Origin of the sequence: Paraburkholderia sprentiae WSM5005 (genome assembly GCF_001865575.2) — a bacterium.
Lineage (GTDB): Bacteria > Pseudomonadota > Gammaproteobacteria > Burkholderiales > Burkholderiaceae > Paraburkholderia > Paraburkholderia sprentiae.
This window is the reverse complement of record NZ_CP017563.2, coordinates 57,339-288,024: the sequence shown is the minus strand read 5'-3', so window position 1 is coordinate 288,024 and position 230,686 is coordinate 57,339. Positions and strand designations below refer to the sequence as shown.

The window sequence follows — 230,686 nt, the reverse complement described above, 5'->3', positions numbered from 1 at the left end:
CTGGACCGCGCAGCGCGACAAGGAAATGTGGGACGCGCTGCAGAACTGATCCGCCTACGAACTAGAGGAATGGCAGTCCGGTCTTTCGTCTTTTCCGTTCGGAAACGCCGCGCCCGACGCGAGTGACGATTCGGCCTATGGCCAATCGTCATCCCGCTATTTGCTGCGTTGGCCAGTTTTCACCGAGCACGCCTGCGCGTCGATACTGTGCTTTAGCCCACCGGGAACAGATTGCGGCTGGTCTTTGTCTGGCGGCTCTATCGTGACACTCTCGACGTATTCCTCAATGCGAACCGCTTTTTGCAAATCGCCTCTCACCTTCTTTCCGTGCGCGTCGATAAAATTTGTGCGCGTATTTATAGTGAGAATCACTGGCTTTACACCTGAATTCCCGTGCCAATTTGCCCACATTGAATAAGGCCCGACTCTGTCTCCTCCCAGAGCCTTCGATTGAACGTCGCCGATTCGCGTCCCCATTGGATCGCCGACGATATCGAAGTTACAAAGCACGAGGTCTTTGAGAACTGTGTTTCTGTTCAATAGCGGAACAATTGCAGAGTCAAAATCTACCGATCCGGTCCCATCTAGCGCGAAAGAGACAGCCGGAAAAAACAGCAGGAGAAAAAAAGCTTTTTTCATTTAATAACCCAGGAATTTGACGCGGGCGTTCTGGAGATCCCCGCCGGATGCTTGCCATGCGCGCGTCGCCGCGCTTCCGGGGCAGCTGAAGTGGTCGATATGTGCGCCGCGAATGCCACCGCCCGTATCATCGGCGGATCGCTCGCCAACTACTCGCTTACCGTCGCTCCGGTCGAATACGACCGCAACGTATCCTGCGGAAAGAATTCACCGATATCGACGCTCAGAGCCATCGCGGACGGCATTGCAGGGAAGCTGGAAAATAGTGAATACGTCACACGGCAGACCTGGCACTCCTCCTTGCCGCCGGTCCCTTCCTTCTTCTGTTGTTCCATTTGGCCTTTTCTACTTGTCCATAAAACACCCGACGACTTAACCATCCTGACTCGTTACGGTCAACATCTTTAATTTGAGATTAGAACGTTTTGACAATTATTCACGATTACGCCGGGTATCTCATTTGCAACCGCATCGGTCGAGTATCGCAGCTGGACAAAAAAGTCGGTATGCGTGTCTCGTCATTAAAAGTCGACGTAAAGCGTCGTCGTCACCGACAATGGACTCGCGGCGGGCACCGCCAACGCGATCAAGGCGCTGGATCGAGCTGGCTCTCGCGTCCGCTGAATAGCGGACTTCCGGCCACAGCCCCTGAAACCTAACCCTTCCCTACCGCCGCGCCCCCGCCGCCCCATCCACCGGCGCCGATGCCGAAACATCGATCTTTGCGCCGCCCGCATTCATGCTGTCGTTGCCGGCCTTGTGCGCTTTCTGACAACTCGCTACGCCGCAGGTCAATGGCATCAGCAGTAAAACCGCCAATATGAATCGTTTCATCTCGGCTCCTCGCATCGCTCATTCGTGACGCCGCAAACGAATAATCTCCAATGGCAGCATCGCGCATGCCAAACCGCGCAGAGCGCGACGACCGACAGTCAACCGAAATGTTCAGGCATGGCTAATGCGCGCGACGACGACACCGGCTCAACTTCGAGAGGAAAAGCCATGTCCGCCACCCGGTCCGCTATCAGACCTCCAGCCAGCCAGCCATCGAAACTCGCGCCCGCGATCTTCGAATTATTGAACCCCATCCCGTACGGGATGTTCGTCGGCGCGTTGATTTTCGACCTGACCTACATGAGCAGCCGTAACGTGTTCTGGGGCAAGGGCGCCGCGTGGCTCGTCACGGTGGGCCTCATTATTGCCATCATTCCGCGGTTGCTTAATTTCGGTCACGTCTGGTTGCAGCGGCGTCGGCGCGTGACCCGCATCGAAAGAATGGACTTCTGGCTCAACCTGCTCGCGATCATCGCGGCGATCGTCAATGCATTCGTGCACAGCCGCGACGCTTATGCGATGGTCCCGGATAACGTGATTCTGTCGGTCATCACCGTCGTGCTGCTGAGCATCGCCCACGTCGCCATGGCGTTGAACAGGCTCGATCTCCCGGAGGCGACCCATGGATAAGCTCATCGCCGGCAGCGCGCTCGTCGTCGCCATCCCGGTGCTGCTCAGCGGCTGCCACGTACAGGCTGAGTACACGCCGTCGCAACAGGCAGGAGCGAATCCGTCGATACCGCGGGCACGCAACTTCTTCGCGCCGCCGATGCAGGTGCCGAAATACGCCGGGTGGAAAAACGGCGCGACGCCCAAGGTGGCCGACGGCTTGAAGATCGAGAAGATCGCCTCGGGACTCGTGCACCCTCGCCAGCTCTATACGCTTCCCAATGGTGACGTCCTCGTCGCCGAATCCAATAGCCCGAACGAGGAGGCCGTGACCACGCCGAAGCAGGTGATCGCCGGAATGATCGAAAGCCGGTCGGGAAAGAAGGAGAAAGGCGCGAATCGCATCACACTGCTCAGAAAACCCGCCAACGGCAGCGGCGAATGGGAGCGGTACGTGTTCATCGACCATCTGCACTCGCCATTCGGCATGCAGCTCGTCGGCGATACCCTGTATGTCGCCGATACGGACGCCATACTAAAGTTTCCGTACAAGACGGGCGAAACCACCATCAGCGAGCGCGGCGTCGAACTCGCCGATCTCCCTGATACGATCAACCATCATTGGACCAAAGCGCTGCTCGCCAGTCGTGACGGCAAGAAGCTGTATGTGGGCGTCGGCTCGAACAGCAATGTCGGGGAGAACGGCCTGGAAGTCGAATATCGCCGCGCGGACGTCCTCGAAGTCGATACGGCGACGGGCGCAAGCCGCATCTACGCCGCGGGCATTCGCAATCCGACCGGCCTGCAATGGGAACCGACGACGGGCCGGCTGTGGGCCATCGCGAACGAGCGCGACGAGATCGGCCCCGATCTCGTGCCCGACTATCTGACCTCGGTGAAGGAGAACGCCTTCTACGGTTGGCCGTACAGCTACTATGGCCAGCACGTCGATCCACGCGCACAACCGCAGCGTCCCGACCTCGTCGCGAAGGCGATTGCCCCCGACTTCTCGCTCGGCTCGCATGTTGCAGCACTCGGACTGACGTTCTATACCGGCAACAACCTGCCCGCGCAATATCGCGGCGGCGCGTTCATCGGCGAGCACGGCAGTTGGGACCGCTCGCCGTTGAGCGGTTACGTGGTCTCGTACGTGACCTTCGAGAACGGCAAACCGGTCGGCGCGCCAAAGGATGTCGTGACCGGCTTTACATCGCCGGATCAGAAGGAGCTGTATGGCGCACCCGTGGGCGTCGCTCAGGATCGCGACGGCGGCCTCCTGATCGCCGATGACGTCGGCAACACGGTGTGGCGCGTGACCGGCGCGGGCGGCTGATGCACACAGCGCGATCGCCTGCCGTGCGGATCCGGCGGCGCGGATATCGCAACATAGTGATGAGTTATTCGACGATCCGCTCGTCCAACCGGTGGCGGTTGCTGCTCGCGCTCGCGCTGAGCGCCGCGGCCATCTGGAGCGCCAATTCTGACTGGGCGGTCTACGCCATCGCCCAATACGGCGAGCCAAAATACCCAGCCGATTTCAAGCATTTCGATTACGTCAATCCCGACGCGCCCCGCGACGGCACCCTCGTACTCGCGAATCCGAACCGGCTGACGAGCTTCGACAAGTTCAATCCGTTTACGCTGCGAGGCAATCCCGCACCGGGACTGGGGCTGATGTTCGAAAGCCTCACCACCGGCAGCGCCGACGAAGTGGCGAGCGCGTATTGTCTGCTCGCCGACGACATCGACGTCGCGAAAGACGGCCTGTCGGCAACCTTCCACATCAATCCGAAGGCGCGTTTCTCAAACGGCGACCCGGTCACGGCAGCGGACGTCAAGTTCTCGTTCGACACGCTGAAAAGTCCGCAGGCGCTGCCGCAGTTCGCGGTGTACTTCGGGCAGATCGCGCGCGCGGTGGTCCTCGACCGGCTCACGATCCGTTTCGATTTCAAGGTCGCGACGCGCGAGATGCCCCTGCTCGCGGGCGGCATCCCGGTGTTTTCGCACAAGTGGGGCATGAGGCCGGACGGCACGCGCATTCCTTTCGACCAACTCGCGTTCGAGAAGCCGATCGCCAGCGGCGACTATCTGATCGACCGGTACGACAATGGCCGAACCATCAGCTACAAGCGCAATCCGGACTATTGGGGCGCGTCGCTGCCCGTCCGCGTGGGCACGCACAACTTCGCGCACATCGACTACAAGCTGTACGCGGACGCGGTCGCGCAGCTCGAAGCGTTCAAGGCGGGTGAGTACGATGTGCTCGTCGAACACACCGCGCAAAGCTGGGTGCGGCGCGATATCGGCAAGCGTTTCGACAGCGGCGAGTTGATCAAGCGCGAGTTTCCTCATCACAACGGCGCCGGCATGCAGGGCTTTTTCATCAACCTGCGGCGGCCGCTGTTCCGGGACGTGCGCGTACGCGAAGCGCTCGATCTCGCGTTCGACTTCGAGTGGCTCAACCGGCAGCTTTTCTACAACCAGTACAAACGCACGGACAGCTTCTTCGTCAATACGGACCTGCAGGCCAGGGGCAAACCCAGCCCAGGCGAACTCGCGATTCTGGAGCCGCTGCGCAAGGAACTCGATCCCGCCGTGTTCGGCGACATGCCGCAGCAGCCCGACACCGATCCGCCGGGGTCGCTGCGCGCCAACCTCATCAAGGCGCGCGAACTGCTGGCGCAGGTGGGCTGGACTTATCGCGACGGTGCGCTGCGCAACGCGAAGGGTCAGCCGTTCGTCTTCGAACTGCTCGGCGACACGGGCGGCGGCGCGTCGATGGAGCCGGTCGCCGCCGCATTCGGCCGCAATCTGCAGAAGCTCGGCATCACGATGAACTTTCGCACCGCCGACTTTGCGCTGATTCAAAAGCGCATCGACGCGTTCGACTTCGACCTGACGACCGTGCGCCTGCCCGACGTGCAGGTGCCGGGCACCGAGCAGCTGTCGCGCTTCGGCAGCAAGTACGCGGACGAGCCGGGCTCCGATAACCTCGCGGGCGTGAAGTTGCCCGCCGTCGATGCGATCTTGCGCAAGGTGCTGGGCGCGCAAACGCGCGAGCAGCTCGTCGACGCGACCCACGCGCTCGACCGGGTGTTGATGAACGGCTATTACGTCGTTCCGCACTGGTATTCGGCGGTTCATCGCATCGCGTACCGCAGCAGCCTCGCCTATCCCGCGAAGCTGCCGCTTTACTTCGCCGCCGACGAATGGGTACTGTCGACGTGGTGGCAGAAGACGCCTGGACTGAATCTTGCATCTCCTCGATGACTGGAGGGCAACGATCATGACCAGACTACTCTTTGCAATCATCCTGGCAGTCGGCGTGGCAGGCTGCGTCGTCGCCCCGCCGCCGCCCAGCTATGGCTATGGTTATGCGCCAGCACCCGCCTATGGCTATGCGCCCGGGTATTACGTCGCACCGTCCGTGAGCCTCGGCATCGGCGTGGGCGGCTACTGGGGTGGCCATGGCGGCCATTGGCACGGCCATTGAATCAGAGGCTCGAAGGCAATGACGACATTGGAATGGCCACGCATGTCCGCACGCCACTCACCGATGCGTGGCCGTTCCCGACAATCCACTAGCGCTTGCGAACCAGGGTAAACATCCATCCTCGCACGAAGTACTTCAACATAGTTGGTGTACGGAGTATATTCGCGTTCAGCAGATATCTACTGAACGGAGGAGGACGTCATGCAATTTCATCTCAACGGTTTCCGCGTCGGCGATCCCACGGTCGAGCCAGCCATCGGCAATGCGCATGCTGCGCAGATGCCCGAGACGGTCGACGTGCTCATCGTCGGCAGCGGCCCTGCCGGACTCGTGCTGGCGGCGCAACTGTCACAATTCCCGTCGATTAGCACGCGCATCGTCGAGCGTCGCGACGGACCGTTGCAGATGGGACAGGCCGACGGCGTCGCCTGCCGCACCGTCGAAATGTTCAATGCGTTCGGCCTCAGTGATCGCTTGCTGCAAGAAGCCTATTGGGTCAACGAAACGGTATTCTGGCGACCCGATGCGAACGACCGAGGCGCGATCAGTCGTACCGGTCGCGTTCAAGACACCGAAACGGGTCTTTCGGAATTTCCGCACGTCATCGTCAATCAGGCGCGCATTCAGGAATATCTGCTCGACACGATGCGTCGTTCCGCGCGACGGATCGAACCGGACTACGGCCTCGAACTCGTCGACCTTCAGCGCGACGATACGGACGACTATCCGGTCCGGGTTACGCTGCGCCATACCGATCCTGCCCGGCATGATGGGAACGTGACCGTGCGCGCGCGCTATGTCGTCGGGTGCGACGGCGCGCGCAGCCGGGTACGAACCGCGATCGGACAAACGCTGCGCGGCGATGCGGCGAATCATGCGTGGGGCGTGATGGATGCGCTGGCCGTCAGCGACTTTCCGGACATCCGGCTGAAAGCGGCGATACAGTCCGCGAGCAAGGGCAACCTGCTCATCATCCCGCGTGAAGGCGGATATCTCGTTCGCTTCTATGTCGACCTCGGCGATGTCACGCCGCAGAACCGCGACAGCCTCAAACAGATCACGGTCGATCGCATCATCGAGACGGCGCAGCGAATCCTCCATCCGTATACGCTCGATGTGAAAGAAGTGGCGTGGTTCTCGGTCTATGAGGTCGGCCAGCGCCTCACCGACCGCTTCGACGACGCCATTGCCGCCGACGGCACCTCGCGCGAACCTCGCGTGTTCATCGCGGGCGATGCCTGCCATACGCATAGCGCCAAGGCGGGCCAGGGCATGAACGTGTCGATGCAGGACGGCTTCAATCTCGGCTGGAAGCTCGGCGCGGTGCTCGAAGGGCGTAGCGACGCCGATCTGCTGCGCACGTATTCGGACGAGCGCCAACCCATTGCGCAGGAGCTGATCGAGTTCGACAAGGAATGGTCGGCGATGATGGCCGCTCCGCCGAAGGACCCGAGCCGGCCCGAGGCGGGCGGCGTCGACCCCGCCGAGCTTCAGGCGTACTTCGTTCGCGCGGGCCGCTATACGGCTGGCGTCGCAACGCGCTACCGACCGGCCACGCTGACCGGTGAAGCGACGCATCAGGCGCTCGCCAAAGGCTTTGCAATCGGCACGCGGTTTCACTCGTCGCCGGTCGTTCGCCTCGCGGATGCAAGGCCATTCCACCTCGGGCACGCAGCACGCGCGGACGGCCGCTGGCGACTGTACGCTTTCGCGGACGCATCACGCCGTGCGCTGAATGCGCTGTGCGAGCATCTCGACACGTCGCCCGATTCCGTTTTGCGGCTCGTCACGCCGAAGGACGCCGACGTGGACAGCGTTCTCGATCTGCGCGCGGTGCTGCAACAACCGCATCGCGAAGTCCGTCTTCAGGACCTTCCCGCCCTGCTGCTGCCGCGCAAGGGTCGCCATGGCCTGATCGACTACGAAAAGGCATTTACGAGCGATGCGACGACTGATATCTTCGACGAGCGCGGCATCGATCGCGAACGAGGCGCACTCGTCGTGGTACGTCCCGATCAATACGTGGCCCATGTTCTTCCATTGAACGCATACGCGGAGTTGAACGCCTTCTTCCGGCCCATCTTCCGCGCGCGTTGACTACAACGAAAAACTGAAACTCCGAAATTGCCGATCAAACCCGAAGACGCCGGCGCGCTCCCCAGATTCACTGGAAGCCTGGTGCGCCGTGCCCAACAGCGCCATGCAGCGGTGTGGCTAAGCGAGGTGTCCGCGGAGATCACGAGCGTGCAGTATGCGGCGCTCGAGGTCTTACACGAGACGCCCGGCGTCAATCAGCGGCAACTCGGCGACAAACTCGACGTGGACCGTTCGACGATCGCCGATCTGGTTTCACGGATGGTGCGCAATGGCCTGATCGAGCGAGCCGACGATCCCGTCGACAAACGCAGTTATGTGCTGTTTCTCACCGCTGCCGGTAAGAAGCAGCTCGTGGCCTTGCGTCCGCGAGTCGAGCAGGTCGAGCGCATTCTCACTGAAAGGCTGACAGCGAGCGAATTGGCGCAGTTGCGCCGCCTGCTTTCGGCACTGTTGCCGCCGCAGGCTTGATTCGCTCATAGCGTCTGCAAGCTCAGTCAAAGCCTGCCCGGCCGAGGGTCGGGCACGAAGCCATCCCGGTTGGGCATGCGTATGGCGGCGAGCGAATGCGCGTCCAGACGCGCGTCGTCCGGCACGATGCCGTTGCGGTTCAATATCCACGCGCTGAGCGCGTACACCTCGTCCGCGCTCAGCGACTGCGGCGTGTTATACGGCATCGCCCGGCGAATATAGTCGAACAGCGTCGTCGCATAGGGCCAGTAGCTGCCGACCGTGCGTTTCGGATTCGCAGTCGCGAGCGTGCCCGCACCGCCGATCAGTTGATCGCCGATCAGCCCCTCGCCATTCGCACCGTGACAGGCCGCGCATTTCGCCGCGAAAATGCGGCCGCCCGTTGCGACGTCGCCACTGCCACCGGGCAGGCCATGGCCGTCCGGCGCGACGTCGATGTTCCAGGCGCTCAGATCGGTCTCGCTGACTCGCTTGCCAATCGCGTCGACGGATGAACGCCAGCGCGCCTGCGCGGCGGTGGACTGCGCGTCGCGCGTGGCGTCGAACGAAGAAGAGCAGCCAACGAGCAGACCGCTAGCCGTGAGCAGCGCCAGCAGAGCACCCATCCGTTTCGATTTCGAAGCGCCGACCAGATCGAACCGGACAGACTCACGCATTTTTCACGCTCCCATCCGCTTCGATACGCCACCGCTGAATGCCGTTGTAGTGATAGTTCGAGTTCAATCCGCGCGCCGCGACGAGCGCTTCGCGCGTCGGTTGAACGTAGCCGGTCGAGTCCGTTGCGCGCGACAGGATGGCCGTCGGCGCGCCATTCCACACGAAGCCGGCCTGGAAGCGCGTCAAGGCGCGATCGCGCGCGGGCTCGTCGAGCACCGCCGCTTGCCATGTCGCGCCGCTGTCGGTCGATACCTCGACCTTGCGGATTGCTCCGCGCCCCGACCACGCGAGCCCGACGATCGGATAGAAGCCCTGCGCCGTCAGACGCTGCCCCGCGGACGGCCGCGTGATCACCGACTTCGCGTCCATCTCGAACACGAACTGACGCGCGCGACCATCGGGCAAGATGCCCGTGTATTTCGAGGTTTCTTCGCGCGTCTGCAACGGCGCATCGACGATCTTCAGCCGCCGCAGCCATTTCACGTTGGTATTGCCCTCGAAGCCCGGCGCCAACAGACGCAGCGGATAGCCGTTCTCCGGTCGCAGGCGCTCGCCGTTTTGCGCATAGACGACGAGCGCGCGCTCGAGAATCCGGTCGAGCGGCAGGCTGCGCGTCATTGCGGCCGCGTCCGCGCCTTCGGCGAGCAGCCATTGCGGCGTGCCGCCGTCGCTTGCCGCCGTGTGCCCGCCGACTGCTTCGAGTAGCGTCGAGAGCCTGACGCCGGTCCACTCGCAGCACGACAGCAAACCATGCGTGATCTGCACGGGCCGGCCGCTTGGGCCTTTCCACTCGCTCGCCGTATTGCCCGAGCATTCGAGAAAATGGATGCGCGACTCCGAAGGCAGGCGCAGCAGATCATCCATCGTGAACAGCTTCGGCTCGCGTACGAGACCGTGAATCACGAGCCGGTGCGCATCGGGGTCGATGTCGGGCACCCCCGCATGATGCCGTTCGTAGACGAGCCCATTCGGCGTGATGGAGCCATGCAGATCCGCGAGCGGCGTCAGCGACGATGCCGCGCCCGGCATCGGCCACGCCCGCGCGGCACGGCGAATCACGTTCGACTCGTGCGGCGACGGCAGCCCGTATTGATGAGCGAGAATCGGCGCGCCGGGTGTTTGTGTCCAGGGATCGACGTTCAGCGGCTTGAGCAGCGTGGCGGCCTTCAGATTCGGCGCGGCCAATGCGGACAACGCGAAGCCGCCCAACAGGCGCCGACGCGGGGAAGCGGGTTTCGACGCATCGGGGGCATCACTACTCATACGGGGATGTCGCGGCATGCTTATGCTGGTGGTGGAAACCGTTAATCCGGCGTGATTTCGGCGATCACGTGAAACGACTCGAGCGTGTAGCCCATGTTGAAGTACCCCGCGCGCGCGTAGGTCGCAATACGCTCGAGGCGCTCGGGATCGTCGCGCGACCCTGCATGCGCGTTGCGCGCGCGGACAGCCGCGGGGCGCCGGTCACGATCGACCCGCTGCCGCACGGCCTCGAAGGAGCCGAACACGGCCCGCCGATAGAACGATGCAAGCTTCATTGACATCCTGCGCCCTCCTGCTCATGGCATGGATCGAATCTAGTCGGCGGCACGCACTAGCGCAAACAAGCATTTGTGCAATGCATTGCGCCGCGGATGCAATGTCGGCGTGGCCGTGCCGAACGGCCCGATGAAGCGCGCGGCACGCCCGCGCTCGCCTGCCCTCATTCGCGATAACCATCGCGCTCGATATTGTTTGCGCGCGAGCCGCTATCTAAATAACGGTTGTACCGCCGTGAAACTATCCGAGGACACCCGTGGTCCATCGGCCGACGTCGTTGGGCTATCCTGTTGCGCTACTTCCACTTCGATAGCTCGCCGCACGCCATGGCTCTTTCTCCGTTGCCTCCACTCGCATGTCTGCAAGCATTCGAAGCTAGCGCCCGTTATCTGAGCTTCACTCGTGCGGGGCAGGAACTGCACCTGTCCACTAGTGCTGTGAGCCGTCAGATATCTCAACTCGAAGAATTCCTGGGACGCCGGCTGTTCGTGCGGGAGCACAACACGCTGAGGCTCACACCAGCAGGGGAAACCTATGCGGTGGATGTGCGGCGCATGTTGGAGCTGTGCACTAGCGTTACATCGAGTTTGATGGCTCGCGTCGTCAGGTCTCGTCTCACGGTGTCCTGCACAGCTGGCCTCTCGGTATTCTGGCTCGCGCCGAGAATCGGCTCGTTTATCGATGCGAATCCCGATGTGGACCTGCGCATCATCGTGCGGGACCACTTTGGAGCCGTCTCGCCGGCTGAGTACGACGTAGGCATTTTCTATCTGCGCAACCCCGAGGTTCCCGGCACGCACATTCGGAAGCTTTTCGACGAAGAGGTATTTCCGGTTTGTTCGCCTACGTATCTTGCTGGGCGCAAACTGAAGCCAGCGGAACTGCTGTCCTGCACGCTGCTTGTTCTGGAGGACGCGGAACGCAGCTGGATGTCGTGGCACACCTGGTTTGAACAGGCAGGGCTCGAACGACCAGCGCTCAATCAAACCATCATTATCAACAGCTACCCACTCATCGTGCAGCTTGCGACGCATGGCAAGGGCGTCGCGCTCGGTTGGAACCGGGTCATTGACCCGCTCCTCGAGCACGGCGCACTCGTCAGAGCATCCGACTCTTACGCCACCATGGGCGGCTCATACTTTGTCACATGGCCATCAGAGCGTGCGGAAACACCTGCCGCACGTCGTTTCCGTGAATGGGTAATCGGTCAGACACTCACACCCTGACGTCTCCGTTCAAGCCTCTCGATGCGCTTGCGTTTTTTGCAAGCGCGTTTGCGAATTTAGCGTTATGCGGCCGTCATGCCAAAAATTACATTGATTGCGTGACGAACCGCGAACGCTCATCTCGCTAAACGACAATTGAGAGAGGTCTATATGGCAACGAGTGCATCAAGCGGCATTCTGGTGGGCGAGCCGCTCGTAAAGACAGCGACGCGCCGGAAGGCGATTTTCGCGACTGTCATTGGCAGCGGCCTGGAGTGGTTCGACTTTTCCGGGTACGCGTTCTTCGCGGCAACCATCGGTAAGCTATTTTTCCCCGCAGGCAACGAGACGACGTCGCTGCTGCTATCGCTGGCAACTTTTGGTGTTGGTTTCGTGATGCGACCGCTCGGCGGCATCGCGTTCGGCATCTACGGCGACAGGGTGGGTCGCAAGCGGGCGCTGTCGCTCGCGATGCTCGTCATGGCGCTCGGCTCGGGCATCATTGCTTTCGCCCCTACGTACCAATCTATCGGCATCGCCGCGCCGTGTCTTATCGTCGTCGCGCGATTGCTGCAGGGGCTGTCCGCTGGCGGCGAAATGGGCGGCGCTACCGCGTTCCTTACCGAGCATGCTCCAGCTAAACGTCGTGCTTTCTATTCGAGCTGGATTCAGACCAGTATCGGTTTCGCCGTGGTCATCGGCAGCCTTACCGGTACGCTCATCACGTCGAGCATGTCGGCTGATTCGCTGACCGCATGGGGATGGCGTATTCCGTTTTTCATCGGCATGCTGGTGGCCCCGGTTGGATACTACATTCGGCTGAAAATCGAGGAAACGCCCGAGTTCGTAGCGGAGAAGCGCCACACCTACACGCCGCTGCGTGACGTCATTCGCGAGTATCCCCGCCAGGTGCTCTCCAGCCTGCTGATGGTCGTTCTGTGGACCGTCTGCACATACGTCATCCTGTTCTACATCCCGACTTATGTGGTGAAGTATCTGCACATGACCCAGCGTGAGGGCTTCACGTCGGGCGTCGTCAGCGGTATCGTGCTGATGGTCATGGCGCCCGTGTTCGGGGCACTGTCGGATAAGGTCGGCAAGCGGCGGGTCCTGTCGGTCGCTGCGCTCGTTATTCTGGTTGCCAGCTATCCACTGTTCTCTCACCTGATTAAATCGCCCGACTTGGCCACGCTGCTGACCTTCCAGGCGATTTTCGGCGTGCTGATTGCTGCATACACCGGCCCGATTCTGGCTCTCTTCACGGAAATGTTCCCGAGCCGCGTCCGTGCGACCGGATTGTCTTTGGCCTACAACGGCGCAGTGACCATCTTCGGTGGCTTTGCCGCTTTCATCATCACCTGGCTCACCCAACACACGGGTGATGCCGAGTCTGCGTCTTATTACATCATCTTCGCCGCGGTGGTTAGCCTGCTCGGCATCTTGCTGACAAAGCCATACCAGGCTTGAGGAAATTCACATGAGCATGTTGGTCATCGAAGGGGTGAATGTTTTCGACCCCGCAACGAAGAAACGCCAGACAAACGTCAATGTCTGCATCGCCGACGGGAAGATCGCGGCAATAGGACAGATACCGTCGTCGTTTGTCGGTGCCCGCAGAATGAGCCTCCCCGGGCGCACCGTGTTGCCGGGTTTCATCGATCTGCATGTCCACGTCGTCGCGTCGAATGCGAATCTGGGCGCTAACGCGATGCTGCCAAACTTCCTGGCTGCGCTTAAAACGTTGCCCATCCTGCGCGGCATGCTGAATCGTGGGTTCACGACCGTTCGCGATGCAGGCGGCGCTGACTTTGCAATGTGCGATGCTGTCAACAGCGGCGTGCTTTGGGGCCCGCGCATCCTGTCTTCGGGCAAGGCGTTATCGCAGACCGGTGGCCACGGCGACTTCCGTCAGCGCAATGACAAGCTTGACGATGCCTGCGGGTGCCTGGGGCGTCAGGGAGCGATTGCCCGGGTGGTCGATGGCGTCGAGGCGATGCGCCTGGCAGTACGCGAAGAACTCCTCAAAGGGGCCTCCCAAATCAAGATAATGGCGTCGGGCGGTGTCGCTTCGCCCAATGACCCCATCACCAACACGCAGTATTCGGAAGATGAAATCCGTGCCGCGGTTCAGGAAGCGGAGGCTGCCGGGACTTACGTGATGGCGCACGCCTACACCGCTCGTGCCGTCCGGCGCGCCGTCGAGTGCGGGGTGAAATGTATCGAGCACGGCAACCTTATCGACGAGGAGACTGCCCGTCTGCTGGCGGAGCGTGGCGTAGCGGTTGTGCCCACAATCGCCACGCTCGACCGTCTCATTGAACAAGGTCCCGCGCTTGGTTTCCCCGCTGAATCGCTCGCGAAGATTGAGGGAGCGCGCTCCGTCGGCCGGCAGGCAGTTGCGCTGATGGCGCGCGAAGGCGTGAAGGTAGGGTTCGGCTCGGACATGCTGGGCGAGCTGCACGCCTTCCAGTCCGACGAGTTCGCGGTTCGGGCAGAAATCGTCGGCAACGTTGAAGCCATCCGGTCGGCAACCTGCGTTGCCGCCGACATCACGGGTGAAACAGGCGTGCGGGGAACGGTCGCCGTCGGCGCCGTGGCTGACCTCATCGTGGTCGACGGTGACCCGATTGAGGACATTTCCCTTCTGCTGGGGCAAGGTGAACACATTCCCGTGGTCATCAAGGCTGGCGTGTGTATGAAGGAGGCCGGCCGACTGCTCGAGCCAGTCGCAGAGTGAACTCCCGGCGCGCGGCCTCGGTCGCGCCCCCCCTCCAAAGGCGAAACCGAACATGACCTCTCTCGGCACCCGAAGTTTCGACGCCGACGCAACAGCTGCACTGCTGGACTATTCCCCGCTGGTGCGCGTTCTTCGGCAGACCATCATCGAGTACGGCGCGGGACACATCGTGAGTCCTGAGCGGCTGGCCATTCCGATGCAGGAAGCCGGCCTGATGCTGTCGATGCCTGCCAGTGCCAAAGACATCGCCATCCATAAGCTGGTGACGGTGTGTCCTTCGAATCGGAAGCGCCAGCTTCCGACCATCCATGGCCAGGTCATCGCATGCGACGCGCACACCGGGGACATGTTGTTCGTGCTCGACGGCCCGACCGTGACGGCGCGGCGAACGGCAGCGGTCACTGTGCTGGGCATCCAGGCCCTGCATGGCAAGGCTCCGCGCACAATGCTCATCATCGGCACCGGGAAACAGGCGGCCAACCACGCGGAAGCTTTCGCGGCCTCCTTCCCGGAAGCCAAACTGTTCGTCAAGGGCAGCTCCCAGGCAGCCGCGGGGGCCTTCGTGGCTCGGACCCGGTCGGTAGCACCGAACCTGTCTGTCCTTGATGGCGATGTGATTCCCGACAGCATTGAAGTCGTCATCACCTTGACAACGAGCAAGTCTCCGGTCTACACGTTGTCGGCGCGACCCGGCCGTCTCGTCGTCGGCGTCGGCGCTTTCACGGCAGACGCAGCGGAAATCGGCAGGGAAACCGTCGACGGAAGTTTCGTCGTTGTAGATGACCCTGTCGGCGCAACGCATGAAGCGGGCGACCTTATCCAGGCCGGGGTTGAATGGGCTTCAGTTTCTCCGCTAGCCAAGGCATTAGCTGGCGAGCTGAAGCCGAGTGCGCCGATTCTGTTCAAGAGCGTTGGCTGCGCTGCGTGGGACCTGGGCGCGTGCCGCGCAGCGCGTTCAGCGCTCGACTCGAACGCCCGTACAATCCGCGCTGACAGGTAAGTCGCGTCGATGTAAATCGCTGCCGGTCCCGTGCGGTGAGTAAAAGCAGGACATCCACAGATTTCACCGAAGCCAACATGAAAATCACACGCACCATCTCGACTGTTGAAGTTCACACCGGCGGTGAAGCGTTCCGCATTGTCACCAGCGGTTTGCCGCGCGTGCCTGGCGACACGATCGTCAAGCGACGTGCATGGCTAAAGGAAAACGCCGACGATATCCGCCGGGCCCTGATGTTCGAACCGCGTGGGCATGCCGATATGTACGGCGGCTATCTGACGGAGCCGGTCAGCCCCAATGCCGATTTCGGCATCATCTTTCTTCACAACGAAGGTTATAGCGACCACTGCGGGCACGGAGTCATTGCGCTGTCGACGGCGGCGGTCGAGCTTGGCTGGGTCCAGCGCCAGGTACCTGAAACGCGCATCGGCATCGATGCGCCGTGTGGGTTCATCGAGGCATTCGTGCAATGGGACGGCGAGCATGCGGGAAACGTTCGCTTCGTGAACGTGCCGTCCTTCATCTGGAAACAGGACGTGACGGTCGAGACGCTATCGTTCGGTTCGGTGACTGGCGATATTGCGTTCGGCGGCGCATTCTACTTTTACACCGATGGTCAACCACACGGACTCGAAGTTCGCGAATCGTCGGTGGAAGCACTCATTCGTTTCGGAGCAGAGGTCAAGGAGGCTGCGAACAAGGCGTTCGCGGTCGTGCACCCGGATATCCCTGAAATCAACCATATCTACGGGACCATTATCGCCAACGCGCCGCGCAGCGAGGGTTCCACGCAAGCCAACTGCTGCGTATTTGCCGACCGCGAAGTGGACCGTTCACCAACCGGTTCAGGTACCGGCGGACGCGTCGCTCAGCTGTATCTGCGCGGTAAGTTGGGAAAGGACGATACGCTCGTGAACGAGTCCATCATCGGCACGGTATTCAAAGGACGGGTGCTGAGCGAGACGACCGTGGGCGATTTCAGGGCCGTTATCCCCGAGGTCGAAGGAAGCGCATTCGTTTACGGCTTTGCGAATTGGATTGTGGACGAGCGTGACCCTCTCACCTACGGGTTCCTCGTACGATAACCGGCTCCTTCGATCGCGATGAACGCGGACCCACCAGGCATGACACGTGCAACACCTGAATCGAGCGGCGGTTGACGTTGCTGTGCCACACGTTGTAAATGTGCAGAAATCGTCGCCGCTGTCAGCGTCGGCGAGGCACGCATGATTACGAAACGCCCTTTTTTCACGATCGGCCATTCGACGCGCGCGTTGCAGGAGTTCGTCGGTCTACTGAAAGGCGAGCGGATCGCCTTGCTGGTCGACGTGCGTAGCATCCCGCGCTCGCGGACCAACCCGCAGTTCAATCGCGACACGCTGCCCGGCTCGCTCGCGCCCGAACATATCGGTTACGTGCATCTCGCCGCACTGGGTGGACGCCGCGGCAAACGCAAGGACGATGCGCCGTCGCCGAATACGTACTGGACCCATCCGGCCTTTCGCAACTATGCCGACTACGCAATGAGCGACGCCTTCCGCGACGGACTGGCGCAACTTCTGACGCTCGGTCATCGGCAGCGCTGCGCGATCATGTGCTCGGAAGCGGTCTGGTGGCGTTGCCACCGGCGTATCATTACGGACTATCTGCTGATGCACGAGGAAACCGTGCTGCACATCATGGACGCGCATCACACCAACGCCGCCACGATGACGCCGGGCGCCGAGCCCCAGGCCGACGGCAGGCTGGTCTATCCGGCTCAGCCGCCACACTGAGCCGACCCACGACACGACTGCACGCCAGTCACCTCACACCGCTTTATGGCCGTTACCACCAAACGCATGTCGAAAAACGGCGCGTCGCTCGACATGCTGCTTGACGACATCCGCTCCTGCACGCTCTGTGCACCGATGCTGCCGCACGCACCCCGCCCTGTGCTCGCGGCATCCGTGCGGGCGCGTATCCTGGTCATCGGCCAAGCGCCAGGCGCGCGCGTGCATGCGTCGGGGGTGCCGTGGAGCGACGCGAGCGGGGCACGTCTGCGTGCGTGGCTCGGCGTCGACGACACGACCTTCTACGACGCTTCGAAATTCGCCATCGTGCCCATCGGCTTCTGTTTTCCGGGTCGCGGCGCGAGCGGCGATCTGCCGCCTCGTCCCGAGTGCGCAAGCCGCTGGCATCGCGAATTGCTCGCGCACCTGCGTTCGGTGAAATTGACGCTGCTGATTGGGCAATACGCGCAGCGCTTTGGCTTGGGCGATGCATTCGGGACGACCTCGACCGATACGCTCGTCAGGTGGGCCGAGTTTGGACCTCACGTGATGCCGTTGCCGCATCCTTCGCCGCGCAATATCGCATGGTTCAAGCGCAATGCCTGGTTCGACGGCGAGGTGTTGCCGACTTTGCGCGAGCGTGTGGCGACAGTGTTGGCGGGCGGGGAGCTTTGAGCGCCGCGCACCTTCTGCGCGGACAGCCGCTCGTGGAAAAACACGCATCCTGACCGGGCATCCCGACCGGGCGTCCCAATCTTCGGAATGGTTACGGGTATACGTGGATTAGGAGGCGCAACCGCACTGCACTAACATTTTTGCGGTACCGCACGGCGCGTATCGAGCGCTTTCGAATCGGGGTTGCACGTCGCCACGCCAAAGTCTCGCGCTGTCTAGCGCACTCCCGGTGCCGTCCAGCATCTGCACACGATCGACGCAACGTCGATCACATCGACCAACGAAGACAAGAACCGGAGGATGAGATGACACAGCAACGGGATGACGATCAGGAACACGGCGGTAACCGATTCAGCACGGCGCGGCGGGGGCTGATGCAGGGCGTCGGACTCGGCGCGGCGCTTTCGCTGATGGGCGCGCTAGGCGGCGCAGGCGGACTGATCGGCACCGCGCAGGCGGCGGGGACGGCTTTTCCGTCGCACAAGAAGTGGCGGATCGTGTTCGTCAATCACGTCACCACCAACCCGTTCTTCGTGCCCACCCAATACGGCATTCAGGATGCTTGCTCGCTTCTCAACATGGACTATCAGTGGACCGGCTCGGCCACTTCGGACGCGGGCGAAATGGTCCGCGCCGTGAACTCGGCGATTGCCGCGAAGGCCGACGCCATCGCGGTGCCGATCGTCGATCCGAGCGCTTTCGACAAGCCCATTCAGGCCGCGCTCGACGCGGGCATTCCGGTGTTCGCCTATAACGCCGACGCGCCGCGCGGCAAGAAGAATCCGCGCCTCGCCTATATCGGCCAGGATCTCTATCTGTCGGGCTACCAGATGGGCGAGCGCATCGTGAGCCTCATCGACAGCGGCATGGTTGGGCTGTTCATTGCCACGCCGGGGCAGCTCAATATCCAGCCGCGTCTCGACGGCGCGAGCGACGCCATCAAGAAGTCCGGCAAGAAGATCGACATCCAGACCGTGGCCACGGGCGCGACCGTCAACGAAGAATTGTCGAAGATCAAGTCGTTCTATCTGGGCCACCAGGACCTGAAGGGCATGTTCGCCGTGGATGCAGGCAGCACGCAAGGCGTCGCGCAGGTGATGAAGGAATCGAACCTGCCCGCGAAGGGCGTGCACGGCGGCGGCTTCGATCTGCTGCCGAGCACGATCCAGCTCATCCACGAAGGCTTCCTCGACTTCACCATCGATCAGCAGCCCTACGTGCAGGGTTTCTATACGGTGATGCAGGCGTTCGTGTTCCTCAGCTCCGGCGGCCTCGTCGGGCCGGCCGAAATCAACACCGGCCTGAAGTTCGTGACGAAGGACAACGTCGAGCCGTACCTCAATACCTCGACGCGTTTTGAAGGCAAGACCGACAAGGAACAAATCGTTCCGCGGTCCGGCGCAATCAAATCGTGATGGATACTGTGAACGAAACCAGCAACCCCGAAACGGTCCGCGCGCCCCGGCGTGCGGGCGTTTCATTCGCGTCGCAATGGGCGGCCGAGCTGCGCATCCTGCTCGTGGCCGTGCTGCTGGCCGCCTATTTCGAATTCGCGAACCACGATTTCCTGCTCACCAACGCGAGCCTCGTCAACCTCTCGCAGTTCATCGCGCCGGTGGCGATCATCGCGTTCGGCGAAATCATGTTGATGATCGGCGGCGACATCGATCTCTCGGCGGGTATGGTGTTTGCGTTCGCGCCATTCATGATGGTGTTCGCGAATGACGCGGGCGCGCCGATGTGGCTCGCCGTGATCGCGGGGCTCGTGGCCGCGGCGGTGGTCGGCTTCGTCAACGGCGCGGTGACGGTGTGGCTGCGGCTGCCGTCGTTCGTCACGACGCTCGGCACGCTGTTTCTCATCAACGGCATCACGCTCACCCTCTCGCGCGGCACGCCCGCGCCCGCGCCGGGGTCGCCCACCTTCGCCGCGTTCATGGGCGCGTGGGGCTACAGCGAGATCATCTGGACTCTCGCGATCGCGTTCGCGATGCACGTGCTGTTGCGGCATACGCGCTGGGGCCTGCATACGCAAGCCGCGGGCGCGAATCCACTCGGCGCGAGCGAGGCCGGCATCCATGTGACGCGGCTGCGCCTCGGCAACTTCATCCTCGCGGCAGTGCTGGCGGGCTTCACCGGCATGCTCGAAGCCTTTCGCATCACCTCGATCGACCCGCAGGCGGGCGGCAACCAGATCATGTTCCTCGCCGTGGCCGCCGCCGTGATCGGCGGCACGCCGCTCACGGGCGGCTCGGGCACCATCGTGGGCGGGCTCATCGGCGCGGCGGTGCTCGGCATTCTCAACGACGGCTTTACGCTGATCGGCATCAACGCCTTTACCTTCAACATCATTCTTGGCGCCGCGATTCTGGCGGCGATGATATTCAATATCCACGTCGGGCGTATTCGCCGCAAAGGTGGACGCTGATGGAACCATCCCAAACCTCCCCCGCAGGCGCGAATGCCACGCCCGCCGCGGACAGCGCGAACGCGCCGCTCGCGCTACGCGGCGACAGCCTCGTCAAACGCTTCGGCGCGGTGACGGCACTCGACGGTGTCTCGCTCACGCTCGGCAAGAGCGAGATTCTCGGCATACTCGGCGACAACGGCGCGGGTAAGTCCACGCTCGTCAAGATCCTCACGGGCTTTCATCAACAAACCAGCGGCACGCTCCACATCGACGGAGCGGAGACGCTGTTGCGCTCGGTCGATCATGCGCGCTCGCTCGGCATCGAATGCGTGTATCAGGATCTCGCGCTCGCGAATTCGCTGAGCATTTATCACAACATGTTCCTGAACCGCGAACTCGTGCGGCGCGGGCCGTTCCGGTTGCTCGACCACAAGCAGATGCGCGAGCGCGCGGCGCAATGCCTCGACGATATCGGCGTGCACGTGCCTTCGGTGGATTTGCCGGTGGAGCGTCTATCGGGCGGCCAGCGCCAGGCCATCGCCGTGGCGCGCGCGGTGCATTCGAATGCGAAGATTCTGTTGCTCGACGAGCCGCTCGCCGCGATGGGCGCGCGCGAGGCGGGGCTCATCATCGATCTTCTGATGCGCCTGAAGGAAAAAGGCGGCCTGTCCATCATCATGATCATGCACAACTATGCGCAGACGCTCGATATCGCGGATCGCATCATGCTGATGCAGCGAGGACGCGTGACCTATGAGCAAGAGAGCGCGCTGACTTCGGTGGCGGAGCTGATGGACATCGTGCAACGGGAATACCGGGCCCTGCGCGCGAGCGGCGCGCAGTAAGCCGATGCGTTCGCGCTTTGACCTCGGGGCGGCACGGACGATCTCGCGCTTGCTCGATCGCGGCGGCTACGATCTGCCGCCATCTACTGCATCGCTTGCCTGGCAGGACGCTGCGGTATCAAAACCACGCAGACAGCCATGAACGCAATCAGAATCAACGACGCATAGAGTCGGCTGACTTCGAGCCCGCCTTGAGAAACGGGTTTGTCCAGCAAGTCGCCCAAGGTCGCGCCGAGCGGGCGTGTCAGGATGAACGCCGCCCAAAACATAGCGGTGCGCGACAGACGCGACCAGTAATAGAGCGCAGCGACGATCAGCAGACCCGCACCAAAGATCAAAGCGCCGTACTCATAGCCAAGCCCAAGGCCACCTTCGTCCGATCCCGCCACCCAATCGCCTAACGCCGTACCCAGAGTCTGGGAAAAGAGGATCGTCACCCAGTAAAACCACTCCGCTTTGGTCGTGGTCACGCTCTGCACTGCCACCGAGCCTTCCGATTTGTACCAGACACCCAGGCTCGCAAGCAGAAGCGCGAAGACAATGACCACGCCGCCCGGATAGCCGATTCCCACGGAGCGATCGAAGAAATCGGCCATCGTAGTACCGAGCGTGGTCGTGGCGACGATAGTCGCCCAATAGAGCACGGGGCTGAACCGCTCCGCGCGGATCTGCGCCGCGACCAGCCCGATAAAAATAACCGCAAAGATGGCCGAGCCTATCAGATAACCCAATTTGAGCGACATGGTTACCCAATCGCCGCCCGTTTCGCCAAGCGTCGTGGCGGCGATCTTGATGACCCAGAAGCCGAGAGTGATCTGAGGGACTTTGCTGACTATATTTGCGCGAGTTTGCGACGGGTTGCTATTCATCCGAGGGGCTCACTATTCTGATGGCTTGAACATAGGTGTAAACATCGCAGCGCAACGCTTAACAGACGCTTAAGCATTCTCACGGAGTGACGGCGGTCAGATTTTCCTGCGCGATCACAGAACGGTCATTCCGAGACCTTTCAACGCAGTTCCAGCCACATCGGCTGATGATCGGACGAGCGGCTCTGCGGGTCCACATCGCACGATGCAATGCGGGTGTCCAGGCCTTGCGTGACGAAAACGAAATCGCACGCGAACGGTCCATCGGGCCATTGCTCGTGATCGTACAGGCCGACCGTCGCGGCGCGTGGCTCGCCGGGATGCGCGCAGGCCCACGCATCGACAAACGCCGGCGCGTCCGCGATCGGTTCGAGCATCCGGCGATAGGCGGTGCCTTGGAATGCGCTGTTGAAGTCTCCGCAGAGAATTGCGCCGACCGGGCGCGCGGTATCGGCAAACGGGCTGTCCGGCTTTTCGCCACGTGCGGGAGCGCGCGCGTGAGCGCATGCTTCCTGATGCAGCTCGCGCAGTCCTGCCACTTGCGCGAGCCGCTGTTGCTCCGAATAGAACTCGAGGTGCGTGCTGATGACACGAAGCGGACCGATGTCGGCTTCGAGCACCGCTTCGAGCGCGACGCGCAGCATCGACGGCTTGGCCGGGTCGGCGGGCCACGGCAGAGAATGGCGAAGCACCTGACGAACCGGCAAGCGGGTCGCGATGGCATTGCCAAACTGCCGCCGATGACGGCTCGCGCCCAGCGACGGTAGGTCGGAGCCGATTACATCGAGCACGGTCATTTCCGGCAGTAGAGCGGCGAGTTCCGCGAACTGATCGGGCGATGGCGCGCCTTTCAGTCCGCCGGCCGCCGGTTCCTCGTTGAAGCCGCGCGTGACTTCCTGCAGACACAGAACGTCGAAGTCGCACAACGCGCGTGCTTCCCGCACGATCCGGCCGAGGTCGACGCGTCCGTCCACGCCGCAACCCCACTGAATATTCCAGTCGACCAGCTTCATGTTGGGCTCCTTGAAAAAGCCGATGACAGTTTACCGGCGCGCCCTCGCGTAACGAATCGGCACTCGACAGGACCAGTCACCGATGAAATTGCGCAGTAAAAATTGTCAGTGAAAGTAAGCGCCAAAAAATGTGGCGCGCCCAATCGATTAAGCTAGCCCTCGTCTGCGACCGGTTCAATTTTTCTTACAAAACAATGAACAGCTTCGATTCGTCCATCGAAACATACCTGTCCAACCTCCACTTCGGTCATTTCGCGACCCATTCCATACAAGCCGTCGCGGACATGTACACGTTCAAAGGCCTCGTGCTCATTCCCGTGCTGTGGTGGATGTGGTTCGAGCAAGACAAGTGCCGCGAATGGCGGCGAGAAATGGTGCTCGCGACGCTCGTCAGCGGCGTGATGGCGCTGTTCGTCGGGAGACTGCTGACGCACTGGTTGCCGTTCAGAGTGCGCCCGGTCTATAGCACCGAACTGCATCTGCGCTTTGCAAGCGGTGACATCAAGGACGCCGTGCTGACGAATTGGAGCTCGTTCCCGAGCGATCACGCGATGCTATGGATGGCGGTCGCCACCGGCATCTTCCTCGTGTGGCGGCGCATCGGTGTGCTCGCATTTCTCTATACCGCGCTGTTCATTTGCCTTCCGCGCGCCTATCTCGGCTTTCACTATCCGACCGATTTGCTGGTGGGCGCCGCCGTGGGGATCGCGATTACCCTCGTCATGACGCGCGATGCGATCCGCACGCGCTATGCGACCCCGGTGCTGCGATGGATCGATCGCTACCCGGGGCCCGCAGCAATGCTGGCCTTCATTCTCTGCCTCGAACTCGTCACGCAGTTCGACGAACTGCGCAGACTGGCGAGCGGTGTAGTCAAACACCTATGAACCAGCTAGACGTAGCGCGCTTCGTTCAGATCGGATAGAAGCGTCGGGCCTGTCGGTTGCCAGCCCAAGCGCGCCTGCGTCAGCGCACTCGATGCCGGCATATCGAGCGCGGCGAACATCGCCAGCCATCCGAAGTAGGCCTGCGCTTCGTCGCGCGCGATCGACACGACCGGCAGCTTCAGGCCGCGCCCCAGCGCCTCGGCAATCTCGCGAGCGCTAACGCCTTCTTCACCGACCGCGTGATAGCGCGCCCCGCGTTCGCCCTTCTCGATCGCAAGCCGGTACAGCCGCACGACATCCGACAGATGCCCCGCCGGCCAGCGGTTACGTCCGTCCTCCACATAGGCGCATAGGCCCTTCTCCCGCGCGATCTGGACCAGCGGCGTGATGAGGCCTTGCCTGAACGGGTTATGCACTTGCGGCAAGCGCATCACCGATACATTGACGCCCGCCTCCAGCAGCGCATTGCCGGCCAGTTCGGAGCCGATGCGCGGGTTCGGGTGACTGGTGTTGAACACATCTTCGGTGGCCGGCTGCCCGTGATCGCGGCTGCCGACGCCCGTGCCCGACGTGATCAGAAGCGGCCGATCCGAGCCGGCCAGCGCCGAGCCCAGTGCTGCGATCGCGCGCTTGTCCTTCTCGCAGTTCTCCACGAAGTGCGAGAAATCGTGATCGAACGCGAGGTGGATGACGGCGTCGGACTTCGCGGCGCCGATGCGCAAGCTGTCGGGGTCTTCTAGCGTGCCGCGATGGACCTCCGCCCCCGCTGCGGTTAGCGCCTGTGCGCCCGCATCGGACCGGGTCATGCCGATAACCCGATGTCCCGCTTCGATAAGTTCGGGCACCAAAGCCGAGCCGATAAACCCGGTCGCGCCCGTCAGAAAGATTCGCATAGTCAAGTCTCCAGGAAAGTCACCCACGCACTATGCGATCATTCAATATGCTATTGAAGTAGTGAGCTTATCCCGGTAAAGCGACTAACAGGTTAATCATCCCAGTGAACACCGCCCAAACCCTCGGAGACTTTCTGCGCAGCCGACGCACGCGGCTCGATCCGGCCAGCTTCGGCTTGTCGGGCCGCAGGCGTACGCCCGGATTGCGGCGTGAAGAAGTGGCCCAGCGCGCGAATATCAGTTCGACCTGGTACACGTGGCTCGAGCAGGGTCGCGGCGGTGCGCCTTCCGCCGCGGTGCTGGAGCGCATCTGCGCGGCGCTGATGCTGACCAATCCCGAGCGCGAACATCTTTTCATGCTGGGCCTCGGGCGACCGCCGGAAGTGCGCTACCGCGCCACCGACGGGGTCGATCCGCGGTTGCAGCGGGTGCTCGATTCGCTCGATACCAGCCCGTCGATCATCAAGAGCGCGACGTGGGACGTCATCGCGTGGAATCGCGCCGCGGCCGTCGTGCTCATCGACTACGGCGCACTGCCGCCGGGCCAGCGCAACATCCTGCGCTTTCTGTTCAGCGACCCGGCCGTGCGGGCGAAACAGCACGACTGGGAAAGCGTCGCGCGCTTCGTCGTGGGGACCTTCCGCGCGGACGTTGCACGCGCCGGGCTCGCTTCCGAAGTGGGCGATCTGGTCGACGATCTGTGCCGCATCAGCCCCGACTTCGAGCGCATGTGGCGCGACAACCAGGTTTTCGGCCACAGCGAAGGACAGCACGTCAAGCGCCTGATGCATCCGACGTTCGGCAGCATCGAAATGGAGTATTCGCTGTTCGCCGTCGATGGTCGGCCAGACCTGAGCATGCTCGTGTACACACCGCTCGACGCGCGAATCGCAAAGCGCATTCGCAGTGCCGTGTCATCGATCGAGGAACGGGTTGCAGCCGCGCCTGTCACGGCTGCGTAGCCGCATCGAGCCTCGATGGACGGTCAAACGGCCACGACGACCGCCTCGCTAGCGGCGAGCGAATTGGCACCCTGGACGAAGTTTTCGCCGATGCGCGCGCTCACCGTCGATAGCAACACCACGCCCGAGCGCGATTGCACGGTAGCGTCTTCGACGCCCATGTTCAGCGCGATAAATAGGCATTGGTTGCCGTATCGCCGCTCGTAGGTCAGCACGTCGCCGTAAGCCTCGACATTGTCGATCGCGCCCTGCACGAGCGCGGCGTTGCTGCGGCGCAAGCTCAGCAGATGACGATATAGCGACAACATGCTCGACCTGTCGCCGTCCTGTTCGCGCACGCTGGTCGTCGTTGCAATGGGCAACCACGGTCTGCCGTCGGTAAAACCAGCATTGGGCAGCGAGCCATCCCATTGCATGGGCGTACGCTCAGGATCGCGCCCCTGGCAAATGCCCGGTTGACGCAGTTCCGCCGGATCATGAATCCGATCTGGCGGGATCTCGCCATCTGTCATGCCGATTTCATCGCCGTAGTAAAGCGTCGGCGTTCCTCGAAGCGTCAACAGAAGTACAGCGGCCACCCGCGCCTGTGCGGTGCCGACGCGTGACGCGACACGCGGGTTGTCGTGGTTTCCCAGCACCCAGTTCGGCCACGCGTATTCGGGCAATGCAATGTCGTAATCCCGGATCATGCCGGCGATCTCGTCCGCTTTCCATCTCGCGTTGAGCAACTGGAAATTGAACGGCATGTGCGCGCCATCGCCGTTCACGCCGTAATACTTCACCAGTTGCGGGACGCTCAGATAGATTTCACCGATGAGCACGCGCTCGCCGTACTCGTCCAGTGTGGCGCGCATCGAGCGGACGATGTCATGCACTTCCGGCTGATCCTCGGTGTAACTTTGCAATAGCCGATGATGGTCCGGCTCGCCGGGCCGGTATCCGGGATTGGGCGGATTGTCGCGAAACTGCGCGTCCTTGATCAACAGCCACAGCACGTCCACGCGAAAGCCGTCCACGCCGCAATCGAGCCAGAAGCGCAGCACTTCATCCATGGCGCCGCGTACTTGCGGGTTTCTCCAGTTCAGGTCAGGCTGCTCCGGCAAAAATGCGTGAAAGTAGTACTGCCCCGTCACCTCGTCCCATTTCCACGCCGAGCCGCCCATGCGGCTCAACCAGTTGTTTGGCGGCCCACCGTCGGGCGCGGGATCGCGCCACAGATACCAGTCGCGTTTCGGATTGTCCCGCGACGAGCGGCTTTCCTCGAACCACGGATGCCGGTCCGACGAATGATTCGGCACGAAATCGAGCAGCACCTTGAGCCCCAGCCGATGTGCGTGGCCCATCAATTGCTTGAACCCGTCCAGAGTGCCGAATATGGGATCGATGTTGCAGTAGTCGGCAACGTCGTAGCCAAAGTCGGCCATGGGCGACGGGTAGATCGGAGAGATCCACACCGCATCGACGCCTAGCGCCGCGAGATATTCAAGGCGCGCGCTGATGCCGGGCAGATCGCCGATGCCATCGCCGTTACTGTCCTGAAACGAGCGCGGATAGATCTGATAGATCACGCCGCGTTGCCACCACGCCAGCTCCGACATTGCAATTCCTCTTCACGATCGATTGTTTTGGCGCCATGCGCGGACCCTATGCTCAATGACCTCTGGTACAAGAACGCGATCATTTATTGCCTGTCGGTAGGCACGTTCATGGACGCCAATGGCGACGGCGTCGGCGACTTCCAGGGTCTCATGCGCAGGCTCGATTACCTGCAAGGGCTTGGCATGACGACGATCTGGCTGATGCCCTTTCATCCGTCGCCGGGGCGCGATAACGGTTACGACGTTAGCGATTATTACAACGTCGACCCCAAGTACGGCACGCTCGGCGATTTTGTCGAGTTCACGCACGCGTGCGCCGAGCGGGGCTTGCGCGTCATCATCGACCTCGTGGTCAATCACACGTCCGACCAGCACCCCTGGTTCCAGGAAGCACGCAGCGATCCCGCTTCGAAGTATCGCGACTGGTACGTCTGGTCGGACGCCAAGCCGCCCGATGCGCAACGCGGTGTCGCATTTCCGGGCGTGCAGAAGTCGACCTGGAGTTTCGACAAGCGGGCGAGACGCTGGTACTTCCATCGTTTCTATGATTTTCAACCGGACCTGAATACCTCCAATCCGTATGTGCAGGCGGAGCTGCTGAAGATCATGGGCTTCTGGATCCAGCTTGGCGTCTCCGGATTCCGCATGGACGCGGTGCCCTTCGTCATTGCGACGAAGGGCCCGAAGGTGCGTCGACCCGTTGAGCAATACGACATGTTGCGAACTTTTCGCGAGTTTCTACAGTGGCGCGAGGGCGACGCGATCATTCTGGCGGAAGCCAATGTGCCGCCCCAAACGGATCTTCAGTACTTCGGCGACGAGGGCGAGCGCTTGCCGATGATGTTCAACTTCGGGCTCAACCAGAACACCTTTTACACGCTCGCGACGGCCGACACGAAGCCGTTGAAGGACGCGCTCGTTGCCACCAGGCCACGGCCGCCGAGCGCGCAATGGGGCGTGTTTCTGCGCAATCACGACGAACTCGATCTGGGCCGCCTGACACCGGAACAGCGCGAGGCCGTGTTCGCCGCGTTCGCCCCGGACCCCGACATGCAGCTGTATGGGCGCGGCATCCGCCGCAGACTTGCGCCGATGCTGTCGGGCGACAGACGCCGCCTCGAACTTGCCTACAGCCTGATGCTGAGTTTGCCGGGCACGCCCGTGTTCCGGTACGGCGATGAGATCGGCATGGGCGACGACCTGCGCCGGCCCGATCGCCAGTGCGCGCGCACGCCGATGCAATGGTCGGCGGAGCCGCAAGGCGGCTTCACCAACCATCCGGATCCGCCCGTCCCCGCGATTGCGAGCGGTGCTTATGGCTTTGAGCGGGTCAACGTGGCGAACCAGCGGCGCGATCCCGATTCGTTTCTCAACTGGACGGAGCGAATGATTCGCATGCGCCGCGAAGTGCCGGAAGTCAGCTGGGGGGACTTCGAAGTGCTGCGTACCTCGCGAAACGATGTCCTTGCGCTCTGTTATCACTGGCGCAACAACTCCGTGCTGTTTCTGCATAACTTCCGCGCGGAAGCGGGTACCGTCGAATTCCGCCTGAACGCCAACGAACCGGGCACAGAGCCGCTGATCAATCTTCTGTCCGACGACCACAGCGAGGGCGACGATGACGGCTGCCACACGGTGGTGCTCGAGCCGTTCGGATACCGATGGTATCGGGTGGGTGGCCTCGACTATCTGCTCAGGCGGACCGAGGTCTAGCCACGCTATGCACGGCAGTCGACGGTTAAACTGATGCGATCGGGCGCTTCACCGGCTCGACTCATCGGATACGCAATCGGAAAAAGGGACGTCATGGCAAAAGATGAAATAGTCTGGGGAGTGTTGGGTGCCGCAAAAATCAACGACAAGGTGGTCGTGCCCATGCACAATGCGCCGAAGTGTCGGGTGAAAGGCATCGCGTCACGCTCTGCGCAGAAGGCGCGGGAAGCCGCGGCAAGATACGGTCTGGCGGTCGCATACGACAGTTACGAGGCGCTCCTCGCGGACCCGGAAATCGACGCGGTCTATATTCCCTTACCGAATCATCTGCACGTGGAATGGACGATCAAGTCCGTTGAGGCGGGCAAGCACGTCTTGTGTGAGAAGCCGATCAGTCTGGACGCTCAACAGGTTGAACGACTGATCGCCGCACGCGACAAGACCGGACGATACATCCAGGAAGCCTTCATGGTTCGCACGCATCCGCAATGGCTGAAGGTGCGGACCTTGATCGACGAAGGTGCGATTGGCGAATTGCGGGCAGTGACCGGCGGTTTCACCTATCACAACACGAACGAACACAATATCCGCAACAGGAGCGAGTTAGGCGGTGGCGGTCTGCTCGATATTGGTTGTTATCCGATCACCACGTCGCGCTTCACTATCGGGCGCGAGCCGCGACGCGTCGTTGCGCTGATGGAGCAGGATCCGGCATTCAAGGTGGACCGGCTCGGCTCCGTGTTGATGGACTTCGATGGCGTGCAGGCGAGTTTCTTTTACTCGACTCAGACCTATCCGTATCAGCGGATGCTATTTCACGGTACCCAAGGGCGGATCGAAGTCGAAATTCCATTCAATGCACCGAACGATCGACCGACGCGCCTGTTGCTGAGTGAACACTCGGGCGACGGTGTCGCGACGGATCGCTGGCTGGAGTTTCCGGTGTGCGATCAATATGGCGTTGCGGCCACCGCGTTCGCGCAAGCGATCTTGAGTGGAAGCCAGCAGGCCATTGCGCTAGAAGACGCGCGCGCGAACATGCGAGTGATCGATGCCGTGTTCCGCTCGGCCCGCTCGGGCGCGTGGGAGACGATCACCGAAGGTTGACGTGCGGCGCGGGCGCGAGTCGTCACGCCCGCGCCTGTCAATCATCCGCCAAAAAATTCGGATGACTCGTCCTGATCTGATCGATCTGATTCAGCGTCCCCGACAGATGTTTGCGTAACGCCGCCTGCGCGGCCTCGACATCGCCCTTGTCGATCGCATCGATGATCTCCGTGTGATCGCGCACCACCGCCATCGTCTTGCCCTCTACCGGCAGATGCAGGCGCCGCAGCCGGTCGATATGGCCGCTCAGCCTGCGCACCAGGTCCCATAGCTGCGGCACGCCCGCCGCCTCGTACATCTGCCGGTGAAACGCCTGATCGAGCAGCGAGAACTGCTCGTAGTTCTTCAGGTCGAGCAATTCCGTTTGCCGCGCGATCGCGACGCGCAGTTCAGCGATCAGCGTTGGGTCGCGCTGCTCCGCGAGCGTGCGCACCACTTCGAGTTCGATCGAGCGGCGCAGGAAGTGCGCCTGCAGCGCGGAGGTCACGTTGATCTGACTAACGACCGTTGCGTGCTGCGGATAGATGTCGACGAGGCCTTCCTCGCCGAGCTTCATCAGCGCGTCGCGCACCGGCGTCTGGCTCAGCCCGTAGCGGCCCGCCAGCTCGGTGCGCGAGAGCACCGTGCCCGGCGTCAGTTCGAGGGAAAGGATCATTTCGCGCAGTCGTTCGAATACTTGCGGCGCGGCGTGACGGGAGCGGTCGAGCCGGCTCACCGTGCGCGAGGTAGCGTGTTTTTTCATGGCAGACACTAAAGCATGGAAGCAGGCGGGGACTGGCGTGTCAGTCCGCTGAAGCATGAGTACTATAGCCGACGCCCGCCGCTTCCAGCGGGCTTGCGGGCTAGGTTCCACGAAAGCGCGGATCGGTATTTACCCCACTGACGCACTAATATATTAGTGCTTTACTATCCGCTTCATCGAACTCTCCCTTGTTTCCTAGCCGATTGCCATCATGACTCGCGACATCACCATCACACAGGTGCGCATCACCCCGATCGCTTTCCGCGACGGCCCGCTGCTCAACGCCGCGGGGATCCACGAACCGTGGGCGCTACGCGCCATCGTCGAACTGGAGACGAGCGACGGCCGCGTCGGCCTCTCCGAGACCTATGGCGACGAGCCGATGCTGCGCGTGCTGGAGCAGGCCAAGTCGCTGGTGATCGGCCTGTCGCCGTTCGACCTCAATCGCATGGAAGAGCGCGTGCGGGCCGCAATCAAGGCGAGCCCGGGCGCGGTCGAATTCGAACTCGCGCCCGGCTCGCACTCGGCGAAGAACGCGCCGAAAGTCATCAGCGCGCTCGAAGTCGCGATGCTCGACCTGCAAGGGCAGATCGTCGGCGCGCCGATCGTCGATCTGCTCGGAGGCAAGGTGCGCGACGCGGTGCCCTACAGCGCCTATCTGTTCTTCAAATACGCCGAGCACATCGACAAGCCCTATGCGCCCGATGCCTGGGGCGAAGGCCTGAGCCCCGAGCAGATCGTCGCGCAGGCGCGTCGGATGATCGAGCTGTATGGCTTCCAGAGCATCAAGCTGAAGGGCGGCGTGTTCGAACCCGTACACGAAATCGCGTGCATGCGCGCGCTGCATCAGGCATTCCCCGGCGTGCCGCTGCGCCTCGACCCGAACGCCAACTGGACGCTCGAAACGAGCGTCGCGGCCGCCCCCGAACTCGACGAGTTGCTCGAATACTATGAAGACCCGTGCCCGGGTCTCGAAGGAATGGCTGAGCTCGCCAGGCACACGCGCCTGCCGCTCGCGACCAACATGGTCATCACGACGATGGAAGATTTCCGTCGCGGCGCCGAGATGGGTTCGGTCAAGGTCTTGCTGTCGGATCATCACTACTGGGGCGGGCTGCGCGCGACGCAGACGCTCGCGCGCATGTGCAAGCTGTGGGACCTCGGCATGTCGATGCACTCGAACTCGCACCTCGGCATCAGCCTGATGGCGATGACGCACGTCGCGGCCAGCATCCCCAACCTGACCTACGCATGCGACACGCACTACCCGTGGCAGGAGGAAGAAGTCATCAAGGGCGGCCGCGTGAAGTTCGACAACGGCTCGGTGTGCGTGCCCACCACGCCCGGCCTCGGCGTCGAGCTCGACCGCGAGCGTCTCGCCGAACTGCATGCGCAGTATCTGTCGTGCGGCGTGCGCAATCGCGATGACCTGACGCAGATGCGCAAGTACGAGCCGGGCTTCAGCGGCAAGAATCCGCGCTTTTGATCCGCGCTTTTAATCCGCGTTACAAGCCCTGCGACGCGCAGCGCGCGTCGCCATCGAAGGAGACAACCCCATGAGCAGCCCCATGGCCGGTACAGCGCGGCCCGAGCACGCCGGCGTGCTGGCGAGCGCCGTGCGCAAGATCAAGTGGCGTGTGTTGCCGCTGTTCGTCGTGATGTTCATCGTCAACTACATCGATCGAGTGAACATCGGCTTCGTGCGTCAGCATCTGAGCGCCGATCTGGGCATCGGCGCGGCGGCTTACGGGCTCGGCGCGGGACTCTTCTTCATCAGCTATGCGATCTTCGAAGTGCCGTCGAACATCCTGCTGCAGCGCTTCGGCGCGAAGCTGTGGCTCGCGCGCATCATGCTCACGTGGGGGCTGGCCGCGGCCGGCATGGCGTTCGTGCGCGGCGAGACGTCGTTCTATGCGGTGCGGCTGCTGCTCGGCGCGGCCGAAGCGGGCTTCTTTCCCGGCGTCATCTACTACTTCACGCAATGGCTGCCGAGCAACGAGCGCGGCAAGGCGATGGCGATCTTCCTGAGCGGCTCGGCGCTCGCGTCGGTGGTGTCCGGGCCGATCTCCGGCGGGCTGATGTTGATCGAAGGCGCAGGGCTGCGCGGCTGGCAGTGGATGTTCGTGATCGAAGGCATGTTCTCGGTCGTGCTCGCGGGCTTCGTCCTGCTGTGGCTCGACTCGAAGCCGCGCGACGCCGCCTGGCTCACCCGCGCCGAGCAGGACGCGCTGCGCGATGCGATCGACGAAGAGCAACGCCAGCGCGCCGCGGCGCACCCGGTCAAACCATCGCTGGGAGCGCTGCTGCGCGATCCGCAAATCCTGATCTTTTGCCTGATCTACTTCGCGGTGTCGCTGACCATCTACGGCGCGACCTTCTGGTTGCCCAGCATCATCCGCAAGATGGGCCATTTCAACGATTTGCAGGTCGGCCTGTTCAACTCGATTCCGTGGCTGATCTCGATCGTGGCGATGTACCTGTTCGCGATGCTCGCGGCGCGCTTCAAGTTCCAGCAAGCGTGGGTCGCGTGCGTGCTGCTGATCGCCGCGGCCGGCATGTATGCGGCCGGCCAGGGCGGCCCGCTGTTCTCGTTCATCGCGATCTGCTTTGCGGCGATCGGTTTCAAGGCGGCCTCGGCGCTGTTCTGGCCGATTCCGCAGGGATACCTCGACGCGCGCATTTCCGCGGCGGTGCTGGCGCTGATCAACTCGATCGGCAACCTCGGCGGCTTCGTCGCGCCGGCGGCTTTCGGCTTGCTCGAACAGAAGACCGGCTCGATCGAGGGCGGCCTCACTGGACTCGCGGTGATGTCGGTGGTAGCCGCCGGGGTCGTGTTCTTCACCCGCACGCCCCGACGCGAAGGATTGCCCGCCTCCGCGCATTGACCGCACCGAACGACCGCACAAACACTATTTCCAAAAATCTTCAGGAGACTCGATGAAAACGATGGAAGCCACGACGGCCGCCGCAAGCACGGCTGTCGGACGATACCGATGGACGATCTGCGCGATGATCTTCGCCGCGACGACGATCAACTACATGGATCGTCAGATGCTCGGGCTGCTCGCGCCGCTGCTGCAAAAAGACATCGGCTGGAGCCAGGTGCAGTACGCGCAGACCGTGATGGTGTTTACGGTCGCCTATGCGGTGGGTCTCGCGATTTTCGGCCGCATCGCGGACCGCGTCAGCACGAAGAAGGTCTACGGCAGCGCGATGGCGATGTGGAGTCTCGCGGCGATGCTGCACGCGGTGGCATCGACCGTGCCGGGCTTCGCGGCCGTGCGCGGTCTGCTCGGCTTTGGCGAAGCGGCCAATTTTCCGGTGGCGATCCGCACGACGGCCATGTGGTTTCCGAAGAAAGAACGCGCATTGGCGACTGGCTTGTGGAACATGGGCGCGACGATCGGCGGCATCATCGCACCGGCCTTCGTGCCGCTCGCCGCGCTGATGTGGGGCTGGCGCGCGACGTTCATCGCGGGCGGCGCGACCGGTTTCATCTGGCTGGCGGTGTGGCTGCTGGTTTATCGGCAGCCTTCGCAGCATCCGTCGGTGACGAAGGAAGAGCTCGACTACATCAACGCGGATCGCGAAGAAGTCGTCGAACAGAAAGTCAGCTGGTTGTCGGTGCTCAAGTACCGCGAGACGTGGGCGTTCGTGTTCGGCAAGCTGCTGACCGATCCGGTGTGGTGGTTCTATCTGTTCTGGCTGCCGAAGTGGCTCAATGAATCGCGCCATATCGACATCGGCCATATGGGTCTCCCGCTGATCGCCATCTATACGATGGCATCGGTCGGCAGCGTGGCGGGCGGCTGGCTGTCGTCGCGTTTGATGGCACGCACCAACAAGCCGAATTTTGCGCGCAAGGTGACGATGCTCGTTTGTGCGTTGTGCGTGGTGCCGATCGCCACCTTGTCGTATTTTCAGAGCCTGTGGTACGCGGTGTTCGCCGTGGGTCTCGCGGCAGCGGCGCACCAGGGCTGGTCGGCGAACCTCGTCACGACGGTCGGCGACGTGTTTCCGAAGCGGCTCGTCGGCACGGTGGTCGGTATCGGCGGCGTGGCCGGGATGGTCGGCTCGTTCTTCTACTCGGGCGTGATCGGCGAGACGTTGCAGCGCACCGGGCAGTATTGGGCGCTCTTCACTGTCGGCGCGTCGGCGTATCTGGTTGCGTTGGGCATCATTCATCTGCTGATGCCGCGGATGACGGCGGTGAAGTTGCGGGATTGAAGTGCTGGTGGTGGCGTGAGAGTGGCGCGCGCATCATAAACTCCGAGCGTTGAAACGAAAGAGCCCGCATTCGCGGGCTTTTTTCGTTTCAGGGACAGCATTGCAGCGTCCTGACTGACTGACATATCAGGCAGCTTTTGTCGATTGTCAAATCCGACTTTTCATGTGAATCCGGTTTTGACAATCAGATGACTCCGAATTCCAAAAATGTGGTTTTAGTGTCGAATCGTGACAATCGTTGACAGAAATGAGTTTGCGATTGCCTCAGCATGAACCGTATGCGCGCGAGGTGTGCGCCGTCAGGTGCGATGCCGGTCCGGCGTCGTGTGAGGTCACTGGAATACGCCGTTGCAGTGTGCAGGGATTCAACCAGCATCACAGGTACAAGCAATGAATAACCGTTATTACCGGCTTGTTTTCAGCAAGCTCCGGGGAATGCTCATTGCGGTCGCGGAAACCGCAGTCGGACAAGGTAAGGCAAGTCAGGGAGAAACCGGCCCATCGGTCGCGCTGCAATCATTCACCCTCTTCGCAATGCGTCACGCGGCCTTTGCCGCACTAGCTATTTTCGGTTTTGCGCCCGTCACGTCGTACGGGCAGATCGTTCCCGGTGGCGCACATGCACCCGGCGTCATCAGCACGGCGAATGGTCTACCACAGGTGAACGTGAACAGACCGTCGAATGCGGGCGTATCCGTGAATACGTATTCGCAGTTCGATGTACAAAAAAACGGCGCGATCCTCAATAATTCGCCCGTTAATACGAACACCCAACTCGCCGGACAGATATCGGGCAATCCGAACTTCGGACCGAACAACGCCGCAAAGATAATCGTCAACCAGGTCAACAGCAATAATGCGTCGCTGTTGCGCGGTTATGTCGAGGTCGCGGGGAAAAAGGCGGATGTCATCATATCGAACGCTTCCGGCCTGGTCGTGGACGGCGGCGGCTTTATCAACACCGCACGTGGAATTTTAACGACTGGCAATCCGCTGATCGACGGCAATGGCAATCTGACGGGTTTCAGTGTGACGGGCGGCATGATTACTGTCCAAGGGGCGGGCCTGAACACTTCAAATATTGATGAAGTGGACTTATTGTCCCGCGCCCTGCAGGTGAATGCAGCCATATATGGCAAGTCAATGCATGTTGTGACGGGCGCAAACAACATCGACTACACGAGTCTGATTCCAACACCGATTGCAGGAAGTGGCCCCGCTCCCGGCGTTTCCATCGACGTGTCGCAACTGGGTGGCATGTACAGCAACCGCATCGTTCTGGTGGGCACGGAGAACGGCGTGGGTGTTGCGAATGCCGGTACCATCGCTGCGCAGGCGGGGGATCTGATACTCACGAGTGCGGGCCAGCTTGTGCAGTCCGGCACGATGAACGCGAGCGGCAATCTCGGAATTAACGCGGCGGGCGTCGCGAACAGCGGCACGATCTACGCCCAAGGCAATACCTCCATTGGCACGGCGGGAGCCGTTACCAACAGTGGCACCGTTGCTGCACAACAGAATACGTCGATCACTGCGGGCAGCGTTGCATCGACCGGCACGCTCGGCGCGGGCGTGAATGGCGATGGTTCGGTGGGCAGCAGCGGCGATCTGCTGCTTTCCGCATCGGGCCAGCTTGATGCCAGCGGCCTGAACATGGCGGGCGGCAATGCGACGCTCTCGGGCAGCGGCGTGAATCTCGCGGGCAGCGTGACGGCGGCGAACGGCAACATGGCGCTGGCGGCATACGCGGGCGACGTGAACCTCGCCGGGGCGATCACGAGCGCCGCAGGCGCGGTCAACGCTCAGGCTGCAGGTGCGCTGGTCAATGACCGGGGCACGCTGACGGCCGGCGGCAGCATGACGCTTGACGCCGGCAGCCTGTCGAACCGGAACGGCGGCGTGTCCTCGCAGGGAGCGTTGGTCGCACAGACCTCGGGACAGATTGCGAATCAGGGCGGCGAAATGATTTCGCAGGGTGCGATGCAGGTACGCGGCGCAGACATTTCGAACAACCAGGGGGCCATGCAGGGCGCCGGGGGTGTGCTGGTAGCCGGAGCCTCGCTGGACAACAGCGCGGGCCGGATAACGTCGCTCAGCGCAGACGGCCTGTCAGTCACGACTACGGGGCAGCTTCTGAACACAGCAGGCACCACCGCCGGTGGTGCGCAGGGCGGCGTGATTGGCGGCAATGGTACCGTGACCCTGCAAGGCGGGAGCATTGTCAATCAGGGCACGGTCAGCGCGCAAACGGACCTCCAGCTTGACGCGCAGTCCCTGAACAACGACGCGGGTACGCTTCAGGCGCAGAACAATGCGGCCATCAATGCCGGGGCGCAACTTACCGATAACGGCGGCGTGATCGTAGCCGGTCAGCGGGCGGCGGTGAGCGCCACGACGCTGGATAACAGCGGTGGCGTCACCCAGGCGGCGCAACTGTCGCTTGACGCCACGAACCTCCTCAATCACGCAGGCACGGTCACGCAGACTGGCACGTCAGCGATGACCGTCGCCGTCTCGGGAACGCTCGATAACTCTGCGGGCGGGAAAATCCAGACGAACAGCACGGACCTCACGCTCGCCCCGGCGGTTCTGAAAAATGATGATGGCACTATCACCCACGCGGGCACTGGCACTCTCGCAATTGATCCGGGTAATGGCTCGGGTTCCTTTTCAAATGCGGGCGGCACGGTGATCACGGCGGGCCAGCTTTCGGTGCACGCCGGCAGCCTCAACAATCAGGCCGGCGCGCTGGCTGCGATGGGGGCCATCGCAGCCAGCGTCGCGGGCGACGTGAACAACACGCAGGGGGCGGTACGTTCGCTGTCGTCGATCTCGCTCGCGAGCGGTGGCGCACTCACGGACACGGGCGGCCAGATCCAGTCAGGTACCGGCGCTGCGGGCGACGCCAGCTTGCTCTCGGTTCAGGCGGCTTCCATCGACAGCTCAAACGGGCTCATCGGCAACCTCGGCACGGGAGACACCACCGTGCAGGGCGGCAGCCAGATCGTGAACAGTGGCGGCCTGATCGCAGGTAATGGGTCGGTGAAGCTCGGCGCGTCTTCCATCTCCAACACGCAGGGCGGCCAGGTCAGTGGCGCGAATGTCGCGATCCAGACCAGTACGCTCGATGACACAGGGGGCAAGATTGGCACCTTCGCCGGTTCGGGCGGCGATGTCGTCATTTCGGCAACGGGGGCCGTGTCGAACACCAACGGCCAGATTGGCGCCGATCACGACCTGTTGCTGACTGCCGCGACGCTCACAGGGGGCGGCGCATACAGCGCGGCCAACGACGTGGCGGTGAATGTTCAGGGCAATTTTGCTCCAACGCCGGATATGCAGTTCATGGCCGGTCACGACCTCACCTTTACGCTGCCCGGCACGTTCAGCAATTCCGGCTCGCTCGATGCGGTCGATAACCTGGCCATCAACGCGAACGACATCGCCAACAGTGGGGCGATGATGGCAGGCGGCACGCTCACCACGCACTCGAACACGCTGGCAAACACCGGCGCAATCGTCGGCGGCAGCGTGTCGCTGAACGCCACCAGCAGCATTTCGAATGTAGGACCAACCGCGCTTATTGGCGCGACGGACAGTAACGGCACGCTTGAGCTGCTCGCGCCCGATATCGAGAACCGCGACGACACCACGGCCACCGACACGCAGGCGACGACCGCGATCTACGGTCTCGGTAAGGTCGTGCTGGCGGGTGGCAAGGATGCGAACGGCAACTATACGAACGCGAATCTGATCCGCAACCAGTCGGCGCTGATCCAGTCGGCGGGCGACATGACGCTCGACGCCAACCAGGTCACGAATACGCGGACGACGATGACCACAACAGGTCTGAATCAGTCGGTCGATCCTGGTCTGTTGGCCGAACTCGGCATCAGCCTGTCCGGGTGTACTGCGGTCAACATGGCCGCGTGCTCGGGGCAGGATGTGGGCTGGACCACCCCGGATAACCCGGCGTTCCTGACCATGATTGGCGGTGCGTACACGGTGCCGCCGCACGGCGGCCAGTGGAATAGCGGCTACCAGTACACGACCTATACGGGCGCGGCGGTAGCAAACCTGATTGCGTCCATCAGCCCGCAGGCGCAGATCATTGCGGGCGGCAACCTGGACGCGTCGAACACCGGGCTGTTCCAGAACTACTGGAGCGCCGTCGCCGCGGCGGGCAACATTGCGATGCCCGTCTCGCTCGACGCGGATAGCTGGCGCGGGCAACTCGCGCCCGAGGTACAGGTCACCTACTCGGGCTACTATCACTACAACAACTATGACAACAGCGAACACAACTGGACCTTGCCGTTCGGCAATGCGCCGTTTGTCGGTTCCAATCCGGGCGGCTACCAGGTAGCACCGGCTAACGTCCACGACTATGGCCTGCCCGACTACGAATCCACCTGGACGGCCGGTGGCACGATTTCTGGTACCGGCGTAAGCGTCAACAACACGGCGGGTAATGCGGGGATTCCGTCGCTCGGGCTTGTACCCGGCCAGTCGGTCAGCGGGGTGAATGTCGGCGGGATCGGCGGCAGCGCCGTCCAGGTCGATCCGCCCATTGCGCGCGCTACGGCGGTGAACGTCCTGAGTAACCTGACGATCCCGCACGGCGGACTGTTCAAACCGGACACGGCACCGAACGCGCCGTACCTGATCGAGTCGAACCCGGCCTTTACGAACGCGAAATCGTTCATTTCGAGCGACTACTATCTCAAGCAGCTTGGCCTGAATCCCCAGACGGTGGAAAAGCGCCTCGGCGACGGCCTCTACGAGCAGCAGCTCGTGCAGAACCAGATCACCTCGCTGACCGGCAAGGCCGTACTCGGCCCCTATACCAATGTCCAGTCGATGTATGAAGCGTTGATGGCGGCGGGTGCGTCGCTCGCCGGGTCCCTTCAGCTGCCGCTCGGAATGAGCCTGTCGCCGGACCAGGTCGCGGCACTCACCAGCAACGTGATCATCATGCAGACCGAGGTCGTTGACGGTCAGTCCGTGCTGGTGCCGGTCGTCTATCTCGCGAAGGCCAGCCAGCAGGACATGAACGGACCGCTTATCGCGGCGACCAACATCGATTTGCAGAACGCGCGGAACTTCAATAACAGCGGTACGGTGCAGGCGGGCAATACGCTGTCGATTCAGGGCCAGCAGATCAGCAACGCGTTCGGTACGCTGCAGAGCGGCGGCCTCATGTCGCTGGCGACGACGGGCAATGTTGACCTGAGTTCGGCCACCGTGAACGCCGGGAGCCTCGCGCTGAATGCAGGCGGCGACCTGATCCTCAATACCGCGGCGAATACGGTCCACCAGGTCAGCGCGACGGGCGCAACACGGACCACGACGACGCTTGGGCCAATCGCGAGCCTGAACGTGGCAGGCGACGCCGCGATTGTGACGGGCGGCAACTTCGAGCAGAACGGAGCCAATCTCAATGTCGGCGGCAACCTCGGCATGGCCGTGGGCGGCAACTACGACATCGGCGCCGTGCAGACCGGCGAGCAGAAGGTGGTTCATGGCGCGAACGGCGTGTCGGATACGAACCTCAACAGCGCGAACGGCAGTTCCGTGAATGTTGGCGGAGTTTCGCAGATCGGCGTAGGCGGCAATCTGACCGCGACGGGCGCGAACATCAACCTGGCTGGTGGCGGGACAGTTGTGGCGAAGGGCGACGTGACGCTCCAGGCGGCGAAGACGACCTCGACCGTCGACAGCAACAGCTCGCTCAGCGACAGTCACCGCAGCAATTCGGAGTCGTTGCACACCTCCGTCGATACGCTGACGGCGACGACGCTCAATGCCGGCAATTCGCTTACCGTCGCATCGGGCAACGACATCAACGTTACCGGCAGCACGATCAGCCTCGACCAGGGGACGGCCACGCTCGCGGCCGCGAACAACGTCAATATCGGCGCGGCCACCGCGACCTATGTCGACAATTTCCAGGGGCAGCATAGCCACAGCAACGTGGTGAGCGGCAAGGAGGTATCGAGTTCGAGGGATACCACGACGACGCTTTCGCAAGGCAGCATGATTTCGGCAGACGCCGTGTCGATTTCGGGCGGCAAGGATATCAACGTCGCGGGCAGCACGATCGTCGGGACGAACGATGTATCGCTCGCCGCCGTGCATGACGTGAACATCACCACGACGCAGGATACGAGTCAGAGCAGTTCGTTCTACGAGGAAAAGAAGTCGGGCTTCGGCGCGATGAGCGGTGGCGGCGTGAGCCTGAACTACGGCAACAGCGACACGAAGCAGACGACGCACGACAGCAGCGTGACGAACAACGGCAGCCTGGTGGGCAGCACGAACGGCAACCTGTCGATTCAGGCGGGCGACACCCTGCACGTAACGGGCAGCGATCTGGTGGCAGCCCGGAATGTCACGGGCACGGCGGCCAACGTGGTCATCGATGCGGCCATCAGCACCTCGCATCAGGACGACACCCAGGAAACGAAGCAGAGCGGTTTCACGCTCGGTCTGTCGGGCAGCGTGGGCGATGCGATCAACGGCGCGGTAGCGCAGGGGCAGGCGCTCGCGAGCGGCAACAGCAACGGACGCGCCGAGGCGCTGAATGCGATTGCGGCGGGCGGCAATGCGGCGATGGCAGGTATGGGTGCAGCGGATGTGATGGGCGGAGCGACGGGGCCGAATGCGCCGAGCATCGGCGTGAAGTTGAGTTTCGGTTCCAGCCAGAGCAGGAATACGTTCACCGAGGATCAGACGACGCAGAAAGGTTCGAACATTCAGGCGGGCGGCACCGCCGCGTTCGTGGCAACCGGGGGCGGTGACAATGCGGGCACGCCCGGCAGCGGCAACCTGACCATCGCGGGTTCGAACGTCAGCGCGAACGATGTACTGCTCGCCGCGAAAGACAAGGTCAACATCGTCAACACCACGAACACGGACACGACCGCCAGCACGAACAAATCGAGCAGCGCGAGCGTCGGTGTGTCCTATGGCACGCAGGGTTTCGGCGTCTCGGCCTCGATGTCCAACGCGCACGGCGACGGCAACAGCAACGCGGCGATCCAGAACGCGTCACACGTCAGCGGTGCGAACGGCGTGACCGTCGTTTCGGGGGGCGATACCAACATCATCGGCTCGCAGGTCAGCGGCGGCCAGGTGACGGCGAGCGTCGGCGGCAACCTGAATATCCAGAGCGTGCAGGATACGACCGTCAGCACCGCACACCAGAGCAGCGCGGGCGGCGGCTTCAGCATCAGCCAGGGCGGCGGCAGCGCGAGCTTCAGCGCGCAGAACGGCCACGCGGATAGCGACTACGCCCAGGTCAACGAACAGGCTGGGATTCAGGCAGGCAAAGGTGGTTTTGATATCAACGTCGAGGGCAATACGGACCTGACGGGCGCGGTGATTTCGAGTACGGCCGATGCGTCGCAGAACAGCCTGACTACCGGCACGCTCACCTACAGCGATATCCAGAACCAGTCGCACTACAGCGCGTCGAGCAACGGTATCGGCGCGGGTGTGGGCGTAGGCAACACCGGCAAGGCGACGGGTCCGGGTTCGGTCAGTGGCACACCTGGCATTACGCCGATGATCTCGCAGAACGAGAACGGTGACGACAGCGCCACCACGCGCAGTGCGGTCAGCGCAGGCGCGCTCAATATCACGGACGGCGCGAAGCAGACGCAGGACGTGGCGAGCCTGAGCCGCGATACAACGGATACCAACGGCACGGTGTCGAACACACCGGACGTGAACGCCCTGCTCTCGCAGCAGGCGGACACGATGCAGGCCGCACAGGCGGCGGGTCAGGTCGTGGCTCAGGGTATTGGACTGTATGCCGACAAGAAGGAGGAAGCCGCGCTGAAAACTGGAGATCCGGAAACGGCGGCAGCATGGGCCGAAGGTGGCGACAACCGCGCGCTATTACACGCGGCGGGCGGTGCGCTGATTGGCGGCCTCGGTGGCGGTAGCGTGTTCGGCGCTATTGGTGGCGCCGCCGGTGCGGGGCTGTCATCGAAACTCGCAGGCCAGCTCGTTAGCCTGTCGAAGGGCGTGGCATCTGACACGGGTTCGGACCTGTTGGGCAACCTCGCTGCGAATGTGGCGGCGGGCGTGAGTGGCGCGCTGGTGGGCGGCACGGCGGGCGCGGCTACCGCGTCGAACGTCGAGCTTTATAACCAGATGCTGCACCAGAAAAAGGATCTGGTATCGCAGGTATGCGGTGCGGGAGCGCAGTGCAGTGATGCGACGCTAAGCGCGGCGATTCAGGCACAGGGAGCAAATGCAGATGCTGCCGCTGGTACTCTCCAGCCCAACTACGCAACATTGAATTTCGGGGTGCTGTCTGGTGCGGCTGGCGGTGCTATAAACCTATACGACGGCACAAAATATCTAGCTTTCGGCGTCGCACAAGGTAATCCTGCTTCGACTAATTGGTCGTTGGGAGCCAGTGCCACGGTCGGTTGGATCTTTGGGGCCAATAACGCTGCGTCAACTAATAATTTTATGAACGGTGACGGCAATCAGGCATTTATATCTATACCAACGCCGTTGCCATTCAATATCGTTGGTGCTGTCACGCACGGCTATGGTGGTGCTACTGCTGTTGAAGTGGGTGTTGGAACGCCTGGTGACAAGATATCTTATGGGGTTATTCCGTGGAGTCATTCGATGCCCGTCGGAAAATCCGCTCAATAGTAAGAGGTGGAAATGCCTGCAGTGGGTGGTGGTCCTTCGCCAGAGAAGTGGAAGAAAATGAGCAAATCCGAAAAAATATTCTATTGGATATTTGTCGGGCTAGCTGTCGCTGTCGTTGGCTATTTGGTTATCGCTAAGATACGGGGTTGATATGGACCGAAGGGGGCGACAGGCGCGCGATATTGCAGGCGGCGGGCGGTGCGCTCATCGGCGGCCTCGGTGGCGGCAGCGTCTTTACCGCAGTGGGCGGCGCGTTAGGCGCGGGACTGACCTCGAAGGCGGCGCAAGGATTGAACGACATTGCGGCGGGCGTTGAATCGGAAACGGGTTCGGCCCTGCTCGGCAACCTGACCGGAAACGTCGTGGCGGGTCTGGGCGGCGCACTGGTGGGTGGTACGGCAGGCGCGGCTACGGCGTCGAACGTGCAGCTCTACAATCAGCAGCTTGATCCGCTGATGAAGAAAAAGAGTCTGGTGCCGTCTAGTTGCACGGCAACAGGGCCGTGCAATGAAGCGGTGATGACGGCTCAGATGAATGCGACAGGTGCGAATGCCCAGGCGGCGTCACAGAATATGGCAACAGGAGCTTTGTATGGTGTGCCTGCGGCCGCGGTGATGGCACTTGGGCCTGAAGCGGTGGTCGCCGCTATAACTGCCGGGGGCTATGACTTAGCAGGAAGCGCCTACAGCTATGTCACTGGACAGAGCAAGGATGCGCCGAGTTTCACAAGCTCTTATATCGCAGGGATCGTTGGTGCCGTTGTGAACGGCGTCGGCGCGTTCGGCACTTCCAGCATGCAGCGCAGCAATCCTGAAGTAGGCGCTGGCGTAGCTGTAGCAACGACGAGCGCGGGGTCGTGGGCGAAGGCAGTGCTACCATCACCCATAGGGAATATGGTCAATCAGATTATGCAGGGTTCGGCAGGTCCTATTCAGACAGCTATACAGAATTCTCAATCAAAGAAATGACTATAGAAAGCCAAGTGAGACGTAGGTTCATTGTCCGTTACGTAAAGGCATATTTTTCTGTATTTGCTGTAGTGGCCGTCGTCATTGCGATATCAGAGCTAGGCGGCGCCGGCTGGCGCCCTGCGTTAGCCGGAATGCCGATGTATGTCTCGCTTTTTGTCTTGGTTACCTACGCGATGCTGCGGGAGCTGCGTCAACTTAGGAAAAGCAACGAGACAAATGGGGGGAGAATTGATGGCCGAAGCGTTTAAGCGTGCGGTCTCGGGGGCCTCTAGGAGAAGATCATTTTTTTCTACATAGCTGTTTTTCTCGTCACAGTGTCTCTGTTTCGAGGTAACGCCTGGAAGGCTATCGTTGCAAAGATAGTGTTTGTGGCCATAGGATTTCTCTTTGTCTTTCTTTTCGAGTTGTACAAGGGGTGGCGAGTTGTTGCAGGAAAGCCGCAGTTAGATAGCGGACAACTATGGAAGCGATTCGTTATTGTCGTTGGGGTGGTATCAGCCATTTATATTTCGTTGGCTGTGTACCTCGCAGTGTCCGCGGGTACCCCGGATGGTTTGGCTCTATTGTTTCCCTTTTATCTTTGCTTTCTGTTTTCGAGCGCTTTACCTTTCTTTTGGGAGTTCAGGGGGTTGGGCACCATCGAAAGCGAAGGTGAATAAATCTAATAGGTTTACTAGAAAACGTAGGGGTGACTATCAGTCGCCACCTACTACGACCACACGTTCATCCATGCAAATTAGAAAAAGGCTGGCGGCGTTGGCGCTCACAGCCCAGGCATCGCTCGCATATTCGCAGCAGACATTTCAACCAATGTTGGGCGTATTGGTGCTGCTGCTGCGACAGCAGCAGCACTGCCAACACCATATGCACCAGTTTTTGAAGGAATTGCGTTTGGATCGACAGTCACGGGTTGGGTAGCAGATTTCGTGGTACAGACGACACGTCCCAATCCGGGTTCGTATTTGGCGTGGGCAGTTGTGGATCTGACACTGGGAGGTGTTGCGAACAAATATCCTCTCGCTGGCACGGTAATTACTGAATCTGGCAGTTGGATCAAGAACACGACGACGTTTAATGACGTCAGCAGCCAACTGAACAACGCGGTGCAAAACAAAAAATGAAGATCATAAGAAACGGAAACTTCGCGCCCTGGTTTCGCATTCTGTTGTGGGCAACGGGTATAGCGATAGCGGCAGCCTCATACTTCCTTTTGTCTGGCATAGAAAAGTTTGTTGGCGTTGTTATCGGAATGATTGTTCTGGCGACAGGTACCTATGCAGAGCGCGCAAATATGCTTCATTTGAAGCCTTTCGACGACAGCTACAAGAAGGCGCGCAAAAGCTATGAAAGGGACGATGACGAAAGCAAGAAGTGAAGATGAAAAATAAGAAGAGGCGTTCGTTAGGCCCGCTCGCGGTTCTTGTTTCTCTCGCCGTCCACGCCCAAACCCCGCCCGAGATAGCAGCGGCGGCGCGCACGAACGCCGAGCAGAACCAGCAGGTTCAGCAGCAGCGCGACGCCCAGCAGCGGGCGGCGACGGTCGCCGCGCTGGTTGTGCGCTCGACCGCACCAGTAGCGGGAGAATGGCCGGTGCTGCCAGTCGAGACGCCGTGCTTTCGCATCGACACGTTCGCGGTCGAGGTGCCTCAAACGCTGCCCGAGGCGGTTCGCGTGAAAGGCGCGTCGGCATTGCCGATGGACCCATTCGCATTCCTGCATGAATGGCTGCGGCATTACGAGGGGCAATGCGTCGGCAAGCAGGGGGTAGACATGCTGGCGAAGGGGCTGCAAGGCGTCATCCTGAGCCACGGCTACATCACGACCCGCGTCCTTTTGCCGACCCAGGACCTCTCGAAAGGTACGCTGAAGTTCACCCTCATACCGGGCGTCATCAGAAACCTGAAGTTTGCTGACGCCAGCACGCGAGGCACGCTGAAAACCGCGTTCCCTGCACGCGACGGCGACGTACTCCAGCTGCGTGACCTCGAGCAGGGTCTGGAACAGATGAAGCGCATACCGAACCAGGATGCGACGTTGGAGATTGTCCCCGGCATCGTGCCCGGCGAAAGCGATGTGGCCGTGACCGTGAAACGCACGAAGCCCTGGTCGCTCGTGTTCTCGGCAGACAACTCGGGTACCGACGAGACGGGCCGGTATATCGGTAACTTAACGCTCGGCCTGTATAACCTGCTGGGCCTGAATGACATTCTCTCGGCGGGGTTCAACCAGGATTTGCAGTTTGGCAATCACGACCTCGGCACGCACGGCTGGAACGCCTCGTATGCGATGCCGTGGGGTTACTGGACTGGCACGCTGTACGGCTATACGAACACGTATTACCAGCAGATCGCGGCCACCAATGAAACCTACGTTGCGAGCGGCAACGCGCAGACGGCGGGCCTGAAACTGGAGCGGGTGGTCCACCGCAGTCAGAACGATGTGTCCGGAGTCAAGTTCCAGCTTATCAAGCGCTTTGGTGTGAGTTTCATCGAGGACGCCGAGATTCCGCAGCAGTACCGCGACAATACATTTATCGAGGCGGGGCTGACCAACCGGCACTACTTCGGCGCGGCGCAGTTCGACGGGACACTGGCCTACCGTCAGGGTGTCGGCGGGCTCGGTGCGCAGCCCGACACACCGGGTGGCCCGACCTACCGATTCAGGATGGCGACGCTCGACGCGAACCTCTCCGTGCCGTTCGCCATCGCCGATCAGGCGCTTCGTTATGTCGGCACTCTGCACGGGCAGTTCACCAACGACGAACTGAACTATATCGATGACCTGAGTATTGGCAGCCGTTACACGGTGCGTGGCTTTAGCGGACAAACGATGCTCGCGGCAGAAAGAGGCTTCTACTGGCGCAACGAACTCCAGTATCCGCTCGGCCAGACGGGGCAGGTTCTTTATGCAGGCCTCGACTACGGTCACCTGTGGGGACCGTCCACGGCGTGTCTCGCGGGTACGCAGCTCGCGGGTGCGGTCCTGGGGTTCAAGGCTTCCGTACCCTCGCGCCTGGGCACGTTCAGCTATGACGTGTTCGCCGGGACGCCGGTCTATGCACCGACCGGCTTTCCTGCGCCGAGCGTCACCCTGGGCTTTCAGGTGACAGGGCAATTCTGATGAGTGAGTCACTGACCATAAGGAGACAACAATGCTGACGAGCCGGAAATTTTCTGTTACGGCGGCCGGCGTGACCTATTCGCCGACAATTCCAGGGGCGCTGATGGCGGTGAGCCCGAATTACAGTGTTGCCGGTTACGTGAACGGGACCGGGCTGTACGTCGTTCGCCTGACGAAGTAGGCCCATGAGCGGACGACACAAGCAATGACTTGGCAGCAACGCGCGAGCATCCGTTGCATACTCTCAACGCGCTATCCCGCATCACCGACATCCTCGAACCCCGAGACCGCCCTTCACCCCAACGCCATCGCCACGAGAGCCCTTATGACCATCGATCCCTCCGTCGTCGCCGCATTCGCGCCCACCGGCAAACTGCGCGCGTCGATCAATCTTGGCAATCCGATTCTCGCCAATCGTCACGCTGAATCCCGCGAGCCGTTCGGCGTATCGATCGATCTCGCGCGCGCGTTCGCCGCGAAACTAGGCGTCGAACTGGAGCTGGTGGTCTTCGATACGGCCGGCAAATCGGTGCAGGCCGTCAGCGAGGAGCGCGCGGATTTCGGCTTCTTCGCGATCGATCCGTCGCGCGGCGAGACGATCGCGTTCACGGCGCCGTATGTATTGATCGAAGGCTTCTACCTGGTGCGCGACGACTCGCCGGTGCGCTCGAATCAGGATGTGGATCAGGCGCACAATCGGGTCGTCGTCGGCAAAGGCAGTGCGTACGATCTGTTTCTGTCGCGCGAACTGAAATCCGCGCAGATCGTGCGCGCGCCGAGCTCGCCGAGTGTCGTGCCGACCTTTATCGCGCAGCATCTGGAAGTGGCGGCAGGCGTGAAGCAGCAACTCGAAGCCGATGCGAAGCAAACCGCCGGCCTGCGGCTGCTCGACGAGCGCTTCATGGTGATCCGGCAAGCCATGGGTGTGCCGAAGAGCCGCGGCGAAGCGGCGGCTCACGCGCTGCGATCGTTTGTCGAAGAGATGAAGGCCTCGGGGTGGGTGGCGCAATCGCTCGCGCGGCACAACATCGCGGGAGCGTCGGTTGCGCCTGCGGCGTAGCAGATTCGCGGGGCCGCGCGATGCGTCGGCCCGGCCCCCTCTGCGCTGACCGACGCTCAAACGAGCGTGGTCTGCACGTCCACGTTGCCGCGCAACGATTCAGCGACGCCGGTCGAAATACCACCGCAACAGACAGTTCGCGGTCGAGCCGTGCAGCAGCACCGACAAGACGATCGCGTCGAGCACGGCGGGCAGCAGCGGCGTCATCGGGCCGCGCGCGTATTCGAGGCCGAACATCAGGTAGTAGAACGCGCCGACACCGCGAATCCCCATCCATGCCATCAAATACCGTTGGCTGTTGTCGATGCGCGCACCCATCATCGCGACGACGACGGACAGCGGCCGCGCGACGAAAAACAGAAACACCGCGGGCAACGCGGCGCGCAACTCGAACATCTCGCGCCAATGCGCGGACACGACGCAACCGATGATCAGCATCAGCGACAACTCCGCGAGCCGCTCCATTTCACGCGTGAAACCCATCATCGATTCGGCGAGGACCACCTGCGCCTTTTCCGGATCCTTGGCGACGTCGGCCCGTTCGCCGTGCTGCACCTCGTCGAGCACTTCCGACGGATTCTTGTCGCCGGTCGCGCGCAATTCCTCGTGACGCACGGCGACGCCCGCCACGAACACCGCGACGAACGCATAGGCGTGCAGCCACAGCGCCGCGCCGTATGACGTCGACATCAGGCCTAGCGCGAGAAACCCGTCGAGACCGATCGCCTCACCGTAGCGGGTGCGCAGAAAGAAGATGGCGCGTGCGAACGCGATCGCGAATAGGCAGCCGATCACCAGCGCACTCACGATCCCCCACACCACCGAGCCGACGAAATGAACCGCGCTGCCCGAGCCGAACAACCTCGCGCCGGCGAGCGTCAGGCCCAGCACCGCAAACGGATAGGCGGCGCCGTCGTTGAGCCCGCCCTCTCCCGACAACGCGAAGCGCACGGGCTCGTCGTCGCCGGCTTGCGTCACGCGCAGCTCATTGGCGAGCACCGGGTCGGTCGGCGCGAGCGCGGCCGCGAGAAACAACGCCGCGCCGTCGGCGCGTCCGGTCAACCACGCGGTAAAGCCGAACATCAACGCGACTGTGACGAGCATCGCCGGGCCGCCGAGCCGCAACGGCAACAGCCACAGCGGATTGCGCAGCCGCACGCGCAGATGCATGCCGATCGAAAACAGCGACACGACGAGGCCGACTTCGGCCAACGTCGCGAGCAGCGCGGCATTGCCGAGCAGATCGACACCGACGAGCCCGGACACGGCCGGCCCGATCACCACGCCGACCAGCAGATAGATCATCGCGCCGGTCAGCGGCAAGCGACGAATCGGCCCGCGCGCAACCGCCATGAACGTGAGCAGCGCGCCGATCACCAGGAACCAGACCGGTTCGTCCTTCATCGCGCAATCACGAGCAGCGCGGCGACGGTACAGCGCTGCACTGCCTTCTTCATGAGCGGCCCCCCTCGGTTCGGACAAGCTGGATGTGCACTGCCGGTTGCGTTGCAAGCCGCGTTCCTCGCCGCAAGCAGTGCGTGCCGAGCGCCCTCACACGCCGAACGGGAACATCTCCGCCGCGCCGTGCTTTTCGCCGGCGGCATCGGGCAGCGCGGTGAGCGCGCTCGTGCGATCGAACCACACGTACGCGTCGAACTGCTCGGCCAGCGACGCTTCCGCGTAGTGGCTATCACGCTCCGTCTCCGGACGATAGATGACGCCGATGAAGCGCTCCAGCAGCGGCGCGCGCAGCCGTTCGCGCAAGCCGTCGTGCACGCCGGGCCGCAGGTCGATCAGCAAGCGCGCGAGGCCCGTGCCGTGCGTGCTGAATTCGACGCTGCCTTCAAGCGACGGCCGCACGGTCTTGACCTCCATCGGTCCGCCCCAGTCGCTGGCCGCGGCGACGGTACCGCTGTGCGTGCCGAAACCGATCAGCGCCGCCGCGTCGCCGAACTGCCCGCGACACAGCTGACCCAGGTTGATCTCGTCCTGCACGCGGCCCATCTGCGTGGCGCTCGCGTCACCGATGTGCGAGTTGTGCGCCCACACGACCAGGCGAGCCTGCGGCCCGCTGCTGTCGAGCGTATGACGCAGCGTGTCGAACATGTGCGTGTCGCGCAGATTCCAGCTTTGCGGCCCGCCGTAATACATCGCGCGATAGTAGTGCTCGGCGACCGCGACGAGCCGCGCGTTCTGCGCCGCGTCGAGGAAGCGTTCGCCGTCTTGACGCGCGTAGTCGAGCCGGCTTTTCAGCAGATCGGCGAGCTGCGCGACCACGTGCTCTTCACACTGCGCGTAGCCGCCGCTCAACGCGGCGCGTCCATACACGGCCGGGTCTTTCTGCCACGGACTGAGGCAGCCATAGCGCTCGCGAGCGGTGCGCGCCGCGGCGGGATCGACACTGTCCAGATAGCGCAGCACCGCGTCGATCGATTCGGACAGACTGTAGATGTCGAGCCCGTAGAAGCGCGTTTCGTGGTCGCGGTGCGCGGCATTGTGCGAGCGCAGCCACGCGACGAAAGCCATGAAGTCGGTGTTGCGCCACATCCAGGTCGGAAAGCGGCGAAACGGCTGGGACCGCTCGCCAGGCATCGGTCGGTCGCGCACGTGCCGGTCGATGATCGCGGCGTCGGGCCAGTCGGCCTCGACCGCGATCATCGAAAAACCGTGCCGCTCGACGAGGCGTCGCGTGATCGCCGCGCGCGCGCGATAGAACTCCGAGGTGCCGTGACTGGCTTCGCCGAGCAGGACGACGCGACGCTGCGCGAAGCGGTCGACAAACGTCGCGAATTCCGGGGAATCGATGTCGGGCAACGGCTCGGCCGCGTCGCGAAGCGCGATTTCGAGCGCGGCCGGCGGCGGGAGCGGCGCGGGCGTGGGCCGCAAATCCACGTGCGGCGCGCTCCCCTGCTCCGGCCAGCCATCGTCGCCGACGAGCGGCACGAAGCGCACGTCGGCGAACGCGTGTTCGTCGTAGTCGTGTTCGCCGCGCCGCACGATCTTCACCAGCCGCTGGCGGCTCGGACTGCTGCCGACCGGCATCACGAGCCGTCCGCCGACCGCGAGCTGCGCGCGCAGCGCCCGCGGCACGCGCGGGCCGCCCGCCGCCGCGATGATCGCGTTGTAGGGCGCATGCGCGGCAAGCCCGGCGGTGCCGTCGCCGATATGCACCTCGACGTTCTCGTAGCCGAGCTGCCGCAAGCGCTCGCGCGCGCCCTCGGCCAGGCTCGCGTCGCGTTCGATCGAATCCACCCGGCCCGCGATCTCCGCGGCGAGCGCGGCCGCGTAGCCGGAGCCCGTGCCGATGTCGAGTACGCGATCGCCGGGCTGCAATTCGGCGGCCGCGAGCATCGCCGCGACGATGTATGGCTGCGAGATCGACTGCTCGCCGCCGATCGGCAGCGGCGTATCGTCATACGCGAATTCGCGCAAATCGGACGGTACGAATGCCTCGCGCGGCACGCGCCGCATCGCTTCGATCACGTAGTCGTCGCGCACCCCGCGTTGCACGATCTGTCGCTCGACCATCCATGCGCGCGCATCGTCGAAATCGCTCATCGCCGCCTCCTCGCGAGTCCGCTACCCTTCCACGGTTCAGCAATGAGCATACCGCCGGCAGCAACCCGTGGCGATGCGCAAAACGTGAAGCGCGCGCTACGGCTTCATCACGACCTTCACGCAGCCGTCCTCCTTGTTACGGAACACGGTGTACATGTCCGGTCCCTGTTCGAGCGGCACCGTGTGCGTGATCACGAACGACGGATCGATCTGCCCGTTCAGGATCCGCTGCAACAGATCGTCGGTCCAGCGATTCACGTGCGTCTGCCCCATGCGAAACGTCAGGCCCTTGTTCATCGCGGCGCCGAACGGGATCTTGTCGATCAGGCCGCCGTACACGCCCGGAATCGACAGCACCCCAGCCGGCCGGCATACGTAGATCATTTCGCGCAGCACATGCGGGCGATCCGTTTCCAGCATCATCGCCTGCTTCGCGCGGTCGTACAACGCGTCGAACGAGCGCGTCGCATGCGATTCCATACCGACCGCGTCGATGCATTTTTCGGGGCCCCTGCCGTGCGTCAGTTCCTTGAGCCGATCGAGCACGCTCTCGTCGTCGAAGTTGATCGGGATCGCGCCGGCCGAGCGTGCCATGTCAAGGCGCTCGGGAACGCGGTCGATCGCGATCACCTGCTTCGCGCCCAGCAGAATCGCACTGCGGATCGCCAACTGTCCGACCGGGCCCGCGCCCCAGATCGCGACCGTGTCGGTCGGCTCTATCTCGCACTGCACCGCGGCCTGCCAGCCGGTCGGCAGAATATCGCCGAGAAACAGCACCTGCTCGTCGGTCAGGCCGTCGGGAATCTTGACCGGCGTGACGTCCGCGAACGGCACGCGCACATACTCGGCCTGGCCGCCCGGATAGCCGCCCGTTAGATGCGAGTAGCCAAACAGGCCCGCCGTCGCGTGGCCGAAGACCTTGTCGGCCATCTCCTTGTTGCGGTTCGAACGTTCACAGACCGAAAAGAAACCGCGCCGGCATTGATCGCATTCGCCGCAGGCGATCGTAAACGGCACGACCACGCGCTCGCCCACCTTCAGCCGCGCGTTGCCCGGGCCGACTTCGACGACCTCGCCCATAAACTCGTGACCAAGGATGTCGCCCGACTTCATCGACGGCATGAAGCCATCGAACAGATGCAGATCCGAGCCGCAGATCGCGCAACTCGACACCTTGACGATCGCATCGCGCGGATGCTCGATAACCGGGTCCGGGACGTTGTCGACGCGGACGTCTTTTTTGCCGTGCCAGCAAAGGGCTCTCATGTCGTGCCTCATGGTCGATGGGCCCGTCGCGCGGGCCAACTGGATGGGATTCGCGGATTCGCGGATGCGCGTGCCGCGGCGCGTCGATATCGCCGACGCCATTGCGAGCGGCGGCGAGCCGCGCAGCCGCAATCATCCGAGCAACACATGTGCCGTTCTCGCGTGCATCCGGATCGCGAGCGCGGACCGATATTTGCTCCGTTCGACGCGAGAGCGTTTGCACGAACAAAACGCCTGTCCGAATCCGTCGCACAACAAGGGCGAAAATCATGAACATTCCCATGCAGGTCGTGTCTTTCCTCCGCGCGCGAGGTCTGAAGCTCGCGACCGCCGAATCCTGCACCGGCGGCCAGATCGCGTCGTATCTCGCGAGCGTGCCGGGCAGCGGCGCGTGTCTCGACGTCGGCTTCGTCAGCTACTCGCCGTCGGGCAAAGCCGGCTTTCTCGGCGTGCGGCAAAGCACGATGGAGCAATGCGGGCTGACCAGCGAGGCGGTCGCGCGCGAAATGGCCGAAGGCGCGCTGCGCCAACAAGGCTGCTGCGCGGACATCGCGGTATCGAACACGGGCCTCGCCGATGGCGGCGCGCAGGGCGGCTCCGACGACGATCCGCCGCCAGGCACACAATGCTTCGCGTGGTCGTTCCGGCAGCGCGGCGGCGAGTTCGTCACGTTCGCGGAAACGCGACGCTTTTCCGGCGACCGCAACGACGTGCGTTCGGCCGCCGCGCTGTATGCGCTATCGCGCGTGGAGCATTACTTCAACCAACTCCCGCGCGTCGAGCGGGATCACTCATGAGAGACCGCACGATGAATCTCACCTCTTCCTTCGACACCCACGCCTGGCAGCAGGACGTGATTGCCGAGCTGGGCGTCGCACGCGATTTCGACCCGGCCCGCGAGCGCGAGCGGCGCGTCGCGTTCCTCGGCGACTACCTGGCGTCGCAAGGCTTGCGCACCTATGTGCTGGGTATCAGCGGCGGCGTCGATTCGTCGACCGCGGGGCGCCTGGCGCAGCTTGCCGTCGAGCGTCTGCGCGCAGGCGGCTACGAAGCGCGGTTCGTCGCGGTGCGTCTGCCGTACGGCAGCCAGCGCGACGAAGAGGACGCCGCGGCCGCGCTCGCGTTCATCCGCCCGGACGAGACGCTGACCGTCAACATCAAGGAGCCGGCCGACGCGATGCTGTCTTCCCTGAAACGCGGCAACGTGCAGTACGTCGACGACTTCCAGGAAGACTTCGTGCTCGGCAACGTGAAGGCACGACAACGCATGGTCGCGCAATACGCGATTGCGGGCGCGCGCGTCGGCGTGGTGATCGGCACCGACCACGCGGCCGAATCGCTGATGGGCTTTTTCACGAAGTTCGGCGACGGCGGCGCGGACATTCTGCCGCTGGCGGGTTTGACCAAGCGCCGCGTGCGCGCGCTCGCGCACGCGCTCGGCGCACCGGAGCGGCTCGTCAACAAGGTGCCGACCGCTGACCTCGAATCACTGACGCCGCAAAAGCCGGACGAGGACAGTTACGGCATCAGCTATCAGGACATCGACGACTTCCTCGAAGGCAAGCCGGTCAGCGACGAAGTATTGACCACGATTCGCCGCTTTTACATGGCGACGCGCCACAAGCGCGCGCTGCCGGTGGTACCGACGCCATCGTCGGCGTCGGTATGAAAGCGCCCCGCGCGTTAGGCGGGGCGCTGACGTTTGGCGCGCTTCGGCGCTTCGATGTCCTCGCCGGGCATGTCCTGCAGTTGCTCTTCGGGCGCGATGCGCGAGCCGCGGTCGCGATCCGCGGACTGATCGGTCGGCTCCTGCGGCGCGCCAGCGCCGTCGGCCGCGCCTTCCGCCTCGATCTGCCGGCGCGCTTCTTCCCAATGATCGTCGGCCCGGCCTTCCGGCGACGGATCGTTTTCCCAGATCTGGTATGCCCGCGTGCGGATGCGGGCTTCGAGTTCCTTGTCCATGCGGTTTCTCCGTGAACGTGAGCGACGCGCCGTGCCCCAATGACGGCGAGCGACAGGCGAGCAAGCGTTGTTCCGCCGGCCGCGTGCCGCTATTTGTGCAGCTCGGTACGCAGCGTCGCGACGTCATTGGCGGTGACGGGCTGCGCGTTGTTGCCCCAGGCACTGCGGATATACGTCAATACCTGCGCGATCTCGACGTCGGCGAGCGTCGTCGCGAACGACGGCATCGATTGGCGTGGCGGGCCGCTTTGCGTCGCGGGACTGTTGCCGCCTTCGACGAGCAGGCGAATCAGCGACGTCGTGTCTTTCGCGATCACCGAAGGATTGCCGGCGAGCGCGGGGAACGCGTTCGGCACGCCGCGTCCATCCGCGTGATGGCAGCTCGCGCAGAACGACTGGTAGACGTTGAAGCCGACGCTCAGCGAGTCGGGCACGCGGCTGCCGTTCGCGCTCCAGCGCGCGGGATCGGCGCCGCGCGTAAAGGTGCCCGACGGCTGCTGCGCGGGCAGCGACTTGAGGTAATGCGCGATCGCCTGCAGATCCTCGTCGCTCAGATACTGCGAGCTGTCCTCGACGTGTTCGACCATGCTGCCGTATGCGATGACGCCCGCGCCGTGGCCGGTCTTCAGGAACGCGGCGATGTCCGCGGCGGTGAGCCGGCCCAGTCCCGAGCCCATGTCGCCGGTCAGATTCGGCGCGAACCAGTGATCGTTGACGCCGCCCACCAGGTAGTCGCTCGACGATTCGTCGAGGCCGCTTTCCTGATAGAACATGCCGCGCGGCGTATGACACGCGCCGCAATGTCCCGCGCCTTGCACCAGATACGCTCCGCGATTCCACATGGCGTCGCTTTGCGGATGCGGCACGTAGGGCTTCGACGGGACGAATGCCATCTGCCAGAAGCGCAGCGCCCAGCGTTGATTGAACGGAAACGCGACGTCCGAGCGCGGCGTCGGTGTCGCGACCGGCGCGACGCCGTGCAGCATGAACAGGTAAAGGGCGCGCACGTCCTCGTCGCTGAGCTTCGAGAACGACACGTACGGCATCGCCGGATACAGCCGCTTGCCGCCGCGCGCGACGCCCTTGCGCAGCGCGCGCTCGAAGTCTTCGTACGTGTAGCGGCCGATGCCGTACTGCGGGTCCGGCGTGATATTGCTGGTCACGATCGTGCCGAACGGCGAAACCATGCCGACTCCGCCCGCATACGGCGCGCCGCCCTGCGGCGCGGTGTGGCAGCCGGCGCAGTCGGCGGCTTTCGCCAGGTACTCGCCGCGCGCGAGTTGGGACGGTTCGAGGCCCGCCGCGTCCGGCGAAGCCTGCGCGACACCGCGGGCCGCCGACGTATCCGCCGCAGCTGGTTCACCGGCCGATCCGCTCGCCAACAGCCCGACCCAGGCCGCCAGCAACGCGCCCCCTGCCACCGCTCGCGCCGCGGCGCGCGTTCGCATCATGGCGCGCCCTCCTCGCGAGCCCGCGCCGCGTCGTGCGTGAAAGCCGGCTGACGGTCCGCGCGGCTGAGCCAGCGCGCCGCGACGAGCAGCCCGCCGACCAGATAAGCCATCGCGCCCGGTACCCACATGATGAGCCCGCCCAGTTGCTGATCGTGCAGCGGATCGATGCCCAACGCCGCGCACGGCTCGACATACGACGGATACCACAGGTCCGGCGCGAGCGTAATCAGCGCGCCGAGCGCGCTCGTGTGAACCATCGTCGTGAACAGCGACAGCATCGCGTGACCGCCGTTGCCACGGCGCGCGCCGTCGCCTGTCACGGTCCACCAGAAGATCAGCGCACTCAGCAAAAAACTGGCGTGCTGCAACGCATGCACGGCCGGATGCGCGAGCGCGGCCTCGAACAACGTCGGCGCATGCCACGCCCATAAAGCGACGGCGTGCAGCGCCCATGCGACGAGCGGCGCGCTCAGGCAGCGCCATGTGCCCGCAAACCAGCGAGCGCGCACCAGCCGCCCGAGCGCCAGACGCGCACCCCGCGGCAACGCCCACATCCATACGGCGAGCGGACGCCCGGCCACGCACAGCGGCGCCGCGATCAGCATCATCGATTCATGCTGCACCATATGCGCGGAAAACAGCGCGCCGGACAGCGTATCGAGCGGCGATATCAACGCGACCAGCAGCGCACTCCAGCCGCCGGCAAAGGCCAGCAGATGCTGCGTGCGCGCGCCGACGCCGCGCCGCTGCGCGCGCGAGCGGCGCCGCAGCCGTGCATAGCCGATCAGATAGGCACCGATGCTGAGCGCCAGCAACGCAACGACCCACGGCTCGAGGCTCCAGCCGAACGACAGCGTCGCGCGATCGGCGTCGGACAGCACGTGCGCGGCGGCCGTCGTGCTGGGCAGCAAGGGCACGCACGCGGCCCAGCGGATGTGCCGTGTCATCGGCAAGGGGGCAGCAGCCATTGCGGGAACCACATCGCGAGTTGCACGAGCGCGGACAGCGCACCGACGATCATCGCCATTAGCGCGAAAAAGCCGGCGCGCGCATCGCGCGGCGTATAGGCGGGCTCGCCGAGCGAGCGCTCGGCACGCCAGCGCCCGTATGCGAGCCACGCGGCAAACGCGCAAAACGCGAAAGCCGCCGCGCTGACCGCGTGCATCGGCCATGCGGCGCCGCTCGCGCAGGCGAGCCGGATCAGCGCATAGTCGACGCTCTGGGTCGCCAGCACCGCCGTCGGCGCCGCGAGCAATCCTAGCCAGATATCCATCGGCACCTCGCGAATCACAGATGCATGCGCGGCGCAAGATACAGCACCGCGTAGATAGGGAGCCAGCTCAGCACGACGAAGTACCAGTAGATCGCGTTTTCGCTGGTGTCGAGCAACCGTTTGCTCTCGAAAGGACCGGTCTTGAGCAACAGCGCGAGCACGGCGGTGTCGACGGCGTCGGTCACCAGATGCGTGGTGTGCAGCCCGAGCAGCAGCCAGACGATCGAGCCGTAGGCATTGGCGTACCACATCACGTTGAGCGCCGCGAATTCGAAGCCGCGCAACACGAGGAAAACCAGCGCGAACGCGAGACACACGCTGAGCCACACGCACGCGCGAGCGCGCTCGCCGCGCTCCGCCGCCCGTTTCGCAAGCTGGTTCGGCGCGAGGCTCAGAAGCATAACGACCGTGTTGAGCGTGCCCCACAGCGGAGCGGGCGGCGGCGCGTGCATCGGCCAGGCCGCGTTCACGCCGCGCAGATAGAAATACATCGCGACCGCGATCGCGAACACGGTGGCTTCGATCGCCATCAATCCGGCGGTCGCCCACCACATCAGGCTGCGATGGCTGAAGTCGAAGCTCGGCAGCGCGCGCACGTCGAGTGTCGAGACGGTGCGATCGGGCGCGTCATCGGGCGCGGCGACGGTGCGGATTCGCGCCGTTTCGCGCGCCGTTTCGCGCGCCGTTTCGTGCGGCGTTGCTCCGGCGCGCGACGACGGCCAGCGTTCGAGCGCGCGCGCCAGCCCGTTGCTCGCGCGCGTCGGCCAGAACCACGCGATCATCGCCGCCGCGACCGGTACGGTGCCCCACCACACGGCCGTCGGCGTGAAGATCGAGCCGATGAAGAAGATCGTCGTCGCGACCGCGCTCAGAAACGGCCAGATCGACGGCGCCGGAAACAGCGGGCGGGTTTCGGCGATCGCATCGAGCGCGCTCGTCGTCAGCACCTCGCGCGCGCCGGCCGTGAGACCCGACACCGACGCCGGTTGCTGCGACGGCTCCCACAACGGATGGCGGCCATGCACGATCGGCAGCGCGTCGAAGTTGTGCGGCGGCGGCGGGCTCGGCGTGCTCCATTCCAGTGTGCCGCCGCCCCAGGGATCGGCCGGCGCAACCGCGCCGCGCCGGCGGCTGCGCACCACGTTGACGAGGAACAGCACGACGCCGACGCCCATCAGGTACGCGCCGAGCGTCGCGCCGAAGTTCATCGGCCCCCAGCCGAGCCCATCGGGATAGGTCCAGATGCGCCGCGTCATGCCATGCAAACCGAGCCAGTGCATCGGCAAGAACGTGAGGTTGAAGCCGATGAACCACAGCCAGAAATGCCAGCGCCCGAGACGCTCGCCGAGCATGCGTCCGGTGATCTTCGGAAACCAGTAGTAGAACGCGCCGAACAGCGGAAACACCGCGCCGCCGATCAGCACGTAATGCAGATGCGCGACCACGAAGTAGGTGTCGTGAACCTGTAGATCCAGCGCGACCGAGCCGAGCATGATGCCGGTCATGCCGCCCAGCACGAGGATGAAGAAGAACGCGAGCACGAACAGCAGCGGTGCTCTGAGTCTGAGCTTGCCGGTCAGCAGCGTCGCGAGCCAGCAATAGATCTGGATGCCCGACGGTACCGCGATCAGCACGCTCGCGGCCGTAAAGAAGCTCTTGCCCAGTTCGGGCACCGTGGTCGCGAACATGTGATGCACCCACAGCCCGAACGCAAGGAACGCGGTCGCGATCAGCGCGAGCACCATCGCTGGATAGCCAACCACCGGCCGGCGCGCGAAGGTCTCGATGATCGACGACATGAAGCCGAGCGCCGGGATGAAGATCAGGTACACCTCCGGGTGTCCGAAGAACCAGAACAGGTGCTGCCACAGCAGCACGTCGCCGCCGAGTGACGGGTTGTAAAACTGCGTGCCGACCAGCCGGTCCAGAATCAGCGCGGTACTCGCGAGCATGATCGCGGGCATCGCGAACAGCACCATGAACTGCGTGACGAGCGTCGCCCACGCGAACAGCGGTAGCCGGTTTAGCGACATGCCGGGCGCGCGCATCTTCAGGATGGTCGTGATCAGCACGATCGCTTCCAGCAGCGCCGACAGTTCGGTAAACGTAATCATCTGCGCCCAGATGTCGGAGCCTTTACCGGTCGCGTAGTCGGGGCCGGCAAGCGGCACGTAGCTGAACCAGCCCGAGCGCGGCCCCGCGCCCATCGCGAACGCGACGTAGAGCGTCAGTCCGCCGAACAGGAACACCCAGTACGCGTACGCGTTCATGCGCGGAAAAGCGACGCTGCGCGCGCCGATCATCAACGGAATCAGGTAGCCGGCGACCGCCTGCATCACCGGCACGGCGAACAGGAACATCATCGTCGTGCCGTGCATCGTGAACAGCTGGTCGTAGAAGTCGGGACCGACCAGGTGATTGTTCGGCCGCGCGAGCTGCGTGCGCATCGTGAGCGCAAGTAGCCCCGCGAGCAGGAAGAACGCGAACGTGGTGACGATGAAGCGTCGCGCGATCGTCTTGTGATTGATCGCCGACAGCCAGCCGATCACCCCAGGCGGATCGCGCCACGTATCGGCCAGCAGCGCGGCCGTCTCGGCGGGCGCGTCGGGCCCGTCCTTGATCGCAAGGTCGGCATGCAAGGCCGGCGGGCGTTCGAGCGTGCTCATCTTAGCGTTCCGAGCCAGGCGACCAGCGCTTGCCGGTCGGATGCGGAGAGCGGCACCGTCGGCATGGTCGTGCCCGGCTTGACCGCGTTCGGGTCGCGGATCCATGCCGCGAGGTTCTGCTGCGTGTTTGACAGCACGCCCGCGGCGATCGTCTGCCGGCTCATCAGGTGCGTGAGGTCCGGGCCGAGCGTGCCCTGCGCCGACGTGCCGCGCACGGTGTGGCAGTTCGCGCAGCTCGACTGCTCGAAGATCTGGAGGCCGCGTTGCGCAAGCCCATCGGACGGACTGAGTGCCGCCGCCACGGCAGGTGTGGCCTGCTGCGCGCGCCACTGCGCATAGCGCTCTGGCGTGTCGGCGGTCACGAACATCGCCATCCATGCGTGCTCGGCGCCGCAATATTCGGCACATTGGCCGCGATAGATGCCGGTTTTGTCGACGCGAAATTCGATCGTCGAATCGATGCCCGGCAGCATGTCCTTCTTGCCATGCAGATTGGGCATCCAGAAGCTGTGGATCACGTCGGTCGTCTTGAGCGCGATGATGACCGGACGCCCCGCCGGCACGTGAAATTCGTTGGCGGTGGAGAACCCCGGCTGTTGCGCGTCGCTGGGATAGTCGATCTTCCACCACCACTGCTGGCCGGTGACTTCGAGATGCAGCGCGTTGTCGACCGGCAAGCGCGACAGCGCGCGATCGGTCAACACGTCGGCGACGATCAGCCCCAGCAACACCACCACCGACGCGATGCTGACGATGGCGACCGCGCGCTGTGGTCCGCGCTCCTGCGGCTGCGCGAGCGGCGCATGCTCGTCGCCCCCCCTATCGCCACCTCTATCGCTGCCGGTATCGCCGCTCCTATCGGCGCGGCGAACCAGCGCAACCAGCGTCGCCAACAGCACCGCGGCGAACACCGCCCCACACACGATCAGCGACAGGTGCCAGAGCCGCACGATGTGCGCGGCCTGCACGCCGGCCGGATGCAACGCATCCTGCGGCGCTTGCTGTGCGCACGCGCTGCGTGCCACGCAGGCGAGCAGAACGCGCACGCCGCGCCGCGCAACGAACGCGATGCGGTCAGAAGCCATAGGTCCGATAGGTCCAGCGATGTCGACCATCACAGGTGTAGAAGGCAGTGAGCTGTCCGATTCGCGTGCAGCCCAGCAAGCGCTGTTCCAATGGCGACTCATTCGAATCAACCGCCGATGGCGGCGCGTTGCCGGCGATCGGCCCGACCGGATCGGTGAGCGCGATGAAAGCCGCGCGCTCAGGCCTCGGGACAGGCAAGGTCGCCCGCGACGATCCGCGCGCCGTATTCCTCGGCGGCGAGCCGCGCTTCTTCGATGCTGTCGAACGGGCCGACTTCGGGCGCGCCATCGAAGGGGAACAGACGGCGGCCGTCCACCTTACGGCTCACCAGCAGGTCGGCATAGAATCGCCCGTCGGCGCTGCGTCGCGCGGTGACGAAGATCGAAAAGTCGTCGCGCGAGAGGGCGGCCGCAGGCGAGTATTGGAGCAGTTTCAGCTTTCTCCTGGACATGGCTTTCCCTTCGTGAATCACGCCGTCCCCGCAATTCAAGGCTCCAGCTTCACTTTGATCCAGCCCGGTTCGCGCCGGTCGAACTCACGGTAGGCCGCGATTGCATCGACCAGCGGCTCGCGCTGCGTTAGCACCGCGAGCGGATCGAACGTGCCGTTGCGCATCAGCTCGATCAGACGGGGCGTCACCGCGCGATGGTTGCAGTTGCCCATGCGCAGGATCAGATTGCGGTTCATCGCCTCGCCGATCGGGAAATCTCGATCGCTCGGCGGATACACGCCGATGATCGCCACCGTGCCCGCCTTCGCGACGGCGCGCACCGCCCACTGCAGCACCTGCGACGGCCCGCTGCCGGGCTGCCAGTTGCCGCCCTCGGGCTTGCTCTGCGGCGCGATCTTTTTGACTTCCTGATCGAACAGCTGCTGCTGGTCCTTCTCTTTTTGCGCGGCCGGGCCGTGCTCCGCGCGCTCTGCATCGACGCCGACCGCATCGATCACGCGATCCACGCCGATACCCCCGGTCAGTTGCAGGATCATGTCGACCGGGTCTTCGTCGTCGAAGTCGATCACTTCCGCGCCTTGCGCGCGCGCCATATCGAGCCGCGAAGCAACGCGATCCACCACCAGCACGCGCCCCGCGCCCATCAGCTTCGCACTCGCGACGGCAAACTGCCCGACCGGTCCCGCGCCGAACACCGCGACCGTATCGCCGGTACGAATGCCCGCCAGTTGCGCGCCGAAATAGCCGGTCGGAAAAATGTCCGACAGCATGATCGCGCGGTCGTCGTCGATCTCGTCGGGCAAGCGCATCAGACTCGCGTGCGCGAGCGGCGCGCGCGCGTATTGCGCCTGCAAACCCTGAAACGGTCCGGTCGATTTGGGGCCGCCGAAAAACGCCGTGCCGGCTGCGGGCCCGTGCGGATTCGCGGTATCGCATTGCGCGGTGTAGCCCGCGCGGCAATACGAGCAGAAGCCGCACGAGATCGTCGACGGGATCAGCACGCGGTCGCCCTGGCACAGATTGCGCACCGAGCGCCCCACTTCCTCGACGATGCCGAGGCCCTCGTGCCCGAGGATCGTGCCGGGCTCCATCTCGCCGAGGGTGCCGCGCACCATGTGCAGGTCGGTGCCGCAGATCGCGCTCGACGTGAGCCGCACGAGCGCGTCGGTCGGCTGCTGCAATTGCGGGTCCGGCACGTTGTCGAGGCGAATATCGCCGATGCCGTGAAATACCACTGCCTTCATCATCCACCTCCATTGCTCGACGGCGCCTGGCGCCGGTCAGGTCTTGTCGCCGACCGCGCGAGCGCCCGCCTCATCCAGCCTGGCTTGCAGCGTTTGCTTGCGCGCCGCGATCTTGTTACCGAGCGCGGCGAGATCGCAGCCGGTGCGCCGCAAGGCCGGAAAGAGTTGGCCTTCCTCTTCCTCGATGTGATGCCGCACGAGCTCGGACATGACCTTGAACGTCGCGTCGAAGCCCTGATCGCCCGGCTTCAGCGTCTCGAACTTCGCGATCAGCGTCTTCACCAGAAAATGCTCGACGAAGGCTTCGTCGACATCGAGCTCGTCGTCCTCGGGCAGCGCCTGTTGCGCGGCCGGGTACAGCAACTCTTCCTCGATGATCGTGTGCATCGTCAGCTCTTCGCACGCGCGCTGCGCCAGCGCGGCTTTCGCGTCGAGCGTGTCGCGCTGGTCGCCGCGGGATTGAGCGAAGGCGTCGAAGAGTTTCTCCACGGCGCGGTGATCGGCTTCGAGCAGCGCCAGCGCGTCGGCTGCGCGCGCGGTTTCGCGCGGAGCCGACGGCGTGGTGTCGTCGGAAGCGGACTTCGCGGATTTCGTTACGCGGTCGTTCATGGCGGCTCCGTTTATCGTTGACGTGCCCCGGTCGAGCAAACGCCATACCGCGTCATCGGTCGTGCCTCGGTACGTCGCTTGCTAGTGGTCCGGCGCGGCGGGTTGCGCGCAAACCTCTTTTTTCCCGTTTTAACGATCAATGAGAATCGCCCAGATCGCTCCGCTTTACGAAAGCGTGCCGCCGTTCGCGTACGGCGCGACCGAACGCGTCGTGTCGTATCTGACCGAAGGACTGGTCGCGCACGGCCACGACGTGACGCTCTATGCGAGCGCCGATTCGACCACCGCCGCGCGGCTCGTGCCGATCTGCCCGCGCGGTCTGTGGCGCGACGCGAACGTGTGGGACACGCAAACGCATCACCTCAGGCAGCTCGCGCGCGTGATTCGCGATGCGCACCATTTCGACATCGTCCATTTTCACGGCGAGCCGCTGCATTTCCCGTGCGCCGAGCGCCTGCCGTGCCGCAGCCTGACGACGCTGCACGGGCGTCTGCTGCCGCACGATCATGGCCCGCTGTTTCGCGAATTTGCGCGCGTGCCGGTCGTGTCGATTTCCGCGAGTCAGCGCCGGCCGGTGCCGTGGGCGAACTGGCAGGGCACGGTCCATCACGGACTGCCGCTAGGCGAGTTCGAGTTTCAACCGATGGCCGGTTCCTACCTGCTTTTTCTCGGCCGCATGATGCCGGAGAAAGGTCCCGATCTCGCGATCGACATCGCCCGGCGCAGCGGCTTGCCGTTGAAGATCGCCGCGAAGATCCATGCCGGCGAGCGCGACTATTTCCGCGAGCACATCGATCCGCTATTGCGCCGCTCGAGCGGGTTCACCGAATATCTTGGCGAAGTCGGCGGCCTCGCGCGCCGGCAATTGATCGCGAACGCACGCGCGTTGCTGCTGCCGATCCAATGGGACGAGCCGTTCGGTATGGTGATCATCGAGGCACTGGCCTGCGGTACACCGGTGATCGCGTTTCGCCGCGGCGCGGTGCCCGAATTGCTCGAAGACGGCGTGAGCGGCCTGATCGTCGATAACGTGGATGAGGCGGTACGGGCCGTTGGGCGCGTCGGGGGCATCGAGCGCGGCGCATGCCGCCGCGCGTTCGAGCGCCGCTTCACGGCCGCCCGCATGACCGACGACTATCTGACGATTTACGACACGCTGCTCGCACGCGAGGCGAACGGCGATCCGGGAGCGAGCGGCAGCCAGCCCGCAACTGTCAGCGGGTAGCCAGCGGGCGCTTTTCAGCGGCGACGCGGAAAAGCGCCTGGGCGGCATATCGCTTGCTCGATTTCCTGATCGATACCAAAGTTTTGCCCACGTCCCGGAGCCCACTTGGCCCAGCGCGACTTCATCGTAATCGGCACGTCCTCGGGAGGGGTCGATGCATTGCGTTTGCTTGCCTCGCAGCTTCCCGTCGATATTCCCGCCAGCATCGCCGTCGTGCTCCACATCGGCGCGCACGGCAGCATGTTGCCCGCACTCCTGAGCTATGCCGGCCCGCTACCCGCGAAGCACGCCGAGGACGGCGAACGTTACGCGCCCGGCACAATTTACGTGGCGCCGCCTGATCGGCACCTCGTGGTCGAGGATGGCCAGTTGCGGCTTCTGCATAGCGCGAAAGAAAATTTCGCACGGCCGGCGATCGACCCGCTCTTTCGCAGCGCGGCGGCCCAGATTGGGCCGCGCGCGATCGGCGTGATTCTGACCGGCCTGCTCGACGACGGCGCCGCCGGCCTCGAAGCGATCCAGGCGTGCGGCGGCGCGACGCTCGTGCAGGACCCGGCCGATGCGTTCGCGAGCGACATGCCGCGACACGCGTCGCCGTTTGCCGACTACGTGCTGCCCCTCGATAAAATGGGGCAGTGTTTGGTAAGCCTGACCCGCGCCAACGCCAGCGGGCCGGAGACAAACGACCCTGCCCGGCGCGAGGCGACCGATCGCATCGTCCTCGAACAGAGCGCATGGCTGGCCGGTGCCCCGCCGTTCGATGCGATCAGGGGACTCGCGACGCCGTCGACTTTCACCTGCCCCGAGTGCAACGGCACGCTGTGGCGCATCGCTGCATCGCGCGTGATGCGTTATCGCTGCCATACCGGTCACGCGTATTCGGCCGCGTCGCTCCACGACGGCCTCATGGTCGATGCCGAGGATTCGCTGCGCAACGCGCTGCGTGCGCTGCGCGAGCGCGAAATGTTCAGCAGCGAACTCCGTGACCATTTCGAAAAGACAGGCGACACCACCGCGCAACAGCGCGAGGAGGACAACGCACGGCGGGCGAGACGCGCGGCCGAGCTGCTGCAGTCCTTGCTGATGGAAAAATAGGTGCAGTGCGGGATAATGGCGATCCGAGCCAGCAAGAAATGGGCTCGTTGCCCTATAAAAATCCACCGCTGGACACTATTCTTTTCCAAGAAGGGGACCCGCTGCCATGTCAAAAAAGCGAGGGCAGACTCTGCCTAGCCAGGCACTCTATCCGATCGTCGGTATCGGCGCATCGGCGGGAGGGCTTAGCGCGCTGACGGAATTCTTCGAGGCGCTGCCCGCGCATACCTCGATGGCCTTCGTGGTGGTCGTTCACCTGTCTCCGGATCACGAAAGCAATCTGGCCTCGCTGCTGCAGAAAGTCACCAGCATGCCCGTGCTGCAGGTCACGAGCCCCACGCCGATCGAATCGGACCACGTCTATCTGGTCGCGCCCTCGTTCGAGATGATCATGGTCGACGGCTACCTGCGCGTCACGCAGAAGCAGCCCGAGCAAGGACGCCGCGCGGGCATCGATCTGTTCTTCCGCACGCTCGCGGAGGCGCACCGCCAACGCGCGATCGGCATCGTAATGTCGGGCGCGGGCTCCGACGGCTCGGTGGGGCTGTCGCGGATCAAGGAAATGGGTGGCATCACGCTCGTGCAGGACCCGAACGAGGCGGAATACGACAGCATGCCGCGCAGCGCGATGGCGACCGGCATGGCCGACTTCGTGATGCCCGCGGCCGAGATGCCGCAACGGCTGCTCGATTTGTGGTCCACCGCGCGGGAAATCCGTTTGCCGCCCGCGCAGCCGGACGAGCCGGAGGAAGTCACGGTCAACGAGTCGGCCGAGCGCGCGTTGCGCGAAATCATGGTGATTTTGCGCACGCGCACCGCGCACGACTTCCGGCACTACAAACGGGCCACGGTTCTGCGCCGCATCGAACGGCGGCTGCAGGTCAACGGCATTACCGACCTGCAGGTGTATCGCGACTATTTGCATCTGCACCCCGACGAAACCCAGGCGCTGCTGCAGGACATGCTGATCAGCGTCACGAATTTCTTCCGTGATAAGGAAGCGTTCGACGTGCTCGAGCGCGAGGTGTTGCCGCCCCTGTTCGAAACCTGCGGCGAACAGGACCGTATCCGTGCCTGGTCGGTGGGCTGCGCGACCGGCGAGGAAGCGTATTCGCTGGCGATGCTGCTGCAGGAACGCTCGCTGAAGTCGTCCGAGGGCGTGTCGTTCCAGGTATTCGCGACCGACATCGACGAACGCGCCATTTCATTCGCGCGTGCCGGTCTGTACCCGGACTCGATCTCCGCCGACCTGACGCCGGCGCGCATCCGCCAGTTCTTCAACAAAGACGCCACGCATTTCCGGATCAAGAAGGAACTGCGCGAACACATGCTGTTCGCGCACCATAACGTGCTGAGCGACCCGCCGTTCTCGCGGCTCGACATGATCTGCTGCCGCAACCTGCTGATCTACCTCGACCGCGAAGCGCAGATCGAAATCCTGAAGATGTTCCACTTCGCGCTGCGGCCTGGCGGCGTGCTGTTCCTCGGCAGCTCCGAGTCGGCCGATGGCGTGAGCTCGATGTTCACCGTTATCGATAAGCGCAACCGCATCTATCGCGCCAACGCGGTGGTGCGCGGCGACACGCCGGTGCCGATCGCCATTTCGGGCACGATGAGCTCGCGCCCCGTCGTGACCACGGTGCAGCCGCCGGGGCGCCGGCGCTTTTCGTTCGGCGACTTGCATCAGCGGCTCGTCGAGCAGTACGCGCCGCCCAGTGTGCTGGTGAGCCGCGAATCCGAAATCGTTCATCTATCGGATCGCGCCGGGCGTTTCCTGCAGTATTCGGGCGGCGAACCGTCGCATAACATCGTGGCGGCCGTGCGTCCCGAACTGCGGCTCGAACTGCGTACCGCGATTTATCAGGCCTTGCACACGAACCGCAGCGTCGAAGCGCGCCGCGTGCGCATCGAGCGCGACGACCGTTCGTACTTCGTCAACGTGACCGCCCGGCCGGTGCACGACCCGGAAGCGAACGCGGACTTCGTGCTGGTGCTGTTCGACGAGGTCGAGGACAGCATGGGCAACGGCGAAACGGCGCCGGTCGACGGGCAGAGAGACCCGATCATCAGCCAGCTCGAACGCGAGCTGCAACGCACCAAGGAGCAGTTGCAGTCGACCATCGAGCAGTCGGAAACGTCGACCGAGGAGTTGAAGGCATCGAACGAGGAATTGCAGGCGATCAACGAGGAACTGCGCTCGGCGACCGAAGAACTCGAGACCAGCAAGGAAGAACTGCAATCGATCAACGAGGAGCTGACCACCGTCAACGCGGAGCTGAAGTCGAAAGTCGAGGAAACCGGCAAGATCAACGACGACCTGCACAACCTGATCGCCGCGAACGACATCGGCACGATCTTCGTCGACCGCAATATCTGCATCAAGCGCTATACGCCGCGCGCGACCGACGTCTTCAGCATCATCCCGTCGGACATCGGGCGCTCGTTGCTCGACATCACGCACCGGCTCGAATACGACAAGCTCGCCGACGACGCAGCCGAAGCGTTCGACTCGCTGCGCCTGATCGAGCGCGAGCTGAAGAGTAGCGACGGGCGCTGGTATCTCGCCCGCTTCGTGCCCTACCGCACGACGGAAGACCGCATCGACGGCGCGGTGCTGTCGTTCATCGACATCACCGGGCGCCGTCAGGCGGAAGACCGGCTGCGCGAAGGCGAGCGGCGCATGCGCATCGTCGCCGAGGGCACCAAGGACTACGCGATCATCACGTTCGACGAGAACGGCGTGGTCACTAGCTGGAACGCAGGCGCGGAACGGATTTTCGGCTATTCGGAAGCCGAAATGATCGGCCAGACTACTGACTCCCTGTACACCGAGGAGGATCGCGCCGCCAACGTCGCGCAACGTGAGTTCGCGGAAGCGCGTCTGAACGGCCGCGCCGAAGAGGAGCGCTGGCATCTGCGCAAGGACGGCACGCGCTTTTTCGCGAGCGGCGTGCTGTCCCGTCTCGACGAACCGGGCATCAGCGGCTTTGCGAAGATCACGCGCGATCTCGGCGAGTTCGCCAACGACCCTAGCTCGGGACGCGGCACCCACATCGAAACGCTGCGTGCGGCAAGCGAGCGCGACGCGCAGCGGCGCCGCGACGAGTTTCTCGCGGTCGTGTCGCACGAGCTCAAGCATCCGCTGAACCTGATCTCGGCGAGCGCCGAGCTGATCGCGCGCGCGCCGGAAACACGGCGCAACCTGAACCTGTCGCGCGCGACGGATACGATCCGCCGCACCGTGATCGGCCAGGCGCAAATCATCGACGATCTGCTCGACATTTCGCGGGTGCGGACCGGCAAACTGTCGGTCGTGCGCACCGTGGTCGACATGCGCGAGATCGTCCAGCGCGTATGCAGCGCGGTGCAGGACGATGCCGCGCAGCGCGGCATCGCGCTCAGTGTCGAGATGAGCGATGCACCCGTGATCGTTCACGCGGACCTCACGCGTATCGAGCAGATCGTGTGGAATCTGATCAGCAATGCGCTGAAGTTCACACAGCGCGGTTCGATCCGGGTGTCGTTGCAGGTCAACGATCAGGCCGAAGCCGTGCTGCGCGTCACTGATACCGGCATCGGCATCGAGCCGTCGCTGCTGCCGCATATCTTCGAAATGTTTCAGCAGAGCCGCGATCCCCGCACGCGCCGCGGGGGCCTCGGCATCGGCCTCGCGCTGGTGCGTGAACTGGTCAACCTGCACGGCGGCGCCGTGCGCGCGGAGTCGGACGGCGTGGGCCGCGGCGCGACGTTCACCGTGACGCTGCCCGTCCACCGGCTCGCCATGGGCAGGAGCCCGGGGACCGAAGTCGCCGCCGACTCGCTCAAAGGCATGCGCATCCTGATGGTCGACGACGATGCCGCGACTGTCGAAACTCTCAAACTGCTGCTGGAAAGCGAGGGCGTCGAAGTGCGGACCGCGACGAGCGGCGAGGAAGCGCTGACGATCATCGACGGCAACCCGCCGGATGTGATCCTGTCCGACATCGGCATGCCGGGCATGGACGGCATGGAGTTCATCGGCAAACTGCGCGGCATGCCGGCGATGAAGTCCGTTATCTGCGTCGCGGTCAGCGGCTTTGGCCAGCAATCGGACATCAGCGCGGCCGAAGACGCGGGCTTCGACGCGTACCTAAAAAAGCCGGTGATTCTCGAAGAACTGCTGAGTACTTTCGCGCGGCTGCGCGGTTGAGTCGCCGACCTGGCGGCGCGCAACGTGTCTATCCGTGGCCTCGCGACGGTGGTGCGTTGCGTGAGGCGACCCGCGCAACGGCCGCATTCACATTGACGCGCGTGCGCGGCGCCGTGCGCGGGCTCGCCACTTCGTCGTTCTTCATGCTTCGCCGTTCTTATGTGAGTTGCGGGTTATTTGGCGCGGGGGGTGCCGAGGCCGTCATCCGGTTCCTTGTGCCCGGCACGGATCTGCTCGATGCAGGTCGCGACGGCTTCGGCCACGTTGGCCACTTCCTGCTGCATGTCCTCGTCGCGATCGAGCGCTTCATGGCTGGTCGCGTAAGGCTCGTAATAGCCGATAAAACGATCGAGCCGCGACTTCGCGCCCGATTCGACGAAGCCCATCCAGTCGAGCCAGTCGGCGAGGGCCCGGCGCGAGTCCTCGATACCGGCAACGTCGCCATGCACGACCACGCCGTAGGCTCTACCCGCCAGATGTTTCGGATAGTCCCAGCCGGCGAGTTCGAGACGCTTCGCTTCGTCCGGTTTCTTGCCGTGCGTCGAGGTCGGATCGGGATTGCCGCCGTCTGCGCACACGAGGCGATCCATCAACAGCTTGAGCGGGGCGGACACCTGATACCAGTAGACCGGCGTCACGATCAGCACGCCGTGACAGGCGGCGAAGCGTTCATAGATGTCGTTCATCCAGTCGTTGACGAGCCCGAGCGAGTGGTTCGGATAGCAACTGCACGGCCAGTGGCACAGCGGCATCGCGGTCGACACACAGCCTTTGCACGGGTGAATATGCAGATCGCGATCGGAGTTCAGGCGCGAAAGGTCGAGGAAATCGACGTCGCAGGACCGACTTTCGAGCGCTTGCTGCGCGATCTTCGCCAGCCGGAAGCTCTTCGACATTTCGCCGGGGCACGTGTAGTCGTTGCGCGACGACGCGTTGACCACGAGCACGCGCGAGCGCGCCGCTGGATCGCGCTGCCGCGCTTGTGCCGCCTTGACCCGCTCGCTCGCCGCACGCCATTCGACCGACAGATCGTAGTCCGGGTCCGCGAATCCCGGCCCGGCCTTTTCAGTGACTGGAGCCTTGCGGCCCTGGCGATAGGCATCCCATGCGATCGCTTCGAGCCGCGCGAGCGATGCGTCTTCCGCGCGAAACGCCGGGTCGTAGAAGCGGGCCATGAAGCGTTCGCGAAACGCCTCCCGGGACATTGACTCGGTGACCTGACCTTTGCGGACTTCGACGGTGCGGACGTGGTCGGGCGGCTTTCCAGTGGGGCTCATGGCTAGCGTGGTAGGCGATAGTGGAACCGCAGACTGAGCAAGTCCCATACCAGCGCGGCCCGCCGCGCGCCCCCCGGCGGCGGAATGCAGCTTGCTAGTCGCCGGTATGGAATCGAACCCGCGCCTGCTCGTTATTTCACCGCATCTCGACGATGCGGTCCTCAGCTGTGGACTGCTGATCGCCGCGCATCCCGGCACGGTCGTTTGCACCGTCTTCACCGCGCCGCCTGCCGAGAACATGGCGACCGACTGGGACCGCGCGTCCGGTTTCACCGACGCGCTCGAAGCGATGCGCACGCGGCAGGCGGAGGACCGGGAGGCGCTTGGTCTGCTGTCGGCGACGCCCGTGCATTTGCTGTTCCGCGACGCCCAGTACCAGGCCTCGCCCGATGTGGACGCGCTGGTCGCCGCGCTGAGCCGGACGGTTTCCAACGCCAAACCCACGCGCGTGCTGATGCCGTTGGGGCTGTTCCATTCGGATCACGTTCTTGTGGCCAGTGCCTGCCTCGCACTGATGCAGCGTGATCCAGCCACGCCGTTCATCGCCTATGAAGACGTGCCCTACCGGCACATGCCCGGCGTCGTGCAAGCGCGCCTGTGCGAGCTGGCGAAACGCGGGTATGCCGCCGACACGCCGCATGCGTTCGATGTGCCAGGCACACCGCAGCACGAGCGCATGAAGCGCGCGGCGCTCGACGCCTATCGCAGCCAACTGCGCGCGTTCGGTCCCGAAGGACGGGCGAGCCTCTTTTCGGCCGAACGCTATTGGCAGCTTTGTCGTGTCGAGTCGAGCCGATCTGCGCAAGCCGCGTGACGCAGGGCACAGCGCTTGCTTCGCCGTCGCAGTCCAACCGTCGAAGCGATCGCACAACATGCAAAGAGAAGCCACCCACCCGCGCATTTCGATCGTCGTTCTCACGTACAACCGCGCGGGAGAATTGCTCACCACCTTGGAACGTCTGCTCGCGTTGCCCGAAAAGCCGCCGATCATCGTCGCCGACAACGGCTCCACCGACAACACCGTCGCACTCGTTCAAGCGCGCTGTCCGACCGTTCGCGTGGTCGAATGCAACGGCAATCTCGGCGCGGCGGGCCGCAACCGCGCGCTCGCGTGCGTCGAGACCGACTATGTCGCGTTCTGCGATGACGACACCTGGTGGGAGCCCGGTTCGCTCGAACGCGCGGTCCAATTACTCGATGCATGGCCGCGCATCGGCGTGCTGAACGCGCGCGTCGCCGTCGGCGCGGACAACGCGACGGATCCGACCTGTGCATTGATGCGCGCGAGTCCGCTCGGCCGCGTCGGCCTGCCCGGGCCGTCTTTGATCGGCTATATGGCGGGCGCGTGTGTGTTTCGCACCGCGCTGTTTCGTGAGGTCGGCGGCTATGAGCCGCGTCTTTTCATCGGCGGTGAGGAAGCACTCGTGTCGCTCGACGTGCTCGCGTCGGGATATGCGATCGTCTACTGCGAGCAGTTGACGCTGCATCATCATCCGTCGCCGGTGCGCGACAGCGCGTTGCGGCGTCGCACCCTCGCGCGTAACGCCGCGTGGGTGGCATGGCTGCGCCTGCCGTGGAGCGAAGCGTTGAGCGCGACGCTGCGCGCACTCGACGTGTTCGCCCGCGAACGCACGCTGAGGCACGACGGCATCGAATTGCTGGCCGGGCTGGCGTGGGCCGCGCGAGCACGCCGGCTGGTCCCACAGTCGATCCTCGCGATGCGCGAGCGCGTACGCGCGGCTGAGCGCAATCTCGACGCGGCCGCAACGACGACGGTGGGCAACTTCGACGCGCCGACCTAGCCAGCAATCGCGCGCTTGCTCGTCACGGCAACGCCGTGTCCGCGCGCGACGGCGCATGCGCGAGCCGCCGGATCGCGGCGATCAGTTCCGCGGGCGGCACGGGTTTGTGCAAATGCGCGTTGTAGCCCGCGGCGCGCGCGCGCTGTTCGTCGAGTGCGTCCGCGTAGCCGGTCAACGCGATCGCCGGCAGCGGCCTGCCCGCCAGCGACGAGCGTTGGCCTTCCAGTTCGCGCAACCGGCGCAGCACGTCGTAGCCGTCTTCGCCGCCCAGCATCAGATCGCAGAGCAGCACCTGCGGCCATCGCGCCGGGTCCGTCGCGCGCAGCCAGTCCAGCGCTTCGGTGCCCGCCGCGAATAGCCGCGCGCGCGCACCGCTCGTGCTCAGCACCGCTTCGAGCGCGTCGCGCGCTTCTTCCTGATCGTCGATCGCGATGACGAAAAGGCCGTCGAGAGGAGCCGCCTCGCCGGCACCCGGCGCCGAGGGCAACGACGCGAGCGGCGACTGCGCATCCGCGATCGGCCGCAGCGGCAGCATCGCCACATAGGCGAGCCGCCCATGCAGAGGCGTCAGCGTAAAGCTGCCGCCGGCGGCCGCCAGCGCGCTTTCCATATGCCGCGCCGTCGCCTGCGACAACTCGGCAGGCTTGTCGCCCGTGCCGAGCACGCTGACCCACACGTGATTGCCGTGACGCTGCGCGCGCAACGCGATGCGCTGCCCCGGGCTCGCCTGCGCGATCTCGTTGCGGCACAGCTCGGCAATCAGAGGTTGCAGCACGCTCGGATCGCCGGTCACGCGCAGTTCGTTGTCGGACGGCTCCGCGTAGACGAGCACGCGGTGTTCGGCGATCTCGTCGTGCAGCGCATCGATCACACCCGCCGTCAATGCGCTGATGCTGACCGATCGCGCGGTCAGCCGGCGTTGTGCGTGTTCGAGTTCGCCCTGCTGCCATTGCAGCGACCACATCTTCGCGTACACGCCCTCGCGCGCAAGCAACTCGCGATGCGTGCCCTGCTCGACCACCTGGCCGTGCTCCATCACCAGAATCCAGTCCGCGTCGACGACGGTCGAAAGCCGGTGCGCGATCACGATCGACGTGCGGCCGTGCGCGAGGCGCGTCAGCTCGGTCTGGATAGCGCGCTCGGAGCGTGTGTCGAGCGCCGAGGTCGCCTCGTCGAACACGATGATGCGCGGGTCCTTCAGGATCGCGCGCGCAATCGCGATGCGCTGCCGCTCGCCGCCCGACAGACGCACGCCGCGCTCGCCGACGCGCGTGTCGTAATGGTCGGGCAAGCGCTCGATGAACTCGTCGAGCTGCGCGGCACGCGCCGCGCGCACGACGTCGGCGCGCGTCGCCGACGGACGTCCATACGCGATGTTGTAGGCGATCGTTTCATTGAACAGCACGGTGTCCTGCGGCACGATGCCGATCGCCTCGCGCAGACTGCGCTGGGTGACCATGCTGATGTCTTGTCCGTCGATGCGGATCATGCCGCGCTCGGGCCGGTACAGCCGGAACAGCAGCTTCACGAGCGTCGACTTGCCCGAGCCGCTGCCGCCGACCACCGCGAGCGTCTTGCCCGGGTACGCGTGAAAGTCGACGTCGCGCAGCACCTGACGCGCCGAGTCGTAGCCGAAATCGACGTGTTCGAATTCGATCAGGCCCGCGCCGATCTTCAGCGGCTGCGCGTCGCGCGCGTCGATATCCTCGCCGACGCGGCCGCGCGCCGCCAGGATCACGAACATCCGCTCGACGTTGACGAGCGCGTCGTTGGTCTCGCGAAACACGAAGCCGAGCGTGTTCAACGGCATGCAGATCTGGATCAGGTAGGCGTTCACCAGAATCAGATCGCCCACGCTCATGCTGCCGGCCACCACGTGCTGGGTGGCGAGCAGCATGACCGCCGCCACCCCGAGCGCGATCACCGCGCTCTGTCCCACGTGCAATGCGGTCAGCGCGTTCTGGTTCGCGACCCGCGCGTGCACCCACTGCTCCAGCACGTCGCCGAGCCGTTGCGTTTCGCTGTCTTCGGTCGCGAAGTACTTGACCGTGTCGTAGTTCAGCAGACTATCGACGAGCCGCCCGTCCGATCGCGCTTCGAGCTGATTGACCGCGCGCTGGAATGCCACGCGCCGCCGCGTGAACACGAACGTATAGCCCGCGTACAGCACGAAGGTCACGGCGACCGCGAGCATGAATTCGCGCGCGTAGTTGTGCACCATGATCGCGACGATCACCGCGATCTCGAACAGGGTGGGCACGATCGTGAACAGCGCGGTGCCCAGCAGAAAACCGATGCCGTCGGCGCCTTTCTGCACGTCGCGCACGATCGCGCCGGTCTCGCGCCGCGCATGAAAGCGCGCGCTGAGCCGATGCAGATGCGCGAAGGTCCGCTCGGTCAGCGCCGCGACGGTGCGCTGCACGACGATGCTGAACACGACGTCGCGCGCCTCGTTCAGCGCGTCGCCGAAAAAGCGCAACAGCGCATAGGCGAGCACGAGGAACACCGGAAACACCGCTTGAGCCAGCGGATGGCCGAGCTCGTCGACGATGTGCTTGAGCGTGAGCGGCACCAGCACGGTCGCTAGCCGCGCAGCGATCATCAGCGCAAGCGCCGCGACGGTCTGTCCGCGATAACGCCATACCGCCTGCGCGAGATCGCCGACGATTCGGCGAGTCAGGGCGGAGCGAGGCATCTGGGCAGAATTCGGCATGAGATCCTGGGTCGCGACGCGGCCGGAAAAATGTCACACGAATGCGGCAGCGAGCAAGCAGCGCGCCCAAGCGCGAGCAAAAAAGCCCCTCGATACAGCCCTTTTGCGCGAATCCCTTACTCATTAACCGCGCGCCGTCATCCGCCCATCCTAGTCCCGATGCGTCGCGAGTGGTTCGAAGTTACATGACCGCGTGTAGAAACAGGGAACGCCACAGCGCCTCCCGCTCGGCAAGAAAAAGGGCACGCCACAGCGCTTCGTCCGTCTCGCCCAACGTTTGCGTCGTTTATTCACACCGCGGGATGCGAATGGCACACCGCATGCTGTGCGCCCGATACGAACCTCAATATCAATAACCGCGCATCTCAGGAAGGAGTGCCAATGAAGATCGCTCTTATCAGTGAACACGCGTCGCCACTTGCTGTCGCCGGTGGCGTCGACAGCGGCGGGCAGAACATCTACGTCGCGAACGTCGCGCGCCAGCTGGTGGAAATGGGCCACCAGGTCGACGTGTTCACACGCCGCGATCGCGCACTGCTGCCTGAGCGCGTCGAGATGGACGGCGCGCGCGTGATTCATGTGCCCGCGGGACCGCCGCGGCAATTGCCGAAGGAGCAGCTGCTGCCCTTCATGGACGAGTTCGCCGCGTTTCTGATCGCGTTCTTTCGCCGCGAACCGCAGCCCTATGACGTGATGCACGCGAATTTCTTCATGTCGGGCCGCGCCGCGCTGCAAGTGAAGGCGGCGCTCGGCATCCCGCTCGTCACGACGTTCCACGCTCTCGGCCGCGTGCGGCGTATCCATCAGGGAGCGAACGATGGTTTTCCCGACGAGCGCTTCGCGATCGAAGACGAACTGGTCGCATGCTCGGACGTGGTCGTCGCCGAATGTCCGCAGGACGAAGCCGATCTGCTCGAACACTATCGCGCGGATCGGGCGCGCATCGAGATCGTGCCGTGCGGTTTCGATGCCGAGGAGTTCAGGCCCATCGAGCGTGCGGTCGCGCGCGACGCGCTCGGCTGGCGTCAGGACGACTTCATCGTGCTCCAGCTAGGCCGGCTCGTACAGCGCAAAGGCATCGACAACGTAGTGCGCGGCGTCGGCGTGCTGAAGCACACCTTCGATGCGGCGGCGCGGCTGTACGTGGTCGGCGGCAATTCCGACGCGCCCAACGAAATCGCCACGCCGGAGATCGCGCGCTTGCGCGAGATCGCACGCGAATGCGGCGTCGCGGAGCAGACAAGCTTCGTCGGCCGGCGCGGCCGCGCGCGACTGCGCTACTTCTACAGCGGCGCCGACGTGTTCGTGACGACGCCGTGGTACGAGCCGTTCGGCATCACGCCGATCGAGGCAATGGCCTGCGCGACGCCGGTGATCGGCGCCGACGTGGGCGGCATCCGCTATTCGGTCGTCGACGGCGTGACCGGCTTTCTCGTGCCGCCGCGCGATCCGCACGCGCTCGCCGCGCGTCTCGACCGCTTGCGGCGCGACCCCGCGCTCGCGCGCCGGATGGGCGAAGCGGGCCTCGATCGCGCGCGGACCGGCTTTACCTGGCGCGGCGTCAGTGAAGCGCTCGCGCAAATCTACGCGCGGGCGGCAAGGCTCGCACCGGCCAAAACCTCGCTCGATGCCACCTCCGAACCGGCGCAGGCACCGCTGCGAGCAGCAGCCGGAGCATCGTTCCGTTGACGACTGCGCGCGGCGCGCGCCTCTGGAACGCGTCGCGGCCGGTCCAGCGGCTGCGGCGCGCCTTTTCCGACTCTTGACCGAAGCTCGCGCATACCACGAACCATCATGACGCTACCCGCTGTGTTCATCGACAAGGACGGCACGCTGCTCGAAGACGTGCCGTACAACGCCGATCCCGCGTTCATGCGTTTCGCGCCGGGCGCGCGCGAGGCGCTCGCGCTGCTCGCCGCCTATCCGTACCCGCTGTTCGTCATCAGCAATCAATCCGGCGTCGCGCTCGGCAAGTTCGAACACAGCGCGCTGTTCGACGTCGAACGCCGGCTGCGGCAGATGTTCGCCGAGTGCGGCGCCACGCTCGCCGGCGCGTACTGGTGCCCGCATCATCCCGAGGGCAGCGTCGCGCGTTACGCGATCGTCTGTGACTGCCGCAAGCCCGCGCCTGGCATGCTGTTGCGCGCGGCCGAGGAGCACCGACTCGAGCTCGGCAACAGCTGGTTCATCGGCGACATTCTCGACGACGTCGAAGCGGGCAATCGCGCCGGCTGTCGCACGATCCTGCTGGACAACGGCCACGAAACCGAATGGCGCATGAGCCCGCAGCGCACACCCGGCCTGCGCGCCGCCGGTCTGCACGAGGCCGCGCAGCTCGTCGTGCTGCACGGCCTGTCACGGGGCGCCGCGGTGCGCCGCAAGGAGGCGCTGCGGTGAACGCGCCACTGCCACTTGCCCCGCCCAGGCTGGCTCATGCGGGCGTGCCCGAGACGTCGCCGTCAGTGTGCTGGGGCGACGACGTCAAAAGGATTTTGTGCGTGCGCCTCGACAATCTCGGCGACGTGCTGATGACGACGCCCGCGCTGCACGCGCTGCGCGAATCCGCCGAGGATCGCCACCTGACGCTGCTCGCGTCGGGCAGCGGCGTCGCGCTCGCACCGTTTCTCGACGACGTCGACGCCGTGATCGAATACGACGCGCCGTGGGTCGCACAAGCGTCGAACGCGACGCGTGATCTGCTCGACGATCACCGCATGCAGGCGCGGCTGCGGCGCGGCGGCTTCGACGCTGCAGTGATTTTCACCGTCTACAGCCAGAGCCCGTTGCCGGCCGCGATGCTGTGCTACCTCGCGGGGATTCCCCGCCGCCTCGCCCATTGCCGCGAAAATCCGTACGCGCTGTTGACCGACTGGCTGCGCGAACCGGAGCCGCAGCAGCGCACCCGGCACGAGGTGCAACGCCAGCTCGATCTGGTGCGTCACGTCGGCGCGCAGACGAGCGACACCGGCATGCGCTTTCGCGTGCCGCCCGCCGCTCGCCAGTCGCTCGACGCGAAACTCAGGGCGCTCGGCATCTCCCGCCACGCCGAGTGCATCGTGCTGCATCCTGGCGCGACCGCCGCGTCGCGCCGCTATCCGCCCGAGCGCTTCGGCGAGATCGCGGCACGGCTCGCGCGCGAAACCGGCGCCCCGGTGCTCGTGACCGGCAGCGCCAGCGAGCGGGCGCTAGTCGACACCGTGATGCGCGCGGCCGCGCCCGACAGGCGCGCGCAGCTCTACGACCTGAGCGGTGCGCTGACGCTCGCCGAGCTTGCCGCGCTGCTCGAACGCGCGAGCGTGCTCGTCTCCAACAACAGCGGCCCGGTGCATGTCGCATCCGCGCTCGGCACGCCGGTGGTCGATCTTTACGCGCTGACCAATCCGCAGCACACGCCGTGGCAAACACCGCAACGCGTGCTGTTTCGCGACGTCGAATGTCGCTGGTGCTATCGCAGCGTGTGTCCGCACGGGCATCACGCCTGTTTGCTCGGCGTTCCGACCGACGAGGTCGTGCAGGCGGCACTCGAATTGCGGAGCGCGCATGCGCACACGCCGCGTCGTGGCGGGTCCGAACGCGCCGGCTCGCGACCGGTGTGCGCCGGTCGCGCCGATAGCACCAGCACGCCGTCGCTGGCGGATCAGCCAACGGTCCCCTGAACCCACACTCATTGCGAACGCTATGTACACACTCGGAATCAATGCGGTCTATCACGACAGCGCGGCCGCGCTGCTGCGCGATGGCGTAGTGCTCGCCGCCGCCGAAGACGAACGCTTCACGCACGTCAAGCACGCGAAACGCCCGGTGCCGTTCTCGACCTGGCAACTCCCGTTCGATGCGATCGACTACTGCCTGAGCGCCGCCGGCATCACGCTCGCGGAGATCGATCACGTCGCTTACTCTTACGACCCCACGCTGTTCGGCGGCATGCCGAAGAAGCCCGGCGCGACGATCGAGCTGCCGTTCGATCCGGCCGCCACGCGCCCGGACAATCCGTCCGCGTCGCCGTGGGACCCGCTCTTTTTGAGCTATATCGCCAACGCAAAGGGCCAACTGCTCGACGGTGCGCCGCATCATCTGCGCAAGCGCTTCCAGCGCGTGGACCGCGAACATGGCTTCGCATGGCACTTCGTCGAGCACCATCTCGCGCACGAGGCGAGCGCGTTTCTCGCCGCGCCGTTCGACGACACCGCCGTGCTGACGATGGACGGCCGCGGCGAGGGCGTAACGACCAGCATGGGGCAGTTCGTCGGGGGCGAGTACAAGCGTCTGAAGCAGGTCGAGCTGCCGCACTCGCTCGGGCTGCTTTATGAAGCGGTGACCGACTGGCTCGGCTTCCTGCACTCATCGGACGAGTACAAGGTGATGGCGCTCGCGTCGTTCGGCAAGCCGGCCTACGTCGACGTATTCCGCGAGATCGTCCGCTACCGGCAGGACGGCAGCTATACCGTCGAGGCGCCGCGTCTGACCGAGCGCTTCGGTCACGCGCGCGAACGCGGCGGCCCGCTCGAACAGCGCCACTTCGACATCGCTCATTCGTTGCAGCGCGTGCTCGAGGAAACCGTTCTGGAACTCGCGCACTGGCTGCATCGGCAGACCGGCTTGAGCCGGCTGTGCATGGCCGGCGGCGTCGCGCTGAACTGCGTGATGAACTCGAAGGTGCGCGACGTGGGGCCGTTCAGCGAAGTGTGGGTGCAACCGGCGGCCGGCGACGCCGGCACCGCGCTTGGCGCGGCACTGTGGACCGACTATCGCGAGCGTGCCGCGCGCGGCGAGCGCGAGCGTCACTGGAAGATGGATCACGCGTATCTCGGGCCCGAATACAGCGAAGCGGAAATCGAGCAGTTTCTGCGCTGGTCGAAAGTGCCGTACCGGCGCCTCGACGACATCGCCGGCGAGAGCGCCGATCTGCTCGCGCAAGGCAAGGTGATCGGCTGGTTTCAGGGCCGCACCGAATTCGGGCCGCGCGCGCTCGGTGCGCGCTCGATTCTCGCGTCGCCGGTCGATCCGCGGATGCAGGCGAAGCTCAACGAGATCAAGGATCGCGAGGACTTCCGCCCGGTCGCGCCGGTCGTGATGGAAGAGGAAGCGGACGAATGGTTCGTGAACGGCCAAACCGCGCCGTTCATGCTGTTCGTGTTCGACGTGCGCGCCGACAAGGCCGCGCGTATTCCGGCCGTGCGCCACGTCGATGGCACGGCGCGCGTGCAGACCATCAACCGCGCGCAGCATGCGCTGTACTACGACCTGCTGGCCGCGTTCAAGCAGCGCACGGGCGTGCCGATCCTCGTCAATACGTCGTTCAACACGCGCGGCGAGCCGATGGTGAATTCGCCTCGCGACGCGGTCGAGTCGTTCTGGACTTCGCCGCTCGATGCGCTCGTGATCGGCCCGTTCCTCGTCGACAAGGCGGGGGGCGGCGCATGAACGCGTCGGTCATGTGTCCGGCGCCATTGCATGGCGGCGTGGCCGCGCGCCGCAGCAGCGAGGATGCCGAAGAAACCGGCCGCACGCTGCGCACGCCGTCGCGGCCGGACGTGTCGGTGGTGGTGCCCACCTACCGCCGTCCCGCGATGCTCGCGAACTGCCTCGCCGCGCTGTGCGCGCAGCAGTTCGCGCCGCACCGTTACGAGATCGTGGTCTGCGACGACGGTCCCGACGACGCCACGCGCGCCTGCGTCGAACGATTCGCGCGCGAGCAGGCGCCACGCGGACTGGAGGTGCACTACCTGCCGGTCACGCGCACCCAAGGTCCGGCCGGCGCGCGCAACGCGGGCTGGCAGTTTGCGCGCGCGCCGCTGATCGCCTTCACCGACGACGACACGCTGCCCGACCGGCATTGGCTCACGGCAGGCGTCGCGGCAGTTGCGAACGGCGCCTGCGCTGCCGCCGGCAGGATCGTCGTGCCGCTGCCTGAGCTGCCCGATCTGCCGACCGACTACGAAGCGGACACGAGCGGCCTCGCGCGCGCCGAATTCGCGACCGCGAACGTATTCGTCACGCGCACGGCGCTCGTCGCGACCGGCGGCTTCGACGAACGTTTCACGTCGGCATGGCGCGAGGATTCGGACCTGCAGTTCACGCTGCTGACCGCGGGCGGCCAGATCGTGCGCGCGCGCGACGCGGTGGTCGTGCATCCGGTGCGGCCCGCGCGCTGGGGCGTCAGCATCGCGCAGCAGAAAAAAAGCCAGTTCGATGCGCTGCTCTATCGCAAGCATCCCGAGCTGTTTCGAACCCGGATTCGCTCGCGGCCGCCGCTGCTGTACTACGCGATTCTCGCCGCCGCATTGCTCGCGTTGGGCGGTGCGCTCGCGGGTCAGGCCACGCTCGCGGGCGCGGGTCTGATCGCATGGTGCGGCTTGACCGGCTATTTCTGCGCGCAGCGCCTGCGGGGGCGCAACCACGGCTGGCGCCACGTCGCGGAAATGATGTGGACATCGATCCCGATTCCGTTCCTGTCGATCTACTGGCGGCTCTATGGCGCCATCCGTTTCAAGGTGTTCTTTCCATGACCGTACCCTCGCTGCTGGCGGCGCTCGCGCCGCGCCGTATCGTCGTGTTTCGCGCGCTGCAGCTCGGCGACATGTTGTGCGCGGTGCCCGCGCTGCGCGCGCTGCGCGCGGCCGCGCCGCAGGCGCATATCGCGCTGATCGGACTGCCGTGGGCACGCACGTTCGTCGCCCGCTATGCGACGCTCGTCGACGAGCTGATCGTGTTTCCTGGCGCCGTGGGTTTTCCCGAGCAGCCCGAATCGAACGACGGCTTGCCCGCGTTTTTTGCGCAGATGCGCAAGCGGCGTTTCGATCTGGCGATCCAGCTGCATGGCAGCGGTGGCATCGCCAACGATCTGTTGCACGACCTCGGCGCGCGGGCCGATGCCGGCTTCGTGCAGCCGCACGAGGCGCCGCGCGAAGGCTGCTTCATCGATTGGCCCGACGCGCTGCCCGAACCCGAGCGCTATCTGGCACTGATGAGCGCGCTCGGCGCAGCGGCGCATGACCGGCGTCTGAGCTTCCCGCTCACCGCGCCGGACCTCGACGAGTACAGCGCGCTGCGCGCATCTCACGGCATCGAAGAGGCGCGGCTCGTGCTGCTTCACCCCGGCTCGCAATTGCCGTCGCGCCGCTGGCCCGCCGAACGCTTCGCGGCCGTCGCTGACCGCCTTGCCGCCGACGGCTGGCAGATCGCGATCACCGGCACGGCCGCCGAAGCGCCGCTGACCTGCGCGGTGCTCGGCGCGATGAGCGCACCCGCGTTGCATCTGGCGGGCGCGACCTCGCTCGGCGGGCTCGCGGCGCTGGTAGCGCACGCGCGACTCGTAGTTTGCAACGACACCGGCATCTCGCACATCGCCGCCGCGGTGGCGACCGCGTCGGTCGTGGTCGCATGCGGCAGCGACACCCGCCGCTGGGCGCCGCTCGATCATGCGCGGCATCGCGTGCTGGCGGACTATCCGGCGTGCCGGCCGTGCATGTTCCGCGACTGCCCATACGGCCATCCGTGCGCGCTGAACGTCGGCGTCGACGAGGTCGTCGAGACCGCCCGCGGGCAGCTGGCGCGCACCCCCGGCGCACAGCCGGGCGCGCCCGGCAGCCTGCATGAGGGAACCGTATCGCTGTCTTTCGAGGGTCTGCACCATGTTGCGTAATTGCCGCCGGCTGCGCGTGCTGACCTGGCACGTGCACGGCAACTACATGTACTACCTGAGCCAGACGCCGCACGATTTCTATCTGGTGACGAAGCCCGGTCATCCGCCCGGTTATGCCGGCAAGGTCGGCGTATTGCCGTGGGGCGACAACGTGCACGAGATCGCGCTCGAAGACGTCGCCAATCATGAATTCGACGTGGTGCTGTACCAGCATCGCACGCACTGGGAATACGACCGCGAGCACGTGCTGAGCGCCGCGCAGCAGCGTCTGCCGCGCGTCTACGTCGAGCACGATCCGCCGCAGGAGAACCCGTTCGAGCAATGGCATTGGGTTGATGATCCCGGCACGCTGCTGGTTCACGTCACGCACTTCAACCGCCTGATGTGGGACAGCGGCGTCACGCCGACGCGCGTGATCGAACACGGCGTCGTGGTGCCGGACGGCGTGCGCTATACCGGCGAGCTGGAGCGCGGCATCGTGGTCGTCAATCATCTCGCGCAACGCGGCCGGCGGCTCGGCGCGGACGTCTTCAGCGAAACCCGCACGCGTGTGCCGCTCGATCTCGTCGGCATGGACGCGCAGCGGCTGGACGGGATCGGCGAAATCGGCAATCTCGATCTTGCCGCGTTCAGCGCGCGCTATCGCTTCTTTTTCAATCCGATCCGCTGGACCAGCCTCGGCCTCGCGATCGTCGAGGCGATGACGATCGGCATGCCGATCGTCGGTCTTGCGACCACCGAGCTCGCCACCGTGATCCGCAACGGCGAAAACGGCTTCGTGCATACCGACGTGGACGCGCTCGTCGACGCAATGCTCGGGCTGCTGCGCGACCCCGGCGAAGCGCTGCGGCTCGGCGCAGGCGCACGGCGCACCGCGTTGGAACGTTTTCATATCGAACGCTTCGCGCAGGACTGGCACGACGCGCTGCTGCACGTCACGGCGTAATGCCGCGCTGCGTTTTCAATGTTCATCCGGTCCACCAGAGGGTCACGCACCATGAAAGAACTCACCCGCAAGCGCATTCTGGTCACCGGCGGCGCCGGTTTTCTCGGCTCGCACCTGTGCGAACGGCTGGTCGCGCAGGGACATGACGTGCTCTGTGTCGACAACTTCTATACCGGCACGAAGGACAACATCGCGCATCTGCTCGACTGCGCGAACTTCGAACTGATGCGTCATGACGTGACCTTTCCGCTGTACGTGGAAGTCGACGAGATCTATAACCTCGCGTGCCCCGCCTCGCCGATCCACTACCAGCACGATCCGGTGCAGACCACGAAGACCAGCGTGCACGGCGCGATCAATATGCTCGGGCTCGCCAAGCGCGTAAAAGCGCGGATTTTCCAGGCGTCGACCAGTGAAGTGTATGGCGACGCGCTCGTGCATCCGCAGAAGGAAGACTACTGGGGCCACGTGAATCCGATCGGTCCGCGCTCGTGCTACGACGAAGGCAAGCGCTGCGCGGAAACGCTCTTCATGGACTATCACCGCCAGCATGGCCTGTCGATCCGCATCGCGCGCATCTTCAACACTTACGGCCCGCGCATGCATCCGGCCGATGGCCGCGTGGTGTCGAACTTCATGATGCAGGCGCTGCGCGGCAAACCGCTGACCCTCTATGGCGACGGTACGCAGACGCGTTCGTTCTGCTATGTCGACGACATGATCGACGCCTTCATCCTGTTGATGAACAGCGCCGACGATCCTGGCGGCCCGGTCAATCTCGGCAATCCGCACGAGGTGTCGATGCGCGATATCGCGCAGCGCATCGTCGCGCTGACCGGCTCGGCGTCACCGCTCGAAACGCGGCCGCTGCCGGCCGACGATCCGTGGCATCGGCAGCCGGACATCTCGTTGGCCAAAGCGCTGCTCGGCTGGCAGCCGGGCACGTCGCTCGACGAAGGGCTGCTGCGTACCGCGCGCTATTTCCGCGCGCGGATCGCGGCGAGTCAGCAAACGCCGCCGCATGCGGGCATGGACGGCGCTCAAGCCGCGTCCACTCGCACTCATTGAGCAAGAGGCGCAGCGATGCCCGCGTCGCCGCGCCCCTCGTCACGCGATCACGGCGGCCCCTCGCCGCCCGTCGCGCCATACACCTGCCCCGTCACATAGCTCGCGCGCGACATCGCCAGCGCCACATAAACCGGCGCGATTTCCGCAGGCTGACCCGGACGTCCCATCGGTGTGTCGCCGCCGAATTTTTCGAGGTTCTTCATCGTCTGCCCGCCGCTGACCTGCAACGGCGTCCAGAACGGACCCGGCGCCACCGCGTTCACGCGGATGCCGCGCGAGATCATCTGCTTGGCAAGCGATTTCGTGAAGTTCGCGATCGCGGCCTTCGTCATCGCATAGTCGAGCAGGTTGATCGACGGATTGTAGGCATTCACCGAACTCGTGTTGATGATCGCCGCGCCCGGCGGCATGTGCACAATCGCCGCCTTCGTGATCCAGAACATGCCATACAGATTCGTGCGCAAGGTCCAGTCGAAATCCTCGGTGCTGATGTCGAGGATCGAATCGTGGCTGTGCTGCCGCGCCGCGTTGTTGACGAGGATGTCGAGGCCGCCCATGCTGTTGGCCGCGCGATCGACGGCCTGCTTGCAGAACGCTTCGTCGCGAATGTCGCCAGGTATCGCAACCGCGTTGCGGCCCGCGCCGCGAATCAGCGCCACCACTTCGCGCGCATCCGGCTCCTCGGCGGGCAGATAGATGATCGATACGTCCGCGCCTTCGCGCGCGAACGCGATCGCCGCCGCGCGGCCGATGCCGGAATCGCCGCCGCTGATCAGTGCCTTGCGCCCCGCGAGCAGGCCGCTACCGCGATAGCTCGACTCGCCATGATCGGGGCGCGGTGTCATGCGGCCCGCGAGGCCGGGCCACGGCTGCTGTTGATCCTGAAACGGCGGGTGCGGATACAGGCCGCGAGGATCGCTCAGCGATGCGCTCGCGTCCGGCGCGGCCGGCGCGTTGCCGCCGCTGCTGTCCGGCGCGCCGGGCTCGGCGGCGAGCGCATTGCCCGCGAAGACGGCGGCCAGACCGGCCGCCGCGCTTTGCACTACCTTGCGGCGCGTTTGCGACACGTGGTCCGCCGGCGTGTCGTCGTCCGCTTGCGACTCGCGGCCCGGCGCGCTCGTCGATCGATCGTTGGACATAGGTTTCTCCTTCTTCGACATGCCGACGAACGAGCAAGCCCTATACCGTTCACGACGCTAAAAGCGCACCGGTCGTGCGCATTCAGGACGAACGGATGGTCGACTCGGTGTCGCTCATCAGCGCCGTCATCGGTCCCGCGCTCAACGCGGCCATGATGGTCGCGAGGCGATCCGGCGGGCAATCCAGCAGATCGACGCTCAACGACTCCCGCCCGCCCGCGCAGTTCACGTGCGCGGACCAGCCGCACACCTGCGCATGATGTTCGATCAGGCTTTTCCACACTGCGACGACTCGCAATGATCCCGGGTTTGCATAAACAGTCACACGCTTTACGTTCATGGCTTCACACGGCAGGGTGCCGCGCCTCGGGTTCAAATCTCTGATGTCTTCCTATTGTTGTGTAGTTCAGGTTAGACATGCGACCTTTCAAAGCAAAGCACGCGCTCTGTCCGTAACTGAACTGTTACGGACAGAGGGACGCGCGCCGAGAACCGGCAGCCAATACCTATGCGGCGGTCGTGTCCGCGCGAATGCGCATCACGGTTTGGCGAGACGTGCCGAAGCGCCGCGCGACCTCGCTGATCGACTGTCCCCCGCCGAGCGATTGCAGCACGTGTTGACGCTGCTGCTCGGACAGCGACGGCGGCCTGCCCGTATGCCTGCCGCTCGCGCGCACGGCCGCGAGACTGTCGCGGCTGCGCAGGCTGCGGCACGCGGCATCGAGCCGCACGAGCGCGCGCAGCGCCTTCACCGCCGAGGGCTCGGGACGGCCGGCCAGATCGGTATGGCCGACTTCGACGCAACGCAGCGCGACGCCGGCCTTGCGGCACTGCATCACGGTGGTGAGGATGTCGCGCGCGTTGCAACCGAGCGCGGCCAGTTCCAGCACGACGAGTGTGTCGCGCGGCACGATTCGCCGGATCAGACTCTGCAGCCCGGGGCGCTCGCGCCCCTGCACGTAGGCCGGCAGGTCTTCGACGGTGACGCGGGCGAGCGTGACCATGTAGCCGGCCTTGTCGAGCCGGATCAGCGCCTGTTCGTGCCGAAGCGCATCGTGCGCGCCGAATAGATAGGTGTGTAGTTTTTCCACGTTGCTTTCGTAACCATGATCCGCCGTTCGCGGCGCTATTTCACCGGGGTGTCACCTCGTCGCGTTCACGGCTGCCGCTGGCCGCCCTGATGCGTCGGCGGCGTCTGGTTCTGTTGCTGCTGTCCGCTGTCGCGGCCGGGCTGCACCGGATTGGTCGGCTGACGGTTCGAGTTCTTGTCCGAAGTCATGACATTCTCCTATGTAGGTTGCGGGTGACCGTGGCTGACCACGGCCATCTCGAACGCTTCGCAACGCGCGTTCCCGGTCCCGCGCCGCGCGAGCGATGTCGACGTCGACGTCAGGCCATCGCCACGCTCCATGAACAGGATTGATCCTTGTATGAAATAAATCCATTTTTATTCATACACGGAAAATCCTATCATCGCTTCCAGTTACTTTCTCTGGACGACACACGAAACATGGTCACTACGCACAATCTGGGCTTTCCGCGCATCGGCGCGAACCGCGAACTGAAATTCACGCTCGAAAGATACTGGAAGAACGAGTCATCGCGCGACGAACTGAAGGCCATCGGCGCACAGCTTCGCGAGCGTCATTGGAAAGACCAGGCGGGCCTGGATTTCGCACCCGTTGGCGACTTCGCGTTTTACGACCATGTGCTGGACATGAGCTTCACGCTCGGCAACCTGCCCACGCGTGTGCGCGGCTTCCATGGCGATGTGCTCGACAACTATTTCCGCGTCGCGCGCGGTCGTTCGGCGCAAGGTGCCGAGGATCACAGCGGGTGTTGCGGCGGTGTGGCCGCCGGTGAAATGACGAAGTGGTTCGATACGAACTATCACTATATCGTCCCTGAATTCGACGCGAACACGCAGTTCTCGCTCGATCCGTCGCGGCTGCTCGAACAGCTCAATCAAGCCCGCACGCTGGGCGTCAAAGCGAAGCCGGTCATCATCGGCCCGCTCACCTATCTGTGGCTTGGCAAGGCAAAGGACGACGCCGACAAGCTCGCGCTGCTGCCGCGCCTGCTGCCCGTCTACGCCGCATTGCTCGACTACTTCACGGCCCGAGGGATCGAGTGGATTCAGATCGACGAGCCGGTGCTCGCGACGGAACTCGACGCAACGTGGCGTCAGGCGTTCCGTACCGCGTATGAAGCGCTGTCGGAGCGGCGCGTCAAGCTGCTGCTCGCCACCTATTTCGGCCCGTTGCAGCACAATCTCGAACTCGCGTGCAAGCTGCCGGTCGATGGCCTGCATATCGACGCGATCAATGCCCGCGATGAAATCGCGAAGGCGGTCGCGCAATTGCCTGCGACGTCGGTCGTCTCGGTCGGTGCGATCAATGGCCGCAACATCTGGAAGACCGACCTTGCCGCAGCGCTGGAATGGCTCGAGCCGCTGCATCGCACGCTCGGCGATCGTCTGTGGATTGCACCGTCGTGCTCGTTGCTGCACACCCCGGTCGATCTGAATAGCGAGCAGAAACTCGACGCGGAAATCAAGTCGTGGTTCGCGTTCGCGCTGCAAAAGCTCGATGAACTGACCGTGCTGGCCAGCGCGCTGAACAATGGCCGAGCTTCCGTCGCCGACGCGCTGGCGGCTAACGCGAAGGCCATCGAGAGCCGCCGCACCTCGCCGCGCGTGCACAACCCCGCCGTAAAGGCAGCCATTGCGCGCATCGATGCGTCGCTCGGCAAGCGTGCAAGCGCCTACCCGCAGCGCGCAGAAAAGCAATCCGCGATTCTCGATCTGCCCGCATTCCCGACCACGACGATCGGCTCGTTCCCACAAACTAGCGAAATCCGCCACGCACGCAGCCAGTTCAAGGCAGGCGAACTCGATCAGCCCGGCTACAAGGCAGCGATGGAGCAGGAAATCACGCGCGCCGTGAAGGAGCAGGAAGCGCTCGGCCTCGACGTGCTCGTTCACGGCGAAGCGGAACGTAACGACATGGTCGAATACTTCGGCGAGCAGCTGGACGGCTATGCGTTCAGCGAGTTCGGCTGGGTGCAGTCGTATGGTTCGCGTTGCGTGAAGCCGCCTATCCTGTTCGGCGACATCAGCCGTCCGAAGGCGATGACCGTCGACTGGATCAGCTACGCGCAGTCGCAAACGACGAAGCCCATCAAAGGCATGCTAACCGGCCCTGTCACGATGCTGAACTGGTCGTTCGTGCGTGATGATCAGCCGCGCTCGGTGTCTTGCTACCAGCTCGCCCTGGCGATCCGCGAAGAGGTCCTCGACCTCGAAAAGGCGGGCGCGCGTGTGATCCAGATCGACGAAGCGGCGCTGCGCGAAGGTCTGCCGCTGCGTCGCGCGCAATGGAACGAGTACCTGCAATGGGCGGTGGCATCGTTCCGCATCACGGCAAACGGCGTGCGGGACGAAACGCAGATCCATACGCACATGTGCTATTCCGAGTTCAACGACATCATCGCGTCGATCGCCGACATGGATGCGGACGTGATCACGATCGAAACTTCGCGCTCCGATATCGAGCTGCTCGATGCGTTTGACAACTTCAAATATCCGAACGGGATCGGTCCGGGCGTGTATGACATCCACTCGCCGAACATCCCGAGCCCGGAACAAATGGTGAACCTGATGAAGAAGGCAGCCACGCGCATTCCGGCTGAGCGCCTTTGGGTCAATCCGGACTGCGGGTTGAAGACCCGTGCGTGGTCCGAGGTGATTCCGGCGCTGACCAACATGGTTGCGGCCGCGAAAACCCTGCGCCAGCTTGAATTCGGCCAGCTTTAACTCACGATGCACCGCTGGCAGCGAGCTTGACAAATAGTCTGGCTGCTTCGTTGCCATGGGACAAAGCGCGCAGTGCAAGGGAGAGCGCTAGCTGTGCGTCGTGGGAGGCCGCGCTACGATCCTGATCGAAGAGCTTGACGGCGTGGCGCATATGCTGCGCCGCCTGCATGTGCAGCTCCACGGCCGCCGCATGATGTTTTGCCACGTCCGCGGCACTTGCGGCTGAGCCGGTCGATGAAGGCGTTATTGATGGCGTATTGGCGCTGTGCGCGCCAGCGTCGTGTGCCTGATCGATCGCATGCAACGTGTGGCCATGGGCCATCATCGCCTGATGTGCGGCGTGGGCAAAGTCTTGACCGTCATCGAAATGCCGCGACGCCTCGCGGTGATGTCGCGCGGCCTGCTCGTGATGTGACGCCGCGGCTTCGAGATGAGCTTTCTTGCTGTGCTTCGTGTTCATGCCGGCTCCTGTGCAACTTCAGGATTGACTCGAATGGCGACCGGTTCGAAGACACAGTGGTGGGTCGCAACAAGATCCTAATCTACACGCCCTTGCGTCTTCTGTGGCATTTGCGTGTCGCGGAGAATCGCCGGAGTGGCCTCAAGGGGAATCTTTGGGCCTGATCGTGTACTTCAGCATTCTTTCGCGTGACGCCTCGAGCAGCCGCGTCATCGCAGCGGACGCGGCCTCCGGTTCGCGCGATACGATCCCGCAACGCACCGCGTCATGCAATTCGATATCCTCGCTGGGCCGCGCCGCCTGCCGCAAAAGCATTTCGGACGATACTCGCAGCGCGGCCTTGATCGCGCTGCCAATCGTGATGAACATGCCGTTCTGCGACATCGCGATGATCGCCATATGAAACTCCAGCACCGCTTCGCCCACCGCGCGAATCTCCGACTTCGCCGCTGGCGACGCATACGCGTTCGCCAACTCGCGATACCGGCGCTCGATCAGTTGCAGGTCTTCGTCGCTGCCATGCCGCGCCGCCAGAAAACTCGCGCGAGGCTCGAAGCAAAGGCGCATCTCGAAGATGTCTTCGACGATTTTCGAATCGAACTGCGCATTGAGCCGCCATGCGAGCACATCGCGGTCGAGCAGATTCCAGTCGGAGAACGGCAACACACGTGTGCCGATTTTCGGCGTCACTTCAATCAGGCGCTTGCCGGTGAGCTGTTTGATCGCCTCACGGACAGTCGTACGACTCACGCGGTACTCGCTGCACAATTCGCCTTCGACAGGGAGTAGATCGCCCGGGCCGAATTCGCCCGAGACGATCCTCATGCCGACGATTCTCGCGACTTGTGCCGTCATCGTACCGACGACGGGCTCACGCTCGAACATCACCCCTCCTTCGTAGACGCCCGCCGCGAACGAGCTAGCGCTTTGCCGCCGTCGTGACGATCACGTTCCACGAGCCAGGCTTCAGACGCGCGGTGATTGTCTCTCCGTCGACCAACACGCTGGCGTTGGTTGCGGGCACGACCGTCAACGGGGCTTCGCGCGTGTTCACCGCCTTCATGTTCGCGTGGCGAAGTTCGAGCGCGTGATCGAGCGTGCGCTCCGTGCCGAGTCCACGTAACGCGATGGTCAGATCCATCTCGTCGGTCAGGTGCCGGTTCAACGCGAAGATCGCCGTGGTGCCGGTCGCCCGGTCGTCGACCACGGCGGCGCACAGGTAGGCAATCTCGGGGAAGGTCTCGGCCTCGTAAGTCGGCGATTCGATCACCGGCTTGAGCACGCGGCCATGACCGAACTTCGACGCCTGCGAGAACGGATAGAAGATCGTCTGCCGCCAGGCAGCGCCGCCCGGTTCGGTCATGATCGGGCCGATCACATTGACGAGTTGCGCGAGACAGGCTGTCTTCACCCGGTCGGCGTTGTTCATCATCGTGATCAGCGCGCCGCCCACCACCAGCGCGTCCTCGGCGTTGTAGACCTCTTCGATCAGGCGCGGCGCGCTCGGCCAGCCCGGCTTGCGCAGATCGTTGATCGAGCGGGCCTTGTACCAGACGTTCCATTCGTCGAACGACAGCATGATGCGTTTGGTCGAATGCTTGCGCGCGGCTACGCTGTCCGCGACGGCGACGATCTCCTTGATGAACAGGTCCATCACGTCGATGTTGCCGAAGAACTCCGCAGTCGAGTCGTGACGGTTTTCGAAGTACGTATGCAGCGAGATAAAGTCGACCTGGTCGAAGCAGTGTTCGAGCACGCGGTCTTCCCAAGCGCCGTAAGTCGCCATCTCATGGGTCGACGACCCGCACGCCGCGAGCTGGATGGTGGGATCGACCGCGCGCATCAGCTTGGCCGTTTCGAGCGCGGCGCGGCCGTATTCGTCGGCGGTCTTGCGGCCGATTTGCCATGGCCCGTCCATCTCGTTGCCAAGACACCAGAACTTGATGTCGTGCGGTTTTTCGTAACCATGCTCATGACGCAGGTCCGACAGCGCGGTGCCGCCTGGATGATTGCAATACTCGACGAAGTGCCGTGCTTCGTCCGGTCCGCGCGTGCCGAGGTTGACGCCATACATTGGCTCGATGTCGAGCTCGCGGCACCAGTCGATGAATTCATTGGTGCCGAACTGGTTGGTCTCGACCGAATACCACGCGAGATCAAGGCGCTTCGGCCGCTGCTCTTTCGGACCGACGCCGTCCTCCCAGTTGTAGCCGGACAGAAAGTTGCCACCGGGATAGCGAACGATGGTCGGTCCGAGTTCGCGCGTCAGCTCCATCACGTCTTTCCGATAGCCGCGCGAATCGGCCTCGGGATGGTCCGGCTCATAAATGCCGGTGTAAACGCAGCGGCCCATATGTTCGACGAAGGTGCCGAAGACGCGCCGGTCAAGGTCCGCGACGACGAAATCCCGGTCGACGACAAGGCGGGAAGCAATCATGGTGGTATGTCCTGTGGTGAGATCGGCTAGGCGCGCCGCCCCATGCGGCACGCTGGCTACCAGGTTCGGAGCGGCGCGGCAACTACCTGGACAGCAGCTTGTTGACGCGGTCTTGCGCGTCTTGCTGGACCGCGGCAATCGGCTTGCCGGACGTCAACATATTGCTGGCCTCGCTGCCGACAATCTCCTGAATCGCGAACTGGCGCGGCACCGTGTTCGGCAGCGAATAGCCGGTCGACGAGATTTCCTTGATCGACGCGCGATGCGGCAATGCGTTGAACGCCGCGCTATCGATGACCGACTGGCGCGCCGGCAGATGGCCAGTGCGTGCCCAGTCGGCGTCGTGGTCGTAGAGGAACTTGAGGAACACGAACGCAGCGTGGCGAGTCTTGTCATCCTTCGCGCCGCCCTTGAGCATGACCCATGAATGGCCGTCGGCCCACACGGCTTTCCTCTGGAACAGATTCGGAAACGGCACGACTTCATAGCCGTTGTTGGCCAGCGGCGAGTCCGTCTTTTTCGACAGGTTGGTCATGTCCTCGATCACCCACGTCCCGCAAATCAGCACGCCGGCCTTGCCGTTCATGAACGCCTGGTTGGATGCGCCATAGTCGAGGTTCGGCGTAATGTCGCCCGCCTTCATCAGCCCGTCCAGCAGTTGCAGCGCGTTGGTCACGGGCTTGCCGTGCAGATCGATCTGGGTCGAGCCCGACGGAAACAGCGTGCCGTTCTGCTGATAGACCATCGTGTACAGCGAGCGCGTCTGCGCGGCGGTTTCGTTCGCAATCGGCATCGCGAAGTACGGCAGACCGGTTTTGTCCTTGAACTGCTTCGCCTGTTTGAGCAGTTCGTCAGGCGTGGTCGGCAGGATCGGCTTGCCGCCCGCGTCGACCAGACCCGCCTTTTTGAACAGGTTGACGTTGATGTGCCAGAGCCACGAATGTGTATCGAACGGCAGTGCGTACGTCTTGTCGCCGAACGTGACGCCACGGTGCGCGTGAGCCGTGAAGTCCTTGGTATCGACACCGACTGCTTTGAAACCGTCGTCGAGCGGTTCGACGAGCTTGCGCTTCACATAGTCGCCGAGCACGGCTTCGTGCATGACCGAGATCGTCGGCACGTCGTGACTCAGAATGCGCGCATCGATCTGCGTATAGTAAGGATTCCATTCGATGATCTGCGGCTTGACGACGATGTCTTCCTTGTTCGTCGCATTGAACTGGTTGACCAGTGTCGTGATGATTCCGCATTCGCCCGCGGCTTTGTTCACATCGTTCACGTTGCCGTATTCAGCGTCGCAGGCGCCAAAAAAACGCGACAGCGTAATCTCGGTTTTGGCCTGCGCTGGCGCCGTGAGGCCGGCCGCCAGACTCAGCAACGCGAGCGAAAGCGCACCGCGCACGAGCGATCTCTTCATGATTGTCTCCGGTGTCGATGGGAGTTAGCGCTTCAGCACTTACTCTGGTCTCATAGCGCTAGCTTCAATCCCATCAATGGTGGTTGATAAATGAGCCGCGTATTTCCGATCGACACCGCGCGGCTTCGGGTTGGTCAACGTCGTCAGCGGTTCTGCTTTATCCAAGGTCTCTACTGGCGGGAACATCGGCATGCAAGCGGTTTAGCGCACCGTGGTGCCAGCCACGGCCGCCACGATGTACTTCTGGAAAAACAGATACAGCACGAAGATCGGCAGGCCGGCGAACACGGCTTGCGCCATCAGGTAGCCGATGCCTTCGGACTGTGCGAAGTTGCCTTGCGTCGACGCGAGGCCAATGGTCAGCGTGTACATCTCCGGCTTCGATGCCGACACGAGCGGCCACAGGTAGTCGTTCCACGCGCTGAGGAAAGTGAAGATCGCGAGCGTCGCCTGCGCCGGAATCGACAGCGGCAACACGATGCGCCAGAACACCTTGAAGCGCGACGCGTTGTCGAGCAACGCCGCTTCCTCGATATCCACGGGCACCGCCTTGAAGTACTGCGTCATCAGGTACACGCCGAACGGCGAAGCAAGCCGCGGCATGATCAGCGCGCCATAGGTGTTGTGCCAGTCGAGCGACGCGAAGATGCTATGCAGCGGAACCACGAGCGCCTGCTCGGGAACCGCGAGCCCGGCCAGACAGATCACGTACAGCCAGCGCTTGCCCGGAAATGTCGTGCGCGCAAAGCCGTAACCCGCGAGCGACGCGATGACGAGCGTCAGGAACGTCTGCCCCAGCGCGACGATCACGCTATTGATCAGCCAACCGCCGACCGCCGAAGTCCCGATGATGCTGGTGTAGTTCTGCAGCGTGAACGGCGGCGAGAACAACACATCGGTATGTTGCTGGAGGAACGCGTTCGGTTTGAACGACAGCGCGAACACCCAGACCAGCGGCGCGATCCAGATGAGCGCGAGCAGCACGACGGCGCCGAGCATCACGCGCTCGCCGAGACGGCCGGCCAGCGCGCCGCGCGAACGTTGGTGGCCCGAAGGACTCGGGGCGGGCTTGAGCGCGGCGGTACTCATGCGGAGTCCTTTCTGCGTACGATCCATGCCTGCACGGCGATGCCCAGCAGCATCAACGCGAACAGCACCTGGGCCGCGGCGGCCGAATAGCCGAACAACCATTGGCGGAAGCCGGATTCGTAAATGAACTGGACGAGCGGCCGCGACGCGTTGTTCGGACCACCGTCGGTCAGCAGTTGCGCCTGACCGAACAACTGGAACTGGAACACCGCCTCGATTACCGCGACCAGCGCGACGGTACGCCCGATCGACGGCAACGTGATCGACGCGAACGTGCGCCAGCGGGTTGCGTTATCGAGCGCGGCTGCTTCGTAGAGCTCCTGTGGGATCTGCTGAAGTGCGGCAAGGAACAGCATCATCGGCAGGCCGACGATCCACCATACGGTGACGACCGCGATCATCGGCAACGCCGTGGCTTCATGGACGAGCGGCACGTACTCGGGAAGGTTCAGCGCATGGCTCAGGTCGGCAAGCAGCCCATGGCCCGGCATCAGCACGAGTTTCCAGACCAGCGTGACGATCGTGACCGACAGCACCGACGAACCGAAGAAGATCGCACGCAGCGCGGCGCAGAACCGGCCAGGCCGGTTGAGCACGAGCGCGAGCGCGAGACCCAGCGCGACGAACATCGGCACGGTCATCAGCACGAAGTAGCACGTGTTGCGTACAGCCCCGCGAAAGATGGGATCGGATGCGAGGTCCAGGTAATTCTTGATGCCGATAAACTCGCTCGTGCCTGCGAGCAGGTCGACGTTCTGCAAGCTCAGCCACCAGCCGTAAGCGAGCGGCACCACCAGCAGCAGCACGTAGACGATCACGAACGGCAACACGAACAGTCCGTTCGACCAGGACGCGAGGGGATAGTTGAAACGGCGTTGCCGCGCCTTCGGCAAGTCGGCCGTCAGCGAACGCTCAGCCGCCATGGTGTGCCATCCCGCTTGCGTCGAACAGATGCAGATGGGCGGCGTCGATGCTCATACGGATCAGGTCGCCGGCCTGCAATTCGTACTCGCGCGGAATTTCGATCACGACCAGTTGATTGCTCGCGAGGCTCACGTGCGCGAGCGAGCGATCGCCGAGTCGCTCGATGAATTCGGCGCGGCCGGTGAGAGCACCATCTGGGTCGATCACTACGTGCTCGGCGCGAACGCCGAGCGTGAGTTGGCCAGGCGGCAAGCTCCCGGCCGCGATCGTAGTCGGAATGACGACGTTGTCGACCGGCAAGCGGATCAGCAAACGGCCGCCGTTTTCGCCGGCCGGTTCGACGTCGATAAAGTTCATTGCCGGCGCGCCGATAAAGCCCGCGACAAAGCGCGTGGCCGGATGCCGGTAGATCTCGAGCGGCGCGCCGATCTGTTCGATGCGGCCGCGGTTCATTACGACGATCCGTGTCGCAAGCGTCATTGCTTCGATCTGATCGTGGGTCACGAAGATCATCGTTGAGCTGAGGCGGCGATGGATTCGCGCGAGTTCGACCCGGGTGCGAGTGCGCAGCGACGCATCGAGGTTCGACAGCGGCTCGTCGAACAGGAACGCTTCCGGTTCCTTGACCACTGCGCGGCCGATTGCGACGCGCTGGCGCTGACCGCCCGACAGTTGGGCGGGACGACGCTTGAGCAGCGCATCGAGTTCGAGCATGCGGGCGGCTTCGGTGATGCGCCGTTCGATCTCGCTGGCGGCCACGCCGGTATTTCGCAGTCCGAACGCCATATTGTCGTAGACCGTCATATGCGGATAGAGCGCGTAGTGCTGGAACACCATCGCGACATCGCGCCTGGCCGGCGGCAAGTCGGTGACCTCCCGGCCACCGATGCTGATCTGCCCTTCGCTGACGCCTTCGAGCCCGGCAATCATTCGCAGCAGCGTCGACTTACCGCAACCGGACGGACCCAAAAAGACGAGGAACTCGCCTTCGTGGATATGGAGGTCGAGACCCGCGATCACTTCCGTGTCGCCATATCGCTTTGTCACGCCGTTGAGCTGAATGCCCGTCACCGCGCCTCCTTGGGTTATGTCCCGGAACTACTGTCTCTGTCTACTTTGATATTATGAAAATATACTAATGTCGCCTCGCTCTACGCGTCCAATCCCGGTTTCGATATCGAGGTATTCGGATTCCGATATCGGCGCATGCGTATTGCATTGCTCTGCGGACGCGATATTCGCGCTTGGTGCACGCCGGCATTGGCTAAGCGGGTAAGCGCTCGATCCGCAGCGTCGCAAATTGTGTGGACGCGCGAAACCGTCGGCTGCTAGCGAACGGGACACGATGTATGAGGCGGCGGCTTGCGCCGATACTCGTATGTCAGGGGCAAGTTGCAGTTCGCATTGATTCCTCTCGGGTTTTCTCAAGCGTGCCCGGCAACGGCTGAAGGCCTTTCGACACGCGTCGCTTTTTTCCGAATCTTTTGTTCACGCCCCCCATCATGCTCGAACGCTTTCACCTCACCCTGATCCGCGAAGTGGACCGCCAGGGCTCGCTCACGGCGGCGGCCGGTGCGCTGCATCTGACGCAATCCGCGTTGAGCCATACCGTCAAGAAGCTCGAGCAGCAACTCGGCACGCAGGTGTGGGAACGCGATGGCCGTAACCTGCGCCTCACGCAGGCGGGCCAATATCTGCTCTCGCTCGCCGACCGGCTGCTGCCGCAATTCGAGCACGCCGAAGCGCGCATGAAGCAATACGCGAACGGCGAGCGCGGCACGCTGCGCATCGGCATGGAATGTCATCCGTGCTATCAGTGGCTGCTCAAGGTCGTGTCGCCGTATCTCGCGCGCTGGCCCGATGTCGACGTCGACGTGAAGCAGCGCTTCCAGTTCGGCGGGATCGGCGCGCTGTTCGGCTACGACATCGACGTGCTCGTCACGCCCGATCCGCTGCAGCGGCCCGGCCTGCGCTTCGACCCCGTGTTCGATTACGAGCAGGTGCTCGTGGTGGCCGACGGGCATCGGCTCGCCAACGCGCGCTACGTGCGGCCCGAGCAGCTCGTCGATGAAACGCTGATCACCTATCCGGTCGACACCGACCGCCTCGACATCTACAACCTGTTTCTGCGCCCCGCCAACGTCGCACCACGCCGTCACAAGACGATCGAGACCACCGACATCATGCTGCAGATGGTCGCGAGCAATCGCGGCGTGGCCGCGCTGCCGCGCTGGCTCGCCGAGGAATACGCGGACCGGATGCCGGTGGTCAGCGTCAAGCTCGGCAAGACCGGCATCGCCAAGCAGATTTTTCTCGGCACGCGCGAAGCGGATGCGTCGCTCGACTATCTGCATTCGTTCGTCGAGTTCGCGCGCAAGTCGGGCTGGAAGAACTCGACGCCGCGGCGCTGAACGCGCACGAATGGCGCAAGCAGCGACGCGCACGGCCGGTGTTGCACGCGATTCGATGCGGTGCCTCTTTAGATCACACCGTGCGGCGCGTGAGCATCGAGCGTATTTCGCCGATCGCGCGCGCCGGATTCAATCCCTTCGGGCACACGTCGACGCAGTTCATGATCGTGCGGCAACGAAACAGCCGGTACGCGTCTTCGAGATTGGTGAGTCGCGCGGCCGTGTCGTTGTCGCGCGAGTCCGCGATGAACCGGTAGGCCTGCAACAGGCCCGCCGGACCGACGAACTTGTCGGGGTTCCACCAGAAGCTCGGGCACGACGACGAGCAGCACGCGCACAGAATGCATTCGTACAGTCCGTCGAGCTGATCGCGCTCCTCCGGCGACTGCAGGCGCTCGCGCTCGGGCGGCGGATCGTCGTTGACGAGCCACGGCTTGATCGAATGGTACTGGTTGAAAAACGGCGTCATGTCGACGATCAGATCGCGAATCACCGGCAAGCCCGGCAATGGACGCAGCACGATGTGCTGCGGCAGCTCCTTCATGTTGGTCAGACATGCAAGCCCGTTCTTGCCGTTGATGTTCATCGCATCCGAGCCGCAGATGCCCTCGCGGCACGAGCGGCGATAGGCCAGCGACTCGTCCATTGTCTTGATCGTGGCGAGCACGTCGAGCAACATGCGCTCGTCACCGCCTAGTTCGACCTTGTATTGCTGCAGCCGCGGGCTCGCATCGGCGTCGGGGTCGTAGCGGTAGATATCGACAGTTCGAAGATCGGCCATGGTCACTCCGATGACGGCGCGCAGGTACGCGCCAGATTGCGCCGCGAGCACATGTTCATCACCGCGTGCTCGCCGAGACCCGCACCGGAATCGACTTCGCGCCCGGTACCTTGCTCTCCTTCGCGCAGTGCCACAGCGGCAGCAGCGGATTGCATTCCGGGTAATAGCCGCCGATGCATCCCTGCGGCACGTCGAACGGCACGACGCTCAGCCCGTCGACGCGGCGCTCGACGCCATCGTCCGCGATGGTCTCGAGAGCGATGCGCTCGCCGTGCGCGAGTCCGCGTTTCTCCATGTCGGCCGGATTCATCAGGATCACCATGCGCGTGCCCTTGATGCCTCTGAAGCGATCGTCGAGGCCATAAATGGTCGTATTGAACTGGCTGTCGCTGCGCAGGGTCATCAACCGCAGAGAATCGGGTTCGCGCGTCGGCATGTCCGGGTCTTCGCCAATCGAAGTGGGCACCATGAATTCAGCCTTGCCGCTTTTGGTTTTCCACTTGCGCTCGCGCGCCGGCAGCGGCCGTATCACGCCGCCAGGTTTCCACATGCGCGCCTCGAAATCATCGAACATCTCGGGCCACGTCTTCGACATTTCCAGGCGCACGCGCGAATAGTCGTCGCGCCATGCGTCCCAGTCGACGCTCGAGCGCTCGCCGAGCGTCGCCTTCGCAATGCCCGCGACGATGAACGGCTCCGAGCGTATCGTCGGCGCCGCGGGTTCGACCACGCCATGCGAGCCGTGAAAGTGCGCGGTGCTGTCTTCCATCGACACCGCCTGCGCGCCGCCCGCCTGCCGGTCGATCTCGATGCGGCTCAGGCACGGCAGCAGATAGGCGCGCTGGCCGTGCACCAGGTGGCTGCGATTGAGCTTGGTCGCCACGTTGACGGTCAGCCCGAGCGAGGCCCACGCCGGCTCGGTGCGCAGCCGGTCGGGCACCGAGCGTACGAGGTTGCCGCCGAGATTGATCATCGCGCTGACCTTGCCGTCGAGCATCGCCTCGAAGGCTTCGACGATATTCATGCCTTTCTCGCGCGGCGGCTCGAACGAAAACTGTTTGGCCAGCTGGTCGAGCGGCGCGAGCTCCGGCTTTTCGGTGATGCCGACCGTGCGCTGACCCTGCACGTTCGAATGTCCGCGCACCGGCGACGGGCCCGCGCCCGGCTTGCCGACGTTGCCGCGCAGCATCAGCAGATTGCACAGCATGCGCACGTTCTGCACCCCCATCCGATGCTGCGTGAGACCCATGCCGTAGTGGATCATCACCGCGTTCGCTTTCATGTATTCGTCGGCGGCCGCCTCGAGCGCTACGCGCGGTAAGCCGCTCACGCGCTCGATGTCGTCCCAGCTCGCGGCGCGCGCGTACTGCGCGAATTCCTCGTAGCCGTTGGTATGTTCGCGAATGAAATCGATGTCGACGACGCGTGCGCCGCCGGTGCTCACCGCGCGATCGTCCGCTTCGATGACGAGCTTGCAGATGCCGAGGATCGCAGCGGTATCGCCGCCCGTCTTCACCTGGTGATATTGCGTGCTGATCTGCGTATCGGTGGGTGTGAGCATGTCCACCGGCGACTGCGGGTTCGCGAAATGCAGCAGCCCCGGCTCGCGCAGCGGATTGAATGTGATGATCGGCACGCCGCGTTTGCGCGCGTCCTGCAATTGATGCAGCATGCGCGGGCTATTCGTGCCGACGTTCTGGCCGAAGAAAAACATCAGGTCGGTCTTCTCGAAATCGTCGAGCGAGACCGTGCCGACGCCCACCCCGATCGCCTCCTTGAGCCCGACGCTGGTGCTTTCGTGGCACATGTTCGAGCTGTCGGGCAGATTGTTGGTGCCGTACATGCGCGCGAAAAGCTGCAACATGTACGAGGTTTCGAGCGACGCGCGGCCCGACGTGTAGAACACCACGCTGGCCGGGTCCAGCGTGCGCAGTTCGGCGCCGATCGCATCGAACGCTTGCTGCCAAGGCACCGGCACGTAGCGGTCGGTGGCCGGGTCGTAGCGCAGCGGCTCGGTCAGCCGCCCCGCTTCCTCGAGGTCGTGGTCGTGCCATTTCGCGAGCTCGCTGACCGTGTGGACCTCGAAGAAATCGGGCGTGACGCGTTTGGCCGTGAGGTCCCACGCGGTGGCCTTCGCGCCGCTCTCGCAGAACTCGAACGTATGCGGATCGGCCGGCTTCGCCCACGAACAGCTGACGCACATGAAGCCGTCGGGCTTGTTCTGATGCATCAGGACCCGGCTATCTTTCAGCGGGGCTTTTTCCTGCAGCAGGATCGTCGCAACCGCCTTGAGCGACCCCCATCCGCCCGATGCGTACGGATACGCATCGCTTTTGTCTTCTTTGCTCATCAGTCCACCCGTTTGGCCATGAATGTCACGTCACGAGGTCACAGCATGTGCCGTTCCCGGCCACGGCACCTCGCCGCGGTATGGGGTTTGCTGCGCCGCGGGCTTACTCGCCGCGCCGCACGCCAACCGCCAACCTTCATGACCGACCCCACCACCACGCGCGACACGTCCACCCGGCTGAACGCGATGCGCAAGACGCTGCGTGAGGTGTTCGGGATCAGCCGGCTGCGCCCCGGCCAACGGGAGATCATCCGTAGCGTGCTCGAACGGCGCGATACGCTTGCCGTGATGCCCACCGGCGCGGGCAAATCGCTGTGCTATCAGTTGCCGGCGTTGCATCTCGACGGCTGGACGCTCGTCGTGTCGCCGCTGATCGCGCTGATGAAAGACCAGTTCGACAAACTGCGCGAGGCCGGCATCGACGCCTGGCGGATCAATAGCACCGTGCCGGCCACCGAACTGCGCGAGAGTTACGAAGCGTTGCGCGGCGCGCGCCGCGGCATCGTGTTCGTGACGCCCGAGCAACTCACGCGCCAGGACCTGATCGACGCCTTGCACGCGGGTTCGCAGCGCATTGAACTCGTCGTCGTCGACGAAGCGCATTGCGTGTCGCAGTGGGGGCACGACTTTCGCCCGGCATTCCTGCGCATCGTCGATGCCGTCAAGGCGCTCGGCAAGCCGCCCATTCTCGCGCTGACCGCGACCGCGACGGCCGACATCCGCGACGACATCGTGCGTTCGCTCGGCCTTCGCGAGCCGCGCATCGTGAACACCGGCGTGTATCGCGACAATCTTCACTATCGTGTCACGCAGGTATCGGTCGCGGGCGGGCGCCTGCGGGCGTCGACGCGCGCGAAAGAGGCAAAGACGGCCGCGTTGCGCACGCTGCTCGCAAGCGAGACCGGCCGAGGCATTATCTATACGGCGACCGTGCGCGAAGCCGAACACGTGGCGGCGACGGTGCGCGGCTGGGACGTTGCGGCGGCCTGCTATCACGGCCGGATGTCTGCGCGCGAACGGCACGACGCGCAGGAGCGCTTCGTGTCGGGCGACGTTCGCGTGATGATCTCGACCAACGCATTCGGCATGGGCGTCGATATCCCCGATATCCGTTTCGTCGTCCATTACCAGATGCCGGGCAGCATCGATGCCTACTACCAGGAAAGCGGACGCGCGGGGCGAGACGGCAAAGCCGCGCGCTGCGAGCTACTGTTCGATCTGAACGATCGGCGCGTGCAGCAGTTTCTCGCGCTGGGCCGCTATCCCGATGCCGCGCTGCTGCGCCGCATCTGCGACGCGCTCGCGCAGCGCACGGAATCGCCCGGTCCCGGCCTGACGGCGCGCGAGCTGCTCGACGCGGTGCCGGACGTCGGCCGCAACAAGCTCGCCGTCGCGCTGAAGATGCTGACCGACTCGCGGCACGTGTCGCGCGACCGGCTGCAGCGGTATCGGTTACGCGAGGCTGGCGGCGACCATGGCCGCGACAGCGGTGAGGACAGTGCGATCGAAGCCGCGGTGGAGCGCTACGCGCAGCTCGCGACGCGCGATCGCGACGCACTCCAGCAGATGATCGACTACGCGCAAACCGGCGGTTGCCGATGGCGCGTGATGCTCGAATATTTCGGCGATGCACAGGGTTTCGAACGCTGCGGCACCTGCGACAACTGCCTGAATCCGCTGGAGGCAACGCTCGAAGCGCAACGCACCGCACCCGACGATAAAAAGCCGCCGCGTCGCGCCGGCAGGAAGCCGCGCTTCGGCCGCGGCGACGCTGTGCGGGTGCGCAAATACGGCTCGGGCCATGTGGTGTTTTCAACGGATGAACAGGTTGCGGTGCTGTTTCCCGACGGCACGACCCGCACGTTCATGGCGCGCTTCGTGAAGGCCGAAATCGCGTGATGCGCGGCATCGTTCGCGCGGACAGAGGTATCCTGCTTCTCGCGCATACGTCTGTCCGCGATCACGGGCGAGCGTTGATGCGCCCGAACCGGAGCCCAGCCATGAAAACGCCCGAGTACGAAAGCGGTTCACCGTGGTATCAGTCGTCCATCCGCGCGATGCTGCGCCGAGCCGTCCCATCGGGTCTGTCGGCCGGCTGCCTGTCCGCGGCGACCGCCGCGGCGGCATCCGCAGACACCTCGGGCAGCCCGCTCGCGCCGATCAATGCCGTTACCCACTGCTTGTGGCCGCAACGCGCGCTGCATGAACGCGGCTTCAGCCTCCGTCACACGGTGACCGGCTTCGCAATCCATCAGGCGGCTGCGATCTTCTGGGCCACGATGTTCGAGGCGCTCGTCGACCGAATGGCCGGCCCCGCCCCGTCGAGACGGCCGGGCGCCACTGCGCTCGCCGCGGCCGCGACCGTGGCGAGCGCATATGTGGTCGACTACAAGGTCGTGCCGGAGCGGCTCACGCCGGGTTTCGAGGCGCACCTGTCGCGCCGCTCGCTCGCCAACGTCTACGTGGCGCTCGGCGCGGGCCTGCTCGCAGCCGCGCTGCTGCGGCGGCCGGATCGATGAAAAGCGCGCGAGCAAAAAAAGAGCGACCCGCCTTCAACCGGCATGGTCGCCGCAAGCGCACCCGCACCGCATCCTGTCCGACAGGCCCGCGCGCCGGACCGTTTTACACGCGAGGTGCGGCTCGCACCGTCATTGGCCGCCCTTTTCCTGCGACGGCTTCACTTCGGACAGATCTTTTTCCTTGACCTCGGCCTGGCGCACGCTCGTGCCGTCCTCGCCCGTTTCGGAAATGTCCGTTTCAAATGTGCCTTCGTTGCCTGCGCCGCTTTCATCGGCGTTGCCGGTTTTCGGCGTGTTCGGCTGCTGTTGCTGGCTTGCCATGATTCGCTCCTTGCAGTGTCACGCGGCGCGTGATGCCGCGCGCGTGTACACCGCTCAGCATGGACGATGCCCGGGCAAGCGCAAGACGTGAACGACGCGCGAACCACCGCGTGTTCTCGCAAGCTTCCCTCATTCCGCGAACAGATCCGGGCCGAATACCTCGTAGTGAATCTTCGACTCGTGAATGTCCATGTTTTTCAGTGCGTCGTGCTGCAGCCGCATGAAAGGAACGGGACCGCAGATGTAGTAGTCGGCGTCGGGCAGCAGAATCTCGTCGCGCAACGTGTCGAGGTCGATGAAACCCGCGTAATCGTAGTCTCGGCCCTGCACGTCGGTGCCGAGCGGCGTGTCGTAGAACACGATGGCGCGGAAATTCGGCTGGGTGGCGACGGTCTGCTGCAGACGATCGCGCATCGCGTGCACCGCGCCGTTGCGCGCACCGTGAATGAACACCACGCGCCGCTGCGGGTCCTGAATCGCGCGCTTCAACATGCTGACCATCGGCGTGAGACCGACGCCGCCGCTGATCAGCACGATCGGCGTCTTCGCATGCACATCGATGTAGAACGTGCCGTACGGTGCCGCCAATCTCACTTCGTCGCCGACGTTGACGTGATCGTGCAGCAGCGAGGACACATAGCCCGGCGGGCGGCCGGCCTCGCCGCTCTCGCGCTTGACGGAGATCCGATAGGTATGGCCGTTCGGCACGTCGGACAAACTGTATTGGCGGATCTGCTGCAGGCCGAGCGCGGGCACGTCGACGGCAATGCCGATGTACTGGCCCGGCTCGAAGTTGGCGACTGGCTGTCCGTCCTTCGGTTCGAGAACGAACGACGTGATGACGCTGCTCTCGGGCCGCTTCTCCTTGACGACGAACGTGCGCCATCCGGTCCAGCCGCCGAGCTGCGCCCCGCGCGTCTCGCGCAATTCCGATTCCATGCCCATCAGCACGTCCGCGAGATTGCCGTAGGCCTGCGCCCACGCGGAGATGATGTCGTCGGTCGCGGCCTCGCCGAGCACATCCCTGATCGCGCCAAGCAGATGTTCGCCGACGATCGGGTAGTGCTCTGCTTTCACGTCGAGACTCGCGTGTTTATTGGCGATATTGCGCAGCACCGCGGCGAGACTGCCCGGATCCTCGATGTTCTCGGCGTACGCGTAGACGGCTCGGGCGAGCGCTTCCTGCTGCTGTCCCTGCTCCTGGTGCGTCATATTGAACACGTTCGTCAGCTCGGGATGCGCATCGAAGAGCCGCCTGTAAAAGCGTTGAATGATCGTATAGCCGTGGGCGGCCAGAACCGGGGCCGTGGCCTTGACGATGTCCTTGGTTTTCTGCGTCAGCATTTCTTTTCTCCTGCGTGGCAATTGCCCGCCGCTTCTAGCCTATCCGGGCGACCATGCTCCTCCAACCGCTGCCGGCTGTCCATATGCCAACGGCCGCGGACAGGCACTCGACGATGCGCGCGCCGCGCGAGGCAGGCAACGTCGGCCGCCCTGCACGCCATCGCCGGTTCGCTAACGAGGCGATCCTGGCGGGCCGGGAACGCGGCGTGCGCGACGGTCGGCGTGCCGCTCGCGACGAACGGCGCTCCGCCCGCGTGGCATGGCGGATGGACGACCCACGGTATCCGACTCCAATGGAGGTCACGATGTTTATGCACAACAAACGGCTGCAATACACGGTTCGCGTCGGCACGACCAATCCCGGTCTTGCGAATCTGATGCTGGAGCAGTTCGGCGGTCCGCAAGGCGAACTGGCGGCCGCGATGCGCTACTTCACGCAGGCAGTTGCGGAAGAAGATCCGGGCCGCAAGGACATGCTGTTCGATATCGCGACTGAAGAGCTGAGCCATCTCGAGATCATCGGCTCGATCGTCGCGATGTTGAACCGCGGCGCAAAAGGGGAGCTTGCCGAAGCGGTCGAGCAGCATGCCGAGCTTTACCGCAGGCTGAACGGCGCGGGCAACGACAGTCACGTTACCCAAGTGCTGTATGGCGGCGGGCCGCCGCTGACGAACTCGGGCGGCGTGCCGTGGAGTGCCGCGTACATCGATACGATCGGCGAGCCGACCGCGGACCTGCGCTCGAACATCGCCGCCGAAGCGCGCGCGAAGATCATCTATGAGCGGCTGATCAACGTTACCGACGATGCGGGCGTGCGCGAGGCGCTCGGCTTTCTGATGACCCGCGAAGTCGCGCATCAGAAGTCGTTCGAGAAGGCGCTGTATGCGATCACGCCGAATTTCCCGCCGGGCAAGCTGCCGCCGAACCAGCAATTCGCGAGCGTCTATTACAAGATGTCGCACGACGGCGCGGCGGTCAATGCACCGTGGAACAGCGGCACCGGTCTCACGATACAAACCGGTGAACCGGCGGTGGATGGCGGCGACGGCAGCGCGTCGGTCGGCCTCGAAGCGCAACAGGAATCCGCGGTCACGGCGATGGCCGGGCGTCTGCGCTCGGACCCGTCGAGCGATCCGACCACCGGGGCCGAATTGGGCAGCGAAGTCCCGCGCAGCAACGACGCCGGGTGAACGCGCCCGCGCGGGCTTGCCAAAGTGCATCGGATGACCGCCCCGCAGGACGATGTCATCGATCGCTCTGTGTAGACTCGCACGCCAGCGTCGCCTAGGCGCTGGCGTGCGTTTCGTCAGGGTCCGAAAAACGTGTTGCAGAACTTGCCCGCCACATTGCATGTCTGTTGACCCGAAAGCTGCGCATCGTTGCGCCGGGCTCCAGTGGCGCACGCGGCCGTCGCGGCGACCGCGAGTGTCATGATCAACGTTCTGCGCAGCGCCGCCGGGCGGTTGCGCTTGCGATTACGACTCGCGGAATCTCCGTGCTTCGGTGCATCGGCGGGATGCGAGCAGTTTTGTCGGTGGTCAGGCATTTCGCGCCTCCTTCGGCCGTGATCCTCGTCGATCGATCGCGTACGCATTCCGCTAAATGCAACGACCGTGCCCGCAGGGCTGTCCGCAACGCGACAGTTTCGGACACCAGGCGCGATATTTTTTTGGCGAACGGCCGGCGTATGCTGATTCCGGGGGGTTTTGGACTGATGCCAATAGCTTGAAGCGAAACTGACGCACATCGGCGCGATGGTCCCGGGCCGCCAACAATTCGTTCGACGCGACCATCTCGGGAACGATCACCACTCACGCGGCGAAGGGGAAATGATGATGCGGACCTACGAATACCACGGGTTCACGATCGAGGTGACCGTCGAGGCGGACTTCACGTTGCGCCCCGCCGAGCGCGCGGCGGTACACCCGCACTACGCGGCGGTGGTTCGCGTCTACCAGGCCGGTAATGCGATCGCGACGTTCTCGCCGCTGCGCTTCGATATTGCCGGCGGCCGGCCGTTCGACACCGAAGCCGATGCGTTGATGGCCGGATATAGCGCGGCGCGCAGGATCGTGGACGACCTGTTCGCCCGCGCGGCCGATGCCGCGGACTCCGCGTTGAACACCCTGACGGGCAGCAAAGCGCTCCGCTAGCGGGTGCCGGCGTCGGTTGAGCGATTGCTGGGCAGCGGGAATGGCGCATGCGGTATCCGCGAGCACCCTTCCCCTGGAGAACCGCCATGTCCAATGACGCCTCATCGCTGTCGCCGTCGATCACGTCGATGATCCGCCTCGACCATATGCACGTGCTGGCCGCTTCGCACCGATACCATGCGTCCACGCCGTGGTGGCGCAAACGCGCGATCGTGAACGGCGTGTGCGACGCGCTCGAAATCCACGCGCAGCTCGAGGAAGAAATTTTCTACCCGGCGCTCGACCGCGCGATCGGCAATGACGAAACACTGAGCAAGAGCCGTCCCGAACACGACGAGATGCGCGCGACGATCGCGAAGCTGCGCGGGATGGGCCCTGAAAACGCTGCCTACGACGGCCTCTTTTATCAACTGATCCGCGAAGTCGCTCATCATGTCGCCGATGAGGAAACCATCCTGCTGCCCGACGCCGAGCGCGTGCTGAAGAACGATCTGCAGTCGCTCGGCGCCGCGATGACGCGCCGCCGGATGCAGCTGCTCGGCGAGCGTCCGATGGACATCGCGGTGAATGCCGCCGGCACGTTTCCGATCGCCACACTGCTGCTGGGATCGACTTTGGTGCTCGCGCTGCGGCATTGCCTGCCGAGGTCGCGTCGCGTGGCGCGGGCGCGGCGTTGACGGGCGTGCGCATTCAGGAATGACTGGCGTGGCCGCGTTTTGGAGCGGCCGGTTGGGGCCGAGGCCAAGAGCAACGTTGACGGTGCGGGCCTCGGCCGCGGTGCGCCATCCGGGGCAGATCTGCTATGGAAATCCCGGGCACACATAATTGCTAGTGTTTCGGACGCGCTCTAAAAAGTCGCGGCAAGAAAATAAAGAGCGGCGCACAGAATCATCGCGGCCGCTGTACAGTACGCCCAACGCTTGAGGGACCATCTCTGCCAGGCATAGACGTTCACAGCTGTCGCTAAAGTCGCCGGACCGAAAATTGATAGGTACAGAGTGGGCCATCCGTACCACGGGAACGGGCACTTTCCTAGTTCGTTGCAGCCGTGCGCGATGTTATGCGGATCACGGAACCAATTGAAGTGGCTCAATACGATCATACAAGCCCAGGTAATAGCGAGGCCATATCCAAATCCCGCCGCACCGACCGCATACCGTTTCACTTGATCTCCCAAAACAGTATCTGCTTCGAATTGCGTAAGTCAGAGAAGCCAAACGGGTATCCCGCGAAAAGCGAATTCATTCCGAACATTCGACCGATCGTTGCGATCGAGTCAACAGGTCCGCTGATCGTTAAGCGCGAGCCGTTCCATAGATCAATGTGACCGCCGCTAGCATTGGCGGTGCTTTCTCCGTCCCGCGTCCAGTAGCGCGAAAACTGGATAATACCGGTTCGCCCCTTGACCTTCGACACCCAGTCTTGTCCAGTAATATCTTCGGCCTTCGGCAAACCGCCGAAGGGCTGCAACTTCAACCATTCCCCTAACTCATCCGCCCGCGTTGCGGTCGCCTTACCACCAAGAATAATTCGACCGATGGTGGCCTGTCCCGACAGCGGGTGTACTAGCTTAGAGGAAAACGACTTCATTTCTATTCCCACGCGGTGAAGCGCGACGCTCATACGGATGGCACATTGATCTGTATATGCGGGATCGTCATAGGGATCACCTGGCGGGTAGTTATCCCAAAGTTCCTGAAACGTGGCGGCCTTTAGCGGCACTTCCTTTATCGATCCTTGCGTGCTGTTCGTTTGAACCTGCGTTTTCTTGTTCGGCATTAATTCCAGTCCTTACGTGCAAGGGCTTCATCGCCCCAATAGATGACGTAGTGTTCCGCTCCGTCTGTAGTGATGCGAGGAAGAAAGCCGTGCGAATCAATGCGCCCGCTGTATACATCCCCAGATTCAGTTTCGATGTAGTACGGATAACCGGCAAGCGAGGCGCGAGCCGCGACGGCGCGTACCTGTTCGTCAAAGATGAGGTTTTGCACCGGTGCTGTGGCGATGGGCACGCTGGTTTCGCCGCTCCGGTCCGCAATTTTCCATATGCGCCCGTATATCGCTACGATGCGGGGATGATCTGCGCATTTGCAGAGAACGATATCCCCGCCAACAGCCTGACGTCTGCCACCGTTCACACGATCAAGCAGGCGGTGCTGGTCTCCAAGACCAGAGCCATAAGTGATGAGACCGGTACTGTCGCACTTCGGACAGTACGCTTCATCGCCGATAAAAGCCAAGCGGCGGCGCTTGCCGTCCTCGCCCTGGATCGTGCCTGCCTGTTTGTATGCGAATACGCGGCTGCCGTTGCCGCTTGTCAACGGGTCGTCTTCGACCGCGGCATAGTAGAGGTCTGCCATTTATGCTCCTGCTTGTCGATCAACGACGCGCCCGGTAAGTCGGATGGAAAAGTAGATCATTGGCCAATTCCATCACATTTCGCCTACGGAAAATGTGAAATCAGGTCAAGGCCATGCGCGATGATTAAGTTATCCATAAGTTTCATATTTTTTCGACAATGGAGAACTCATCCAGGCGAACCGCACCGAGTGAATGCGGAGCAAGCGCGCAACGCTCCGACGGAATCGTTACCCGATGCGAGGTACAAGCCGCTGCCCGCGACCGGGCATCAATGATTGACGCGCGGCGCCGCCGGCGTCTGCTCACGCCCCGGTTTCGTCTCGTCCGGCTCGCCCGACTCGACGAGCGCCGCCGCGACGCCGCGCGCGTTCTCAGCCGCGATGTCGAGCGCGTCGCCCCACGACACGTGGCCGCAAGTCCCGCGTCGCTCGAAGACCGTGCGATGCTCGCCGCCACGCTCCGTCACGAGCACGACCCACTGGAAAGCGCCTTCCGAATCCCTGGTGACGGTCCAGCTTACGAGGAAGTCGGCTATTTGTATCGCCTGCACGCGCATGATCGGCTCCTTCCGTCCGGTACACCGGCCCGTTTTATCGGCATCCGCGCATCGCATGTGCCTAGCGCGGACTGCGCACGTCACGGTGCAATCCACGCCTCATTGCTGGGAACCGAACGCGGACCGATGCGGGTCCGGGGGTTCGTCTCGACCTGACGGCGAGCCGGTCAACACCGCGGGCAGCGACGGATTCTCAGGCTGCGTGTAGCGCGCGTGGATCGCAGCGCGGATGCGCGCGAGGCTTTGCGCGGCATCGAGCGCGCTGTCCTGCTCGATGCCGCGTGCTTCCTCGGCAAGGTCCGCGTCGCCGATCTGCTGCTCGAACCAGCGCGAATAGTCGCCACGCTGGCGATGAAACTGCCACGTCGCCGCATCGACACCTTCGGCGATTTCGACGAACAGCACGAGGTTATGCGCGCGCAGGTTCAACGCGTTGTGCTGGCCGCGAAAATAAAAGCTGCGCTCGGGAATCAGCAGCCCTTCCGCGTACTTGCGACGATGCCGGCGCTTTTCCTTGCGGCCCGGTTCGAGCCGCACGAGTTGCGGCGGCGCGGCGTCGCCGACGCGCCATAACAGCGCGTCGCCTTTGGCCAGTCGCGCGGTGCCGTCCGTTGAAGAATGCGCCCCATCACCGCTCGATGTCGGCGGCTCGCACCCGCTTGCCGCAGCGAAGCGCTGCAAGGCCGCGTGCGCGTCGTCTCCCATCGCGAGCACCATGCTGACCTGTCGCAGCAACACCGGCGATAACTGCTCGGGCGATACGGTGACCGCGAGCGCGGTTTCGAGCGCATCCGGAATCGCCTGGTTCGCACCGGCCCATTCCGCGGGAAACAGGTGATGCGCCTCTTCGAACACGAGCCACTGCGGCCGTCCGGTGCGCGTGCGCAAATGCTGCGTCTGCAACAGCAGATTCGCGCAGAACATCGGTCGATCCGGCGGCGGCACGCGCAGCAGATTGACCGCGACCGCCGACCGCGCCGGACGGCACAGCAATTGCACGGCCTCTTCGATCGACGGTGCGTTGCTCGCGTCGCCGAGCACGACCGTCGCATCGTCATTGCCGTAGTCGCCTTCAGGATCGACGATGCACATCTGGCAACCCGCGCCCGCGAGCCGTTCGAGTAAACCCGCCGTCGCGGTCGACTTGCCGCAGCCCGATTCGCCGACGAGCAGCACGACGCTGCCGTACACGGGCAACGACAGCGGCTCACCGTCCGGCGCGTCCCGAGGGGTCCCCAGCACGATGCGATTACGCGGCGACGCGTCGGCGATGCCACGCAGATCGTCGGCAACGAGCGCGTCGATCAGCTCGGCGACGCCCGCGCCCGCGACGCCGTGCGTCACGAGATCGGCGTGCTCCTTCAGCGCCGGCAGCGCGTTCTCGACAGCCGCCGCGAGGCCGCACGCGGCGAGCAGCGCATGGTCGTTTTCCGCATCGCCGATCCCCACCACGTTCAGCGGCGACAGGTCGAGATCAGCGAGCGCCGCGCTCAGACCGCTCGCCTTCGATACGCCAGGCGCTACGATCATGACCGCATCGCCGTTGAAGACGATCTGCAATTCCAGTCCGAGGTCGCGAATCACATCGAGCGCGACATGCTCATGAGGCTTCATCGTCGCGATCAACGTCTGGCTGACACTGAACGCGCCGGGCGCGCGGCGCCGCAACTCCGCGACGAAACTATCGGGCGGCGCGGGCGCAAGCAGACGGCGGCCACCATCGGCCGGGCAATACAGCACGCCGCCGTTTTCCGCGACCACGCGCGAAAACAGCTCGATGCGCGGGCAGATCGCGAGCAGGTCGTCGAGTTCGCGTCCGCTGACGAGAATGACGTGACGGCCCGACGCGCGCAGGCGTTCGAGCGCGGCCCATGTCGATTCGGCGACCCGGCCGTCGCTGGCGAGCGTATTGTCGTAGTCGGTCGCGAGCGCAAAAAATCGCATTGTGCTGTCCTTCGTTTCGGCCTTGGTTCAGGCCTCGTTTTGCTACAAGGTGCCGACAGAGAGCCTCCAGCATCGGACACGACCGTTCGCTCGGGGTATCCTTTGATCGATCATGCCTCGGCCGAGCAAGCGCTATACCGTGCCGGCAACGCGCCCGGCGGTATGTGGTTTGCTGCGCGCCGTGTCGTAGCGGCGGCGGGCGGAGCGAATTGGGTGCGCGGGACATGCCCGAAACGCGTGCAAACGCCCGCATCGCGCCGCTGTAATCGCTGCGCACGTCGTTGAATTTTTGACAGCCCGACGCCGCGAGCCTGTCGTCGTGCACCACGAGGAGCCCTGATGTCCGTTCCCATCGATGCCGTGACCCTCGCCCGAACGCAATTCGGCTTCACGATTGCTTTCCACATCATCTTTCCCGCGATGTCGATCGGTCTCGCGAGCTACCTGGCGGTGCTCGAGGGCGCATGGCTCGTCACCCGCAAGCCGGTGTATCTCGCCGTCTACCGCTACTGGCTGACGATCTTCGCGGTCGTGTTCGGCATCGGCGTCGTGTCGGGGCTCGTGATGTCCTATCAATTCGGCACCAACTGGGCGGGCTTCGCGTTTCGCGCGGGTCCGGTCGTCGGGCCGCTGATGGGCTACGAGGTCTTGACGGCTTTCTTTCTCGAATCGGGCTTTCTCGGCGTGATGCTGTTCGGCATGAAACGTGTGGGCCCGCGCCTGCACTTTCTCGCCACACTGCTGGTCGCGCTGGGCACGCTGCTGAGCGCGTTCTGGATCCTCGCCGTCAATTCATGGATGCAGACGCCGCAGGGCTATACGATCGTCGACGGACGCTTCTTTCCGGCCGACTGGGTGCGCATCATCTTCAATCCGTCGTTTCCTTACCGGCTCGTGCACATGGTGCTGGCTGCCTATTTGAGCGTCGCGTTCCTGGTGGGCGCGGTGGGCGCGTGGCATCTGCTACGCGATTCGCGCAACGTGTGCGCGCGCCTGATGGTGTCGATGGCGCTATGGATGGCCTGCATCGTCGCGCCGATCCAGATGGTGGTCGGCGACCAGCACGGCATCAACACGCTCAAGCACCAGCCGGCGAAGATCGCCGCGCTCGAAGGCGACTGGGTCGCGCGTCCCGGCCAGCCGTTGATTCTGTTTGGATTACCGAACATGCGCACCGAGACGACCGATTACGCGATCGAGGTGCCGCATCTTGGCGCGCTGATTCTGACGCATACCTGGGACGGCTCGATCGCCGGCCTGAAATCGTTCCCGCCGTCCGAACGTCCGTTCTCGCCGGTCCTGTTCTGGGCGTTTCGCGTGATGGTCGGGTTCGGCATTCTGATGGCGCTGCTCGGACTGGGCAGTCTCGTGTTGCGCGCGAGAAGGACCCTGTACGAAGCGCGCTGGATGCACCACATCATGGTCGCGATGGGGCCGGCCGGTCTGATCGCATTGCTGTGCGGCTGGACCGTGACCGAGGTCGGCCGCCAGCCGTATACCGTTTATGGTCTGCTGCGCACCGCCGACAGCGTATCGCCGATCGCCGCGCCCGGCGTCGCGGTTTCGCTCGCGAGCTTCGGCGTGGTGTACGCGATCGTATTCGGCGCGGCCGTGGTCTTTCTGTTCAGGCTGATGGCGGCGACCCCGACGCTGGACACGCCGGGACCCGCGAAGGACAAGCCGCATCGCAGCGCCGGCATCACGCCGGGGCCTGCCCAGGCGACGGCCGGCTCATCAACTCCGAGGAGTCCCACGCATGACGACGGCCACGTTTGATCTCGCTTTGGTATGGGCCGCGATCCTCGCGTTCGCGGTGCTCGCCTACGTGCTGCTCGACGGCTTCGATCTCGGCGTCGGCATCCTGTTCGCGGTCGAGCATCGACGCGTCGATCGCGACGTGATGGTCAACTCGATCGCGCCGGTGTGGGACGGCAACGAGACGTGGCTGGTGCTCGGCGGCGGCGGGCTGTTCGCGGTTTTCCCGCTTGCTTACGGGGTGATTCTGTCGGCGCTCTATCCGCCCATCATCGCGATGCTGCTCGCGCTGGTGTTTCGCGGCGTCGCGTTCGAATTCCGTTTTCGCGCGATCGGCAAAGGTCGCGCATGGTGGGACGCCGCGTTCTTCGGCGGTTCGGCGCTCGCCGCGCTGTGCCAGGGCCTGGTGCTCGGCGGGCTGCTGCAAGGCATCGCGGTCGCCGGATATTCGTATGTGGGCGGCTGGTGGGACTGGCTGACCGGCTTCACGATTCTGTGCGGCCTCGCGGTGATGGCCGGTTACACCCTGCTCGGCTCGTGCTGGCTGGTCTGGCGCACCGAAGGCGAGTTGCACGAGCGCTGCCGGCGCCATGCGCGCACGATGGCCGTCACTGTGCTCGCACTGATCGTGGTGGTGACGCTATGGACGCCCATGCTGCAAAACGCGTTGTCCGCACGCTGGTTCCGGTGGCCCGACCTGCTGTTCACCGCGTGGGTGCCGGTGCTGGTCGTGCTGCTGGCGATCGGCTTTTTCCGCAGCCTGTCCGCGCGTCGTCACCTGCTGCCGCTGCTGTTTTCATACGGCATCTTCGTGCTGTGCTACGCGGGCCTGCTGATCAGTCTCTACCCGAACCTGGTGCCACCTTCGATCTCGTTTCGCGCGGCGGCCGCGCCGCATTCAAGCCTCGCGTTCCTGCTGGTCGGCGCCGCGATCACGGTGCCGATGATTCTCGGCTATACCGTGTACGCGTATTCGGTGTTCAAAGGAAAGATGCGCGCGGGCGAGGGGTATCACTGACATGTGGCGCCGCCTCGCGTGGTTCGCCGGCCTGTGGCTCGCCGGCGTCGTCGCGGTGGCGGCTGTGGCCGGCGTGCTGAAGCTTGTGCTGCGCGCGCTCACGCATTGAGCGTGGCCGCGCGCGATTGCAGCGCCGCTGCATCGGCAGCACTACGGCAACGTATAGGCGACCACGGAATCACCCTGCTTCGTGCCGAGCGAGCCATGTCCGCCTGCTACCACCAGCACGTACTGCTTGCCGTTGCTGTCGGCATAGGTCATCGGCGTGGCCTGGCCGCCGGCCGGCAGCCGCGCTTGCCACAGTCGCGCGCCGGTGCGCACGTCATAGGCGCGCAGGTAGTAGTCCAGTGTGCCGGACAGGAACGCGACGCCGCCGCCGGTGGTCACCATGCCGCCGAGGCTCGGCACGCCGAGCGGCAACGGAATCGGCAGTGGCGCGCTATCGCGGATCGTGCCGTTCTTATGTTCCCACACGATATGCCCTTGCCGCAGATCGACGGCGGCCACATAGCCCCACGGTGGCGCCTGACACGGAATGCCGAGCGGCGACAGGAACGCGTTCAGCTCGAAGCCGAACGGCGTGCCGCGCGCGAGCTTGATACCGCTCGTTTCGCTGCCCTTCTTTTCGCCGTTGTTCGACGGAATCTGTGCGCGCGGCACCAGCTTCGACGTGAACGCCATATAGCTCGGATTCAGGATCAGCGCCTGCCGCACCGGATCGACGGCAACGCCGCCCCAATCGAACACGCCAAAGTTGCCGGGGTACACGAGCGAGCCCTGCTCGGACGGCGGCGTGAACATGCCGTCGTAACGCAGCGACTTGAACTTGATGCGGCACCACAGCTGATCGAACGGATTGGTGCCCCACATGTCATGCTCGTGCAGCTCAGGCGGCGCGAAGTTCAGCGCCGAGTACGGCTGTGTCGGCGACGTGTGGTCGCCCGGCGCCGCGCCACCCGGTACCGGCCGTTCGGTGATCGGGATGATCGGCTTGCCGGTCTGCCGGTTCAACACGTAGATGCTGCCCTGCTTGGTCGACGCGATGATCGCCGGCTGCACGCCGCTCGCGGTTTGCAGATCGACGAGCGACGGCTGGCCACCGACGTCCATGTCCCACAGGTCGTGGTGGGTGAACTGGTAGTTCCACACTAGCCGGCCGGTGGCCAGATCGAGCGCGGCGAGGCCCGCGGCCAGTTTCTCCGACTGCGGCGTGCGCAGGCCGCCCCACTGGTCGGGCGTCTGGTTGCCGAGCGGCAGATAGACCATGCCGAGCTTTTCGTCGACCGCGAACACGGACCACATGTTGATCGAATTGCGCACGTAGATCTGGCCCGGTGCGATCGGCTGCGTCGCATTCGGATTTCCGGCGTCCCAGTTCCACACGAGGTGTCCATCGTGCACGTCGAACGCGCGCGTGACGCCGGACGGCTCGTTGGTCGATTCGTTATCCGTGACGTGGCCGCTGATGATCACGAGGTCGCGCGTGACGGCCGGCGGCGACGTCGAGTAGTAGCCACCCGGCGTGAACGGCCCGATGTGCGTGCGCAGGTCGATCGTGCCGCCGTTGCCGAAGTGCGGGCAGACCGCGCCCGTGTCGGCGTTCAGCGCGATCAGGCGCGCGTCGGCGGTCGGCAGAAAGATGCGGCGCGGGCACTCGCTCGCGGTCGCGGCCCGGTCTTGCGGCGCGGCTGGCGCCGGCGTCGGCACCGTGCCCTGGCCGGCGGCCGCCGCGGCGCTCGCTGGGCTCGCGGCGGCGGCCGCGCTGTCGCTCGCCGCCGCGGCCGCGGCCGGCAGCGGCGGGTATAGCGCGTCGTCGTGATACGACACGCCGCGGCAGGTCATATGCTCCCAGTGCTTGAAGCTGCCGATCGGACTCTGAATGTGCGGGTCGTAACGCCACAGTTCGTGGCCGCTCGCCGGATCGAGCGCGATCACGATGCTGTGCGGCGTGCATACGAACACCTTGTTGTCGACCTTGATCGGGGTGTCCTCGTAGGTGGTTTCGGTCGGGTCGCCGGGGCCGGCCTTGTCGCCGGTCTCAATGCTCCATGCCAGCTTCAGCTGGCCCGCGTTGTCCGGCGTGATCTGCGCGAGCGGCGAGTAACGCTGGCCGAGCGGCGAGCCGCCGTAGTCGGTCCAGTCGCCCGGCTTGCGGTTGGCGTCGCCGGCAAGCGGGGCGTCCGCCGGCGCAGCCGACGTCACTTCGAGCTCGCCCGGATGATCGTAAGGATGATTGAACGACGTGATGATGCCGAGCAGCACCGCGAGCACGACCGCGCCCGCAAGCGGCAGCACACCTTCGCGGGGCACGGCTGGCGGCCCGAGCGCAAGCCGGTTCGTCACCGGCGGCAACAGCAGCCAAATCGCGAGCAGGACCCACACCCACAGGCGCGGCAGCAGTTGCCAGAAATCGAAGCGCGCTTCGACCACCGCCCAGATCGTGGAGGCGAACAGCACGATCGCGAACACGAACAGCGCGGCGCGCCGGCGCAGCCACAGCAGAACGCCGGTCGCCGCGATCGCGATGCCCGCGAGCAGGTAGTACCACGACCCGCCGAGCATCGCGAGCCGGATGCCACCGATCGCGAGCAATACGCCAATGATGACGAAGACGACGCCGGGAACCGCGAGCGCGATCGGAACTCGCGAGCCGCGCGGGGCCCGGGCCGCGGACGAGTCCGGCGCTCGCGGCGGCGGTGGCGTCTGCGGGCTATTCATTGCCGACGCCCTTCGAGACTTCGGCGGGGCTCTGATATTGCTGATCGGGCAGATCCTGCAGCCGTTGCAGCACCTCGTCGTCGGCGCCATTCGCTTTGGCGGTTTCGATGAGGCTGTTTTTATCGGCGGGATAGGAAGCGCCCTTCAGCGCTTTTTGGACGTCGATGAACGGGTTCAGCGGGCGCTCGCCCGTAGTTGAACGGGAGGTGGTCATGTCGTTCCCCTGATTGATTGCGTGAAAGTGTGAAGTGCTGGCCGGCGTGCCGCGTCACGGCGGTGCCGGGCCCGGCGCCCGCACGTCCGGCGTGTCGCGAACCGGCTGTTGCTCCGGTTGCCTATCCGTGTCGGGCATCGCTTCGGGTACGCGCGGCGGCGGCGTGCCGCTGCCGATTTCCGTTTGCTGACTATCAGGCTTATCGGGCTTGTCAGGCTTGTGGGGTTCGGGCGTCTGCTGCATCGACTGACTCCTTGCCGGGATGGCTGAAGCATCGCGGCTCGCGGAGAACGGCCGCGCGGATGCCCGTGCCTTCGCATCCCGCGTGCCTGTAGGGCGCCGGGCCGCGCGGCGCATGGCGGCCACGACGGTCTGCCCAGTCTCGCGCTGGCCTATCGATGCGCCCAGCCTTATCCGGGCATGCACGCGGCGGCCGCGCGACGCATCGGCACCTGGCGTGCTCGTTGACGGTGAGACCTGTCGGCGTTGGTCAAAAACGCCATCGCGCGTTAGAAAAATTCCATACTCGAGCAGGCGCGTCGCTGACCTTTAACGCTTCGGCGCGAACAGGTTGCGGTACACCTCGACGTACTCGTCGGCCATGCGTGCCGCGGTGAAGCGCCGCTCGAATGCTTCGCGACAGCGCGCGCGGTCCAGCTCGTCGATACGGTTCACCGCATCGACGGCCTCGTCGACACTATCGACGATGAAGCCGGTCACGCCGTCGTCGATGATCTCGCGCACCGAGCCACGGTCGAACGCGATCACCGGTGTACCCGCGGCCAGCGCCTCGACGAGCACGAGCCCGAACGGCTCCGGCCAGTCGATCGGAAACAGCAGCGCGCGTGCATCGCCGAAGAAGCGGTCCTTGTCGCGACCACCCAACTCGCCGCGATAGCGCACATGCGTTTGACGCATCAGCGATGCGACCACGTGCTCGTAATAGACGCGATCGCCGTCGTCGATCTTGGCCGCGATTTCGAGTCGCGCGTTCGCCCGGCGGGCGATCTCGATCGCGAGATCGGGGCGCTTGGTGGGCGCGATGCGGCCGACGAACGCCAGATAGTCGGACGGCATGGGCCTGAACGTGTGAAGATCGCGCGGCAGCCCGTGATACACGGTGCGCTGCCACGCGAGTCCCGGCAGCGGCGCGCGCTGCGCGTCTGAGATCGATACCAGCGGCACGTCGCGAAACTCGCGGTACAGCGCATCGAGACCGGGAATGTCGAGCCGCCAGTGCAGCGTCGTCACGTGCGCACATTGCAGCCGCCTGCCGAACGGGAAGCTCATGTAGTCGGTATGAAAATGCACGATGTCGAAGTCGCCCGAACGTTGCACGACCTGCTCGAGCATCGCGACATGAAACGCCTGCGGGTCGGCGGTGTTCTCGACCTCGCGCAGCGGGCGCGGATAAACGGACACGAGATGCGCGCGCGTCAACGAGTCGCCGCTCGCAAATAGCGTGACCTCGTGGCCGCGCTCGACCAGTGCCTCCGTCAGCCACGACACGACGCGCTCGGTCCCGCCATAGGCGACGGGCGGCACGCGCTCGTAGAGCGTCGACACTTGCGCGATGCGCATGTGAGCCTCCATCGTTCTTTTGTCGATGCAAAGCTGGCTTCAGCATCCCCTATTCCAGACACGCGTGCCGGACGAAGGTATGCGGCTTGCGGGGACGTCGATCGAAGCGTGTCATCCGTCCCGCTTCTATCGATCCCGTTCGACTTCGTTGAGGAGAAAACATGAAGCGCGTTACCGCCATTGCCGCGATGTGCTGTGGACTTGCCGCCATCCCCCACATTGCCGGCGCGCAAACAGAGGCCGCCTCGACCACGGCCGCCAATTCGCTGCCCCAGGCCGACAAGGATTTCGTGCAGGCGGCGAGCAAGTCGTCGTCGACCGAAATCGACGCGGCCAAGCTCGCGACCAGAAACTCGAGCGACAAGGACGTCAAATCGTTCGCCCATCACATGATGGTCGATCACACGAAGCTCACGATGCAACTGAAGATGGCTGCGCCACACGGCGTCGAAGTACCGAAGGACAATTCCGACACCGCGATGCTGGACTCGCTGAAGAACCTGCATGGCAAGGCATTCGATCAGGCGTACATCCAGAAGGTCGGCCTGCAGGGGCACGAGGAGGCGATCAGCGCATTCAAGAAGGAAATCTCCGATGGCCAGAACGCCGATCTGAAGAAGGCCGCGCAAAAAGCGCTGCCTACCATCGAGGAGCACTACAAGATGGCGCAGGATCTCGCGTCGAAGAAGGGGGTGACGCAGTAGCGCTCACGGTCACGAAGAGCGGGTATGGCAGCATCGATACGCAGCTCGCCTGCCCGCTCTCGATGCTTTCAGCAATGCAAGCTCAGGCGCGCTTCGAACCAGTTCGGATCGACAGCGCGTGCGGTCGAACGGATCACGCATACCTTATCAAAACCTTAAGACCAAAATATAAAACGCAGGTCACGCGAATGACTTCTTTACGGTTCAAATTCGTCCGGCATTACTCCTATTCGTTGCCAAACAAAAGGACGAGACATGAAACCGATCACGAAATGGAAGCGTAAGCAAAGCGCAATGTGCGCAGCCGTCGCACTGCTCGCCGGGCTGAACTCGGCAGTTGCGACAGCCGGCGACGATCACGACCACGGTCGCGATCATGATCGCGATCGCGCGTCGGTCAAGCATGTGCTGCTGATCAGCTTCGACGGTCTGCACGAGCAGGACGTCGCGCGTTGCATCGGCGCGAACACCTGTCCTAACCTCGCGCTGCTCGCGAAGTCGGGCACCACCTATACGAACGCGCACACACCGGGGCTGTCGGATTCGTTTCCGGGCCTCGCCGCGCTGGTGACCGGCGGCTCGCCGAAATCCGCTGGCCTCTTCTACGACGTCTCCTACGACCGCACGCTGTATGCGCCGTCCGACAGCAATTGCACCGGCCCGACCGGCTGGAATGTCGTGTTCGATGAAACGACCGGCATCGACGGCGAGAACGGCGGCGCGCTCATCCATCTCGACGGCGGCGGCGCGTTCAATCCGCAGGCGATTCCGCACGCACTCGTCAACGGCGTCTGTACGCCCGTCTATCCGCACAACTATCTGAAGACCAACACGGTCTTCGAAGTGATCAAGGGCAATGTAAACGGCGCGCGCACCGCGTGGGCCGACAAGCATGCGTGGGGCTATGACTGGCTCAACGGACCATCCGGCGCGGGCGTCGACGATCTTGCACGCACCGAAATCAATTCGATCGATCCGGCGACCAACACGGACTACCTCGACACGTATACGCACACGGAGAAGTTCGACAACTACCACGTGCAATCGCTGATCGATGAAATCGACGGCAAGGATTCGACCGGTCGAACGAGCGCCGCGGTCCCGACCGTGTTCGGCGCCAACTTCCAGACGCTGAGCGTCGCGCAAAAGGCCACGGTCGCGACCGGCGGCGGCTATCTCGATGCGAGCTTCACGCCGGGCCCGCGAGTAGCCGGCGCGATCGCGTATCTCGACGACGCGTTGGGACGCATCGTGTCCGAATTGAAGCAACGCAATCTCTATTCATCGACGGCGATTATCGTGACCGCGAAGCATGGTCAGTCGCCGACCGATCATTCGAAGCTCGTGAAGAACGGCGATACGCTGACCAAGCTGCTCGAAGCGAACAACTACCTGGATTCGGGCGGTCATTTCGGGCAGGCCGCCACGAAGAGCGGCAACCTCAACGATGGCACCGGACTCGTCGGCACCGGCTTCGTGCAGACCGACGACGTCGGTTTGATCTGGCTGCGCGATCAAAGCCAGGCTCCCGCGGTCGTGAAGACGCTGAACGCCAATCTGGGTTGCAACGCGCCGGGGATTTGCGCGGACGGCCCGCACGCGTACATCCTGGCCGGCCCGCAACTCGCGAACAGGTTCGGCGATCCGTCGCGTGGCCGCACGCCCGACATCATCGTTCAGCCGAACCCCGGCGTCATCTATACGTCGAGCACGTCGAAAGACGAAGAGCATGGCGGCAATGCTCCGGACGACAGCCATCTTGGTCTCGTGATGTACGTGCCTCATGCGCATGACGCCGGGCGGGTCAACGACGAGCGTGTGCTGACCACGCAGGTCGCGCCGACGATTTTGCGTCTGCTCGATCTGAAGCCTGAGCTGCTGCATTCGGTGTCGATTGAAGGAACGCGTCCGCTGCCGGAGTTTGATCACGACGATTGAGCGTTGAGGTGAACTGCGCCGCGATCAGTGTTGAACGATCGCGGCGCGGTCGTTTTTGCGGGGTCCAGCCATGCGGACGGCGGCTGCCATAAAAAAAACGGACCCGCGGCCTGACACCGCGGGTCCTGGGTCTTTCAAGCAACCACGCTTACTTCACGTTCGGGAAAACCGGCCACGACGAAGCCTGATCGCACAGCGACAGCTTCGGATTCTGCGAGACGATCGTGCCTGCCGGATTGGTGTCGCCCGCGGCGCCAGCGTCATCGCTGCCGTTGACGGTCAGGTTCAACGTGTTCGTCGGAGTCGTGTACTTGCCCGCGCCGCTCGACGTGTTCGTCAGGATACCGCCCGAGCCGTGAGCGAACGACGAGCCGATCAGACTCACGTTCGCGCCCAGGTTCAGCGTGGCGTTGGCGGCCTTGGATTGCGTCGAGCCATCGGTCGACCCAATGTTCACGACAGGCTTGCTCAGGTTCGAAATCGACATCGCGACGTCCTTGTCCGCGACCACGTTATCCAGGTTCAGCTGGATCACGCTCTGCGTATTGGCGTAAAGCGTATCGGCATGCAGGCCACGGAAGGTCAGGCCACCGCTGCCGTTCTTGCCCGCAGTCTTGTTGGCCGGGCTGTTCATCATGCGGATGTTGCTGAGGTTGATGTCGTGGAAACTCGGCACCAGCCAGCCCATACCCGTGTACGAGATCGGATCGGCACTCGGGCCCGTGTAGTACATGTCGAACACGAGGAAATCCTTCACGCCACGCATACATGCGCCGTCGTAGTAGATGTTGCTGACGTCGCCGCCGCGCGCCTGACCACTCTTGATGCGCAGGCCTACGACACCCATATCCGTCGCTGCATTGCTGCCGTCGTAGATATTGTCGAAGTAGTTGTCGTAGAAGTGAATGTTCCGGACACCTGCATTCGTCGGGCTGCCGATCGACAGACCGTGGCCGTTGTAGTTGTGGTTATGCGCCACCGTGATGCCGTACGTGCGGTTCGACGAAACGTCGCGGTTACCGTCGATCGCCCACAGCATGTTGGCAGGCGTCTGCGTGCCGCGTGCAACCGCCGGACGCGGGTCCTGCAGACCGCCCTTGAATGCGACGTTGTCGTCGGACGGGCTCAGGAAGTTGTACACGATCGCGACGTTCTTCACGTAGCCGTCGAAGTACACCTGACCTGCGGACGTCGTTTTGCTGCCGGTGCCGAGTGCTGCGTGTTCCGGACCTGCCGCAACGCTCGGGTCGACACCGTCGGTGTTCTTCACGCCGGTCGAGCTGGCATCGATCGTCGCGCCGGTATAGAGGTGCGAGTACGAGCCGCTGACGCCATCGAAGCCGTCGTTGTTCATGCCGACGCTCGCCTGGTTCGCCGCATCCGGCAGCAACGGCGTGATGATCTTGATGCCCCACACGGTCAGGCCGTCCACGCCGTCGGCTTCGACGGTAAAGAACGTGCTGTTGCGCAGCGTGATCTGATACAGCGACAGGTTCTTCGACTGCTGCATCCACAGCATGCCGGGGTTGCCCTGGAAGCTGTACGGGCCGCCGCCGATGTCCTTGTTGCCGTGGTACGAGATATCCCACCAGCTTGCCGGCACCCAGCGCGCGCAACCCGTCGTGCTGGCATTGCAACCGCCACCCGTGACGCTGTAGCCGCTCGGCACGCTCGTGGCCTGGCGGTTCACCACGTACGTGACGGCCGGCGTGGTCAACGTCGTCTTGCCCATCGCGGTGACCACGTCGCACGCGGTGCCTTCCGGCGCGAGCGTGCCGCTACGGTAAGCGGCGATCGTGTTCGTGCAGCTGAACTTCGGCGTCGTCACGCCGCTGATGTTGTTGCCCGAATACGTGAACGCCTCGGTCACGCCAGTGGCCCAGCGGATCATCGGATACTGCGGCGACGAGCTGATGAGCGGCATGTAGCCGCGCGCATCGATCGAACCCGTGCCCATGATCGACGCGTTGACCGTGTGCGTGCCGCGGATCAGCGGATAGCAGTTCTGCATGCCGCTCGTGCCCGCGATGGTCGACGCGCCCGCATTGGCCGTGCCGGCCGGTGCGGGGAGCCCAGCCGGGTTGTTGATCGCGGCGCCGCAGGTGATTGCGTTGGGCCGATCCTGCGCGGTTTTGTCGTACACGACCACGTCGCGGCTCGCGAACAGCGTGACACCGTCGTCGATCCACAGCGTGACGCCCGACGGTAGAACCAGCGGACCGCTCAGGAACGCGTTGCCAGCCCCGCCGCTGTTCTTGACGAGCCGCACCGCGAACCTGGTGGCCTTGTAGGTCGGGTTCGACAGCGTTTCGCTCGATGCACCGGCGATGTTGACGAGCGGATTATTGGCCGCCTGTTGGGTAGCGGCTGCCTGCTGATCGGCCTGGGTGATCTTCGCGCCGACTTCCGCGTCCACGGCAGCGCCGCACGCGTCGAGCGCGGCCTGGATGCGCGCCTGATCGGGGTTGTTCAGCGCAGTGGTCGCGCCGCCATAGGCAGCCGGCGTCGGGTCCGCGCTGACCGGCAGCGAACCGTCCGCGTTCTTCACCAGATTGTTGCTTGCCTGGAGCGTCGAGCAAACCTGCGCATCCGCCGGCAAGGACGGCGAATCCGGTAAGTTCGTATCGCCAGCGTAGCGGCCCGGCGTCCAGACCGGCGACGTCGGCGAGCTCGGGTTCGTGGGTGGCGTGGTCGAGCTCGTACCTGGGCCTGAAATGCTATTGCCCTCACCGCAGCCGGCGACGGTCAAAACAAACAGGCCAAGTACCGCAAGCTCTCGGACTGAGCGCGTCTTCATAAGCTGTCTCCTTGGAATGGCGTCACGGTATGCGGAGCATTCGTATTTGTTATAAGACATCGTATGAGAGATAACCTTGAGTATCGCGCTTCCGCTCGATGCGCGAGACTGGCCGCGCAGCAGCTTGGCCGACTATCGGCGCGTCGAATGCGCGAACCGGTTGTCGGGCAACAAGGAAATTCATCGTACAACGTACGACGGATCATGCTGTAGAACGGCGCGCTGTTTCAATTACAGTAAACCCGACCTCCACTACCAGGGATGCAGTCAGATGAATCGAAGCGCAGCGACAGAAATCTTGTTTCTGCTGGAGTGCGGGCAGACTCGATACAAGGAGCAAGTGAAATGGATTGGCCACATGTCGTCTCTTATTTTTTCGGCGGTGTCTTTTTCGCGAATGCCGTGCCTCATTTCGTCAGCGGTGTGATGGGCGAGCCGTTTCAGAGCCCGTTCGCAAAGCCGTCCGGAAAAGGGCTGTCGTCGTCGACGGTCAATGTGCTGTGGAGCTTCTTCAATATCGTCGTCGGCTATCTTCTGGTTTTTCGTGTGGGCGACTTTCGGCTCGAGGTAACGGGGGATGTCGTGCCATTCGGAATCGGTATCCTCGCTATGGGCCTGCTCTGTGCGCGGCTGTTCGGCCCTTTGCATGGCGGGCAGCCAGCCGGTCAACGAACCACCCACATGCTCGGGGATGAGTGACGTGGAAAAACTCTTCATCGCATTCCTCGGCATGGCCTGGTTCGCTGCCAACGCAGCGTCGGCACAGCCACAAGCGCCGAGACCGCCCGGCCCCGTCTTGATGGTTCATTTCGACTACTACCCGAAGGACCGCCCGGACATCACCGCGCTCGAACATCGGCTACAAAACGCGATCCAGCGCGCCGGGGTCGGCGCACTCGGCGAGAGCGAATTGCACATCGACGGCAACGATGGCTATCTATATATGTACGGCCCCGACGCCGACCGGCTGTATGCGGTCACGAAACCGCTTCTGCAATCGTCACGCTTGATGAGCGACGCTGAAGTCACGAAGCACTATGGTTCGCGAACGGAAACCTTCGCACTGCATCGGCGTCACGCGCAATAAGCCGGATCGAACAGCCTTGCGGCTCCTTGACATGCAAGCATTCTCTTGCCTATAGTAAAGGCAACAGATCACTTGCCTATAGCCGTTCATGGCCGAGCGCCCCGACGACACAGACCTGCTATTCAAAGCCCTCGCCGATCCGAGCCGGCGCAAGCTGCTGGACGTATTGCACGCGCACGACGGCCAGACCCTGAACGATCTGTGTGAGCACCTCGACATGACGCGGCAAGGCGTGACGCAGCATCTGAGCCTGCTGGAAGCGGCGAATCTTGTCGTTGCGGTACGCAGTGGGCGCGAAAAGTTGCACTTCCTCAATCCGGTGCCGCTGCAGCAGATCTACGAGCGCTGGATTGCCAAGTTCGAAAAGCCGCGCCTGAAGGCGCTCTCGACCCTGAAACGACGCCTGGAGAAAGGCAATGACTAGATCGACGTTCGTCTACGTGACCTATATCCGCACGACGCCGGAACAGCTGTGGTCGGCATTGACCGACGCGGAGTTCATCAAGCAGTACTGGTTCGGCATGCACTGCGACAGCGAATGGACGGCGGGCTCGCCATGGAAACTCGTGTCGAGCGGCGGGCAGGTCTTCGACTCGGGCGAGATCGTCGAGGCGGATCCGCCGCGGCGCCTCGTGATCCGCTGGCAGCACCAGATTCGTCCCGAGTTGCAGGCCGAAGGCGATTCGCGCTGCACGATGGAGCTCGAGCCGAGCGGAACGGCGGTCAAGCTGACGCTTACGCATACGATCGAACGCGATCCGTCGAAATTCATCGAGGCGGTGTCGGGCGGCTGGCCGAAAATCATGTCCAACCTCAAATCGCTGTTGGAGACAGGCTCGATTGCGTTGCAGGAGGCCTATCCGGCCAATGGCGGAAGTCATGCAGGGCAGGCATGAAGCGGGATACGCCGAAGAGATGCATCGAAGGTTCGATAGCCGTCCGTCCGTGATATCGCGTTGTTAGAGATCCTGCGCGCGACGCTCGTCATCGGCAACACGCACGTGCTGATGTCGGAGGGCGGACAGATCACGATGCCGTTCCAGCAGACCTTCTGGACCAGCGGCTTCGGTACGTTGATCGACCGCTTCGGCGTGCCGTGGATGGTCAATGTGCGGCATGAGGAGCCCGCCGCATAGCATTGAAGCGGGCCTGCGTGCCGTATCAGCCGCACATTCGATCGCCGCTTCGCCGCGTCTGGGCGTCGCTATTGCGTCGCGGACGCCGCGCTCGCCGGCGTGCTGTGGACCGACGCGGTGTCGCTCGCGGTGGGCGCTGCGCTCGCTGCCGCGCCCGCCTCGCCGTTCGCGCGATTCGCCGCGTCGCTATCGCCCGGTGTGCCGCGCGCGCTCGCCGAATTGCTCATGACGCCGCTGCTCGCCTGGCCCATCGAGGTGCTACCGTTTTCAGCCGTTCGCTTGCAGCCGGACGCGCCCGCCATCAACACGACGCTGGACAGCGCGATCAGCATGTATCTCGAAACCTGCAGCATGATTCGCTCTCCCTGGGATGACTCGGCGCTTGCAGCGCAGCATTCCGCATGCCCAAGCGATTGTGAGGGCGGTCGTTCAAGCGCCGTCGTCCTCGCCGATAACGCCGAACTCAGCTGTCGTCTTCACGTAGAACAGATGCAATCCCTCCTCGCGCAGCCGATCGAACAGTCGCTCGGCTTCGTCGCTCGTCACGGCCATCACGACGGACAACGGCTGATCCGCAAGCTCGAAGAAGTGCGCGGAGTGAATCCGATGATGATGGCCGATGCCTTCGCAAGCCGGAATCACGGTCGCGCCACGCAGGCCGAGTTCGCTCGCGAGACGCACGAGCCAGTCGGCGAGCGGCTTGCCATGATGGCTGCGTCCCTGGTGGGTGAAGAACGTCACCTGAAAGCCGTGCATGTCGGTGCCTCCTCAATGGGTCGCGCCGTGTGCGCAAAGCAACACGCACGCGAGCCGACGGCCGCATCGCGCCGTCCCCCTGCCCGCTTACGTTTGTAAGCGGAAACGGCAGCGCCGCGTGATGCGCCGGCTGTAGCCGATCCGGGCATTCCGGCTTGCCGCATCGCATTTGAGGACGGTCATGAGCCAAGTTTAGATGTCGGGCCGCGCGAGCGCCAGCTTGCAGCTGGCCACCTGCCGCGGTCCCGACTCACTGCCCGTACACGTCGAAATCGAAATACTTTTTCGCCATGCGGTCGTAAGTGCCATCGGCGCGCATATCGGCAATAGCTTTGTCGATTTTCTGCTGCAAATCGGTATCTTCTTTACGCAAACCAATCGCCGTGCCGCTGCCGAGCGTTTTCGCGTCGTAAAGCGGATTGCCGGCAAATCCGAAGTCCTTGCCGCGCGGCGTGCGCAAAAAGCCAATATCGGCTTGCACCGCATTTTGCAATGACGCGTCGATACGGCCGGCAAGCAAATCCGCATACACCAGGTCCTGATCCTGATACGGCACGATCACCGCGCCGGCCGGCTCCCAATACGTCTTCGCGTAGGTTTCCTGAATCGAGCCCTGCTCGACGCCGATGCGCTTGCCCTTCAGCGCTTCCGGTGTCGGCTCGATCGGCGAGCCCTTCTTCGCGACGAGCCGCGTCGGAATGCGGAATACCTTCGACGAGAACGCGATCTGCGCCTGACGCGCGGGCGTCATTGACATCGTCGACAGCACGCCGTCGAATTTGCGGCCTTTCAGCGCGGGAATCATGCCGTCGAACGAATTCTCGATCCACACGCATTTCGCGTTCAGCCGCCGGCAAATCTCATTGCCGAGATCGATGTCGAAGCCGACGAGCTTGCCGTCGGCGGCTTTCGATTCGAACGGCGGATAGCTCGCGTCGACCCCGAACCGCACGGTCGTCCAATCCTTGGCGATGGCGCTCCCGGACGACACGGTCAGCAGCGCAATCGCAAGGGTTGCCAGCATGGCTTTCATTGTTGCTCCTTATTGGTCTTTAAAAGAATTCAAATGGGCGGTACGGCGACACACGCAGGCCGCTTGCCGTTCACAAAGCGTGGTTGGGGTCCGAGTATCGCATTTCACGCACGCAAGCGAACACCAGCGGATAAGCGCGCCGGTTGATTTGCCCTAAATTGTCACTTAGAATTTTCCGCACGGCCTCGTTAGGAACCGATGACATGGCTTCGAGCAACGGAAAACCGGTGTCGTCGTTTGTTCCTCGCGGCATGCTCGGCCTCTGGGTCGTCCTGTTCGTCATCTGGATGATCGCCAATGCATCGCTCGCGGTCGAACCCGCACTCGTCGGTCTCGTCATCACCTTCGTCATCGCGCATGTCTTCGTATCGTCGAGCGAAGCATGGCAGCGCCTACGTCTAACGCCGCGCGCGCTTTATCACTTCGTCGCGTATAGCGCGCGCTTCGTCAGAGAGCTGGTGCGCGCCAATCTGAACGTGATGGCGCTGGTGTATTCGCCGCGTATCGACATCAAACCAGGCATCGTCAAGGTTCGGACCCGCCTCGAAACACCGCTCGGCCGCCTCGCGCTCGCCAATTCGATCGCGCTGACACCGGGCTCGCTCGTCATCGATATTCGGGACGACATACTATTCATTCACTGGCTCGACGTGAAGACGACCGATATCGACGAAGCGACCGAGGCGCTCGTCGCACCGTTCGAAAAGCATCTGGAGAAAGTCTTTGGCTGAGGTCATGCTCCAGGTCGCTGCGGTGCTGATCTTCTTCGCGATCCTGTTCGGCGTGATCCGTCTCGTGCTCGGCAAAAGCGTCGTCGATCGCATCGTCGCGATCGATATGCTGACCGTCATCTCACTGTCGCTGATCGCGCTGTACGCGCAGGTCTCCGGTCGTTTTGTCTATATCGACGTCGCACTCGTCTACGCACTGCTGAGCTTTCTCGCGGTGCTCGCGGTGGCGCGCTTTCTCGAAAGGGGACTTTGAGCGATGCTCGAACTGCTCCTGCTGCTGATGTGCGCGAGCATCCTCGTGAGCGGCGTGCTGGCCGTCTGCCTGAAGAATCTGCTGGCCGCGATGGTGAGCTCGGGGCTCGCTAGCCTGTTCGCGTCGGTGGCCTTCCTGCTGCTCGCCGCGCCCGACGTCGCGATGGCGGAAGCCGCGATCGGATCGGGACTCGCGACCTTCACCTTTCTGTACGCGATCCGCAAAACCGGTTATCAGAAGGGCTAGCGCATGTTCGAACTGATCGGCAGCGTGTTCATCCTCGCGGGCGCCGTCTTTCTGTTCTCCGCCGGCCTCGGGCTGCTGCGCATGCCGGACGCGTATACGCGCATTCAGGCCGGCACCAAGGCGTCGACGCTCGGCACCATGCTCGTGCTGATCGGCCTCGCGTTCTATCACCCGAACTGGACCTTCCGTCTGGTTCTGCTGATCTACTTCGTGCTCGTCACCAACCCAGTGTCCTCGCATGCGCTATCGCGCGCCGCCTGGCTGATCCGCACGCCGATGACCGCGTCGACGATCACCGACGCGCTCGCCGACGAAGACGGGCGCACCGTGCGAGAGGCCGAATCATGATGCGTCGCGTGTCCGCGGCGGTGACGGTGCTGCTGTTCGCGATCGTGTTCTGGCGGCTCATCGGCGGCTACACGGAATTGCAGACGCTGCGCCCGCTCGCCTGGTACTACGTCGTCAGAGGGCCGCTCGAACTCGGCGCGCCAAATATCGTGACCGGCATTTTGATCACCTTTCGCGGCTTTGACACGCTTGGCGAAGTCGCGGTGCTGTTCATGGTCGCGGCGAGCGTCGGCGTGCTGCTGAGAGAGGAAAGCAACCCGACGGCCGCTCCTACAGCGGACGAAACCACGCCCGCGCGCCGCCCGGCCAGCGAAATCGTACATACCGGCAAGCAGGTGCTGCTGCCGATGATCCTCACCTTCGGCGCTTACGTGATCGTCAACGGCCATCTATCGGCGGGCGGCGGCTTCCAGGGCGGGGCGATCGTCGCGTCCGCCGTGATGCTGACGTTGCTCGCGCGGCCCCGCTCGACGCTGAACGTCGCGCTTCTGAGCGTCGTCGAGTCGCTCGCGGGTGTGACCTATGTGTGCATCGGCATTCTGGGCCTCGTGTTCGCGGGCGGTTTTCTCGACGCGCGCTTTCTGCCGCGAGGCGAATTCGGCGCGTTCTTCAGCGCCGGCGCGATCCCGCTGATTTCGACGCTGCTCGGCGTCAAGGTCGGCGCGGAGCTTAGCGTCATCATCGACCGGTTCAGAAGCTGAACGCGAAGGAGAGCGCATGAGCACGGGCATCCCGGTTTCGAAGATCCTGCTGGCCACGGGCTTCTGCCTTTCGCTGATCGGCCTGTGGGGCATGCTGACCCACCGCAATATCCTGCGCATCATCATCGGCTTCGCGGTGATCGACACAGGCCTGCACATCGTGATGGTCGCGACCGGCTACATCACGGGCGGCACCGCGCCGATCATCGACGCGGCGCTCGGCAAATCCGCCGCCGCGCACCGCGCGATCGATCCGGTTCCATCGGCGCTCGTCGTCACGGCGATCGTGATCGGACTATCGGTCACCGCCATCTTGCTGTCGTTCGCGATCCGGCTTTACGCCGCCAGGAAGACGCTCTCCATCGACGCGTTCACCGAGTCGAAATGGTAGCCGCGCTCTTTCATCCGCTGCACATTTTCATTCTCGGGCTCGGCGGCGGCTTCGTCATGCCGCTGCTGTACCGGCTCGGCAAGCCCTGGCTCACGCTCGGCTTTTTCATCGCGCTGTGCGGTATCGTGCTCGTCTCCGGCATATCGTTCTACGGCCTGCTCGACGGCGGCGACACGATCGAGGTGCTGACCGCGGGCGCGCTGCCGCCGGTGTCGATCAATCTGCGCTTCGGCTTGTGGGAAGGCTTCTTCACGTTCAGCGTCAACGTGGTCGCGCTGCTCGGCGCATTGCATCTATGGGACCGTCTGCGCGGCAACTACGTGGCGTTGCTGCTGTATCTCATCCTGGTGATGGGCATCGACGGCATGGTGATGACCCGCGACCTGTTCAATCTGTTCGTGTTTCTCGAGATCGTGTCGATCGCAACATACGGCCTGCTCGGGCTCGAACGCACGCCCGCCGCGCTCGCCGCCGCGTTCAAGTACATCTTCGCGACCGTGATCGCGTCGACGCTGTTCCTGCTCGGCGCGGTGCTGCTCTACTACGTGACGGGCACGCTGAACATCGACGAACTGCTGTCGATGCGCAACCAGATCGGCGGCCCGATCGGCACGACCGCGATCCTGCTCGTGTTCGCGAGCCTCGTGATCGAGCTGAAGCCGTTCCCGGCGAACGGCTGGGGGCTCGACGTCTACGAGACCGCGCCGAGCGGCGTCGCCGCGATGGTCTCGATCGGCGTATCGGCGGGCGTGTTTTTCGCGCTACTCAAATTGCTGCCGCTTTTCGACGCTCAGCTCACGCTGCTCGCCGTATCGGGCGGCGTCACGTTCCTGTTCTCGAACCTGCTCGCGATCAAGCAGACCAAACCGCAACGCGTGCTCGGCTATTCATCGATCGGGCAAATGGCGCTCTTGATGCTGTCGCTCGCGTTGCTGCGCCAGGTCGGCGCGGACGCATCGATCCCGCTCGTCGTCGGCGGCCTCTTCATCAACCATCTGTTCGCGAAGGCGGGGCTGTTCTGGCTGATCGGCGTGCTGCGGCGCCACGGCGACGATGCGCGCGCGATCCTGTCGCGCAGCCCGCTGCTGATCGGCCTGCTCGGCCTCTTCCTCGTCGCGATCGCGGGGCTGCCGCCGTTCCCCGGTTTCTGGGCGAAATGGGAACTCGTCATGCGCCTGACCGCCGCCGGCAAGCCATACTGGATCGTGCTGATCCTGACCGGCTCGCTGCTCGAAGCGGGCTATATGTTCCACTGGTTCGTGCGCGCGCTGGCTCCTTCCGACGTCGAAGCCAAAGCCAGCCCCAACATGGCCGCGCTGTTGCCGCTGTTCGGCGTCGCCCTGCTGCTGATCGCGGCGGCCTATATGGCGGCCGTGTTCTCGGGCGCCGTGTCGGCATGGATCTTTTCGCCGCTCGCGGCGGGCGCGCTGTTCTATGCGGCCGATCGTCTGCCGGGGCGCGTGAAAGGCGTGCTCGCGCTGATCGCGATCGGGCTGATCGGCAGTCTGCTCAGCGAGGGCACGGGCGGTATCGCCGGGCTCTTCACGTGGCTGCTGCTCGCGGGCAGCCTCGTGATCGCCGCGGCGAGCCTCTATCGCGACGACGTGCGCGCCGGCTTCTATCCGATGCTGGTCGTGCTGTCGCTGTCGATTCCGGCGCTGCTGCGCTCATCGACGTCGCTCGAGTTCTTCTATAGCTGGGAAATCATCACGCTGTCGTCGTGCTTTCTGATCGCGAAGTGCCGCCGCGCGGGGCCGCACGTGCTGACCTTCCTGCTGTTTTCGCTGCTGGCGGCGTTCTTCCTGCTCGCGGGCTTCGCCAACGTCGCGGCACTCGACGACACCATCGCGCTATCCGCGCTGATCCACTCGGGACCGGAAGCGAACCGCGCGTTCGTACTGCTCGCGACCGGCTTTCTGATCAAGGCCGGTGCGATCGGCGTGCACGTATGGCTGCCGGGCGCCTACACCGAGGCGGAAGACGACGTGACCGCGATGCTGTCGGCGGTGGTCAGCAAGGTCGCGATGTTCGGCCTGTTGATCGGCGCCTATCTGACGATACGCTCGGAGGTCGGCCTCGAACTCGCGCACGTGATGACATGGATCGGCATGCTGACGACCCTGTTCGGCGCGCTGATGGCCTTGCGGCAAAACGACTTCAAACGCATGCTGGCGCTATCGAGCATGAGCCAGATGGGCTATATCGTCACCGCGATCGGGCTGATGAGCCATCTAGGCTGGGTGACCGCGCTGTACCTGGTCGCCAATCACATGTTCGTGAAGGGCATCCTGTTTCTCGCGCTCGCGGGCGTGATCTTGCGCACCGGCACGCGCAACTTCGCCGATGTGGGCGGCCTAGCGCGCGAGATGCCGCTCACGTTCGCGATGGTCGTGATTGCGCTCGTGTCGATGTCGGGCCTGCCGCCGCTCATGGGCTTTGGCGGCAAGTGGCTGCTGCTTAGCGCAATGACCGACAAGGGTTGGTACGGGCTCGCCGTGTGCGGGCTGATCGCGACCTGCGCCGGCTTTCTGTACATGCTGCGCCTGCTCAATGGCATCTTCCTCAAACCGCGCCCGCCGCAGCGGGCGCAAGTGCGCGAAGCGCCGGCGATGCTGCTGCTGCCGCAGTTTCTGTTCGTCGTCGGTATCGTGATCCTGTCGTTCTTTCCGAAGCTGCTGATCGAACCGGTGTCGGCCGCGATCGATCCGCAGTTCGCGGCCACCCTGGTGTGGGGCGGCATGTCGCTCGAAAGCATCTACGGGTTCTGGAATCCGACGCCGGTCGTGATCGTCGTGCTGATCGTCACGGCGATCGTGTGCGGGCTCGGCGTGCTGTTCTACCGCAGCCGCCGCGGCAACGCGCGCAACGCCCCCGATTTTTACCACTTCTACCGGCCGTTCCTGAGCCGCACGGTGCCGCCGGTCGCACAGATGTTCTGGCGCGGCATTTCGCACTTCGCACTCGCGGCGGCGTCACGGATACGGCGCGTCTATACCGGCAATGGACAGACCTACGCGCTCTACGTGCTGCTGTATTTTCTGGCGATCTACTTCGCGAGCACGGGCCTGAGCGCGGCGGGGACGCAATAACGACAATGACGCCGCGCTACTCGCGTGAAGACTCACTCGCTAGTCGAAGCGACCGGTAATTCCGAGCCACTCTCTCGCGCCGGACGCTGCACGGCTCGAACCAGCCCGCTGCCGCCGCCTCCGCAGAAAAACAGATCGGCGCCGTTCGATTCGAGTCCCGAGATGCCGGTACCGGCCGGCATCTCGACACTTTGCAGCACTTCGCCGCTGCGCGGATCGATGTGCCTGAGTTCGCTCTCGTCACCTTCCCACGTGCCATGCCATAGTTCGCCGTCGACCCAGGTGATGCCGGTCACGAAGCGATTCGATTCGATCGTGCGCAACACCGCACCGGTGTCCGGATCGATCTGATAGATCTTTCGTTCGGGATAGTGACCGACCCACAGCGAACCTTCGGCCCACGTCAGCCCCGACTGGCCGCCGTCGCCAGGTGCCGCGATCGTCGACAGCACGCGGCCGCTGTGCGGATCGATCTTCTGGATGCGGCCGTGCGCGATCTGGAACAGGTGCTCGCCGTCGAAGGCCGTGCCCGCGTCGGCGGCCAGCGCGACCGAGCGCAGCGTCTCGCCACTGTCGGGGTCGAACGCGTCGAGCCGTTCGCCGGTCGCAACCCACACCTGCCGGCCATCGTAAGTGACCCCATGCACTTTATCGACGCCCGTAAAGGGCCCATATTCGCGGACGATCCTGGCGGCTGAGCGGTTCATGATGGCCATCCTAATCACGAAGGGAACGGGGAAGGGAGTAACAAAGCCGTCGCGAATCCGGCGATGGGCGGCGTCATCCAGCGGCGCGCGCGCCCGTCGCCCACCGGCTGCACCTTGCCGGCCGCGGCGAGGGAATCGAGCGCGCGCTGCACGGTACGCTGACTCGCGCCGAGCACCAGAGCAAGCGCCGAACTCGACCACGATTGGCCATCCGACAAAAACGCGAGCAGCGCCGCATGCTCGCCTTCGACGGGCGGCGCCAGCACGACGACATCGCGCGCCTGCCGCGGCGCGAGCGCGAAGCCACGCGTCGTCGCGCTGACGCTCGCGAGCGTGCCGAGCGCCACGCGCAGCCGGCCGATCTCGACGCGCAGTCGCGCGCGATGCGATTCGTCGGCGCGTTTGGCGCGGAACGCGCGCGCGACCAGCACGTCGCGCGGCACGTCGGCGGGCCATGCCTCGCCGAGCATGCGGGCGAGCGCGAACAGCACCGGTCGGCTCGCTAGCGCAACCGCCGCGTTGGCATCGCAGATCGCGTAGCGGCAAGCGTCGACGATCAATGCGCCGCCCGCGCGATTCGAGCTCAGGAGTCTCTCGACTTCATCGAGCAAGATCGGTTCTTCTTTGCCATGCGCGATCATGCGCGCCGCCGGATTGCTCAGTGCTGCCGACGCGCTTTCGATTTCCGCGATCAACGCCGGAATACCGGCCTCGCGGGCCGAGCGTGCGGCCCGCGCCAGCGCGGCACGGGCGGCGCCGCTGCGCAAACGCCGCAGCGCCACGCCGGCGACGACCAGCTCATGCGCGGCACGCAGCGCGGGCGGAAACGGCCGAGGATCGAGCGCGGCAAGCTTGCGCTCCGCTTCGTCGAGACGGCCGATCAGCAGCAGACGCCGCGCCGCCAGATACCGGGCATGCGCCGCATTGACGCGATCGCCGTGCGCGTCGAGGGTGGCGGTCGCGGCGTCGAGTGTTCTGGCGGGCCACGCGAGATCGCGCGACGCGAGCGCGATCTCCGCTTCCGCGACCACGCATCGCGCGCGCGCCACTGCATGCTGCGCGCCGAACGCGCGCGCGGCGCCGCGCAGCAACGCCTTGGCGCGCACGAAATCGCCAAGCTGCGCCATCGCAATGCCGCGCAGCGCGAGCGCCGGCGCGTCGTCGCGCAACGCGACGCGGTCGAGCGCGCCAAGCGGATCGCCGGCCGCGAGCGCGCGCGCCGCCGCCGAAATCAGCGCGTCCACGGCGTGCGACTCCGCGCGTAGCGCGTCAATGCATCAAGCGAATCCCGCCACACTTGTCACTCCCACCCGATCGATGCCCAAGCCTAATCTAGCACGACCATCAACCGTCACCGACGCCGTCGGGCAAGGGCTCGCGCGGCGCGGCACGACTCACGGAGGAACCCACGATGACTACGCATCCGATCGGAACACGCGAACAGTGGCTCGCCGCGCGCCGCGCGCTGCTCGACGCGGAAAAAGCCCACACGCGACACGGCGACGAGCTGGCGCGGCAACGCCAGGCGCTGCCGTGGGTGAAGGTCGACAAGGCCTACCGCTTCGATACCGACGAAGGCAGCGCGTCGCTCGCCGACCTGTTCAAAGGACGTTCGCAACTGCTTGTCTACCACTTCATGTTTGGCCCCGACTACAAGGCGGGCTGCCCATCGTGCTCGTCGATCGCGGACGGCTTCGCTGGGTTCGCCGTGCATCTCGCGCATCACGACGTGATGCTGACGGCGGTGTCGCGCGCGCCGCTCGACAAGCTGCAGGCCTACAAGCAGCGCATGGGATGGACCTTTCCGTGGGCGTCGTCGGCCGGCGGCGATTTCAATTTCGACTTCAACGTCGCGTTCACCGAGGCGCAACAGCGCGCCGGCGATATCGAATACAACTACGCGCGCAACAGTCATGCGATGGACGTGACGCCCGCGCCCGAACCCGTCGCGCAGTTCGCGGCGACCTGCGGCACCGACGCGGCCACCTATTCGCGCGACCGGCCCGGCATGAGCGCGTTCGCGCTCGAAGACGGTGTCGTCTATCACACGTACTCGACTTACGCGCGCGGTGTCGATGCGCTGTGGGGCATGTATCAGTGGCTCGATCGCGCGCCGAAGGGACGCAACGAGATGGGCATCTGGTGGCGCCGTCACGACGAGTACGAGCAGTCATGAGCCCGCTCGTGCGCGCTGCCTGCGCGAGCGGGCAGCGCCTTGCCGTGCGGCGCGCGGCGCGCTCGTCGCAGCGCGTGTTCGTCGGCGTCTGCGCGCTGATATTCGCCGCGAGCGTCGCGGCGACACTGGCGCACAGCGCGTCGATGTCGGCGATGGGCGCGTTGCCGATGCCCGGCGGCTGGTCGATGTCGACGCTATGGATGCCGACCTGCGGGCGCACCTGGGCCCGCACCGCGGCATCGTTCATCGGCATGTGGATCGTGATGATGGCGGCGATGATGCTGCCGTCATTCGTGCCGACGCTGCTGCGCTATCGCGACGCGGTAGCCTCGCGAGCAAACCCCGGCCGGCTGGCCGTGCTGACGATGCTCGTGAGCGGCGCGTACGCCGTCGTATGGACGGCGCTCGGCGTGGCCGTGTTTGCGCTGGGCGCGTCGCTCGCGGCGCTCGCGTTGCGATGGCCACCGCTCGCGCGTGCGGTGCCGCTAGCGGCCAGCCTGGTCATATTACTTGCGGGCGCATTGCAGTTCAGCACGTGGAAAGCCCGCCGCCTCGCCTGCAGTCGCGCGACGCCGAGCCTGCCCGCCGACGCGGCCTGCGCGTGGCGATACGGTCTGCGCATCGGCATTGATTGCGGCGCTTGCTGCGGGGGTCTCACGGCGATTCTGCTGGTCGTCGGCATGACGGATTTGCCCTTGATGGCCGCCGTGACGGCCGCCATCACGGCCGAGCGTCTTGCGCCGGACGGCGCACGCGTCGCACGGGCGATCGGCGCCATAGCCCTCGGCGGCGCAGGCTTGCTGCTCGTCCGAGCCATTGCAGCCGGCTGACGCGTGGGCGACACCTACCGGCGATCGCTTCGTCAACCGATGCTCGGCGCCCTTGCCATCTCATTATTGTTCTCGTTCGGGAAACAGTGAGTTCAGGAATTAGGTATTTACCCTAGTTTCCCGTCCCCATAGACTGTCATCACTGCTGCAAACCAATGGGTTTCGCGGCCTAACAAGAAAATCTGGAGGTACTAAAAATGAAATCGCTCGTTCAAGCTGTCGTTATCGCCGCTACCCTCGCTGCTCCGGTTGCTGTTTTCGCTCAATCGAACCAGCCGCTGACCCGCGCGCAAGTCCGTGAACAGCTGGCCCAGATCGAAAAAGCCGGCTACAACCCGGCACGTTCGAACCCGAACGAATACCCCTCGAACATTCAGGCTGCCGAAGCTCGCGTCGCGGCGCAAAACAGCGCGGTCGGCGGCGTGACCAGTGGTTCGTCGCAGCAAGGCCACGCAGCGCAGTAACGCGTCCCGGGTTGGAAAGTTGCTGTAGATGTCGCTGTACCTGCCGGAGCGCTCTGCCTTAGTGCTCCTGCAGCTTCCCCTACTGGCCCGCATCGCGGTTGACTGCGATGGCGGGCCAGTCCCGTTTGAGGAGGGCCGCTGGTCTCGCGTCAAACCGCGCCCGGGTTGATATACGCGGTCTTCACCGTCGTATAGAACTCGCGGGCGTAGGCGCCCTGCTCGCGCGGACCGTAGCTCGACCCCTTCCTGCCGCCAAACGGCACGTGATAATCGACCCCCGCCGTCGCGGTGTTGACCATCACCATGCCGGCCTGCATATGGCGGCGGAAGTGACTCGCGTATTTCAGCGATGTCGTGCAGATGCCGGCCGACAGCCCGAACTCGGTATCGTTGGCAACCGCGAGCGCTTCCTGGTAGTCCTTGACCTTGATGACCGACGCCACCGGCCCGAACACCTCTTCGCGATTGATGCGCATCGCCTGCGTCGTCTCGGTGACCAGCGCCGGCGCGAGGAAGTAGCCGCGCGTCGAGCCTTCGACACGCTCGCCGCCGAACACCGTGCCGCCCTCTTCCCGCGCGATCGCCAGATAGCGTTCGTCCTGTGCCAGCTGCTTGTCGTCGACGACCGGGCCAATGTGCGTGCCCTCCGCGAGCGCATCGCCGACCTTCAGCGCGCGCATGCGCGCCTTCATGCCGTCGATAAAGCGGTCATAGATCCCCGCGGTCACGATCAGCCGGCTCGACGCCGTGCAGCGCTGGCCCGTCGAGTAGAACGCGCCGTTGACGCAAGCTTCGATGGCGACGTCGAGATCGGCGTCGTCGAGCACGACCATCGGATTCTTGCCGCCCATTTCCAGCTGGAATTTCTTGCCCGACTCGAAGCACTTCGCGCCGATCGCGCGACCCGTCGAAACGGAACCGGTAAAGCTGATCGCGTCGACATCCGGCGACGACACCAGCGCCTCGCCGACCACCGAACCGCGCCCCATCACGAGATTGATCACGCCCGCCGGCGCGCCCGCATCAGCGATGATCTTGACCAGCTCCCACGTACAGCCCGGCACCAGATCGGCCGGCTTGATGACGACCGTGTTGCCATACGCGAGCGCCGGCGCGATCTTCCACGCCGGAATCGCGATCGGAAAATTCCACGGCGTAATCAGGCCGACCACGCCGATCGGCTCGCGCGTCATTTCGACCGTCATGCCCGGCCGCACCGACGGCATCGTTTCTCCGCCGAGGCGCAGTGCTTCGCCCGCAAAGAACTTGAAGATCTGCCCGGCGCGGCCCACTTCGCCGATCCCCTCGGGCAGCGTCTTGCCCTCTTCACGTGCGAGCAGCTTGCCGAGCTCCGCCTTGCGCGCGAGGATCGCGCTGCCCGCCTGGTCGAGCACGTCGAAGCGCTGCTGCGGCGTGGACATTGACCACTGCGCGAAGGCCTTGCGCGCGGCGCTGATCGCGCGGTGCGTCTGCTCGGCGTCGGCTTGCGCGAATTCGCCGATCACGTCGTCGAGATTTGACGGATTGATGTTGCGCGACACGCTCGCGCCGTCGACCCATTGGCCGTCGATGTAGTTTGCGAACTGACTCATGTCCTGATGCTCCTTTCGAAAATTGCAGCGACAACCCTGGTTATGCAGCAATCAGCAGGCCACGTGCCGCGAGGTTGCGATACAGCGCGCGCACGCCGAACGTCCACGGTTCGATTTCGGTGGACAGGCGCACCGTGTTGGTCAGCGCGCCGAGCTGCGGCGTCGAGATCGTCACGCGGTCGCCGAGGTGGTGAGTGAAGCCGCCGCCGGGCGCGTCGCGGTCCTTGATCGGCGAGAACATCGTGCCGAGGAACAGCATGAAGCCGTCCGGGTACTGGTGATGACGGCCGCAGGTCTGAGCGACGAGGTCGGCCGGGTCGCGACTGATCTCGCTCATGTGGCTCACGCCGTCGAGCACGAAGTTGTCGTCGACGCCTTCGACGCGCAGCGAAACGCTCGCCGCGCGCACCGAGTCGAGCGAGAACGTGTCGTCGAACAGCCGCACGAACGGGCCGATCGCGCACGAGCCGTTGTTGTCCTTGCACTTGCCGAGCAGCAGTGCCGAACGGCCTTCGATGTCGCGCAGGTTCACGTCGTTGCCGAGCGTCGCGCCGACGATCTCACCGCGGCTATTCACCGCGAGCACGATCTCCGGCTCCGGGTTGTTCCACACCGACGCGGCGAGCAGACCGACGTCTGCGCCGAAGCCGACCGCCGACATCGGCTGCGACTTAGAAAACACTTCGGCGTCCGGACCGATGCCGACTTCCATGTATTGCGACCACGCATCGCGACGCTCGAGCTCGGCCTTCAGCTTCATCGCCGCTTCCGAGCCCGGCTTGATCTTCGACAGGTCGGTGCCGATCGTCGACGCGATCGTCTCGCGCACTTCCTTGGCCTTCGCCGGATCGCCGCCGGCCTGCTCCTCGATCACGCGCTCGATCAGGCTCACCGCGAACGTGACGCCGCAGGCCTTGATCGCCTGTACGTCGCACGGCGCGAGCAGGCGCACGGCGGGCGCACTCGCGTCGGGCAGGTTCGCCTCGATCAGCTGCGCGACCGGCCCGAGCGATACGCCCGGCGCGCTGCGCGCGAGCTGCGCCGCATCGTCGCGCTCGAACAGGTCGGCGGTGGTCGGCACGGTCGCGGTGATGTCGAACACCTCGCCGCCGCGCACGACGACCACGCACGGTCCTTCGTGCTGCTCGGTCTTGCGCCATACGCGGCCGACGAGCAGCGCGTCGTTCAGATCGCCGGGAAGAAAGCTGGAGGGAGAAGTTGCGGACATGGGATGGACTCTTACGGATAAGTTGGGAAATGGGCAAGGCCGGGCGTCGCATGGCGCGCGAAGCCCGGCCTTCTCACCTGCATATCAATGCGAATGCCGTGGATTGCCGCGCTCGGCAATCACCTTCAGATAAAGCGTCGCCGGTTCCAGACAGCCGCCGGTCGAAAGCTGGCCGACCGTCTTGCGGTACAGCTCCTGCCACGGCGTTTGCGCGGGCGGAATCTCGAAATGCACGGTGTCGCGGCGTCGTGCGAGTTCGGCTTCGTCGACCAGCACGTTGACGCTGCGCGAATTCAGATCGACGCGGATGCGATCGTTCGTGCGCAACAGCGCGAGGCCGCCGCCCACCGCCGCTTCCGGCGACATGTTCAGAATCGACGGGCTCGCGGACGTGCCGCTCTGGCGGCCGTCGCCGAGCGTCGGCAGCGACGTGATGCCCTGACGCACGAGCGCCGCCGGCGGCGCCATGTTGACGACCTCGGCGCTGCCCGGATAGCCGACCGTGCCGGTGCCGCGAATCACGAGGATGCAATGCTGGTCGATCTCGAGCGACGGGTCGTTGATGCGCGCGTGATAGTCCTCCGGACCGTCGAACACGATGGCGCGCGCTTCGAAGCTGTTTTCCGCGCCGGGCTCGCTCAGATAGGTCTGACGGAACGCTTCACCGACCACCGACATCTTCATGATCGCGCTGTCGAAGAAGTTGCCCGACAGCACCATGAAGCCCGCGCCGTGCTTCAGCGGATCGTCGGTCGTCTTGATGACCTCGCGATCCGGCGTTGGCGCGGCGGCTGCGATGTCGCCCATCGTGCGGCCCGACACGGTCAGGCACGCCTCGTGCACGAGGCCCGCTTTCGCGAGCTCGCGCATCACGGCGGGCACGCCGCCCGCGCGATGGAAGCTCTCGCCGAGATATTCGCCGGCGGGCATGCAGTTGACGATCAGCGGCACCTGCTCGCCGACGCGCTGCCAGTCCTCGAGACTCAGCTCGACGCCCATGTGCCGGGCGATCGCGATCAGATGCGGCGGGCAGTTGGTCGACGCGCCGAGCGCCGACGCGACGACGATTGCGTTTTCAAACGCTTCTTTCGTCATGATCTTGGACGGGCGCACGTCCTCGCGCACCAGATCGACGATGCGCTTGCCGGTCGCGTACGCCATCTGGCCGCGCTCGCGGTAAGCGGCCGGAATGCTCGCGCAGCCGGGCAGCGACATGCCGAGCGCTTCGGCGAGGCTGTTCATCGACAGCGCGGTGCCCATCGTGTTGCAGTGACCGATCGATGGCGAGGACGCGGTGGTCAGCTCCATGAAGCCTTCGTAGTCGATCTCGCCGGCCGCCAGCAAATTGCGCGCATGCCAGATCACGGTGCCCGACCCGACGCGCTTGCCGTCGTGCCAGCCGTCCAGCATCGGGCCGCCGGACAGCACGATCGCCGGCATATCGACGGTGGCCGCCGCCATCAGGCACGCGGGCGTGGTCTTGTCGCAGCCGGTGGTCAGCACGACGCCGTCGAGCGGGAAGCCGTGCAGGATTTCGACGAGGCCGAGGTACGCGAGATTGCGGTCGAGCGCGGCGGTCGGCCGGCGGCTCTGCTCGGCGAGCGGATGCACCGGAAACTCCATCGGAATGCCGCCCGCGTCGCGGATGCCGGCCTTCGTGCGCGCCGCGAGTTCGATGTGATGGCGGTTGCACGGCGCCAGATCGCTGCCGGTCTGCGCGATGCCGATGATCGGCCGGCCCGACTGCAGCTCTTCGCGCGTCAGACCGTAGTTCATGAAACGCTCGACGTACAGCGCCGTCATATCCGCGTGCGAGGGATCGTCGAACCATTCCTGGCTGCGCAGCCGGCGCGGGGTGGATGCTGACATGATGCTTGTCTCTCTATGAGGGTTGCTTTAGGCGTGCTCTGTGCGCTCGGCGGCTTTCCGTGCGCGCGCCGTCTCGCGGCCGGGCCCGCCGTCCGGATTCGACGCGGCCGGCGCCAGCATTGTGCGCGGCACGAGCAGGATCAGCACGCAGCTGACCAGCAGACACGCACCGAGCGCGTAGGTGCCGTTGTTGATGTCGCCGGTGAGGTCTTTGGCCACGGCGGTAATCATCGAACCGGTAAAGCCGGACAGATTGCCGATCGCGTTGATCATCGCGATGCCGGCCGCTGCGGCGGCGCCCGACAACAACTGCCCCGGGAACGTCCAGTAAATCGGCATCAATGCAAGGATGCCGGCGGTGGCGATCGTCAGAAACGTGATCGCCCATACCACATGATGCGCCAAAGCTGCGCTCATGATCAGGCCGATGCCGCCGATCAGCGCCGGAATCGCCGCATGAAGGCGCCGCTCGCCGGTTTTCTTCGAATGCGCGGCGTTCGCGAGCGTCGCAATGATGGCCACGCCGTACGGGATCGCGGTCAGCAGGCCGATATGCAGCGGGTCCTGCACGCCGGTCGCCTTGATGATCGACGGCAGCCAGAACGCGAGCCCGTAGAAGCCGGTATTGAACGTGAGCAAAATCGCGATCAGCAGCCAGACGCGCGGATCGCGCACCGCCGAGCCGAAGCGCGCGGTCTTGTGCGCGCTTTCGCGCTGCAGATTCGCCGCGAGCAGGCTCTTCTCCTGCGGGGTGAGCCAGCGGGCGCGGTCGATGCCGTCGTCGAGCGAGAAGTACACCACGAACGCGGTCAGCAGCGACGGCACGCCTTCGATCAGCAGCATCCACTGCCAGCCCTGGTAGCCGAACAGGCCGGCCGTATGCTCCATCAGCCAGCCCGACACCACGCCGCCGAGCATCAGGCTGACCGGCATCGCGATCAGAAAGCCGGACATCACGCGGCTTTGCCGCTGTGCGGGAAACCAGAAGTTCAGGTACAGAATCACGCCGGGGAAGAAGCCGGCCTCACAGATCCCGAGCAGGAAGCGCAGCATGTAGAACATCGTCGCGGTTTCGACATGCGCGATGCGCGCGAGCGGCGCGACGAACGCGAGCGCCATCGACACGAGCCCCCACGTGAACATGATCCGCGCGATCCAGAAGCGCGCGCCGTAGCGATGCAGGAATACGTTGCTCGGCACTTCGAAGATGAAATAGCCCCAGAAAAACACACTCGCGCCGATCGCGTACATCGTGTCGGACAGGCCGAGATCGTCGAGCATCTGCAGCTTCGCGAAGCCGACGTTCACGCGGTCCAGATACGCGACCACGTAGCACAGCAACAGCACCGGCAGCAGCCGGCGCACGACCTTGCGATAGGTCCTTTCCTCGAACTCGTCGACGCGCGCGGTGGGCGCGGCGATGGCGGACGGTACTGCGGTCATTCGTATCTCCATCAGCGTGTTTTTGGTCGGCAATGCCGTTGCCTCGCGGCTCGTGCGATTGGAGCCGACGGGCACCGCCGGTTAAGTTACCGGTAACATTTCTAGCTGTGGATGTTACGCCCGGCTTACCGTCCGAACAACCAAGGGATATCCCTGATCTGTTTAATTTGGTACGGCTTTGCGCGCATCGTCCGGCTCCGCTGTGTCGACATTGATCACACACGCAACCGCAATGAGAAGAGTTCAGATAATGTGGACCGCGCCAGTACCGATCATCTAGACCTAAAGCGAGTGCATAAAGAGCGTCACGATTGCCACCATCTCAACGGCAGTGTCAAACGACCGCCGGTGCCGCTTCTGTCTTACGCGCGATCAGCTGAGAACGACCCGTTGCTGCCTTCGGCGAGCTTCTCCGAACGTCCCAACCGTGCTGAAAAAGCGGCCGCTCGACCTTTCGACTACAAACGCCGGAGTCTGAGCGACCAATCGTCTAACGTTTAGCTCTGTGCCGGCGAACAGGCAGCAAGCTTTACCCGCTGGCGACCTATACTCGTAGTGGCCGCGACCCCCGGCTGTCGTGTTCGCAATCAACGAATCCAACTCGAATTTGTTGCGATTGAGCTTGCGATAAGCGGGATCGACTCGCAATCCACGGCCGTGGGCATATGTAATCTGCGAGCAAGCCTAAGCGCTTCGATTGCAAGCCCTACATCTAGTGGAGAATTCTGATGCAACAGAAATTACGTGCTGCGGTTGTGCAATCGGGATCCGTCGTCTTCGATGCGGACAGTACCATCGACAAAGTCGCGACTTTCGCGGCCGACGCCGCACGACAAGACACTCAACTTATTGTATTTCCTGAAGCATTCGTCTCAGCCTATCCAAAGGGGCTCGATTTCGGTTCGACGATTGGTGGACGAACCGTTGCTGGGCGCGACGACTATCGCCGTTACTACCAAAGCGCGGTCGAGGTGCCGAGTCCCGGCACCCGTCGGCTGGGCGAGATTGCCGCCGACCACAAACAATACATCGTGATCGGCGTAATCGAGCGGGACCATGGCACGTTATATTGCACTGCGTTGTTTTATGGTCCGGACGGTATCATGCTCGGCAAGCATCGCAAGCTGATGCCAACCGCCGGCGAGAGGCTGATCTGGGGCTATGGCGATGGGTCGACGCTCCCGGTTTTCGACACGCCGTTCGGCAGACTTGGCGCAGTCATTTGCTGGGAAAACTACATGCCATTAATGCGTATGGCCATGTACGCCAAGGGTGTTCAGATTTACTGCGCCCCCACCGCCGACAGTCGGCCGACATGGGCTTCCTCCATGCAGCATGTTGCCTTGGAGGGGCGTTGCTTTGTGTTATCGGCCTGTCAGCACCTGCGCCGATCGGATTGCCCAACCGACTATGCCGCAATCCAGGGTAACGATCCGTCCACTGTGTTGATGAGCGGTGGAAGCTGCATCGTTGGCCCGCTTGGCGAGTTCATTGCCGGCCCCATCTTTGAGCAAGACGCACTGCTCGTGGCCGACCTCGACCTCAACGATCTTGCCCGTGCGAAATATGACTTTGACGTGGCGGGTCACTACGCGCGTCCGGATATCTTCCGTCTGCATGTCAACGAAGCGATGATGCCTCCCGTCGTGTTCGAGAACAACGGATTCGGCAGCGTCTCCTGAAGGTCAACGTGGGATTGAACGAATCCCTGTCCTCATTAGAAAGTGAGCAAGCTGAACGCGAAATTCAATTTCAGCGTGCGTCAGCCGCGCGGCACGAAACGAACCGCGGACGCCGTTACCCTCAGTAACACGCAACACGTCCTGCTCCGTCCATGCAGCAAACCGCTCTGCGCGAATGAACGCCGCCTGCACGTTGCGGGCGTCGGAGTTCGGCTAACCGTACCTGAGTTCGCGGTGACCGCCAAGGCAATGCTGGGCGCAAACAAGCACGGCCCGATAAAAAATCGCGCAAAAGCACATTCATATAGATGTTTTCCCGGATACGTTCCACCGCGTCCGGTCCGATCGTGTGTGCGCGGCCACGACAAGGGTAACTCCCGATCCATTTAGCTGGAAAACATGTAATCATATATATGAATCGGAGGAGACGATGATGCACTCGGATGGCCGTTTGCCCCGTTATCAGCGGTTGCGTGACGAAATGGTCGCTCTTATCGCGGCCCGCCATTGGCGCCCCGGTGAGCCTATTCCGACGGAACAGGCGCTCGCGAAAAGCTATGACCTCGCTGTTGGGACAGTTCGCAAGGCCGTCGATCTGCTGGTGGCGGAAGGACTGCTTGAGCGCTTTCAGGGTCGGGGGACCTTCGTGCGCCGCGCGAACTTCGACAGTTCCCTGTTTCGCTTTTTTCGCTTCCAGACGCGGCAGGGCGAACGCCGTATTCCAGAAAGCCGCATCTTGCGTCGCGACGTGGTCGACGCACCGTCGGCTGTCGCCGCAACCTTGCAGATTTCGGATACCGCGCGCGTCATAGAGATGTCGCGCGTGCGACTGCTAGATGGCGTCCCGATGCTCTATGAAGAAATCTGGTTGCCGTACGTACGGTTTGCGGCGTTTGCGGAGATGGACCTGAACGATGTCGGTGACCTCTTGTATCCCGTGTACGAGGCGCAGTGCAACCAGGTAGTGGCGTCCGCCACGGAAACGCTGACTGTCGAAGCCATTCGGCCACTCCACGCCAGGCTGCTACGCATCGAACCGGGCACGCCGGCTGTCGTAATCGAACGTCTTGCGTACGGCTACGACCGACAGCCTCTCGAATGGCGCCGCTCGCGCGGACCCGCCAGCGAATTCATCTACCAGGCGGAGATCCGCTAGCGATCGGCGTCATCAAGAATGCGTTGTTCTTCGCGCATTCGAACGACGAGGAGAAGACGGCAATGTTCAAGTGGTTCAGCGAGATTTCGGGCAATGAACGTCGGACGTTCTGGGCGTGCTTCGGCGGATGGGCACTCGATTCGCTCGACGTGCAGATGTTCAGCCTTGTGATTCCGGCAATCATCGCCGAATGGTCGATCAGCCGCACTCAGGCGGGCCTGGTCAGCGGCGCCACGCTGGTTGCGTCGGCGCTGGGCGGCTGGATTGCGGGTATGCTTTCGGACCGGCTCGGACGGGTCAGGACGCTGCAATGGACCGTCGCGTTCTTTGCCGTGTTTACGTTCCTGTGCGCCTTCACGCAAAACTATCCTCAGTTTCTGGTGTTAAAGACGCTGCAGGGGTTCGGCTTCGGCGGAGAATGGGCGGCAGGCGCCGTCCTGATGGCTGAGACTATCCGCAATGAGCATCGCGGCAAGGCAATGGGCACTGTCCAAAGCGCATGGGCTGTCGGCTGGGGTGCAGCGGTGCTGCTTTATCTGTTGATGTTCTCGCTACTGCCCGGACAAACCGCATGGCGCGTGATGTTCGGAATTGGCATCGTTCCAGCGTTGCTCATCCTGTACGTTCGACGTGGCGTACAGGAGCCGACCCTGTCGGCGCACATGACGCGCGCCGCGCGCGCGCGTCACGACGAACCGGCATCTGGTCTGATCGTCGGTATCTTCGCGCCGAATATGCGGCGCATGACCTTGATCGGAGCGCTGCTCGGCGTCGGCGCACATGGCGGCTATTACGCGCTGATGACCTGGCTACCGACGTTTCTGAAGACCGAGCGCCATCTGTCCGTTCTAAGTACCGGCGGCTACCTTGCTGTCGTGATCACCGCATTTTTCTGCGGCTGCCTCGTGAGTGCGCAACTGCTTGATCGCATTGGACGCCGTAAAACAATTCTCACATTTGCGATCTGCTGCGTAATCACGGTGATCGCCTATCTGTTTCTTCCGCTCGGCAATACCGCAATGCTGTTCTTCGGCTTTCCGCTAGGATTTTTTGCGGCAGGCATTCCGGCAAGCATGGGCGCGCTGTTTAATGAACTGTACCCAGGCGGCATGCGCGGAACGGGTGTCGGGTTTTGCTACAACTTCGGTCGCGTCGTATCGGCGGGGTTTCCTGTCCTGGTCGGGCATATGTCCGCGAATATGTCGCTCGGAACCGCGATCGGCATTGATGCAGCACTGGCCTACGCCATTGTCGTACTGTCCGTGCTCATGCTGCCGGAGACACGAGGCCGCGCGCTAGGCGAAGCCGCTCTCGATACGGACCTCCGCCGTCCACTCTCGCCCGCTCCGAGGCATTAAAACGCGCTCGGCGTCACCCTGTAGCCGCGCAATACTGTTGATGAAGGAATGTTCATGATGGAGAGGTTGGAGACATATGCAAGCCCCCGGCAGCCAGCGCATCGTGCCTTCCGCCTTGCATCTGTCGATACGCATGCGCATGTATTCGAGCGCGGCCTGCCGCTCGCTCAGCAGCGCCGCTACGTCCCCGACTACGACGCGCCACTCGACGCATACCTTGCGCAACTGGATGCGCACGGCATATCGCACGGCGTGCTGGTGCAGCCCAGCTTTCTTGGCACTGATTGCAGCTATTTGCTCGGTGCGCTGCGTCGCGCGCCTGAGAGGCTACGCGGCGTCGCGGTGATCGAGCGCGATAGCGGAATCGATACACTGAAGCAGATGGCGAACGCGGGTATCGCGGGGATTCGGCTGAACCTGATCGGGCATCATGATCTGACGCTAGACCGATGGGTGAGTGCGCAAACGCTCGCGCACGTTCGCGAGCTGAACTGGCATGTCGAAGTGCACGCAGAAGCTGCGAGGCTGCCGGACATCGTCGAGCCGCTTCTCGAAGCGCGCATGAACGTCGTCGTTGACCACTTCGGCAGGCCCGACGCTAGCGTCGGCGTGAGGGGCACAGGGTTTCGTCGTCTCCTCGAGTTGGCTCACACACAGCGCGTGTGGATCAAGGTATCGGGCGCATACCGGAACTGGCCGGACGATAGTGGCGGTTGCAAACAGACGCACGATGCGTTCCGGCTCCTGAAAGCGGCCTTCGGCGTGCATCGCATGATGTGGGGCAGCGACTGGCCAAATACGCAATTCGAAGCACGCGAGCAGTTTCCCCGTGCGCTACAGGTGTTGCGCGTACTGATTCCCGATGAGGAAGAGCGCAGCGTAGTCCTGGCGGGCACACCTGCCAGCATCTACATGTTCGACGATGCCTAGATGACGACTCACCGGTCACGTCACCACCTGATTTCCGCTGCACCAAAAGACAGTCCCCTCGCTATCGAGCTACCGCGCGCGGGCGCAACAACAGCCTACAGCTGGAACCTGCATCTTCTGCCTTATGTTCGGGCATGTTCGAATGCGCAATGCGCGTCCGTAGATACATTCAAACCATAAGTTCTTTCATGACCCATCTAGATATACAGCTGCTACTGACCGCACTGATCAGCGTGTTTGTGCTTGTCGCGCTCATCGTGTCGCGCCTCAAGATGCACCCGCTTCTGGCCCTGCTGGTCGTCTCCATTGGCGTGGGTTTTGCAACCGGCATGGAACCGCAAAGCATCGTCAAGCACCTGATCAACGGAGCAGGCAAGACATTGGGTGCGGTGGGGATCGTGATCGCATTGGGCGCCATGCTGGGCAAGATTCTTGCCGATGCCGGCATCACGGAGCAAATCGCCGAAGCCATTCTCAGTCGCGCTTCCGATCGGATGATCCCTTGGGCGATGACGCTGGTGGCCTTCGTCGTGGGCATTCCGATGTTTTTCGAAGTGGGTCTGGTGGTCCTGCTGCCCCTCATATTCAGCGTGGCGCGCAAGCTCGAAAGCCATGCGCGCTTCAACGGCTCGGCATATGTGTATGTCGGCGTGCCCGTGATCTCCGCTCTTGCCGCGATGCACGGCATGGTGCCGCCCCACCCGGGCCCTTTGACAGCCATCGCCACCCTTAAAACCTCGGTGGGGCCTACCATGTTGTATGGCTTTGTAGCCGCCATTCCGGCCATGATTCTGGGCGGCCCGCTCTATGGAGCATTCATTTCGCCGCGCATGAGCACGAAACCCGATCAAGCTTTGCTGGACCAGTTCACCCTCACGGAGAATATGGACGATGGCCGGCGGCCCGGCGTCGGGCTCGGCGTACTGGCCGCTTTGCTCCCCGCGATCTTGATGCTGGTTCATGCCGTCGCCGAAATGGTGCTGTCCAAGGGCTCGGCGGCCTTGCATGTGGCCAGCTTCCTGGGCGATCCCTTGATCGCCATGCTTCTGGGTGTGCTGTTCGCCGCCGCGGCCTTGGTCCTCGCCCGCCGAGGCGATGCCGGAAAGCTGCGCGACGCACTGAGCAGAAGTCTCAAGCCCATTGCGTCCATCATCATGATCATTGCCGGAGGCGGCGCCTTCCAGCAAATGCTGACTAGTGCCAAGGTCGGCGATGCCATCGTGCATCTGACACAGCAGTTTGCTTTTCCCCCGCTCATTCTGGGCTGGTTGATCGCCATGCTGCTCTCCGTCTCTACCGGTTCGGCCACTGTAGGTATCGTGGGCGCAGCGGGCTTGCTCGCGCCGCTGGCCGGCGCCGACCCCAGCCTGAACCTGCCCTTGCTGGCTCTGTCCATTGGTTGCGGTTCGCTGTTCTTCAATTATGCGAACCACGCCGGCTTCTGGATGGTTAAGGAATCGTTTGGTATGACCATGGGCGAAGCTACCAAAACGATTTCGGTGGTTCAATCCATCGTGGCTGTGGTCGGACTGATCATGGCGCTTGTTTTTAACGCAGCGGTCCATGTTCACTGAATGGCGAGAGAGACAACCGTCGCAACGAACAGGCGCGATCGCGATCGGGTACTGGGCAGAAGAACGCACCCCGCAGCTCAAATTCGCTGCGGGCAATGCGTCGGTTATCGGCGCGACCCATGCACCCCTTGATTACCCGGCAACTGGTCAAAAACGTTTGAGAGGTCGACGGGTCCCGAGTGGCGTCAGTGCTCAGTGAGTGCAGCCGGCCAATAGTTGATGTTCGACAACAACCGAAGCCGCCATTTCGGCGGCCGGTCCGCTCCGATGTGCAAGATTATGGATGCGAGCAAGTCGGCCTTTGCCGACTTTCGAGTGTCGACCGCTGTGAGGCAGTTGATAGGCGCTTTGCCGCCGTTGGCGCCGTCGTAGTCTCGAATGTCAGGTGCCGATGCGAGTGAGTGAATACTCGCGACCCTCAAGAGACGTTCGACCTAGTGCAAAGGATATGGCGGGTTGCAAACCGGAACGGCCATTCGCGTGGCTTCCTCGCTGGCGAATTGTCGGCCATTGCGGACGTTCGTCGTTCGCGCGCCGTGCGGCGGCTGAAGGTTACTTTGCTGTCGCTGGCAATCAAGGGCCAACGAAAGTCGGCTGCGACAGTATCCGAGTGAGTCGTACCGTCCGATGCTGTTGAAAAAGTCGCTGCGCGGCGTTTCCCATCTGCCACCGAAAAAATCGACCTCTCAGATCGGCCCACAAACCGCTCGAGAACATCAGTCACCATGGTGACGGGCATGTGCAGGATGGCTTGCGACGTGGCGCAGACTGGTGCGAGACGTGCGCGCAAGCTTGACGCATTGCGCACCCTGGCGGGGCCGCGCGTGCACGCCCAGCGCCGACGTTCGCTCGGTCATTGCGAGTCCGTTCGGCGCTGGGCCATCTCACTGCGCCCGAACTTCGATGGAGACCCGCCGGTCCGGTTGCAGGCAAGCGATGAGCGACTTGCTGCCGCCGTCCGGACATTGCGTTGTCGAATCGCGGGAGCCCACGCCGGACGCATGAATCAACTCACCGTTCAGTCCATGATCGATCAGGTACTCCCTCACCGTCTGGGCACGTGCGAGAGATAGCGGCTGGTTGACTGCGTCCGGCCCAAGCCGGTCGGTATGGCCGACGACCGAGATGGACTGAACGCCACTGCGCTGCTTGATACGCGTGATGACCTGATCGAGACTGGCCGCTCCGCCCGGCAGCATCGAAGCGCGGCTTGATTTGCCGAAAGCAAACAGCGCATCGCTTTGCAGCACGAACTGATCAACCGTTTGCGCCGCAGCTGCGACCGGCTGCGAGGCCGCTGCAGCCGGCGTAACCGTCGCGTCGCCACAGGCAAAGGTAAGCCGCCGCGTGACGTCGGTCTGGTCATTGTCCGGCAGCAGGCGCCCGACTTTCTGCACCGGGCGAACCGGTTCGCCATGACAGATCCGCTCGGCGACCTTCATGCAGGTAGCCGGCCCCTCGAATATGCCGTGACATTCGACCTGATGAAGCGTGGAACCGTCGGCGGCGGTAACCGTATAAGCATTAAACGTCGGCCCCGAGGCACTCGAACATCCGGCAAGCAACACCAGGCTCAGCGATAAACTCCATCCAGAAAGCTGCTTCATTATGTTCTCCATACTGTTTTTTCGTACGCCCGGTTCGGCGCACGATCAGGTTGTTCGCACTTGAGCGAAAGCGTCCGCGCCCTACCATTGCATGGCCGCGCCCATCCCGAAGGTTGTGCCGCCGGGGCTCATGCCAACGCCTGCTTTCATCTTGATGTTCTCGGTGAGCCGAGCGGTTCCGCCCAACGCCACAGCCTGATAACCACGGAAGCCCGCCGTGCCGATCCCAAATGACAAGGTCTTGTCCTTGTCGACCTCCGGAATCATCGTCAATGCGGTTGCCGCGGCGATGCCGGAATAGGCATTACGCGCGACCGAGTTGATGCCCGATTGCAGTTGGTCCACGCGCTGGTCGATATAGGCATTGGCTTGCGCCAGTCCGGCATTGAGCTGGTTCACGTTGACTGCGTCCGTCCCTTGCGTTCCCGCCGCCACATTCGCCACCTGCCGGGTGTCGTTGAGCGAGCCGACGGACACCACGTTGCTGCGGCCTCCATCCGAGCTGCCGGCCCCCAGCGCCACCGAGTTATTGCCGCTCGCGGCCGCGCCGACTCCGACAGCAGTCGCGCCCGTCGCGCTGGCTTGCGAACTGTTGCCGACCGCCGTGCTATTGGATGCCGATGCCGACGCGCCCTGCCCGCCCGCCGACGAATTCGAACCGGTGGAGGCCGGTGGCGTCGGCGTGCCCGGCGAGGACGAGAAGCTGCCGCCGTTGTTGGTGGTCCGCTGGTTGATCAGCGTGGTCAACTGGGTCGACACCGCGTCCAGTTGCGAGACGTTCACGGCGTCGGTACCGGCCTTGCCGGCCGCGACACCGGTGATCTGCCGATTGCCGATGTTGAACTCACCCGCGGACGACTGCGGACTGCTCAATCCATACGCGATGTAGTTGCTCAACGCGCCAACCGTCGTCACCGATCCGGCACCCAGCGCAACGCTGTTTGCCATCGTCGCGCTCGCGCCGGAGCCCATTGCGATTGCATCGATGGCGCTGCTTTGCGCCCCCGAGCCGATCGCAACGCCGCCTGCGTTGGCGGCCTTTGCGTTCGCCCCTTGTGCGATCGACTGGGCGCCGCTTGCGATCGAGCCGCTGCCGAGCGCGATCGCGTCGGCCTGCGCCGCATTCGAGCTCTCGCCGATCGCAACGCCGCCCGGCGCCGTGGCATCGACGACGGCGCCGTTGCCGATGCCCACGCCGTTGTCACCGTTGACTACGGTCGTCGGTCCAACGGCAATCGATTGCGCGCCGACCGCCAGCGAATCCGCGGCCGTCGAGTTCGCATGAAAGTACATCTGTCCGGACACGGCGAACGACGACAGCGCGCCCGCAAGCTGTCTGATCGTGACGGCGTCCTGCGCCTGCGTGCCGTCCGCGACGTTAGTCAGCTGGCGATAGGTGTTGCCGGCCGCGTTGCCGAAAGACACGGCGCCGAGCAAAGTTTGATCCGATGTGTTGAAGGGGATCGCATGGCTGCCGTTCGCAATCGAACCGATGCCGGACAGCACCGCGCGATCGGACACGGATCCCGAGCCGATCGCGACTCCGCCGGCCACCGAAGCGCTCGACAGCGCGCCTAATGCAAGCGCGTTGTTCGCCTGCGCGGCAGCGCCATTGCCGCCGGCAAAGCTGCTCACGCCGGCGGCCGTTGCCCCCACGCCCGCCGCCAGTGCATTGACGCCGGTGGCGCCGTCGTTGTTGTAGTTGCCGCCTTGCGTGCCGCCGTCGTTGACGCTGTAGTAGTGCGTCTTGCTGGCCGTAACTACCCCGGCGAGGTTGTCGACCGCCTGATCCGTCGCGTAAAGCTGCGAACCGTTCACCGCGTCGGTACTCGCCGCGTTCACCTGCCCGGCCGCTACGTTGGTCACCGTGCGCTCGTGACCCGCGCTACCCACGCTGACCGTGCTGGTCGGGGCAGTACCTGCGTACGTGTAGGCCGTGCCGTTGATCGTGCCGCCGGTCGTTGCCACCGCCGCAGCCGTGGTCGAGCCGCTGCCCAGCGCCACCGCGTTGGCGTCATTGGCCACCGCGCCCTGGCCCAGCGCCGTGCTATTGACGCCGCCGGCGGTGGCGGCTACGCCGGCCGCAAGCGCATTGATACCGGTGGCGCCGTCGTCGGCGTAGTTGGCACCCTGTGTACCGTTGTCGTTGACGCTGTAGTAATGCGTCTTGTTGGCGGTTACCGTCGCGGACAGACTGCTGACTGCCTGATCGGTTGCGTACAGTTGCGAACCGTTCACCGCGTCGGTACTCGCCGCGTTCACTTGTCCGGCCGCCACGTTGGTCACCGTGCGCTCGTGACCCGCGCTGCCCACGCTGACCGTGCTGGTCGGAGCCGTACCTGCATAGGTGTAGGCCGTGCCGTTGATGGTGACACCCGGCGTGGCCACCGCCGCAGCTGTTGTTGAACCGCTGCCCAGCGCCACGCTATTGGCAAATGTCGAGCTGGCACCGGCACCAAGCGCTACGGCGTCCGTGGCGCTGCTTTGCGCGCCGGAGCCGACCGCCACGCCGCCCTGGTTCGCGGCATTGGCGTTGGCGCCCTGCGCAATCGATTGCGCGCCGCTCGCGATCGCGCCGCTGCCGAGCGCCATTGCGTCGGCCGCGGCCGAATGCGATTGCTGGCCGATCGCAACACCGCCTGGCGCGGTTGCATCGACCACCGCTCCGTTGCCGACACCTACGCCGTTGTCGCCATTGACGACGGTCGTCGGTCCAACCGCGATCGACTCCGCGCCCACGGCGAGCGAATCGGCCGCTGTCGAATTGGCGTGGAAATAGTTCGTGCCGGTCACCGAAAACGACGACAATGCGCCCGCCAGTTGCCTGACGGTGACCGCGTCTTGCGCCTGCGTGCCGTCGGCCACGTTGGTCAACTGCCGGTAGGCGGTGCTGCTGCCGACGGACACTGCGCCGAGCAAAGTCTCATCGGAGGTATTGAACGGAATCGCGTGGGAACCGTTGGCGATCGATCCTGCTCCGGGCAGAACCGTGCGATCCGAAACCGATCCTGAGCCGATCGCTACGCCGCCGACAACGGAAGCCGTCGCTTGCAATCCGAATGCGGTTGCGTTGTTCGCCAGCGCCTGCGCACCGTTGCCCAGTGCCGTGCTGCTCACGCCGGAAGCCAGAGCGCCGACACCCGCAGCCAGCGCGTTGACGCCGGTGGCTCCGTCGTCGGCATAGTTGGCGCCTTGCGTGCCGCCGTCGTTGACGCTGTAGTAATGCGTCTTGTTGGCGGTTACCGTCGTGGCAAGTGCGTCGACCGCCTGATCGGTTGCGTACAACTGCGAGCCGTTCACCGCGTCGGTACTCGAAGCGTTCAACTGGCCTGCGGCAACATTCGTCACGGTGCGTTCGGCGCCCGCTTTGCCGACGCTGACCGTGCTCGCCGGCGTCGTGCCGGCAAACGTGTACGCGGTCCCATTGATCGTCGCGCCTGGCGTGCCCACCGCGGCGGCAGTCGTGCTTCCCGCCCCTAGAGCCACCGCGCCGGCGTTGGTTACCGTGGCCCCGGAACCGATCGCCACGCCTTGCGTCGCCGCGGCCGACACCGTTGCGGCGTCGCCGAACGCGACCGAACCGGCATTGTTCGCTTGCGATGCATTGCCCAGCGCGACGGCGCCCTGGCCGGCCGCGGTATTGGCATTGCCGAGCGCCACCGCGCCCTGGCCGTTGGACGTATTGTTCGCGCCCATGGTTATCGCACCGGTCCCGATCGCCGAGTTCGGATCGCCGATAGCGACCGCGCCGTTACCGCTCGCGGTATTGCCCACGCCGATCGACACCGCCTTGCCGCCGGTGGCGGTTGCCGTCTGACCAATCGCAATGGCGCCGGTCGTGTTCGCGATTGCCCCGGTGCCCTGAGCGATCGAATCGCCACCCGTGGCTTGAGCCCCGTTGCCCAACGCTATGTCGTTAGCTGTGGTCGGTGAGCCGTTTACGCCGGCCACCGCATTCAGGCCTTGGGCGATCGAATCGTTACCGTACGCATTGGCGACCGGTCCCACCGCGATCGCATCGGTGCCGGTGGGAACACTGTCAGCCAATACCGAATTGGTGTGAAAATATTTGATCCCGCCGCCATTGTTGATGTTGGCAATCGCTGTGGTATTGGTCGACACCTGCTGGTTGGTGGCGAACAGCTGGGACCCATTCACCGCGTCCGTGCTTGTCGCGTTCAATGCGGCCGGCGCCATGTTGGTGATGGTCACCGGAGATCCGGCTCCCGCCCCGCCGGTCGCACCGAGCGTGATCTTCGTTCCGCCCGCCGCGTCGTACTTCACCGCGATATTGGCGGTGTTGTCGATATTCGTATTCAGCGCGGTCAACGCACCGGCAACCGTCGTCTGCGGGTTGGGTCCGCTTACGGCTCCGGTAGCGCTGACGGTGTTGACCGGCTGGCTAAAGCCGGTGATATCGCCGGTCGTCGCGCTATAGCTGGCGCCGCCGCCCAACGTGCCAGCCGTCGACGCGCCGAGATTATTGACGCCGGTGACAACCGTGTTCAGTTGCGAGCCGTTGATCGCGTCGGTGCTGGTAGCCGAAATCACACCCGCTGCCACGTTCTGCAGTTGCCGCTCATTGCCAGCGGAGCCGACCGACACCACACCGTTGGTCGCGTTCGCGATGCCGGCCGCGGTGCCGCCGTAAAGCGCAGTAGTGCCCGTATGGGGCGCTGCGGTCGTACTGCCCGCGCCCAACGCGACGTCGTTCGCGTTGCTGGTCGATGCGCCGGCACCGAGTGCAATCGCACGGGTCTGGTTGGCCACCGCCGAATCGCCGAACGCCAGCGCGCTCGCGCCGTTCGCGGTGCTCGCGTTGCCCAGCGCGACCGCGCCTTGACCATTGGCAGTATTGCCGTTGCCCTGCGCTACCGCGCCGTCGCCCGTGACGGTATTGTTCGCGCCCACGGCGACCGCGCCATTGCCGGTCGCGGTATTCGGATCGCCAATCGCGACTGCGCCGTTGCCGCTGGCGGTCTGCGCCTGACCAAGCGCGACTGCGCCCGTCCCACCGAGCACTTGGGAGTTATGGCCGCCGGCGAACGAACCCGCGCCGGCTGCCGCGGCGACGGTGCTGCCGTCGCCGATCGCAACCGTGGAGGCGGCGAGCGCTCTTGCCGCATTGCCGATGGCGGAAGCATTAGCCGCGTTTGCCGTTGCGGAGGTACCCATGGCGAGGGCATCTGTGCTGGCGCCCGTCAGCGCCGAATCGCCTATCGCGATGGACGAGGAACCCGCCGAGCTCGCGCCGGAGCCGATCGCAATTGCGCGAATGCCCGACGCCGCGGCGCCTGCCACCGTCGCCGGGGTAGGCGCGCCGCCTTCGGCAACGGTATCGTATGACCCCAACGCTATCGAATTAGCACCGGTGGCTTGTGAGCCGTTCATCATACCGAGCGCGTTGAGCCCTGAGGCGGCGGCGCCCGCTCCCAAAGCCACGGCATTCTGTGCCGTCGCTTTGGACAATGTGCCGGCGGCGAGTGAAGAGGGACCGGACGCAGTCACGTCCGTGCCGACGCCAATCGCACCCGCCGCCGTTGCGCCCGTGCCGGCGACCGAACGCGGCCCGAGATAAACGGCGTTGAGTCCGCTGGCGATGGACTGAAAACCGACAGCGACAGCATGCGTCCCGGAGGCCGCGGCGGTGTAGCCCACCCCGACCGCTGCAGGTCCGCTTGCCACAGCCTGGAAGCCAATCGCAGCGGCATAACTGGCGTTAGAGGTAACGTCAGTCCCGATGGCGATGGAGGCCGTTCCGGTCGAACCGGTGCCCGCCGCAGTGCGCGCGCCCAGATAAACGGCGTTCGCACCAGTGGCACTGGCCCCCGAGCCAACGGCTATACCGTTGGTCTGGGAGCCTGTGGCACCACTGCCCAATGCGACGACGCCCGAGGCAGCAGCGTTGGCACTCGAACCCATTGCAACGCTATTGTCTCCAGTTGCTTTCGCCAGGGGGCCAACAGCAGTAGACACGTTGCCGCTCGAGACAGCGTCAACGCCAATCCCGATGGCCGACGTGCCGCTGGCGGCGACATCCGTACCGATGCCGATCGCCGACTGCGCGGTCGCGCCGGTACCCGGAGCTGTGCGCGCGCCCACGTAAATGGCGTTGATACCATTGGCAATAGCCTGGAAGCCGAAGGACAACGCATTAAGTCCCGTACTGCTGGCGGCATAACCTACCGCAGTGGAGCCGCCGCCAGAGGCTGTGGATTGAAAGCCCACGCACGTGGTGCTGCCACTATAGAAGTTGTAGGGCGCCGCCGAACAGCTCGCCTGCGCTTGCGCCTGCGCGGCCCATCCCCCGAAACCCATTAGCAACAGCACGGTGACGACACGCGATCCCGAACCATGCCACGCCGCAGCACCCTGCTCGCCGCGGCGTGCGTCGCATATGGAAGCGGCCGCTCCCGACTTTCCCTTGCCGCGCGACGCGTCCAACTCCGACGCGGCTACGAAGGCGCCCAGCGCCTTGTTCCAGATGGTCCGATATTCTTTGTTCATGTCGTTGCCTCACGAGGTAATTGAAATTCGAAATTCTCAAAACACACGCGTGTGCATGCATCCCAATTTATTCAGGATGCGTATTTATTACGTTTAAGCCGTCTCGTTGCGGCGCACGTTGCTTTAGCGTTGGAACTGCGGCAAGTTCCTTCCGCCCTCGGTCAATCACGAATCTTGAGCGCGAGCGAATACCTCATGCCCGCAATGCGATTCGCACGACTAATTAAAGAATGAGGGTCGGTCAGATAGCCAGTTTTCGGCGAGCTGGCCGCTGAGACGTTTGACGAATGTCTGGGTTATGAAGGTCCGAAGGGCAGACGCAGAGGAAAGGCGATCGCGTGGCGGAGCGCCAATTGCCGGTCAGATTGATATGATTTCTTCGCCGAGGCAGCGCCCGACGCTGTTCCGACTGAGATACTCATCGTTACTGCCCCCTCGTAGCCTGTTGCAACGTTTCCTTGGTTCGTGGCATGGCAACTAGTCTCGCGCCCGTTACACGCACCGTTTCTCTTTCTCGCAACATCTTGAGCACTATATGAGACGAACGCCGCCAAGCTATTCGCATGGAATGCGGTGGCGCCCTTTATATGAGTCATGTAACAAAAAGAAAGATGAGTGCCCGCGGGAACTTTCTCATAGGTCTTTTCATTTGTCTACCAAAAAGCCTTTGGCGATATCCGGGTATTGCGCAATTTAACAACAGGTGCTATTCACCTTATTGGCGCAGAGCGGAGTCAGGATTTCCTGACAAGGGAATCAGCAATTTCTTCTCTATTTTTTTAACTCGATTTCGTGTAGCAAAACGCATATTAAAAATGCAGGACAGTTAATGTAGAGGAATAGGAATCCGTTCGCCTGCCCGCTGCCGCAGCACAACGGCGGCAGCAGCGAGACACAGCCAGGGTTACTTACCAGCGGTAGCCGACGCCCGCGCCCGCGCCGACGGAACCGTGACCGGAAACGCCCGTCGTGACCGAGCCTTTGACCATCCACTTTTGCGTCGTGACCGACAGACCCACAGCCATCGCGGACTGTCCGCCGTAGTTGCCCGCTGCGAGTGCTACAACCTTCTCGCCAGGCAACACAGCTTGCGGCAAGTTCGCCATCGCGAGTGCGCACGCCGAACCGGCGTTCGCGTGACGGCGGTATTTCTGCATGTCGTCGCCAACGCTGTGGATCGACGTATTGGTGTGGTCTTTCGCACCGGTGCTTACTTATCTCCGCTCGCGCAGCGCATAGGGGCACTGCTTCAGGAGCGGAGTAGCTGAACCAGCTAGCGGCGTACATGCCATATTAAAACGGCCAAGTTGTGGTGTTTTTGTGCCATCGTCCGCTCCCTAGACTAGAACGGACCGCCAAACGCACTTTCCCAACGGCAGAAACGGCCGATCAACTGTCGTCCTGTGTGATCAAAGAGCGGCCGTTGTACTTCGAAAGCGGACTTCGAGATGGTCTTGGCTCGAAGGACGGTTCAGGGTCGAATTCTGACCGACGCGGCCGGCTCGACGATGCCCCGTCGCCACGCCACGCATCGGGCTGCAGTCGGCCCAGATGGAATGGACACCGCCCTCCCTTCGGGGAGGTGGGCACATTGAGGGCCTCCAGAACCGAACGGCATCAACGTGCCAAAGTGGAGCTGCGACACAACCACTGAGGAACGGAGGCCCTAAATGAATGCTACGACATATGGACTGGATGTTGCAAAGCGGGTGTTCCAGATGTACTGGGTCGACGCACAAACTGGTGAGATAGCCAATCGCCGGTTCGGACGCGACGATCTAATCGCGTTTTTCGCGCAACGCCCAGCAGGTCGAGTGGCGCTTGAGGCTTGCGGAAGTGCTCACTGGTGGGCGCGTAAGATTCGGGCGCTGGGGCACGAGGTCGTGCTACTACATGCACAATTTATTCGGCCATTCGTACAAACGAACAAGACCGACGCAGCGGACGCTCGGGCGATTTGGACGGCTGTACAGCAACCCGGGATGCGCACGGTTGCTGCAAAGACAGAAGATCAGCAAACGATGCTGAGCCTGCACCGCATGCGCTCGTTGCTCGTCAAGTTTCGGACGATGCAGGTGAATCAGCTACGTGGGTTGCTCTACGAATTCGGCGCGACGTTTCGGGCCGGACGATTGGCAGGACTCACTGAAATCCGCGAACGCATGGCAGAGTTAGAGGACACGTTGCCACGACCGATCGTCCTTAATCTGCAAGATCAGCTACGACGTATCAACGCGTTTGAGGACGATATCAGTCAACTCGAGAAGCGCATCGGTGCCTGGCAGAAACAGGAAGCGGCGTGTCGCGCAATCTCCGAAGTGCCGGGCATCGGCAGACTCACCGCCACCGCTTTGGTCGCAACAGTTGGAGATGCCAAGACGTTCAAGTCGGGACGTGAGTTCGCTGCATTTCTCGGGCTTGTTCCTCGACAAAACGGTACGGGCGGCAAGGTTAGATTGGGCTCGATCTCAAAGCGAGGGGACCCATACCTGCGCACGCTGCTGATTCACGGGGCGCGCTCCGTCCTGTGTCACGCCAAGGTACCAACTGCTTGGCAGAAAGGAATTCAAGAGCGGCGACCTAACAACGTAGTAGCCGTGGCTCTTGCAAATAAGATGGCGCGAATTGCTTGGGCCATACTAGCCCACGAGAGCAGTTACGAAAAGAATCACGTCAGTGTGAGAGCTGCGTAGCAGTATCAGACTTGGAACGTTGAGAAATTGGTAGGTTGCTAAGATTGATTCCATGTGATGGCAAAACAGGTCGGACCGCAAGAACGCAAACCTGAACACAGCCTTGTGCCTGTAGCACGCGGCCCAGATGAGGACGTTCTTGGCGCATTCCATCAGGGCTCGCGGCTTCGGCTTGCGGAAAGCCGAATATAAGACCGCAGCCGATACCTCGTTACGGCGTCACATCAAGATCAACTTGGCAAACCGGGCGGTGTCCATATAAGACTGTGTCAAAACGCCATTTTTGACGCGTTAAAATCTCTCATCCGATAGCGGAGGATGAGCGAGATGAAGCGGTTCGTTCAGGGCGACAGTCGTTCACAAAGCTTTCTCCTCCCCGAAACACTTGACGACTACGTGACGGACACCAATCCCGTACGCGTAGTCGATGTTTTTGTAGATGAGCTTGATCTTCAGAAGCTCGGGTTTGAAGGTGTTGAGCCAGCGCTAACAGGTCGACCTTCGTATCACCCAGAGGTGATGCTTAAGATCTATATCTACGGTTACCTGAACCGAATTCAATCCAGTCGACGCCTTGAGCGCGAGGCTCAGCGCAACGTCGAACTGATGTGGCTCACGGGCCGCCTGGCGCCAGACTTCAAGACCATTGCGCGGTTCCGTAAAGACAACGGCAAAGCGATCCGCAGCGTCTGTCGTCAGTTCGTCATGCTATGCCAGCGTCTGGACCTCTTCGCCGAAGCGCTGGTTGCGATAGACGGGAGCAAATTCAAGGCGGTGAACCATCGCGACCGCAACTTCACGAGCGCAAAACTAGAACGGCGAATGCGGGATATCGAGGCAAGCATCAGCCGTTATCTGGTGGAAATGGACACCGCAGATCGTCAGGAGCCTACGATTGCGAAGGCGAAGACAGATCGGCTGCAAGACAAGATTGCGGCCCTCAAGGAGCAGATGCAAATCCTCAGGCAAGTCGAAGTTAAACTCGACGCAACACCGGACAAGCAAGTGTCGCTCACAGACCCGGACGCGCGTTCGATGAAGACGCGAGGGACCGGAGTCGTCGGCTACAACGTGCAGGTAGCAGTCGATGCAAAGCACCATCTGATTGTCGCGCACAAAGTCACCAACAACGGCATCGATCGTGACCAACTCACGTCGATGGCCAAGCTGGCGCGCACGGAAATCGGCGTCGATAAACTAACGGCAGTTGCTGACCGAGGTTATTACAAGAGCGAGGAGATACTCGCATGCCACGAGGCTGGCATCACGGTGTTTGTTCCAAAGACAAAGACCTCGGCCGCGACCGCTGACGGCCGTTTCAGCAAAGAAGATTTTATCTACGATGCTGAGAAGAACGAGTATAGATGCCCAGCCGGCGAACGTCTCATATGGCGCTACAAGACAACCGAACGTAGCCTGAAGTTAGATCGCTACTGGAGCTCGCAGTGCCAACAATGCTCGTTGAAAGACAAATGCACTCCAGGTACCGAACGCCGGGTGACACGCTGGGAGCACGAAGGATTGCTCGAAGAGATGCAGGTCCGGCTTGATCTCGCCCCAGACATGATGCGTACCCGACGACAGACCGTCGAGCATCCCTTTGGCACGATCAAGGCCTGGATGGGCGCGACTCATTTCCTGACGCGTACTATCGAGCGGGTGAGCACTGAGATGAGCTTGCACGTGCTCGCCTACAACATGAAACGGGTTATCAAGCTTCTCGGTTCAGAAACGGTTATGAAGGCGATGCGGGTGTGAGGCCCACACGCCCATCACGGTCCTTGCGATACGTTCAGCGCTGAATTGGCGTTTGTCGTGGCGCAATCGATAAGCCGCAATCTGTTACCGAGACACCGTGCCGTCAAATTCCCACCGGCGACGCGTTTTGACACGGTCTGGGCCAATAGTTGCCGTTCGCGCAACGCTGAAAGCCGTCGTTCCAATGGCTGGTTCACTTCGGAACCTGCCGGATGCGCAATGAAGCAATTCGGCCATAGCCGACGTTCAGGTGATCGCTTTGATGCGTCGGCTTCACAACGCTCTCCGGCCGTTCTCACCTCAGCGGTCTTGAACGACGCGTTTCCCCGTCGCCAACGCGTACTTGCGACCCATCTCGGCCAGCGGACGAAGCTCCTTATCAGGGGCGGCTTCCAAACGAAACGTACAACGGCCATCCGCGCCTCCACAACCGCGGGCATGTCCCAGGCGTTTTCCGCCCTTCGGTGCCTGGTCCGCGACGGCTCACCTCGGCGGTTTCGGGCATTAAGGCAAATTGTCAGGGCTGCCTTGTTATGGACCGGGTCACTCGGTCCAGCGTTGTTGCTGTTGCCCGATGACGCGTGCGGCGCTCCTGTCGTTGCATCGTCCTCGCGACACAACGATGCTATTCGCGCCTAGCCCTCTAACTGAACATTTCCGGCCGCAAGTCGCTCACCTCAATGATCACATCGGCCGGCAGGTTCGCCCGACGTGCCGCCGCGCGGATGGCTTCGGCGTTGGGCGCCTCATATAGGCAATAAGTCTTCTTCTTGTCCGCGCTGAGAAACGAAAAGAGCCACTCGACGCCCTCCTCGTCGTTGATCCGTTTCACGGCACCCGCACTTTCGCCAGTGACCTCCAGCTGTTCCGCAAAGTTTCGTTCAATCATAAAACGTGGCATGGGGCCCTCCTTGAGTAGTGGCTGCATCGCTGCGCTTCGAAACATGCAACCGTGTGCTAGTTTATGTGCCCTGTGCTTGTCTGAGCGCCACCGATGCGCTCTACCAGACCGAACATCTTCAGTTCGTTGGCTGCGGTGGCCGCCGTGGCGAGCAGGTCTTGCGCTCGTGCTCTATCTTCGATGCGATTGCGTGCTGCCAGCATCAGCGCGAATTCGTGCCGGCCGTGCGCGAGCCAAGGCCACGCCCGCAAGCGCTCGTCCATGCACAGGCCGTGTTCGAAATGCTCCTCGGCGGCGGACCAATCGCCCAGAGCATGTGCGAGCATGCCGAGATACCTTGCCGCAGATCCGCAGCACAGCGTAAAAACAGGAACGGTGACGACCTGATCCCTGAACGGCAGGAGAAGTCCATAAACCTGTTCGGCATGCTCAATGTCCCGGAGTCGCGCAGCAACTTCCGCCAGATACGTCAACGTAACGAGCCGCTTACTATCGACGGGAATGCTGGATTCCGATTCCGCGAGTCGATCGAGATTGTCGCGGGCCTGTGATTCGAAGCCGAGATCGCTGCAGATCAACATGAGCCCGGGCCGCCACGCAGCGTTTTCGGGATGCTCGTCGACGAACCGCTTGAAGAGCGGCGCTACCTCGGCAAGCCGGCCTTGTTCGCGGCGTATCGTGAACATCTGCATGCCATAGACGCCCGTTGCCAGTGTCGCGTCGACGGTCTGCGCCATCTGCAACGACTCTCGCGCCTTCTGCTCCGCCACGGCGAAGTCCCCGACGAGTATGGCCCGCATCGCCTGCGCACCCGTCACACACCACTTGTCGACGAAATGCTGCCCACTGGTGGCAATCTGCCGATACCTTTCGAGCGCGCTCTCGAAGCGCTCCACCTCGCCGATCTCCAGATAGCCGGCGAGACATCGAGCGCATGCGTGACCTATGGTGTGTGCGTCACCGAGAGCTTCTGCAATCTGTCTCAACTCCTGCAACACGCCTTGACGCTCCGCGAACTTGTCCGCAGGCAAAGGGCGAGCCCCGATATGCATCATGTCGCACACCAATGCGTCGAACAAGCTCGGCAGGTCGTTGAGGCGCCTGGCTAGAGCAACAGCCTCCAGAACCAGTTCGTCAGCTTGTTGACGTGCACCGGTCATGTGAACGGTGCGGACCAGTCGACTCAACAGCCGACAGCGTTCGACCGACTCTTCGGTGCCGATCAAGGCGAGCGCCTCTTCGAGCAAAGAAAGCGAGGCTTTGCCGGAGCCTTCGAGGAACGTCTCGGCGGTGTCGAACCCCAACGCCGCCTGCACAAGAAACGACGGCAGCTTCTGCTCGCGGGCAATTTGCGCCGCCTGCCGGAAGGTCACTATCGCCTCGCGGCGGGCCAACCTGAGCTCCGCTCCGCCTCTTGTCAGCAGCAGAGGCACCTGGTGGGCTGCCCGATCCTGATCACCGTAGGAACATCGGTTTATCAGTTCAAGCCCACGCTGCGTGTGAGCGATAGCCTCCTCGTAGGCCGCGCCCGAAAGCGCCCGTTCTCCCGCACGCTGCCAGTAGCCGATTGCACGATCCGGCAGGTCGGCCGCAGTCAAATTCTGAGCAATCAGTTCGGGTTGCCGCTCCGCGACTTCCGGATAATGGTCTTCCAGAGCGGCGGCGATCAGCGCATGATATTGGCGGCGCCTCGCAAGCAACAGGGACTGGTACGCGATCTCCTGGATCAGCGCGTGCCGGAACAGATACACGTCTCTCTCCGCTGGCGTACCCGAAGCGGGAACGATAATTTCGGCTGCGACCAGGCAGTCAAGCGTTTCCTGCAGTTCGTTCTGTCGCTTCGAGGTAATCAGGCCAAGCAGCTTTCTGCCGAACTCCCGCCCCACTGTGGCTGCGATCTGGGCGGTTTCCTTGACGGTTGGCTCCAGCCGGTCGAGCTGCGATAGCAACGAGCCCTGCAGCGTGTCCGGAATCGCAATTGTCTGCAGCGTTCCTTTCAACTCGTAGCTGATGCCAGCATCCTGCAACAAATCGCCCTGCAGGACGGTCTTCGTAAGCTCTTCGACGAAAAGCGGCACGCCGTCCGTTTTGGAGACGATCTGATCGAGTACGAGATCCGGAAGCCGCTTTCCATCGGTCAGCCGTTCGATCATCGCGACGCAATCACGGCGCGAAAGCCGATCGAGATTGACCTTTACCTGATGAGGGTAAGTCCATCCTGGTTCGAACTCGGGCCGCGCGGTGAGCAGTACAAACAGCGGGGCGGCCACCAGTCGCTCGAGCAGCAGCCGAACGAACTCCTGCGAAGACGGATCGATCCAGTGCGCGTCCTCTACAACGACGAGCACCGGCTGAATGCGCGTCGAGCTTTCGATGATGGCGACGAGCACGTCCAGCGTCCGTCGTTTAAAGGAAGGCGATGAGGCGTCGATCGCCGGATGGCGGGCGGTAGCCGGAATTTCCAGCAACGTTGTGAGTACGGGAACCGCTTCGTCGACATCGACTCCGAGGCTTGCGATTCCAGCTTCAAGCCGTTCGACATCCGAAGCGCCGTGCGCGTCGGGTGCCAGGCCAAAGACGCGCCGTAGCCAGCGTAATACCGGCCACGAAGGGCTGTTGCGATAGTACGAGGAACATTGGAGCGAAACGACCGCATGGGTGTCTCCACTGATGCTATCGTCGAATGCTCGCAACACGCGGGATTTGCCGATTCCCGGCTCGCCGATCAACAGCACGCAGCGCATCTCGCCGTCAACGCTCTGCTTCCAGCGCTGCCGGATCATTTCGAGTTCCGCGGCCCGTCCGATCAGCGGTGTCATGCGGTGGCCCGCCCTGACTCCAAAGCGATCGATCGCATCTGTTTGCGCCAGCACGCGCTGGACCTGAACCGGACCCGAAATCCCTTTCAGTTCTTGCCAACCGAGGTTTTCGAGCAGGAACGATCCTTCGATCAAGCGTTGCGTGGCCGGGCCCACGACGATTGCGTTGGGCGGGGCGAGCGACTGCAGCCTTGCGGCGACGATTGGGGCCTCTCCGACGATCGCCTGTTGATCGAGCGTGGCTCCAGCACCAATTGCCCCGACGACGACAAGTCCCGTCTCGATACCGATACGCAACTGCAGGCGTACGCCGTGCTCAATTTCGATGCGATCGTTGGCCTCGCGAAGCGCCGCGACGACGGCGAGAGCCGAAAGTACTGCGCGCACGGCATCGTCTTCGTGCGCGTTTGGATAGCCGAAATAAACGAGCAGCCCGTCACCGAGGTAAAGCGCGATGTGACCTTCATGAGCTTCGATCGCGCTTGCGCAGGCTTGATGATAGAAACCTAGCAGGCGCCGCATGTCCTCGGGATCGAATCGCTCCGCGAGCCCCGTCGAATCAATCAGGTCGACGAACATCACGGTGAGCTGCCGTCTCTCGGCCTCGACGGCTGGGGACGTAGACACCGAAGGCCGCTCTCCTCGTTCCTTCGCGTATCCGAGCGATCGCGCGTGGGCGTCGGTCAGTGCAGCTAGCCCTTTCGCCAGCCGCTTGCGGTCACCGAGCGTCAGGCCAAGCTCCTTCAACTCGTCATCGGAAAGGTCGCCGAGCACATCCCAATCGATCCCTTCCGAGGCGAACTTCGCAGCGTGTCCACCGAGGCCAATCTGCGCCAGCCACGTTGTCATGTCGTCGGTCATCGCTGGATCTCTGGCATACCGTCCAAGACTATGATCGGCGAGGTAACGCTACTTGTCCATGCACTTCGCGCGCATTCCAACGATTGCCTGATCAGGCGACGGGAACGTTAGGCGCGTGCGGCGGTACCGCTTAAGTAAGAGCAACGAACATACGCCGCGTGGCGACCTTGCGAGTATCGATGCGGGGCTCCCCACACGATCGGCGCGAAGCCGAGGTTCGAATGCCCGTCTTGACGTGCAGGCCCGCGTCCGAAGCTGGCCCTACGCCAGGGATCTCCTCAGCCGATCGCTACCTTGTACGTCATGCATTGGCCTGTTCGAACGTTTCCAGTGCATGGTCGATTTACCTGGATGTCTAACGGTGCGTTCGACGCGGGCTTGGCCAAGCAGCAATTGAACGGCTCGCAGACTCTTTCTGCATCGGTAGCTCAGTGATGCCTTCGAACCGACCCGGAGCGATCGCTCGGCTTGCTCCAAAGCGGCCATTGGTCGGCCATTGGCCCGGGCCACGACAAGCTTGAGGCGACGAGTCCGCCCGCTCCGTCACACACCTTTGGACAGCCGGTCAATATATCGCTTTCATCGCACGGTAGTGGCGTCGTGCTTTTGAGCGATTCCACTCGAGCAAGCGACCATCAGCCGAATCGAGGAGACCGTTCGCTGTAGCCCAGTCGACAGCGTCACACCAGCCGACGAGTCGCTCGCCGTCACGTTCCTTACCAGCGCCGCCGCACGTGTTCATGAAGTTAAGGACCGGATGAACGAGACCAGATCGACATCGGAATGCCCGGTGGGGCATTACCCGCGCCAGGTCGCGCGTCAAGCAAACTGCCGATGTTCTGATCCTTCCGCCAACGCGCTTCCGCCCGCCGCCGCGTCGAATGCCCGACGCGCGGCCTCGACCTCGGCAAATTTGGTGAGCGTCCACTCATGCAGCGCCCGCAATGGCGGCTGCAACGTGCGCCCAAGTGGCGTGATCTGATACTGCACCGCCACCGGAGACAGCGAAACCACTCTCCTTGAGATCAGGCCGTTGCGCTCGAGCCGGCGAAGACTCTGGGTAAGCGCCTTCTGCGTGACGCCTTCGAGGCGCCGTCGGATGGCGTTGAAACGCTGCGGCCCGTCGTCCAGTACGGCCAGCACCATCATCGACCACTTGTCGGCAATCTGGTCGAAGAGTACGCGGCTGGGGCAGTCAGACGAAAAGCATTTCAGTTCAAGCGCGGGCATCGTGGTTTCCTTCGATACACCTGGGCGACTTCAGGTGCCTAATTGACGTCAGGTATCAAACATATACCATGAGGCCTTTGTTTGCAACGGAGCCTGTTCAATGTCTCACCCCGATACCAGCACCCTGTTTCGCCCCTTCTCAATCCGCTCGCTCAACCTAAAGAACCGGATCGTCATGGCCCCGATGACGCGGCTCTTTGCCCCCGAGGGCGTGCCTGGCGACGCGAACGTCGCCTATTACCGGCGCCGCGCGGAAGGGCACGTCGGGCTTATTCTGTCCGAAGGGACGGTCATTGACCGTCCTGCATCACGCAACGACGGCGGCATTCCGTTGTTTCATGGCGAGGCCGCGTTAGCCGGTTGGAAAGATGTGATCGATGCCGTCCACGACGCGGGCGGCCATATGGCGCCTCAGATCTGGCACACCGGTTCGACCCGTTACATCAACAACTGGGAGCCCGATGCGCCGGTCGAAAGCCCATCCGGGCTAGTCGCGCCCGGCGACCCTCGCGGTGTAGTTATGAGCGAAGAGGACATCGCGGATACGGTCGCAGCCTTCGCCAAGGCGGCAAGAGACGCCAAAGCGCTCGGCTTCGACGCGGTAGAAATCCATGGCGCCCATGGCTATCTGATCGATCAGTTTTTTTGGCTGGGGACCAACCAGCGGACCGATCGCTATGGCGGGCCGACGGTCAAGCAGCGGTCCCGCTTCGCAAGTGAGATTGTCGCTGCCGTGCGCGACGCCGTCGGTCCGGATTTCCCGATCATCATGCGGTTCAGTCAGTGGAAGCAGCAGGATTTGAGCGTGCGCGTCGCCGGGACCCCGGCGATCATGGAGGACTGGCTACTGCCGCTGGTTGAAGCCGGCGTCGATGTCCTGCACTGCTCGCAGCGACGCTTTTGGGAACCCGAGTTTCCTGAGATCGATGGCGAAAACGGGCTAAATTTTGCCGGCTGGGCCAAGAAGGTGACGGGTGCCGCGACGATCAGCGTCGGATCGGTCGGGCTTGAGAAGGATTTCGCCACCGCCTTTTCCGGGGAGGGATCGAGCCCTGCGAGCCTGGACCGTCTCGTCGAGCGAATGGAACGCGACGAGTTCGATCTGATCGCCGTTGGCAGGGCCATTCTCAACGACCCGAACTGGGTCAAAAAGGTTGAACACGGCCAATACGGCGCGCTGAAAGGGTTCGACGCGGCAGCGCTCGCCGAATTGGTCTGACGGTGAGTTCGAGGACGGGAACATTCTTCGAACCCGTCCTCTTCGTTAATTCGAATTTCACGCTTTCAACCTTTGAGCGAGTCCAGCATCGCGAAGCCCAACCGCTCGCCGAAATAGCTTTCCCACGGAGGGTCGAACGGATTGGCGGTCGAGCTGTTTCACGCTGCCGAACGTCAGGAATGGTAAGCCGATTCCCCATGCGAGCTGACATCGAGCCCTTCGCGCTCACCCTCCTGTTCGATACGCAGTCCGATCGTCATGTCGACCAGCTTGAACGCGACGATCGATACCACCGCCGACCAGACCAGGGAGATACCCACGCCCCAACACTGCGCAATCAACTGGCCGAACATATCGTAGACGCCGACCTTGTTGGCGACATAATCGTAGACACCGGTGCCACCGAGTCGCGGCGATGCAAACACGCCGGTCAGCAGTGCGCCGACCACTCCCCCGAGACAGTGCACCCCGAACACGTCGAGCGAGTCGTCGACACCAAGCAGACGCTTCAGCCCGTTCACGCCCCAGTAGCAGACGCCCCCGGCGATTAAACCCATCACGATCGCCCCCATCGGCCCGACGTAGCCGCATGCGGGCGTGATCACGACGAGTCCGGCAATCGCGCCAGACACCGCGCCGAGCATCGACGGCTTCTTCTTCAGCACCCATTCCACCAGCGTCCACGATACGGTGGCCGCGCATGTGGCGAGCAGGGTCGTGATGAATGCGAGCGTAGCCGCGCCGCTGGCTTCGAGGTTCGAGCCGACGTTAAAACCGAACCAGCCGACCCACAGCAGCGATCCGCCCACCATTGTCATCGTGAGGTTGTGCGGTGCCATCGTTTCGCGACCGAAGCCGACGCGCTTGCCGATCATGACCGCGCCGATCAGCGCCGCGATGCCCGCGTTGATGTGGACCACCGTGCCGCCAGCAAAATCGATCGCGCCCTTCTGGAACAGGAAGCCCGCGGTCGCCGTCGCCTTGTCGCCCGCAGCCGCGCTCGTGTACGCGTCGGGGCCAGGCCAGTACCAGACCATATGTGCGATCGGCAGATACGAGAACGTGAACCACAGCACCATGAAGAGCAGCACCGCAGAAAATTTGGCGCGCTCAGCAATGCCACCGATGATCAGCGCCGGTGTGATCGCCGCGAAGGTCAACTGGAACGACACATAAATGAACTCCGGAATCACGACCCCCTTGCTGAACGTCGACGCCGTCGAGTCCGGCGTGATGCCGGCGAGAAACGCCTTGCTCAAGCCGCCGAAGAAGGCATTGCCCTCGGTGAAGGCGATGCTGTAGCCATACACGGCCCACAACACGCCGAGCAGACAGAACACCACCAGTGTCTGCATCAGCACGGACAACATGTTCTTCGCACGCACCATGCCGCCGTAAAACAGCCCGAGGCCCGGCGCGGCCATCATCACGACGAGCAGCGTGGCGACGATCATCCAGGCGGTATCGCCCTTGTTCGGCACTGGTGCGGCTGCGGCGTTCTGCGCGTACACCGGCACAGCGAGCGCCAGCATCATGAGTAACGCAAAAACCCTGTTCAGTCTTTTCATTGCGCGATCCTGTGGAAAACGTCGAAGCGTGCTCGTGCGCGATGGGCCATGCGCGAGCAGGCGGTGACCGTGATGAGTGTGGGTAAAACAGAATCCAATGGCGCCTGCTACGCTCGTCTAAACCAGCGGCGATACCCGAGCGCCGCGGCGCGGTCCTCCGTTAGCGCCGCACACAACGCATCAACCTCCGCGACAGTCCCGACGCCTGGCGTTACTCGCATGGCGAGCCCCGCATCGGGCGTCGAATCCTGCACCGATCAGTACGTCTGCCCCGGAATCCACGACGTACCCGCCAGCGGAATACGCGCCATTGCGGCGGCTTCCACGGTCAACGCAACGAGGTCCTCGGGCTCCAGGTGATGTACGTTCTGCTTGCCGCAGGCCCGCGCGATCGTCGTCAACTCCATGTTCAGCGTCTTCAGGTAGTTGCGCACGCGGCGCGATCCTTCTTCCGCCTGCACGCGCTGTTCGAGCACGGCGTCCTGCGTCGTCACGCCGACCGGACATTTGCCGGTGTGGCAGTGATGACAGAACCCCGGCGACGTGCCGAGCGCGGCATAGTCCGCCGTCGCCGGATGCAGCGCGCCGTTCTGGAAGTACGTATCGCTATTGCAGCCGAGCGCCATCAACATGCCCTGCCCGATCGCGACCGCGTCGGCGCCCATGGCAAGCGCCTTGGCCACGTCCGCGCCGGAGCGAATGCCGCCCGACACGATCAACTGCACCGTGCCCTTCATGTTCAGGTCTTCGAGCGCATCCACGGCCTGACGAACCGCGGCCAGCGTCGGAATACCCACGTTCTCGATGAAACATGTCTGGGTGGCGGCGGTGCCGCCCTGCATGCCGTCGATCACCACCACGTCCGCCCCGGCGTGCACGGCCAGCTTGACGTCGTTGAACGTACGCGTGGCGCCGACTTTCACGTAGATCGGCTTTTCCCAATCGGTGATTTCGCGCAATTCCTGAATCTTGATCGCCAGATCGTCGGGACCGGTCCAGTCCGGATGACGGCTCGCCGAACGCTGATCAACGCCCGCGGGCAGGGTGCGCATCGAGGCGACGCGCGGGTTCACCTTCTGCCCGAGCAGCATGCCGCCGCCACCCGGTTTAGCACCCTGTCCGATCACGACTTCGATCGCATCGGCACGGCGCACGTCGTCGGGATTCCAGCCGTAACGCGACGGCAGGCACTGATACACCAGCGTCTTCGACGAGCGGCGCTCTTCCTGCGTCATGCCGCCGTCGCCGGTCGTGGTGGACGTGCCCATCGCCGTGGCTGCCTGGCCGAGCGCTTCCTTCACGTTCGCCGACAGCGCGCCGAAGCTCATGCCCGCAATCGTGATCGGAATATCGAGCACGACAGGCTTCTTCGCGAAGCGCGTGCCGAGCACCGTTTGCGTCGTGCACTTCTCGCGATAGCCTTCGAGCGGATAACGCGACAGCGACGCACCGAGAAACAGCAGATCGTCGAAGTGCGGCACGCGACGCTTCGCGCCGAGACCGCGAATTTCATAGAGACCGCGCTGCGCGGCGGTGTGAATGTAGTCGATCGTCTTGCGGTCGTAGCCTTGCGACTCTTCCTGCTGCAAGCGGGCGAAATGGATCGGTTTGGCTTCCATGAGAATGTTCTCGGTGAAGTTCAATATTCCTGGTCCGCGTCAGCGTTCCAGTGGTAAAGCGTGCGGGCCGAGGCAATGCGCCTGAACGAGCGCGGATCGTGATCAAGACCCGCGGCGCCGAGCAGTGCGCCGACCGCCGTCAGGTCCGCGTCGGTCATCGGCTCGTACTGCGCATCCGCGCCGAGCGATTTCACCTCGCCGCGCACGTACAGTACGGCTTCATACAGCGAGTCGCCCAGTGCGTCGCCCGCATCGCCGCAGATCACCATGCGGCCGGCTTGCGCCATGAAGGCCGAAAAACTGCCCACCGAGCCACCGACCACGATATCCCCGCCCTTGAGCGAAATCCCGCAGCGCAAACCCGCATCGCCGTCGATCACGAGCAGGCCGCCATGCGCGGATGCCCCCGCGCCGTTCGAAGCAAAGCCCTTCACGTGGACCTTGCCGCTCATCATGTTTTCCGCGACGCCGGTTCCGGCGCTGCCTTCGACGACGATCGTCGCGAGCTGGTTCATGCCGCCCACGTAGTAACCGGCGTGTCCTTGCACCGTTACCGTGACGTGCGCGTTGACGCCCACCGCGATGTTGTGCGCGCCGTTCGGCGACGTGATATCCACCTTCACGCCTTCGAGCGCTTCTTTCGCGCCATGCAGATACTGGTTCAGTTCGCGGACCGACGACCCCTCAAGGTCAAACTTCATGCTTTCCATACATACATCTCCTCGGGTGCGGGTTCGAATACCCTGGCGTTCTTGATGTCCGGCAAGTGCGCGAGCGAACGGAACTCGGAAGCGATTGCCACGTAGTCGTCGTTTTCCGCGACCACTGCGGGTTTGCACGCGAACGGATCGCGAATCAGCGCGAGCTCGGTCGAGGTACCCATCAGGAACGTGTAGAAGCCGTCGAGTTCTTCAAAGCCCTTCTGCAACGCGACCGGCAGTTCATCGCCTTCACGCAGCCGCCATTCGAGGAAGCGGCACGCGGCTTCGGTATCGTTGTCCGTCTCGAAGCGGATACCTTGCGGCTCCAGCTTGCGGCGCACGCCATGCGCATTCGAGAGCGAGCCGTTATGCACGAGACAGAAGTCTTCGCCGGCCGTGAACGGGTGTGCGCGATCCGGCGTGACCGCCGATTCGGTCGCCATCCGCGTATGGCCGACGAGATGCGAGCCGGTCAGCTTCGAGAAGTCGTAACGTTGCGCAACCTCGGCAGGCGAGCCGATATCCTTGTACAGATCGATCGAGCGTCCGGTGGACAACAGGAACAGCTTCGGGAAATGCTCGGTGAGCCACGCCTTCACTGTGTCGACATGGCCGTTCACGGTCAGCACCGCATGATTGCCCTTCGACTCGGCGCTCGCATCCACGTCGATCGCGCTGTTGAGCGCATCGAGCAACGCGTTCCAGTCGAAGTCGTTGCCGGCTTCGGTAAAGCCCGCATACAGGCTCAGCTTGCGCTGGCTGTCGCCGACCGCACTGCCGAACACCGCGAGTCCGGCCGAGTCCGGTCCGCGCTCGGTCATGCCGATCAGCATCGGCACCATCAACTGACCGAGCTGCGCGCGCAATGCCGGCGTCTTGACCAGCAGGCCTACGATTCCACACATAGTCGTACCCCTTAGAAGAATTCCAGATAACTTTTCATTTCCCAGTCCGAGACATGACGCATGTACTCGAGCCATTCCATTCGTTTGAGCTTGATGAATTCATCGGCGACAGGTCCGAGCGCATCGCAGATCAGGCGATCGCTTTCAAGCGCGTCGAGCGCCTGCTCGAGGTTCTGCGGCAGGATGCCGATTTGATGCTCGCGCAACTTCGCGGGCGACCATTCGTAGAGGTTTTCATTGGCCGGTGCACCCGGCGACAATTCACGTTCAACGCCGTCTAGACCCGCCGCGATCACGGCGGCCGTCGCGAGATACGGATTGCACGCGCCGTCGGGCAGACGCAGTTCGATGCGCTCGCCTGGCATGCGCACCATCGTCGAGCGGTTGTTGTCGCCATAGCTGATATAGGCCGGCGCCCACGTCGCGCCCGTCAGCGAGCGGCCCACCACGAGACGCTTGTACGAGTTGACGGTCGGATTGCATAGCGCGGCGAGTGCCGGCGCATGCGCGAGCAGTCCCGCAGTGAACTGATAGCCGAGCGTCGATAGCCCCATGCCGAGCTTGTCGCTTTTGTCCGAGAACAGATTGCGTTCGCCGTCGCCGATCGACATATGCATGTGCATGCCGTTACCCGGACGGTTCGCGAAGGGTTTGGGCATGAACGAGCAGATCATGCCCAGCTCGTTCGCGATCTCGGAGGCGGCCATCTTGAAGAACACGTAGTGATCGCACGAAGTCAGGCAATCGGTATACGTGTAGTTGATCTCGAACTGGCCGTTCGCGTCTTCGTGATCGATCTGATACACGTCGATGCCGACCGAGCGCATCGATTCGGTGAGCCTTTCCAGGAAGACTCGCGTACGCGACAACCCCTTGTAGTCGTAGCACGGCTTGGCGAGCGTATCGCTCGGGTCGCACGGTTCGATCGCGCCCGTCACCGAACGCTTGAGCAGGGAGAACTCCGGCTCCAGTCCGGTGAACAGCGTCCAGCCGCGTTGCGTCATGCGCGCGACCTGCTGCTTCAGCGTGACGCGCGAATCGAATGGCCACGGTTCTCCGTCGACGTGGCCATCGCAGACGATTCGTGCGAGACCGTCCTGCCAGGGCACCGGCGTGAGCGTCGACAGATCGCCTACAGCCATGTAGTCGGGACCATTCGGCTCGATACCCACGCCCCAGATCGCGAAGCCCGCAAAGCCGGCGCCCGCCTTCAACACGCCCTTGAGATGCGCGACCGGTACCGACTTGGCCTTCGCGACCCCATGAATGTCGACGAATTGCGCCAGTACATATTTCACGCCGCGTTGCGTGAGATAGTCCTGGGCCTCTTCAGCCGAGCCAAAGCGGGGCACGCTACCCAACTCGTTGTCCGGCAGCTTGCTCGCATCGTTCAGGTTCATCGTCACTCCTTGCACCACCATCGCTGGCTGATTGGCGAGTCATGCCCCATTGCACGACTCCACTGCGAGCCATGTTCGCAGCATCAATACGAATTTATTACTGTGCAACAATAGTTCCCGTCGAGAAACTTTCAGGGCGCAATACGGCCCTTCTTATCTGCTAACCTCCTGCCTTTCAACGAGGTTCAACCATGCAAAACGGCGAAGACAGCAAAAACCCGCTCGAACGCTATTTGGGCGCGACGATCCGCGAACTTCGCCAGCGCCACGGTCTGACGATCGCCCAGGTGTCGGAGCAGGCCGGGATCAGCCGCGGCATGCTCTCGAAGATCGAGAACGCCCAGACTTCCACCGGGCTCGACGTGCTCAACCGGATCGCCAATGCGCTCGGTGTGTCGATGTCCACCCTGTTCCGGCGCTTCGACGTTCCTGAAGGCGGCGCCCAACTCGTGAAGAGGGGCGAAGGCATGGAGGTGGTCCGTAAAGGCACCAAACGCGGCCACACCTATCACCTGCTGGCCTACGACCAGGGCCCCAAAAAACTGTTCGAGCCGTTCCTGATCACGATGGACGACGAATCGGAAACCTTCCCCGTCTTCGAACACCAAGGCACCGAGTTCATCCACATGCTCAAGGGTGTCATCGAGTACCGGCACGGCCAGCAAACCTACATCCTGCATCCCGGCGACACCCTCACCTTCCAGGCCGACGTGCCCCACGGTCCCGAGCGGCTGATCAAAATGCCGATCCAGTTCCTGTCCATCTTCGTGTACGGCGAAGGTGACCGGGACTAATGCGCCTTCATTCGCCGCTACTTCTTACGCAACCTCCATGCCATGATTACCCGCGGGAACATAAGATTCATGCTGGGAAACACTTTGGGCGAACCGACGGCATGAAACGGGTGACTTCCGCGGATCCTCACCGCGTCAAAGCAGTGCGGTTTACCGGCCTGCGCGGTGCCTCGCCGCACACGAACGGCACATCGGGTTCAGATACATCAACAGCATTACTTATAAAAAGTGATCACAGGTGCTCGAGCGCATTCAGCGCGCCCCCCACCATGCGCTGTAGCGTGGGTTGAAGAACCGCCGCGCGTGCGTCGTGATAGGAGAACGGCGCGTCTTCATTCATGTAGATGCACTGACACATTTCAAGCTGAACCGCGTGAATACCGCGCTCGGGTTCGCCATAGTGACGCGTGATATAACCACCCTTGAAGCGGCCGTTCGCGACCCACGTATAGGCGCTGTCCGCAGCGGCTCGTTCGGCCGCGTTTTGCACGAGCGCGTTTGCAGTGCGGCCGTCTTGCGTCCCAAGATTGAGATCCGGCAACTTCGCGTCGAACAGGCGCGGCAGTACGCTCGCGATCGAATGTGCTTCCCATAACAGTACATTCGGATGACGCTCGCGCAGCCTCGCCAACTCCGCTTGCAATGCCGTATGGTATGGCTGCCAATAGGCCGCCACGCGGCGTTGCTTCTCCGCCTGGTCGGGTTCCTGGCCGGGCCGGTAAACCGCTTCGCCCCGAAACGTTTCCGTTGGACAAAGGCCCGTCGTCGTTTGGCCGGGGTATAGACTCTCGTCGTTCGGCGGCCGGTTCAGATCGATCACGTAGCGGGAAACGCGCGCGCCCAGCAAAGTCGCGCCCAGCGCTTTCGCAAAGTCGTAGAGACGGTCGAGATGCCAGTCGGTGTCCGCCACACTCAGTGCCACCTCCGAATACTCATGCTTCAGCGACGACGGAATCTCCGTGCCGAGATGCGGAATCGAAATCAGCAACGGCCCATCGCCGATATGCAGCTTGTACAGCTCACTCATCGTTGACTCCTTTAAATTTTTTTCTCAGCGCAGCGCGCCATCGGGCAAATGCGGCAATGCGCGGGCCAGCGCCGGCCAGATGCTGTGATCGAGCACGCCACGTGTGAGTGTGATGATCTCCGACGCGAAATCGTCCCATTCACCCTGACGATGCAGCAGAAAAAAATCACGACGCCCAAGACGGCTATCGGGCAGCGGCAATACGGCAATGTCGTCGAGATAATGACGCGCCTGCCACAAACAGAGCGGCGTCGAAATGGCAAATCCGAGCCCTGCGGCCACGAGACTCAATAGCGGATCGGTCGCGTCGAATTCATAGCGCCGCGCGCTCTCTATGCCAAGATGCCGCGCGAACCGCTCAACCTGCTGGCCGATCACGGAGCGCGCCGTATAGCGGATCAGCGGCAATTCCAGTGCGAGCGTGCGCCAGTCGACGTTCTTGCGCTGATCGGGATAACGTCGCGCCACGACGGCCACGAAGGCTTCCGAAAACAGCGGGACTTCGACAATCCGTGCGTCGCTCAATAACGTCTGCGTGCAGATCGCCACGTCCAGTTCACGGTCGTGCAACTGCTTGCTGAGGCCCGGCGTCAAACCAGACCAGAGCGAAATCTGCCGCGCCGAGCCCGATACCGCCCGGATCAGTTCGGGCCCCACGGTGGCCGCGAACGAATCCACGCAACCGAGCCGCACCGGCAGCTTGCCTGCATGCGACGCATCGCCGACGCGCGCGCTCACCATCTGCGCATGTTCGATCAATGGACCGGCCAGTTCCAGCAATGCGCGTCCAGCGATATTGGGGCGTGGCGGCCGGCTTTCGCGATCGAACAGATCGACGCCTTGATCGCGCTCCAGCGCACCAATGGCCTGGCTGATCGCGCTCTGGCTGACGCCCAACTGCTTCGCCGCGCCCGTCATGGACCCCGCCTCGCAGACTGCGATGAAAGCCTGCAACGCGCGCAGGTCGATGGGAGGTTGGGTTCGTCGCATGAAAACTCCGCTGGTTTCGCGTCTGGCGCCCTTCGCCTTCTTGCCCTCTTTTGCTACGGAAGAGCCTGCATGATGCTTTTTTTCTGCCGGCACTTGCCGACCATGAGCAATCCACGGTCTGCACCATAAGTTTGCCTAATACAAAAGTCCCGTGGGGTTCGGCTACCTAGAATCGGCTCCATCTTCAACGCAGAGGTTCACATGAGCCATTACGATTTCGTTGTGATCGGAGCCGGGGTAATCGGAGCCTCGGTAGCCCATCATCTGGCCGCGCTCGGCGCGAAAAGCGTGCTTGTGCTTGAACGCAGCACCATTGGCGCGGGCACGACGTCACAGTCGTCCGGTCTGTTACGCACCCATTATTCGGTGAAACAGAACGTCGAACTGGCTCGCTCGTCGTGGTGGGCTTTCAACAATTTCGCCGAATATGTTGGCGACGACGAAGCGTCGTGCGGTCTGGTCAAATGCGGCTACATGATTTCCGCACCGGACGGCGGCAAGATCGATCCGCTGCGCGCGTCGTTGATCGCACAGCAGGACATGGGTATCGAGGTCCAACTGCTCGACCGGACCGAGGCGCGCGAACGCCTGCCGATCGCGCAATTCGACGACGCCGCGTTGATCGGCTACGAGCCGGAAGCGGGCTTCGCCGACGCGTATCTGGTTGCGACCAGCTTCGCTCGCGCGGCGCGCCGGCAAGGCGTCAAGATCATGGAGGGCGTGAGCGTCACCGGCGTGGTACGCGAAGGCCGCAAGGTGGTTGGGGTTCAGACGTCGGCGGGCTCGTTCAGTTGCGGCGCGCTGATCAGCACGCAGAACATCTGGACGCCGGAGATGGCCGCGTGGATGGACGTCGAATTGCCGGTCAAGCCTGAACGTCATACGGTGCTTGCACTGGAATGCGACACAGCCGCCTATTCGTTCAAGATGCCCGCGTTCAAGGATCTTGGCTCAGCCGGGATGCTTTACTACCGCAGCTATGGCGGCAGCCAGATGCTCGTGTCCGAAGGCGTGGTCGGCGAAACGTTGAATGCGCCGGAGACCGAGCAAGGCGATATCTCGCTCGACTACGTCGGCGAAGTCGGAGCGCAAGTCGCCGAACGCTTTCCCGCTTATGAGACGGCAGGTCTGGCCTCGTCATGGACGGGTGTGTACGACGTCACGCCCGACTGGAATCCGGTGCTCGGCTCAGTCAGCGATATCGAAGGCCTGGTGGTGGGATTCGGTTTCTCGGGACACGGTTTCAAGCTGTCGCCGGGGGTCGGCAAGATCCTCGCTCAGCATGCGCTTGGACTGCCCACTGACGTTTCGCTGGGCCCCTATGCGTTGAGCCGGTTTGCGAGCGGTGCGCTGCTCGTCGGCAAATACGGCGCGGGCGCCGTGTCGTGATCAGGAGCCTATCCTCATGAATATTCGAATTCTCGTTCCCGTCAAACGGGTCGTCGATGCCAACGTGCGCGTGCGGGTCAGTGCGAGCGGCGTAATCGATACGGGTGGTTTGAAAATGTCGCTCAATCCCTTTGACGAATGCGCGGTCGAAAAGGCGCTGCAACTCAGGGAAGCCGGCGTGGCAACCCGGGTGACGGTCCTGACGTGCGGCCACGCCACGAGTCAGGATGTGTTGCGCACCGCCCTCGCCATGGGCGCTGACGACGCCGTGCTGATCGACACCGGCGCCGCCAGCGCAACGTTGGACTCGCTGGCCGTCGCGCGCTTGCTGCGCGCATACATGGCGGCGGGCGACTTCGGCCTCGTGCTGTGCGGCAAACAGGCGATCGACAGCGACATTGGCGGCGTCGCCGCCATGCTCGCGGCCTTGCTCGACTGGCCGCAGGCCCTGAACGCCAGCGCGCTATCCGCGCGGAGCGGCCACTGGCAGGTGACATGCGGCGACGATGGCGGCACATCGACATGGGAGCTCGACGGTCCTGGTGTGATCAGCGCGGACCTGCGTCTTGCCGAGCCGCGTCGCGTCACGCTGCCGAGCATCGTCAAGGCCAAGCAGAAGCCGCTTGTCATGATCGACGGTGCGTCTCTTGGCGTCGACCTGACGCCGCGCACGACGATCGTCGAACTGCGCGACCCGCCTGTGCGCGAAGCCGGCATCAAGGTCGCGAATACCGCCGCGCTGCTGGATGCGCTCGCCGCGCATCATCCGTTCGACAATCTGGGAGCAAATGCATGAGAAGCCTTGTGGTGGGTGAATGGGAGCACGGCGCGCTCGCGGAATCGACGCGGCGTGCCGTCAGCGCGGCACTGCAACGCGGCCTGCCGGTCGACATGATGGTGCCCCCAGCGGGCGCTCAGGCCGCGGCCGGAATTGCCGGTGTGGAACGTGTGCTTGCCGTCGCGGGCGATGCTGCGCATGCCCCAGTCCCCGAAACGCTCGGCACGCAGCTTCAGGCCGTTTCGGACGATTACGCGCTGATCGTCGCGAGCCATCGCAGTCTCGGCCGCAGCGCGTTGCCGCGCGCCGCCGCGCTGACCGGCGGCGCGTTTCTCGCGGACGTGACCGGGATCGACGCGCAAGGTCTCTTCACACGTGGCCTGTATGCGGGCAGCGTCATCGCAAAAGTGTCGGTAACGGCGCGCACGACATTTGCGACGATACGTGCGTCGTCTTTCGGTGCGGCAGAGGCATCGGGCGGCACTGCAACTATTGTCGAGACGAACCCCGCCGCCACGTTTGAAAGGACGAAGCTGCTGGAGCGCCAGGCGTCCGGACAGTCCGGACGCGATCTGAGCACAGCGCGGGTCGTTGTCTCCGGCGGCCGCGGGCTGGCGTCGAAAGACAACATGGACCGGCTCGGCGGCCTTGCCGAACGCGTGGGCGCGGCACTCGGCGCGTCGCGCGCCGCTGTGGACGCGGGCTATGCACCGAATGCCGCGCAAGTGGGACAAACCGGCAAAACCGTCGCACCCGATGTGTACTTCGCTTTCGGCATTTCCGGCGCGATCCAGCATCTCGCCGGCATGAAGGATTCGAAGGTCATCGTTGCCGTGAACAAGGACCCCGATGCGCCGATTTTTTCGGTGGCTGACTACGGCATCGTCGGCGATCTGTTCGATGTGTTGGGCGAACTCGAAGCTCACGTCAGCGCAAAGGCGGCGTAATGGATCACGATCTTCTCAACCCTGCCTTTCGCCGCAGCAGCGAGCCGCTGCGCCATCCGAAGACGGATCGCGCGGACGACAGCGTGCCGTCGGTCCGCTTTATCGACTGCACGTCGATTGCCCCCGAACCGTGGGCCAACGGAGCCGGCACGACCCGCACTCTCGCCCATGGCAGGAATCCGGCAGGGGTGGCGGACTGGCGCGTGAGTCTCGCGGACCTCACAGGTGCCGCGCGGTTTTCGCAATTCCCCGGCTTCGAACGGACCCTGCTGCTGATCGACGACGGCACAGTCGATCTGCATTCTCAGGACGGCCAGTTGCTCGCACGAACGGGGCAGCCCGTGCAGTTCTCCGGCGACCTGCATGTATGGGTCAGCTTGCCGACGAAGCCCGTCCAGGTCCTCAATGTGATGGCCCGGCGCGAAGCGTGCCGTGCGAAAGTCAGCGTCGCCACGAATGCGCTGCGGATCACACCGGCGAGCGTGCAACTGTTGATCAGTCTTTCCGGCGAATGGAGCGTGTCGAGTACGTTGCTCAAGAACGTCACGCTGTCGCCGATGCACGGCGTCTGGATCGAACGCCGCAATGAAGAGCTGGATCTGCATCATGTCGGTCCGGGCGCGAGACTGGTGTCGATCGGGATCGAGCCGATGGTCCTGCCGTGCGTGCAATAGAGAATACAAGCATGCAGAACGTGAGAGAACAATACGGCCCGCGCGAGTCGATGGAGTATGACGTCGTCGTTGTTGGTGGCGGCCCTGCGGGCCTGTCGGCGGCGATTCGCCTCAAGCAGCGCGCTGCCGAACAAGGCGTCGAGCTTGGCGTGTGCGTACTGGAAAAAGGCTCGGAGATCGGGGCGCATATTCTCTCGGGCGCGGTGATGGACCCCCGCGCGCTGACCGAACTGATCCCGGACTGGAAAGAAAAAGGTGCGCCGCTAACGGTCGACGTGACCGAAGACCGCTTCCTGTTCCTCACCGAAACCGGCGCGAAGAGCGTGCCGGTCTGGGCGCTGCCGGACAATTTCAAGAACCACGGCAACTACGTGATCAGTCTCGCGAACGTGACGCGCTGGCTGGGTCAGCAGGCCGAGGCGCTCGGCGTCGAGATCTTCCCGGGCTTTCCGGCGGCCGACATCCTGTACAACGACGATGGCTCGGTCAAGGGCGTCGCGACCGGCAATCTCGGCATCGGCAAGGACGGTGAGCCGACCGAAAACTTCCAGCTCGGCATGGAACTGCACGCGAAGTACACGCTGTTCTGCGAAGGCGCGCGCGGGCACCTTGGGCGTCAGCTGAACGACCGGTTCAGGCTGCGCGACGGCGTCGATCCGCAGGTGTACGGCATCGGCATCAAGGAGCTGTGGGAGATCGATCCCGCGAAGCACAAGCCGGGTCTGGTGATGCACACCGCCGGCTGGCCGCTCGAAAACGACACCTACGGCGGCTCGTTCCTCTACCACATGGACAACAACCAGGTCGTGGTGGGCTTCGTGGTCGGCCTCGGCTATTCGAATCCGTACCTGTCGCCGTTCGAGGAATTCCAGCGCTACAAGACGCATCCGGCGATCCGCGCGATGCTCGAAGGCGGCAAGCGCGTGTCCTACGGCGCGCGGGCGATCACCGCGGGCGGCCTGATGTCGCTGCCGAAGCTGGTGTTCCCGGGCGGTGCGCTGGTCGGCGACGACGCGGGCTTCCTGAACGCGTCGCGCATCAAGGGTTCGCATGCGGCGATCAAGACCGGCATGCTCGCGGCCGACGCCGCGTTCGACGCCGTGCAGGCCGGCCGCCAGGCAGACGAGCTGAGCGCTTACCCGGAAACCTTCAGGACGTCGTGGCTCTACACCGAGTTGTACCGCGCGCGCAATTTCAAGCAGTGGATGAGCAAGGGTCTGTACCTGGGCACGCTGATGGTCGGCATCGAGCAGAAGCTGCTGGGCGGCAACGTGCCGTGGACGCTGCATCATCAACATTGGGACCACGAGATGCTGAAGCCGGCTTCGCAGTGCAAGCCGATCACGTATCCGAAGCCGGACGGCAAGCTGACGTTCGACCGGCTTTCTTCCGTATTCATCTCGAACACGAACCACGAAGAGAACCAGCCGGCGCATCTGACGCTGAAAGATCCCTCGGTGCCGGTCGATGTGAACTGGCAGACCTATGCCGGTCCTGAGTCACGCTATTGTCCGGCCGCGGTGTACGAGTTCGTGAAAAACGACGATGGCAGCGAGCGGCTCGTGATCAATGCGCAGAACTGCGTGCACTGCAAGACCTGCGATATCAAGGACCCGACACAGAACATCGTCTGGGTGACGCCTGAAGGCGGTGGCGGCCCTAACTACTCGAACATGTGACCGCGTCTCACTGCGACGCCACCCCGATCAACGCTACGAGCGAGTTGGCGTCCTGCGCAAGCACGCTCATGCTGGTTCGTTACGGCTATCGGTGCTTACTTGAGCGCACCTTCAGCCACCAGCACTTCGTGCGCCGCCTTGAATGCGCTGAGGCCGTTCGGGATACCCGAATAAGCCGTCGCGTGCAGGAGCGCCGCTTTGATTTCGTCAACGCTCACGCCGTTGTTCAGCGCGCCTTTAATGTGCAGCTTGAGTTCGTTGGTGTGGCCCGTCGCGGTAAGCATCGCGAGGTTAAGCAGGCTGCGCGTCCTGCGGTCGAGCGTGTCATCACCCCATGCCCACCCCCAGGCCCACGCCGTGGTTGCCCGCTGGAATGACATCATGAACGCGTCGGCCTTTTCCATCGCGGCATCGACATATTCCGCGCCGAGCACTTCGCGGCGAATCGGCAGTCCCTTCTCGAACAACGCATCGTCATCTTTCATGATCGAACTCCTCTGTGTACGCACAGGCGTATTTGATTTTCCATCGTCCAACAACACATCGATTGCCTTATCGGCTTCCTGGCGAACCGCCTGCCAGGAGACCGGCCCGAATCTTTCCGGTCGACGAACGGCTGTCTCTGATCCGATCGTCAACACAGGCCGCGCGTGAGTCCCCGGGTCATGACGGGAGCCGCAGGACCATCACGCTTCCAATCCTTCGACAATCGACACCTGCGCGATGCAATGTCCGTCGCGTTTGAGCTTGGCCGACTGGTATTCGGGTGAGTTGTAGCAATCCAGCGCCGTTTGCATGTCGCTGAACTGGATCACCACATGACGCTCGAAGGACTTCCCTTCGAGCACTTTCGACGCACCTCCACGCGCCAGAAAAATGGCCCCGAATTTCCTGAATGCCAACGGCGCAATGTCGGTGTAATCCTTGTATTTCACCGGGTCGAGCACGGTGACATGAGCGATCCAATAAGCAGTCATCTTTCGTCCTCCAGCTTCAAAAAATTTGATCGGCCAATAACCGCCGATATGTCCGCCTTTTCCATCGTACGGCAACCCTCCAACGCGCTGCTCTGCCGGCCTTAGCGGTTCCATAGGGTTAACACTCATGGTACGCCGTACTATGGCATACCACAATACTTCGCATCAACAACCGACCCTAGGGCCTCGCTATGAGCCTGATTCGCAAATCCATTCTCCATGTCGAAACGGTCTTCGTGGACGGCGACAAAGTCGCCGCGAAGCCGCTCAAGATGATCGGCGCAGCGGCCATCATCAAGAACCCGTGGGCAGGGCGAGGCTATGTCGAAGATCTGTCGCCGGACATCCGCGCAATCGCACCGCAACTCAGCGAGCACCTGACGAAGCTGATCCTCGACGAGGCCGGTTCGGGCGAAGCGGTCGAGGCGTTCGGCAAGAGCGCCATCGTCGGCCTCGACGGCGAACTGGAACACGCATCTGCGCTGATCCACACGCTGCACTTCGGCAACATCTACCGCACGGCTGTCGGCGCCAAGTCGTATCTGGCCTTCAACAACACGCGCGGCCCGGCGAATGCGCCGCTGCTGATCCCGATGATGGACAAGAACGACGAAGGTCGCCGTTCGCACTACCTGACGCTCCAGTTCTCGATTGCCGATGCACCGGCCGCTGACGAACTGGTTATCGCAATTGGCGGTGCGACCGGCGGCCGTCCCCATCACCGCATCGGCGATCGTTATAAAGATTTGGCAGAACTCGGAAATGACCTCAGCAATCCTGCATCTGTCAAATAATCGCGTCGCGCACTATCTCGAACAGGGAACTGGGGAGCCACTGGTCCTGATTCACGGGGTGGGCATGCAGGCGCTTGCGTGGCATCCGCAGATCGACGATCTGTCGGCCGAATTCAGGGTCATTTCGGTCGATATGCCGGGCCACGGCGCGAGCACTGCGCTGGAAGCAAATGCCGGATTGGAGCAGTTCGTGAATTGGGCGATCGAATTCATCGAAGCGCTGGACGCGGGTCCCGTCAATCTCGCGGGTCATTCGATGGGTTCACTCATCGCCGCGGGCGTGGCCGTTACCCGGCCCGACCTGGTCAGGCGCGTAGCCGTTCTGAACGGCGTGTATCGCCGGACCACGGAGGCCCGCGACGCCGTGCTGCAACGCGCGGCCGAACTGCGATCGGGAAGCATCGACATCGAAACACCGCTCAAACGCTGGTTCAATGCCGAGGAAGCGCAGCGCATCGCGGCGCGAAAGGTCGAGTCATGGTTGAAGTCAGTCGATCTCGCGGGATATGCCACGGCCTATACGGCCTTCGCGAGTGGCGACGAAGTCTATGCCGACGGCTGGCGCAGGATTGCCTGCCCCGCTCTCGTGCTCACCGGCTCGGAGGACCCGAATTCGACGCCGGAGATGGCAGAACAGATGGCCAGTGCCGCCCACAATGGCCGTGCCGTCGTGATCCGCGACGAGCGCCATATGGTGAACCTGACCGCCCCCGACGAAGTCAATCGTGCGCTGCGCGCTTGGCTGCAGACCGAGCATCTCGAAACGTTGAAATCGGAAGTGTGATATGAGCCAAGAGACCGCCAGAATCAATCCTCGTGAACTGCGCGATGCATTCGGCGCCTTCATGACAGGCGTCACAATCGTGACGACGGCAGGAGACGACGGCAAGCCGCTCGGCTTTACCGCAAACTCGTTCTCGTCAGTTTCGTTGGACCCGGCGTTGCTGCTGGTGAGCATCGCAAAGACGTCGAGCAACTACCAGACGTTTTCCACGACGGGACACTTCGCCATTAACATTCTCGCGGAAGGCCAGAAGGATCTGTCGAATACCTTCGCGCGGCCCAGCGACGATCGCTTCGCCGACGTGAGCTGGCGTCTGAGCGCGAACAACAACCCGCTCATCGGTGACGTCAGTGCGTGGTTCGACTGCATAACGCACACGGTGATCGATGCGGGCGACCACGCGCTGATCGTCGGTAAGGTCGAGGCGTTCCACTCCGCGGGCTACGCCGGCCTCGGCTATTACCGTGGCGGCTATTTCACGCCCGCCAAGGTATCGGCCGAAGTCATCACCGGTCAGAAGGTCGTCGTGAGCGCAATCATCGCGCGCGACGACAAGGTGCTCCTCATCCGCAACGCGGATAACAAATGGAGTCTGCCTTCGAAGGAGATCGGCAAGGAAGGCGCCGACAAGGCACTCGCCGAGATCTTCGCGAAGTACCAGCCGGACGCATCGGCAAGCTTCATCTATTCGGCGTACAACAACACCGAAACCCACTACCAGTACATCTCGTTTCTCTGCAGCGCGCCGCCCGATGAGGCTGCCGTGTCGGGCGAATTCGTGAGCCTCGACGAGATCGGGCCGGATCAGTTCCAGGACGCCGCCGTCGCCAGCATGCTCGAACGCTACCGCAAGGAAAGCCAGTTGAAAAGCTACGGCATGTACTACGGCGACCATAGCCAGGGCACCGTTCGCCCGCTTCTTTCCTGAAAGGTCATCCCATGCGTTTTTCACTTTTCGTGCATATGGAGCGCGTCTCCGACCAGACCAGTCAAAAGCAGCTTTATGACGAGATGGTCGAGCTTTGCCAGATCGCCGACCGTGGCGGCATGCACGCCGTCTGGACCGGCGAGCACCACGGCATGGACTTCACGATCGCGCCCAATCCGTTCCTCAACCTCGTGGATCTGGCCAACAAGACCCAGAACGTCAGGCTGGGCACCGGCACGGTCATCGCGCCATTCTGGCATCCGATCAAGCTTGCTGGCGAAGCGGCGATGACCGACATCATCACCAACGGCCGTCTGGAGTTGGGCATCGCACGCGGCGCGTATTCGTTCGAATACGAACGTCTGGTGCCGGGCCTCGATGCATGGGGTGCCGGCCAGAGAATGCGCGAACTCATTCCGGCAGTGAAAAAGCTGTGGGAAGGCGATTACACGCACGAAGGCGAGTTCTGGAAATTCCCTTCGACAACGTCGTCTCCGCTGCCGCTCCAGCAGCCGCACCCGCCACTCTGGGTAGCCGCCCGCGACCCGAACAGCCACGAGTTCGCCGTGGCGAACGGCTGCAACGTGCAGGTCACGCCGTTGCATATGGGCGACGAAGAAGTCGAGAAGCTCGCCGGCCATTTCAGCGCGGCATGCGAGAAATTCAGCGAGATGCCTCGCCCCCAGATCATGTTGCTGCGCCACACGTATGTCGCGAGCAGCGAGGACGACGCGCAACTGGCTGCCGCCGAAGTAAACGTCTTCTATAACTACTTCGGCGCATGGTTCAAGAACGAGCGTCCGGTGAGCCGTGGCATGATCAAGTCGCTGAGCAAGGAAGAGATCGCCGCTCACCCGTTCTACACGCCGGAAGCCATGCGCAAGAACAACGTCATCGGTACACCCGATGAGGTGATCGCGCGCCTGAAGGCATACGAAGCGCTCGGCTTCGACGAGTACTCGTTCTGGATCGACACCGGCATGAGCTTCGAGCGCAAGAAGGCGTCGCTCGAACGGATGATCAACGACGTAATGCCTGCCTTTCAGTGAGGGCGTGATTCCATGAGTTTTCATTTCCAGCTTTATATAGACGGCCAGTTCGAGCCGGGCGCCGCAACGTTCGCAAGCGTGAACCCGGCCACCGGCGAAGTGTGGGCACAGATGCCCGAGGCCAGGACCGGCGAGGTCAACCGGGCCGTGGACGCCGCCAGCCGCGCGCTGACCGATCCCGCGTGGGCCGGCATCACGGCGTCGGCCAGAGGGAAGCTGCTATACAGGCTCGCCGACCTCCTCGAAAAGGCTGCGCCGCGACTTGCTGAAATTGAAACTACCGATACCGGCAAGATCATCCGCGAGACCTCCAGCCAGATCGCGTACGTGGCGGAGTACTACCGCTATTACGCGGGCATTGCCGACAAGCTCGAAGGCAGCCATATTCCCGTCGACAAGCCGGACATGCAGGTCTGGCTCGACCGCCAACCCGTTGGCGTGGTGGCCGCGATCGTTCCATGGAATAGCCAGTTGTTCCTCTCCGCAGTGAAGCTCGGGCCGGCGCTTGCCGCCGGCTGCACAGTGGTGCTCAAGGCCTCCGAGGAAGCGCCCGGTCCGTTGCTCGAATTCGCCCGCGTGGTCCACGAAGCCGGCTTCCCGCCCGGCGTGGTCAACGTGGTCACCGGCTTTGGCGCGCAATGCGGCGCTGTGCTCAGCAGCCATCCGAAGGTGGACAAGGTGGCCTTCACGGGCGGCCCGGAAACGGCGAAGCATATTGTCGCGAATACGGCGAATAACCTCGCCAAGGTTTCGCTGGAGCTGGGCGGCAAATCGCCGTTCGTCGTGTTCGCTGACACCGACATTCAAAGCGCCGTGAATGCACAGGTCGCGGCCATTTTCGCGGCCAGCGGTCAGAGCTGCGTCGCGGGCTCGCGTCTGTTGATCGAAGCATCCGTCAAGGACGAGTTTCTTGCGTTGCTGGTCGAACGCGTCTCGCGCATTCGCGTCGGCTTGCCCAACGACATGGCAACGGAATACGGGCCGCTTTGCACCGAGCGGCAACTGCGTAATATCGAATCGGTCGTTGCAAGCTCCGTGCGCCAGGGCGCCAAGGTGCTAACGGGGGGCAAGGCTATCGAGCGCGCCGGCTACTATTACGCGCCCACGATTCTGGACTGCACGGGTGTCCCGAACGCGGACAGCATCACGACGGAACTCTTCGGGCCGGTGCTTTCGGTCGATACGTTCGCCACCGAACAGGAAGCAATCGAAAAGGCTAACAGCACAGCCTACGGTCTTGCAGCCGGCATCTTTACCACCAATCTCACGCGTGCCCATCGCGTTTCGAAGCGCGTTCGATCGGGCATCGTCTGGATCAACACGTATCGGGCGGTATCGCCGCTCGTGCCGTTCGGCGGTTTCGGACTGTCGGGGCATGGCCGTGAAGGCGGCTTCGCCGCTGCGCTCGAATACACGACGACGAAGTCCGTGTGGCTTCGCACCTCGGACGACCCGATCAGCGACCCGTTCGTGATGCGCTAGACGTGATCCGCGAGATTGAATACCGCAACGGCATTTTTCAGATCCATCGCGTGGTCTTCCAGCGACTGGGCGGCCGCGGCAGCCTGCTCGACGAGCGCCGCATTCTGCTGCGTGACCTTATCCATCAGGTTCACAGCCTGGTTCACCTGCTCGATGCCCCTGCTTTGTTCGTCGGATGCTGCCGCGATCTCGCTGACGATGTCGGCCACCTGCCTGATCGCGAGCTTCACTTCGGTCATCGTGCCGCCTGCGTTATGCGCCTGCCTCGCTCCGCTCTGGATCGTCTCCACCGATGACCCGATCAGTTCCTTGATTTCCCGCGCCGCTGTTGCGGAGCGCTGGGCGAGCGCACGCACCTCGTTCGCCACGACGGCAAACCCCCGTCCCTGATCACCTGCGCGCGCGGCTTCGACCGCCGCATTCAAGGCCAGGATGTTGGTCTGGAAAGCGATGCCTTCGATTAGGCCGGTGATCTCCGAAATCTGGTCCGAGCTGCCGCTGATGCGTCCTATCGTCTCAACCATGCCGTGCACCGCTTCATTGCCGGCGTCCGCCATGCTGGATGCGCGCGTCGCCAGTGTACTGGCCTGACGTGCGTTGTCCGCATTCTGGCGCACGGTTTCGGTCAGTTGCGTCATGCTCGCGGCGGTCTCCTCCAGCGAACTCGCCTGCTCCTCGGTGCGCGAAGACAGATCAAGATTGCCAGCGGCAATCTCGCTGGACGCAGACGCGATGCGATCGGCGCTGGAGCGAACTCCGCCCACGATGCCCGAGAGACTCTGGTTCATCGCCTTCATGGCCAGCATCAATTGTCCGGTTTCGTCCGTCGACGTCGCTTCGATGCGATTCGTCAGATCGCCTTCGGCGACACACGTCGCCACCGATACGGCCCGGTTCAACGGCCGGGAAATCGTGCTCGATAGCCATCGTCCGGCGAGAATCGACGCGAGCACGGCAATCAACGACGAGCAGAGCACGCTAGCGTAAATCGAGGTGCGCAGCGAATCGAGCTGGGCACGATTCGCGGACACGCTCTGCTGCTCATAGCTTTCCAGCTTTCCGACCGTCGCAATCAGTTTTTCGGTTCCCAGATATGAGCCGAAACTCTCGGTCAACGTGGAGAGGTCGCTCACGTTCACCGAAAAAGCGTCCACCTTCTTGCGCATCTCCACGAGCGGGTCGACGACCGTTCTTAGCCACGCGTCGTATTCCCGCTGACCTTCGTTGACCAGCGCCGCACCTTCGGGCGTGGGATCCATCGCGCGGAGCTTCGTCAATTTTTCGCCAAAGTCTGAGCGGTGATCGACGATCCATTGCCTGTGTGACGCCTTCCCGTTGAGGTTGTTCGCCAGAACCGCCCAGATGATGTTGAGATAGTCGCCCGTCCCGTCTTTCAAAAGACGCAACATCTGTTCCGATGCTTCGATCTCTTTCCGCTTCTGATCGATGGCCCGAACGCTGTAAAGACAAACGCACGCGCTGACAATAAAAGCGAAAATCGCGCCTGAAAACGCGATGAAAATCTTGCTGGAGATGGAGACGTTTTTAATGATTTTCATGTTGCAACTGGCAAATTGTGGTTGTGGTTGTGGTTCAGTCTCGTATCGGCCTTGCGCGATTGCCCGGTACCATCAGCACGGCGATTGCCGCCAGCAGACCCGCAGCAGCGAACACAAAGAAATTCCACGCGAGCACGACGTCCCATTGCGCCAGAACGCCACCGATCAATGGTCCCGCGATCGCGCCGAAGCGTCCTATGCCGAGCGCCCAGCCGATTCCCGTCGCCCGACTGTGAGGCGGGTAGTACTGCGTGATATAAGCGCCAAGCAGCATGGTGTTGCCGATCGTGCCAACCCCCGCGATGCTGACCAGCACATACGTGAGCACCACGCCATGGGCAAACGGCAACGCGCATAGGCTCGCAGCCGCCAGCAGATACAACACGCTGACCACGCGTTTCGAACCGATGCGATCGGCCAACGCACCGCCGGACAGCGAGCCCAGCGCGGCGGCAAGATTGAGCGTCATGAGCAATGCGAGGCTCGACCCGAGCGGATAGCCCGCCTTGCGCATGAGTTGCGGCAGCCACGTGCTCAGGCCGTACAGGAGAAGCAGGCCCATAAACATCGCGAGCCAGAACGCCAGCGTGGCATGAATGAAGGAGCGATCGAACAACGAACGCACTGGCGCGGGGGCGCTTTTTTTAGCGATACGCACTGCGTCGCCGCCGCGCTCGCTTTCGAGCCACGCGTGCCGGATATGCAACGCACGCGCCAGCGACCGAGCTTCGGCGAAGCGCTTTCTCGCAATGAGGAAATCGATCGATTCCGGCAACGAAGGCCCCACCACGAGCACCAGCAGTAGAGGCAACGCGCCCAGGCCAAACAGCCATCGCCAACCATGCGTCGGCAACCAGGCGATCGCGAGCAGCGCGACGAGAATGCCACCGAGCGAATAGCCGGTGTAGATCAATGCGTAGTTAAACGAGCGGCGGTGCGGCGGAGAATATTCGACGGTGAGCGCCGCAGCCGTCGGCACGACGCCGCCCAGCCCCAACCCGCCCACGACACGCGCGACGACGAAGACCGTGGGCGTGGGCGCCAGCGCCGCCGCAGCCATCATGGCAGAGAACAGCGCCACGCTGCCGAGCAATACCCAGCGCCGGCCGATCAGATCGCTCACCGTGCCGGCACACATCGCGCCGATCATCATGCCCGCTAATGAGCAACTCGCAATCGCGCCCAACTGGAATGGCGAGAGCGACCAGTTCGTGCCACGCGTCAGCATGGGCAGCACGGCGCCGTAAATTGCGACGTCGTAACCTTCGGCGAGGATCATCGCCAGACAAATCGCGACGACACGTATCGTCACCGGTAACGGTATGCTGACCGCGCCGGGTTCGGCGTGATCGAGCGCAGTGTCGTGCAAACGGGCCGCGCCCGCTTCATCGTTTGTCGATGACCATGTATTCATGTTCGACCGCCCCCTTTGCACCGCGCGTTTTTCAGATCAGACGGCCATGCACAGATATTTGATGACGACGTAATCGTCGATGCCGTAGTGCGAACCTTCGCGTCCCGTGCCCGACTGCTTCACTCCGCCGAACGGTGCCACTTCGTTCGAGATCAGACCGGTGTTCACGCCGACCATCCCATACTCCAACGCTTCCGCGACTTTCCAGATGCGGCCGATGTCCCGGCTGTAAAAGTACGATGCGAGACCGAACTCGGTGTCGTTCGCGAAGCGGATTACCTCGTCGTCGCTGCTGAATCTGAAGAGCGGCGCGAGTGGGCCGAAGGTCTCGTCTTTCGCGACTTGCATCGCCGGGGTGACGTCCCGGAGCACCGTCGGTTCGAAGAAGCCGTGGCCGAGCGCATGACGCTTGCCGCCCGTGACAACAGACGCGCCCTTTGCAAGTGCATCCGCGATATGGGCTTCAACTTTCTGCACCGCCGCCTCGTTGATGAGCGGGCCTTGCGCGACATCGGGTTCGGTGCCGCGTCCGACCTTCAGGCGGCTGACCGCTGCGGCGAGCTTTTCCGCGAACTGGTCGTACACGGTGTCGTGCACGTAGAAGCGGTTCGTGCACACGCACGTCTGCCCGCTGTTGCGATACTTCGATGCGATAGCACCCTGGACGGCCGCATCGACGTCGGCGTCGTCGAACACGATGAACGGCGCGTTGCCGCCGAGTTCGAGCGACACTTTCTTGACCGTCGACGCGCACTGGCTCATCAACAGCCGGCCCACCGGCGTCGATCCCGTGAACGAGAGCTTGCGCACGACGGGATTCGACGTCAGCTCCGCACCAATCGCCTTCGGGTCGCCCGTCACCACGCTGAACACACCGGACGGCACGCCTGCACGCTGGCCCAGCACGGCCAGCGCCAGCGCCGAGAACGGCGTCGCTTCGGCGGGTTTGACGACGATGGTGCAACCGGCTGCGAGCGCGGGTCCAACCTTGCGGGTAATCATCGCGGCCGGGAAATTCCACGGCGTGATCGCGGCGCACACACCCACCGGTTCCTTCACCACGACGATGCGCTTGTCGCTCGACGGTGTCGGAATCGTATCGCCGTAGACGCGCTTACCTTCTTCCGCAAACCATTCGAAGAACGACGCGGCATAGCCGATTTCGCCCTTCGCTTCCGCAAGCGACTTGCCCTGCTCCGTCGACAGGATCAGCGCAAGATCATCGGCGTTCTCCATCATCAGATCGTGCCATTTGCGCAGAATGGCGCCGCGTTCTTTCGCGGTCTTTTTGCGCCACGCGGGCCAGGCCGCGTTCGCTGCGTCGATCGCCTGACGTGTTTCGCTCGCGCCCATCAAAGGAACGTTGCCGACGATCGCGCCCGTTGCGGGATCGCGAACCTCGAATGTTTCTGCGCTCGCGGCGCTTTGCCATTCGCCGCTGACGTAAGCCTGTTGTCGAAACAGCAGCGGATCCGTCAACTGGGTTCCCAATTCCATGGTCATTCCTAAAGGGGTTACAAAGAAGTGTCGCGCACCCCGATGCTGGTCAAGGCGCGCGATATCAAGCTGGGTCGAAACCGTGCTCCGCGGCGGGACGGAGAACGCTGCTATCAGAACTGGTGATACATGCCAATACGCACCGCGGTCTGATGATTGTTCGACGACGCCGATGCCACCGCGCCATCGAAGATGTCGGCATTCGACGCTGCGCCCGCTGCCTTTTGCCAGACGCCCATCGCGTATAGCGAGGTGCGCTTCGACAAGGCATAGGCCGTCGTGAGCCCCACCTGGTGGTAAATCGGAATGGACTGGTCGTAGCCGACGTTGCCGTGCGTGTACACGTACTGCGCGCCCACGTACCACGCCGACGTCAGGTTGTAGCGGCCCCACGCTTCGTAGTTCGCAAAGGTCACCGTGCCCTGCGTGCCGTTGGCGTCGTTGAACTTCGTGTTGGTGTAATCCAGCCCGAGCGTCGCCGAACCCAGCGCGTAATTGATTGCCGCACCGAAGATCTGCTCATTGGCCGGATTGCCCACGTAGCTGAACGGGCCGCTCGCGCCAATCGCCGCGCCGGTGGTGTTGCTCACGTAATTTCCGTCGGTCAGAAGGGCCGCGGGATTCTTCGCGTACAGGTAAGCGCCCGCGATGTCGAACCCGCCAAAAGCGTAATTCGCCCCAAGGCTCCACAAACCGGTCGTTCCACGGCCGGGCGCGTTCGTATTGGTAAACGAATAGAGGCCGCCAAAGGTCAGGCCGCCGATCTTCGGACTCGCGTATTTGATCGAATTGTCGACGCGGAAAGAGTTGTCCGTGTTGTCGATGTCGCCCGCGTGAACCAGCGGACCGCCGAGTTGTCCCGGCGCGGTGAGCGGCTGCAGATAGTCGACCACCGAATCATATTGGCGTCCAAGCGTGACCGTGCCGAGGCGCGTATCCGACAGGCCCACGTAGGCCTGACGGCCGAACAGGCGGCCGCCCTGGCGGCTTTGGCCGTTTTCCGTGCTGAAACCCGATTCCAGCTTGAACAGGGCGCTCAGACCGCCGCCGAGATCCTCGCTGCCCTTCAAACCCCAGCGGCTGCCATAGACGCCGTCATACGTACCGTCGCGCATGCGCCAAAGCGAATGGCCGCCGCTGTTGCTGAGGTAGTCGATGCCCTCGTCGATCACGCCATACAGCGTGACGGACGATTGCGCGTGCGCGTTCGACGCGACGAAAGCGCTCCCCGCCAATAACCACGCAATGTTTCTCTTGTAATGATGTTTCATGCGTTCTTCTCTCCTTGTCAAATGCGCTGCTAACCCGCCACGAAATGTGGGGGCGTGTGGGTGTACGTGCTTTTTTCTACTGAAGGCTTCGTCGTACCGAGCCGTTTTATCTTTTCTATCGCCGCTTCTGCGCAAGGAGCAAAGCGCCCGAAGATTACCCCGCGCGTTTCAGGAGCAAGTGCCCCTGCCCTTCAACCAACAGCTTTCTGGCGATTTCCGCCACCCCGCTCACGTGCGTGACGGCGGCGCTGCGCGCGGCGACCGCGTCCCCCGCGCGTATCGCGGCCAGGATCCGACGCATTTCCAGAACCGCCTGGCTGCCGCGATCGTCGGACGCGATGGTCAACGCTCGCAGACGGTTGATTCTTGCGGTCAGCGACTGCACGATTTCCCACGCGACATGTTTGTGGCCCGCAGTGAACATGCGCTCGTAAAACGCCGTCGTGAACGCCAGCACTGCGCGATAGTCCCGGTCATCGAAAGCGAGCTGAATGCTGTCGATGAGTGCGTCCAGATCGTCGACGGTGCGTGCGTCGGCAAGCCGCGCACAGGCGGACGCCGCTTCGCCCTCCAGCAGGCCGCGAATTTCGTAAATCTCCGTTGCGGTCTTGGGATCGAGCACGGCAACGATGGGCCCCTGATTCGGCAGGGTATCGACGAGCCCCTCCGTCTCAAGATGGCGCAGCACTTCGCGCACAACCGTGCGGCTCACGCCCAGCTCTTCACACAAGGTCCGCTCGACCAGCCGGGCGCCCGGCTGAAAACGCGCGTCCAGGATGGCGCTACGCATTTTCTCGAGCGCAAGCGCTCTGAGCGTGGTCGTTCGGCGCTCGACTTTCAGGGACGAGATCGGTTCGTGCATTGCTGTATCCGATCAAGCCTGCGCGAACAGCCTCGTGTCGCGCGCGTCCCAGTCGATCCAGGCCTGCGTGCCGATGACGATCCCGCTGTCCCGATGATCTCCCGCAGGCATCCGCACCGACATGTCCTGTGCCCACGGCGTCGTCACCGAGTAGTGCATGGCGTCGCCGAGATAGGTGATGTCTCGCACCGTTACTGGCAAGCCCGCCGTGTTTTTCTCCGCCCCGGCAGCGCGAATGCGGATCTGCTCGGGGCGAACCATCAGCGTGCCGTCGCCGCCCACGGAAAGCGTGGCATCGCCGGTGGCCGCGATTGCATGGCCGCTCGGGAAGACGGCGCTCGATTGCGCCGCGTCGCGCGCGGTGATGCGAACAGGCAGGAAGTTCGAATTGCCAATGAAGTTGGCGACGAAGCGCGAAGCCGGATTTTCATAGAGCTCTTCGCCGGTACCGCATTGTTCGATGCAGCCCTTGTTGAATACAGCGATACGATCCGAAAGACGCAATGCCTCTTCCTGGTCGTGCGTCACGTAGAGAATCGTCACGCCGGTCTCCTGGTGGATGCGGCGCAGTTCGAGCTGGATTTCCTCGCGGAGCTTCTTGTCGAGCGCGGACAACGGTTCGTCCATCAGCAGCACAGGCGGGTTGTACGCCAGCGCGCGCGCAATCGCCACCCGCTGTTGCTGGCCACCCGAGAGCTGGCCCGGCATGCGATCGCGGAACTCCGCGAGATGAAGCAGCGCGAGCATCTGCTCGACCTTCTTCTTGATCTCCGCCTCGGGGCGGCGGCGCACCCGCAAGGGGAAAGCCACGTTTTGTCCGACGGTGAGATGCGGAAACAGCGTGTAGCGCTGAAACACCATGCCAATGTTGCGTTTATTGGGCGCGACCGACAGCAGCGGTTTGCCGTCGAGCAGCACGCGACCCTCAGTCGGCTCCTGAAAACCCGCGACGATATAGAGCGTCGTGCTCTTGCCCGAGCCCGACGGCCCGAGGAAGGTCATGAACTCGCCCTTACGCACATCGAGCGAAACCTGGTCGATGGCAACGACGTCGTCGTAGGTCTTACGCAGGCGCTGGATTTGCAGGAATGCGGAAGTCATGGCTAATCACCTCATTGTTCGGGCTTTATCGGGCGCGGCGCAGCACTGCGCCCGCCAACATCAAAACGGCCGTCAGTCCGACGAGCAGCGAGGATGCTGCCGCGACGACGGGAGTCAGGTCCTGCCGCAGCGTCGCCCAGATGCGCACGGGCAGCGTCTGCAAGGTCGGACTCGACATGAAGATCGACACCACCACCTCGTCCCACGACGCAAGGAACGCGAAGATCGCCGCGGCGAACAGGCCAAGCCGGATCGCAGGCAATGTCACGCGCAGCTTCACTTCGAGCGGCGATGCCCCGCAGATCAACGCTGCGTCTTCCAGTGCGGTGTCGAAGCTCGACAGCGAGTTGCTGATTGAAATGATCGAAAACGGCAAGGCGATGATCAGATGGCCGATCACGAAGCCGGTCATCGTGCCGGTCAGACCGATGCGCAGAAAGAACGCATAGAGCGCCACAGCCAGCACCACCACGGGCAGCACCATCGGCGTCAGAAAAAACGCCTTCACCGCGTTGCGTCCGCGAAACTTGCCGCGAACGAGCGCAAGCGATGCAAGAAAGCCGATCAGCACGGACAGCACTGTCACGATCACCGCAAGTTTGGCGCTAGTGAGCAACGAGTCGAGCCATCCCGGGTCGGTGAAAAGCTGGCGGTACCACTCCAGCGTCCAGCCCGGCGGCGGAAAGATCAGCCACTGCGAATCGCCGAACGACAAGGCGACGATGAACACGATGGGCAACAGAAGGAAAAGTGCAACGGCAGCGCCGATTGCAAGCAGCGCCCAGCGCAACGCACCTAGACGGTCGAAATCGAGCAACATGTCAAAGGCCTCCGGCAGTGGCGCGCGCGCCGCCTGTGAACCGCAGTTGAAGCGCGTAGAGCGAGAGCGTCACGGCGAGCAGCACGAAGGCGGCGGCACCGGCGAGACCCCAGTTCAACAACTCCTGCACGAGCTGCGCCACCAGTTCGGCGAGCATCATGTATTGCGCGCCGCCGAGCAATGCTGGGGTCACGAAGTAGCCGAGGGCCATGACAAATACCATCAATGCGCCCGATGCGATGCCCGGCATCGCCAGTGGCACAAGAACGCGCCAGAAGGCCTGCCAGCGACTCGCGCCGCAGACCGCCGCGGCGCGCAGTGTCGAGGGGTCGATGCTGCGCAGCGTCGCGTGCAGCGGCATGACGAGAAATGGCAGCATGATGTACGTCATGCCGATCGTCACACCAATCAGGTTGTTCACGAGCGGCAGCGGCTCGTGGATGAGGCCGATCGCCATTAACATGCGGTTGATCGGGCCCGTCGACTGAAGCAGAACCATCCAGGCAAACGTGCGCGCCAGCAGGTTGGTCCACATCGAAAGCAGCATGATCGAAAACAGCAGCGAACTCAGTCTGCGCGGCGCAATCGCGAGCAGCCATGCGGTCGGGAACCCGATCGCCACTGTCACCACGGTCACCACGGTCGCGACCAGGAACGTGTTGCCGAACACGCGCAGGTAGGTGGACGAGCCGAGAAGCTGCTCGTAGTTGTGCAGCCCCGGTGTCGGCTCCAGCACGCTGCGCAGCAGGAGCGAAAGCACCGGCAGCATGAAGAAGATCACGAGCAGCACGAGCCCCGGTATCAACAGGCGGATGTTGCGCCAGTCGCGACGCCGACGCGTGGGTGTTGCCGGCGGATGCGCCGCGGTACTCAGAACATTGGGCATGGTATCTCCTGCATTCTCCAGTTGCTGCTATGCGCCTTCTGCCTGACCGCCGCTTCGGGGCACGCCTCTTTCGCTGACGCTTATTTCGATTGCCACGCGTACCAGCGCTTCGCGATCGCGTCGCGATTGTCTGCCCAGTACTTCATGTCCAGGTCGATCTGCGAGGTCTTGTACTGGTCCGGCATCGTCTTCGCGACTGCAGCAGGCATCAGCGCCGCCGACTTCACGTTGATCGGCGCGTAGCCCGTATCCTGCGCGAACTTCGCCTGCGCCTGCGGACTCGTCGCGACGGCGAGGAACTTCATCGCTTCGGCCTTGTGCTTCGCGCCCTTCGGGATCACGAGCATGTCCGCGGCAGTCAGATTCTGGTTCCACGAGATGCCGACCGGCACGCCCGTCTGTTCGAGCGCATGCAGACGGCCGTTCCAGAACATGCCGACGGGCGCCTCTCCCGATGCGAGCAGTTGCTGCGACTGTGCGCCGCCGCTCCACCAGACGATGTCGCTCTTGATCGAGTCGAGCTTTTTGAATGCGCGGTCGAGGTCGAGGGGATAGAGTTTGTCCGGCTGCACACCGTCGGCAAGCAACGCAATTTCGAGCACGCCGGGTGCGGACCACTTGTAGAACGTTCGTTTGCCGGGAAACTTCTTCGTGTCGAACAGATCGGCCCACGCCTGCGGCTGCGCGCCCTTGAAGCTCGATTTGTTGTAGCCGAGTACGAACGAGTAATAGAAGCTGCCCACCGCATCGGCGCTCGAGAAGCGTGGATCGAGCTCGCCCTTCTTGACCACGGTGTAGTCGATAGGCTCGATCAGCCCTGCCTTTTGCGCGGCATAGGCAAAGTCGCCCTCGACGTCGACGACGTCCCAGCTAACATTGCCGCTGTCCACCATCGCCTTGAGCTTGCCGTAGTCGGTCGGGCCATCCATCAGCACGTTGATACCGCTCGCCTGGGTGAAAGGCTGCGCCCAGTCCTTTTGCTGCGACGATTGCGTCGTGCCGCCCCAACTCGTGAACACGATGGGATCTGCGGCAAGCGCCGGCGTCGCCATGAACGCCGCCGCGCACAGCGCGATCAGCGGAGAAATCATCAGACTGCGGGTGCGGGTCATATCGGTATCCTTCAAGTCGGTTTGGTCGCGCTAAATTGAATGCGTGTCGTCGAATCGGTCTTCTCTGCGGCCAACGGCGAAGAACGCGCTGGCTTCATGTTGCTGTTTTCCATCTTTTCCTTTGTCTCCGCACTGCGATGCTAGATTGATGGATCTTTTTGGTGGATTGACCCAAGACAAACCGGTCGTCGCAGAGCGTATCCGGATGACGGCAGCCGCCGTGCGACACCTGGCATCTCAATGTGCTGTCGCGAGCGTCTGGACTTGCCCTGCCTCTGTGTCGCCGACGTAGATGCCGAAGGCGTCTTCGCTGCGCTCGCGCACATAGCGCTGCAGCATCGAGCGCACGGCGTCGTCGCGCAGTTCGTTCCATGGAATCCTCGGCAGCGGGACGATGTGGATCGCGCTGTCCATCATGGCCGCAAGGCTGCTGCTCACGCGCCCCCGGTAATAGACGTGGACGCTCGCCGATGGACCACTACCCGATTCGAAAACGGCAAAAATGAAATCGAGATGCGCGGTGAGACCGAGCTTCGCCAGCACGCCGCGCAGGCTCCCCGCATCGCTTTCGGGTTCGAGCTTGACGCCGGTCGGCAACTGCAAACCGTCCTTCGTTTCAAGCAGCATCAGGCCGTCGCGATGTTCGAGAATTGCGCCCACCTGGGCGCGCGCGCCGGTGGCGGCGAGCGCGTCCTGCGAGAGACTGAAGTTCACGTACGCGCCACGGCAGTAACCCAACGGCGACGAATTCGTATGCACGAAGTCCACCACGCGCCCAATCAGAATGATGTGATCGCCGGCATCCACGACGTCGTGCGTCCTGCAATCGAACGTGGCTGCCGCGCCGTCCACGACCGGCGCGCCCGTTGCGCGAGCGCGCCATGAGACCTGCGCGAACTTGTCGACCGACTTCGACGCGAAGACGCCCGACACGGCCTTCTGGTCTCCCGCCAGCACGCTGACCGCGAAGTGATTCGTGGTGGCAAAGACCGCATGGCTCGACGCGCTCTTCGCGATGCACACGAGGATCAGCGGCGGATCGAGCGAGACCGAGGCGAACGAGTTGGCCGTGAAGCCGCGCGGGGAACCGTCCGGCTGGATCGTCGTGACAACGGTCACGCCGGTGACGAATGCGCCTAGCGCACGGCGAAATTCGAGGGCGTCGAAAGTCTGTTCGATGCTGGGCTCAGACATGGTCTTGCCCCACGTTCGTTGCATTTGCCCCGTTTCGTTGCGCTGCTTCGGCGAAAAAAGCGAGCAGGCGCGCGGTGACTTCCTCTGGGTGGCTAACGCTCATCATATGACGCGCACCCGCAATCACATCGGTCCGACCGAACGGCGCGGCCTCTGCCATGGCTCGCGACATTTCCGGACTCGAGTTCAGATCCAGCTCGGCGGTCAGGAACAAGGCGGGCACAGCGAGGCTCGTGAGCCGACCGACGTGAACGTCGTCCGAGCGGGCGAAGAGACCGTAAGCACGCGCATAGCCGACCGGATCGACCGAGAGCAGCAGGTGGCGCACCGCTTGCGCCGCCTGCGTCAGATGCGCCGGCACCGGCTCACCGAACCAGCGTTTGAGCGTGGCGTCGACGCCCGCAATCGCGCCCGTATCGGCCGGTGTATCGCCGAGCGTCGCGGCGCGCGACATTACCGCTTCGCGTTGTGCAGGCGAGCGGTCGTAGACCGCGTTCAGTGCAGCGACGCTCAGCGTACGCGGCGCACGAGTCAGCGCGAACTCGAGTGCGACGAGCGCGCCCATCGAATGACCGGCGAGGTGCGCCTGCTGGATGTCGAGGCCGTCAAGCAGGCGTGCGAGTTGGGCAGCGTAATCATCGAGCGTCGGCTCGGCCGGAGGCAGAGCACTGGCGCCATGACCGAGCATGTCGTAGACCACGACTTCGTAATTCGCCGCCGTCAACGGATCGATCTGCGACGACCATACGCTCTGATTCATCCCCACGCCGTGAATCAGGACAACCGTTGCCAGCGCTTCGCCCGACTTCGGCGCATGCACGCTGTAGCTCGTCCCTGCGATCTCGCCGCGCGCTGCGGCAAGCCTAGGCGTCCGGTCAGGATTCATTCGGCTCATGCTCCACAAGATTATGGTATGCCATACTACAGCAAAGTGTCCGCGTCAAAAATATTATGGAATACCATAAGTTAGGAGCCGAACCGGCTGGCATGGACGTTGCCGGCAGACGCAGTTGCCGGTCCGGAGCCTCGCGCTGTAAAACCGGCAGCGCCTCGCGGCCGGGGTCGAGCGAAGACAACGCCGCGAGGGAACGGCGCGTTATGGGTGTGAAGTGGGAGTGATTTGGCGCTCGGAAGGAGCGCGTGGAGCGCGCCGCGGAACCGCGGCCGCAGACAAGCGGTGGAGAACCGTCAGGCGGTTCGCGTCAAGCTTCGCCCACCCCTTCGCTTCGCTGAGCAAGCGCCGCAAGCGCAAGCTCGGCCGTGCGCCTGATATGCGCGATCGAGGCGGCAAACGCGGCATCGCCGTCGCGCCGTTCGATGGCATCGAGCATCATGTTCATCTCGCGATTCGACTCCTGGCTGCGTCCCGGCGTGGCTATCGTGAGTGCGCGCAATCGATTGATCCGGGCATTGAGCGTCTTGACCACGGCTAGGGAGACGGTCCGTTGCGCGCCCTCGAACAACGCCTCGTAGAAGTGTTCCGTGTAGGCGAGCACCGCTGGCAAGTCTTTGACCTTGAACGCCGCTTCGATCTGTTTTCGGATCTCCCGCAGTCGCCTCACGAGTTCGGGTGTGGACTGTTCGGCACACGCGCGTGCGGCATTCGCCTCCAGTAGCCCGCGCAGTTCGTAGATTTCGCTAACCTGGCCGGCATTCAGTTGCGCGACGACCGGCCCTTGGCGCGCGATCACATCCACCAGCCCCTCGGTCTCGAGGTGCCGCAATACCTCGCGCACAATCGTGCGGCTCACCCCCAACTCGTCGCACAGCGTGCGTTCGACGAGGCGTGCGCCCGGCTGGAAATAGCCCTGCACAATTGCGTCGCGCAGCTTGTCGAGCGTCAGTTCACGAAGGGTTTTGGTTTCGCGGACAACTTTAAGATCTGACATAAGTAAGAAAGTGGACAGAAAAAGCTCGTGCCACACCATAGCGTGAGGGGAGCGTGGAATGCCATATTATCCACCATAATGGAAGAATGTCGGGTTATGAGGATGTTTGGTACCTCGCATGACGCGCGGCGTGTCGACGAGGCCTGTCTGAAGATTGCTCCGGGGCGAAGCGCGAGCTGAAGGTCGACGGCTTGCTGCCTGAGGACACGCAGTCCGATTTTCGAAATACCTCAACAATGTGATTGAGCAGGACTACGTCCGCCATCTGGAAGGCAGTTCTCTCAGCTTGATAGGGCAACGGCAAAGCAGCGGCTTTTTCTTTTTGATCGCCCTTATTTGCAGCAGATCCAAGCGACACCCGCAAACCGGGTTTTGCGTTTTCGCACAGCCTCGATCGCTATCTGTCGTCCATTCGCAGCAGACGTCCCGCGTTGGCGATCACAATGAACGTGCCGACGTTATGTAGCAGCGCGATCCAGACGGCGCCCAACGCGCCCGTCGCCGCAAGCACGATCACCGCGACCGTCCAGGCCAGACCGATCGCCGCGTTGATGGTCGCGGTATGCAGGCAGCGCCGGCCGAGCCGCACGGCTGTCGCAATATGTCGCAGATCGTCGCGGAGCAGGACAACATCGGCCGAGGCCACCGCAATGTCGATGCCGCGCCCGCCCATTGCAACGCTGGTAGGCCCCGCCTTGATAGCCAGGACATCGTTCAGGCCGTCGCCGACCATCAGCGGATGATAGCCGGCCGCCATTTCCTGCACGACATAGTCAAGCTTGTCATGCGGCAAGGCCTGCGCGACGACGATCCCGATCCCCGTTTGCGCAGCGAGCTTGCGGGCAACCGGTTCGCGGTCGCCGGTCAGAAGAGTCTGCCGCGTCAACCCGAGCTCCCGCAATTCGGCGAGCGCGTCCTTCGCCTCCGCGCGCAGTGCGTCGGCGAAACCGAACCACGCCAGCAAGCGGCCGTTCAACGCGACTCCCACACAGGGACCGTCGATCTCGCGCGGCGGTTGCGGCAAAGCCTGCACGTAGTCCGCGAGCAAACCGTGGCGGCCAAGCACGGCGACACCTTCGGCCGTATCCGCGACGATGCCGAGGCCTCCTAGTTCGCGCGCAAGTTCAAGCGGCGCCGCTTCGAGGCCCGCGATGGCATCCGCCGCATAGCGCACCAGCGCACGGCTCACCGGATGCGCGCTGCCTCCACCAAGGCGCCCCGCCAGTTCCAGCACCTGCGAAGCATCGACGCCCGGTTCCAGCAACACTTGCTCGACGCGCAATTCGCCGTAAGTCAGCGTGCCGGTCTTGTCGATCACCAGCGAATCGATCTGCGCGAACTTGTCGGCAAACGCAGCGCTCCTGAACAGGATGCCGTGCCGAGCGCCCGCGGCGATCCCGGCAATGGCCGTGGACGGAGCGGCCAGCACCAGCGCGCACGGGCACGCCGCGACGATGACCGCCAGCATCGCCGACGCATTCGCCGACGCGAACCATACGATGGCCGCGATCAGCAGGACGAGACACAGATAAGCGCCCATGTAGCGTTCGAGTATCTGCGTAATCGGTGGCTTTGCCTGCTCGGCTCGCTGCATCAATTCGATGATCTTGCCGAGCGTCGAGTGTTTGCCCGCGTGCGTGACGTCGATGCGTAGCGGACCGTCGAGATTCATTGCACCGCCGAAAACGGCCGTCCCCGGCACGACGTCGAGCGGCACAGACTCACCCGTAATCGGTCCATTGTCGACGCTCGACTGGCCGTGCTGGACGACGCCGTCGGCGGGAATCCGTGCGCCGGCCACCACTTCAATCTGGTCGCCGGCCAGCAGCGCGTCGTAGGGCACGTCTTCGATCGAACCGTCTGCCCGGATGCGCCGCGCCTTGCCCGAAGCCAGCCGGCCGAGAGCCCGGATCGCCTCCTGCGAGCCGAGCACGCTGCGTTCTTCGAGCGCATGGCCGAACGTCATGACGATCGGCAACAAGGCAGCCGTGGCCATATCTCCGACGGCCCACGCGGCCAGCATCGCGAGCGCGATCAGGCGATCGGTCACGCCGTGCAGACTGGGCGACTTGAGGCTTTGCCACGCGCCGGCGAACACCGGCCCGGCCACGACCAACGACGCAAGTCCGGCGAGTATCTGCGCCAGCGTGACATCCGCCGGGGCGAGCGCACGCCATGCTGTCGACAACACCAGCAGGCCGCCGGCCAGCAGCGCAAGCGCGATGTGCCGCGTCATCACTCGCTGCTCGGTTGCCGACAAGGCGATCGGCCTGCCCTGAGTGACGCCGTCGGCGTGATTCGCGTGCGACGCGTGGTCGTCAGTGTGTCCTGCGTGCCCGATCCTCGCGCTCATCTCGCATTCCCCGGCAGGATCAGGTTTGATGTGTTCTTCGGATCGACGGTCGTCACGCTGGCGGCTTTCGAGAGGACCAACTGCGCCCGGTCCCGATAGACGCGCGCGAGAAGGCCCGGATCGCTATGGTCGCGCAATGGCGCTTCCAATTGCTGGATGGTCAAGGTTTTCGCCCGTGCGGTGGCGACGCGTTCGACGGCATTCGCCTGGGCGTTCAGCACGATCCGGTCCGCGTCCTGCTGGGCATCCTGCCGGGTCTTCTCGGCGGCCGTGCGCGCTTCAGCCATGCTGCGCTCGGCCACCTGCAACGAGGTCAGGACCGAATTGAACGCACTGACGGCGGCAGCGGGGAATGCGGCCTCGACATCGACTCGCGCCACTTCGACGCCGAGTCCCGCATGCTGCGCGTCGAGCTGCCGCAGGTGCCGCTCGATTTCCTGCGCGAGATCGCCGCGCAAGCGCTCACGCTTGACGGCCAGTTGCTGACCTGCCGACAGCAGTTCGGGCCGCGCGACCAGGATCGCATCGAGGTTGCGCTGCGCCACAACCGCGGCCGCCGACGCCGACACGATCCGCTCGAGCGCGGCATCGAGCCGGTCTTTTTGCAGGACATAGGCGTAGGCATCGACCACCCGGTAATACAGCGTGGCATGCAACTGCAAGACGCCGTTGTCGCCGGTCAGCAGGTAACCCGAGCCGGCGAGCGCATCGGGCAACAGCGCGCCGGCTGCCGGCGTGGCCTCAAGTTCTTCGGCCTCGGGCTTCGGCATGGCGGCCATGCCGTCGGCCGGCGCAGCTGGCAAATCACTCGGCCCTGTCACGCCCTCCACGTCGGACAAGGGCGGCACTTGCGGCGAATGGGCGTCCGCGTGACGCGCGCGCGGATCGCGTTCGAGCGACTGAATGCGTTGTTCGAGCACGCGCGCACTGCCGGGCACCATCAAGGTCGACTCGAACGGACGCGGCCAGGCAATCAGTAGTCCCGCGTCCTGGGTGCGCACGAATGCCCCGAAGCGCAGCACGACCGCGCGGCTGTCGGGCGGAATGCGCCGGATGTTCGAACCGGCCCATGCGCATGCGGCAAGAACAGTGACGGCTACCACGAACCAGAATGAGACCCGAACCGCCTGCGCGCCGGGCCCGAGCGGCGGCAAGCTGGTGTCCGCGGTCATCGCGCGGCCCTGGATTTTTTCGACGCCGACGCGGACACCGCGCCCGCGCCCGCCTGCCGCGACGGCTCGGTCCCCAGGTCGGCGGGCCCCTGCACCAGCGCCTGGAACGGTGCCGCATCGGTGCGCAGGATCAGGTTGGTATTGGCGCTGACCACAGAGTCGAGCGTGTCGAGCGAGCGCAACATCGTATAGAGGCGCGGATTGCCCGCATAGGTGTTGCCATAGATCGCGGCGGCGTCCCGGCGGGACTGCGCTTCGATCTGCGCAGCCTTGACGTTCGCGTCGGCAACCGCCAGACGGGCGTCGCGGTCCGCGTCCGAGCGGATCTGCGCGGCCTCGCGATTTCCGTCCGCCGTACGCTGCGCGGCAACCGTCTCGCGCTCCGCGCTCATCCGGCTGACCGTCGCCGCGAGTGTCACCGCGGGCAACGTCAGGCGCTCCAGTCCCACCTGAACGACATGCACGCCGTAGGCCGAGTAAAGCTGCGCGTCGATCTGACTGCGCAGCGCGTCCTCGAACGCGGAGATGCGTACCCGCGAGGGATCCGTGTTGACGAGCGACGCCAGCTCGAAGCCGGCCGACGTGGTTTGCAACGACGAACCGAGCAGCGAGCGGATTTGCTGCGCGGCCTCGTCGGGCCGGTTGCCCACGGCCCGAACAAAGCGGCGCACGTCGTTCGGATCCGCAGCGACTTTCCACGCGACGTAGGCCTGCACGATAATGCGCAAGCCGTCACGCGTACCCACATCCTGCAAGCCGCTCGATGTCGTATGCAGGCGCAGGTCGACCGGCACTGCTGCCTCGATCGGCGCGGGTAGGCGCCACGCGAGACCGGGTTCGAGCAGCACGCGCACGGGTTGCCCGAAGCGCGTGATCACCGAGGCCTCGCCCGCCCGCACCGAAATGAAACTCGCCACGACAAACGCGATGACGACGCACAGCGCGGCAAGCAGGACACGCACGTAGAACGGACCGCCGCGGCCGGCCCGGCCGTTGCCGTGATCGTGGTGGTGGTGCTGGTGATGCCCGTGACCATCGGTATGCAAATGGAACAAACTCATGAAGTCACCTTGAGAACCGCCTGTCCGGCGTGTGGCGTGCGCATCAGTTGCTGTGCGGAAAGCCAGCAAGATCGCCGGCTGTGAAAGTACGCAGATCGAGGGTCGCGCGCCGGTCGGCGACCAGCCGGTCGTCGATCACCGTGATGCGTGCGTTCTGCAACCCATGCTGCAAGCGGGCCAGGTAGTACTCGAATGCAAAGGCCGGTCCGCCTAGCCGGTATGCGACTGTGTCGGCTTCAAAATTGATCTGCTGCATATGCGCCGACGCAAGCGTGTCCGCCGCTCGCGCCGAAGCCTGAGCGACCCCGGTGAGCGCCTGTTGCTGCGCATTGCCCAGCAATTGCGCCGCGAAGCCATGCGCCCTGGCGACACTTGCCTGCGCGCGGATCTGCGCGGCCTGCACGTCGTGATAAGCCGAGGCAGCGCCCGCTGGCGGGTGCACGCTCTCGATGACGACCGCCACGACTTCGATGCCGCTCGCGAGCTGATCGAGTTGCCGCTGAACCGCGCCGCGCACGTTTTCAGCAATGGCGGTCTGGCTTGTCTCGAGCAAAGCCTCCAGCGTATGCGAGGCGAGATAGTGCATCACCTCGCGATTGGCGATCGAGCGGACCGTGCTTTCCGGATCGACCGACCGGTACAGCGCGGCGCGCGCGGCCGCGTCGCTCGAGCCCACGCGGTAATCCAGCCGCACATCGGCGTTGACGATCTGAAAGCTCTGCTGATCGCCGGTGGCACCGGCGATCACCTGGCTCGTCTCCCATGGATGCTGGACGTCCCAGAGACGGTTCAACTGCTCGGGCGTCGGACCGTCGGCGTCGACGGAGGGTGCCGGGACGCTGCTGTCGTCTGCGCCACCCGAGACGATGATCTGATGCACCGCGCCGTTGTCGACAAGGCGAGCCTTGCCGAACGGCCAGGGCATGCCGATATGCAGCCCGGGCGACCACACGGCCACCGGCGCGCCGAATCGCTCGTAGACCGCGCGTTGCGAAGGGTCCAGCACCACGACGGAGGTCAGCAACCATGCACAGACTGCCATCGCCACCATCGTGGCGGGTAACAGCCGCATGAAACTGCGCAGCACCCAGTTCTGGCGCAGATCGATGCCATAGCGGTCATGCAATTCGGCACCGATTGACGCGAGCGGCGAGCGTCGATAATGCAATAGCCCGGCAAGCAGGCTTGATGGCACATGCGTCGCATGTTCACCGGCGCGCGGCGGGAAGATCCATACAAGAAGCGCACGCACCAGCATTTCGACGGCAATGGCCGCACAGAAGACTGCGGCAACGTGCACGACCAGATCGACCGTCATATGCGCGTAGACCAACCATCCGGCCGACAACGCCGCCCCGAGTGCGCACAGGAGCAGGACGCGCAGCAGGCCCGCCAGCGACGCGGACAGCGAGTCACGCGAGCGCTGCGCGTCGTGTGCGTAAAACCGTTCGGCAACGAGCGTGAGAAATGCCAGAATCAGCGCAGCCGCGCCGCTGACGATCGTGAGGGACGGCGCAACCATCGCGTGGATCAGCGCGTCAGCGGCCAAGGGCTCGAACGCCATTGCGGCGATCGACATGGACAGACCGGCGCACATGGCGAGGCACCAGGGTTGCCAGCGAAGGGTGCGCACGAGGCTGCTGAAGTCCGGCTTTCGGGCGTCGTGCAAGACGACTTGCTTCACGAAACTTACGCCGCGCTTCCAGACCGATTCCTTCTCAGGAGCTGCCGGTGCGCGCGCTACCGACGGGCGCCAGAGCGCGACGATCACCAGGTTCAGGCATGCACTCGCCATCACCGCGCTCCAGCGCAGATCGATGGACACGCTCTTCGACAGGCTCAAGGCGCCCAGCAAGCCTGCCAATGCCGCAGCCATACATCCGGGCAGCAAGGTATCGTTACGTTCGGCCGACCGCTCGCGCACGTCACTTTCTTTAGGTCTCTCCCGCGTTGACATCAACAATCCTTACCAATCAATTACAAACCGGGTGAGGTACAACATCGCCGAACGCGGCTTGCACGATCTGCGAGGCGCAATTTAACGCGACAGGTGGGGAAACTCAAGGTTGTCGGATCGGACGTCAATTCGCATACGTAACAGAATGCCGACAAAATTGAGCAATCGCCTTCGCCTTTCACACGCTGCACTGCTACTGCTCGCGTTCGCCGATCATCCAGTGGTGATCGCAGGCCTTCCGTTCGGTCCGTGGCTGGGCGTTGAGAATGCGGCTCCTGTTGATGGACCAGCGTTTGTGGGGCCACGATGTGTGCCGGCCTTGAGCAGGCGACGGCGCACTTCTGCCTGCCACGAGGCGGCGCTTTGCAATACTGCCTAAATGTGACTCGCATTGACGACGGCCTGGCGAGAAATCTCGCATGGACAGGCATGCAGCGTTTGCACTGAGGGCGTATCCGCCCAGGCGGATCCCGCGGAAAGCGGTAAAACCCACATAACCCACAGAACTACTGCGATCAACGCTCCGACATTCAAGTACGCGGCGTGACGCAAAATCCGGTTACACAGACTCGTCGGCTTCTCCATGAGGACAGAATGGGGTGAGAGTGCGCGCAAGCGGGCCGCCTTGCGGCCACCCGCAACGCCACTATTCAGCCACCGTGCCGGGGCTCTTGACCATGCACGCGGCTGTAACCTTCTCGCCGTCGCTGAAATTGAATGCCAGCGAAATCGAGGTGCCGACCTTAAGCGGCTTCTTCGGCTGTTCGAGCATGACGTGGTAGTTGCCCGGCGCGAACGTCAGTGTGCCGTTCGCCGGCACCGTCGCCTTGTCGACCATCACCATCGCGGACGTGCTGCCGTTGCTCTGGGTCTGGTGAAGCATGGCCATCCCGAAGGCGTTGGTCTCAACACCCGTGAGATCCACGGGCTTGTCGCTCATGTTCACCACCTTGAAATAGCCGCCGGACGGCAGATCACCCGGCAAGGCACGAATCCAGCAATCGGAGACCCTCACCGACGCGGACGGAGCCGCAAATGCGGTGAGCGATGCCATGCAAAACGGGATCATGACCAGAGTTCGGAAAGTTCGCTTCATGCTTGTTTTCTCCTGAGTAGTGGAACAGCGGGGTTATCGCGCCCGATGGCATGGGATGCCCAAAAGCAAGCCGGCCGCGCACGCGACGTCGATACTGCCTCGCGACCGGCGGTCATGCTTCAATTCCGCATGTAACGTGCGCTGCGCGAATAGGTGGTACTGGAGATGCACGCGGATGTTCGGGTTGTCGAAGGTCGGCGCGGCGGCCCAGAGTGCTTGTCGAACTTCTCATGCACAAAGGCGTTCAGGACGAGCGACTGCTGTAAGCCGCGTACGCGACGGGATTGACTTCGCTTTTGTCGACGCTCGTGCAAGACCGCGTTGCGCGAACACGGCGCGCGCTTGCTGAACACGTCCCTCAAGTCGTAAAGGGCCGCGTCACGCGCAAACGTCGGCATTGCGATTCGCAACCGAAGGAAGTCGCGGTTCTTTACAGGCTGATTTGACGGAAAGCAGGTGGGGCGCGCGGCGGGCCCGTCGGCAAAATGCCCCGCGGCGTGAAGCGGGTAGACAGCACTGGCGCGGCCACAATCATCACCAGCGTGATGAGTACCAGCGGCGATGGGTGCAGGGTTGGAATGGCGACGTGGTCCGCGAGAAGATCACAGTAGCCGCATGCAGCAAGCGGGTCGCCATGGGCGCGATGCCCACTATCCGCGGAAGGAGGTCCTCGTCGCACCGACGTGGCGCGGCCCGTTGCCGACGATGATGGGTGGCCAGCGGGCCTGGTTCTCCCGCGTGCGCGCGGCGATCGATCACCCCGTCGTTGGTCCGCTCCTCTACCGGCTCAATGTCAGCCGTCATGTCATCACCATGATGGCGAGAGAGCACGTTTACAGCGATCCTGACTGGCTTGACGGTGATCGTCTCGCAGCCAAGCTCGCCGTGACCCGCGCACCTGGAGCCCGGCACAGCTCGGTACGCTTTGTGACCGGTGCGCTTGACCGCGTCGACAGCCGTGCAGCGTTCCTTGATCTTGCGCGTCGAGCCAACCTTCCGATCCTGCTGAACTACGGCGATCAGACGCCGCCGAAATCGCGTGTCGAAATGAGGCGTTAGGACAATTGCCAAATGTTCAGGTTGAATGGGTCATGAAGGGCAAGCTCGCGATTCACGAAGAGTTTCCGGATATCGTCTCCATCGCCGTCAGGCGGTTTCTGACAGAATAATCGCCGCCTGAGCCAATCAATGACAGCACGGCATAGCCTGACGCTCTCGAGCGAACGCGTGCGGCGCTGGCGAGGGGCGCTCCCGCAACGCGCGCTGGTGGAACCTCGCCCAGCGGGAGCCCAGCCGTCTTACATCGCTGCTGCGCGATGCTTCTCCGATTCGGCGAACCGACGCTGGCTCAACGACGCACGCTTCTTGTCGGGTGCCGCTTGAAATGGATTTTAGCTAAACGCTAAATCCCATTGCACATTGAGCGCAACTGACAGTTCGCCCCCGGGCACCGACAGGTGTCTGAAAGCGACCACAAATTCACTTCCATCAATCTATGGATTGAGAGATGATCGACTGAGATAGTCTCAACGAGTCTTGGGCGCTTGCGTTAATAGCGGTATCGGTCCGCCACCTGGATACCAGGTTCAATGGTTGACGCGAGCCGTGACGCGCCTGCGTTTGATGATCCTGCCTGTCGCGCACGCTGCTCGAAAGCATGCTCAGCGATAGAGCCGGGCCCGGAAAAGAAGACCCTTGACACACCGTCAGGAGAGTGACCATGAGCACCTGTCACGAGCCACATCATGCCCATCACGAGCATCAGCACGGTCCAAAATGCGGCCACACGGCGATCAGACATAACGGTCACGTTGACTATCTGCACGACGGTCACCTGCATCACCCGCACGGTGATCATGTGGACGAACATCAGCTCGAAGTGAGCGCGACCAATCCGGATCAATGTACGCCTGACTGCGGCGGCCACGAGGCGGGTCACGTGCACGGACCCGGGTGCGGCCACGAAGCGGTGCCGCATGGCGATCACGTTGATTATCTTGTCGACGGTCACCTGCATCATCCGCACGGTGACCACTGCGACGACCACGGACCGGTCGAGCAGGTGACGTCACCCTGAGCGAAATCGAAACCTGGATGCCCTGACGTGCGCCCACAAACCAACGCAAACACGTTGGGACCAGCCTCAGCCTCGCGCGACTGAATACCGGGATGGCAGTGCCCGCTCATCTCGCAGCCTCGTGTGCGTCATGGTGCAGTCCAGGCTCTGGCCAACTGGGGCCATACGGCAGGTGGCGGGTGGTCCGATACTTCGCCGCGTCCATTTGAAACGTACACGGTCCGAACGATGATTGGGTCTTATCCAAGGCCACCTTCTATACCCCGTTGCAGCGGGTCTGGTTGCTAATGCCTGGCTTCAGCAACTTTTGGCAGACCACGCGGGCCGCCTGCCCCGGCGACGAGTCGCCCCAGCGCATAGGAAATCGCACCGAACGCGCCGACGAAAAATCCTACGGGCCAGTTCGACTCGTACGAGAGAACAATCGCGGCCCATACCGTGACCAGCGAAATGCCCACCGACAGGGACATGGCAACGACCGGGCGGTCGCTCAGGGAGCGCGCGGCAGACGCGGGACCCACCATCAGACTGAACACCAGCAACGCCCCCACCACGGGCAACGCCACCGATGTTGAAAGCGCAAGTATCGCCAGAAACCACAACTCAATCCGTTTGCTCGATACGCCCCTGGCCCCCCCGAGTTCAGGTGACACGGCGGTCACCAGAAGCGGACGAAACAGCAGTGCGATAAGCGCGACCGACACAACGCTCATGATCGCGATCGGGGCGAGATCACTGTTGCTGACGCCCAGCACTTCTCCAAAGAGCAGCGCATAAACCTCCTGTGAGTACTCGCTCGTCATGCTCAGGAACAATACCCCCAACCCGAGCAGCGTGACGAGACAAAGTGCCGTGGCAACCTCGGACCGCCCCCTGCGGCTGAGCTGGCTGATCCCGATAACGCCGATGACGGAGAAGGCGATCAGACCGAACAGCGGGTTGACACCGATAAGGCTTGCGGCTGCAGCGCCAGGAAAGGCTCCAAGCGGCAATGTGTGCGCGGCAAACGTTGCCCCCCGAACGACGACAAAGAAGCCGACACAACCGGCAACGGCTGCAACGATGGTCGCGACGATCCACGTGTTGATCATGAAACTGGAGAACATCGTCAAACCTCATCCAGCCGTTGGTCCCGGATCAATGCGCGAGCGCCCGAACCGGTTTCGCGGCCACGTCCGGCGCAACCGGTCGCGACATACATCACGAAAATCAGTGTGACGACAAAAAAGCTTACCGGCCAGCCATGGCCCGGTGTCCAGTAGTAACTGTCATACGCGAGAAGTATCCCGCCCCATGTGGCACCCACGCCCGTCAGCGCCGCAATGAGCACCGCCCATGCAGGCCGCTTCGCGAGACGCAGCGCAATCGCAGCCGGCCCGATCAGCAGCGCCGTGGACAGGATTGCACCAACGGTAATCGCCGAAAGCGACACGGCCAGTGCCAGAACCAGCAGGTGCAGCAGTCCGATCAGACGTGTCTGCACCCCTCGCACCGCAGCGAGGTCGGGGTCGAGTGAACTGAGGAGTAGCGGTCGATAAATCATCCCCATCGTGACGAGTGCACCGGCGCCGACCACAAGAGCAAGAGGAACGATGGATGCAGGAATGGCGAACATCGAGCCAAACATGATTGTGATAGCCGCCCCTGTCGTACTGCCCGACGTGACGTCCATGTACAGCAGCAAGGCGGCCAGGCCGAGTCCTGCGCCCAGCACCACCCCCGTCACAAGGTCACGTTCGCGGGTGCGTCGGACGTCGACCATTTCCATTCCGCCTGCGGCGAGGAGAGCCATGAACAGAAAGCCGAGCAGCGGATTGATCCCCAGCAGAAAAGAGGCTGCACCCCCCGCGCTACTAACATCGGCGAGCGCGTGGCCCGCAAACGACTGGCCTCGCATGACAGTGAACACGCCGACTACGCCAGATACGAGCGCGGCCCCCCCACCGACCATCAAGGCGGTGAGGACCGGCTCGTTCGTGAAAAACCCAGCCGCGAAGATCATTGCAGACGAAAAATCCATCATGGTTTAGGGAACCTGCACCGCGTGAGCGGGTTCCCGCTCACGCGCCGCACGTATCTCGTCCGCGCTGTCCGCGGCGATCACGAGGACCCTTCCATGAACGCGGATGACGTCGATGTGGTAGCCATACAGTTGGGTCAGGACTTTGCTTCGCACGACTTCGTCCGCAGGACCGCTCACGGCGCGCCCATGAGCGAGATAGACAATGCTATCCATCACGGGCAGCAAGGGATTCATGTCGTGTGCGGACAGCAGTATCGTGATTCCTTGTTCGATCGACAGACGTCGCAGCAGGGTGACAATGCTGGCAACGCTGCCGATGTCGAGATTCGCAAGCGGCTCATCGAGCAGCAGCAATCTGGGCCGCCGGATCAAGGCATGCGCGATCAGGATCCGCTGTTGCTGGCCACCGGAAAGCTCACCGATCCGCCGGTCCGCGAAGTGTTCTGCATCCACCGCCTCGAGCATTTCGTCGACCGACGCCCGGCGCTTTTTCGACGGCATGGGCAGCCCCAGCCTGTGGCCGTCAAGCCCCAGGGCGACCATGTCCCGCCCACGCAGAGGAAGATACGCGTCGAGCATGATTTTCTGCGGCACGTAGCCTAACGACCCGAGGCCCGATTGCCCGTTGATCCTGACACCGCCCCCCGCGGCTTTCTGAAAACCCAGGATGGTTCGCAGCAACGTCGTCTTGCCCGAACCATTCGCGCCGATCAGCCCGCAGAACTCGCCCGCGTGCAGCTTGAAGTCGACGTCACGAAGGACGCTGTGTCCCGCAAACGAGACACTTACCCGGTCAACAGCAAGCACCTCGCGTAGGTCTTGCATACCGCTCATTTCCCAGCATGCAGCGTTTCGGTCGAGGTCTTGTCGGCTACTGCACCGCGCAAGGCGGTGAGCTCGGCCAGCATCCACGACTGGTAGTTGAAGCCTGGGGTCGGCATCGTTTCGTAGACGCCTACGACCGGGATGCCATTCTCCCTGGCGAGCTTGAGGAACGACTGCGTAAGCGCGTCCGTGACCTGCTGGTTGTAGACGAATACCTTGACCCTGTGGTCCGTGAACAGTTTGTTCTGCGTGCTCACATCCTGCGGCGACGGGTCCGTGCCGTTCATGATTGCGGCCTCGAGGCTAAAGGGCGTCGCGATGTCCGTGCCGGCTGCCTGAAGCATGTAGTCTCCCACCGGCTCGGTGACCGCGACGGACGTCTTGCCGTAATGTGCCTTGAACGACTCGATCTCCTTCAACCAGGGCTTCAGCGACGCGTCAAACTTCTTCGCATTGTTCTGGAAATAATCGCCCTGCGTGGGTTGCAGCGCGGCCAGCTCAGCGGCAATCGCTTTCGCCACGGCCGGCATGGTCTTCGGGTCGTACCAAAGGTGCGGATTTCGTGTGCTGTCCGGCAAGCCGAGCAGATGTTGCACGTCGATGATCTTGCGTTTGCCGTTCGGCGAGGCCGCAATGATCTTGTCGGCCCAGGCGTCATAACCAACGCCATTCTTGACGATCAGATCGGCTGAGGCGATCTGCGATGCGACCTTGGGGTTGGCCTCGAACGTATGCGGGTCGGTATTCGGATCGGTTTCGATTGCCGTGACCTGAACATACTTGCCGCCAATCTGCGAGATCACATCGGCATATTCGTTTTCGATACCGATCGCGTTGATGACGCCCGATGCCGACGATGCCGCAACGGCGTTCCCACAGGGCAAGGCCGTCAGTGCGAACGTCGCGAAAAGGGCAAGCCAGGCGCCACGCCCGACTGGCCGGGGCAAGGATGCGTACCGTCGTGCAGTGGATCGCGAGCGCACGTTAATCGGGTTGCGAGGCAACACGTCGAAATTTGACATTTGAATAACCTGTCGCGGTAATTGAAGACAGAAGAGAGGCCTTCTATAAATTTCGCCCGTCTCGCCCTTTCAGCCGATGGGTCTGCGGGCCGGCCACGGTTCGGACAACCGCCGCGCACTCGATCCGATCGGGCATTGCGTATGAGCGGCTTCGAAAATGAACGATTTTGAAAGCTCATGCATGGCCAGATGATTTGACGCTAGAGCCAGTTGCGCAATTGTCCAGCCCGGCTTTGAAGAGGTCGGCTGGCAGGTGCTTGCCGATAAAGACCATTTTTGTTTCCCGTACTTCGCCGTCGCGCCACGGTTTGCCGACGGTGGCGCCGAAAATCATGTGAACGCCCTGAAAAACCATCCGGCTCTCGATGCCGGCCAGATTCAGCACGCCCTTATAGCGCAGCATTGCAGTGCCGTAAATCTCCACGATCGAACTGAAAAAGTCTTCGACCCGGTCCGGATCGAGCGGGACAGCCGAGCGGTAAACGAACGACGACACGTCATCGTCATGTCCGTGTTGCATGTCTTCAAGGAAATCCGGTTCAATCTCAAGAATCGCATCGAGATCGAAACTGCGGATATCGAGCAGTTTGTTGATATCCGTCCTGCCGAAATCTGAACGATCAATGGGCGCGCGCGCGTTCATCTGACGAAGGCGAGCGGTAATGGCCTCTACATGGTCGGCTGTGACAAGATCGGTCTTCGACAGGAGGATACGGTCTGCGAAACCAACCTGTTCCTGCGCTTCATGATGTTCGTCGAGCTGCGCACTTCCGTGTCTGGCATCGACTACCGTGACCATAGCGTCGAGCAGGTAGTTGTCCTGCACCGCTTCGTCGACGAAGAAGGTCTGCGCTACGGGAGCGGGATCGGCAAGTCCGGTCGTCTCGATAATGACCCGGTCGAAATCGAGCTCGCCAGCGTCACGCCGCTCGGCTAGCGACACCAGAATCCGTACGAGATCACCCCGTACCGTGCAGCAGATGCAGCCATTGTTCATCTCGACGATCTGCTCGCTGCCGCCCTGCACAAGCAGCTCGCTGTCGATGCCTGCTTCACCGAATTCATTTTCGATCACGGCGACGCGTCCGCCGTGATGCTCGGTAAGGACACGATTGAGCAGTGTGGTCTTGCCGCTGCCGAGGAAGCCGGTGAGTATCGTAGTCGGGATACGGTCGGGATTTGCATCAAGCGAACTCATGATCGTGTCTTTCCGAAAAGGGTAGAGAGTGTGCCTGTTGTGAAAACCAGGACGTTCAGGCATGTATGGACAGCGTCGCCGTCAGGCGATGGCGACCTCGAGAATGCAGCGTGTGCGGCTCAAGCTTCGCACTCCCGCTCGGAGACGTCGCGTCAAGGACGGTCTGCGGATCACTCACCGTCCACCTGGCTGGTTTCGATCGAACCTTCCATTGACCACGCGGGAAACGGATCCACGTAGTGTTCCCAGACTGCCGGGCCCGAGCCCATCTCAGCGTTCGTCAGAAGACAGGCATCAAACCCCGCACGCAATGCAGCTTCGTCGATGCCGGTGCCGATGAGCACCAGTTCCTGCTGGCGATCACCGAACCGTGCGGACCAGCGCTGCGCGATCATTGCCTGGCTTTCGGCATCCTGCGGCCAGCGGCTTCGAGGTACCGCGGCCCACCATCTGCCAGCCAGAGCGTGCCGCGAAATCGCTCCCGCCTGCGACCAGTTGCCGACGAGGTCATGGCGCGAAGCGAGCCAGAAATAACCTTTTGACCGCACGACGCCGGGCCATTCCGCCTGTATCCAGTTCCAGAACCGCTCCGGATGGAACGGTCTGCGCGCCCGATACGCGAAACTCGTGATGCCGTATTCATCGCTTTCGGGAATCCGTTCGCCGCGCATTTCCCTGAGCCACCCCGGAGCCTGGGAAGCGGCTTCGAAGTCAAAGCGCCCTGTGCCCATCACCCTCTCGAGCGGCACGCGCCCGAAGGACGAGGTCACGATTTCCGCCCGACTATTAAGGCTACGCAGTACGCCCTTCAGTTGCGTCAATTCGTCCGGCTTGACGAGATCGGTCTTGTTGAGGAGGATCACGTCGGCGAATTCGATCTGTTCGGTGATGAGATCCACGACGGTACGGCCGTCTTCCTCTCCCATCGTTTCGCCGCGCTCATGCAGGCGGTCGTGTGAACTGTAGTCACGCACGAAGTTGTACGCGTCCACGACGGTTACCATGGTGTCCAGCCGCGCCACGTCGGACAGGCTCAGGCCCGTCTCATCGCGGAACGTGAACGTCTCGGCAACCGGAAGCGGTTCCGATATACCCGTCGACTCAATCAGCAGATAGTCGAACCGCCCTTCACCGGCCAGTTTCCGTATCTCGACCAGCAGATCCTCCCGCAGGGTGCAGCAAATGCAGCCGTTGCTCATTTCGACCAGCCGCTCCTCGGAGCGCGACAGCTGCGCACCGCCCTCGCGTATCAGGCGCGCATCGATGTTCACCTCGGACATGTCGTTGACGATGACGGCCACGCGTCTGCCCTCGCGGTTATTGAGCACGTGATTCAGCAGCGTCGTCTTGCCTGCGCCAAGGAATCCCGAAAGGACGGTGACTGGAAGCTTGTTCATGATTACTCAGGCTGTTACCTTGAGTGTTATGTTATATTATTACTCGCATAGCAGGTTGGATTTTTAGCACTTCAGGTGGAGCATTCAATGCCGAATCCGCAATCACCGCCAGGCGACGAGACGCCTGCGGCGGGAACCCGACGGTTCACGCCACTGCGTCGACGCGTACTCGGCCTGCTCGTTGCGCGTGGCGGATCGGCCACGGCTTATCAGTTGCTCGAGGACCTCAACAGACAGTCTCCTCATGCCGGGCCACCCACCATCTACCGCGCGTTGCAGTTTCTGATTCGTGAAGGCCTTGTCCGGCACGTCTCGACAACGAGCACGTTCCGCCTGACCGAGGAGAATCAAGGCCAACACGAAATCTTCGCGGTCTGTATGCACTGCCATTCCGTTCGCCCGTTGCACAATATCGAGCTGCAGCAGGCGCTACTCGACACGGCACTGACCGCTCACTTCGAGGTGCAGGGACAGCAAACCGAGATCAAGGGCATCTGTGAGGACTGCAACCAGCTCACCTTGACGAAACCTTCGGCAATAAAAAAATAACAACCGGTTTTATTCTTCAGTGCAATGATATAACATTGCTGTCGCTTGACAAACTCGGCCCCGGACGACACCTCCGTGCATTGTCGCAACGGCAATAGGGGCAGTTGCCGCTTTACGCCAGCATGAAATCGCCCTCATACAAAATTCTGCACCAGGTGGTGAACTCATCATTCGCATACCTAACAAATAACTGACAAAATGAGAAATCGCCATCACCTCACACAGGCTGCGCTGCTGCTGTTCGCTTTTGCGGCTCGCGCATACGCGGCGCCGGCCGACAGTTCGATAACCGGTGCAATCGCTGACAGTTCAGGCAAGGCCGTCGGCAAAGCGACCGTCACCCTTCAGGACGCGAGTGGCAAAGCCGTAGGGGCGGCGCAAACCGATGCCAATGGTCATTTCACGCTCGACCACGTCACGCCAGGTACCTATGCGATTGTCGTCACAGCCCCCGGTTTTGCCAGCGGCAGCAGCGTCGCGACAACCACACCGGGGCAGGAAAGCTCGGTGTCAATCGCACTCGCAAAGAGTGACGCGCTCGATGTACAGGTCAACGCTCAGCGTCTGAACCGGGCGCGCAACGACCTGCTGCCCGATACGGGCAGCAGCGTGTATCGCTTCAGCCAGAGTGACATCAACAACCTGCCAGCTGGCCAGAACACCCCGCTTAACCAGGTCCTGTTGCAGGCGCCCGGTGTCGCGAGTGACTCGTACGGCCAGTTGCATGTACGGGGCGATCACGCCAATCTACAGTACCGCATCAACGGCATCATCATCCCCGAACCGATCAGCGGTTTCGGGCAATCGCTGGACACGCGAATCATTGACCAGATGAATTTTCTCACCGGCGCCCTGCCTGCGCAGTATGGGTACCGGACCGCGGGTATCGTCGACATCCGCACCAAATCGGGCGATGACGGCAGCGGTGGCTCGATCGATGTGTTCGGCGGCAGTCGCCAGACGATCCGCACGAGCGGTGACGTCTTTGGCAGCAAAGGCCCATTCAGCTATTACTTCAGCGGGTCGATCGGCGAGAACAATCTGGGCATCGAAAACCCGACGTCGGGCGCCAACGCGCTACACGATCACACGCGTCAGGGGAACGCGTTCGGTTACATGTCGTACATCATCAATCCGCTCACGCGCGTGAGCCTGATGTTTGGCACGACCAGCAACCAGTTCGAGATTCCCAATACACCGGGACTCACCCCCGCGTTCACGCTGAATGGTAGCTCCAGCTTTGATTCGAGCCAGCTCAACGAAACGCAGTCGGAGCTGAACCAGTTTGCGGCGGTGACCCTGCAGGGAACGAACGGCGGGGCGCTCGACTATCAACTGGCTTTCGTGACCCGGTATTCGCGCACGCAGTTCAATCCGGATACTATCGGAGATCTGCTGTTTAACGGCGTCGCGTCACAGGATTTCCATAGTGACACGGCGAATGGGGTACAACTGGACACCACCTACCGGCTCAACGATCGGCATACGATCCGCTCGGGCATCTTCGTCCAGCAGGAACACGCTGTCTTTGACAACAACCTCTCTGTCTTTCCGGTCGACGAAAATGGCAATCAGTCCTCCGACCAGCCGATCAGCATTCCTGACTCGAGCAGCAAGACCGGTTATCTGTATAGCGCCTATGTGCAGGACGAGTGGAAGGTCACCAGCAAGCTGACGGTCAACTACGGCCTGCGCTTCGACAAGATGGACGAGTACGTCAGTGCCAGCCAGGTGAGTCCGCGCATCGGCCTGGTGTACGCGCTGACGCCGTCGACCACAGTTCACGCGGGCTACGCGCGCTACTTCACTCCACCCGCCTTCGAATTGGTCTCGAACGCCGACATTGCCCGTTATGCGGGGACCACGGCCGCGGTGTCGGGACAGAACGATCCGGTGCAGCCCGAGCGCAGCCACTACTTTGACGTGGGCGTCACACAGCGGCTGAGTTCAGCCCTCACCGTCGGTCTCGACGCCTACTACAAGAAGTCGAGCAACCTGCTTGACGAAGGTCAGTTCGGCACCGCGCTGATCTTCACGCCGTTCAATTACCAGTACGGCCGCGTCTACGGCGTCGAGTTCACGGCGAACTACAGGCAGGATAACGTGTCCGCCTACGTGAACGTCGGGCTCAGTCGTGCCCAGGGTAAAAACATCAACTCGGCGCAGTTCAATTTCGACGCCGACGAACTCGCTTATATCAGCAGCCACTGGGTGTATCTGGACCACGACCAACGCGTGACGGCGTCTTTCGGCGGCACCTACACACTCGGCCAGACCACCTTCACGGTTGACAGCATAATCGGCAGTGGTCTTCGCAGTGGATTCGCCAATACCGACCGCCTGCCCTGGTACACGCAGCTTAATCTCGGCGTCGTCCAGCACTTCAATGTCAATAACCCGCTGATCGGCAAATTCGATGCCCGCCTGCTGCTGATCAACGCATTCGACCGCGTCTATGAACTGCGCGACGGCTCAGGTATCGGCGTGGGCGCACCCCAATACGGACCACGCATCGCTGTCTATGCGGGCATTACCAAGAACTTCTGATGCGTGACCAGGGAAGGCTGAAATGAAAGACTGGACGACTTTTCTGGGTGCAGTACAGCTCGGCGGATGGGTGATCTATCCGCTCAGCGTGCTTGCCATCTTCGCGATCGCGATCGTAATCGACCGCTCATATGTTTTCCTGCGATTCGCGCGCACACCGGGCGGCAGTACGCGGGCCGCCGCAGACATGCCGTTTCCCGGTCCAGCGGGTGAGGCGCTGGACTCGCTGCCGGCGGGACATGTTTTCAGGCGGCTGAGCGTTCCGCTTGCGGACCAGCCATCTGCGCCCATCTGGTACCGCGAGGCGAAGGCCGAAACGATCGCAGCGACAATCGAGCGGGACATGAGCAAGGGCTTCTGGGTGCTGGAGACCATCGTGACCGCAGCACCTCTACTTGGTTTGCTGGGCACTATCGTGGGCATGATGCATTCGTTCCAGCTGTTCGGCGGAAACGGCCTGGTCAATCCGGGCGGCGTCACGGGGGGCGTCGCCCAATCCCTGGTGGCAACCGCTGTTGGCCTCGTGGTCGCGTTATTTTCGTTGTTTACCTTCAACTACTTTTCGCGGCGCCTCGAACGACTGATGGATGAGCTCGAGACGTTTGCGAACGAGCAGATCAGCGAGATGCGCCTCGCTTCGGAAGGACAGGGTGACACGCCGTGAAGTTTCGTCGCTCTCGCGCTGCGAAGCGCGGTCGCATCGAAATCATTCCGATGATCGACGTCATGTTCTTTCTGCTGGCGACTTTCATGCTGGCGTCGCTCGCCATGCAACGACTTGACGCCGTAAAGGTGAACCTGCCGTCGGGTCGCGCGCAGCAAATGTCTGCGGATGGACCACCGACTGTGAGTATTGATCGGAGCAACGCGGTTTTTGTCAACCGCGAGGCTGTTCGTCCCGATCAGGTAGAGCCGGCCGTCAGGCGCGCGCTGCGCCCGGACCATGACGTCATCATAGCCGCCGACGATGCAGCGGGACATGGCGTTGTCGTACAGGCGATGCTGGCGGCCCGTCGTGCGGGAGCAGAACACTTTCTCGTTGCAGTTCATCGTGAATAGACCCTGGCGGCGCCTCGTCATGGCGGGTGACAGCCGCAACGTCAGGGTCATGATTGCCGCGGCACTGGGCTCAGTTGTATGGGGAATATTTCTTTTTGTGCTGGGACGGAGTCTGCACGCAATACCGGTACCCGAACGTACGCTGGAACAGCCGATGCAGATGAGGGTCGTTGAAATTCCGACTGTCGCTCCACCGTCGCATGCTGCGATAGCACGTTCAACACAGACGGACGCTAAGCCGCAAAAGGCCTATCCCCCGAAACAGCCGTTAGTCAAAGCTGCGCGCGCCCCGACGCTGCCGGTTCGCCCACCCATTCCTGCTCGGCAGTCCCAGGCGATGACCCACGCCCCGGAGCCGGCCGCGAAACCCGAGGCCACGCCCCCTCAAACGGCGACGGCAGTAGCACCCTCGCCGTCTTCCGACCGTGGCGCGACAACCGCTGAGCAGACGTCCGCGGGATCGGCGCCCGGCAACTCGCCGGCGCGCGCTATCGCGCAACCGCTGCCCTCAGTTCCCGACGAGTTGCGCGAGCAGGCCTACCAGACGGTAGCGATAGCCCGTCTTGTCATCCATACAGATGGATCCGTCGCTGCCGAGCTCATCAAGCCCACGCAGTACCCGCGTCTGAATCAGATTGTTATCGAGACCTTGCGAAGCTGGCGATTCTTTCCAGCCATGCAGGACGGGCACCCGGTTGAAACCCAGCAGGAAATTCGCGTGCACTTCAACGTGAGCTAATGCGATGAGCGGTCACTCCAGCCGGACAGAAGCGCTAGGTGGCCAGCTCCGAGGCCGCTCAACGTTGCGACGGCGCCGCTGCCGTGTCGTCCGACAGACCCGACAATCGGCGGCCAGGAATGGCCGACAATTAATGGCAACAATCACCCTACTCGACCACGATCCGCTCGTCTGATCGACTCGCCGCGGTCTTCGCTGTTTTCAAAGGCCTGTCAGTCATTCCGGTAGGCTTGAATGGCCGGACGACGGGCAAAAACCGCCACTTTCGAGGCAATGTCCTATGGGTCAGCCGTCGCCATCCCGGGCATCGGTACACTGCATATACTATTTGGTCTGACACAACGGAAGACCGCCACGGATGTAGCAATCATCCGCTGTGTCATTGCCGCCCGCTTCGAAAGCGGTTCTGGGAGACGATGGAATGCGCGTACTGATCGTCGACGATCACGAACTGTTCAGAGCCGGATTGGCGCTTCTGCTGAGACAGATCTTTCCGGACATCGAGTTGCTGCACGCGAGTACGTTGTCGCAAGGTTTGAATCATGCGCTCGGCGAATTCCTGAACATCGTTTTCCTCGATCTCGACCTTCCCGATGGTCATGGTTGCGACGCGCTTGCCGAATTGAAGGAGTCGCGGCCGTCTTTACCGGTGATTGTGATCTCGGCCGACGGTAGCGTGGAAACCATTGGCCGATGCATCGAACTTCGCGCCATGGGATACGTGCCCAAATCGTCATCTCCCGAAGCGCTTCATGCGGCGATAAGCGCGGTGCTGGCCGGCGGCGTATTCCTGCCTGCGTCAAGCATCGCGACGCTCAGGCGTGCCCTGGGCGCAGACGAAGCCCCCGCGGATACACCTCGGAACCCCCATTCGGGAGGCAACTCGGAAATCAGCACTGCATCTGAACTGGGACTGACTCCGAGAGAGTTCGAAACCTTGGCGTGGCTGGTACGCGGGCTTCCATCCAAGGTCATCGCGCTGAAAATGGGGCTCGAGGACATCACCGTACGGAAATACATCAGTCATCTGCTCGCGCATTTCAATCTGCGGCGCCGTACGGAACTGATCGTGATGCTTGCAGATAGAGGGATCAAACTTGGCGTTCCGCCCGTCACGGATCCCGCCCATGACAAAAGTCTGCCGGCTGTTGGGCGGCAACGAACTGGCTGACTTCAACGAGCGTGTTTTCTGGCGCGGAAGACTTGCGCAGCAACACGAAAGGCTGGGGAAAATCGCGAAGTGAGGGCGGGGAAATCAGCTCGCCCGTGATGAACGCAACGGGCAGCGCGCCCGCCCAGTCGAAACGCCGCCTGATCCGTTCGGCAAGCTCAATGCCGTTTGGCCCTTCGCGCAGCCGTATATCGGTGACGAGGACGTCGGGTGCGCGGCCTTCGTCGGCCAGAATCGCTTCGAAGCCCGTCATTGATTCGGCAGTATCCACGAGTGCGCCCGCGCTGATAAACAGCCGCCGCAGACCTTCGAGAACGGTCGGTTCGTCGTCGCAAAGCAGGACGTATTTGCCCTTGAGCACGGACGTGTACGCATCATCCTTTCGGTCGTCCGTCCCGATGACCGGCGTCATTATGGAAATTGGAGCGTACAGGGAAAAGTGCGACCCGCGACCTTCGACCGAATAGAACCTCAAGCTGTGCCCCGGCAGAATCCCAATGACCCGTTGGACGATGGACAGCCCGAGCCCCAAGCCTTTCGAGCGATCGCGGCCCGGGTTGTCAATCTGGTAGTACTCGGCGAATATCGCATCCCGATGGGCGGGCGAGATACCGCCGCCCGTATCCCAGACGTCGATGCGAAGCCGTTCGCCGACCTCCACCCACCCGATAACGACGCCTCCCGTGCGGGTGTTCTTGATCGCGTTCGATACGAGGTTGGACAATACCCGCTTGAACAGCGAGCGGTCGCTTTCAATGGGCGGCGGGCGGCGCAAGCGCATCGCGCTTCTGATTTCAATGCCCTGCGATCTGGCCGGTTCAAGATATTGTTCGAAAACATCGGCCAGCACGGCTTGTGTATCGATCGGCGACAGGCTCGGAACGTACGA

193 protein-coding genes and 4 pseudogenes (2 of these 197 only partly in view) are annotated in these 230,686 nt (G+C 63.3%); 99 read left to right on the top strand and 98 right to left on the bottom strand.

The window, feature by feature from the left end; translation table 11 throughout:
• Positions 1 to 49 (top strand): annotated as a pseudogene (locus tag BJG93_RS29935) (MBL fold metallo-hydrolase); it begins 910 nt to the left of the window's first position.
• A 107-nt stretch (positions 50 to 156) separates the two neighbouring features.
• Here the strand turns inward: BJG93_RS29935 and BJG93_RS29930 are convergent.
• A complete protein-coding gene (locus BJG93_RS29930; RefSeq protein ID WP_071336704.1) occupies positions 157 to 639 on the bottom strand; it encodes a hypothetical protein in 483 nt (160 codons plus the stop codon).
• A gap of 149 nt (positions 640 to 788) precedes the next feature.
• Positions 789 to 974 carry a hypothetical protein gene (locus BJG93_RS29925; RefSeq protein WP_034477798.1) on the bottom strand — a complete coding sequence of 62 codons (186 nt, stop codon included), beginning with the start codon at positions 972 to 974 and terminating at the stop codon, positions 789 to 791.
• A gap of 667 nt (positions 975 to 1,641) precedes the next feature.
• Here BJG93_RS29925 and BJG93_RS29920 point away from each other — a divergent pair.
• The 6 genes from BJG93_RS29920 to BJG93_RS29895 all read left to right on the top strand — a co-directional run bounded on the left by BJG93_RS29920 (position 1,642) and on the right by BJG93_RS29895 (position 8,140).
• Complete coding sequence (locus BJG93_RS29920; protein WP_034477611.1) at positions 1,642 to 2,103, top strand: DUF2231 domain-containing protein; 462 nt, start codon at positions 1,642 to 1,644, stop codon at positions 2,101 to 2,103.
• Positions 2,096 to 3,415 (top strand): PQQ-dependent sugar dehydrogenase, encoded by a 1,320-nt coding sequence (locus BJG93_RS29915; RefSeq protein WP_027194860.1) that lies wholly within the window; start codon positions 2,096 to 2,098, stop codon positions 3,413 to 3,415. The genes BJG93_RS29920 and BJG93_RS29915 overlap by 8 nt, the downstream gene beginning before the upstream one ends.
• Before the next feature lie 59 nt (positions 3,416 to 3,474).
• Positions 3,475 to 5,352, top strand: coding sequence for an extracellular solute-binding protein (locus BJG93_RS29910; RefSeq protein ID WP_027194859.1), 1,878 nt, complete (start codon positions 3,475 to 3,477; stop codon positions 5,350 to 5,352).
• 16 nt (positions 5,353 to 5,368) lie between these two features.
• Positions 5,369 to 5,575, top strand: coding sequence for a hypothetical protein (locus BJG93_RS29905; protein WP_027194858.1), 207 nt, complete (start codon positions 5,369 to 5,371; stop codon positions 5,573 to 5,575).
• A 201-nt stretch (positions 5,576 to 5,776) separates the two neighbouring features.
• A complete protein-coding gene (locus BJG93_RS29900; RefSeq protein WP_027194857.1) occupies positions 5,777 to 7,672 on the top strand; it encodes an FAD-binding monooxygenase in 1,896 nt (631 codons plus the stop codon).
• Positions 7,673 to 7,699: 27 nt separating this feature from the next.
• Complete coding sequence (locus BJG93_RS29895) at positions 7,700 to 8,140, top strand: MarR family winged helix-turn-helix transcriptional regulator (protein ID WP_027194856.1); 441 nt, start codon at positions 7,700 to 7,702, stop codon at positions 8,138 to 8,140.
• A 26-nt stretch (positions 8,141 to 8,166) separates the two neighbouring features.
• Here the strand turns inward: BJG93_RS29895 and BJG93_RS29890 are convergent, their stop codons facing one another.
• From BJG93_RS29890 to BJG93_RS29880, 3 genes are read right to left on the bottom strand one after another with little or no spacing between them, the layout of a single operon-like run.
• Positions 8,167 to 8,796: a c-type cytochrome gene (locus BJG93_RS29890; protein WP_027194855.1), complete on the bottom strand. Its 630-nt coding sequence runs from the start codon at positions 8,794 to 8,796 to the stop codon at positions 8,167 to 8,169.
• Positions 8,789 to 10,060 carry a sulfite dehydrogenase gene (gene soxC / locus BJG93_RS29885; RefSeq protein ID WP_027194854.1) on the bottom strand — a complete coding sequence of 424 codons (1,272 nt, stop codon included), beginning with the start codon at positions 10,058 to 10,060 and terminating at the stop codon, positions 8,789 to 8,791. The genes BJG93_RS29890 and soxC overlap by 8 nt, the downstream gene beginning before the upstream one ends.
• Positions 10,061 to 10,101: 41 nt before the next feature.
• Positions 10,102 to 10,341 (bottom strand): hypothetical protein, encoded by a 240-nt coding sequence (locus BJG93_RS29880; protein WP_027194853.1) that lies wholly within the window; start codon positions 10,339 to 10,341, stop codon positions 10,102 to 10,104.
• 321 nt (positions 10,342 to 10,662) lie between these two features.
• Here BJG93_RS29880 and BJG93_RS29875 point away from each other — a divergent pair, with 321 nt between their 5' ends.
• The 10 genes from BJG93_RS29875 to BJG93_RS29830 all read left to right on the top strand — a co-directional run bounded on the left by BJG93_RS29875 (position 10,663) and on the right by BJG93_RS29830 (position 20,977).
• On the top strand, positions 10,663 to 11,562 hold the full coding sequence (locus BJG93_RS29875; RefSeq protein WP_027194852.1) for a LysR substrate-binding domain-containing protein: 900 nt from the start codon (positions 10,663 to 10,665) through the stop codon (positions 11,560 to 11,562).
• Between the two features lie 150 nt (positions 11,563 to 11,712).
• Entirely contained in the window at positions 11,713 to 13,008 is a 1,296-nt protein-coding gene (locus tag BJG93_RS29870) for an MFS transporter (RefSeq protein ID WP_034477602.1), read from the top strand.
• A gap of 10 nt (positions 13,009 to 13,018) precedes the next feature.
• Entirely contained in the window at positions 13,019 to 14,278 is a 1,260-nt protein-coding gene (locus tag BJG93_RS29865; protein ID WP_027194850.1) for a metal-dependent hydrolase family protein, read from the top strand.
• 52 nt (positions 14,279 to 14,330) lie between these two features.
• Positions 14,331 to 15,278 (top strand): bifunctional Delta(1)-pyrroline-2-carboxylate/Delta(1)-piperideine-2-carboxylate reductase, encoded by a 948-nt coding sequence (gene lhpI, locus BJG93_RS29860; protein ID WP_027194849.1) that lies wholly within the window; start codon positions 14,331 to 14,333, stop codon positions 15,276 to 15,278.
• A 77-nt stretch (positions 15,279 to 15,355) separates the two neighbouring features.
• On the top strand, positions 15,356 to 16,363 hold the full coding sequence (lhpH, locus tag BJG93_RS29855) for a trans-3-hydroxy-L-proline dehydratase (RefSeq protein ID WP_027194848.1): 1,008 nt from the start codon (positions 15,356 to 15,358) through the stop codon (positions 16,361 to 16,363).
• Positions 16,364 to 16,504: 141 nt separating this feature from the next.
• A complete protein-coding gene (locus BJG93_RS29850) occupies positions 16,505 to 17,053 on the top strand; it encodes a DUF488 domain-containing protein (RefSeq protein WP_027194847.1) in 549 nt (182 codons plus the stop codon).
• Between the two features lie 45 nt (positions 17,054 to 17,098).
• Positions 17,099 to 17,725, top strand: coding sequence for a uracil-DNA glycosylase family protein (locus BJG93_RS29845; RefSeq protein WP_034477599.1), 627 nt, complete (start codon positions 17,099 to 17,101; stop codon positions 17,723 to 17,725).
• A 305-nt stretch (positions 17,726 to 18,030) separates the two neighbouring features.
• Entirely contained in the window at positions 18,031 to 19,140 is a 1,110-nt protein-coding gene (locus BJG93_RS29840) for a sugar ABC transporter substrate-binding protein (protein WP_027194845.1), read from the top strand.
• On the top strand, positions 19,140 to 20,150 hold the full coding sequence (locus tag BJG93_RS29835) for an ABC transporter permease (RefSeq protein ID WP_027194844.1): 1,011 nt from the start codon (positions 19,140 to 19,142) through the stop codon (positions 20,148 to 20,150). The genes BJG93_RS29840 and BJG93_RS29835 overlap by 1 nt, the downstream gene beginning before the upstream one ends.
• Positions 20,150 to 20,977: an ATP-binding cassette domain-containing protein gene (locus tag BJG93_RS29830; protein ID WP_027194843.1), complete on the top strand. Its 828-nt coding sequence runs from the start codon at positions 20,150 to 20,152 to the stop codon at positions 20,975 to 20,977. The genes BJG93_RS29835 and BJG93_RS29830 overlap by 1 nt, the downstream gene beginning before the upstream one ends.
• 83 nt (positions 20,978 to 21,060) lie before the next feature.
• Here BJG93_RS29830 and BJG93_RS29825 read toward each other — a convergent pair whose 3' ends face one another.
• Both BJG93_RS29825 and BJG93_RS29820 read right to left on the bottom strand, forming a co-directional pair.
• Positions 21,061 to 21,846, bottom strand: coding sequence for a COG4705 family protein (locus BJG93_RS29825; RefSeq protein ID WP_027194842.1), 786 nt, complete (start codon positions 21,844 to 21,846; stop codon positions 21,061 to 21,063).
• Positions 21,847 to 21,986: 140 nt separating this feature from the next.
• The gene (locus tag BJG93_RS29820) at positions 21,987 to 22,859 is read right to left on the bottom strand and encodes an endonuclease/exonuclease/phosphatase family protein (protein ID WP_027194841.1); all 873 of its coding nucleotides are present in this window, start codon (positions 22,857 to 22,859) and stop codon (positions 21,987 to 21,989) included.
• Between the two features lie 194 nt (positions 22,860 to 23,053).
• On the opposite strand from BJG93_RS29820, the gene BJG93_RS29815 reads away from it, so the two are divergent.
• Positions 23,054 to 23,746, top strand: coding sequence for a phosphatase PAP2 family protein (locus BJG93_RS29815; protein WP_027194840.1), 693 nt, complete (start codon positions 23,054 to 23,056; stop codon positions 23,744 to 23,746).
• A gap of 5 nt (positions 23,747 to 23,751) precedes the next feature.
• Here the strand turns inward: BJG93_RS29815 and BJG93_RS29810 are convergent, their stop codons facing one another.
• Complete coding sequence (locus tag BJG93_RS29810) at positions 23,752 to 24,639, bottom strand: SDR family oxidoreductase (protein WP_027194839.1); 888 nt, start codon at positions 24,637 to 24,639, stop codon at positions 23,752 to 23,754.
• A 104-nt stretch (positions 24,640 to 24,743) separates the two neighbouring features.
• On the opposite strand from BJG93_RS29810, the gene BJG93_RS29805 reads away from it, so the two are divergent.
• Positions 24,744 to 25,601, top strand: a complete 858-nt coding sequence (locus BJG93_RS29805; protein ID WP_027194838.1) for a helix-turn-helix transcriptional regulator — start codon at positions 24,744 to 24,746, stop codon at positions 25,599 to 25,601.
• A 23-nt stretch (positions 25,602 to 25,624) separates the two neighbouring features.
• On the opposite strand, the gene BJG93_RS29800 is transcribed toward BJG93_RS29805, so the two are convergent.
• The gene (locus BJG93_RS29800) at positions 25,625 to 27,199 is read right to left on the bottom strand and encodes an alpha-amylase family glycosyl hydrolase (protein WP_027194837.1); all 1,575 of its coding nucleotides are present in this window, start codon (positions 27,197 to 27,199) and stop codon (positions 25,625 to 25,627) included.
• Positions 27,200 to 27,247: 48 nt separating this feature from the next.
• Between BJG93_RS29800 and BJG93_RS29795 the strand changes: the two genes are divergently transcribed.
• Together BJG93_RS29795 and BJG93_RS29790 are read left to right on the top strand one after the other, a co-directional pair.
• Complete coding sequence (locus tag BJG93_RS29795) at positions 27,248 to 28,912, top strand: alpha-amylase family protein (RefSeq protein WP_027194836.1); 1,665 nt, start codon at positions 27,248 to 27,250, stop codon at positions 28,910 to 28,912.
• A gap of 93 nt (positions 28,913 to 29,005) precedes the next feature.
• Complete coding sequence (locus BJG93_RS29790; RefSeq protein ID WP_027194835.1) at positions 29,006 to 30,019, top strand: Gfo/Idh/MocA family protein; 1,014 nt, start codon at positions 29,006 to 29,008, stop codon at positions 30,017 to 30,019.
• A gap of 37 nt (positions 30,020 to 30,056) precedes the next feature.
• Here BJG93_RS29790 and BJG93_RS29785 read toward each other — a convergent pair whose 3' ends face one another.
• The gene (locus BJG93_RS29785) at positions 30,057 to 30,761 is read right to left on the bottom strand and encodes a GntR family transcriptional regulator (protein WP_027194834.1); all 705 of its coding nucleotides are present in this window, start codon (positions 30,759 to 30,761) and stop codon (positions 30,057 to 30,059) included.
• 211 nt (positions 30,762 to 30,972) lie between these two features.
• On the opposite strand from BJG93_RS29785, the gene BJG93_RS29780 reads away from it, so the two are divergent.
• From BJG93_RS29780 to BJG93_RS29740, 9 genes are all read left to right on the top strand, one after another.
• On the top strand, positions 30,973 to 32,247 hold the full coding sequence (locus BJG93_RS29780) for a glucarate dehydratase family protein (RefSeq protein WP_027194833.1): 1,275 nt from the start codon (positions 30,973 to 30,975) through the stop codon (positions 32,245 to 32,247).
• 70 nt (positions 32,248 to 32,317) lie between these two features.
• Entirely contained in the window at positions 32,318 to 33,646 is a 1,329-nt protein-coding gene (locus BJG93_RS29775; RefSeq protein WP_027194832.1) for an MFS transporter, read from the top strand.
• Positions 33,647 to 33,698: 52 nt separating this feature from the next.
• Positions 33,699 to 34,988, top strand: a complete 1,290-nt coding sequence (locus BJG93_RS29770; protein ID WP_027194831.1) for an MFS transporter — start codon at positions 33,699 to 33,701, stop codon at positions 34,986 to 34,988.
• Between the two features lie 390 nt (positions 34,989 to 35,378).
• Positions 35,379 to 43,664, top strand: a complete 8,286-nt coding sequence (locus BJG93_RS29765; protein WP_082194492.1) for a hemagglutinin repeat-containing protein — start codon at positions 35,379 to 35,381, stop codon at positions 43,662 to 43,664.
• Between the two features lie 290 nt (positions 43,665 to 43,954).
• Positions 43,955 to 44,632: a hypothetical protein gene (locus BJG93_RS29760; RefSeq protein ID WP_154671707.1), complete on the top strand. Its 678-nt coding sequence runs from the start codon at positions 43,955 to 43,957 to the stop codon at positions 44,630 to 44,632.
• 1,120 nt (positions 44,633 to 45,752) lie between these two features.
• Positions 45,753 to 46,010 carry a hypothetical protein gene (locus tag BJG93_RS29755; RefSeq protein WP_027194828.1) on the top strand — a complete coding sequence of 86 codons (258 nt, stop codon included), beginning with the start codon at positions 45,753 to 45,755 and terminating at the stop codon, positions 46,008 to 46,010.
• A 2-nt stretch (positions 46,011 to 46,012) separates the two neighbouring features.
• The gene (locus BJG93_RS29750; protein WP_027194827.1) at positions 46,013 to 47,755 is read left to right on the top strand and encodes a ShlB/FhaC/HecB family hemolysin secretion/activation protein; all 1,743 of its coding nucleotides are present in this window, start codon (positions 46,013 to 46,015) and stop codon (positions 47,753 to 47,755) included.
• Positions 47,756 to 47,786: 31 nt separating this feature from the next.
• Positions 47,787 to 47,936, top strand: a complete 150-nt coding sequence (locus BJG93_RS29745) for a hypothetical protein (RefSeq protein WP_154671706.1) — start codon at positions 47,787 to 47,789, stop codon at positions 47,934 to 47,936.
• A 144-nt stretch (positions 47,937 to 48,080) separates the two neighbouring features.
• Positions 48,081 to 48,815, top strand: coding sequence for an ABC transporter substrate-binding protein (locus tag BJG93_RS29740; protein WP_027194826.1), 735 nt, complete (start codon positions 48,081 to 48,083; stop codon positions 48,813 to 48,815).
• Between the two features lie 99 nt (positions 48,816 to 48,914).
• On the opposite strand, the gene BJG93_RS29735 is transcribed toward BJG93_RS29740, so the two are convergent.
• The 3 genes from BJG93_RS29735 to BJG93_RS29725 form a co-directional block, all read right to left on the bottom strand.
• Positions 48,915 to 50,219, bottom strand: a complete 1,305-nt coding sequence (locus tag BJG93_RS29735; RefSeq protein ID WP_027194825.1) for a cation:proton antiporter domain-containing protein — start codon at positions 50,217 to 50,219, stop codon at positions 48,915 to 48,917.
• Positions 50,220 to 50,366: 147 nt separating this feature from the next.
• Entirely contained in the window at positions 50,367 to 52,373 is a 2,007-nt protein-coding gene (locus BJG93_RS29730; protein WP_071336707.1) for a protein-L-isoaspartate(D-aspartate) O-methyltransferase, read from the bottom strand.
• 96 nt (positions 52,374 to 52,469) lie between these two features.
• The gene (locus tag BJG93_RS29725) at positions 52,470 to 53,639 is read right to left on the bottom strand and encodes a zinc-dependent alcohol dehydrogenase (protein ID WP_027194823.1); all 1,170 of its coding nucleotides are present in this window, start codon (positions 53,637 to 53,639) and stop codon (positions 52,470 to 52,472) included.
• Between the two features lie 269 nt (positions 53,640 to 53,908).
• Here BJG93_RS29725 and BJG93_RS29720 point away from each other — a divergent pair, with 269 nt between their 5' ends.
• Both BJG93_RS29720 and nadE read left to right on the top strand, forming a co-directional pair.
• Positions 53,909 to 54,436 carry a CinA family protein gene (locus BJG93_RS29720; protein WP_027194822.1) on the top strand — a complete coding sequence of 176 codons (528 nt, stop codon included), beginning with the start codon at positions 53,909 to 53,911 and terminating at the stop codon, positions 54,434 to 54,436.
• A gap of 11 nt (positions 54,437 to 54,447) precedes the next feature.
• A complete protein-coding gene (nadE, locus tag BJG93_RS29715) occupies positions 54,448 to 55,308 on the top strand; it encodes an ammonia-dependent NAD(+) synthetase (protein WP_027194821.1) in 861 nt (286 codons plus the stop codon).
• Between the two features lie 14 nt (positions 55,309 to 55,322).
• Here nadE and BJG93_RS29710 read toward each other — a convergent pair whose 3' ends face one another.
• From BJG93_RS29710 to BJG93_RS29670, 9 genes are all read right to left on the bottom strand, one after another.
• Positions 55,323 to 55,601, bottom strand: a complete 279-nt coding sequence (locus BJG93_RS29710; RefSeq protein ID WP_027194820.1) for a DUF2934 domain-containing protein — start codon at positions 55,599 to 55,601, stop codon at positions 55,323 to 55,325.
• Between the two features lie 89 nt (positions 55,602 to 55,690).
• On the bottom strand, positions 55,691 to 57,052 hold the full coding sequence (locus BJG93_RS29705; RefSeq protein ID WP_027194819.1) for a c-type cytochrome: 1,362 nt from the start codon (positions 57,050 to 57,052) through the stop codon (positions 55,691 to 55,693).
• Complete coding sequence (locus tag BJG93_RS29700) at positions 57,049 to 57,999, bottom strand: cytochrome c oxidase assembly protein (protein WP_027194818.1); 951 nt, start codon at positions 57,997 to 57,999, stop codon at positions 57,049 to 57,051. The genes BJG93_RS29705 and BJG93_RS29700 overlap by 4 nt, the downstream gene beginning before the upstream one ends.
• The gene (locus tag BJG93_RS29695; protein WP_027194817.1) at positions 57,996 to 58,325 is read right to left on the bottom strand and encodes a hypothetical protein; all 330 of its coding nucleotides are present in this window, start codon (positions 58,323 to 58,325) and stop codon (positions 57,996 to 57,998) included. The genes BJG93_RS29700 and BJG93_RS29695 overlap by 4 nt, the downstream gene beginning before the upstream one ends.
• Before the next feature lie 14 nt (positions 58,326 to 58,339).
• Positions 58,340 to 60,991, bottom strand: coding sequence for a cytochrome c oxidase subunit I (gene ctaD, locus BJG93_RS29690; protein ID WP_027194816.1), 2,652 nt, complete (start codon positions 60,989 to 60,991; stop codon positions 58,340 to 58,342).
• Positions 60,988 to 62,076 carry a cytochrome c oxidase subunit II gene (locus BJG93_RS29685; protein WP_027194815.1) on the bottom strand — a complete coding sequence of 363 codons (1,089 nt, stop codon included), beginning with the start codon at positions 62,074 to 62,076 and terminating at the stop codon, positions 60,988 to 60,990. The genes ctaD and BJG93_RS29685 overlap by 4 nt, the downstream gene beginning before the upstream one ends.
• Before the next feature lie 179 nt (positions 62,077 to 62,255).
• Positions 62,256 to 62,528, bottom strand: coding sequence for a DUF6723 family protein (locus BJG93_RS29680; protein ID WP_027194814.1), 273 nt, complete (start codon positions 62,526 to 62,528; stop codon positions 62,256 to 62,258).
• Between the two features lie 35 nt (positions 62,529 to 62,563).
• Positions 62,564 to 63,772 carry a zinc-dependent alcohol dehydrogenase gene (locus BJG93_RS29675; protein WP_027194813.1) on the bottom strand — a complete coding sequence of 403 codons (1,209 nt, stop codon included), beginning with the start codon at positions 63,770 to 63,772 and terminating at the stop codon, positions 62,564 to 62,566.
• 36 nt (positions 63,773 to 63,808) lie between these two features.
• Positions 63,809 to 64,381 carry a hemerythrin domain-containing protein gene (locus BJG93_RS29670; protein ID WP_027194812.1) on the bottom strand — a complete coding sequence of 191 codons (573 nt, stop codon included), beginning with the start codon at positions 64,379 to 64,381 and terminating at the stop codon, positions 63,809 to 63,811.
• Between the two features lie 139 nt (positions 64,382 to 64,520).
• On the opposite strand from BJG93_RS29670, the gene BJG93_RS29665 reads away from it, so the two are divergent.
• The 3 genes from BJG93_RS29665 (at position 64,521) to BJG93_RS29655 (ending at position 70,890) form a co-directional block, all read left to right on the top strand.
• A complete protein-coding gene (locus tag BJG93_RS29665; RefSeq protein WP_027194811.1) occupies positions 64,521 to 65,606 on the top strand; it encodes a glycosyltransferase family 4 protein in 1,086 nt (361 codons plus the stop codon).
• A 105-nt stretch (positions 65,607 to 65,711) separates the two neighbouring features.
• Positions 65,712 to 66,701 (top strand): chemotaxis protein CheB, encoded by a 990-nt coding sequence (locus BJG93_RS29660; protein ID WP_027194810.1) that lies wholly within the window; start codon positions 65,712 to 65,714, stop codon positions 66,699 to 66,701.
• Positions 66,702 to 66,807: 106 nt separating this feature from the next.
• The gene (locus BJG93_RS29655; protein ID WP_027194809.1) at positions 66,808 to 70,890 is read left to right on the top strand and encodes a CheR family methyltransferase; all 4,083 of its coding nucleotides are present in this window, start codon (positions 66,808 to 66,810) and stop codon (positions 70,888 to 70,890) included.
• Positions 70,891 to 71,063: 173 nt separating this feature from the next.
• Here BJG93_RS29655 and BJG93_RS29650 read toward each other — a convergent pair whose 3' ends face one another.
• Positions 71,064 to 72,095 (bottom strand): flavodoxin family protein, encoded by a 1,032-nt coding sequence (locus BJG93_RS29650; protein ID WP_027194808.1) that lies wholly within the window; start codon positions 72,093 to 72,095, stop codon positions 71,064 to 71,066.
• Positions 72,096 to 72,258: 163 nt separating this feature from the next.
• Between BJG93_RS29650 and BJG93_RS29645 the strand changes: the two genes are divergently transcribed.
• Together BJG93_RS29645 and BJG93_RS29640 are read left to right on the top strand one after the other, a co-directional pair.
• Complete coding sequence (locus BJG93_RS29645) at positions 72,259 to 72,981, top strand: PIG-L deacetylase family protein (RefSeq protein WP_407675349.1); 723 nt, start codon at positions 72,259 to 72,261, stop codon at positions 72,979 to 72,981.
• Positions 72,982 to 73,039: 58 nt separating this feature from the next.
• Positions 73,040 to 73,969, top strand: coding sequence for a glycosyltransferase family 2 protein (locus BJG93_RS29640; protein WP_027194806.1), 930 nt, complete (start codon positions 73,040 to 73,042; stop codon positions 73,967 to 73,969).
• A 22-nt stretch (positions 73,970 to 73,991) separates the two neighbouring features.
• On the opposite strand, the gene BJG93_RS29635 is transcribed toward BJG93_RS29640, so the two are convergent.
• Complete coding sequence (locus BJG93_RS29635) at positions 73,992 to 76,682, bottom strand: ATP-binding cassette domain-containing protein (RefSeq protein WP_027194805.1); 2,691 nt, start codon at positions 76,680 to 76,682, stop codon at positions 73,992 to 73,994.
• 381 nt (positions 76,683 to 77,063) lie between these two features.
• Between BJG93_RS29635 and BJG93_RS29630 the strand changes: the two genes are divergently transcribed.
• The 8 genes from BJG93_RS29630 (at position 77,064) to BJG93_RS29595 (ending at position 86,341) form a co-directional block, all read left to right on the top strand.
• On the top strand, positions 77,064 to 78,371 hold the full coding sequence (locus BJG93_RS29630; RefSeq protein ID WP_027194804.1) for a glycosyltransferase family 4 protein: 1,308 nt from the start codon (positions 77,064 to 77,066) through the stop codon (positions 78,369 to 78,371).
• A gap of 105 nt (positions 78,372 to 78,476) precedes the next feature.
• Positions 78,477 to 79,079 carry a D-glycero-alpha-D-manno-heptose-1,7-bisphosphate 7-phosphatase gene (locus tag BJG93_RS29625; RefSeq protein WP_027194803.1) on the top strand — a complete coding sequence of 201 codons (603 nt, stop codon included), beginning with the start codon at positions 78,477 to 78,479 and terminating at the stop codon, positions 79,077 to 79,079.
• Complete coding sequence (waaF, locus tag BJG93_RS29620) at positions 79,076 to 80,338, top strand: lipopolysaccharide heptosyltransferase II (protein WP_027194802.1); 1,263 nt, start codon at positions 79,076 to 79,078, stop codon at positions 80,336 to 80,338. The genes BJG93_RS29625 and waaF overlap by 4 nt, the downstream gene beginning before the upstream one ends.
• Before the next feature lie 22 nt (positions 80,339 to 80,360).
• Positions 80,361 to 82,106: a carbamoyltransferase family protein gene (locus BJG93_RS29615; protein ID WP_027194801.1), complete on the top strand. Its 1,746-nt coding sequence runs from the start codon at positions 80,361 to 80,363 to the stop codon at positions 82,104 to 82,106.
• Positions 82,103 to 83,191, top strand: a complete 1,089-nt coding sequence (locus BJG93_RS29610) for a glycosyltransferase family 2 protein (RefSeq protein WP_027194800.1) — start codon at positions 82,103 to 82,105, stop codon at positions 83,189 to 83,191. The genes BJG93_RS29615 and BJG93_RS29610 overlap by 4 nt, the downstream gene beginning before the upstream one ends.
• Positions 83,188 to 84,327 carry a glycosyltransferase family 9 protein gene (locus BJG93_RS29605; RefSeq protein WP_027194799.1) on the top strand — a complete coding sequence of 380 codons (1,140 nt, stop codon included), beginning with the start codon at positions 83,188 to 83,190 and terminating at the stop codon, positions 84,325 to 84,327. Before BJG93_RS29610 ends, BJG93_RS29605 begins: the two co-directional genes overlap by 4 nt.
• Positions 84,317 to 85,273: a glycosyltransferase family 4 protein gene (locus BJG93_RS29600; RefSeq protein WP_027194798.1), complete on the top strand. Its 957-nt coding sequence runs from the start codon at positions 84,317 to 84,319 to the stop codon at positions 85,271 to 85,273. The genes BJG93_RS29605 and BJG93_RS29600 overlap by 11 nt, the downstream gene beginning before the upstream one ends.
• A gap of 51 nt (positions 85,274 to 85,324) precedes the next feature.
• Positions 85,325 to 86,341: a UDP-glucuronic acid decarboxylase family protein gene (locus BJG93_RS29595; RefSeq protein WP_027194797.1), complete on the top strand. Its 1,017-nt coding sequence runs from the start codon at positions 85,325 to 85,327 to the stop codon at positions 86,339 to 86,341.
• Positions 86,342 to 86,388: 47 nt separating this feature from the next.
• On the opposite strand, the gene BJG93_RS29590 is transcribed toward BJG93_RS29595, so the two are convergent.
• The 4 genes from BJG93_RS29590 to BJG93_RS36155 all read right to left on the bottom strand — a co-directional run bounded on the left by BJG93_RS29590 (position 86,389) and on the right by BJG93_RS36155 (position 88,759).
• Positions 86,389 to 87,480: an SDR family oxidoreductase gene (locus BJG93_RS29590; RefSeq protein WP_231337651.1), complete on the bottom strand. Its 1,092-nt coding sequence runs from the start codon at positions 87,478 to 87,480 to the stop codon at positions 86,389 to 86,391.
• Positions 87,481 to 87,562: 82 nt separating this feature from the next.
• Entirely contained in the window at positions 87,563 to 87,778 is a 216-nt protein-coding gene (locus tag BJG93_RS29585; RefSeq protein WP_231337650.1) for a hypothetical protein, read from the bottom strand.
• 208 nt (positions 87,779 to 87,986) lie between these two features.
• Entirely contained in the window at positions 87,987 to 88,571 is a 585-nt protein-coding gene (locus BJG93_RS29580; protein WP_027194794.1) for a recombinase family protein, read from the bottom strand.
• Positions 88,572 to 88,636: 65 nt separating this feature from the next.
• Entirely contained in the window at positions 88,637 to 88,759 is a 123-nt protein-coding gene (locus BJG93_RS36155; protein ID WP_269217477.1) for a hypothetical protein, read from the bottom strand.
• A gap of 231 nt (positions 88,760 to 88,990) precedes the next feature.
• Here BJG93_RS36155 and metE point away from each other — a divergent pair, with 231 nt between their 5' ends.
• Positions 88,991 to 91,294 carry a 5-methyltetrahydropteroyltriglutamate--homocysteine S-methyltransferase gene (gene metE / locus BJG93_RS29575; RefSeq protein WP_027194793.1) on the top strand — a complete coding sequence of 768 codons (2,304 nt, stop codon included), beginning with the start codon at positions 88,991 to 88,993 and terminating at the stop codon, positions 91,292 to 91,294.
• Between the two features lies 1 nt (position 91,295).
• Here metE and BJG93_RS29570 read toward each other — a convergent pair whose 3' ends face one another.
• The 7 genes from BJG93_RS29570 to BJG93_RS29540 all read right to left on the bottom strand — a co-directional run bounded on the left by BJG93_RS29570 (position 91,296) and on the right by BJG93_RS29540 (position 98,692).
• Complete coding sequence (locus tag BJG93_RS29570) at positions 91,296 to 91,754, bottom strand: hypothetical protein (RefSeq protein WP_027194792.1); 459 nt, start codon at positions 91,752 to 91,754, stop codon at positions 91,296 to 91,298.
• Positions 91,755 to 91,895: 141 nt separating this feature from the next.
• Complete coding sequence (locus tag BJG93_RS29565) at positions 91,896 to 92,639, bottom strand: FadR/GntR family transcriptional regulator (RefSeq protein ID WP_027194791.1); 744 nt, start codon at positions 92,637 to 92,639, stop codon at positions 91,896 to 91,898.
• Between the two features lie 34 nt (positions 92,640 to 92,673).
• Positions 92,674 to 94,191 carry an arabinosylfuranosidase ArfA gene (gene arfA, locus BJG93_RS29560; protein WP_027194790.1) on the bottom strand — a complete coding sequence of 506 codons (1,518 nt, stop codon included), beginning with the start codon at positions 94,189 to 94,191 and terminating at the stop codon, positions 92,674 to 92,676.
• 82 nt (positions 94,192 to 94,273) lie between these two features.
• The gene (locus BJG93_RS29555) at positions 94,274 to 95,608 is read right to left on the bottom strand and encodes an extracellular solute-binding protein (RefSeq protein ID WP_027194789.1); all 1,335 of its coding nucleotides are present in this window, start codon (positions 95,606 to 95,608) and stop codon (positions 94,274 to 94,276) included.
• A 201-nt stretch (positions 95,609 to 95,809) separates the two neighbouring features.
• Positions 95,810 to 96,697 carry a carbohydrate ABC transporter permease gene (locus tag BJG93_RS29550; RefSeq protein ID WP_051374210.1) on the bottom strand — a complete coding sequence of 296 codons (888 nt, stop codon included), beginning with the start codon at positions 96,695 to 96,697 and terminating at the stop codon, positions 95,810 to 95,812.
• Complete coding sequence (locus BJG93_RS29545) at positions 96,694 to 97,620, bottom strand: carbohydrate ABC transporter permease (RefSeq protein WP_027194787.1); 927 nt, start codon at positions 97,618 to 97,620, stop codon at positions 96,694 to 96,696. Before BJG93_RS29545 ends, BJG93_RS29550 begins: the two co-directional genes overlap by 4 nt.
• On the bottom strand, positions 97,610 to 98,692 hold the full coding sequence (locus BJG93_RS29540; protein ID WP_027194786.1) for an ABC transporter ATP-binding protein: 1,083 nt from the start codon (positions 98,690 to 98,692) through the stop codon (positions 97,610 to 97,612). Before BJG93_RS29540 ends, BJG93_RS29545 begins: the two co-directional genes overlap by 11 nt.
• Before the next feature lie 431 nt (positions 98,693 to 99,123).
• Between BJG93_RS29540 and BJG93_RS29535 the strand changes: the two genes are divergently transcribed.
• On the top strand, positions 99,124 to 100,032 hold the full coding sequence (locus BJG93_RS29535; protein WP_027194785.1) for a LysR family transcriptional regulator: 909 nt from the start codon (positions 99,124 to 99,126) through the stop codon (positions 100,030 to 100,032).
• A 73-nt stretch (positions 100,033 to 100,105) separates the two neighbouring features.
• On the opposite strand, the gene BJG93_RS29530 is transcribed toward BJG93_RS29535, so the two are convergent.
• Positions 100,106 to 100,813 carry a succinate dehydrogenase/fumarate reductase iron-sulfur subunit gene (locus tag BJG93_RS29530; RefSeq protein ID WP_027194784.1) on the bottom strand — a complete coding sequence of 236 codons (708 nt, stop codon included), beginning with the start codon at positions 100,811 to 100,813 and terminating at the stop codon, positions 100,106 to 100,108.
• Positions 100,814 to 100,871: 58 nt separating this feature from the next.
• Positions 100,872 to 103,163, bottom strand: coding sequence for an FdhF/YdeP family oxidoreductase (locus BJG93_RS29525; RefSeq protein ID WP_027194783.1), 2,292 nt, complete (start codon positions 103,161 to 103,163; stop codon positions 100,872 to 100,874).
• Positions 103,164 to 103,301: 138 nt separating this feature from the next.
• Here BJG93_RS29525 and BJG93_RS29520 point away from each other — a divergent pair, with 138 nt between their 5' ends.
• On the top strand, positions 103,302 to 105,062 hold the full coding sequence (locus tag BJG93_RS29520; protein WP_063828899.1) for a RecQ family ATP-dependent DNA helicase: 1,761 nt from the start codon (positions 103,302 to 103,304) through the stop codon (positions 105,060 to 105,062).
• 101 nt (positions 105,063 to 105,163) lie between these two features.
• Entirely contained in the window at positions 105,164 to 105,682 is a 519-nt protein-coding gene (locus tag BJG93_RS29515; RefSeq protein WP_027194781.1) for a hypothetical protein, read from the top strand.
• 129 nt (positions 105,683 to 105,811) lie between these two features.
• On the opposite strand, the gene BJG93_RS29510 is transcribed toward BJG93_RS29515, so the two are convergent.
• Together BJG93_RS29510 and hmpA are read right to left on the bottom strand one after the other, a co-directional pair.
• Positions 105,812 to 106,003, bottom strand: coding sequence for a hypothetical protein (locus BJG93_RS29510; RefSeq protein WP_027194780.1), 192 nt, complete (start codon positions 106,001 to 106,003; stop codon positions 105,812 to 105,814).
• Between the two features lie 129 nt (positions 106,004 to 106,132).
• Positions 106,133 to 107,347 carry an NO-inducible flavohemoprotein gene (hmpA, locus tag BJG93_RS29505; RefSeq protein WP_027194779.1) on the bottom strand — a complete coding sequence of 405 codons (1,215 nt, stop codon included), beginning with the start codon at positions 107,345 to 107,347 and terminating at the stop codon, positions 106,133 to 106,135.
• Positions 107,348 to 107,652: 305 nt separating this feature from the next.
• On the opposite strand from hmpA, the gene BJG93_RS29500 reads away from it, so the two are divergent.
• The 3 genes from BJG93_RS29500 to BJG93_RS29490 all read left to right on the top strand — a co-directional run bounded on the left by BJG93_RS29500 (position 107,653) and on the right by BJG93_RS29490 (position 110,177).
• Positions 107,653 to 108,537 (top strand): manganese catalase family protein, encoded by an 885-nt coding sequence (locus BJG93_RS29500; protein WP_027194778.1) that lies wholly within the window; start codon positions 107,653 to 107,655, stop codon positions 108,535 to 108,537.
• Between the two features lie 645 nt (positions 108,538 to 109,182).
• Positions 109,183 to 109,500, top strand: a complete 318-nt coding sequence (locus tag BJG93_RS29495; protein WP_034477790.1) for a hypothetical protein — start codon at positions 109,183 to 109,185, stop codon at positions 109,498 to 109,500.
• Positions 109,501 to 109,586: 86 nt separating this feature from the next.
• A complete protein-coding gene (locus BJG93_RS29490; protein ID WP_027194775.1) occupies positions 109,587 to 110,177 on the top strand; it encodes a hemerythrin domain-containing protein in 591 nt (196 codons plus the stop codon).
• A 484-nt stretch (positions 110,178 to 110,661) separates the two neighbouring features.
• On the opposite strand, the gene BJG93_RS29485 is transcribed toward BJG93_RS29490, so the two are convergent.
• The 4 genes from BJG93_RS29485 to BJG93_RS29470 all read right to left on the bottom strand — a co-directional run bounded on the left by BJG93_RS29485 (position 110,662) and on the right by BJG93_RS29470 (position 114,361).
• Positions 110,662 to 111,279 carry a type VI secretion system amidase effector protein Tae4 gene (locus BJG93_RS29485; RefSeq protein WP_027194774.1) on the bottom strand — a complete coding sequence of 206 codons (618 nt, stop codon included), beginning with the start codon at positions 111,277 to 111,279 and terminating at the stop codon, positions 110,662 to 110,664.
• Entirely contained in the window at positions 111,279 to 111,860 is a 582-nt protein-coding gene (locus tag BJG93_RS29480) for a PAAR domain-containing protein (RefSeq protein WP_051374209.1), read from the bottom strand. Before BJG93_RS29480 ends, BJG93_RS29485 begins: the two co-directional genes overlap by 1 nt.
• Positions 111,861 to 112,129: 269 nt before the next feature.
• Positions 112,130 to 112,417 (bottom strand): hypothetical protein, encoded by a 288-nt coding sequence (locus tag BJG93_RS29475; RefSeq protein WP_027194773.1) that lies wholly within the window; start codon positions 112,415 to 112,417, stop codon positions 112,130 to 112,132.
• Between the two features lie 99 nt (positions 112,418 to 112,516).
• The gene (locus tag BJG93_RS29470) at positions 112,517 to 114,361 is read right to left on the bottom strand and encodes an HAD family hydrolase (protein WP_027194772.1); all 1,845 of its coding nucleotides are present in this window, start codon (positions 114,359 to 114,361) and stop codon (positions 112,517 to 112,519) included.
• 339 nt (positions 114,362 to 114,700) lie between these two features.
• Between BJG93_RS29470 and BJG93_RS29465 the strand changes: the two genes are divergently transcribed.
• Genes BJG93_RS29465 through BJG93_RS29455 form a run of 3 tightly spaced genes read left to right on the top strand, consistent with a single transcriptional unit; the run spans position 114,701 to position 117,243 of the window.
• Positions 114,701 to 116,137, top strand: a complete 1,437-nt coding sequence (locus BJG93_RS29465; RefSeq protein WP_027194771.1) for a cytochrome ubiquinol oxidase subunit I — start codon at positions 114,701 to 114,703, stop codon at positions 116,135 to 116,137.
• Complete coding sequence (cydB, locus tag BJG93_RS29460) at positions 116,118 to 117,134, top strand: cytochrome d ubiquinol oxidase subunit II (RefSeq protein WP_027194770.1); 1,017 nt, start codon at positions 116,118 to 116,120, stop codon at positions 117,132 to 117,134. The genes BJG93_RS29465 and cydB overlap by 20 nt, the downstream gene beginning before the upstream one ends.
• 1 nt (position 117,135) lies before the next feature.
• Entirely contained in the window at positions 117,136 to 117,243 is a 108-nt protein-coding gene (locus BJG93_RS29455) for a hypothetical protein (RefSeq protein ID WP_154671705.1), read from the top strand.
• Positions 117,244 to 117,284: 41 nt separating this feature from the next.
• Here the strand turns inward: BJG93_RS29455 and BJG93_RS29450 are convergent, their stop codons facing one another.
• From BJG93_RS29450 to BJG93_RS29435, 4 genes are all read right to left on the bottom strand, one after another.
• Positions 117,285 to 119,852 carry a membrane-bound PQQ-dependent dehydrogenase, glucose/quinate/shikimate family gene (locus BJG93_RS29450; protein WP_082194491.1) on the bottom strand — a complete coding sequence of 856 codons (2,568 nt, stop codon included), beginning with the start codon at positions 119,850 to 119,852 and terminating at the stop codon, positions 117,285 to 117,287.
• Entirely contained in the window at positions 119,845 to 120,066 is a 222-nt protein-coding gene (locus BJG93_RS29445; RefSeq protein WP_027194768.1) for a DUF2795 domain-containing protein, read from the bottom strand. Before BJG93_RS29445 ends, BJG93_RS29450 begins: the two co-directional genes overlap by 8 nt.
• Before the next feature lie 54 nt (positions 120,067 to 120,120).
• Positions 120,121 to 120,309: a hypothetical protein gene (locus tag BJG93_RS29440; RefSeq protein ID WP_027194767.1), complete on the bottom strand. Its 189-nt coding sequence runs from the start codon at positions 120,307 to 120,309 to the stop codon at positions 120,121 to 120,123.
• Between the two features lie 306 nt (positions 120,310 to 120,615).
• On the bottom strand, positions 120,616 to 121,647 hold the full coding sequence (locus BJG93_RS29435; protein ID WP_027194766.1) for a glycosyltransferase family 4 protein: 1,032 nt from the start codon (positions 121,645 to 121,647) through the stop codon (positions 120,616 to 120,618).
• A gap of 161 nt (positions 121,648 to 121,808) precedes the next feature.
• Between BJG93_RS29435 and BJG93_RS29430 the strand changes: the two genes are divergently transcribed.
• Together BJG93_RS29430 and BJG93_RS29425 are read left to right on the top strand one after the other, a co-directional pair.
• The gene (locus tag BJG93_RS29430; protein WP_027194765.1) at positions 121,809 to 122,351 is read left to right on the top strand and encodes a DUF4142 domain-containing protein; all 543 of its coding nucleotides are present in this window, start codon (positions 121,809 to 121,811) and stop codon (positions 122,349 to 122,351) included.
• Positions 122,352 to 122,606: 255 nt separating this feature from the next.
• Positions 122,607 to 124,289, top strand: a complete 1,683-nt coding sequence (locus BJG93_RS29425; RefSeq protein WP_027194764.1) for an alkaline phosphatase family protein — start codon at positions 122,607 to 122,609, stop codon at positions 124,287 to 124,289.
• Between the two features lie 148 nt (positions 124,290 to 124,437).
• Here the strand turns inward: BJG93_RS29425 and BJG93_RS29420 are convergent, their stop codons facing one another.
• Positions 124,438 to 127,086, bottom strand: coding sequence for a glycosyl hydrolase family 28 protein (locus BJG93_RS29420; RefSeq protein WP_027194763.1), 2,649 nt, complete (start codon positions 127,084 to 127,086; stop codon positions 124,438 to 124,440).
• A gap of 345 nt (positions 127,087 to 127,431) precedes the next feature.
• On the opposite strand from BJG93_RS29420, the gene BJG93_RS29415 reads away from it, so the two are divergent.
• The 5 genes and pseudogenes from BJG93_RS29415 to BJG93_RS29395 form a co-directional block, all read left to right on the top strand.
• Positions 127,432 to 127,785: a hypothetical protein gene (locus BJG93_RS29415; RefSeq protein WP_027194762.1), complete on the top strand. Its 354-nt coding sequence runs from the start codon at positions 127,432 to 127,434 to the stop codon at positions 127,783 to 127,785.
• 1 nt (position 127,786) lies between these two features.
• Positions 127,787 to 128,173, top strand: a complete 387-nt coding sequence (locus BJG93_RS29410) for a hypothetical protein (RefSeq protein ID WP_231337649.1) — start codon at positions 127,787 to 127,789, stop codon at positions 128,171 to 128,173.
• An 88-nt stretch (positions 128,174 to 128,261) separates the two neighbouring features.
• Positions 128,262 to 128,597, top strand: a complete 336-nt coding sequence (locus BJG93_RS29405; protein ID WP_027194760.1) for an ArsR/SmtB family transcription factor — start codon at positions 128,262 to 128,264, stop codon at positions 128,595 to 128,597.
• Entirely contained in the window at positions 128,590 to 129,069 is a 480-nt protein-coding gene (locus tag BJG93_RS29400; RefSeq protein WP_027194759.1) for an SRPBCC family protein, read from the top strand. The genes BJG93_RS29405 and BJG93_RS29400 overlap by 8 nt, the downstream gene beginning before the upstream one ends.
• 111 nt (positions 129,070 to 129,180) lie before the next feature.
• A pseudogene (locus tag BJG93_RS29395) lies at positions 129,181 to 129,309 on the top strand (VOC family protein); the annotation flags it as partial.
• Between the two features lie 68 nt (positions 129,310 to 129,377).
• Here BJG93_RS29395 and BJG93_RS29390 read toward each other — a convergent pair.
• The 3 genes from BJG93_RS29390 to BJG93_RS29380 all read right to left on the bottom strand — a co-directional run bounded on the left by BJG93_RS29390 (position 129,378) and on the right by BJG93_RS29380 (position 131,098).
• Positions 129,378 to 129,662 (bottom strand): hypothetical protein, encoded by a 285-nt coding sequence (locus tag BJG93_RS29390; protein ID WP_027194757.1) that lies wholly within the window; start codon positions 129,660 to 129,662, stop codon positions 129,378 to 129,380.
• 76 nt (positions 129,663 to 129,738) lie between these two features.
• On the bottom strand, positions 129,739 to 130,065 hold the full coding sequence (locus BJG93_RS29385) for a DUF190 domain-containing protein (protein WP_027194756.1): 327 nt from the start codon (positions 130,063 to 130,065) through the stop codon (positions 129,739 to 129,741).
• 250 nt (positions 130,066 to 130,315) lie between these two features.
• Positions 130,316 to 131,098: an ABC transporter substrate-binding protein gene (locus BJG93_RS29380; RefSeq protein ID WP_027194755.1), complete on the bottom strand. Its 783-nt coding sequence runs from the start codon at positions 131,096 to 131,098 to the stop codon at positions 130,316 to 130,318.
• Positions 131,099 to 131,301: 203 nt separating this feature from the next.
• Between BJG93_RS29380 and BJG93_RS29375 the strand changes: the two genes are divergently transcribed.
• The 7 genes from BJG93_RS29375 to BJG93_RS29345 are packed head-to-tail and all read left to right on the top strand — an operon-like array spanning position 131,302 to position 136,857.
• Positions 131,302 to 131,829: a Na+/H+ antiporter subunit E gene (locus BJG93_RS29375; RefSeq protein WP_034477574.1), complete on the top strand. Its 528-nt coding sequence runs from the start codon at positions 131,302 to 131,304 to the stop codon at positions 131,827 to 131,829.
• Positions 131,822 to 132,082 carry a monovalent cation/H+ antiporter complex subunit F gene (locus BJG93_RS29370; protein ID WP_027194753.1) on the top strand — a complete coding sequence of 87 codons (261 nt, stop codon included), beginning with the start codon at positions 131,822 to 131,824 and terminating at the stop codon, positions 132,080 to 132,082. The genes BJG93_RS29375 and BJG93_RS29370 overlap by 8 nt, the downstream gene beginning before the upstream one ends.
• A 3-nt stretch (positions 132,083 to 132,085) precedes the next feature.
• Positions 132,086 to 132,328 (top strand): hydrogenase subunit MbhD domain-containing protein, encoded by a 243-nt coding sequence (locus BJG93_RS29365; RefSeq protein ID WP_027194752.1) that lies wholly within the window; start codon positions 132,086 to 132,088, stop codon positions 132,326 to 132,328.
• A gap of 3 nt (positions 132,329 to 132,331) precedes the next feature.
• Positions 132,332 to 132,676, top strand: a complete 345-nt coding sequence (gene mnhG / locus BJG93_RS29360) for a monovalent cation/H(+) antiporter subunit G (RefSeq protein WP_027194751.1) — start codon at positions 132,332 to 132,334, stop codon at positions 132,674 to 132,676.
• Positions 132,673 to 133,377 (top strand): Na(+)/H(+) antiporter subunit B, encoded by a 705-nt coding sequence (locus BJG93_RS29355; protein WP_027194750.1) that lies wholly within the window; start codon positions 132,673 to 132,675, stop codon positions 133,375 to 133,377. Before mnhG ends, BJG93_RS29355 begins: the two co-directional genes overlap by 4 nt.
• Before the next feature lie 16 nt (positions 133,378 to 133,393).
• Positions 133,394 to 133,768: a sodium:proton antiporter gene (locus tag BJG93_RS29350; protein WP_027194749.1), complete on the top strand. Its 375-nt coding sequence runs from the start codon at positions 133,394 to 133,396 to the stop codon at positions 133,766 to 133,768.
• A complete protein-coding gene (locus tag BJG93_RS29345; protein WP_027194748.1) occupies positions 133,762 to 136,857 on the top strand; it encodes a complex I subunit 5 family protein in 3,096 nt (1,031 codons plus the stop codon). Before BJG93_RS29350 ends, BJG93_RS29345 begins: the two co-directional genes overlap by 7 nt.
• A 32-nt stretch (positions 136,858 to 136,889) precedes the next feature.
• Here BJG93_RS29345 and BJG93_RS29340 read toward each other — a convergent pair whose 3' ends face one another.
• On the bottom strand, positions 136,890 to 137,564 hold the full coding sequence (locus tag BJG93_RS29340; protein WP_027194747.1) for a Vgb family protein: 675 nt from the start codon (positions 137,562 to 137,564) through the stop codon (positions 136,890 to 136,892).
• 14 nt (positions 137,565 to 137,578) lie between these two features.
• Entirely contained in the window at positions 137,579 to 138,808 is a 1,230-nt protein-coding gene (locus BJG93_RS29335; RefSeq protein WP_027194746.1) for a hypothetical protein, read from the bottom strand.
• A gap of 167 nt (positions 138,809 to 138,975) precedes the next feature.
• Between BJG93_RS29335 and BJG93_RS29330 the strand changes: the two genes are divergently transcribed.
• From BJG93_RS29330 to BJG93_RS29320, 3 genes are all read left to right on the top strand, one after another.
• Positions 138,976 to 139,740: a DUF899 domain-containing protein gene (locus tag BJG93_RS29330; protein WP_027194745.1), complete on the top strand. Its 765-nt coding sequence runs from the start codon at positions 138,976 to 138,978 to the stop codon at positions 139,738 to 139,740.
• The gene (locus BJG93_RS29325; RefSeq protein ID WP_027194744.1) at positions 139,737 to 140,570 is read left to right on the top strand and encodes a DUF2182 domain-containing protein; all 834 of its coding nucleotides are present in this window, start codon (positions 139,737 to 139,739) and stop codon (positions 140,568 to 140,570) included. The genes BJG93_RS29330 and BJG93_RS29325 overlap by 4 nt, the downstream gene beginning before the upstream one ends.
• 197 nt (positions 140,571 to 140,767) lie before the next feature.
• The gene (locus tag BJG93_RS29320; protein ID WP_027194743.1) at positions 140,768 to 141,034 is read left to right on the top strand and encodes a DUF4148 domain-containing protein; all 267 of its coding nucleotides are present in this window, start codon (positions 140,768 to 140,770) and stop codon (positions 141,032 to 141,034) included.
• A gap of 149 nt (positions 141,035 to 141,183) precedes the next feature.
• Here BJG93_RS29320 and BJG93_RS29315 read toward each other — a convergent pair whose 3' ends face one another.
• From BJG93_RS29315 to BJG93_RS29300, 4 genes are all read right to left on the bottom strand, one after another.
• The gene (locus BJG93_RS29315; protein ID WP_027194742.1) at positions 141,184 to 142,626 is read right to left on the bottom strand and encodes an aldehyde dehydrogenase family protein; all 1,443 of its coding nucleotides are present in this window, start codon (positions 142,624 to 142,626) and stop codon (positions 141,184 to 141,186) included.
• A 40-nt stretch (positions 142,627 to 142,666) separates the two neighbouring features.
• Positions 142,667 to 143,854 (bottom strand): fumarylacetoacetate hydrolase family protein, encoded by a 1,188-nt coding sequence (locus BJG93_RS29310; RefSeq protein ID WP_027194741.1) that lies wholly within the window; start codon positions 143,852 to 143,854, stop codon positions 142,667 to 142,669.
• A gap of 84 nt (positions 143,855 to 143,938) precedes the next feature.
• Entirely contained in the window at positions 143,939 to 145,723 is a 1,785-nt protein-coding gene (locus BJG93_RS29305; RefSeq protein WP_027194740.1) for an IlvD/Edd family dehydratase, read from the bottom strand.
• 27 nt (positions 145,724 to 145,750) lie between these two features.
• A complete protein-coding gene (locus tag BJG93_RS29300) occupies positions 145,751 to 147,166 on the bottom strand; it encodes an MFS transporter (protein ID WP_027194739.1) in 1,416 nt (471 codons plus the stop codon).
• Between the two features lie 728 nt (positions 147,167 to 147,894).
• On the opposite strand from BJG93_RS29300, the gene BJG93_RS29295 reads away from it, so the two are divergent.
• The 5 genes from BJG93_RS29295 (at position 147,895) to BJG93_RS29275 (ending at position 153,866) form a co-directional block, all read left to right on the top strand.
• The gene (locus tag BJG93_RS29295; RefSeq protein WP_027194738.1) at positions 147,895 to 148,848 is read left to right on the top strand and encodes a carbon-nitrogen hydrolase family protein; all 954 of its coding nucleotides are present in this window, start codon (positions 147,895 to 147,897) and stop codon (positions 148,846 to 148,848) included.
• A gap of 433 nt (positions 148,849 to 149,281) precedes the next feature.
• Positions 149,282 to 150,004 (top strand): GntR family transcriptional regulator, encoded by a 723-nt coding sequence (locus BJG93_RS29290; protein WP_027194737.1) that lies wholly within the window; start codon positions 149,282 to 149,284, stop codon positions 150,002 to 150,004.
• 62 nt (positions 150,005 to 150,066) lie between these two features.
• Complete coding sequence (locus tag BJG93_RS29285; protein ID WP_027194736.1) at positions 150,067 to 151,362, top strand: MFS transporter; 1,296 nt, start codon at positions 150,067 to 150,069, stop codon at positions 151,360 to 151,362.
• 54 nt (positions 151,363 to 151,416) lie between these two features.
• On the top strand, positions 151,417 to 152,292 hold the full coding sequence (locus BJG93_RS29280) for an amidohydrolase family protein (RefSeq protein WP_034477570.1): 876 nt from the start codon (positions 151,417 to 151,419) through the stop codon (positions 152,290 to 152,292).
• A 188-nt stretch (positions 152,293 to 152,480) separates the two neighbouring features.
• Entirely contained in the window at positions 152,481 to 153,866 is a 1,386-nt protein-coding gene (locus BJG93_RS29275) for a GntP family permease (protein WP_027194734.1), read from the top strand.
• An 884-nt stretch (positions 153,867 to 154,750) separates the two neighbouring features.
• Here BJG93_RS29275 and BJG93_RS29270 read toward each other — a convergent pair.
• The 3 genes and pseudogenes from BJG93_RS29270 to BJG93_RS29260 all read right to left on the bottom strand — a co-directional run.
• Positions 154,751 to 155,473, bottom strand: coding sequence for an OmpA family protein (locus BJG93_RS29270; RefSeq protein ID WP_034477567.1), 723 nt, complete (start codon positions 155,471 to 155,473; stop codon positions 154,751 to 154,753).
• Positions 155,474 to 155,554: 81 nt separating this feature from the next.
• Positions 155,555 to 161,980 carry an ESPR-type extended signal peptide-containing protein gene (locus BJG93_RS29265; RefSeq protein ID WP_027194732.1) on the bottom strand — a complete coding sequence of 2,142 codons (6,426 nt, stop codon included), beginning with the start codon at positions 161,978 to 161,980 and terminating at the stop codon, positions 155,555 to 155,557.
• A gap of 908 nt (positions 161,981 to 162,888) precedes the next feature.
• A pseudogene (locus BJG93_RS29260) lies at positions 162,889 to 163,167 on the bottom strand (YadA-like family protein); the annotation flags it as partial.
• A 483-nt stretch (positions 163,168 to 163,650) separates the two neighbouring features.
• On the opposite strand from BJG93_RS29260, the gene BJG93_RS29255 reads away from it, so the two are divergent.
• Complete coding sequence (locus BJG93_RS29255; RefSeq protein ID WP_027194731.1) at positions 163,651 to 164,673, top strand: IS110 family RNA-guided transposase; 1,023 nt, start codon at positions 163,651 to 163,653, stop codon at positions 164,671 to 164,673.
• 327 nt (positions 164,674 to 165,000) lie between these two features.
• Entirely contained in the window at positions 165,001 to 166,431 is a 1,431-nt protein-coding gene (locus tag BJG93_RS29250; protein WP_027194730.1) for an IS1182 family transposase, read from the top strand.
• Between the two features lie 643 nt (positions 166,432 to 167,074).
• On the opposite strand, the gene BJG93_RS29245 is transcribed toward BJG93_RS29250, so the two are convergent.
• The 4 genes and pseudogenes from BJG93_RS29245 to BJG93_RS29230 all read right to left on the bottom strand — a co-directional run bounded on the left by BJG93_RS29245 (position 167,075) and on the right by BJG93_RS29230 (position 172,242).
• On the bottom strand, positions 167,075 to 167,332 hold the full coding sequence (locus BJG93_RS29245) for a DUF4242 domain-containing protein (RefSeq protein WP_026226125.1): 258 nt from the start codon (positions 167,330 to 167,332) through the stop codon (positions 167,075 to 167,077).
• Positions 167,333 to 167,388: 56 nt separating this feature from the next.
• Positions 167,389 to 171,012: an AAA family ATPase gene (locus tag BJG93_RS29240; protein ID WP_027194729.1), complete on the bottom strand. Its 3,624-nt coding sequence runs from the start codon at positions 171,010 to 171,012 to the stop codon at positions 167,389 to 167,391.
• A gap of 261 nt (positions 171,013 to 171,273) precedes the next feature.
• Positions 171,274 to 171,456 (bottom strand): annotated as a pseudogene (locus tag BJG93_RS36540) (hypothetical protein); the annotation flags it as partial.
• A gap of 375 nt (positions 171,457 to 171,831) precedes the next feature.
• Complete coding sequence (locus BJG93_RS29230; protein ID WP_027194728.1) at positions 171,832 to 172,242, bottom strand: winged helix-turn-helix transcriptional regulator; 411 nt, start codon at positions 172,240 to 172,242, stop codon at positions 171,832 to 171,834.
• A 100-nt stretch (positions 172,243 to 172,342) separates the two neighbouring features.
• Here BJG93_RS29230 and BJG93_RS29225 point away from each other — a divergent pair, with 100 nt between their 5' ends.
• Positions 172,343 to 173,461 (top strand): NADH:flavin oxidoreductase, encoded by a 1,119-nt coding sequence (locus tag BJG93_RS29225; RefSeq protein ID WP_027194727.1) that lies wholly within the window; start codon positions 172,343 to 172,345, stop codon positions 173,459 to 173,461.
• A 173-nt stretch (positions 173,462 to 173,634) separates the two neighbouring features.
• Here the strand turns inward: BJG93_RS29225 and BJG93_RS29220 are convergent, their stop codons facing one another.
• The 5 genes from BJG93_RS29220 to glnT form a co-directional block, all read right to left on the bottom strand.
• Positions 173,635 to 175,029: an ammonium transporter gene (locus BJG93_RS29220; RefSeq protein ID WP_027194726.1), complete on the bottom strand. Its 1,395-nt coding sequence runs from the start codon at positions 175,027 to 175,029 to the stop codon at positions 173,635 to 173,637.
• A gap of 257 nt (positions 175,030 to 175,286) precedes the next feature.
• A complete protein-coding gene (locus BJG93_RS29215; RefSeq protein ID WP_027194725.1) occupies positions 175,287 to 176,648 on the bottom strand; it encodes an FMN-binding glutamate synthase family protein in 1,362 nt (453 codons plus the stop codon).
• Positions 176,649 to 176,668: 20 nt separating this feature from the next.
• The gene (locus tag BJG93_RS29210) at positions 176,669 to 177,358 is read right to left on the bottom strand and encodes a GltB/FmdC/FwdC-like GXGXG domain-containing protein (protein ID WP_027194724.1); all 690 of its coding nucleotides are present in this window, start codon (positions 177,356 to 177,358) and stop codon (positions 176,669 to 176,671) included.
• On the bottom strand, positions 177,346 to 178,254 hold the full coding sequence (locus BJG93_RS29205; RefSeq protein ID WP_027194723.1) for a class II glutamine amidotransferase: 909 nt from the start codon (positions 178,252 to 178,254) through the stop codon (positions 177,346 to 177,348). Before BJG93_RS29205 ends, BJG93_RS29210 begins: the two co-directional genes overlap by 13 nt.
• A gap of 11 nt (positions 178,255 to 178,265) precedes the next feature.
• Entirely contained in the window at positions 178,266 to 179,654 is a 1,389-nt protein-coding gene (gene glnT, locus BJG93_RS29200) for a type III glutamate--ammonia ligase (protein ID WP_027194722.1), read from the bottom strand.
• 191 nt (positions 179,655 to 179,845) lie between these two features.
• Here glnT and BJG93_RS29195 point away from each other — a divergent pair, with 191 nt between their 5' ends.
• Positions 179,846 to 180,448: a helix-turn-helix domain-containing protein gene (locus BJG93_RS29195; protein WP_027194721.1), complete on the top strand. Its 603-nt coding sequence runs from the start codon at positions 179,846 to 179,848 to the stop codon at positions 180,446 to 180,448.
• A 232-nt stretch (positions 180,449 to 180,680) separates the two neighbouring features.
• Here the strand turns inward: BJG93_RS29195 and hutG are convergent, their stop codons facing one another.
• Together hutG and BJG93_RS29185 are read right to left on the bottom strand one after the other, a co-directional pair.
• Complete coding sequence (gene hutG, locus BJG93_RS29190; RefSeq protein WP_027194720.1) at positions 180,681 to 181,475, bottom strand: N-formylglutamate deformylase; 795 nt, start codon at positions 181,473 to 181,475, stop codon at positions 180,681 to 180,683.
• A 24-nt stretch (positions 181,476 to 181,499) separates the two neighbouring features.
• Positions 181,500 to 182,465: a LysR family transcriptional regulator gene (locus BJG93_RS29185; RefSeq protein WP_027194719.1), complete on the bottom strand. Its 966-nt coding sequence runs from the start codon at positions 182,463 to 182,465 to the stop codon at positions 181,500 to 181,502.
• Between the two features lie 201 nt (positions 182,466 to 182,666).
• On the opposite strand from BJG93_RS29185, the gene BJG93_RS29180 reads away from it, so the two are divergent.
• From BJG93_RS29180 to BJG93_RS29160, 5 genes are read left to right on the top strand one after another with little or no spacing between them, the layout of a single operon-like run.
• Positions 182,667 to 183,854, top strand: a complete 1,188-nt coding sequence (locus tag BJG93_RS29180; RefSeq protein WP_027194718.1) for an NAD(P)/FAD-dependent oxidoreductase — start codon at positions 182,667 to 182,669, stop codon at positions 183,852 to 183,854.
• Positions 183,855 to 183,876: 22 nt separating this feature from the next.
• Positions 183,877 to 184,650, top strand: coding sequence for an electron transfer flavoprotein subunit beta/FixA family protein (locus BJG93_RS29175; protein WP_051374234.1), 774 nt, complete (start codon positions 183,877 to 183,879; stop codon positions 184,648 to 184,650).
• Positions 184,647 to 185,579: an electron transfer flavoprotein subunit alpha/FixB family protein gene (locus tag BJG93_RS29170; RefSeq protein WP_027194716.1), complete on the top strand. Its 933-nt coding sequence runs from the start codon at positions 184,647 to 184,649 to the stop codon at positions 185,577 to 185,579. Before BJG93_RS29175 ends, BJG93_RS29170 begins: the two co-directional genes overlap by 4 nt.
• On the top strand, positions 185,579 to 186,253 hold the full coding sequence (locus tag BJG93_RS29165) for a HutD/Ves family protein (RefSeq protein WP_051374207.1): 675 nt from the start codon (positions 185,579 to 185,581) through the stop codon (positions 186,251 to 186,253). The genes BJG93_RS29170 and BJG93_RS29165 overlap by 1 nt, the downstream gene beginning before the upstream one ends.
• Positions 186,254 to 186,264: 11 nt before the next feature.
• Positions 186,265 to 187,932, top strand: a complete 1,668-nt coding sequence (locus BJG93_RS29160) for an electron transfer flavoprotein-ubiquinone oxidoreductase (protein WP_231337648.1) — start codon at positions 186,265 to 186,267, stop codon at positions 187,930 to 187,932.
• A 95-nt stretch (positions 187,933 to 188,027) separates the two neighbouring features.
• Here BJG93_RS29160 and BJG93_RS29155 read toward each other — a convergent pair whose 3' ends face one another.
• Both BJG93_RS29155 and BJG93_RS29150 read right to left on the bottom strand, forming a co-directional pair.
• On the bottom strand, positions 188,028 to 188,417 hold the full coding sequence (locus BJG93_RS29155) for a carboxymuconolactone decarboxylase family protein (RefSeq protein ID WP_027194714.1): 390 nt from the start codon (positions 188,415 to 188,417) through the stop codon (positions 188,028 to 188,030).
• 201 nt (positions 188,418 to 188,618) lie between these two features.
• Positions 188,619 to 188,909 (bottom strand): DUF1330 domain-containing protein, encoded by a 291-nt coding sequence (locus BJG93_RS29150; protein WP_027194713.1) that lies wholly within the window; start codon positions 188,907 to 188,909, stop codon positions 188,619 to 188,621.
• Between the two features lie 191 nt (positions 188,910 to 189,100).
• Between BJG93_RS29150 and BJG93_RS29145 the strand changes: the two genes are divergently transcribed.
• Genes BJG93_RS29145 through BJG93_RS29125 form a run of 5 tightly spaced genes read left to right on the top strand, consistent with a single transcriptional unit; the run spans position 189,101 to position 193,946 of the window.
• A complete protein-coding gene (locus BJG93_RS29145) occupies positions 189,101 to 189,703 on the top strand; it encodes an amino acid synthesis family protein (RefSeq protein WP_027194712.1) in 603 nt (200 codons plus the stop codon).
• Complete coding sequence (locus BJG93_RS29140; protein WP_027194711.1) at positions 189,672 to 190,487, top strand: alpha/beta fold hydrolase; 816 nt, start codon at positions 189,672 to 189,674, stop codon at positions 190,485 to 190,487. Before BJG93_RS29145 ends, BJG93_RS29140 begins: the two co-directional genes overlap by 32 nt.
• 1 nt (position 190,488) lies before the next feature.
• Entirely contained in the window at positions 190,489 to 191,415 is a 927-nt protein-coding gene (locus BJG93_RS29135; RefSeq protein WP_027194710.1) for a flavin reductase, read from the top strand.
• Between the two features lie 11 nt (positions 191,416 to 191,426).
• Positions 191,427 to 192,464, top strand: a complete 1,038-nt coding sequence (locus tag BJG93_RS29130) for an LLM class flavin-dependent oxidoreductase (RefSeq protein WP_027194709.1) — start codon at positions 191,427 to 191,429, stop codon at positions 192,462 to 192,464.
• A gap of 12 nt (positions 192,465 to 192,476) precedes the next feature.
• Entirely contained in the window at positions 192,477 to 193,946 is a 1,470-nt protein-coding gene (locus BJG93_RS29125) for an aldehyde dehydrogenase (RefSeq protein ID WP_027194708.1), read from the top strand.
• On the opposite strand, the gene BJG93_RS29120 is transcribed toward BJG93_RS29125, so the two are convergent.
• The 18 genes from BJG93_RS29120 to BJG93_RS29035 all read right to left on the bottom strand — a co-directional run bounded on the left by BJG93_RS29120 (position 193,943) and on the right by BJG93_RS29035 (position 215,869).
• On the bottom strand, positions 193,943 to 195,505 hold the full coding sequence (locus tag BJG93_RS29120) for a methyl-accepting chemotaxis protein (protein ID WP_051374206.1): 1,563 nt from the start codon (positions 195,503 to 195,505) through the stop codon (positions 193,943 to 193,945). The two genes, BJG93_RS29125 and BJG93_RS29120, sit on opposite strands and share 4 nt — an antisense overlap.
• Positions 195,506 to 195,539: 34 nt before the next feature.
• Positions 195,540 to 196,919: an MFS transporter gene (locus tag BJG93_RS29115; protein WP_082194489.1), complete on the bottom strand. Its 1,380-nt coding sequence runs from the start codon at positions 196,917 to 196,919 to the stop codon at positions 195,540 to 195,542.
• A 36-nt stretch (positions 196,920 to 196,955) separates the two neighbouring features.
• Complete coding sequence (gene gabD, locus BJG93_RS29110) at positions 196,956 to 198,416, bottom strand: NADP-dependent succinate-semialdehyde dehydrogenase (RefSeq protein ID WP_407675346.1); 1,461 nt, start codon at positions 198,414 to 198,416, stop codon at positions 196,956 to 196,958.
• A gap of 113 nt (positions 198,417 to 198,529) precedes the next feature.
• Positions 198,530 to 199,687 carry a porin gene (locus tag BJG93_RS29105; protein WP_082194488.1) on the bottom strand — a complete coding sequence of 386 codons (1,158 nt, stop codon included), beginning with the start codon at positions 199,685 to 199,687 and terminating at the stop codon, positions 198,530 to 198,532.
• Between the two features lie 154 nt (positions 199,688 to 199,841).
• Positions 199,842 to 200,549: a GntR family transcriptional regulator gene (locus BJG93_RS29100; RefSeq protein WP_027194705.1), complete on the bottom strand. Its 708-nt coding sequence runs from the start codon at positions 200,547 to 200,549 to the stop codon at positions 199,842 to 199,844.
• Between the two features lie 12 nt (positions 200,550 to 200,561).
• Positions 200,562 to 201,650 carry an ABC transporter ATP-binding protein gene (locus BJG93_RS29095; RefSeq protein ID WP_027194704.1) on the bottom strand — a complete coding sequence of 363 codons (1,089 nt, stop codon included), beginning with the start codon at positions 201,648 to 201,650 and terminating at the stop codon, positions 200,562 to 200,564.
• Positions 201,651 to 201,675: 25 nt separating this feature from the next.
• Positions 201,676 to 202,470 (bottom strand): ABC transporter permease, encoded by a 795-nt coding sequence (locus tag BJG93_RS29090; RefSeq protein WP_027194703.1) that lies wholly within the window; start codon positions 202,468 to 202,470, stop codon positions 201,676 to 201,678.
• A 1-nt stretch (position 202,471) separates the two neighbouring features.
• Positions 202,472 to 203,356 (bottom strand): ABC transporter permease, encoded by an 885-nt coding sequence (locus tag BJG93_RS29085; RefSeq protein WP_027194702.1) that lies wholly within the window; start codon positions 203,354 to 203,356, stop codon positions 202,472 to 202,474.
• A gap of 80 nt (positions 203,357 to 203,436) precedes the next feature.
• Entirely contained in the window at positions 203,437 to 204,468 is a 1,032-nt protein-coding gene (locus BJG93_RS29080) for an ABC transporter substrate-binding protein (RefSeq protein WP_027194701.1), read from the bottom strand.
• A gap of 237 nt (positions 204,469 to 204,705) precedes the next feature.
• Complete coding sequence (locus tag BJG93_RS29075; RefSeq protein ID WP_027194700.1) at positions 204,706 to 205,662, bottom strand: flavin reductase family protein; 957 nt, start codon at positions 205,660 to 205,662, stop codon at positions 204,706 to 204,708.
• Positions 205,655 to 206,548 carry an alpha/beta fold hydrolase gene (locus tag BJG93_RS29070; RefSeq protein ID WP_027194699.1) on the bottom strand — a complete coding sequence of 298 codons (894 nt, stop codon included), beginning with the start codon at positions 206,546 to 206,548 and terminating at the stop codon, positions 205,655 to 205,657. The genes BJG93_RS29075 and BJG93_RS29070 overlap by 8 nt, the downstream gene beginning before the upstream one ends.
• A 316-nt stretch (positions 206,549 to 206,864) precedes the next feature.
• Entirely contained in the window at positions 206,865 to 207,551 is a 687-nt protein-coding gene (locus BJG93_RS29065; RefSeq protein ID WP_027194698.1) for a GntR family transcriptional regulator, read from the bottom strand.
• Positions 207,552 to 207,948: 397 nt separating this feature from the next.
• Complete coding sequence (locus BJG93_RS29060) at positions 207,949 to 209,904, bottom strand: heavy metal translocating P-type ATPase (RefSeq protein ID WP_027194697.1); 1,956 nt, start codon at positions 209,902 to 209,904, stop codon at positions 207,949 to 207,951.
• The gene (locus tag BJG93_RS29055) at positions 209,901 to 211,076 is read right to left on the bottom strand and encodes an SPFH domain-containing protein (protein WP_027194696.1); all 1,176 of its coding nucleotides are present in this window, start codon (positions 211,074 to 211,076) and stop codon (positions 209,901 to 209,903) included. The genes BJG93_RS29060 and BJG93_RS29055 overlap by 4 nt, the downstream gene beginning before the upstream one ends.
• Complete coding sequence (gene hflC / locus BJG93_RS29050; RefSeq protein ID WP_034477552.1) at positions 211,073 to 212,137, bottom strand: protease modulator HflC; 1,065 nt, start codon at positions 212,135 to 212,137, stop codon at positions 211,073 to 211,075. The genes BJG93_RS29055 and hflC overlap by 4 nt, the downstream gene beginning before the upstream one ends.
• Before the next feature lie 43 nt (positions 212,138 to 212,180).
• Positions 212,181 to 214,001 (bottom strand): protease modulator HflK, encoded by a 1,821-nt coding sequence (hflK, locus tag BJG93_RS29045; RefSeq protein ID WP_034477763.1) that lies wholly within the window; start codon positions 213,999 to 214,001, stop codon positions 212,181 to 212,183.
• A 739-nt stretch (positions 214,002 to 214,740) separates the two neighbouring features.
• Positions 214,741 to 215,190: a copper chaperone PCu(A)C gene (locus BJG93_RS29040; protein WP_034477549.1), complete on the bottom strand. Its 450-nt coding sequence runs from the start codon at positions 215,188 to 215,190 to the stop codon at positions 214,741 to 214,743.
• 430 nt (positions 215,191 to 215,620) lie between these two features.
• On the bottom strand, positions 215,621 to 215,869 hold the full coding sequence (locus BJG93_RS29035) for a DUF2946 domain-containing protein (protein WP_082194487.1): 249 nt from the start codon (positions 215,867 to 215,869) through the stop codon (positions 215,621 to 215,623).
• Here BJG93_RS29035 and BJG93_RS29030 point away from each other — a divergent pair.
• Together BJG93_RS29030 and BJG93_RS29025 are read left to right on the top strand one after the other, a co-directional pair.
• Positions 215,806 to 216,249: a hypothetical protein gene (locus BJG93_RS29030; RefSeq protein WP_051374205.1), complete on the top strand. Its 444-nt coding sequence runs from the start codon at positions 215,806 to 215,808 to the stop codon at positions 216,247 to 216,249. The genes BJG93_RS29035 and BJG93_RS29030 overlap by 64 nt on opposite strands.
• A gap of 661 nt (positions 216,250 to 216,910) precedes the next feature.
• A complete protein-coding gene (locus tag BJG93_RS29025) occupies positions 216,911 to 217,267 on the top strand; it encodes a hypothetical protein (RefSeq protein WP_082194485.1) in 357 nt (118 codons plus the stop codon).
• A 284-nt stretch (positions 217,268 to 217,551) separates the two neighbouring features.
• Here the strand turns inward: BJG93_RS29025 and BJG93_RS29020 are convergent, their stop codons facing one another.
• The 6 genes from BJG93_RS29020 to zigA form a co-directional block, all read right to left on the bottom strand.
• Positions 217,552 to 218,373 carry a metal ABC transporter permease gene (locus BJG93_RS29020; protein ID WP_051374204.1) on the bottom strand — a complete coding sequence of 274 codons (822 nt, stop codon included), beginning with the start codon at positions 218,371 to 218,373 and terminating at the stop codon, positions 217,552 to 217,554.
• Positions 218,374 to 218,375: 2 nt separating this feature from the next.
• Positions 218,376 to 219,287, bottom strand: coding sequence for a metal ABC transporter permease (locus tag BJG93_RS29015; RefSeq protein WP_051374230.1), 912 nt, complete (start codon positions 219,285 to 219,287; stop codon positions 218,376 to 218,378).
• 6 nt (positions 219,288 to 219,293) lie between these two features.
• Positions 219,294 to 220,115 carry a metal ABC transporter ATP-binding protein gene (locus BJG93_RS29010; RefSeq protein ID WP_034477760.1) on the bottom strand — a complete coding sequence of 274 codons (822 nt, stop codon included), beginning with the start codon at positions 220,113 to 220,115 and terminating at the stop codon, positions 219,294 to 219,296.
• A gap of 5 nt (positions 220,116 to 220,120) precedes the next feature.
• Complete coding sequence (locus BJG93_RS29005) at positions 220,121 to 221,062, bottom strand: metal ABC transporter solute-binding protein, Zn/Mn family (protein WP_238325724.1); 942 nt, start codon at positions 221,060 to 221,062, stop codon at positions 220,121 to 220,123.
• 250 nt (positions 221,063 to 221,312) lie between these two features.
• Positions 221,313 to 222,335 carry a CobW family GTP-binding protein gene (locus tag BJG93_RS29000; RefSeq protein WP_034477544.1) on the bottom strand — a complete coding sequence of 341 codons (1,023 nt, stop codon included), beginning with the start codon at positions 222,333 to 222,335 and terminating at the stop codon, positions 221,313 to 221,315.
• Positions 222,336 to 222,505: 170 nt separating this feature from the next.
• Positions 222,506 to 223,732, bottom strand: a complete 1,227-nt coding sequence (gene zigA, locus BJG93_RS28995) for a zinc metallochaperone GTPase ZigA (protein WP_027194693.1) — start codon at positions 223,730 to 223,732, stop codon at positions 222,506 to 222,508.
• A gap of 87 nt (positions 223,733 to 223,819) precedes the next feature.
• Here zigA and BJG93_RS28990 point away from each other — a divergent pair, with 87 nt between their 5' ends.
• The 6 genes from BJG93_RS28990 (at position 223,820) to BJG93_RS28965 (ending at position 229,797) form a co-directional block, all read left to right on the top strand.
• Positions 223,820 to 224,281 carry a Fur family transcriptional regulator gene (locus BJG93_RS28990; RefSeq protein WP_082194482.1) on the top strand — a complete coding sequence of 154 codons (462 nt, stop codon included), beginning with the start codon at positions 223,820 to 223,822 and terminating at the stop codon, positions 224,279 to 224,281.
• Positions 224,282 to 224,479: 198 nt separating this feature from the next.
• On the top strand, positions 224,480 to 226,828 hold the full coding sequence (locus BJG93_RS28985) for a TonB-dependent receptor (protein WP_027194692.1): 2,349 nt from the start codon (positions 224,480 to 224,482) through the stop codon (positions 226,826 to 226,828).
• A 22-nt stretch (positions 226,829 to 226,850) separates the two neighbouring features.
• Positions 226,851 to 227,492, top strand: coding sequence for a MotA/TolQ/ExbB proton channel family protein (locus tag BJG93_RS28980; RefSeq protein WP_027194691.1), 642 nt, complete (start codon positions 226,851 to 226,853; stop codon positions 227,490 to 227,492).
• Positions 227,489 to 227,887, top strand: coding sequence for an ExbD/TolR family protein (locus tag BJG93_RS28975; protein ID WP_027194690.1), 399 nt, complete (start codon positions 227,489 to 227,491; stop codon positions 227,885 to 227,887). Before BJG93_RS28980 ends, BJG93_RS28975 begins: the two co-directional genes overlap by 4 nt.
• Positions 227,888 to 228,224: 337 nt before the next feature.
• The gene (locus BJG93_RS28970; RefSeq protein WP_231337647.1) at positions 228,225 to 228,626 is read left to right on the top strand and encodes an energy transducer TonB; all 402 of its coding nucleotides are present in this window, start codon (positions 228,225 to 228,227) and stop codon (positions 228,624 to 228,626) included.
• Positions 228,627 to 229,047: 421 nt separating this feature from the next.
• Entirely contained in the window at positions 229,048 to 229,797 is a 750-nt protein-coding gene (locus BJG93_RS28965) for a response regulator (RefSeq protein WP_082194481.1), read from the top strand.
• On the opposite strand, the gene BJG93_RS28960 is transcribed toward BJG93_RS28965, so the two are convergent.
• Positions 229,739 to 230,686, bottom strand: partial view of a hybrid sensor histidine kinase/response regulator gene (locus BJG93_RS28960; protein WP_027194686.1) — the 3' portion only. Its footprint extends 909 nt past the window's final position; 948 of the gene's 1,857 nt are visible here — the last part of the coding sequence; its start codon lies beyond the right edge, outside the window — the gene reads right to left on this strand; it ends in the stop codon at positions 229,739 to 229,741. The genes BJG93_RS28965 and BJG93_RS28960 overlap by 59 nt on opposite strands.

Excerpts from the sequence above, each read along its gene's own strand:
- BJG93_RS29075 (WP_027194700.1), bottom strand. The coding sequence starts at position 205,662 with ATGTCTGAGCCCAGCATCGAACAGACTTTCGACGCCCTCGAATTTCGC.
- BJG93_RS29535 (WP_027194785.1), top strand. The coding sequence starts at position 99,124 with ATGCTCGAACGCTTTCACCTCACCCTGATCCGCGAAGTGGACCGCCAG.
- BJG93_RS29485 (WP_027194774.1), bottom strand. The coding sequence starts at position 111,279 with ATGCCGAACAAGAAAACGCAGGTTCAAACGAACAGCACGCAAGGATCG.
- BJG93_RS29230 (WP_027194728.1), bottom strand. The coding sequence starts at position 172,242 with ATGCCCGCGCTTGAACTGAAATGCTTTTCGTCTGACTGCCCCAGCCGC.
- BJG93_RS36155 (WP_269217477.1), bottom strand. The coding sequence starts at position 88,759 with ATGACTTCGGACAAGAACTCGAACCGTCAGCCGACCAATCCGGTGCAG.
- BJG93_RS29030 (WP_051374205.1), top strand. The coding sequence starts at position 215,806 with ATGCAGCAAGCGGGTCGCCATGGGCGCGATGCCCACTATCCGCGGAAG.
- BJG93_RS29920 (WP_034477611.1), top strand. The coding sequence starts at position 1,642 with ATGTCCGCCACCCGGTCCGCTATCAGACCTCCAGCCAGCCAGCCATCG.
- BJG93_RS29085 (WP_027194702.1), bottom strand. The coding sequence starts at position 203,356 with ATGCCCAATGTTCTGAGTACCGCGGCGCATCCGCCGGCAACACCCACG.
- BJG93_RS29210 (WP_027194724.1), bottom strand. The coding sequence starts at position 177,358 with ATGGAAAGCATGAAGTTTGACCTTGAGGGGTCGTCGGTCCGCGAACTG.
- BJG93_RS29180 (WP_027194718.1), top strand. The coding sequence starts at position 182,667 with ATGAGCCATTACGATTTCGTTGTGATCGGAGCCGGGGTAATCGGAGCC.
- BJG93_RS29255 (WP_027194731.1), top strand. The coding sequence starts at position 163,651 with ATGAATGCTACGACATATGGACTGGATGTTGCAAAGCGGGTGTTCCAG.
- BJG93_RS29820 (WP_027194841.1), bottom strand. The coding sequence starts at position 22,859 with ATGAAGCTGGTCGACTGGAATATTCAGTGGGGTTGCGGCGTGGACGGA.
- arfA (WP_027194790.1), bottom strand. The coding sequence starts at position 94,191 with ATGATTGCTTCCCGCCTTGTCGTCGACCGGGATTTCGTCGTCGCGGAC.
- hmpA (WP_027194779.1), bottom strand. The coding sequence starts at position 107,347 with ATGCTGACGCAGAAAACCAAGGACATCGTCAAGGCCACGGCCCCGGTT.
- BJG93_RS29725 (WP_027194823.1), bottom strand. The coding sequence starts at position 53,639 with ATGAGAGCCCTTTGCTGGCACGGCAAAAAAGACGTCCGCGTCGACAAC.
- BJG93_RS29910 (WP_027194859.1), top strand. The coding sequence starts at position 3,475 with ATGAGTTATTCGACGATCCGCTCGTCCAACCGGTGGCGGTTGCTGCTC.
- BJG93_RS28970 (WP_231337647.1), top strand. The coding sequence starts at position 228,225 with ATGACCCACGCCCCGGAGCCGGCCGCGAAACCCGAGGCCACGCCCCCT.
- BJG93_RS29345 (WP_027194748.1), top strand. The coding sequence starts at position 133,762 with ATGGTAGCCGCGCTCTTTCATCCGCTGCACATTTTCATTCTCGGGCTC.
- BJG93_RS29495 (WP_034477790.1), top strand. The coding sequence starts at position 109,183 with ATGCGGACCTACGAATACCACGGGTTCACGATCGAGGTGACCGTCGAG.
- BJG93_RS29780 (WP_027194833.1), top strand. The coding sequence starts at position 30,973 with ATGACTCGCGACATCACCATCACACAGGTGCGCATCACCCCGATCGCT.
- BJG93_RS29800 (WP_027194837.1), bottom strand. The coding sequence starts at position 27,199 with ATGTCGGAGCTGGCGTGGTGGCAACGCGGCGTGATCTATCAGATCTAT.
- BJG93_RS29330 (WP_027194745.1), top strand. The coding sequence starts at position 138,976 with ATGACTACGCATCCGATCGGAACACGCGAACAGTGGCTCGCCGCGCGC.
- BJG93_RS29705 (WP_027194819.1), bottom strand. The coding sequence starts at position 57,052 with ATGATGCGAACGCGCGCCGCGGCGCGAGCGGTGGCAGGGGGCGCGTTG.
- BJG93_RS29275 (WP_027194734.1), top strand. The coding sequence starts at position 152,481 with ATGACCCATCTAGATATACAGCTGCTACTGACCGCACTGATCAGCGTG.
- BJG93_RS29570 (WP_027194792.1), bottom strand. The coding sequence starts at position 91,754 with ATGAACACGAAGCACAGCAAGAAAGCTCATCTCGAAGCCGCGGCGTCA.
- BJG93_RS29080 (WP_027194701.1), bottom strand. The coding sequence starts at position 204,468 with ATGACCCGCACCCGCAGTCTGATGATTTCTCCGCTGATCGCGCTGTGC.
- BJG93_RS29905 (WP_027194858.1), top strand. The coding sequence starts at position 5,369 with ATGACCAGACTACTCTTTGCAATCATCCTGGCAGTCGGCGTGGCAGGC.
- BJG93_RS29830 (WP_027194843.1), top strand. The coding sequence starts at position 20,150 with ATGGAACCATCCCAAACCTCCCCCGCAGGCGCGAATGCCACGCCCGCC.
- BJG93_RS29925 (WP_034477798.1), bottom strand. The coding sequence starts at position 974 with ATGGAACAACAGAAGAAGGAAGGGACCGGCGGCAAGGAGGAGTGCCAG.
- lhpH (WP_027194848.1), top strand. The coding sequence starts at position 15,356 with ATGAAAATCACACGCACCATCTCGACTGTTGAAGTTCACACCGGCGGT.
- BJG93_RS29105 (WP_082194488.1), bottom strand. The coding sequence starts at position 199,687 with ATGAAACATCATTACAAGAGAAACATTGCGTGGTTATTGGCGGGGAGC.
- BJG93_RS29170 (WP_027194716.1), top strand. The coding sequence starts at position 184,647 with ATGAGAAGCCTTGTGGTGGGTGAATGGGAGCACGGCGCGCTCGCGGAA.
- BJG93_RS29795 (WP_027194836.1), top strand. The coding sequence starts at position 27,248 with ATGCTCAATGACCTCTGGTACAAGAACGCGATCATTTATTGCCTGTCG.
- BJG93_RS29875 (WP_027194852.1), top strand. The coding sequence starts at position 10,663 with ATGGCTCTTTCTCCGTTGCCTCCACTCGCATGTCTGCAAGCATTCGAA.
- BJG93_RS29390 (WP_027194757.1), bottom strand. The coding sequence starts at position 129,662 with ATGCTGCAGGTTTCGAGATACATGCTGATCGCGCTGTCCAGCGTCGTG.
- BJG93_RS29010 (WP_034477760.1), bottom strand. The coding sequence starts at position 220,115 with ATGCAAGACCTACGCGAGGTGCTTGCTGTTGACCGGGTAAGTGTCTCG.
- BJG93_RS29890 (WP_027194855.1), bottom strand. The coding sequence starts at position 8,796 with ATGCGTGAGTCTGTCCGGTTCGATCTGGTCGGCGCTTCGAAATCGAAA.
- BJG93_RS29835 (WP_027194844.1), top strand. The coding sequence starts at position 19,140 with ATGGATACTGTGAACGAAACCAGCAACCCCGAAACGGTCCGCGCGCCC.
- BJG93_RS29720 (WP_027194822.1), top strand. The coding sequence starts at position 53,909 with ATGAACATTCCCATGCAGGTCGTGTCTTTCCTCCGCGCGCGAGGTCTG.
- BJG93_RS29195 (WP_027194721.1), top strand. The coding sequence starts at position 179,846 with ATGCAAAACGGCGAAGACAGCAAAAACCCGCTCGAACGCTATTTGGGC.
- BJG93_RS29040 (WP_034477549.1), bottom strand. The coding sequence starts at position 215,190 with ATGAAGCGAACTTTCCGAACTCTGGTCATGATCCCGTTTTGCATGGCA.
- BJG93_RS29680 (WP_027194814.1), bottom strand. The coding sequence starts at position 62,528 with ATGTCCAGGAGAAAGCTGAAACTGCTCCAATACTCGCCTGCGGCCGCC.
- BJG93_RS29610 (WP_027194800.1), top strand. The coding sequence starts at position 82,103 with ATGAACGCGTCGGTCATGTGTCCGGCGCCATTGCATGGCGGCGTGGCC.
- BJG93_RS29280 (WP_034477570.1), top strand. The coding sequence starts at position 151,417 with ATGATGGAGAGGTTGGAGACATATGCAAGCCCCCGGCAGCCAGCGCAT.
- BJG93_RS29840 (WP_027194845.1), top strand. The coding sequence starts at position 18,031 with ATGACACAGCAACGGGATGACGATCAGGAACACGGCGGTAACCGATTC.
- BJG93_RS29355 (WP_027194750.1), top strand. The coding sequence starts at position 132,673 with ATGATGCGTCGCGTGTCCGCGGCGGTGACGGTGCTGCTGTTCGCGATC.
- BJG93_RS29555 (WP_027194789.1), bottom strand. The coding sequence starts at position 95,608 with ATGAAGAGATCGCTCGTGCGCGGTGCGCTTTCGCTCGCGTTGCTGAGT.
- BJG93_RS29755 (WP_027194828.1), top strand. The coding sequence starts at position 45,753 with ATGAAGATCATAAGAAACGGAAACTTCGCGCCCTGGTTTCGCATTCTG.
- BJG93_RS29730 (WP_071336707.1), bottom strand. The coding sequence starts at position 52,373 with ATGAGCGATTTCGACGATGCGCGCGCATGGATGGTCGAGCGACAGATC.
- BJG93_RS29095 (WP_027194704.1), bottom strand. The coding sequence starts at position 201,650 with ATGACTTCCGCATTCCTGCAAATCCAGCGCCTGCGTAAGACCTACGAC.
- BJG93_RS29590 (WP_231337651.1), bottom strand. The coding sequence starts at position 87,480 with ATGTCCAACGATCGATCGACGAGCGCGCCGGGCCGCGAGTCGCAAGCG.
- BJG93_RS29480 (WP_051374209.1), bottom strand. The coding sequence starts at position 111,860 with ATGGCAGACCTCTACTATGCCGCGGTCGAAGACGACCCGTTGACAAGC.
- BJG93_RS29665 (WP_027194811.1), top strand. The coding sequence starts at position 64,521 with ATGAGAATCGCCCAGATCGCTCCGCTTTACGAAAGCGTGCCGCCGTTC.
- BJG93_RS29215 (WP_027194725.1), bottom strand. The coding sequence starts at position 176,648 with ATGGAAGCCAAACCGATCCATTTCGCCCGCTTGCAGCAGGAAGAGTCG.
- BJG93_RS29160 (WP_231337648.1), top strand. The coding sequence starts at position 186,265 with ATGCAGAACGTGAGAGAACAATACGGCCCGCGCGAGTCGATGGAGTAT.
- BJG93_RS28965 (WP_082194481.1), top strand. The coding sequence starts at position 229,048 with ATGCGCGTACTGATCGTCGACGATCACGAACTGTTCAGAGCCGGATTG.
- BJG93_RS29685 (WP_027194815.1), bottom strand. The coding sequence starts at position 62,076 with ATGGCTTCTGACCGCATCGCGTTCGTTGCGCGGCGCGGCGTGCGCGTT.
- BJG93_RS29880 (WP_027194853.1), bottom strand. The coding sequence starts at position 10,341 with ATGTCAATGAAGCTTGCATCGTTCTATCGGCGGGCCGTGTTCGGCTCC.
- BJG93_RS29365 (WP_027194752.1), top strand. The coding sequence starts at position 132,086 with ATGCTCGAACTGCTCCTGCTGCTGATGTGCGCGAGCATCCTCGTGAGC.
- BJG93_RS29605 (WP_027194799.1), top strand. The coding sequence starts at position 83,188 with ATGACCGTACCCTCGCTGCTGGCGGCGCTCGCGCCGCGCCGTATCGTC.
- BJG93_RS29930 (WP_071336704.1), bottom strand. The coding sequence starts at position 639 with ATGAAAAAAGCTTTTTTTCTCCTGCTGTTTTTTCCGGCTGTCTCTTTC.
- BJG93_RS29500 (WP_027194778.1), top strand. The coding sequence starts at position 107,653 with ATGTTTATGCACAACAAACGGCTGCAATACACGGTTCGCGTCGGCACG.
- BJG93_RS29205 (WP_027194723.1), bottom strand. The coding sequence starts at position 178,254 with ATGTGTGGAATCGTAGGCCTGCTGGTCAAGACGCCGGCATTGCGCGCG.
- BJG93_RS29630 (WP_027194804.1), top strand. The coding sequence starts at position 77,064 with ATGAAGATCGCTCTTATCAGTGAACACGCGTCGCCACTTGCTGTCGCC.
- BJG93_RS29100 (WP_027194705.1), bottom strand. The coding sequence starts at position 200,549 with ATGCACGAACCGATCTCGTCCCTGAAAGTCGAGCGCCGAACGACCACG.
- BJG93_RS29130 (WP_027194709.1), top strand. The coding sequence starts at position 191,427 with ATGCGTTTTTCACTTTTCGTGCATATGGAGCGCGTCTCCGACCAGACC.
- glnT (WP_027194722.1), bottom strand. The coding sequence starts at position 179,654 with ATGAACCTGAACGATGCGAGCAAGCTGCCGGACAACGAGTTGGGTAGC.
- BJG93_RS29400 (WP_027194759.1), top strand. The coding sequence starts at position 128,590 with ATGACTAGATCGACGTTCGTCTACGTGACCTATATCCGCACGACGCCG.
- BJG93_RS29155 (WP_027194714.1), bottom strand. The coding sequence starts at position 188,417 with ATGAAAGATGACGATGCGTTGTTCGAGAAGGGACTGCCGATTCGCCGC.
- BJG93_RS29135 (WP_027194710.1), top strand. The coding sequence starts at position 190,489 with ATGAGCCAAGAGACCGCCAGAATCAATCCTCGTGAACTGCGCGATGCA.
- BJG93_RS29915 (WP_027194860.1), top strand. The coding sequence starts at position 2,096 with ATGGATAAGCTCATCGCCGGCAGCGCGCTCGTCGTCGCCATCCCGGTG.
- BJG93_RS29290 (WP_027194737.1), top strand. The coding sequence starts at position 149,282 with ATGCACTCGGATGGCCGTTTGCCCCGTTATCAGCGGTTGCGTGACGAA.
- BJG93_RS29245 (WP_026226125.1), bottom strand. The coding sequence starts at position 167,332 with ATGCCACGTTTTATGATTGAACGAAACTTTGCGGAACAGCTGGAGGTC.
- ctaD (WP_027194816.1), bottom strand. The coding sequence starts at position 60,991 with ATGAGCACGCTCGAACGCCCGCCGGCCTTGCATGCCGACCTTGCGATC.
- BJG93_RS29445 (WP_027194768.1), bottom strand. The coding sequence starts at position 120,066 with ATGACCACCTCCCGTTCAACTACGGGCGAGCGCCCGCTGAACCCGTTC.
- BJG93_RS29785 (WP_027194834.1), bottom strand. The coding sequence starts at position 30,761 with ATGAAAAAACACGCTACCTCGCGCACGGTGAGCCGGCTCGACCGCTCC.
- BJG93_RS29310 (WP_027194741.1), bottom strand. The coding sequence starts at position 143,854 with ATGTCCGCAACTTCTCCCTCCAGCTTTCTTCCCGGCGATCTGAACGAC.
- BJG93_RS29000 (WP_034477544.1), bottom strand. The coding sequence starts at position 222,335 with ATGAGTTCGCTTGATGCAAATCCCGACCGTATCCCGACTACGATACTC.
- BJG93_RS29870 (WP_034477602.1), top strand. The coding sequence starts at position 11,713 with ATGGCAACGAGTGCATCAAGCGGCATTCTGGTGGGCGAGCCGCTCGTA.
- BJG93_RS29220 (WP_027194726.1), bottom strand. The coding sequence starts at position 175,029 with ATGAAAAGACTGAACAGGGTTTTTGCGTTACTCATGATGCTGGCGCTC.
- BJG93_RS29815 (WP_027194840.1), top strand. The coding sequence starts at position 23,054 with ATGAACAGCTTCGATTCGTCCATCGAAACATACCTGTCCAACCTCCAC.
- mnhG (WP_027194751.1), top strand. The coding sequence starts at position 132,332 with ATGTTCGAACTGATCGGCAGCGTGTTCATCCTCGCGGGCGCCGTCTTT.
- BJG93_RS29845 (WP_034477599.1), top strand. The coding sequence starts at position 17,099 with ATGGCCGTTACCACCAAACGCATGTCGAAAAACGGCGCGTCGCTCGAC.
- BJG93_RS29765 (WP_082194492.1), top strand. The coding sequence starts at position 35,379 with ATGAATAACCGTTATTACCGGCTTGTTTTCAGCAAGCTCCGGGGAATG.
- BJG93_RS29185 (WP_027194719.1), bottom strand. The coding sequence starts at position 182,465 with ATGCGACGAACCCAACCTCCCATCGACCTGCGCGCGTTGCAGGCTTTC.
- BJG93_RS29270 (WP_034477567.1), bottom strand. The coding sequence starts at position 155,473 with ATGAAGCAGCTTTCTGGATGGAGTTTATCGCTGAGCCTGGTGTTGCTT.
- BJG93_RS29340 (WP_027194747.1), bottom strand. The coding sequence starts at position 137,564 with ATGAACCGCTCAGCCGCCAGGATCGTCCGCGAATATGGGCCCTTTACG.
- BJG93_RS29550 (WP_051374210.1), bottom strand. The coding sequence starts at position 96,697 with ATGAGTACCGCCGCGCTCAAGCCCGCCCCGAGTCCTTCGGGCCACCAA.
- BJG93_RS29640 (WP_027194806.1), top strand. The coding sequence starts at position 73,040 with ATGCAAAGAGAAGCCACCCACCCGCGCATTTCGATCGTCGTTCTCACG.
- cydB (WP_027194770.1), top strand. The coding sequence starts at position 116,118 with ATGACGACGGCCACGTTTGATCTCGCTTTGGTATGGGCCGCGATCCTC.
- BJG93_RS29070 (WP_027194699.1), bottom strand. The coding sequence starts at position 206,548 with ATGAATCCTGACCGGACGCCTAGGCTTGCCGCAGCGCGCGGCGAGATC.
- hutG (WP_027194720.1), bottom strand. The coding sequence starts at position 181,475 with ATGAGTGAGCTGTACAAGCTGCATATCGGCGATGGGCCGTTGCTGATT.
- BJG93_RS29775 (WP_027194832.1), top strand. The coding sequence starts at position 32,318 with ATGAGCAGCCCCATGGCCGGTACAGCGCGGCCCGAGCACGCCGGCGTG.
- BJG93_RS29065 (WP_027194698.1), bottom strand. The coding sequence starts at position 207,551 with ATGTCAGATCTTAAAGTTGTCCGCGAAACCAAAACCCTTCGTGAACTG.
- BJG93_RS29530 (WP_027194784.1), bottom strand. The coding sequence starts at position 100,813 with ATGGCCGATCTTCGAACTGTCGATATCTACCGCTACGACCCCGACGCC.
- BJG93_RS29375 (WP_034477574.1), top strand. The coding sequence starts at position 131,302 with ATGGCTTCGAGCAACGGAAAACCGGTGTCGTCGTTTGTTCCTCGCGGC.
- nadE (WP_027194821.1), top strand. The coding sequence starts at position 54,448 with ATGAATCTCACCTCTTCCTTCGACACCCACGCCTGGCAGCAGGACGTG.
- BJG93_RS29420 (WP_027194763.1), bottom strand. The coding sequence starts at position 127,086 with ATGAAGACGCGCTCAGTCCGAGAGCTTGCGGTACTTGGCCTGTTTGTT.
- BJG93_RS29385 (WP_027194756.1), bottom strand. The coding sequence starts at position 130,065 with ATGCACGGCTTTCAGGTGACGTTCTTCACCCACCAGGGACGCAGCCAT.
- BJG93_RS28985 (WP_027194692.1), top strand. The coding sequence starts at position 224,480 with ATGAGAAATCGCCATCACCTCACACAGGCTGCGCTGCTGCTGTTCGCT.
- BJG93_RS29615 (WP_027194801.1), top strand. The coding sequence starts at position 80,361 with ATGTACACACTCGGAATCAATGCGGTCTATCACGACAGCGCGGCCGCG.
- BJG93_RS29450 (WP_082194491.1), bottom strand. The coding sequence starts at position 119,852 with ATGAATAGCCCGCAGACGCCACCGCCGCCGCGAGCGCCGGACTCGTCC.
- BJG93_RS29285 (WP_027194736.1), top strand. The coding sequence starts at position 150,067 with ATGTTCAAGTGGTTCAGCGAGATTTCGGGCAATGAACGTCGGACGTTC.
- BJG93_RS29710 (WP_027194820.1), bottom strand. The coding sequence starts at position 55,601 with ATGGACAAGGAACTCGAAGCCCGCATCCGCACGCGGGCATACCAGATC.
- BJG93_RS29055 (WP_027194696.1), bottom strand. The coding sequence starts at position 211,076 with ATGACCGCGGACACCAGCTTGCCGCCGCTCGGGCCCGGCGCGCAGGCG.
- BJG93_RS29565 (WP_027194791.1), bottom strand. The coding sequence starts at position 92,639 with ATGTTCGAGCGTGAGCCCGTCGTCGGTACGATGACGGCACAAGTCGCG.
- BJG93_RS29465 (WP_027194771.1), top strand. The coding sequence starts at position 114,701 with ATGTCCGTTCCCATCGATGCCGTGACCCTCGCCCGAACGCAATTCGGC.
- BJG93_RS29650 (WP_027194808.1), bottom strand. The coding sequence starts at position 72,095 with ATGTCCCGGGAGGCGTTTCGCGAACGCTTCATGGCCCGCTTCTACGAC.
- BJG93_RS29020 (WP_051374204.1), bottom strand. The coding sequence starts at position 218,373 with ATGTTCTCCAGTTTCATGATCAACACGTGGATCGTCGCGACCATCGTT.
- BJG93_RS29165 (WP_051374207.1), top strand. The coding sequence starts at position 185,579 with ATGGATCACGATCTTCTCAACCCTGCCTTTCGCCGCAGCAGCGAGCCG.
- BJG93_RS29315 (WP_027194742.1), bottom strand. The coding sequence starts at position 142,626 with ATGAGTCAGTTCGCAAACTACATCGACGGCCAATGGGTCGACGGCGCG.
- BJG93_RS28980 (WP_027194691.1), top strand. The coding sequence starts at position 226,851 with ATGAAAGACTGGACGACTTTTCTGGGTGCAGTACAGCTCGGCGGATGG.
- BJG93_RS29745 (WP_154671706.1), top strand. The coding sequence starts at position 47,787 with ATGCTGACGAGCCGGAAATTTTCTGTTACGGCGGCCGGCGTGACCTAT.
- BJG93_RS29250 (WP_027194730.1), top strand. The coding sequence starts at position 165,001 with ATGAAGCGGTTCGTTCAGGGCGACAGTCGTTCACAAAGCTTTCTCCTC.
- BJG93_RS29295 (WP_027194738.1), top strand. The coding sequence starts at position 147,895 with ATGCAACAGAAATTACGTGCTGCGGTTGTGCAATCGGGATCCGTCGTC.
- BJG93_RS29425 (WP_027194764.1), top strand. The coding sequence starts at position 122,607 with ATGAAACCGATCACGAAATGGAAGCGTAAGCAAAGCGCAATGTGCGCA.
- BJG93_RS29515 (WP_027194781.1), top strand. The coding sequence starts at position 105,164 with ATGAAAACGCCCGAGTACGAAAGCGGTTCACCGTGGTATCAGTCGTCC.
- BJG93_RS29325 (WP_027194744.1), top strand. The coding sequence starts at position 139,737 with ATGAGCCCGCTCGTGCGCGCTGCCTGCGCGAGCGGGCAGCGCCTTGCC.
- BJG93_RS29265 (WP_027194732.1), bottom strand. The coding sequence starts at position 161,980 with ATGAACAAAGAATATCGGACCATCTGGAACAAGGCGCTGGGCGCCTTC.
- BJG93_RS29060 (WP_027194697.1), bottom strand. The coding sequence starts at position 209,904 with ATGAGCGCGAGGATCGGGCACGCAGGACACACTGACGACCACGCGTCG.
- BJG93_RS29125 (WP_027194708.1), top strand. The coding sequence starts at position 192,477 with ATGAGTTTTCATTTCCAGCTTTATATAGACGGCCAGTTCGAGCCGGGC.
- BJG93_RS29240 (WP_027194729.1), bottom strand. The coding sequence starts at position 171,012 with ATGACCGACGACATGACAACGTGGCTGGCGCAGATTGGCCTCGGTGGA.
- BJG93_RS29475 (WP_027194773.1), bottom strand. The coding sequence starts at position 112,417 with ATGCGCGTGCAGGCGATACAAATAGCCGACTTCCTCGTAAGCTGGACC.
- BJG93_RS29510 (WP_027194780.1), bottom strand. The coding sequence starts at position 106,003 with ATGGCAAGCCAGCAACAGCAGCCGAACACGCCGAAAACCGGCAACGCC.
- BJG93_RS29600 (WP_027194798.1), top strand. The coding sequence starts at position 84,317 with ATGTTGCGTAATTGCCGCCGGCTGCGCGTGCTGACCTGGCACGTGCAC.
- BJG93_RS29740 (WP_027194826.1), top strand. The coding sequence starts at position 48,081 with ATGACCATCGATCCCTCCGTCGTCGCCGCATTCGCGCCCACCGGCAAA.
- BJG93_RS29380 (WP_027194755.1), bottom strand. The coding sequence starts at position 131,098 with ATGAAAGCCATGCTGGCAACCCTTGCGATTGCGCTGCTGACCGTGTCG.
- BJG93_RS29470 (WP_027194772.1), bottom strand. The coding sequence starts at position 114,361 with ATGCGATTTTTTGCGCTCGCGACCGACTACGACAATACGCTCGCCAGC.
- BJG93_RS29790 (WP_027194835.1), top strand. The coding sequence starts at position 29,006 with ATGGCAAAAGATGAAATAGTCTGGGGAGTGTTGGGTGCCGCAAAAATC.
- BJG93_RS29120 (WP_051374206.1), bottom strand. The coding sequence starts at position 195,505 with ATGAAAATCATTAAAAACGTCTCCATCTCCAGCAAGATTTTCATCGCG.
- BJG93_RS29225 (WP_027194727.1), top strand. The coding sequence starts at position 172,343 with ATGTCTCACCCCGATACCAGCACCCTGTTTCGCCCCTTCTCAATCCGC.
- BJG93_RS29455 (WP_154671705.1), top strand. The coding sequence starts at position 117,136 with ATGTGGCGCCGCCTCGCGTGGTTCGCCGGCCTGTGGCTCGCCGGCGTC.
- BJG93_RS29090 (WP_027194703.1), bottom strand. The coding sequence starts at position 202,470 with ATGTTGCTCGATTTCGACCGTCTAGGTGCGTTGCGCTGGGCGCTGCTT.
- BJG93_RS29405 (WP_027194760.1), top strand. The coding sequence starts at position 128,262 with ATGGCCGAGCGCCCCGACGACACAGACCTGCTATTCAAAGCCCTCGCC.
- BJG93_RS29900 (WP_027194857.1), top strand. The coding sequence starts at position 5,777 with ATGCAATTTCATCTCAACGGTTTCCGCGTCGGCGATCCCACGGTCGAG.
- BJG93_RS29015 (WP_051374230.1), bottom strand. The coding sequence starts at position 219,287 with ATGGATTTTTCGTCTGCAATGATCTTCGCGGCTGGGTTTTTCACGAAC.
- BJG93_RS29865 (WP_027194850.1), top strand. The coding sequence starts at position 13,019 with ATGAGCATGTTGGTCATCGAAGGGGTGAATGTTTTCGACCCCGCAACG.
- gabD (WP_407675346.1), bottom strand. The coding sequence starts at position 198,416 with ATGGAATTGGGAACCCAGTTGACGGATCCGCTGCTGTTTCGACAACAG.
- BJG93_RS29635 (WP_027194805.1), bottom strand. The coding sequence starts at position 76,682 with ATGCCGAATTCTGCCCAGATGCCTCGCTCCGCCCTGACTCGCCGAATC.
- BJG93_RS29825 (WP_027194842.1), bottom strand. The coding sequence starts at position 21,846 with ATGAATAGCAACCCGTCGCAAACTCGCGCAAATATAGTCAGCAAAGTC.
- BJG93_RS29490 (WP_027194775.1), top strand. The coding sequence starts at position 109,587 with ATGTCCAATGACGCCTCATCGCTGTCGCCGTCGATCACGTCGATGATC.
- BJG93_RS29305 (WP_027194740.1), bottom strand. The coding sequence starts at position 145,723 with ATGTCAGCATCCACCCCGCGCCGGCTGCGCAGCCAGGAATGGTTCGAC.
- BJG93_RS28990 (WP_082194482.1), top strand. The coding sequence starts at position 223,820 with ATGCCGAATCCGCAATCACCGCCAGGCGACGAGACGCCTGCGGCGGGA.
- BJG93_RS29810 (WP_027194839.1), bottom strand. The coding sequence starts at position 24,639 with ATGCGAATCTTTCTGACGGGCGCGACCGGGTTTATCGGCTCGGCTTTG.
- BJG93_RS29025 (WP_082194485.1), top strand. The coding sequence starts at position 216,911 with ATGAGCACCTGTCACGAGCCACATCATGCCCATCACGAGCATCAGCAC.
- metE (WP_027194793.1), top strand. The coding sequence starts at position 88,991 with ATGGTCACTACGCACAATCTGGGCTTTCCGCGCATCGGCGCGAACCGC.
- BJG93_RS29115 (WP_082194489.1), bottom strand. The coding sequence starts at position 196,919 with ATGAATACATGGTCATCGACAAACGATGAAGCGGGCGCGGCCCGTTTG.
- BJG93_RS29545 (WP_027194787.1), bottom strand. The coding sequence starts at position 97,620 with ATGGCGGCTGAGCGTTCGCTGACGGCCGACTTGCCGAAGGCGCGGCAA.
- BJG93_RS29750 (WP_027194827.1), top strand. The coding sequence starts at position 46,013 with ATGAAAAATAAGAAGAGGCGTTCGTTAGGCCCGCTCGCGGTTCTTGTT.
- zigA (WP_027194693.1), bottom strand. The coding sequence starts at position 223,732 with ATGAACAAGCTTCCAGTCACCGTCCTTTCGGGATTCCTTGGCGCAGGC.
- BJG93_RS29850 (WP_027194847.1), top strand. The coding sequence starts at position 16,505 with ATGATTACGAAACGCCCTTTTTTCACGATCGGCCATTCGACGCGCGCG.
- BJG93_RS29525 (WP_027194783.1), bottom strand. The coding sequence starts at position 103,163 with ATGAGCAAAGAAGACAAAAGCGATGCGTATCCGTACGCATCGGGCGGA.
- BJG93_RS29430 (WP_027194765.1), top strand. The coding sequence starts at position 121,809 with ATGAAGCGCGTTACCGCCATTGCCGCGATGTGCTGTGGACTTGCCGCC.
- BJG93_RS29655 (WP_027194809.1), top strand. The coding sequence starts at position 66,808 with ATGTCAAAAAAGCGAGGGCAGACTCTGCCTAGCCAGGCACTCTATCCG.
- BJG93_RS29150 (WP_027194713.1), bottom strand. The coding sequence starts at position 188,909 with ATGACTGCTTATTGGATCGCTCATGTCACCGTGCTCGACCCGGTGAAA.
- BJG93_RS29140 (WP_027194711.1), top strand. The coding sequence starts at position 189,672 with ATGACCTCAGCAATCCTGCATCTGTCAAATAATCGCGTCGCGCACTAT.
- BJG93_RS29520 (WP_063828899.1), top strand. The coding sequence starts at position 103,302 with ATGACCGACCCCACCACCACGCGCGACACGTCCACCCGGCTGAACGCG.
- BJG93_RS29700 (WP_027194818.1), bottom strand. The coding sequence starts at position 57,999 with ATGACACGGCACATCCGCTGGGCCGCGTGCGTGCCCTTGCTGCCCAGC.
- BJG93_RS29695 (WP_027194817.1), bottom strand. The coding sequence starts at position 58,325 with ATGGATATCTGGCTAGGATTGCTCGCGGCGCCGACGGCGGTGCTGGCG.
- BJG93_RS29675 (WP_027194813.1), bottom strand. The coding sequence starts at position 63,772 with ATGAAGGCAGTGGTATTTCACGGCATCGGCGATATTCGCCTCGACAAC.
- soxC (WP_027194854.1), bottom strand. The coding sequence starts at position 10,060 with ATGAGTAGTGATGCCCCCGATGCGTCGAAACCCGCTTCCCCGCGTCGG.
- BJG93_RS29440 (WP_027194767.1), bottom strand. The coding sequence starts at position 120,309 with ATGCAGCAGACGCCCGAACCCCACAAGCCTGACAAGCCCGATAAGCCT.
- BJG93_RS29145 (WP_027194712.1), top strand. The coding sequence starts at position 189,101 with ATGAGCCTGATTCGCAAATCCATTCTCCATGTCGAAACGGTCTTCGTG.
- BJG93_RS29350 (WP_027194749.1), top strand. The coding sequence starts at position 133,394 with ATGAGCACGGGCATCCCGGTTTCGAAGATCCTGCTGGCCACGGGCTTC.
- BJG93_RS29300 (WP_027194739.1), bottom strand. The coding sequence starts at position 147,166 with ATGACCGCAGTACCGTCCGCCATCGCCGCGCCCACCGCGCGCGTCGAC.
- lhpI (WP_027194849.1), top strand. The coding sequence starts at position 14,331 with ATGACCTCTCTCGGCACCCGAAGTTTCGACGCCGACGCAACAGCTGCA.
- BJG93_RS29735 (WP_027194825.1), bottom strand. The coding sequence starts at position 50,219 with ATGAAGGACGAACCGGTCTGGTTCCTGGTGATCGGCGCGCTGCTCACG.
- BJG93_RS29670 (WP_027194812.1), bottom strand. The coding sequence starts at position 64,381 with ATGAACGACCGCGTAACGAAATCCGCGAAGTCCGCTTCCGACGACACC.
- BJG93_RS29415 (WP_027194762.1), top strand. The coding sequence starts at position 127,432 with ATGGATTGGCCACATGTCGTCTCTTATTTTTTCGGCGGTGTCTTTTTC.
- BJG93_RS29320 (WP_027194743.1), top strand. The coding sequence starts at position 140,768 with ATGAAATCGCTCGTTCAAGCTGTCGTTATCGCCGCTACCCTCGCTGCT.
- BJG93_RS29435 (WP_027194766.1), bottom strand. The coding sequence starts at position 121,647 with ATGCGCATCGCGCAAGTGTCGACGCTCTACGAGCGCGTGCCGCCCGTC.
- BJG93_RS29595 (WP_027194797.1), top strand. The coding sequence starts at position 85,325 with ATGAAAGAACTCACCCGCAAGCGCATTCTGGTCACCGGCGGCGCCGGT.
- hflC (WP_034477552.1), bottom strand. The coding sequence starts at position 212,137 with ATGAGTTTGTTCCATTTGCATACCGATGGTCACGGGCATCACCAGCAC.
- BJG93_RS29625 (WP_027194803.1), top strand. The coding sequence starts at position 78,477 with ATGACGCTACCCGCTGTGTTCATCGACAAGGACGGCACGCTGCTCGAA.
- BJG93_RS29770 (WP_027194831.1), top strand. The coding sequence starts at position 33,699 with ATGAAAACGATGGAAGCCACGACGGCCGCCGCAAGCACGGCTGTCGGA.